This is a genomic window from Cupriavidus sp. IDO, from assembly GCF_000812465.1.
GTDB lineage: Bacteria > Pseudomonadota > Gammaproteobacteria > Burkholderiales > Burkholderiaceae > Cupriavidus.
In genome coordinates, this window is the sequence record NZ_JWMA01000044.1 from 115,343 (window position 1) to 312,138 (window position 196,796).

At 66.3% G+C, this 196,796-nt stretch carries 176 protein-coding genes, 2 tRNA genes, 3 pseudogenes and 2 riboswitches (1 of these 183 cut by a window edge); of the genes and pseudogenes, 104 read left to right on the forward strand and 77 right to left on the reverse strand.

The annotated features are described in order from the left end of the window. The 3 genes from RM96_RS14950 to dinB all read left to right on the forward strand — a co-directional run. Positions 1 to 548: the 3' portion of a TRAP transporter substrate-binding protein gene (locus RM96_RS14950; RefSeq protein WP_039011626.1), read on the forward strand. The gene continues 589 nt to the left of window position 1, outside the view; only the last 548 of its 1,137 coding nucleotides appear in the window; the start codon falls outside the window, past its left edge; it ends in the stop codon at positions 546 to 548. Between the two features lie 147 nt (positions 549 to 695). Then, complete coding sequence (gene rarD / locus RM96_RS14955; RefSeq protein WP_039011627.1) at positions 696 to 1,601, forward strand: EamA family transporter RarD; 906 nt, start codon at positions 696 to 698, stop codon at positions 1,599 to 1,601. A gap of 182 nt (positions 1,602 to 1,783) precedes the next feature. Then, complete coding sequence (gene dinB, locus RM96_RS14960; protein ID WP_039011629.1) at positions 1,784 to 2,869, forward strand: DNA polymerase IV; 1,086 nt, start codon at positions 1,784 to 1,786, stop codon at positions 2,867 to 2,869. Between the two features lie 75 nt (positions 2,870 to 2,944). Here the strand turns inward: dinB and RM96_RS14965 are convergent, their stop codons facing one another. Continuing rightward, positions 2,945 to 3,940, reverse strand: coding sequence for a DUF2272 domain-containing protein (locus RM96_RS14965; protein WP_039011630.1), 996 nt, complete (start codon positions 3,938 to 3,940; stop codon positions 2,945 to 2,947). A 239-nt stretch (positions 3,941 to 4,179) separates the two neighbouring features. Beyond that, on the reverse strand, positions 4,180 to 4,458 hold the full coding sequence (locus tag RM96_RS14970; protein ID WP_012354324.1) for an HU family DNA-binding protein: 279 nt from the start codon (positions 4,456 to 4,458) through the stop codon (positions 4,180 to 4,182). Between the two features lie 1,224 nt (positions 4,459 to 5,682). Here RM96_RS14970 and RM96_RS14975 point away from each other — a divergent pair. Continuing rightward, positions 5,683 to 6,195, forward strand: coding sequence for an SET domain-containing protein (locus tag RM96_RS14975; RefSeq protein ID WP_039011632.1), 513 nt, complete (start codon positions 5,683 to 5,685; stop codon positions 6,193 to 6,195). Positions 6,196 to 6,231: 36 nt separating this feature from the next. On the opposite strand, the gene RM96_RS14980 is transcribed toward RM96_RS14975, so the two are convergent. The 4 genes from RM96_RS14980 to phhA form a co-directional block, all read right to left on the reverse strand. Further along, positions 6,232 to 7,836, reverse strand: a complete 1,605-nt coding sequence (locus RM96_RS14980) for a sensor histidine kinase (protein ID WP_039011633.1) — start codon at positions 7,834 to 7,836, stop codon at positions 6,232 to 6,234. 52 nt (positions 7,837 to 7,888) lie between these two features. Then, positions 7,889 to 8,593 carry a response regulator transcription factor gene (locus RM96_RS14985; protein ID WP_039011635.1) on the reverse strand — a complete coding sequence of 235 codons (705 nt, stop codon included), beginning with the start codon at positions 8,591 to 8,593 and terminating at the stop codon, positions 7,889 to 7,891. A 137-nt stretch (positions 8,594 to 8,730) separates the two neighbouring features. Further along, positions 8,731 to 9,042: a 4a-hydroxytetrahydrobiopterin dehydratase gene (locus RM96_RS14990; RefSeq protein WP_039011637.1), complete on the reverse strand. Its 312-nt coding sequence runs from the start codon at positions 9,040 to 9,042 to the stop codon at positions 8,731 to 8,733. Positions 9,043 to 9,193: 151 nt separating this feature from the next. After that, the gene (gene phhA / locus RM96_RS14995) at positions 9,194 to 10,138 is read right to left on the reverse strand and encodes a phenylalanine 4-monooxygenase (protein WP_039011638.1); all 945 of its coding nucleotides are present in this window, start codon (positions 10,136 to 10,138) and stop codon (positions 9,194 to 9,196) included. Between the two features lie 154 nt (positions 10,139 to 10,292). Between phhA and RM96_RS15000 the strand changes: the two genes are divergently transcribed. From RM96_RS15000 to pbpC, 4 genes are all read left to right on the forward strand, one after another. Further along, on the forward strand, positions 10,293 to 10,778 hold the full coding sequence (locus RM96_RS15000; protein WP_039011639.1) for an Lrp/AsnC family transcriptional regulator: 486 nt from the start codon (positions 10,293 to 10,295) through the stop codon (positions 10,776 to 10,778). 96 nt (positions 10,779 to 10,874) lie between these two features. Then, positions 10,875 to 16,913: an alpha-2-macroglobulin family protein gene (locus tag RM96_RS15005; protein WP_039011640.1), complete on the forward strand. Its 6,039-nt coding sequence runs from the start codon at positions 10,875 to 10,877 to the stop codon at positions 16,911 to 16,913. After that, positions 16,910 to 17,611 carry a lysoplasmalogenase gene (locus RM96_RS15010; RefSeq protein ID WP_039011642.1) on the forward strand — a complete coding sequence of 234 codons (702 nt, stop codon included), beginning with the start codon at positions 16,910 to 16,912 and terminating at the stop codon, positions 17,609 to 17,611. Before RM96_RS15005 ends, RM96_RS15010 begins: the two co-directional genes overlap by 4 nt. 44 nt (positions 17,612 to 17,655) lie before the next feature. After that, positions 17,656 to 19,863 carry a penicillin-binding protein 1C gene (pbpC, locus tag RM96_RS15015; RefSeq protein WP_039011643.1) on the forward strand — a complete coding sequence of 736 codons (2,208 nt, stop codon included), beginning with the start codon at positions 17,656 to 17,658 and terminating at the stop codon, positions 19,861 to 19,863. On the opposite strand, the gene RM96_RS15020 is transcribed toward pbpC, so the two are convergent. Further along, positions 19,843 to 20,790, reverse strand: coding sequence for a LysR family transcriptional regulator (locus tag RM96_RS15020; RefSeq protein ID WP_039011645.1), 948 nt, complete (start codon positions 20,788 to 20,790; stop codon positions 19,843 to 19,845). The genes pbpC and RM96_RS15020 overlap by 21 nt on opposite strands. Before the next feature lie 85 nt (positions 20,791 to 20,875). Between RM96_RS15020 and RM96_RS15025 the strand changes: the two genes are divergently transcribed. From RM96_RS15025 to RM96_RS15035, 3 genes are all read left to right on the forward strand, one after another. After that, on the forward strand, positions 20,876 to 21,889 hold the full coding sequence (locus RM96_RS15025) for an aldo/keto reductase (protein WP_082016556.1): 1,014 nt from the start codon (positions 20,876 to 20,878) through the stop codon (positions 21,887 to 21,889). Positions 21,890 to 21,952: 63 nt separating this feature from the next. Beyond that, the gene (locus tag RM96_RS15030; protein WP_039011646.1) at positions 21,953 to 22,906 is read left to right on the forward strand and encodes a delta(1)-pyrroline-2-carboxylate reductase family protein; all 954 of its coding nucleotides are present in this window, start codon (positions 21,953 to 21,955) and stop codon (positions 22,904 to 22,906) included. Positions 22,907 to 23,150: 244 nt separating this feature from the next. Continuing rightward, on the forward strand, positions 23,151 to 23,870 hold the full coding sequence (locus tag RM96_RS15035; RefSeq protein ID WP_039011648.1) for an OmpW/AlkL family protein: 720 nt from the start codon (positions 23,151 to 23,153) through the stop codon (positions 23,868 to 23,870). A gap of 61 nt (positions 23,871 to 23,931) precedes the next feature. Here RM96_RS15035 and RM96_RS15040 read toward each other — a convergent pair whose 3' ends face one another. Beyond that, positions 23,932 to 24,132: a heavy-metal-associated domain-containing protein gene (locus RM96_RS15040; RefSeq protein ID WP_039011649.1), complete on the reverse strand. Its 201-nt coding sequence runs from the start codon at positions 24,130 to 24,132 to the stop codon at positions 23,932 to 23,934. Positions 24,133 to 24,332: 200 nt separating this feature from the next. Between RM96_RS15040 and RM96_RS15045 the strand changes: the two genes are divergently transcribed. The 15 genes from RM96_RS15045 to RM96_RS15115 all read left to right on the forward strand — a co-directional run bounded on the left by RM96_RS15045 (position 24,333) and on the right by RM96_RS15115 (position 42,223). After that, positions 24,333 to 26,798, forward strand: a complete 2,466-nt coding sequence (locus tag RM96_RS15045; protein WP_039011651.1) for a heavy metal translocating P-type ATPase — start codon at positions 24,333 to 24,335, stop codon at positions 26,796 to 26,798. Next, positions 26,795 to 27,208: a Cu(I)-responsive transcriptional regulator gene (gene cueR, locus RM96_RS15050; RefSeq protein WP_039011655.1), complete on the forward strand. Its 414-nt coding sequence runs from the start codon at positions 26,795 to 26,797 to the stop codon at positions 27,206 to 27,208. The genes RM96_RS15045 and cueR overlap by 4 nt, the downstream gene beginning before the upstream one ends. A 101-nt stretch (positions 27,209 to 27,309) precedes the next feature. Beyond that, positions 27,310 to 28,257, forward strand: coding sequence for an alpha/beta hydrolase (locus RM96_RS15055; protein ID WP_039011657.1), 948 nt, complete (start codon positions 27,310 to 27,312; stop codon positions 28,255 to 28,257). Between the two features lie 211 nt (positions 28,258 to 28,468). Further along, positions 28,469 to 30,088: a GMC family oxidoreductase gene (locus RM96_RS15060; RefSeq protein ID WP_039011663.1), complete on the forward strand. Its 1,620-nt coding sequence runs from the start codon at positions 28,469 to 28,471 to the stop codon at positions 30,086 to 30,088. Between the two features lie 343 nt (positions 30,089 to 30,431). Further along, positions 30,432 to 31,208, forward strand: a complete 777-nt coding sequence (locus tag RM96_RS15065; protein WP_039011665.1) for an ABC transporter ATP-binding protein — start codon at positions 30,432 to 30,434, stop codon at positions 31,206 to 31,208. Positions 31,209 to 31,218: 10 nt separating this feature from the next. Next, positions 31,219 to 31,944: an ABC transporter ATP-binding protein gene (locus tag RM96_RS15070; RefSeq protein WP_039011667.1), complete on the forward strand. Its 726-nt coding sequence runs from the start codon at positions 31,219 to 31,221 to the stop codon at positions 31,942 to 31,944. A 76-nt stretch (positions 31,945 to 32,020) separates the two neighbouring features. After that, positions 32,021 to 33,229: an ABC transporter substrate-binding protein gene (locus tag RM96_RS15075; RefSeq protein ID WP_039011668.1), complete on the forward strand. Its 1,209-nt coding sequence runs from the start codon at positions 32,021 to 32,023 to the stop codon at positions 33,227 to 33,229. A 100-nt stretch (positions 33,230 to 33,329) separates the two neighbouring features. Beyond that, positions 33,330 to 34,214 (forward strand): branched-chain amino acid ABC transporter permease, encoded by an 885-nt coding sequence (locus RM96_RS15080; RefSeq protein ID WP_039011669.1) that lies wholly within the window; start codon positions 33,330 to 33,332, stop codon positions 34,212 to 34,214. Then, the gene (locus tag RM96_RS15085; RefSeq protein WP_039011670.1) at positions 34,214 to 35,251 is read left to right on the forward strand and encodes a branched-chain amino acid ABC transporter permease; all 1,038 of its coding nucleotides are present in this window, start codon (positions 34,214 to 34,216) and stop codon (positions 35,249 to 35,251) included. Before RM96_RS15080 ends, RM96_RS15085 begins: the two co-directional genes overlap by 1 nt. Before the next feature lie 467 nt (positions 35,252 to 35,718). After that, positions 35,719 to 36,102 (forward strand): hypothetical protein, encoded by a 384-nt coding sequence (locus tag RM96_RS15090; RefSeq protein WP_238587281.1) that lies wholly within the window; start codon positions 35,719 to 35,721, stop codon positions 36,100 to 36,102. Between the two features lie 61 nt (positions 36,103 to 36,163). Beyond that, positions 36,164 to 36,922, forward strand: a complete 759-nt coding sequence (locus tag RM96_RS15095) for a sulfite exporter TauE/SafE family protein (RefSeq protein ID WP_039011673.1) — start codon at positions 36,164 to 36,166, stop codon at positions 36,920 to 36,922. 281 nt (positions 36,923 to 37,203) lie between these two features. Further along, the gene (locus tag RM96_RS15100; protein WP_039011675.1) at positions 37,204 to 38,352 is read left to right on the forward strand and encodes an ABC transporter substrate-binding protein; all 1,149 of its coding nucleotides are present in this window, start codon (positions 37,204 to 37,206) and stop codon (positions 38,350 to 38,352) included. A gap of 220 nt (positions 38,353 to 38,572) precedes the next feature. Next, positions 38,573 to 39,625 (forward strand): branched-chain amino acid ABC transporter permease, encoded by a 1,053-nt coding sequence (locus RM96_RS15105; protein ID WP_039011676.1) that lies wholly within the window; start codon positions 38,573 to 38,575, stop codon positions 39,623 to 39,625. A 3-nt stretch (positions 39,626 to 39,628) separates the two neighbouring features. Then, positions 39,629 to 41,470, forward strand: coding sequence for a branched-chain amino acid ABC transporter ATP-binding protein/permease (locus tag RM96_RS15110; RefSeq protein WP_052279520.1), 1,842 nt, complete (start codon positions 39,629 to 39,631; stop codon positions 41,468 to 41,470). A gap of 9 nt (positions 41,471 to 41,479) precedes the next feature. After that, positions 41,480 to 42,223: an ABC transporter ATP-binding protein gene (locus RM96_RS15115; RefSeq protein ID WP_039011677.1), complete on the forward strand. Its 744-nt coding sequence runs from the start codon at positions 41,480 to 41,482 to the stop codon at positions 42,221 to 42,223. 224 nt (positions 42,224 to 42,447) lie between these two features. Here RM96_RS15115 and RM96_RS15120 read toward each other — a convergent pair whose 3' ends face one another. Further along, positions 42,448 to 43,392, reverse strand: coding sequence for a LysR substrate-binding domain-containing protein (locus tag RM96_RS15120; protein ID WP_039011679.1), 945 nt, complete (start codon positions 43,390 to 43,392; stop codon positions 42,448 to 42,450). Positions 43,393 to 43,539: 147 nt separating this feature from the next. On the opposite strand from RM96_RS15120, the gene RM96_RS15125 reads away from it, so the two are divergent. From RM96_RS15125 to RM96_RS15240, 24 genes are all read left to right on the forward strand, one after another. After that, positions 43,540 to 44,535, forward strand: coding sequence for a Bug family tripartite tricarboxylate transporter substrate binding protein (locus tag RM96_RS15125; RefSeq protein ID WP_039011681.1), 996 nt, complete (start codon positions 43,540 to 43,542; stop codon positions 44,533 to 44,535). 3 nt (positions 44,536 to 44,538) lie between these two features. Continuing rightward, on the forward strand, positions 44,539 to 45,408 hold the full coding sequence (locus RM96_RS15130; RefSeq protein ID WP_039011682.1) for an N-formylglutamate amidohydrolase: 870 nt from the start codon (positions 44,539 to 44,541) through the stop codon (positions 45,406 to 45,408). Between the two features lie 199 nt (positions 45,409 to 45,607). Next, positions 45,608 to 47,548 (forward strand): tRNA uridine-5-carboxymethylaminomethyl(34) synthesis enzyme MnmG, encoded by a 1,941-nt coding sequence (gene mnmG / locus RM96_RS15135; protein WP_039011684.1) that lies wholly within the window; start codon positions 45,608 to 45,610, stop codon positions 47,546 to 47,548. 21 nt (positions 47,549 to 47,569) lie between these two features. Next, positions 47,570 to 48,256 carry a 16S rRNA (guanine(527)-N(7))-methyltransferase RsmG gene (gene rsmG, locus RM96_RS15140; protein ID WP_443112254.1) on the forward strand — a complete coding sequence of 229 codons (687 nt, stop codon included), beginning with the start codon at positions 47,570 to 47,572 and terminating at the stop codon, positions 48,254 to 48,256. 75 nt (positions 48,257 to 48,331) lie between these two features. Next, entirely contained in the window at positions 48,332 to 49,105 is a 774-nt protein-coding gene (locus tag RM96_RS15145) for a ParA family protein (protein ID WP_039011889.1), read from the forward strand. Between the two features lie 71 nt (positions 49,106 to 49,176). Next, positions 49,177 to 50,079 (forward strand): ParB/RepB/Spo0J family partition protein, encoded by a 903-nt coding sequence (locus RM96_RS15150; protein WP_039011687.1) that lies wholly within the window; start codon positions 49,177 to 49,179, stop codon positions 50,077 to 50,079. Between the two features lie 318 nt (positions 50,080 to 50,397). After that, positions 50,398 to 50,889 (forward strand): ATP synthase subunit I, encoded by a 492-nt coding sequence (locus RM96_RS15155; RefSeq protein WP_039011689.1) that lies wholly within the window; start codon positions 50,398 to 50,400, stop codon positions 50,887 to 50,889. 247 nt (positions 50,890 to 51,136) lie between these two features. After that, complete coding sequence (gene atpB / locus RM96_RS15160; protein ID WP_039011690.1) at positions 51,137 to 52,003, forward strand: F0F1 ATP synthase subunit A; 867 nt, start codon at positions 51,137 to 51,139, stop codon at positions 52,001 to 52,003. Positions 52,004 to 52,064: 61 nt separating this feature from the next. Beyond that, positions 52,065 to 52,331 (forward strand): F0F1 ATP synthase subunit C, encoded by a 267-nt coding sequence (gene atpE / locus RM96_RS15165; RefSeq protein WP_013958389.1) that lies wholly within the window; start codon positions 52,065 to 52,067, stop codon positions 52,329 to 52,331. Between the two features lie 98 nt (positions 52,332 to 52,429). Then, positions 52,430 to 52,900 carry a F0F1 ATP synthase subunit B gene (locus RM96_RS15170; RefSeq protein ID WP_039011693.1) on the forward strand — a complete coding sequence of 157 codons (471 nt, stop codon included), beginning with the start codon at positions 52,430 to 52,432 and terminating at the stop codon, positions 52,898 to 52,900. Positions 52,901 to 52,902: 2 nt separating this feature from the next. Then, the gene (locus tag RM96_RS15175) at positions 52,903 to 53,445 is read left to right on the forward strand and encodes a F0F1 ATP synthase subunit delta (RefSeq protein WP_039011695.1); all 543 of its coding nucleotides are present in this window, start codon (positions 52,903 to 52,905) and stop codon (positions 53,443 to 53,445) included. A 39-nt stretch (positions 53,446 to 53,484) separates the two neighbouring features. Next, positions 53,485 to 55,026, forward strand: a complete 1,542-nt coding sequence (gene atpA / locus RM96_RS15180) for a F0F1 ATP synthase subunit alpha (RefSeq protein WP_039011696.1) — start codon at positions 53,485 to 53,487, stop codon at positions 55,024 to 55,026. A 71-nt stretch (positions 55,027 to 55,097) separates the two neighbouring features. Beyond that, the gene (gene atpG / locus RM96_RS15185; protein ID WP_039011698.1) at positions 55,098 to 55,973 is read left to right on the forward strand and encodes a F0F1 ATP synthase subunit gamma; all 876 of its coding nucleotides are present in this window, start codon (positions 55,098 to 55,100) and stop codon (positions 55,971 to 55,973) included. A 33-nt stretch (positions 55,974 to 56,006) separates the two neighbouring features. Next, positions 56,007 to 57,410: a F0F1 ATP synthase subunit beta gene (gene atpD / locus RM96_RS15190; protein ID WP_013958384.1), complete on the forward strand. Its 1,404-nt coding sequence runs from the start codon at positions 56,007 to 56,009 to the stop codon at positions 57,408 to 57,410. Between the two features lie 142 nt (positions 57,411 to 57,552). Then, positions 57,553 to 57,969, forward strand: a complete 417-nt coding sequence (locus RM96_RS15195) for a F0F1 ATP synthase subunit epsilon (RefSeq protein WP_039011700.1) — start codon at positions 57,553 to 57,555, stop codon at positions 57,967 to 57,969. 711 nt (positions 57,970 to 58,680) lie between these two features. Beyond that, positions 58,681 to 59,118, forward strand: a complete 438-nt coding sequence (locus tag RM96_RS15200; protein ID WP_039011701.1) for a CoA-binding protein — start codon at positions 58,681 to 58,683, stop codon at positions 59,116 to 59,118. Positions 59,119 to 59,134: 16 nt separating this feature from the next. Then, complete coding sequence (locus RM96_RS15205) at positions 59,135 to 60,091, forward strand: alpha/beta hydrolase (RefSeq protein WP_039011702.1); 957 nt, start codon at positions 59,135 to 59,137, stop codon at positions 60,089 to 60,091. Between the two features lie 59 nt (positions 60,092 to 60,150). Then, positions 60,151 to 61,242, forward strand: a complete 1,092-nt coding sequence (hemE, locus tag RM96_RS15210) for a uroporphyrinogen decarboxylase (RefSeq protein WP_039011704.1) — start codon at positions 60,151 to 60,153, stop codon at positions 61,240 to 61,242. 559 nt (positions 61,243 to 61,801) lie between these two features. Further along, positions 61,802 to 64,114 carry a primosomal protein N' gene (locus RM96_RS15215; RefSeq protein WP_052279521.1) on the forward strand — a complete coding sequence of 771 codons (2,313 nt, stop codon included), beginning with the start codon at positions 61,802 to 61,804 and terminating at the stop codon, positions 64,112 to 64,114. Positions 64,115 to 64,311: 197 nt separating this feature from the next. Further along, a complete protein-coding gene (putA, locus tag RM96_RS15220; RefSeq protein WP_039011706.1) occupies positions 64,312 to 68,280 on the forward strand; it encodes a trifunctional transcriptional regulator/proline dehydrogenase/L-glutamate gamma-semialdehyde dehydrogenase in 3,969 nt (1,322 codons plus the stop codon). Positions 68,281 to 68,433: 153 nt separating this feature from the next. Next, the gene (locus RM96_RS15225; RefSeq protein ID WP_039011707.1) at positions 68,434 to 69,585 is read left to right on the forward strand and encodes a branched-chain amino acid ABC transporter substrate-binding protein; all 1,152 of its coding nucleotides are present in this window, start codon (positions 68,434 to 68,436) and stop codon (positions 69,583 to 69,585) included. Between the two features lie 207 nt (positions 69,586 to 69,792). Further along, on the forward strand, positions 69,793 to 71,751 hold the full coding sequence (locus RM96_RS15230) for a tetratricopeptide repeat protein (protein ID WP_039011708.1): 1,959 nt from the start codon (positions 69,793 to 69,795) through the stop codon (positions 71,749 to 71,751). A gap of 167 nt (positions 71,752 to 71,918) precedes the next feature. Next, the gene (locus RM96_RS15235) at positions 71,919 to 73,142 is read left to right on the forward strand and encodes a cation:proton antiporter (protein WP_039011709.1); all 1,224 of its coding nucleotides are present in this window, start codon (positions 71,919 to 71,921) and stop codon (positions 73,140 to 73,142) included. Then, the gene (locus RM96_RS15240; protein WP_039011710.1) at positions 73,142 to 74,257 is read left to right on the forward strand and encodes a YbdK family carboxylate-amine ligase; all 1,116 of its coding nucleotides are present in this window, start codon (positions 73,142 to 73,144) and stop codon (positions 74,255 to 74,257) included. Before RM96_RS15235 ends, RM96_RS15240 begins: the two co-directional genes overlap by 1 nt. Positions 74,258 to 74,448: 191 nt before the next feature. Here RM96_RS15240 and RM96_RS15245 read toward each other — a convergent pair whose 3' ends face one another. From RM96_RS15245 to RM96_RS15290, 10 genes are all read right to left on the reverse strand, one after another. Continuing rightward, positions 74,449 to 74,916, reverse strand: coding sequence for a hypothetical protein (locus tag RM96_RS15245; RefSeq protein WP_039011711.1), 468 nt, complete (start codon positions 74,914 to 74,916; stop codon positions 74,449 to 74,451). Positions 74,917 to 75,066: 150 nt separating this feature from the next. Continuing rightward, entirely contained in the window at positions 75,067 to 75,537 is a 471-nt protein-coding gene (locus RM96_RS15250) for an OsmC family protein (protein WP_039011713.1), read from the reverse strand. Between the two features lie 46 nt (positions 75,538 to 75,583). Continuing rightward, on the reverse strand, positions 75,584 to 76,321 hold the full coding sequence (locus RM96_RS15255) for an MBL fold metallo-hydrolase (RefSeq protein ID WP_039011714.1): 738 nt from the start codon (positions 76,319 to 76,321) through the stop codon (positions 75,584 to 75,586). 81 nt (positions 76,322 to 76,402) lie between these two features. Next, a complete protein-coding gene (locus tag RM96_RS15260; RefSeq protein ID WP_082016561.1) occupies positions 76,403 to 77,134 on the reverse strand; it encodes an alpha/beta hydrolase in 732 nt (243 codons plus the stop codon). A 138-nt stretch (positions 77,135 to 77,272) separates the two neighbouring features. Further along, positions 77,273 to 78,649 carry an L-serine ammonia-lyase gene (locus RM96_RS15265; RefSeq protein WP_039011716.1) on the reverse strand — a complete coding sequence of 459 codons (1,377 nt, stop codon included), beginning with the start codon at positions 78,647 to 78,649 and terminating at the stop codon, positions 77,273 to 77,275. A gap of 34 nt (positions 78,650 to 78,683) precedes the next feature. Next, a complete protein-coding gene (locus RM96_RS15270; protein WP_039011719.1) occupies positions 78,684 to 79,214 on the reverse strand; it encodes a DUF421 domain-containing protein in 531 nt (176 codons plus the stop codon). A gap of 105 nt (positions 79,215 to 79,319) precedes the next feature. After that, a complete protein-coding gene (gene gcvP / locus RM96_RS15275) occupies positions 79,320 to 82,238 on the reverse strand; it encodes an aminomethyl-transferring glycine dehydrogenase (RefSeq protein WP_039011721.1) in 2,919 nt (972 codons plus the stop codon). Positions 82,239 to 82,307: 69 nt separating this feature from the next. After that, a complete protein-coding gene (gene gcvH / locus RM96_RS15280; RefSeq protein ID WP_039011722.1) occupies positions 82,308 to 82,688 on the reverse strand; it encodes a glycine cleavage system protein GcvH in 381 nt (126 codons plus the stop codon). A 93-nt stretch (positions 82,689 to 82,781) separates the two neighbouring features. Then, on the reverse strand, positions 82,782 to 83,909 hold the full coding sequence (gene gcvT, locus RM96_RS15285; RefSeq protein ID WP_039011724.1) for a glycine cleavage system aminomethyltransferase GcvT: 1,128 nt from the start codon (positions 83,907 to 83,909) through the stop codon (positions 82,782 to 82,784). A gap of 99 nt (positions 83,910 to 84,008) precedes the next feature. Then, a riboswitch (glycine riboswitch) is annotated at positions 84,009 to 84,134 on the reverse strand. 21 nt (positions 84,135 to 84,155) lie between these two features. Next, positions 84,156 to 84,244: riboswitch (glycine riboswitch) on the reverse strand. An 80-nt stretch (positions 84,245 to 84,324) separates the two neighbouring features. Next, entirely contained in the window at positions 84,325 to 84,552 is a 228-nt protein-coding gene (locus RM96_RS15290) for a glycine zipper 2TM domain-containing protein (protein ID WP_039011725.1), read from the reverse strand. A 259-nt stretch (positions 84,553 to 84,811) separates the two neighbouring features. On the opposite strand from RM96_RS15290, the gene RM96_RS15295 reads away from it, so the two are divergent. The 3 genes from RM96_RS15295 to RM96_RS15305 all read left to right on the forward strand — a co-directional run bounded on the left by RM96_RS15295 (position 84,812) and on the right by RM96_RS15305 (position 89,079). After that, positions 84,812 to 86,908: a UvrD-helicase domain-containing protein gene (locus RM96_RS15295; RefSeq protein WP_039011726.1), complete on the forward strand. Its 2,097-nt coding sequence runs from the start codon at positions 84,812 to 84,814 to the stop codon at positions 86,906 to 86,908. 346 nt (positions 86,909 to 87,254) lie between these two features. Continuing rightward, positions 87,255 to 87,983: a response regulator gene (locus tag RM96_RS15300; RefSeq protein ID WP_039011728.1), complete on the forward strand. Its 729-nt coding sequence runs from the start codon at positions 87,255 to 87,257 to the stop codon at positions 87,981 to 87,983. A 4-nt stretch (positions 87,984 to 87,987) separates the two neighbouring features. Then, positions 87,988 to 89,079 (forward strand): ATP-binding protein, encoded by a 1,092-nt coding sequence (locus RM96_RS15305; protein ID WP_039011730.1) that lies wholly within the window; start codon positions 87,988 to 87,990, stop codon positions 89,077 to 89,079. On the opposite strand, the gene RM96_RS15310 is transcribed toward RM96_RS15305, so the two are convergent. Continuing rightward, positions 89,065 to 90,216, reverse strand: coding sequence for an ABC transporter substrate-binding protein (locus tag RM96_RS15310; RefSeq protein WP_039011731.1), 1,152 nt, complete (start codon positions 90,214 to 90,216; stop codon positions 89,065 to 89,067). The two genes, RM96_RS15305 and RM96_RS15310, sit on opposite strands and share 15 nt — an antisense overlap. A gap of 205 nt (positions 90,217 to 90,421) precedes the next feature. Here RM96_RS15310 and hemN point away from each other — a divergent pair, with 205 nt between their 5' ends. Beyond that, positions 90,422 to 91,900 (forward strand): oxygen-independent coproporphyrinogen III oxidase, encoded by a 1,479-nt coding sequence (gene hemN, locus RM96_RS15315; protein WP_039011733.1) that lies wholly within the window; start codon positions 90,422 to 90,424, stop codon positions 91,898 to 91,900. A gap of 71 nt (positions 91,901 to 91,971) precedes the next feature. Here hemN and RM96_RS15320 read toward each other — a convergent pair whose 3' ends face one another. Further along, the gene (locus RM96_RS15320) at positions 91,972 to 92,862 is read right to left on the reverse strand and encodes a c-type cytochrome (protein WP_039011734.1); all 891 of its coding nucleotides are present in this window, start codon (positions 92,860 to 92,862) and stop codon (positions 91,972 to 91,974) included. 362 nt (positions 92,863 to 93,224) lie between these two features. Between RM96_RS15320 and RM96_RS15325 the strand changes: the two genes are divergently transcribed. From RM96_RS15325 to arfB, 3 genes are all read left to right on the forward strand, one after another. Continuing rightward, positions 93,225 to 93,300: transfer RNA gene (locus RM96_RS15325), tRNA-Arg, on the forward strand. 391 nt (positions 93,301 to 93,691) lie between these two features. Continuing rightward, the gene (locus RM96_RS15330) at positions 93,692 to 95,080 is read left to right on the forward strand and encodes an FAD-binding oxidoreductase (protein WP_039011736.1); all 1,389 of its coding nucleotides are present in this window, start codon (positions 93,692 to 93,694) and stop codon (positions 95,078 to 95,080) included. 34 nt (positions 95,081 to 95,114) lie between these two features. Then, on the forward strand, positions 95,115 to 95,519 hold the full coding sequence (arfB, locus tag RM96_RS15335) for an alternative ribosome rescue aminoacyl-tRNA hydrolase ArfB (protein WP_039011737.1): 405 nt from the start codon (positions 95,115 to 95,117) through the stop codon (positions 95,517 to 95,519). Positions 95,520 to 95,538: 19 nt separating this feature from the next. Here the strand turns inward: arfB and htpX are convergent, their stop codons facing one another. Both htpX and RM96_RS15345 read right to left on the reverse strand, forming a co-directional pair. Next, positions 95,539 to 96,417 carry a protease HtpX gene (gene htpX, locus RM96_RS15340; protein WP_039011892.1) on the reverse strand — a complete coding sequence of 293 codons (879 nt, stop codon included), beginning with the start codon at positions 96,415 to 96,417 and terminating at the stop codon, positions 95,539 to 95,541. Between the two features lie 107 nt (positions 96,418 to 96,524). After that, positions 96,525 to 96,896, reverse strand: a complete 372-nt coding sequence (locus tag RM96_RS15345) for a hypothetical protein (RefSeq protein WP_063925988.1) — start codon at positions 96,894 to 96,896, stop codon at positions 96,525 to 96,527. A 169-nt stretch (positions 96,897 to 97,065) separates the two neighbouring features. Between RM96_RS15345 and RM96_RS15350 the strand changes: the two genes are divergently transcribed. The 3 genes from RM96_RS15350 to RM96_RS15360 all read left to right on the forward strand — a co-directional run bounded on the left by RM96_RS15350 (position 97,066) and on the right by RM96_RS15360 (position 99,116). Continuing rightward, the gene (locus RM96_RS15350) at positions 97,066 to 97,500 is read left to right on the forward strand and encodes a Cd(II)/Pb(II)-responsive transcriptional regulator (protein WP_039011740.1); all 435 of its coding nucleotides are present in this window, start codon (positions 97,066 to 97,068) and stop codon (positions 97,498 to 97,500) included. A 516-nt stretch (positions 97,501 to 98,016) separates the two neighbouring features. Further along, complete coding sequence (gene rnk / locus RM96_RS15355; protein WP_039011741.1) at positions 98,017 to 98,436, forward strand: nucleoside diphosphate kinase regulator; 420 nt, start codon at positions 98,017 to 98,019, stop codon at positions 98,434 to 98,436. Positions 98,437 to 98,702: 266 nt separating this feature from the next. Further along, positions 98,703 to 99,116: a hypothetical protein gene (locus RM96_RS15360; protein ID WP_039011742.1), complete on the forward strand. Its 414-nt coding sequence runs from the start codon at positions 98,703 to 98,705 to the stop codon at positions 99,114 to 99,116. Between the two features lie 244 nt (positions 99,117 to 99,360). Here the strand turns inward: RM96_RS15360 and ypfJ are convergent, their stop codons facing one another. The 6 genes from ypfJ to gcl all read right to left on the reverse strand — a co-directional run bounded on the left by ypfJ (position 99,361) and on the right by gcl (position 107,053). Beyond that, positions 99,361 to 100,239, reverse strand: coding sequence for a KPN_02809 family neutral zinc metallopeptidase (ypfJ, locus tag RM96_RS15365; protein ID WP_039011743.1), 879 nt, complete (start codon positions 100,237 to 100,239; stop codon positions 99,361 to 99,363). A 188-nt stretch (positions 100,240 to 100,427) separates the two neighbouring features. Further along, positions 100,428 to 101,891 (reverse strand): pyruvate kinase, encoded by a 1,464-nt coding sequence (gene pyk / locus RM96_RS15370; RefSeq protein WP_039011744.1) that lies wholly within the window; start codon positions 101,889 to 101,891, stop codon positions 100,428 to 100,430. Between the two features lie 108 nt (positions 101,892 to 101,999). Next, entirely contained in the window at positions 102,000 to 103,322 is a 1,323-nt protein-coding gene (locus tag RM96_RS15375; protein WP_039011745.1) for a glycerate kinase type-2 family protein, read from the reverse strand. Positions 103,323 to 103,402: 80 nt separating this feature from the next. Then, positions 103,403 to 104,317, reverse strand: a complete 915-nt coding sequence (glxR, locus tag RM96_RS15380) for a 2-hydroxy-3-oxopropionate reductase (RefSeq protein WP_039011747.1) — start codon at positions 104,315 to 104,317, stop codon at positions 103,403 to 103,405. A gap of 57 nt (positions 104,318 to 104,374) precedes the next feature. Then, positions 104,375 to 105,157 (reverse strand): hydroxypyruvate isomerase, encoded by a 783-nt coding sequence (gene hyi / locus RM96_RS15385; protein WP_039011749.1) that lies wholly within the window; start codon positions 105,155 to 105,157, stop codon positions 104,375 to 104,377. 111 nt (positions 105,158 to 105,268) lie between these two features. Continuing rightward, positions 105,269 to 107,053, reverse strand: a complete 1,785-nt coding sequence (gene gcl, locus RM96_RS15390; RefSeq protein WP_039011750.1) for a glyoxylate carboligase — start codon at positions 107,051 to 107,053, stop codon at positions 105,269 to 105,271. Between the two features lie 251 nt (positions 107,054 to 107,304). Here gcl and RM96_RS15395 point away from each other — a divergent pair, with 251 nt between their 5' ends. After that, complete coding sequence (locus tag RM96_RS15395) at positions 107,305 to 108,108, forward strand: hypothetical protein (RefSeq protein ID WP_338011414.1); 804 nt, start codon at positions 107,305 to 107,307, stop codon at positions 108,106 to 108,108. A gap of 13 nt (positions 108,109 to 108,121) precedes the next feature. Here the strand turns inward: RM96_RS15395 and RM96_RS15400 are convergent, their stop codons facing one another. Beyond that, entirely contained in the window at positions 108,122 to 109,336 is a 1,215-nt protein-coding gene (locus tag RM96_RS15400) for a M20 aminoacylase family protein (RefSeq protein ID WP_039011751.1), read from the reverse strand. Positions 109,337 to 109,362: 26 nt separating this feature from the next. After that, a pseudogene (locus RM96_RS15405) lies at positions 109,363 to 110,675 on the reverse strand (MFS transporter). Between the two features lie 359 nt (positions 110,676 to 111,034). Between RM96_RS15405 and RM96_RS15410 the strand changes: the two are divergent. From RM96_RS15410 to RM96_RS15420, 3 genes are all read left to right on the forward strand, one after another. Then, positions 111,035 to 111,985 (forward strand): LysR family transcriptional regulator, encoded by a 951-nt coding sequence (locus RM96_RS15410; protein WP_039011753.1) that lies wholly within the window; start codon positions 111,035 to 111,037, stop codon positions 111,983 to 111,985. Positions 111,986 to 112,049: 64 nt separating this feature from the next. Continuing rightward, positions 112,050 to 112,964: a LysR family transcriptional regulator gene (locus RM96_RS15415; RefSeq protein ID WP_039011754.1), complete on the forward strand. Its 915-nt coding sequence runs from the start codon at positions 112,050 to 112,052 to the stop codon at positions 112,962 to 112,964. Positions 112,965 to 112,980: 16 nt separating this feature from the next. Continuing rightward, positions 112,981 to 113,358 (forward strand): DUF2784 domain-containing protein, encoded by a 378-nt coding sequence (locus tag RM96_RS15420; protein WP_039011755.1) that lies wholly within the window; start codon positions 112,981 to 112,983, stop codon positions 113,356 to 113,358. A 6-nt stretch (positions 113,359 to 113,364) separates the two neighbouring features. Here the strand turns inward: RM96_RS15420 and RM96_RS15425 are convergent, their stop codons facing one another. The 6 genes from RM96_RS15425 to RM96_RS15455 all read right to left on the reverse strand — a co-directional run bounded on the left by RM96_RS15425 (position 113,365) and on the right by RM96_RS15455 (position 120,967). After that, entirely contained in the window at positions 113,365 to 114,201 is an 837-nt protein-coding gene (locus RM96_RS15425) for a crotonase/enoyl-CoA hydratase family protein (protein ID WP_039011756.1), read from the reverse strand. A 72-nt stretch (positions 114,202 to 114,273) separates the two neighbouring features. After that, on the reverse strand, positions 114,274 to 115,935 hold the full coding sequence (locus tag RM96_RS15430) for a long-chain-fatty-acid--CoA ligase (RefSeq protein WP_039011757.1): 1,662 nt from the start codon (positions 115,933 to 115,935) through the stop codon (positions 114,274 to 114,276). 78 nt (positions 115,936 to 116,013) lie between these two features. After that, entirely contained in the window at positions 116,014 to 116,799 is a 786-nt protein-coding gene (locus tag RM96_RS15435; RefSeq protein ID WP_039011758.1) for an enoyl-CoA hydratase-related protein, read from the reverse strand. Between the two features lie 47 nt (positions 116,800 to 116,846). Then, positions 116,847 to 117,647, reverse strand: a complete 801-nt coding sequence (locus tag RM96_RS15440; protein ID WP_039011759.1) for an SDR family oxidoreductase — start codon at positions 117,645 to 117,647, stop codon at positions 116,847 to 116,849. 1,176 nt (positions 117,648 to 118,823) lie between these two features. After that, complete coding sequence (locus tag RM96_RS15450) at positions 118,824 to 119,516, reverse strand: GntR family transcriptional regulator (protein ID WP_039011762.1); 693 nt, start codon at positions 119,514 to 119,516, stop codon at positions 118,824 to 118,826. A gap of 47 nt (positions 119,517 to 119,563) precedes the next feature. After that, a complete protein-coding gene (locus RM96_RS15455; RefSeq protein ID WP_039011764.1) occupies positions 119,564 to 120,967 on the reverse strand; it encodes a C4-dicarboxylate transporter DctA in 1,404 nt (467 codons plus the stop codon). 387 nt (positions 120,968 to 121,354) lie between these two features. Here RM96_RS15455 and RM96_RS15460 point away from each other — a divergent pair, with 387 nt between their 5' ends. Both RM96_RS15460 and RM96_RS15465 read left to right on the forward strand, forming a co-directional pair. Next, positions 121,355 to 122,608 (forward strand): allantoate amidohydrolase, encoded by a 1,254-nt coding sequence (locus tag RM96_RS15460; protein ID WP_039011765.1) that lies wholly within the window; start codon positions 121,355 to 121,357, stop codon positions 122,606 to 122,608. A 56-nt stretch (positions 122,609 to 122,664) separates the two neighbouring features. Then, positions 122,665 to 123,933: a M20/M25/M40 family metallo-hydrolase gene (locus RM96_RS15465; protein ID WP_039011767.1), complete on the forward strand. Its 1,269-nt coding sequence runs from the start codon at positions 122,665 to 122,667 to the stop codon at positions 123,931 to 123,933. Between the two features lie 77 nt (positions 123,934 to 124,010). Here RM96_RS15465 and RM96_RS15470 read toward each other — a convergent pair whose 3' ends face one another. Beyond that, on the reverse strand, positions 124,011 to 124,592 hold the full coding sequence (locus RM96_RS15470) for a GNAT family N-acetyltransferase (RefSeq protein ID WP_039011768.1): 582 nt from the start codon (positions 124,590 to 124,592) through the stop codon (positions 124,011 to 124,013). 189 nt (positions 124,593 to 124,781) lie between these two features. Between RM96_RS15470 and arsC the strand changes: the two genes are divergently transcribed. Next, entirely contained in the window at positions 124,782 to 125,141 is a 360-nt protein-coding gene (arsC, locus tag RM96_RS15475; RefSeq protein WP_039011895.1) for an arsenate reductase (glutaredoxin), read from the forward strand. Positions 125,142 to 125,365: 224 nt separating this feature from the next. Here arsC and RM96_RS15480 read toward each other — a convergent pair whose 3' ends face one another. The 3 genes from RM96_RS15480 to RM96_RS15490 form a co-directional block, all read right to left on the reverse strand. Then, a complete protein-coding gene (locus RM96_RS15480) occupies positions 125,366 to 125,593 on the reverse strand; it encodes a hypothetical protein (protein ID WP_039011769.1) in 228 nt (75 codons plus the stop codon). Between the two features lie 196 nt (positions 125,594 to 125,789). Then, entirely contained in the window at positions 125,790 to 126,437 is a 648-nt protein-coding gene (locus RM96_RS15485; protein WP_039011772.1) for a hypothetical protein, read from the reverse strand. A gap of 25 nt (positions 126,438 to 126,462) precedes the next feature. Continuing rightward, the gene (locus RM96_RS15490) at positions 126,463 to 127,113 is read right to left on the reverse strand and encodes an MBL fold metallo-hydrolase (protein ID WP_039011773.1); all 651 of its coding nucleotides are present in this window, start codon (positions 127,111 to 127,113) and stop codon (positions 126,463 to 126,465) included. 282 nt (positions 127,114 to 127,395) lie between these two features. Between RM96_RS15490 and RM96_RS15495 the strand changes: the two genes are divergently transcribed. Continuing rightward, positions 127,396 to 128,133 (forward strand): septal ring lytic transglycosylase RlpA family protein, encoded by a 738-nt coding sequence (locus RM96_RS15495; protein WP_082016558.1) that lies wholly within the window; start codon positions 127,396 to 127,398, stop codon positions 128,131 to 128,133. 87 nt (positions 128,134 to 128,220) lie between these two features. Here RM96_RS15495 and rsmI read toward each other — a convergent pair whose 3' ends face one another. Then, complete coding sequence (rsmI, locus tag RM96_RS15500) at positions 128,221 to 129,120, reverse strand: 16S rRNA (cytidine(1402)-2'-O)-methyltransferase (protein ID WP_039011775.1); 900 nt, start codon at positions 129,118 to 129,120, stop codon at positions 128,221 to 128,223. A 15-nt stretch (positions 129,121 to 129,135) separates the two neighbouring features. Between rsmI and RM96_RS15505 the strand changes: the two genes are divergently transcribed. The 21 genes and pseudogenes from RM96_RS15505 to RM96_RS15605 all read left to right on the forward strand — a co-directional run bounded on the left by RM96_RS15505 (position 129,136) and on the right by RM96_RS15605 (position 145,766). Continuing rightward, on the forward strand, positions 129,136 to 129,519 hold the full coding sequence (locus tag RM96_RS15505; protein ID WP_039011777.1) for a YraN family protein: 384 nt from the start codon (positions 129,136 to 129,138) through the stop codon (positions 129,517 to 129,519). Positions 129,520 to 129,583: 64 nt separating this feature from the next. Continuing rightward, positions 129,584 to 130,171 (forward strand): phosphoheptose isomerase, encoded by a 588-nt coding sequence (locus RM96_RS15510; RefSeq protein WP_039011778.1) that lies wholly within the window; start codon positions 129,584 to 129,586, stop codon positions 130,169 to 130,171. A 34-nt stretch (positions 130,172 to 130,205) separates the two neighbouring features. Then, on the forward strand, positions 130,206 to 131,051 hold the full coding sequence (locus tag RM96_RS15515) for a BON domain-containing protein (protein WP_039011780.1): 846 nt from the start codon (positions 130,206 to 130,208) through the stop codon (positions 131,049 to 131,051). 186 nt (positions 131,052 to 131,237) lie between these two features. Further along, positions 131,238 to 131,573, forward strand: a complete 336-nt coding sequence (locus RM96_RS15520; protein WP_039011781.1) for a c-type cytochrome — start codon at positions 131,238 to 131,240, stop codon at positions 131,571 to 131,573. Positions 131,574 to 131,627: 54 nt separating this feature from the next. Then, positions 131,628 to 132,218: pseudogene (locus RM96_RS37135) on the forward strand (IS607 family transposase); the annotation flags it as partial. 28 nt (positions 132,219 to 132,246) lie between these two features. Further along, complete coding sequence (locus tag RM96_RS15530; protein WP_039011785.1) at positions 132,247 to 133,638, forward strand: transposase; 1,392 nt, start codon at positions 132,247 to 132,249, stop codon at positions 133,636 to 133,638. A gap of 23 nt (positions 133,639 to 133,661) precedes the next feature. Beyond that, positions 133,662 to 134,930, forward strand: a complete 1,269-nt coding sequence (locus tag RM96_RS15535; protein ID WP_039011788.1) for an NAD(P)/FAD-dependent oxidoreductase — start codon at positions 133,662 to 133,664, stop codon at positions 134,928 to 134,930. A 102-nt stretch (positions 134,931 to 135,032) separates the two neighbouring features. Next, positions 135,033 to 135,920 (forward strand): EamA family transporter, encoded by an 888-nt coding sequence (locus RM96_RS15540; protein ID WP_039011789.1) that lies wholly within the window; start codon positions 135,033 to 135,035, stop codon positions 135,918 to 135,920. A gap of 88 nt (positions 135,921 to 136,008) precedes the next feature. Beyond that, on the forward strand, positions 136,009 to 136,437 hold the full coding sequence (locus tag RM96_RS15545) for an ArsR/SmtB family transcription factor (RefSeq protein ID WP_039011790.1): 429 nt from the start codon (positions 136,009 to 136,011) through the stop codon (positions 136,435 to 136,437). 118 nt (positions 136,438 to 136,555) lie between these two features. After that, the gene (gene soxC, locus RM96_RS15550; protein WP_039011791.1) at positions 136,556 to 137,905 is read left to right on the forward strand and encodes a sulfite dehydrogenase; all 1,350 of its coding nucleotides are present in this window, start codon (positions 136,556 to 136,558) and stop codon (positions 137,903 to 137,905) included. Continuing rightward, entirely contained in the window at positions 137,889 to 138,926 is a 1,038-nt protein-coding gene (locus RM96_RS15555; RefSeq protein ID WP_039011792.1) for a c-type cytochrome, read from the forward strand. The genes soxC and RM96_RS15555 overlap by 17 nt, the downstream gene beginning before the upstream one ends. Positions 138,927 to 139,041: 115 nt before the next feature. After that, complete coding sequence (locus tag RM96_RS15560; RefSeq protein ID WP_039011794.1) at positions 139,042 to 139,368, forward strand: c-type cytochrome; 327 nt, start codon at positions 139,042 to 139,044, stop codon at positions 139,366 to 139,368. A gap of 145 nt (positions 139,369 to 139,513) precedes the next feature. Further along, positions 139,514 to 139,969: a thiosulfate oxidation carrier protein SoxY gene (soxY, locus tag RM96_RS15565; RefSeq protein WP_039011796.1), complete on the forward strand. Its 456-nt coding sequence runs from the start codon at positions 139,514 to 139,516 to the stop codon at positions 139,967 to 139,969. Between the two features lie 47 nt (positions 139,970 to 140,016). Then, on the forward strand, positions 140,017 to 140,328 hold the full coding sequence (gene soxZ / locus RM96_RS15570; protein WP_039011798.1) for a thiosulfate oxidation carrier complex protein SoxZ: 312 nt from the start codon (positions 140,017 to 140,019) through the stop codon (positions 140,326 to 140,328). Positions 140,329 to 140,410: 82 nt separating this feature from the next. Further along, positions 140,411 to 140,863 (forward strand): DsrE family protein, encoded by a 453-nt coding sequence (locus RM96_RS15575; protein ID WP_039011800.1) that lies wholly within the window; start codon positions 140,411 to 140,413, stop codon positions 140,861 to 140,863. Positions 140,864 to 140,939: 76 nt separating this feature from the next. Then, positions 140,940 to 141,767, forward strand: a complete 828-nt coding sequence (gene soxA, locus RM96_RS15580; protein ID WP_039011802.1) for a sulfur oxidation c-type cytochrome SoxA — start codon at positions 140,940 to 140,942, stop codon at positions 141,765 to 141,767. A 17-nt stretch (positions 141,768 to 141,784) separates the two neighbouring features. Next, positions 141,785 to 142,459: a sulfur oxidation c-type cytochrome SoxX gene (gene soxX / locus RM96_RS15585; protein WP_039011804.1), complete on the forward strand. Its 675-nt coding sequence runs from the start codon at positions 141,785 to 141,787 to the stop codon at positions 142,457 to 142,459. An 11-nt stretch (positions 142,460 to 142,470) separates the two neighbouring features. Next, a complete protein-coding gene (locus RM96_RS15590; RefSeq protein ID WP_039011806.1) occupies positions 142,471 to 142,962 on the forward strand; it encodes a TlpA disulfide reductase family protein in 492 nt (163 codons plus the stop codon). 223 nt (positions 142,963 to 143,185) lie between these two features. Beyond that, positions 143,186 to 144,907, forward strand: a complete 1,722-nt coding sequence (gene soxB, locus RM96_RS15595; protein WP_039011807.1) for a thiosulfohydrolase SoxB — start codon at positions 143,186 to 143,188, stop codon at positions 144,905 to 144,907. Between the two features lie 76 nt (positions 144,908 to 144,983). Beyond that, a tRNA-Ala gene (locus tag RM96_RS15600) sits at positions 144,984 to 145,059 on the forward strand. A gap of 137 nt (positions 145,060 to 145,196) precedes the next feature. Further along, positions 145,197 to 145,766 carry an ankyrin repeat domain-containing protein gene (locus RM96_RS15605; RefSeq protein ID WP_039011808.1) on the forward strand — a complete coding sequence of 190 codons (570 nt, stop codon included), beginning with the start codon at positions 145,197 to 145,199 and terminating at the stop codon, positions 145,764 to 145,766. 20 nt (positions 145,767 to 145,786) lie between these two features. Here the strand turns inward: RM96_RS15605 and RM96_RS15610 are convergent, their stop codons facing one another. Next, positions 145,787 to 146,038, reverse strand: a complete 252-nt coding sequence (locus RM96_RS15610) for a hypothetical protein (RefSeq protein ID WP_039011809.1) — start codon at positions 146,036 to 146,038, stop codon at positions 145,787 to 145,789. Between the two features lie 136 nt (positions 146,039 to 146,174). Further along, positions 146,175 to 147,713 carry a DHA2 family efflux MFS transporter permease subunit gene (locus tag RM96_RS15615; protein ID WP_039011810.1) on the reverse strand — a complete coding sequence of 513 codons (1,539 nt, stop codon included), beginning with the start codon at positions 147,711 to 147,713 and terminating at the stop codon, positions 146,175 to 146,177. Between the two features lie 144 nt (positions 147,714 to 147,857). Here RM96_RS15615 and RM96_RS15620 point away from each other — a divergent pair, with 144 nt between their 5' ends. Beyond that, positions 147,858 to 148,310 (forward strand): MarR family winged helix-turn-helix transcriptional regulator, encoded by a 453-nt coding sequence (locus RM96_RS15620; RefSeq protein WP_039011811.1) that lies wholly within the window; start codon positions 147,858 to 147,860, stop codon positions 148,308 to 148,310. Beyond that, entirely contained in the window at positions 148,307 to 149,275 is a 969-nt protein-coding gene (locus RM96_RS15625; RefSeq protein ID WP_052279522.1) for a cation diffusion facilitator family transporter, read from the forward strand. Before RM96_RS15620 ends, RM96_RS15625 begins: the two co-directional genes overlap by 4 nt. Before the next feature lie 320 nt (positions 149,276 to 149,595). On the opposite strand, the gene RM96_RS15630 is transcribed toward RM96_RS15625, so the two are convergent. Continuing rightward, complete coding sequence (locus RM96_RS15630) at positions 149,596 to 150,222, reverse strand: DNA-3-methyladenine glycosylase I (RefSeq protein ID WP_039011812.1); 627 nt, start codon at positions 150,220 to 150,222, stop codon at positions 149,596 to 149,598. A gap of 106 nt (positions 150,223 to 150,328) precedes the next feature. Between RM96_RS15630 and RM96_RS15635 the strand changes: the two genes are divergently transcribed. After that, positions 150,329 to 150,694, forward strand: coding sequence for a DUF2314 domain-containing protein (locus RM96_RS15635; RefSeq protein WP_039011814.1), 366 nt, complete (start codon positions 150,329 to 150,331; stop codon positions 150,692 to 150,694). A 67-nt stretch (positions 150,695 to 150,761) separates the two neighbouring features. Here the strand turns inward: RM96_RS15635 and RM96_RS15640 are convergent. From RM96_RS15640 to RM96_RS15650, 3 genes and pseudogenes are all read right to left on the reverse strand, one after another. Continuing rightward, positions 150,762 to 152,074 (reverse strand): annotated as a pseudogene (locus tag RM96_RS15640) (MFS transporter). 136 nt (positions 152,075 to 152,210) lie between these two features. After that, positions 152,211 to 153,188: a hypothetical protein gene (locus RM96_RS15645; RefSeq protein WP_052279523.1), complete on the reverse strand. Its 978-nt coding sequence runs from the start codon at positions 153,186 to 153,188 to the stop codon at positions 152,211 to 152,213. Positions 153,189 to 153,346: 158 nt separating this feature from the next. Continuing rightward, the gene (locus RM96_RS15650) at positions 153,347 to 153,832 is read right to left on the reverse strand and encodes a hypothetical protein (protein ID WP_338011415.1); all 486 of its coding nucleotides are present in this window, start codon (positions 153,830 to 153,832) and stop codon (positions 153,347 to 153,349) included. A 146-nt stretch (positions 153,833 to 153,978) separates the two neighbouring features. Here RM96_RS15650 and RM96_RS15655 point away from each other — a divergent pair, with 146 nt between their 5' ends. Then, positions 153,979 to 154,866 (forward strand): DODA-type extradiol aromatic ring-opening family dioxygenase, encoded by an 888-nt coding sequence (locus tag RM96_RS15655; protein WP_039011815.1) that lies wholly within the window; start codon positions 153,979 to 153,981, stop codon positions 154,864 to 154,866. 69 nt (positions 154,867 to 154,935) lie between these two features. Here the strand turns inward: RM96_RS15655 and RM96_RS15660 are convergent, their stop codons facing one another. The 4 genes from RM96_RS15660 to RM96_RS15675 all read right to left on the reverse strand — a co-directional run bounded on the left by RM96_RS15660 (position 154,936) and on the right by RM96_RS15675 (position 157,560). Then, positions 154,936 to 156,216: an MFS transporter gene (locus RM96_RS15660; RefSeq protein ID WP_039011816.1), complete on the reverse strand. Its 1,281-nt coding sequence runs from the start codon at positions 156,214 to 156,216 to the stop codon at positions 154,936 to 154,938. Positions 156,217 to 156,335: 119 nt separating this feature from the next. After that, complete coding sequence (locus RM96_RS15665; protein ID WP_039011817.1) at positions 156,336 to 156,752, reverse strand: VOC family protein; 417 nt, start codon at positions 156,750 to 156,752, stop codon at positions 156,336 to 156,338. Between the two features lie 10 nt (positions 156,753 to 156,762). Next, the gene (locus RM96_RS15670; RefSeq protein ID WP_039011818.1) at positions 156,763 to 157,113 is read right to left on the reverse strand and encodes a GFA family protein; all 351 of its coding nucleotides are present in this window, start codon (positions 157,111 to 157,113) and stop codon (positions 156,763 to 156,765) included. Between the two features lie 27 nt (positions 157,114 to 157,140). Further along, positions 157,141 to 157,560, reverse strand: coding sequence for a GNAT family acetyltransferase (locus RM96_RS15675; RefSeq protein WP_039011820.1), 420 nt, complete (start codon positions 157,558 to 157,560; stop codon positions 157,141 to 157,143). A gap of 128 nt (positions 157,561 to 157,688) precedes the next feature. On the opposite strand from RM96_RS15675, the gene RM96_RS15680 reads away from it, so the two are divergent. After that, positions 157,689 to 158,300: an HD domain-containing protein gene (locus tag RM96_RS15680; protein WP_039011822.1), complete on the forward strand. Its 612-nt coding sequence runs from the start codon at positions 157,689 to 157,691 to the stop codon at positions 158,298 to 158,300. 59 nt (positions 158,301 to 158,359) lie between these two features. Here RM96_RS15680 and RM96_RS15685 read toward each other — a convergent pair whose 3' ends face one another. Next, positions 158,360 to 161,965, reverse strand: a complete 3,606-nt coding sequence (locus RM96_RS15685) for an indolepyruvate ferredoxin oxidoreductase family protein (protein ID WP_039011823.1) — start codon at positions 161,963 to 161,965, stop codon at positions 158,360 to 158,362. Between the two features lie 345 nt (positions 161,966 to 162,310). Here RM96_RS15685 and RM96_RS15690 point away from each other — a divergent pair, with 345 nt between their 5' ends. Then, positions 162,311 to 163,564 carry an NYN domain-containing protein gene (locus RM96_RS15690; RefSeq protein ID WP_039011824.1) on the forward strand — a complete coding sequence of 418 codons (1,254 nt, stop codon included), beginning with the start codon at positions 162,311 to 162,313 and terminating at the stop codon, positions 163,562 to 163,564. Positions 163,565 to 163,605: 41 nt separating this feature from the next. Here RM96_RS15690 and gspF read toward each other — a convergent pair whose 3' ends face one another. The 11 genes from gspF to gspG form a co-directional block, all read right to left on the reverse strand. After that, positions 163,606 to 164,823, reverse strand: a complete 1,218-nt coding sequence (gene gspF, locus RM96_RS15695) for a type II secretion system inner membrane protein GspF (RefSeq protein ID WP_039011826.1) — start codon at positions 164,821 to 164,823, stop codon at positions 163,606 to 163,608. A gap of 15 nt (positions 164,824 to 164,838) precedes the next feature. Then, positions 164,839 to 166,395, reverse strand: a complete 1,557-nt coding sequence (gspE, locus tag RM96_RS15700) for a type II secretion system ATPase GspE (protein WP_082016559.1) — start codon at positions 166,393 to 166,395, stop codon at positions 164,839 to 164,841. A gap of 8 nt (positions 166,396 to 166,403) precedes the next feature. Next, positions 166,404 to 168,812, reverse strand: coding sequence for a type II secretion system secretin GspD (gene gspD / locus RM96_RS15705; protein WP_052279526.1), 2,409 nt, complete (start codon positions 168,810 to 168,812; stop codon positions 166,404 to 166,406). 42 nt (positions 168,813 to 168,854) lie between these two features. Continuing rightward, the gene (locus tag RM96_RS15710; protein WP_039011827.1) at positions 168,855 to 169,661 is read right to left on the reverse strand and encodes a type II secretion system protein N; all 807 of its coding nucleotides are present in this window, start codon (positions 169,659 to 169,661) and stop codon (positions 168,855 to 168,857) included. Continuing rightward, the gene (locus RM96_RS15715; RefSeq protein ID WP_039011828.1) at positions 169,661 to 170,281 is read right to left on the reverse strand and encodes a type II secretion system protein M; all 621 of its coding nucleotides are present in this window, start codon (positions 170,279 to 170,281) and stop codon (positions 169,661 to 169,663) included. Before RM96_RS15715 ends, RM96_RS15710 begins: the two co-directional genes overlap by 1 nt. 2 nt (positions 170,282 to 170,283) lie before the next feature. Further along, positions 170,284 to 171,702 carry a type II secretion system protein GspL gene (gene gspL, locus RM96_RS15720; RefSeq protein WP_039011830.1) on the reverse strand — a complete coding sequence of 473 codons (1,419 nt, stop codon included), beginning with the start codon at positions 171,700 to 171,702 and terminating at the stop codon, positions 170,284 to 170,286. Between the two features lie 241 nt (positions 171,703 to 171,943). Continuing rightward, positions 171,944 to 172,966 (reverse strand): type II secretion system minor pseudopilin GspK, encoded by a 1,023-nt coding sequence (gene gspK / locus RM96_RS15725; RefSeq protein WP_052279527.1) that lies wholly within the window; start codon positions 172,964 to 172,966, stop codon positions 171,944 to 171,946. Further along, positions 172,966 to 173,670, reverse strand: coding sequence for a PulJ/GspJ family protein (locus RM96_RS15730; protein WP_039011833.1), 705 nt, complete (start codon positions 173,668 to 173,670; stop codon positions 172,966 to 172,968). Before RM96_RS15730 ends, gspK begins: the two co-directional genes overlap by 1 nt. Then, on the reverse strand, positions 173,648 to 174,049 hold the full coding sequence (gspI, locus tag RM96_RS15735; protein ID WP_039011834.1) for a type II secretion system minor pseudopilin GspI: 402 nt from the start codon (positions 174,047 to 174,049) through the stop codon (positions 173,648 to 173,650). Before gspI ends, RM96_RS15730 begins: the two co-directional genes overlap by 23 nt. Further along, positions 174,046 to 174,546: a GspH/FimT family pseudopilin gene (locus tag RM96_RS15740; RefSeq protein ID WP_039011836.1), complete on the reverse strand. Its 501-nt coding sequence runs from the start codon at positions 174,544 to 174,546 to the stop codon at positions 174,046 to 174,048. Before RM96_RS15740 ends, gspI begins: the two co-directional genes overlap by 4 nt. 15 nt (positions 174,547 to 174,561) lie before the next feature. Further along, the gene (gene gspG / locus RM96_RS15745) at positions 174,562 to 175,026 is read right to left on the reverse strand and encodes a type II secretion system major pseudopilin GspG (RefSeq protein WP_039011837.1); all 465 of its coding nucleotides are present in this window, start codon (positions 175,024 to 175,026) and stop codon (positions 174,562 to 174,564) included. Between the two features lie 216 nt (positions 175,027 to 175,242). Between gspG and RM96_RS15750 the strand changes: the two genes are divergently transcribed. The 5 genes from RM96_RS15750 to RM96_RS15770 all read left to right on the forward strand — a co-directional run bounded on the left by RM96_RS15750 (position 175,243) and on the right by RM96_RS15770 (position 179,367). Further along, positions 175,243 to 175,695, forward strand: coding sequence for an RrF2 family transcriptional regulator (locus tag RM96_RS15750; RefSeq protein ID WP_193752459.1), 453 nt, complete (start codon positions 175,243 to 175,245; stop codon positions 175,693 to 175,695). A gap of 94 nt (positions 175,696 to 175,789) precedes the next feature. Next, complete coding sequence (locus tag RM96_RS15755; RefSeq protein ID WP_039011840.1) at positions 175,790 to 177,010, forward strand: globin domain-containing protein; 1,221 nt, start codon at positions 175,790 to 175,792, stop codon at positions 177,008 to 177,010. Positions 177,011 to 177,094: 84 nt separating this feature from the next. Next, positions 177,095 to 177,787, forward strand: a complete 693-nt coding sequence (locus RM96_RS15760; RefSeq protein WP_039011841.1) for a type II secretion system protein N — start codon at positions 177,095 to 177,097, stop codon at positions 177,785 to 177,787. Between the two features lie 154 nt (positions 177,788 to 177,941). Next, positions 177,942 to 178,520 (forward strand): EF-hand domain-containing protein, encoded by a 579-nt coding sequence (locus RM96_RS15765; RefSeq protein ID WP_039011842.1) that lies wholly within the window; start codon positions 177,942 to 177,944, stop codon positions 178,518 to 178,520. Positions 178,521 to 178,875: 355 nt separating this feature from the next. Next, a complete protein-coding gene (locus RM96_RS15770) occupies positions 178,876 to 179,367 on the forward strand; it encodes an Lrp/AsnC family transcriptional regulator (protein WP_039011843.1) in 492 nt (163 codons plus the stop codon). Between the two features lie 62 nt (positions 179,368 to 179,429). Here the strand turns inward: RM96_RS15770 and RM96_RS15775 are convergent, their stop codons facing one another. Then, positions 179,430 to 180,128, reverse strand: a complete 699-nt coding sequence (locus tag RM96_RS15775) for a GNAT family N-acetyltransferase (RefSeq protein ID WP_039011845.1) — start codon at positions 180,126 to 180,128, stop codon at positions 179,430 to 179,432. A 341-nt stretch (positions 180,129 to 180,469) separates the two neighbouring features. Between RM96_RS15775 and kefF the strand changes: the two genes are divergently transcribed. Then, a complete protein-coding gene (gene kefF, locus RM96_RS15780; RefSeq protein ID WP_039011847.1) occupies positions 180,470 to 181,027 on the forward strand; it encodes a glutathione-regulated potassium-efflux system oxidoreductase KefF in 558 nt (185 codons plus the stop codon). Beyond that, positions 181,024 to 182,835, forward strand: a complete 1,812-nt coding sequence (gene kefC, locus RM96_RS15785) for a glutathione-regulated potassium-efflux system protein KefC (protein WP_039011848.1) — start codon at positions 181,024 to 181,026, stop codon at positions 182,833 to 182,835. The genes kefF and kefC overlap by 4 nt, the downstream gene beginning before the upstream one ends. Before the next feature lie 26 nt (positions 182,836 to 182,861). Here the strand turns inward: kefC and RM96_RS15790 are convergent, their stop codons facing one another. The 7 genes from RM96_RS15790 to paaA all read right to left on the reverse strand — a co-directional run bounded on the left by RM96_RS15790 (position 182,862) and on the right by paaA (position 188,368). Further along, on the reverse strand, positions 182,862 to 183,488 hold the full coding sequence (locus RM96_RS15790; RefSeq protein WP_039011849.1) for a TetR/AcrR family transcriptional regulator: 627 nt from the start codon (positions 183,486 to 183,488) through the stop codon (positions 182,862 to 182,864). Between the two features lie 41 nt (positions 183,489 to 183,529). Next, positions 183,530 to 184,324, reverse strand: a complete 795-nt coding sequence (locus RM96_RS15795; protein ID WP_039011850.1) for a DUF1835 domain-containing protein — start codon at positions 184,322 to 184,324, stop codon at positions 183,530 to 183,532. 155 nt (positions 184,325 to 184,479) lie between these two features. After that, the gene (gene paaE, locus RM96_RS15800) at positions 184,480 to 185,568 is read right to left on the reverse strand and encodes a 1,2-phenylacetyl-CoA epoxidase subunit PaaE (RefSeq protein ID WP_039011851.1); all 1,089 of its coding nucleotides are present in this window, start codon (positions 185,566 to 185,568) and stop codon (positions 184,480 to 184,482) included. Positions 185,569 to 185,595: 27 nt separating this feature from the next. Then, complete coding sequence (paaD, locus tag RM96_RS15805) at positions 185,596 to 186,168, reverse strand: 1,2-phenylacetyl-CoA epoxidase subunit PaaD (protein ID WP_152624117.1); 573 nt, start codon at positions 186,166 to 186,168, stop codon at positions 185,596 to 185,598. Between the two features lie 22 nt (positions 186,169 to 186,190). Further along, positions 186,191 to 187,033, reverse strand: coding sequence for a 1,2-phenylacetyl-CoA epoxidase subunit PaaC (gene paaC, locus RM96_RS15810; RefSeq protein ID WP_039011853.1), 843 nt, complete (start codon positions 187,031 to 187,033; stop codon positions 186,191 to 186,193). Between the two features lie 12 nt (positions 187,034 to 187,045). Then, positions 187,046 to 187,333, reverse strand: a complete 288-nt coding sequence (gene paaB / locus RM96_RS15815; protein ID WP_039011854.1) for a 1,2-phenylacetyl-CoA epoxidase subunit PaaB — start codon at positions 187,331 to 187,333, stop codon at positions 187,046 to 187,048. 15 nt (positions 187,334 to 187,348) lie between these two features. Next, the gene (gene paaA / locus RM96_RS15820) at positions 187,349 to 188,368 is read right to left on the reverse strand and encodes a 1,2-phenylacetyl-CoA epoxidase subunit PaaA (protein WP_039011855.1); all 1,020 of its coding nucleotides are present in this window, start codon (positions 188,366 to 188,368) and stop codon (positions 187,349 to 187,351) included. A 218-nt stretch (positions 188,369 to 188,586) separates the two neighbouring features. Between paaA and RM96_RS15825 the strand changes: the two genes are divergently transcribed. Then, the gene (locus RM96_RS15825) at positions 188,587 to 189,489 is read left to right on the forward strand and encodes a L,D-transpeptidase (protein WP_039011856.1); all 903 of its coding nucleotides are present in this window, start codon (positions 188,587 to 188,589) and stop codon (positions 189,487 to 189,489) included. Positions 189,490 to 189,582: 93 nt separating this feature from the next. Next, a complete protein-coding gene (locus RM96_RS15830) occupies positions 189,583 to 190,053 on the forward strand; it encodes a universal stress protein (RefSeq protein WP_039011857.1) in 471 nt (156 codons plus the stop codon). A 32-nt stretch (positions 190,054 to 190,085) separates the two neighbouring features. On the opposite strand, the gene RM96_RS15835 is transcribed toward RM96_RS15830, so the two are convergent. The 5 genes from RM96_RS15835 to RM96_RS15855 form a co-directional block, all read right to left on the reverse strand. Then, a complete protein-coding gene (locus RM96_RS15835) occupies positions 190,086 to 190,364 on the reverse strand; it encodes a DUF1488 domain-containing protein (protein ID WP_039011859.1) in 279 nt (92 codons plus the stop codon). A gap of 143 nt (positions 190,365 to 190,507) precedes the next feature. Next, positions 190,508 to 192,610 carry an FUSC family protein gene (locus tag RM96_RS15840; RefSeq protein WP_039011861.1) on the reverse strand — a complete coding sequence of 701 codons (2,103 nt, stop codon included), beginning with the start codon at positions 192,608 to 192,610 and terminating at the stop codon, positions 190,508 to 190,510. A gap of 456 nt (positions 192,611 to 193,066) precedes the next feature. After that, positions 193,067 to 194,311: a nucleoside recognition domain-containing protein gene (locus RM96_RS15845; protein WP_039011862.1), complete on the reverse strand. Its 1,245-nt coding sequence runs from the start codon at positions 194,309 to 194,311 to the stop codon at positions 193,067 to 193,069. A 126-nt stretch (positions 194,312 to 194,437) separates the two neighbouring features. After that, positions 194,438 to 194,824, reverse strand: coding sequence for a DUF488 domain-containing protein (locus RM96_RS15850; protein ID WP_039011864.1), 387 nt, complete (start codon positions 194,822 to 194,824; stop codon positions 194,438 to 194,440). 12 nt (positions 194,825 to 194,836) lie between these two features. Beyond that, entirely contained in the window at positions 194,837 to 196,528 is a 1,692-nt protein-coding gene (locus RM96_RS15855; protein ID WP_039011867.1) for an AMP-binding protein, read from the reverse strand. Between the last annotated feature and the right edge of the window lie 268 nt (positions 196,529 to 196,796).

Here is a 196,796-nt window from a genome sequence, read left to right on the forward strand (position 1 = left end):
GGTTTGCCGGCGTGGTCCTGTCGCAGCTAGGCGTGGTGCCGCAGCAGATCGCCGGCGGCGACATCTACCCGGCGCTGGAAAAGGGCACCATCGACGCGGCCGAGTGGGTGGGCCCGTACGACGATGAAAAGCTCGGCTTCTACAAGGTGGCCCCGTACTACTATTACCCGGGCTGGTGGGAAGGCAGCGCCCAGCTGTCGTTCTATGCCTCGGCATCGGAGTACGAAAAGCTCCCCGCGCTGTACAAGCGCGCGCTGGAAACCGCCACCATCGAGGCGCACACCAACATGATGGCCAAGTACGACACGGTCAACCCGCAAGCGCTGGCCCGTCTGCTGGAAAACGGCGTGAAGCTGCGCCCGTTCTCCAAGGAAATCATGGAAGCCTGCTTCAAGGCGACGCAGGACGCCTACGCCGCCGAAACCGCCAAGAACCCGTCGTTCAAGAAGATCTATGACGACTGGCGCGTGTTCCGCAACAATGAGGCCGCGTGGTTCAACGTGGCCGAGCAGGCGTTCTCGCAATTCAGCTTCTCGCACAAGCTGTAAGCAGTGCGCGCCGGCACGGCCGGCCCGAAGGGAAACCCCATGCTTTCGCCGGACATGGGGTTTTTTATTGTCTGGCATGCCAGTTCGCCAAGCCATACGCGCTTTTGCGCCCGCCGGTAGAATCGCGCGCATCTACCGGAATTCCCTATGCAAATCGGCATCCTCTACGCACTCCTGGCCTACATCATCTGGGGGCTGCTTCCGCTGTATATCAAGTCGCTGCACGGCATCGCGCCGGCGGAGATCCTGCTGCACCGGATGGTGTGGTCGCTGGTGTTCCTGGGCATCATCCTGGCCGGGCGCCGGCAATGGAGCTGGCTCGGGAAAGTGATGAAAGACCGGCGCCTGCTGGCCGGCTTCACGGCGAGCGCCGCGCTGCTGTGCGGCAACTGGTTCCTGTATATCTGGGCGGTGTCCGCGAACCGCGTGGTGGATGCCAGCCTGGGCTATTTCATCAATCCGCTGTTCAGCGTGCTGCTCGGCGTGGTGTTCCTGCACGAACGGCTGCGGCCGGCGCAGTGGCTGTCGATCGCCGTAGCTGCGGCCGGCGTGATCTGGCTGACCGTGGCAGCCGGCCAGTTGCCGTGGATTGCGCTGGCGCTGGCGGCAACCTTCGGCGGCTACGGCCTGCTGCGCAAGACCGGGGCGCTGGGCGCGCTGGAGGGGCTGTCGCTGGAGACCCTGCTGCTGTTCCCGCTGGCTGCCGCCGCGCTTGGCTACCTGCTCTTCACCGGCCAGGACGGCTTTACGCACGCAGCACCAGGTACGCAGTTCCTGCTGCTGATGGCCGGGCCGGTCACGGCGGTGCCGCTGCTGTTCTTTGCCGCAGGCGCGCGGCGGATTCCGCTGTCATTGCTGGGATTGCTGCAATACACCGGGCCGACCCTGCAACTGCTGCTGGGCGTGTGGCTCTGGCACGAACCCTTTCCTGCGCAAAAGCAGATCGGCTACGCGCTGATCTGGATTTCGCTGGCGATGTATGCGGCGGAAGGGCTGTGGATGAGTGCGCGACAGAAGCCCTCCGCCATCAATGCGGGTAATGAACCCACTTAGAATTTGCGATCGATGATTTGTTGCGTAGATGGTTTTCAGTACCTTACGTGCAAGATCCGGACTCCATGGCATCGACGATCCCCGGCAGAACGCCGAAAATTATTGGCGTGACTGATTAATCCATAGATTCAGAAGCAAGCACCATTCGTGGAGTCGATAGAAAGGACGCCACCAGCCCCCGAATGAACGCCGATAGCCCGACCTCCGCCGCCCAGCCAGTCCAGCGCAAGATCATCCATTGCGATTGCGACTGCTTCTACGCCTCGGTCGAGATGCGCGACGATCCGTCGTTGCGCGGGCGGCCGCTGGCTGTAGGCGGTTCGCCTGACCGCCGCGGCGTGATTGCCACCTGCAACTACGAGGCGCGCGCGTTCGGCGTGCGCTCGGCGATGTCTTCGGCCCAGGCGGTCAAGCGCTGCCCCGGCCTGCTGATCGTGCGGCCGGCCATGGACAAGTACCGCGAGGTTTCGCGCCGCATCTTTGCCATTTATCGCGAGTACACCGAGCTGGTTGAACCGCTGTCGCTGGATGAGGCGTATCTCGATGTGAGCCGATGCACGCGCCATGACGGCAGCGCCACCCGCATTGCCGAAGAGATCCGGCAGCGCGTGCGAGACGAGGTGGGCGTGACGGTATCGGCCGGGGTCGGCCCAAGCAAGTTCGTCGCCAAGATCGCCAGCGACTGGAACAAACCCGACGGCCTGTTCGTGGTGCGTCCTGGCGCCGTCGACGCCTTCGTGGCCGCGCTGCCGGTGGAGCGCATCCACGGCGTGGGGAAGGTCACCGCCGCCAAGCTCAAGCGGCTGGGCGCCGAGACCTGCGGCGACCTGCGCGAATGGTCGCCCGACCGGCTGCACAAGCAGTTCGGCAGCTTCGGTGCGCGGCTCTACAACCTGTGCCGCGGCGTGGACCATCGCGAGGTCACGCCCGAGCGCGAGCGCAAGTCGATCAGCGTGGAGGAAACCTATCCAGACGACCTGCCCGACCTGCAAGCCTGCCTGGCCGAGCTGGAGCCGCTGATTGCCATGCTGGAGGCCCGCATCGCACGCGCACAGGCACACGACACCATCGACAAGCTGACCGTGAAGCTGCGCTTTTCGGATTTCCGCCAGACCACGGTCGAATGCCGCGGCCATGCGCCAGACCGCCAGACCTATGCCCGGCTGCTGGCCGAAGGGCATGCGCGGCGCGGTTTGCCGGTGCGGCTGCTGGGGGTCGGCGTAGGCACCAGTGATCGCGACGAGGCGCAACTGGTGTTGTTTGATTGACATGGCATTCACGCGATTAATCGATCCAAACAACACTAGTCATCGTCGATTAATCGCGCGAATAATTTGACCAGGCTATTGCAGGTTGCTGCGCATCAGCAGCAGCCACGGCATGTGCGAATTGGTGATGCCGTCGAGCTTGCCGGAGTCGCCCAGCTCGATCTCCTCCATCGACACCGATTGCTGCACGTTGCCGCCGATCGCCTTCACCATGCGTGCGGCCGGATCGACCGAGACCACGATGTCGCAATGCATGGGCGTCGTGCCGAAACCGATCTCCGACACATCCTCCAGGTATTTGTCGTGGCCACGGGCGGCGCAGATGAGGTCACCCGGGCGGGGCATGGCGGGCGTTGGTTCGATATGGAAGGCTGGCGCCGGCAGGATGCCGTCACGCGCATCCACCACGTACATGGAATGGGACTGACCGGTCAGGAACTGGCGGTCGTCCAGCCCTGCCTTGCGCAGCACCCATGAAATGAAGACGGCCGACCACGCCCACGCGCCTTGCGTGACCTGCTGGCACGAAGGCGCCTCGCCGACGATCCCCCAGTAGCGCCGCGCCAGCTTGCAGCCCAGCGGCGTGGCTTCCATGCCCGTGCCATCCGGGAAGCTCAGGCATTCCGGGCCCCGGCCATCATGATCGAACTCGGTATCGGCTGACGTCCGGGGCGCAGAACCAGGTGCGGCGGCATTGCTGTTGGCACCCGCCTGGCTGTCAAACGACGCCTCCATGCCGGGCGGCACCGGCTCGGGCAGCGGACTGAAGGTGACGCAAGAGCTATCGTCGCGGCCCAGCCGCACGGTCTGTCCGCCCCAACGCTGCCACTCCTGGGTGGCGATCTCGATGATCCGCTCGCGCGGGGTGGCGCCAGGTCTGGTCACGGGCCGTTCCGTGTCGGGCAGCGGCGCTGCTTGCGGGCGCACGGGCTCGCTGATGGTGGTGCAGGCACTCAGCAATGCGAGGGCCGCCGCGGCGCACAAGGCCTGTGGAGAAAACTGTGGAATCGCTTGTGGAAAGCGCTGTGTATAAGGCTGTGGAGATCTGCGCTGCTGCAGTCGGGGAAACATGGAAGCCCCACGAAGCACGGAGTCCGCTCAGCCCTTGAACAGCCGTGGCTGGACGCCGGTTGGAAGACCTGGCTGGCCGCTATTCCGTCGGGCTGGCCAGTGGTGTAGCGAATACTTCGGAAATCGAGGACAAGTACTGTGGATAACGTCCCCCGCCTGGCGCTCGCCTGCGCCCTCGGGCACCGGGCGGCGGCATGGCGGGGTCATACAAACCGGGCTGTCGGAACGGCCCGCCAGGATCACTGGTTCACGGCGTCCTTGAACTTCTGGCCAGCCTTGAACTTCACGGTCTTGGCCGCTTCCACCTTGATTTCTTCACCAGTACGCGGGTTGCGCGCCATGCGCTCGCCACGCTCGCCCTTGCTGAACGTGCCAAAGCCGATCAGGCTCAGCGTGTCGCCCTTCGCAACGGCGTCCATGATGGCCGACAGGGTAACGTTCAGTGCCTGCTCTGCCTTTGCCTTGGTCAGACCGTCCACGCCGGCTGCGATAGCGTCGATCAGTTCGGTTTTCGTCATGCTTCACTCCGTATCGAGTTGATAAAACACAGACGCCCGCCGTGGCCGGCCACGCTTGGCACCGCCCCGGCAAAGACGCCGCGGGCCACATCATACCGTGTCGGGCAAGGCGCACCGCGAACAGATTGTTACGAGGTAGTTTCCGAGGAGCCGCGCCAGTCGGGCTTTCTAAGGCGATGGGCCTCGACAGGGCCATCCAAAGAAACTGGCAAAACGTGATGCCTGAACCGCATAGACACTGGTGGAGCCTGTTTCGGGACAGGAGGCGATCCTGAGGCCTCTGAGGCCCTGGAGCACTGCCGGAGCACCCGGAGTGCTCCAGGCCCGTCCATGGGGCTTCCAGGCCTTCTGCCGGGGCTGTACGAGCCCGGAGAGGCTACGGTCCCCGCAATGGAAGCTGACGTAGCGAGTGACCTGCACTATTGTGCATAGCGCCCAATCGGGCACGTCGTTGCCTCTTCCCGCCCTATTCGCCGCATGCATGGTGCAGGCGAAGCCCTGGCAGCAGTAAACGCGCCTCTGCAATTCCGATTCCCTTTTGGTCGAAGCCTTCCGCATTCGCAAGGCCGTATACGTCCCGCACGCCTCGCTGGAAATGTTTCCACGCCACGTTTACGGCTTCGGCTTACGTGTTCGCGTATACGCCGGCGCGGGGAGAGCCGTGCTGAAAAAAGCAGCCGGGCCGAAGGCCGGCTTTTCGACGGCCGTTTTCCCCGGCGTACCCTTTCTTGCCGATGCCAGGGCGTAGTCCTTTCGGTTTACGTCTTTCTTTTCATGTATACAAATAGTAGTAGTAGGTAAACCAGCCGCTCCGCTGTGGATAACCGCGTAAACCGCTTTTAACTCATGGGTTTACGTAAACGAGAACTACAGGGACCGGATGTTGGGGAAGGTGGATGACTCCGCCTTCGGTATGAGGGGTTGGTCGGAGGCCGTCCGACTTATGCCTGAGCCGTCCCCATGTCAGCCCCAGGCAGCCCACATCCAATCCGGTTGCTTATCCACAGATTTGGGCGGGGTTATCCACATTGGTGGCCGGTGCGGAGCCGGTATACGCCGTGCTTGCCGGATCACCGGCGGGGCCGCGGTATACGTCGCGGAAGGCGTTTGCCTGGCGTATACCGGGGCGCGCGTATACGCACCCGGTGTGCGCCGGTATCATGCCGATCGCGCCGGCACCACCGGCATCCGGTACAACGCAGGCGACCAGGCACGGAAACGCAAATGGCGGAAAAAGCAAAGCGCAAGGAAGACGGGCAGGAAAAGAAGAAGACGGCGAGCGATCGCATCGAAGTGCGCCAGTCGGGCGTGCACGGCAAGGGCGTCTATGCCATTGCCGCGATTGCCGAGGGCGAGCGCGTGATCGAATACAAGGGCGAGCACATCTCGTGGAAGAAGGCGCTGGACCGCCATCCGCACGACCCGAGCGATCCGAATCACACTTTCTATTTCAGCCTGGACGACGGCAGCGTGATCGACGCCAAGTACGGCGGCAATCGCGCGCGCTGGATCAACCACGCCTGCAGCCCCAACTGCGAGGCGCGCGAGAAGAAGGGCAGGGTGTTCATCCACGCGCTGCGCGACATCGCGCCCGGCGAGGAGCTGTTCTATGACTACGGGCTGGTCATCGATGCCCGCTACACCAGGAAGCTGAAGAAGGAGTTCGAGTGCCGCTGCGGCAGCCCGGATTGCCGGGGCACCATGCTGGCGCCGAAGGAAAAGAAGGGCGGGAAGTAATCCGCAGTCGGTCCCCTGCAACGCGGGACGGTTCGCTCAGGCCGCCGGCGCGGCCGCCTCGCAGGGGATCCGGATCACGAAGCGCATGGTGGCGCGGCGCTCCCCGCTGCCGGCATCGCCGGCGGGGGGCGGGACATCTTCGATGCGGATGGTGCCGTGGTGCAGGCCGACGATCTCATGCACGATGGCCAGGCCCAGCCCGGCGCCGGCCGTCGGTGCCGCCTGGGTGCCGCCGGGCAGTTCCGGCGAGCGGTCGCCGCGGAAGAAGCGCTTGAAGACCTCCTCGCGCCGCTGCAGCGGGATGCCGGGGCCATTGTCTTCCACCATCACCACCGCCATGCCGCGATGGCCCAGCGCCTCGCCGCCGGCGCGCACGGTGATGCGCCCGCCGGCCGGCACATATTTCACCGCGTTGTCGATCAGGTTGGAGAGCGCCTCGCGCATCAGCAGGCGGTTGCCGCGCACCACGGCGGGCGAGCCGCCGGTGAAGGTCGGTCCCGGCAATACCTCGAAGCCCAGGTCCACGTGCCGCGCGAGCGCCTGCGGCACCCACTCGGCGCCGGTTTCGAAGGCCAGCTCAGCGAGGTCGAAATGCTCGACCGGGCCCAGCCGCTCCAGCGACAGCCCGGGCTCGGCCCGGGCCAGCGACAGCAGCTGGTTGGACAGCCGCACCGCGCGGTCGGCCGCAGTCTGTAGTTCGCGCAGGGCGTGGCGCGCCACTTCCAGCGAATCCGCCTCCACCGCGCGGTCCGCATGCAGCTTCACGGCCGTCAGCGGCGTGCGCAGCTGGTGGGCGGCATCGGCGATGAACTTGCGCTGCGCATCAAGCGCATCGCGCAGGCGCGACAGCAGCGCGTTCAGGCCGCGGATCAGCGGCGCCACCTCGGCAGGTACCTGGGTCTCGTCCAGCGCCGCCAGCGAACGGGCGGTCTGGCGATTGAGCTTGTCGGTCAGGATCTGCAGCGGCACCAGCTCTTCCTTGAGCACGTGCGACAGGATCAGGCTGCCGACCAGCAGCAGCAGGATCAGCGGCACCGACACCGACAACAGGATCTCGTTGGCAGCGGTCTCGCGCCGGTCCAGCAGTTCGGCCACTTCCACCACGATCGGGCCGCGCGTGGCCTTGCCATCCTCGCTGGTGGCGAGCTCGTCCACCGCGGCGCTTGGCAGCATCACCGGCAGCCGTACCGCGCGTACCTGCCGGCCGCTGAACCAGGCGTAGAAGAGCCGGGCGTCGTGCAGCGTGGTCTGGCCGGTGCCGTAGCCCAGCCAGGTGTCCATGCCGCCGATCAGGCCGTCAGGGCCGTGGATGCGCCAGTAGATGCGGTCGGTGCCTTCGGCCTCGACCAGCGTCTGGGCGATCATCGGGATGTCATGCTCGAGCCGCGGGCCGGCAATGCGGATCTGCTGGGCGATGTTGTTGGCCACGCCATAGAGGGCGCGGTCGAATACCTGCGTGGTGTAGTGGGCAGCCAGCCAGTAGGAGAGCGAACCGCTGGTCAGCACCAGCGCGAACAGCGGCGTGGCCAGCGCGCGCAGCAGGTGCACGCGCAGGCTCGGGTTCGGCGCGGTGCGCGGCGGCTGGGCGGGACGCGGGGCGGGCTCCGCGGCGGGCCGGGAAGGCCGGGATCGGGGCCACATGGCTCGTTTGTTCATCTACGCGCAGCGGACCGGTCCGCGCGGCGGCGCGGCATCATTGGCCGGCGCGCATCTGCAGCAGGTAGCCGAAGCCGCGCACGGTCACGATCTCGACATCGCTCTCTTCGAGCTTCTTGCGCACGCGGTGCACATAGACCTCGATGGCGGTATCGCCCACGGTATCGCCGCCTTCGCCGGCAGGATGGGCAAAGGTGGCTAGGTGGTCCTGCAGCTGCGCCTTGCTGACCACACGGCCCTGGCGCTGCAGCAGCAGCTCCAGTACGGCGAACTCGCGCGGCGACAGCTCCAGCGGCTTGCCGTCGATGAACATGCGGCGGTCGTTGCCCGACAGGCGCAGGCGGCCGAGGCGCACGTCGCGCTCGGGTGCGGCCTCGCCGTGCTGGCTGCGGCGCAGCAGCACGCGCACGCGCGCTTCCAGCTCGGGCAGGGCGAAGGGCTTGACCAGATAGTCGTCGGCGCCGGCGTTCAGGCCGGAGAGCTTGTCCTCGAGCTCATCGCGCGCGGTCAGGATGATGACGGGGGTAGTGCGGTTGCGGGCGCGGTAGCGCGCCAGCAGCGTCATGCCGTCGATGCCGGGCAGGCCGAGATCGAGGATGACCAGGTCGTGCTGCTCGCGCAGCAGGTGTTCGGTGGCGTAGACGCCGTCGTGGACCACGCGCACCTGGTGGCCGGCGCGGGACAGGCCGGCTTCGACGCCGCTGGCAATCTGGCGGTCGTCCTCGATCAGCAGGATACGCATGGCAGTTCGGGGTGGACGTTGGGCATGGCTGGGCAGGGGACGTCGCGCGCACTCCGGCGCGCAAGCCTGCGGCAGATTGTACAGGGCGAAGCGTCCGCCTTCCTTTCGGTTTCCCTACAGCCCGGCCAGCCTGGCCGTCACTCCTGGCGCAACGACGCCGCGGCGCGCTCGATGAAATGCGCCAGGTCGATGTCGCGCCGGGTCAGGCCGTTGGCATCGTGCGTGGACAGCGTGATGTCGACCCGGTTGTAGACATTGAACCATTCCGGATGATGGTCCGACTTCTCGGCCTGGATGGCCACGCGCGTCATAAAGGCGAAGGCGGCGTTGAAGTCGGCGAACGAGAAGCGTTTGTGGATGGCATCGCGGTCCATGAGCTGGGCCCAGCCGGGCAGGTCGGCGAGCAGCGTGGCACGTTCCTGGTGGGAGAGCGGGGAAATGGGCGTCATGATGGGCTCGATCTGAAGTCGGGATTAAACGGATAGCCGGCCCGCCCTTCCGAGTTTGCGGAGGGCTTGCAGGCATTGTTTCACAAAGCACCGCGCCGCGCGGGGAAGCGCGCGGCGGGTTGGGGAAACCAGTGGGGGATTGAGCGCTCGCTCAGATGTCGTCGCTGTCGCTCCAGCCTTCGCGGTTGCCGACGTTGAGCACCACATCGCCTTCGGCGACATCGCCGGCAGCCAGCGTGGGCAGGGCGCGCAGTTCTTCGTACAGCGGCGCGAAGTCGGGGCGGGTGGCGTCGAACAGCTGCTCGAAGCTGTCGATCACGAAGTACGTCTTCTGGAACGTGTCGATGCGGTAGCGCGTGCGCATGATGCGGCGCACATCGAAGCCGATGCGGTTGGGGCTGGCCGAATCCAGGCTGTAGATCGACTCGCCCTGGCTCGACAGGATGCCGGCGCCATAGATGCGCAGGCCTTGCGGCGTGCGGATCAGGCCGAATTCGACGGTGTACCAGTACAGGCGCGCCAGCATGTCGAGCGCGCCCATGCCGGCCGCCTTCAGGCCGCCCTTGCCGTAGGCTTCCATGTAGTCGGCAAAGACCGGGTTGATCAGCAGCGGCACATGGCCGAACACGTCATGGAAGCAGTCCGGTTCCTGCAGGTAGTCCAGCTGCTCGGGCTTGCGCATCCACCAGCTGGCCGGGAAACGGCGGTTGGCCAGGTGTTCGAAGAAGACTTCGTCCGGCACCAGGCCCGGCACGGCCACGATCTGCCAGCCGGTGGCGCGCATCAGGGTCTCGTTGAGCTGCTCGAAGTCCGGCACGCGGTCCTTTTCCATGCCGAGCGTGGCCAGGCCTTGCAGGAACTCGTCGCTCACGCGCCCTTGCAGCATCGCGGCCTGGCGCTCGTAAAGCTTGCGCCAGACGGCGTGGTCGGTGCTGGTGTAGCGGTGCACCGGCTGGGCGATAGTGAAGTCGGGGCGCAGTTCCTGGCCGGACAGCAGGCCGGCGTCGAACTGTTCCTTCAGCTTGTCGGTCATGGTGCCCTGGAAGGCGCCGTCAAATTGCGCGGGTGCGTCCTGCGCGACTGCGGTGGCGGACATGGATCCTGTCTCCTGGTATTCGGTAACACCGCTGATGCGGATTTACTGCGTAGTTTAGTCATCTGCTGCTGCAAACAGGCCGCATAAACGGCTTGGTTTCGTCGGGTGATGCATATAATCTGCGTAGATCTGATCACGAATGCGGGATTTGCGTATGAACGCCCAAAGTCTTTCCCTGGATCACTTCGACCTGGCCCTGATTGCGGCGCTGCAGGCCGACGGACGTTCCACCCACCAGCAGCTGGCCGAGCGCGTGCACCTGTCTCCCAGCCAGGTCGGCCGGCGCCTGGCCCGGCTGGAGGCCGATGGGGTCATTACCGGTTACCGGGTCAGCCTGTCATCGCAGGCGCTGGGCCTGGGCGTGCTGGTGTTCATCAGCGTCAAGCTCGCGCACCACGGCGACACCATGGTTGAACGGTTCCGCGAAGAAATCCTGCTGCTGGAAGAAGTGCAGGAGTGCTACTCGGTGGCTGGCGAGGCCGACTACCTGATCCGCGTGGTCGTGCCCGACCTGCCCATGCTGGCCGAATTCACCATGAAGCGGCTGATGCGGGTGCCCGGCGTGGAGAGCGTGCGTTCCAACATCGTGCTGACCGCGCTGAAGTCCGAAGGCGCGCTGCCACTGTCGCACCTGCGTTGAATCTTTTGTCGGGACACTGCAGGTTTGCGTGCCGGTCTTGCACTCCTAATGCGTGCATGTCACCCTCGCCGGGTGCCGTAACCGGAGGATGGCAGGATGATGGGAATCGTCGCTCGAGCTGATCGGAAACTTGGCCTGGCAATCATGCTGGGGTGCCTGGCCATGCCGGCCGCCGACGCGCTGGCCGCGCAGGTGACCCGCTTCTCCCCCGAGGGAACGGTTCCTCAGGTACGCCAGGTGGCGATCCGCTTCGACGAGGACATGGTGCCGATGGGCGACGTCCAGGCAGCAGCGCCCGCGGCGCTCTCCTGTACCGGCGCCAATACCGCGGGGCAGGGCCGGTGGGTCGACGCGAAGAACTGGGTGTTCGATTTCGAGCGCGACCTGCCGCCGGGCGTCACGTGTTCGGTGCGGATGTCGGCGAGCTTGCGCAGCGTGGCCGGCAAGGCCTACGCCGGCAAGCCCGAGTACCGCTTCGAGACCGGCGGCCCGACCGTGATCGCCAGCCGGCCCGCCGGCGGCCAGATCGAGGAAGACCCGGTCTTTGCGCTGCGCTTCAACGGCGCGGCAACGCCGGCTTCGGTGCGCGAGCACGCCTGGTGCCAGGCACAGGGCCTGGGCGAACGCATCCCAGTGCGCCTGCTGGCTGGCAAGGAGCGCGATGCCGTGCTGGCCGCCATTTACTGGAAGCGTATCGCCAGGGACGCGCCCGACGCCGTGCACCTGCTCGCCTGCCAGCAGCGCCTGCCGGCCGGCGCGCGCATGCAGCTGGTGCTTGGCGCCGGCATTGCCACGCCGTCGGGCATTGCCACGCGCGACGAACGCCGCTTCGACTACACCGTGCGTGAGGCCTTTACCGCCAGCTTCAGCTGCGAGCGCGAACATGCGCAATCGCCCTGCACGCCGCTGCGCCCGATGATGGTCTCGTTCTCGGCGCCGATCTCGCGCAAGATGGCCGAGCACGTGCTGCTGAAGTCGTCGGCCGGCCCGCGCGCGCCGCGGTTCGATCCGGACGCATCGCGCGAGGCCAGCGTGAGCTCGGTCACCTTCGCCCCGCCGTTCGCGGAGAAGGCGGAGTTCACCATCGAGATCCCGAAGGACCTGAAGGACGACAGCGGCCGCACCCTTGCCAACGCCGACCTGTTCCCGCTCAAGGTGGCGACCGCATCGATGCCGCCGCTGGCCAAGTTCTCGGCGGCGCCATTCGGCGTGGTCGAGCGCTTCGGCGAGCTGCCCAAGGGCAAATCGCCGGCCGACTATCCGCCGCTGCTGCCGGTGACGCTGCGCAATGTCGAGGCCGACCTGGCGGTGCGTGGCTTGCAGGCGCAGGCCGGCACCGTGCTGAAGCTGAAGGTCGACGACGATACCGCCGTCATGCGCTGGCTGGGCGCGGTGCGCCGCCTGCACGAGACCAGCTGGACGCGTAATGAGCTTGATGCCGTGCTGGCCGGCCGCTCGCCGTATGGCGTGAACAATCCGCGCAACGCGCCTTCCATCGAATCGCGTTCGGTATCGCTGCTGGAACGCGCACCGGGCGTGCAGAAGCTCGCCGTGCCGAAGCCTTCCGGCGATGCGCCGCGTCCGTTCGAGGTGGTCGGCATTCCGCTGCCAGAGCCTGGCTTTCACGTGGTCGAGATCGCGTCGCCGATGCTGGGCGAGGCGCTGCTCGGCAAGCGCGCGCCGATGTATGTGCGCACCGCGGCGCTGGTCACCAACCTTGGTGTGCATTTCAAGCTGGGCCGTGGCGATGGCGACGGCAGCATGAGCGGGCTGGCGTGGGTGACTGCACTCGACGACGGCAAGCCGGTGGCCGATGCCGCGATCGCAGTGCGCGCGTGCGATGGCCGCTTGCTGGGCGAGGGCCGTACCGATGCAAGCGGTGTCGCCCGTTTCGCGAAGCTGGAGAGCGTGCGCAATGGTGCGTGCGACCAGAACGGCCTGTCTGGCTATTTCGTTTCCGCACGGATTGCTGCCGGCCACGTGCAGGCGCGCGGCAAGGCTGACATGGCCTTCGTGATGTCGGACTGGAACAAGGGCATCGAGACCTGGCGCTTTAACGTGCCGACCGATACCAGCCCGATGCAGACCGTGCGCGCGCACACCATCTTCGATCGCACGCTGCTGCGCGCCGGCGAGACGGTGTCGATGAAGCACCTGATGCGTGCCGAGACGGCGCAGGGCTTTGCGCTACCGCCAGACAACCGGCCACTTCCGGCCAAGGTGATCGTCCGCCACGAAGGCAGCGGACAGAGCTACGAGATGCCACTGCAATGGCGCACTACCGCTACCGGTGGCCGCAGCGCGGAAAGCAGCTTCCAGGTACCGCCGTCGGCAAAGCTGGGCGTTTATTCGGTGGAGCTGGAAACGCAGCCGAGGAATGGCGTCGACGTCGATGACGGCACGACGCGCAACTACCTCAGCGGCAGCTTCCGTGTCGAGGCGTTCCGGCTGCCGGTGCTGACCGGTACGCTGCAGGTGTCCGGTCCGCAGGGCAAGTCGGGCGCGGTGGTCGCCCCGGCCGAAGTGCCGGTGGGCGTGGAGATTCATTATGTGTCCGGCGGCGGTGCCGCGGGATTGCCCGTGCGCGTGTCGGCATTGCTGCGGGACAAGTGGGTCGGCTTCCCAGGCTATGACGAGTACTCGTTCACGCCGCCCCGTACGCCGCGTGAGAGTACGACCGGCGACGAGGAAATGGACGAGGACAGCGAGAGCCAGTCACACGACGACGGCCAGAAGCTGATCGCCGACAAGCTGCCGCTGACGCTGGACAAGAACGGCAACGGCAGCGTGACCATCCGCCGCATGCCGAAGACCGATGCGCCGAAGGACATGGTGCTCGAAGCCGGATTTGCCGATCCCAATGGCGAGATCCAGACGCTGCGCCAGACCGTGCCGGTGTGGCCGGCCGCAGTGGTCGCGGGCATTCGCACCGAAGGCTGGGTCTCGGTGAAGCGGAAGCTCGCCGTGCATGGCGTGGTGCTCGATATCCAGGGCAAGCCGGTGGCGGATGCGCCGGTGAAGATCAACGCGCGGGCGCGCATCACCACCTCGGCACGCAAGCGCGTGGTGGGTGGCTTCTATCGCTACGACAACCGCAGGGAAAGCCGCGACCTGGGCACCGTGTGCGAGACACGTACCGATGCGCAGGGCCGCGCGCGCTGCGACATCTCGCTAGACCAGGCGGGTCAGGTGGAACTGGTGGCCAGCGCGCGCGACAAGGACGGTCGCACCGCGCAGGCGGCTGCCACGGTCTGGGTGACGCGGCAGGGCGAACTGTGGTTCGGCGGCGAGAACCATGACCGCATCGACCTGCTGCCCGAGAAGAAGAGCTATGCACCGGGCGACACCGCGGTGTTCCAGGTGCGCATGCCGTTCCGCCATGCCACCGCGCTGGTGGCGGTCGAACGCGAAGGCGTGCTGGAAACGCAGGTGGTCGAACTCAACGGCACCGACCCGACCGTGCGCGTGAAGGTGAAACCGGAGTGGGGCCCCAATGTCTATGTGTCGGTACTGACCATTCGCGGCCGCCTGCATGAAGTGCCGTGGTATTCGTTCTTCACGTGGGGCTGGCGCCAGCCCGGCGAATGGTGGCGCGCGTTCCGCAGCGAAGGCAAGGAATACGCGGCCCCCACGGCCCTGGTCGATCTGTCGAAGCCGGCCTTCCGCATGGGCCTGGCCGAGATCCGCGTGGGCAACGAGGCGCACCGGCTCGACGTGACCGTCACGCCGGACAAGACGACTTATCCGGTGCGCGGAAAGGCGCGCGTGTCGCTGCAGGTGAAGCGGCCTGATGGCAAGCCCGCCGCCAACGGCGAAGTCGCGCTGGCGGCGGTGGACCAGGCGTTGCTGGAGTTGATGCCGAACACCAGCTGGGACCTGCTCGATGCCATGCTGCAGCGGCGCAGCTACGGCGTGGAGACTGCCACCGCGCAGATGGAAATCATCGGGCGCAGGCACTATGGGCGCAAGGCCGTGCCGGCCGGCGGCGGCGGCGGCAAAAGCCCCACGCGCGAGCTGTTCGACACGCTGCTGCTGTGGAACCCGCGCGTGCAGCTTGACGCCGAAGGCAAGGCCACGGTGGAAGTGCCGCTCAACGATTCGCTGACCAGCTTCCGCATCGTCGCAGTGGCCGATCTTGGCGTCGGCCGCTTTGGCACCGGCAGCGCGACCATCGCTGCGACGCAAGACCTGCAGGTGATTTCCGGACTGCCGCTGCTGGTGCGCGAGGACGATCGCTATCGCGCCATGTTTACGCTGCGCAATACGACCAAACGCGCGATGACCGTACAGGTGAGCGCGCGCGGTACGCTGATCGGCAATGAGGCGGGCCTGCCTGCGCAGACCGTGCAGTTGCCGGCGGGCGAGGCGCGCGAGATCGGCTGGGACGTGACCGCTCCCGCGCTGCTGGCGTTCTCTCGCAGCGGCACGGTGCAGTGGGAGGTGCAGGCGAGCGAGCAAGGCACCGGCAGTGCCGCGGACCGCATCAAGGTCTCGCAGCAGATCGTGCCGGCGGTGCCGGTGACGGTGCAGCAGGCCACGCTGGCCCAACTCGCGCCGGAGCTCTCGGTGCCGGTCAAGGCGCCGCCGGGTGCATTGACGGATCCGGCAGGCAAGCTGCGCGGCGGCCTGCAGGTCACCCTGCAGTCGTCGCTGGCTGGCGGCATGCCAGGCGTGCGCGAGTGGTTCCGCAACTATCCGTTCACGTGCCTGGAGCAGCGTGCGTCGAAATCCATCGGCCTGAACGATACCGCGGCGTGGGAGGCGCTGATGACGCAGCTGCCGTCGTATCTCGATGCGAACGGCCTGGCGTCGTACTTCCCGTTGCGTGCCGACGGCGATTTCGGCAGCGAAGTGCTGACGGCGTATCTGCTCTCGGTCACCGACGAAGCCGCGCGCGCCGGCATGACGCTGCGCGTGCCCGATGCCCTGCGTGCGCAGATGGAGCGCGGCCTGACGGACTTCGTCGAAGGCCGCATCCGGCGCGACGGTTGGGCACCGGTTGCGGGTACGCAGTACCTGGAAGTGCGCAAGCTGGCCGCGCTCGAAGCGCTGTCCCGCACCGGCCACGCGCAGGCGCGCATGCTGGGCTCGATCCAGATCCTGCCGGCGCAGTGGCCGACCTCCGCGCTGCTCGACTGGATTGCACTGCTGTCGCGCGTGCAGGACATTCCGCAACGCGAAGCGCGCCTGGCCGAAGCCCAGCAGCTGTTGCGCGCCCGCCTGATGGTGCAGGGTACGCGGCTGGCGTTCTCGACCGAGCGCAACGACGACTGGTGGTGGCTGATGGCAGGCGGCGATGTCAATGCCGCACGCCTGCTGGCGCTGGCCACCGACCTGCCGGGCTGGAAGGATGAAGTGCCGCAGCTCGCTACCGGATTGCTGGGCCGCCAGATGCGCGGCGCGTGGGGAACGACCACCGCGAATGCATGGGGCATGCTTGCCGTCACGCGCTTCGCGCAGGCTTTCGAGAAGACGCCGGTGGCAGGCAGCACGCGCATGTCGGTGGCAGGCGCGCCGAATGCTGTGCGCAGCTTCGACTGGAGCCGCGCGGAGCGGCGCGACGGCGTGGCGCAGGGCAGCGTGGACTTGCCATGGCCGGCCGGCGAGACGGGCGGCACGCTGCATGTCGACCATGCCGGCGCGGGCCGTCCGTGGGCCACGGTGCGTGCAATGGCAGCGGTGCCGCTTACGCAGCCACTGGCAGCGGGATATCGCATCCGCCGCACAGTGACGCCAATGGAACAGGCCGCTGCCGGCAAGTGGTCGCGCGGCGACACGTACCGCGTGAAGCTCGATATCGATGCGCAGGCCGACATGACCTGGGTGGTGGTCAGCGACCCGGTGCCTGCCGGCGCGACGATCCTCGGCAGCGGCCTTGGCCGCGATTCGGAAATCGCCACGCGCGGAGAGCGGCGCAAGGGCGCGGCGTGGCAGGCCTACACCGAACGCACGCCGCAGGCCTATCGCGAGTACTACGCCTATATGCCTAAGGGCAGCGCGTCGGTGGAGTACACGGTGCGCCTGAACAATGCCGGCGACTTCGCCCTGCCGCCGACCCGTGTCGAGGCCATGTACGCGCCCGACGTATTCGGCGCCGCGCCCAATGCGCGTCTCGTGGTGGGAGCCCGCCCATGAGCTGGCTTGCGCTCATGATGCCGGCACGCGTGCGCGAATGGTGGCTGGCCGGCTCGCTGGCCGGCCTCATCTACGGCGCGCTGCTGGTGCAGGTGGCGATGGAGTTGCCGGATGGTGCACCGCTGACCGGGCAGATCGCCCTGCAGCCCGCGTGGAAGACGGCGATGGCGCTGATGCTGGCGCGTGCCGCATGGTTCCACCGCCCGCTGCCGGAGCGGCGCTGGCTGGTGACGGCGCTGCTGTTCTCGGCGCTGGGTGACTTCCTGCTGGCGCTGCCGACGCTGTCGTTCTCGTTCGTTGGCGGACTCGGCGCATTCCTGCTGGCGCATCTGGCATACATGCGCCTGCTGATCCCGCTGGCCGGCGATCTCAGGCCGCACCGCCTGATCGGGTGCGGCGTGCTGGTGGGCGTAGCGGGGACCATGCTGGGGCGCTTCTGGCCCAATCTCGGCACGCTGACGGTGCCGGTGACGCTGTACGTGAGTGTGCTGGCCGCGATGGTGTGCAGCGCGCTGGTGGCGCGCCTGCCCACGCCGTTCGCGGCGCTCGGTGCGCTGTGTTTCGCGGCCTCGGACATGATGATCGGCATCGCGCGTTTCCTGGTGCCGTTCGACACCTTCCAGCTCGGCATCTGGTGGACCTATGCGGCCGCGCAGATCCTGCTGGTGGCGGGCATCGTGTCGGCGCGGGAGGCATGAGACACGGCATGGCAGCAGCGACAAGACCGGGCCGTGGTGCATCGATGCGGCTGGCAATCCTCATCGCCGGCACGTGGCCCGTGCTCGCGTGGGCCGTACCGTCGTTCGAACAGGTCCGCGCCGACTGGCGCAGCGCCGATGTGATCGTGACCGACCGCCATGGCGAAGCGATCGGGCGCGTACGCGACGATTTCCGTGCGCGCCGCGGCGACTGGATCGGCCTGGCTGACACTTCGCCGGCGCTGCGCACTGCCATCGTGCTGTCGGAGGACAAACGCTTCTATGCGCACAGCGGCGTCGACTGGCAGGGCGTGGCGGCGGCGGCGTGGGCCAATCTGTGGAACACGCGCACACGCGGCGCCTCGACGCTGACCATGCAGCTTGCCGGCCTGATCGACGACGATCTGCGCCGGCCCGCTTCGGCCGGGCAGGGCCGCAGCCTCGGGCAGAAGCTCGGGCAGGCGGCGGGCGCGACAGCGCTGGAGCGCAACTGGAGCAAGGACCAGATCCTCGAGGCCTACCTGAACCTGGTGCCGTTCCGCGGCGAGCTCGTGGGCCTGTCGGCGATGTCGCAGACCTTGTTCGGCAAGTATCCGAACGGGCTCGACGCGCGCGAATCGGCGGTGGCGGTTGCACTCGTGCGCGCGCCCAATGCGCGCGCGGCACAGGTGGCGCGCCGGGCCTGCGGCATCCTGCAGGAGATGCGGCTGCCGCGCGAGTGCAACGGGCTGGAAGGCTTCACGCAGCTGGCGCTGCTGCGCACGGGCAGCGTCGCGCAGCAGGTGCAGGCGTCGTCATCGCCGGTGCCGGCGCAGCTCGCCCCGCATCTGTCGCGCATTCTGGTCAGCCAGGCGCGTGCTCAGGCCGGCGCCGGTGCGGCCATTCCCGCACGTATCCAGTCAACGGTCGACGGGCGACTGCAGCGCGTGGCGGTGACTAGCCTCGACCGGCATCTGCGTGAACTGGCCGGGCGCCATGTCGAGGATGGCGCGGTGGTCGTGCTCGACAACGCCACGGGCGAAGTGCTGGCCTATGTCGGCTCTTCGGGCGCGCTGTCCGCGGCGGGGCAGGTGGATCACGCCGCGGCGCTGCGCCAGGCAGGGTCGACGCTGAAGCCCTTCCTCTATGCACAGGCGCTGGAGGAACGTCGGCTCACGGCGGCTTCGCTGCTCGATGACAGGCCGGTCAACCTGCCGGTCGGTGGCGGGCTCTACGTGCCGCAGAACTACGATCACCGCTACGCTGGCTGGGTCAGTACGCGCGCGGCGCTGGCGGCGTCGCTGAACGTACCTGCAGTGCGCACGCTGGTGATGGTGACGCCGCATCGATTCCACAAGCGGCTGGTGGCGCTCGGGCTGCCGCTGACCGAGGCCGGTGATTACTACGGCTACAGCCTCGCGCTGGGCAGCGCCGATGTGTCGCTGCTGTCGCTGACCAACGCGTATCGCGCGTTTTCCAACGGTGGCCGCTACGCGCCGGTGCGCTGGCGCGAAGGCACGGCGGCGCCGTCGATGCCGGCGGTGATGTCGCCCGGCGCCAGCTATGTGATCGGCGACATCCTGTCTGACCGGCACGCGCGTGCGCGCACCTTCGGCCTGGACAGTCCGCTCACCACGCGCTTCTGGACGGCGGTGAAGACAGGCACCAGCAAGGACATGCGCGACAACTGGTGCATCGGCTGGTCGCAGCGCTATACGGTGGGCGTGTGGGTAGGCAATGCCAGCGGCGCCAGCATGCGCGAGGTGTCGGGCGTTTCCGGCGCGGCGCCGGTGTGGCATGAGGTCATGGAGGCACTGCACCGCTCGCAGCCCAGCGTGGCCCCGGCGATGCCGGCCGGGGTGGAGCGCGTCGCCCTGAGCTTTGCCGATGACCTCGAGCCCGCACGGGAAGAGGTGTTCCTCGCCGGTACGGCCCTCACGCATGTCAGTGTTGGCGCTGCCACCGTGCGAACCGGTGCGCCCGCGATTGCGAATCCCGCGGACGGCACGATATTCGCGCTCGATCCCGACATGCCGCCCGCCGCGCAACGGGTCTGGTTCCATGCCGAGGGCGTGGCCGGCCAGACCGCGCGTGCGGTGAGCTGGCGCATGGACGGCAAGCCGCTGGGCCGCGGCGGCGAAGTGGCGTGGCTGCCGTGGCCGGGAAGGCATCAGGTCGAGCTGCTCGATGGTGCGGGCAAGGTGGTCGATCGCATCGGCATCGAAGTGCGCGGCGCGACCGTGCGTGTGCCTTCAGCTGCATCGAGGCGCTGAACCGGCCGCTGAAACGGGCGCGCGGGCCTTCAGGAAATCGACGAACACGCGCAGCTTGGGCGGCATCAGCACGCGGCCCGGGTAGTACAGGTAGAAGCCGTCGAACGGCGCTCTCCATTCATCGAGCACGGTGACAAGCTGGCCGGAATCGAGCGCAGCCTGGATGTGGATCGGGAACTCGTAGATTAGCCCCATGCCGTCCAGCGCCGCCTGGTGCAGCAGGGTCTTGTCATTGGCGATCAGCGCGGCGTGCGTGTCCACCGTGAAGGTGCGCCCGTCTTCCACGAACTCCCAGCGGTACACGCCGCCATGCGGACCGAAGCGGTACTGCAGGCAGGCATGCGCGTGCAGGTCGCGCGGATTGCGCGGCGTGCCATGGCGCGCCAGATAGTCCGGTGACGCAGCCACCACCATATGCAGGGGGCCGGTGACGGGAATCGCCACCATGTCCCGCTGCAGGGCTTCGCCCAGGCGCAGGCCGGCATCGAAGCCTTCGGCGATCAGGTCGGCGAAGCGGTCGTCGGTGACGACATCGACGGCAATGCCGGGATGGGCCGGCATGAACTCGGCCAGCAAGGGGCGCAGGACGAGGGCGCCGCCGGTGGTGGGCGTGGTCAGGCGCAGCGTGCCGGCGGGCATGTCGCGCTGCTGGCGGATGTCGTCGGTAGCCGCGCCAATCTCTGCGAGCGCGGGCTCGACACGTGCGAGCAGGGCGGCGCCGGCCTCGGTCAGGCCGACGCTGCGGGTCGTGCGCTGAAGCAGGCGCACGCCGAGCCGCGCTTCGAGCTGGCGGATCGTCTGGGACACCGCCGAGGGGCTCACCGCCAGTTCGGTGGCGGCCGCGGTAAAGCTGCCGAGCCGGGCCACGCGCGTGAACGCAGCCAGCGCAGGCAGGGAGTCGGCATCGATTGTGAAGTCTGGCTTCATGATGCATGCAGCGTAGCACGCTGTTTCCGGGGCGGTCGAGTGTCCATACTTGCCTGCATTCGCCGCCGACCAACAGGAGCTTCCAATGACCGCGAACGTCACTTCGATCCGCACCCGCCAGCTGGGCAATATCGGCCCGCAAGTCTTCCCGCTTGGCCTGGGCTGCATGGGCATGAGCGATTTCTACGGCGCGCATGACGACGCCGAGTCGATCCGCACCATCCATCACGCGCTGGACCGCGGCGTCAACCTGCTCGACACCGCCGACATCTACGGGCCGCATACCAATGAGCAGCTGGTGGGCCGTGCCATCGCCGGCCGGCGTGATCAGGTGGTGCTGGCGACCAAGTTCGGCATCGTGCGCGATCCGGCCAACCCGACCGCGCGTGGCGTGAACGGCCGGCCGGAGTATGTGCGCGCCAGTTGCGAGGCCAGCCTGAAGCGGCTGGGCGTGGACCATATCGACCTGTACTACCAGCACCGTGTGGACCCGGCCGTACCCATCGAGGAGACCGTCGGCGCGATGGCGGACCTGGTGAAGGCCGGCAAGGTGCGCTGGCTTGGGCTGTCGGAGGCAGGCGCGAAGACGCTCGAGCGCGCGCACAAGGTGCATCCGGTCACGGCACTGCAGAGCGAGTTTTCGCTGTGGACGCGCGACGCGGACGAGGACGGCATCCTGGCCACTTGCGAGCGCCTGGGCGTCGGCTTCGTGCCGTACAGCCCGCTCGGCCGCGGCTTCCTGACTGGCGCCATCCGCAGCCCCGAGGACTTTGCCGAGGGCGATTTCCGCCGTACCAACCCGCGCTTCATGGGCGAGAACTTCGCGCGCAACCTGGCACTGGTGGACAAGGTTCGCGAACTGGCGGCGGCCAAGGGCTGCACGCCGGCGCAGCTCGCGCTGGCCTGGGTGCTGGCGCGCGGGCCGCAGGTGGTGCCGATTCCCGGGACCCGCCGCGTGGGCAATCTCGACGACAACCTTGGCGCGCTTTCGGTAAAGCTGGGGGCACAGGATCTGGCCGATATCGAGGCGGTGTTTCCGGCCGGCGCAGCGGCGGGTACGCGGTATGGCGCGCAGATGATGGGCATGCTCGCGCGCTGACAAGGGGCCGCAGGACTCGTATCGCATAATGGCGCTTCGCAAACGTCTTGCCGGAGCGCCTGCATGTCCCTGGTCCCTCTCGATGCCGCCAGCACCGCGGCGCGCCTGCCCTATCCCGAACTCGCCCGCGCAATTGCGGACATGCTGGGTGAGTTGCGCGACGGCACCGCCATGGCGCCGCCGCGCATTGCCTTGCCGGTGGGAGATCCGCAAGGCGGCGAAGGCACGCTGCTGGTGATGCCCGCGCGCAACCGCAAGCTGGTGATGACCAAGAACATCACCGTGCATCCGGGCAATCCGCAGCGCGGGTTGCCGAATATCCTGGGCGAAGTGGTCATCGTGGACGCGCATACGGGCGAGCGCATTGCCATGCTGGATGGTCCCACCGTCACCGGGCGCCGCACGGCGGCCGTATCGCTGCTGGCGGCGCAATCCCTTGCGGCGCGCCCTGACGGGGAATTGTTGATCGTCGGCGCGGGCGTGCAGGCCATGACGCACCTGGAAGCATTCATCGCGGGATTGCATGTACGCAAGGTATGGCTGCATTCGCGCACCCGCGGCAAGGCCGAGGCACTGGCCGCCCACGCTCGCTCGCTCGGTGTCGAGGCCGAAGTGGCCGACGATGTGGCGGCGGTGCTGCCCGGCGTTTCGATGGTCGTCACGGTGACGTCCAGCCGCAGCCCGGTGCTGCCCGATCTCGACAGCAGGCTCTGGCGCGACGATCACTTCATTGCCGCCGTGGGCGCATTCCGTCCCGACATGTGCGAGCTGCCGCCGGCGCTGTGCCATGCGGCTGCCGATAGCGGCCGCCTGCTGGCCGACACCCTGTTTGGCATCGAGGAAGAGGCGGGCGACCTGCTGCAGGCCGGCGTCGACTGGGCGACCGTGCAGCCGTTCGAAACGGCAATCCTCCAGGCCGACGCGATTCGGGCCCGCACCGGCAGCCCGCTGGTGTTCAAGAGCGTGGGTTATGCGCTGTGGGATCTGGCCGCGTGCGTGCTGGCCAGCGAGGGCTAGTCAGAGTGGCCGCCGCCGCCTCGGTAAAACCCCTAATAACTGAGGGTCTTTGCCGGGATCGGCAAAACCGTTGCGCCGATGCTGCGGCATGGCTGTGTGATTCGATCGCAGATGCCGTTTTCTTCATGGTTAACCCTTTGTTTGGGGGCGCAACTCTACCAATTAGTGTCATGTTTGAAACAGTCCTCGTACCGCAGGCCGGATAATGCACGCCTGCAGTAACTGAATGAGGAGTATGAGGACTATGAAATCGACCTATAAGATGCTGGCGGCTGGCGCTGTCATGGCGCTGGCTGGAACTGCGCAGGCGCAATCGGCTGGCAGCAATATCATCAGCCTGGGCTGGTTCCGCGTGATGCCGAACAGCTCGGCGGATCCGCTGACCGTGGACAGCATCAACGGCCGCCCGGTGGGTCTTGTCAAGAACGGCACTGGCGCGGAAATCGAGTCGGCCGATACCCTCGGCATTGCCTTTACGCACTTTTTCACCGACAACATCTCGGGCGAATTCGTGGCAGGCATTCCGCCCAAGCACGATGTCAGGGGCGACGGCAGCTTCAGCCAGTACGGCAAGCTTGGATCGGTCAGGCAGTGGAGCCCGGCCCTGCTGGTGAAGTACCACTTCTTCGAGGCGAAGACCAAGTTCCGTCCGTATGTTGGCATCGGGGTGAACTACACCTGGTTCACCGACGAAACCATCAGCAACCAGAATTTCGTCAACCGCGAAGTGCTGCCGGGCGGCAAGATGAGCGCCAGCGCGGATAGCTCGTGGAACCCGGTGTTCAATATCGGTGCTAATTACGCTGTCACGGACAACTGGTTCGTGGGCTTGTCGGTCTCGTACCTGCCGCTGTCGGCCAAGGCGACACTCACGACGACCAACGGTCCTGTCACGATCGTCTCGCACACCAAGATCAAGATCGATCCGGTGGTGACGTTCCTGAACGTGGGCTATCGCTTCTGAGCGGGGCACATGTCAGTAGAAAAGGGCGCCGAGGCGCCCTTTTTCGTCGCTGGCCGTTCTCTCAAGCCACGGACTTTACCGGGTAGCCGGCTTCCTCGATGGCATGGCGCAGGGCCTGGGTGTCCGCGCCGCTTTCCACGCGCACAGCCTGCGTCGGCACATCCGCCGAAACCCTGGCAGCCGGATCCACCGCCTGCACCGCGCGTGTGATGGCGCCCACGCAGTGATTGCACGACATGCCTTCAACCTGGAAATTGATCATTCTTCTGCTCTCCTGAACGGGATGGACTGGCGACATGACGCCGCGACAGACGTAGTGTGAACCTTCCCATCGTGGGAAGCGCAAGCCCATTTTCACAAGGCCGGAAGATGCGCCGCAAGATGCTCCTGCATGCCAGGCTTGACCTTCCTATGATGGTAAGGTCCATGATCCAGTCATCGACACTGTGAAGAAGACGAGCCATGTCCAGTTCCACCGTAGCTACAGCGCTTCCGGCCGAGCAGGCCCCCGAATGGCAGCTGCCGATCGATGGCATGACCTGCGCGTCGTGTGTGCGCCGGGTGGAAAACGCCCTGGCAAAAGTGCCGGGCGTGCGCGAGGTGGCCGTCAACCTTGCGACCGAGCAGGCCACCCTGCGTGCCGACAACGGCGCGGTGCTGCCTGCTGCGGCCAGGGCGGTAGCCGATGCTGGCTATGAGGTGCCGCGCGAGATGGCTGAACTGGCGATTTCCGATATGACCTGCGCCTCGTGCGTGTCGCGCGTGGAGAAGGCGCTGCGCGCAGTGCCGGGCGTACTCGATGCGCAGGTGAACCTGGCCACCGAGCGCGCCAGCGTGACGATGCTGCGCGGCGCGGCCGATACCGCGGCCCTGGTGGCCGCGGTGGCGCGCGCCGGTTACGGTGCTTCTCCGGTCATGGAGGAGGCCAGCGCCGCGGCGTCGCCGGCAAGGGAAACGACATTCTGGAACGGGCCGTGGCCCGTGGCGATCTCGGCGGTGCTGTCGCTGCCGCTGGTGGCGCCGATGGTGCTGGCGTGGTTCGGCGTGCACTGGATGCTGCCGGCCTGGGTGCAGTGGCTGCTGGCAACGCCGGTGCAGTTCGTTTTCGGCTGGCGCTTCTACAAGGCCGGATGGAAGGCCGTGCGCGCCGGCGCCGGCAATATGGACCTGCTCGTCGCACTGGGCACCAGCGCGGCCTACGGGCTGTCGCTGTGGCTGATGTGGCGCACGCCGGCCGATGCCATGCCCCATCTCTATTTCGAAAGCGCGGCGGTGGTCATCACGCTGGTGAGGCTGGGCAAGTGGCTGGAGACGCGCGCCAAGCGCCAGACCGCCGATGCCATTCGTGCGCTGGCCGCACTGCGGCCCGACACCGCGCGCGTGCGCCGCGACGGTCAGGAACTGACTGTGCCGCTGGGCAGCGTGCGCGTGGGCGATGATGTGGTGGTGCGCCCCGGCGAGCGCATTCCGGTCGATGCCGAGGTGATCGAAGGCAACAGCCACGCCGATGAATCGATGCTGACCGGCGAGAGCGTGCCCGTGCCCAAGAAGCCAGGCGACCGCCTCACCGGGGGCGCCATCAACTTCGAAGGACTGCTGGTGGCCCGCACCGTGGCCGTGGGCGCCGAGACCGTGCTGGCCCGCATCATCCGCATGGTCGAGCACGCGCAGGCCGCCAAGGCACCGATCCAGCGCATGGTGGACCAGGTCAGCGCGGTGTTTGTGCCGGTGGTATTGGGCATTGCGTTGCTGACCGTGCTCGGCTGGGGGCTGTTCGCCGGAGACTGGGAAGCGGCACTGCTCAACGCGGTGGCGGTGCTGGTGATCGCCTGCCCGTGTGCGCTCGGGCTGGCAACACCCACCGCGATCATGGCCGGCACCGGTGCCGGTGCGCGCGCGGGCATCCTGATCAAGGACGCCGAGGCATTGGAAATTGCCCATCGCGTCAGCGTGGTGGCCTTCGACAAGACCGGCACGCTGACGGTCGGCAAGCCGGAAGTCGTGGCGTTGCATGCGGCCGATGCCGATGACACCGGTGGTGAGCGCCTGCTGGCGCGGCTGGCCGCCCTGCAGGCCGGCAGCGAACACCCGCTGGCGCGTGCCGTGCTGACTGCGGCGCAGGTGCGCGGCCTTGTGGTGCGGTCTGCCACAGGCGTGCAGTCGCTGCCCGGGCGTGGCATTGCCGGCGAGGTCGACGGCCACGCGCTGCAGCTTGGCAGCGATCGCCTGCGCGAGTCGCTGGGCGCCGATGCGGGTGCGCTGCAGGCGGCGGCGGATCGTCTGCGCGACGAGGGCCGCACCGTCTCGTGGCTGGTAGAAACCACGCCACCGCGCGTGGCGGGGCTGGTGGCATTCGGCGACGCCATCAAGCCGGGTGCGGTGGCAGCCATCGCCCGCTTGCGCGCCGCGGGCGTGCGCACCGTGATGCTGACCGGCGACAACCGCGGCGCAGCCGCGCGCGTGGCGCAGGCGCTCGGTCTGGATGATGTGCAGGCCGAAGTGCTGCCCGAAGACAAGGCCGCGCGCGTCCGGGCGCTGGGGCAGGACGGCGCGGTGGTGGCGATGGTGGGCGACGGCATCAACGATGCGCCGGCGCTGGCCGCGGCCGATGTCGGCATCGCCATGTCGACCGGCACCGATGTCGCCATGCATGCCGCCGGCATCACGCTGATGCGTGGCGACCCAGCGCTGGTGGCCGACGCGCTGGCGGTGTCGCACCGCACCGTGCGCAAGATCCGCCAGAACCTGTTCTGGGCGTTCTTCTACAACGTGGTCGGCATACCGCTGGCTGCGGCCGGGATGCTCAACCCGGTGGTGGCGGGGGCGGCGATGGCATTTTCGAGCGTCAGCGTGGTTGGCAACGCACTGCTGTTGCGGCGCTGGCATCCGGCTGCCGGCGCGCAGGACGCAAATAAGGAGCAGGCATGAATATCGGAGACGCGGCGCAGGCCTCGGGGGTCTCCGCCAAGATGATCCGGCACTACGAGTCCATCGGGCTGGTCGATGCGCCGCCGCGCACCGAAGGCGGCTATCGCCGCTACGACGAACGCGCGGTGCACACCTTGCGCTTCGTGCGGCGCGCTCGTAATCTCGGGTTCTCGCTCGACGAGATTCGCGATCTGCTGTCGCTGTGGCATGACCGCGGGCGCGCCAGTGCCGATGTGAAGGCTCTGACGCTGCGTCATGTGGCGGACCTGGAACAGCGCATCGCCGAGCTGGCCAATATGCGCGATACCTTGCGCCATCTGGCGCAAGCCTGCAGCGGTGATGACCGGCCCGACTGTCCGATCCTGGCGGACATGGCGCAGCCGGAAAGCGGAGACGGCTGCCACCACTGAGGGGGAACGCAGGCTGGCGAGTGGTAGCGCTGCAGAAGACGACCAACAATCAAAACCGGTGTGCGACACCGGCCGGCGGTACCACGGAGGAATGCTTGCAAATGGACGAACCCATGACGGACGGACCTGTCCACGCAGCCGGATCCGGCCAGCCGGCGGGCGTTGCCGAAGCCGCGGCGACGACAGCTGCCATCGCACCGGTGGAAAGCCGCCAGCGCATGCGTGACGGCACCGAACTGCTGTTGCGCACGTGGCTACCCGATCCCGCACAGTTTCCGGAAGCGCTTGGCTCGCTGCTGCTGGTACACGGCCTGGCCGAGCACAGCGGGCGCTACCAGCATGTGGCCGAGGTGCTGTGCGGGCTCGGCCTGCGCGTGCGCGGCTATGACCAGCGCGGCCACGGCGCCAGCGGCGGCGCGCGCATGGTGGTGGATCATCCCGATGCCTACTTGGACGACCTGGCCGAGATCTATGACGCCGCCGTGCGCAGCTGGAACGAGCTGCCATTCCTGCTCGGCCACAGCATGGGCGGGCTGATCGCCGCGCGTTTTGCCACGGCGCGCGTGCGCCCGGTGCGCGCGCTGCTGCTGTCGTCGCCGGCGCTGGCGCTGCGGCTCTCGCAGCCGATGCTTGCGATCCACCGCGTGCTGCTGTCGCTGGCGCCGCGCCTGCGCGTGCCCAATCCCATCGACGCGCGTCTGCTGTCGCACGATGCCAGCGTGGTGGCGCGCTATCGCAGCGATCCGCTGGTGCAGACCACCATCACCGCCAACGTGCTCGAAAGCTTTATTCGCGGCATGGCGCAAGCCCAGGCCGATGCACCACGGCTGGAGGCGCCGATGCTGATGCTGGTGGGCGGCGCCGACCGCATCGTCGATCCGGCCGGCAGCCGCACGTTCTTCGGCAACGCGCCCGCGGACCTGCGCGAGCAGGTGTGGTTCGACCACGGCTACCACGAGATCTTCAATGAGGCGGAGCCGCTGCGCAGCGAGGTGTTCGCTGCGCTGACGCAATGGCTGCGCGGCCATCTGGTGCCTGCTTCGGGCTAAGGCGGGTCATCCGGAGCCTGGTCTTCGAAGGAGCAGGGCCGGGCGCTCACGCTGTGCGTTCCGCGATGCATCTGACGCCGGGGCTGCTTCTCAAGAGCGGCCGTTGATCGGTTGCAGCCCGCCGATTGTCCGCGATGATTCTCTCTTTCGGAAAGAAGGGGCAAACTAGCAAACCGAACAGAGCAGAACAGAACAGAACCGACAAGGACACATGGAGACGTACGACTACATCATCGTGGGTGCCGGCTCGGCCGGCTGCGTGCTGGCCAACCGCCTGACGCAGGACGCCGACGTCAACGTGCTGCTGCTGGAAGCCGGCGGCAAGGACGACTATCACTGGATCCATATCCCGGTCGGCTACCTGTATTGCATCGGCAACCCGCGCACGGACTGGCTGTACCGCACCGTGGCCGAGGCCGGGCTGAACGGGCGCTCGCTGGGCTATCCGCGCGGCCGCGTGCTGGGCGGTTCGTCTTCGATCAACGGCATGATCTACATGCGCGGCCAGCGTGAGGATTACGACGAGTGGGCACGGCTGTCGGGCGACGACGGCTGGCGCTGGGACAATGTGCTGCCGCTGTTCAAGCGCAGCGAGGACCATTACCGCGGCCCGAGCGAATTCCACGGTGCCGGCGGCGAATGGCGGGTGGAGGCGCAGCGCCTGCGCTGGGACATCCTGGAGCGCTTTATCGATGCCGCGGAGCAGGCTGGCATTCCGCGCACGGACGACTTCAATCGCGGCGACAACTTCGGCGTGGGCTACTTCGAGGTCAACCAGCGGCGCGGCATCCGCTGGAACACGTCGAAGGCCTTTCTGCGGGGCGCGGCGCACCGGCCCAACCTGACCATCGTCACCGGCGCCCAGGTCAGTGCGCTGACGTTCGACGGACGGCGCTGCACCGGCGTGAACTATGTCGGCGGCGGACAGGCGCACATGGCGGCGGCCGCACAGGAAGTCATTCTTGCCGCGGGGGCGGTGAACACGCCGCAGCTGCTGGAGCTGTCTGGCATCGGCCAGGGCGAGCGGCTGCAGGCGCTGGGCATTCCCGTGCGGCATGCGCTGCCCGGCGTGGGCGAGAACCTGCAGGACCATCTGCAACTGCGCTCGGTGGTCAAGGTCCACGGCGTGCGCACGCTCAATACGCGCGCGGCGAGCTGGTGGGGCAAGCTCGGCATCGGGCTGGAATACGCCTTCAACCAGAGCGGGCCGATGAGCATGGCGCCTTCGCAGCTTGGCGCGTTCGCACGTTCCGATCCTTCGCAGCCGCGCCCCAATCTCGAATATCACGTGCAGCCGCTGTCGCTCGACAAGTTCGGGGATCCGCTGCATGCCTTCAACGCGTTCACCGCAAGCGTATGCAATCTGCGGCCGACGTCGCGTGGCAGCGTGCATATCGGCAGCGCGGATTTCCGCCAGGCGCCGGCGATCGCGCCCAACTACCTGTCGACCGAGGCCGACCGGCGCATAGCGGCCGATTCGCTGCGGCTTACGCGCCGCATCGTGGCATCGCCTGCGCTGGCGCCGTATCGTCCCGAGGAGTGGCTGCCGGGGCCAGGCATCGAGACGGACGAGGCGCTGGCCGAGGCGGCGGGCAATATCGGCACGACCATCTTCCACCCGGTCGGCACGTGCAGGATGGGCCGGGCCGACGATCCGGACGCCGTGGTGGATCATCGTCTGCGCGTGCTGGGCATCGACGGCCTGCGCGTGGTCGATGCCTCGGTGATGCCGCTGATCACGTCGGGCAATACCAACTCGCCCACGATCATGATCGCCGAGCGCGCCAGCGACCTGATCCGCGAGGACCGCAAGGAGCGAATCGCGGCATAAGCGAAGCTGCTCAGAAAATCAGCAATCGCGTTTTCATCGGTCAATGTCGTGGTTTTTGTCGGCTTCTTTCTCTAAATTGACATCTGGCGCGCTGACATAAACCTGACACTTGGTTCATGTGTCATAGTGCAAACCCCGATGTTTTGCCATGCAGCAGGCGCACACAATAGACGCCGTCATACGGTGCGCCAGTCTGCACATGCAGCGCCGGACGGTCATGCCTCTGCGGTAGTCGCGCCGTAATCAAACATATGAGCGACGCCACGGCGAAACAGGCCGAGTTCGAACCATTGTCAGTGCCGGGCACAAGCCGGCAGTTCAGCAAGAGGGCGGGCAGGAGACTATGAATCAGCAGGAAACCATCCTGGAAACGCGGAACCTCACGAAGGAGTTCAAGGGGTTCACGGCAGTGAGCGACGTCAACCTGCGCGTGCGGCGCGGCTCGATCCATGCGCTGATCGGCCCCAATGGCGCGGGCAAGACGACCTGCTTCAACCTGCTCACCAAGTTCCTGGAGCCGACCACCGGCACCATTCTCTTCAACGGCATCGACATCACCCGCGAACGCCCGGCGCAGATCGCCCGGCGCGGAGTCATCCGTTCGTTCCAGATCTCGGCCGTGTTCCCGCACCTGACGGTGATGGAGAACGTGCGCATCGGCCTGCAGCGCCAGCTTGGCACCGCGTACCAGTTCTGGCGCAGCGAGCGTTCGCTCGACGTGCTCAACGGCCGCGCGATGGAGCTGCTCGAGCAGGTCGGCCTGACCGAGTTTGCCGGCACGGTGACGGTGAACCTGCCGTACGGCCGCAAGCGCGCGCTCGAGATCGCCACCACCCTGGCGATGGAGCCCGAGCTGATGCTGCTCGACGAGCCCACCCAGGGCATGGGCCACGAGGACGTGGACCGCGTCACGCAACTGATCAAGAAGGTCTCCGCGGGCCGCACCATCCTGATGGTGGAACACAATATGAACGTCGTGTCGTCGATTGCCGACAAGATCACGGTGCTGCAGCGCGGTGCCATCCTGGCCGAAGGCCCATACGCCGAAGTGTCGAAGGACCCGCGCGTGATGGAGGCCTATATGGGTACCGTCGACGCCGAACTGCAAGGCGCGCACTGAGGGTCAAGACATGACGACAACCAATACGCCCGCGCTCGAAATCAACGACCTGCACGCCTGGTACGGCGAATCGCACATCCTGCATGGGGTGGACCTGACGGTGAACCGCGGCGAAGTGGTGACGCTGCTCGGCCGCAACGGCGCCGGGCGCACCACCACGCTGCGCGCAATCATGGGCCTGACCGGCGCGCGCAAGGGCTCGATCAAGGTCAACGGCCACGAGACCATCGGCCTGCCCACGCACAAGATTGCGCACTACGGCATTGGCTATTGCCCGGAAGAGCGCGCGATTTTCTCCAGCCTGTCGTGCGAAGAGAACCTGATGCTGCCGCCCGTGCTGAAGGGCGCGGACACCAGCCAGGGCATGAGCGAGGCCGAGATCTACGAGATGTTCCCGAACCTGAAGGAGCGCCGCCAGAGCCAGGGCACGCGGCTTTCCGGCGGCGAGCAGCAGATGCTGGCGGTCGGGCGCATCCTGCGCACGGGCGCGAACCTGCTGCTGCTCGACGAGATCTCGGAAGGGCTGGCGCCGGTGATCGTGCAGGCGCTGGCCCGCATGATCCTGATGCTCAAGAAGAAGGGCTACACGGTGGTGATGGTGGAGCAGAACTTCCGCTTTGCCGCGCCGCTGGCCGATCGCTTTTATGTGATGGAGCACGGCAGCATCGTCGAGCGCTTCGCCGCCAATGAGCTGGAAGCCAAGATGCCGGTGTTGCACGAGCTGCTTGGGGTCTGATCCGCACACGCGGAATGGTTTGATGTTTGGCAGGAACGGGTGGCGCGCACGCCGCCGCAACTCAGGAGACTAAGACATGAAGAAGACTCGGCTCGCGGTCGCGATGGCGGCCATTGCCATGGGTGCAGTTTCGTTCAACGCTGCCGCGCAGGTATCGGGCGACACCGTCAAGATCGGCTTTATCACCGACCTGTCCGGCCTGTATGCCGACATCGACGGTCCGGGCGGCCTGGAAGCCATCAAGATGGCGATCGAGGATGCCGGCGGCAAGGTGCTGGGCAAGCCGATCGAACTGATCTCCGCAGACCACCAGAACAAGGCCGACATCGCGGCTTCGAAGGCGCGCGAGTGGATGGACCAGCAGGGCCTGGACGTGCTGATCGGCGGCACCAACTCGGGTACCGGGCTGGCGATGAACAAGGTCGCCTCGGAGAAGAAGCGCGTCTACATCAACGTCGGTGCCGGCACGGCCCGCCTGACCAACGAAGAGTGCTCGCCGTACACAGTGCACTACGCGTATGACACGGTGGCGCTGGCCAAGGGCACCGGCAGCGCGGTGGTGAAGCAGGGCGGCAAGTCGTGGTTCTTCCTGACCGCCGACTACGCCTTCGGCCACTCGCTCGAAAACGACACTGCAGCGGTGGTGAAGGCCAACGGCGGCACGGTGGCCGGCGCGGTGCGGCACCCGCTGTCGGCGTCGGACTTCTCGTCGTTCCTGCTGCAGGCGCAGTCGTCCAAGGCGCAGATCCTGGGTCTGGCCAACGCCGGCGGCGACACCATCAACGCGATCAAGGCTGCCAAGGAATTCGGCATCACCAAGAAGATGAAGATCGCGGGCCTGCTGATGTTCATCAACGACGTGCACAGCCTGGGCCTGAAGAACACCGAAGGCCTGCTGATGACCGACAGCTGGTACTGGGACATGAACGACGACACCCGCAAGTTCGCCAACCGGTACTTCAGCAAGATGAAGAAGATGCCGAGCAGCTTGCAGGCCGCCGACTACTCGGCCGCCAGCACCTACCTGAAGGCCGTTGCCGCGGCCAAGACGGATGATCCGGACAAGGTCATGGCCGAGCTGAAGAAGATGAAGATCAACGACTTCTACACGAAGGGCTATATCCGCCAGGACGGCCGTGGCATCCACGACATGTACCTGATGGAGGTGAAGACGCCGGCCGAATCGAAGAAGCCTTGGGACTACCTGAAGGTCGTGGCGACCATTCCTGGCGAGCAGGCTTTCACGACGGTGGCCGAGTCGAAGTGTGCGCTGCTGAAGAAGTAAGAGGGCCGGCTGGCTTGGGCGGTTAGCGGGCCAGCCGGTTTGCTCCCCTGTCCCGCGTGCGGGAGAGGGGAGCTCACCACAGCGACAAGTAACCACCGCGATGGATATCTTCGGAATACCCTTGCCGGCCATGCTCTCCCAGCTGTTGCTGGGGCTGGTCAACGGCGCTTTCTATGCGATGCTGAGCCTTGGCCTGGCGGTCATCTTCGGCCTGCTCAACGTCATCAATTTCGCGCACGGTGCGCTCTTCATGCTGGGTGCGGTGCTGGCCTGGATGGGCATGGAGTACGCCGGGCTCAACTACTGGATCATGCTGGTCCTGTCGCCGCTGGTGGTTGCGGTGCTGGGCGTGGTTATCGAAAAGACCATGCTGCGCTGGATCTACAAGCTCGACCATATCTACGGCCTGCTGCTCACGCTGGGCATCACGCTGGTGGTTGAGGGGATCTTCCGCTCGATCTACGGCGTGTCGGGGCTGCCGTACTCCACGCCCGATGCGCTGCAGGGCGCGACCGACCTCGGCTTCATGATCCTGCCGAACTATCGCGCCTGGGTAGTGGTGGCCTCGCTGGCGGTCTGCTTTGCCACCTGGTACGTGATCGAGAAGACCAAGCTGGGCGCATACCTGCGCGCCGGCACCGAAAACCCCAAGATGGTCGAGGCCTTCGGCGTGAACGTGCCGCTCATGGTGACGCTGACCTACGGCTTCGGCGTCGCGCTGGCGGCGTTTGCCGGCGTGCTGGCCGCGCCGGTGATCCAGATCTCGCCGCTGATGGGGCAGAACCTGATCATCATCGTGTTCGCGGTGGTGGTGATCGGCGGCATGGGTTCGATCATGGGTTCGATCCTGACCGGCCTGGGGCTGGGCGTGATCGAAGGGCTGACCAAGGTGTTCTATCCTGAAGCATCGTCGACCGTGGTGTTCTTCATCATGGTGATCGTGCTGCTGCTGCGTCCGGCCGGCCTGTTCGGGAGGGAGAAGTGATGAGCGCACCATCGACACCATCCACGGTGGCAATCAAGCCGGATCAGGCGAAAGAGAGGCGGGGCGTGCAGAAGAAGCTGTTGTACGGGTTACTGCTGGCGGCGCTGATCGTGGCGCCGCTGGTGGGCGCCTATCCGGTGTTCGTGCTCAAGGTGCTGTGCTTCGCGCTGTTCGCCTGTGCCTTCAACCTGCTGATCGGCTATACCGGGCTGCTCTCGTTCGGGCATGCCGCGTTCTTCGGCGGCGCCGGCTACGCGGCTGGCCAGGCGATGAAGGTGTTGGGCGTGACGCCGGAAATTGGATTGATCCTCGGTACCGCTACGGGCGCTCTGATCGGGTACGTGGTCGGAGCGCTGGCGATCCGCCGCCAGGGCATCTACTTTTCGATGATCACGCTGGCGCTGGCGCAGATGCTGTTCTTCATCTGCCTGCAGGTGCCGTTCACCGGCGGCGAGGACGGCCTGCAGGGGATCCCGCGCGGCAAGCTGTTCGGCCTGATTTCGCTGTCGAACGACATGACGCTGTACTACGTGGCGCTGGCCATCATCGTCGCGGCCTTCGCGCTGATCGTGCGTACCGTGCATTCGCCGTTCGGCCAGATCCTCAAGGCGATCAAGGAGAACGAGCCGCGCACCATCTCGCTGGGCTATGACGTGGACCGCTTCAAGCTGATGGCCTTCGTGCTGTCGGCCGCGCTGTCCGGGCTGGCCGGTTCGATCAAGGCACTGGTGCTGGGCTTCGAGACGCTGACCGACGTGCACTGGTCGATGTCGGGCTCGGTGATCCTGATGACGCTGGTCGGCGGCCTGGGTACGCTGTCTGGTCCGATTGTCGGTGCCTTCGTGGTGGTGGCGCTGGAGAACAAGCTGGGCGACATCGGTTCGTTCCTGGCCTCGGTCACCGGCATCGGCTGGTTCAATGTACTGGGCGAATCGGTGACAATGGTGACCGGCGCGATCTTCGTGATCTGCGTGCTGACCTTCCGTCGCGGCATCATGGGTGAACTGCAGGCGCTGTTCAGCCGCAAGTCGGAGTGAAGGCTGGTCGACATGCCCGATTTTGGGGCTAGGGTTTCTTCTAGCTTGTCCCTGACGCACCGCTTCGTTACATTCCATATACGGTTTTCGCAGGATTAATGGAGGCGGAAGCGAGGAGACGACAGGCGCGCACCCGGTGTCGGGTAGCAGCGTTATAAAATAAAGGGCGTTGCCGGGTGATCCTCGGCAACGCTTTTTTCATTGGTGCTTCCGCCGCTCCGGGTTCCGGTTCCATCGCAATTTGCACCAGCTTCGGGCGGCGATGCCCGAACGGCATAAGCCTCGCCCCCGCCGCATGAGACAATGCGGGCTCGCTTTCCTGGCCCGTCATGCCGTCCGCTCCCCACTTTCCCGATCATCCCGTCCCGCCTGCCGAGGCGACTTCGTCATTTCCGCAGTATCAGGTACGGCTTGGGGTGGACTCGGATGGCCCTCAGCTTGAACGCTGGCTCCAGGCCATCCAGCCGATGTCCGTCCCCGCTGCCCGGGCACGGCGCCTGATGCTGGGCGATTTCCTAGCGCAATCCGGGCGCGGCTTGTGCCTACTGGCCGAATCTCAAAGTGATCTTCTCGCTTGTCTGCCAGTGACGCTTGCGCCGAGCCTGTCCTTCGGCGGGCTGGTGGCTCATGCCAGTGAATGGTGGATGTCAGCCGGGCAGCCCGCAGAAGCGGGTCGTGCCTGCCTGGCATCGTGCTGCGACGCGCTGGCAGACTGGGGCCGCGCGCATGGCATCCGCCATGTCCTGCTGGCGCCCGGCCTGATTGCCGGCACACCGCCTCCCGGCTTCGTCCTGCACGGCAACGGCATGTGGCAACTCAACCTCTCGCCTGCGGCAAAAAAGCTCGGCTGACGAGGGCCTTGGCCACGGTGGCTTCTTTTCCGTTTCTCCCTTCCTTTTCTTTCCTGCAATCATGGAGTTCGCATTCCTTGCGGTAGCCGCTTTCCTTGCCGGCCTGATCGACGCAGTCGCCGGTGGTGGCGGCCTGGTACAGATCCCGGCGCTGTTTTCTGCCTTCCCCGGCATGTCGCCGGCCACGCTGCTCGGCACCAACAAGGTGGGATCGATCGCCGGTACCGCCAACGCCGCGCTGCGCTACGGCCGCAGCGTGCGCATTTACTGGGGCGCGACGGCGCCGGCAGTGATCGCGGCATTCATCTTTTCCATGGCCGGCGCGTGGGCGCTCACGATGATCCCGGCCGAGCCACTGCGCAAGGCGCTGCCATTCGTGCTGGTGGCGCTGCTGGCCTATACGGTGGCGAAGAAAGACCTGGGCGCGCAGCATGCGCCTGCGCTCAAGGGCGGGCGCGAGCGCGCGGCGGCGCTGCTGGCCGGCGCCGCCCTTGGCTTCTATGACGGCGTGTTCGGACCGGGGACTGGCAGCTTCCTGATGATTGTGTTCGTGCGGGTGTTCGGCTACGACTTCCTGCATGCTGCGGCCTCGACCAAGCTGGTGAACCTGGCCACCAACCTGGCGGCCTTGCTGCTACTGGCGAGCAAGGGTCATATCTGGTGGCAGCTCGGGCTGGTCATGGCGGTGGCCAACGTGGCCGGCAGCCAGGTTGGCAGCCGGCTGGCGCTGCGGCACGGCAGCGCCTTCGTGCGCAAGGTCTTTATCGTGGTGGTCAGCGCGCTGATCCTGAAGACGGCCTGGGATGCGTTCCTGCGGTGAGTGAGGGCCCTGGCGATGCGGGTTATTCCTCCTTTTCGCGCCAGATCGCTGTGTTAGACTCGATTCGCATTCCCGACCGCACGGTCGGTAAATGACGAAGCGCTTCCGGGGGAGTGGGCGCGGACGGGAAAATGGGGAATGATCCTGATCGTTCCTGGTAGTACGCAGGTGCCAGCGATGCGCCTGCGGATGACCCGAGGGGTCGGCAAGAAAAAAAGAGGCATCCGGCGGCGGAGGCCGCGCGGATGCCTTTTCCGTTTGCAGGAACCGAAGGAGACAAGATGAATTTCAAGCGCGCCAGCCTGCTGGCCATCGCTGCATCGAGCCTGTTTGCGGGCGCCGCCAGCGCCCAGGTCAAGGTCGGGGTCACGGTGTCGGCCACGGGCCCGGCGGCATCGCTGGGCATTCCGGAGAAGAACACGGTTTCGCTGATGCCCAAGGAAATCGCGGGCAAGAAGATCGAATATATCGTCCTCGACGATGCCTCCGACACCACCACCGCCGTCAAGAACACCCGCAAGATGATCAGCGAGGACAAGGTCGATGTCGTGGTGGGCTCCACCGTGACGCCGAACTCGCTGGCGATGGTCGATATCGTGGCCGAGAACGAGACGCCGATGATTACGATGGCCGCCTCGGCCCGCATCATCGAGCCGATGGATGCCAAGCGCGCCTGGGTCTTCAAGACGCCGCAGAACGACTCGCACATGGCAACCGCCATTGCCGAGCACATGACCAACCACAACGTGAAGACGGTGGCGTTCATCGGCTTTGCGGATGCCTACGGCGACAGCTGGGCGCAGGAGTTCGCCAAGGTGGCGGAGCTGCGCAAGATCAAGGTGGTGGCCAATGAGCGCTTTGCGCGCACCGACACTTCGGTGACCGGCCAGGTCCTGAAGATGATGGGCAGCAACGCCGACGCGGTGCTGATCGCAGGTTCGGGTACGCCCGCGGCGCTGCCGGCGAAGGCGCTCAAGGAGCGTGGCTACAAGGGCAAGATCTACCAGACGCACGGCGTGGCCAACCCCGATTTCCTGCGCGTGTGCGGCAAGGATTGCGAAGGCACCTTCCTGCCTGCCGGCCCGCTGCTGGTGGCCGAGCAACTGCCGGACACCAACCCGGTGAAGAAGCCGGCACTGGCCTACAAGACGGCGTATGAGAAGGCCTTCGGCGGTCAGGTCTCGACCTTCGGCGGCCACGCCTGGGATGCGGGCCTGATCCTGCAGAACGCCATTCCGGAGGCGCTGAAGAAGGGCCAGCCCGGCACCAAGGAATTCCGCAAGGCGTTACGCGATGCGATGGAGCAGACCAGGAACCTGCCGGTCTCGCACGGCATCATGAACATGAGTGCGACCGACCACCTGGGCTTCGACCAGCGCTCACGCGTGATGGTCGAGATCGTCGACGGCAAGTGGAAGCTGCAGAAGTAGGCAGCCGGTTCTTGCTGGACGCGTAGTACAGGAAGGCGCATGGTCAGCCATGCGCCTTTTTTCTCTCATATCGGTCGGATTCCCTCTTCCCCACCGCAATACCTAGGGTTGCCCTGTATTTCCGCAATAGGCAACCCGTTTACTATTTCGTAATCCCATAGCGCTGCGCGCCCTGTCCGCCCCTCCGATGCAGGCAGGAAATTCATAACCCGGGGAGACAATGGACCTCTCGATTGCCGCCATCCTGGCGCAGGACGGGATCACCTCCGGCGCGATCTACGCGCTGCTGGCACTGGCACTTGTGCTGGTGTTCTCGGTGACCCGCGTCATTTTCATTCCGCAAGGGGAGTTCGTCGCCTATGGCGCGCTCACGCTGGCGGCCATGCAATCGGGCCACGCGCCGCAGACCAGCTGGCTGTTGCTGGCGATGGGCGTGCTGACGTTCCTCTATGAACTGGCGACGGTACTGCGCAGCGCCGAGCTGCGGCGCACGTTCGGCCGAAGGGTGGGCGTGCTGGCTGGCAAGTACCTGGCGTTTCCGATCGTGGTCCATCTGGTGGCGCAGCAGTTCGGCGCACAGCCGATGCCGATGCTTGCGCAGATCGCGCTCACGCTGCTGATCATCATTCCGCTCGGGCCGATGCTGTATCGGCTGGCCTACCAGCCGCTGGCCGAAGCGAGTACGCTGGTGCTGCTGATCGTCTCGGTCGGTGTGCATTTCGCGCTGGTGGGACTGGGGCTGGTGATGTTCGGCGCGGAGGGCTCGCGTACCACGGCGTTCTCGGAAGCGCGTTTCGAGGTGGGCAGCCTGACGGTGTCTGGGCAGAGCCTGTGGGTGGTGGGTGTGTCGGCGCTGCTGATCGGTGCACTGTACTTCTATTTCGAGCGCACGCTGCAGGGCAAGGCGTTGCGCGCCACGGCTGTGAACCGGCTGGGTGCCCGCCTGGTCGGCATCGGCACCACGCAGGCAGGCCGCCTGTCATTCACGCTGGCCGCGGCGATGGGCGCGCTGTGCGGCATCCTCATCGCGCCGCTGACGACCGTGTACTACGAGTCGGGCTTCCTGGTTGGCCTCAAGGGCTTCGTCGGCGCCATCGTCGGCGGACTGGTGAGCTATCCGATTGCAGCGCTCGGTGCGATCCTGGTGGGCCTGCTTGAATCCTATTCGTCCTTCTGGGCCAGCGCGTTCAAGGAGGTCATCGTCTTCACCCTGATCATCCCGGTGCTGCTGTGGCGCTCGCTGACGAGCAAGCATGTCGAGGAGGAGGAATAAGCCATGACGATGCTTACCGACAAGCAGGCGGCGGTTGCCGACGAGCACGCCGGCAACCGTGCGAAGCTCAACCGCAACCGTGTGCTGACGCTGTTGTTCATGGTGGTGATGGCGCTGTTGCCGGTTCTGCCGACACCGGAGTTCTGGATCACGCTGGGCAACTACATCGGCTTGTACAGCATCGTGGCGATCGGGCTGGTGCTGCTGACCGGCGTGGGCGGCATGACGTCGTTCGGGCAGGCCGCTTTCGTGGGGCTGGGCGCGTACAGTACCGCGTACCTCACCACGCAGTTCGGACTGTCGCCATGGTTTGGCCTGCTGGTAGGGCTGGTGATCACGATGGCTTCGGCGTATGTGATCGGCCTGATCACGATGCGGATGTCAGGCCACTACCTGCCGCTGGCAACCATCGCATGGGGCCTGTCGCTGTTCTTCCTGTTCGGCAATCTCGAGTTCCTCGGCAAATACGATGGCCTCAACGGCATTCCGGTGCTGTCGCTGCTCGGCGTGGAACTGCAGTCGGGCCGCTCGATGTTCTACCTGATCTGGGCGGTGGTGCTGCTGTCCGTGCTGGCGATGCAGAACCTGCTGAACTCGCGTCCGGGGCGCGCCATCCGCGCGCTCAAGGGCGGCGGCGTGATGGCCGAGGCGATGGGTGTGAACACGGCATGGATGAAGGTGGTGATCTTCGTTGTCGCGGCGATGTTGGCATGCGTGTCGGGCTTTCTCTATGCGCATCTGCAGCGCGCGGTGAACCCGACACCGTTCGGCCTGAACTACGGCATCGAATACCTCTTCATGGCAGTGGTCGGCGGGGTTGGCCACGTGTGGGGTGCGGTGCTGGGCGCCGGCATACTGACCATCCTGAAGGACGTGCTGCAAGGGCTGCTGCCCAGGCTGCTCGGCGCCAACGGCAACTTCGAGATCATCGTATTCGGCGTGCTGCTGGTGCTGCTGCTGCAATACGCGCGCGATGGCATCTGGCCGTTCTGCAAAAAGCTGTTCCCGTCGGGGCCGCCGGTGATCGCGCCTGCGCACGCCGATGCGCTGCCGGTGCGGCAGAAACCCGAAGCCGGCGAGCTGATCCTCGACGTGCGTGCGGCGCGCAAGCAGTTCGGCGGACTGGTGGCGGTCAACGACGTCAGCTTCCAGGTGCGCGCGGGCGAGATTATCGGCCTGATCGGACCGAACGGCGCGGGCAAGTCGACCACCTTCAACCTCGTCACGGGCGTGCTGCCGGTCACGCGCGGTGAGGTGCGCTATCGCGGCGAGGTGATCTCGGGGCTGCCGTCGCGCGAGATCGTCAAGCGCGGCATCGGTCGCACCTTCCAGCACGTGCATCTGCTGCCGACCATGACGGTGCTGGAAAACGTGGCGATCGGCGCCCACCTGCGCGGAGACTTCCGGGCGCAGGGCGGTGTTTCGGCTGCGATCCTGCGCATGAACAAGGCCGAGGAAGAGAAGCTGCTGTTCGAGGCAAAACGCCAGCTTGAGCGCGTGGGCCTGGCCGACTGCATGTATATGGAAGCGGGCAGCCTGGCGCTGGGCCAGCAACGCATCCTGGAAATCGCGCGCGCGCTGTGCTGCGATCCGGCGCTGCTGCTGCTCGACGAACCTGCGGCGGGCCTGCGCTACAAGGAAAAGCAGGCGCTCGCCGAACTGCTGCGCAAGCTCAAGGGCGAAGGCATGAGCGTGCTGCTGGTCGAGCACGACATGGACTTTGTGATGAACCTGACCGATCGCCTGGTGGTGATGGAATTTGGTACGCGCATCGCCGAGGGCGTGCCGGAGGACGTGCAGAAGAACCCCGCGGTGCTGGAAGCGTACCTGGGCGGCGTGGAGTAAGGAACTGATATGAGCCTGATCCTGGAAGTGAAGGACCTCCACGTCCGCTACGGCAAAGTGGAAGCGGTGCACGGTGCCAACCTCAAGGTCGAGGCGGGCAAGATCGTCACCGTGATCGGCCCGAACGGCGCCGGCAAGTCGACCATGCTCAATGCCGTGATGGGGGCGCTGCCGGTCAGCGGCTCGGCGACGGGAACGGTGAACTACCTCGGGCATGACATGGCCGGCATCCCGGTCGAAGGCCGCGTGGCGCGCGGCATGTGCCTGGTGCCGGAGAAGCGCGAGCTGTTCGCATCGATGACTGTCGAGGACAACCTGCAGCTGGGCGCGTTCCGCCGCAAGCGAGCCGGCGAGAAGAACTACCTCGACCAGATGGACGTGGTGTACGGGCTGTTCCCGCGCCTGCGCGAGCGTGCCCGTCAGGACGCCGGCACGCTCTCCGGCGGCGAGCGCCAGATGCTGGCGGTGGGCCGAGCACTGATGGCCAAGCCACAACTGCTGATGCTGGATGAACCCAGCCTTGGGCTCGCCCCGCTGATCGTGAAAGAGATCTTCCACATCATCAGCAACCTGCGGAAGACCGGCGTTGCTACGCTGCTGATCGAGCAGAACGCGCGCGCGGCGCTGCAGGTGGCGGACTACGGCTATGTCCTCGAGACGGGCGACATGGCCATGGAAGGGCCAGCCGATGCGCTCGCGAGCAATCCGAAGGTGATCGAGACCTACCTGGGGCTGGCGAAGAAGGCCGCATGAGGGGAGGGTTCTCGTCGTATGAATGAAGGCCTGCATTCGCAGGCCTTTTTCATTGATCCGGCGAATGCTGCCGAAACTTCCGAGCCTTTGCTGCGATTAAAATGCACCGTATGGATTCATACTCGCAGATTCAGGCAGCATAAATTCATGCATTGAATTCTGAAGCGGTCAACATCGGCAGGTGATTTACGGGGCGAATGTGCGAGCCGAAAACTATGATCGTGCTATTCGTGTTGTGCACTTTCGTGCCTTACCTCTGCGATACCCGGATCCTGTGTTGCCGTTTCCAATAGCCACGCCCGGAAATGATGGAGCGCCGGGTGATCGCGCCGCTCTTTGGGGGCGCACAGGAAATAGCCGCGCTGCAGCCGGATCGGCAGATCGAACGGCATTGCCACCCGGCCGGAGGCTATCTCGTCCCGCAGCAGGCAGCGCTGCAACACCGCCACGCCCATGTCCGCGCGAACGGCCTGCACAAGAATCGACACCTGGTCGAAGCCCGTCGATAGCTTCGGCGCAGCACTGGGTACGCCCGCGGCCTGCAGCCAGTGCTGCCAGTTGGCGGGCGCGGTGGTGTGGTAGAGCAGGGGCTCGTCGAGCAGTTCGGCGGGATCGTTCCACTTGCCGGCCTCGCGGCGCAGGCGCGCGCGGTCCGGGTGGCAGACCGGCACCATTTCACGTCCGACGATGTAGTCCACCTGCAGGGCTGGCCATTTACCGGCTTCTCCGGCCAGCAGCGCAGCATCGGGTGCGGGCCCGGAGAAATCCTCGTCGCGGCGGTAGGGCACGAAATCGAGCCGGATATCGGGATGGCGGCGGTGGAAATCCGGCAGCTTGGGAACGAGCCATACGCTGGCAAGCGTTGGCACCGCAGACAGGGTGAGGTGGTGCCGCCGGTCGCCCGCGAGCAGGGCGGCGCTGGCGCTTTCAATTGCGGCCAGCGGGCCGGCTACGGCGTCGAGCAGTTGCTGCCCGGCGCCGGTGAGCAGAAGCCGGTGTGCGTTGCGCTGGACCAGCGGCTGGCCGAAATGCTCCTCCAGCCGGGCAATCGCGCGGCTGATGGCACCTTGCGTCACGCAAAGCGCTTCGGCTGCACGGGTAAAGCTGCCCAGCCGCGCTACCGCGGCGAAGGCGTGCAGTTCGGACATCGACGGGGATTGCAGCCGCATGGAGGGAGTGCCGGAAGGCGGGCGCACGAGGTGCCCGCCGAGGATGATCTTTGGTAATGCGAACGTGCAATATAGTCGTTTGTGCCGCATGGGTAAACGACTGAAACTCCGCAGATCGTTGCACAAAACAAAACAGGAGAAAGCCCCATGATCCGAGCCAGGATGTCGCGTCGCCAACTCATGCTGTCGGGTGCCGCGGCTGCCGTCACGCTGTCGTTCGCGGGCAGTGCTTTTGCCCAGGCGGCGTATCCCAACCGTCCGATCCGGCTGATCGTTCCGTTCGCCGCGGGCGGTTCGACCGATCTGTCGGCGCGGCTGGTTGCCGAGTTTGCCGGTCGCGAGCTCGGACAGTCGATCGTCGTCGAGAACAAGGGCGGTGCCGGTGGTTCGCTGGGGATGGAGCAGGTCGCCAATTCGGCGCCGGACGGCTACACCATCGGGATGGCCACGGTCAGCACGCATGGCTCCAACCCGGCGGTGTACCCGAAGCTGAAGTACGACCCGATCAAGGATTTCGCGCCGGTCACCAATGTCGTGGCGATTCCGAGCGTGTTCGCCGTGCATCCGAGCGTGCCGGCCAAGACCATGCAGGAGTTCATCGCGCTGGCCAGGGCCAACCCGGGCAAGTACAGCTTTGCATCGCCGGGCGCCGGGTCGCTGGGCCATGTGAACATCGAGAACTTCATGATGCTGGCCAGGATCGACCTGCTGCACGTGCCATACAAGGGCGCCGGCCTGGCCCTGAACGATGCCGTGGCAGGGCAGGTGAGTGCGATCACCGACAACCTCTCGTCCACGCTTCCCCACGTGAAATCGGGCCGGTTGCGCGCCCTGGCGGTGCTGGGTGCGGCCCGCTCGCCGCAACTGCCGAATGTGCCGACCTATGCGGAGCTGGGCTACAAGGACATGGGGGAGGGTGGCTGGTTCGGCATCGTGGCACCGGCCGGCACGCCGCCAGCGATTGTGGCGAAACTGAACCAGGCCATCCACAAGGCCATGCTGAACCCGGAGTTCAAGCGCAAGGTGGAAGAGTCCGGCGGTACGCTGGTCCCGACCACGCCTGACCAGTTCAAGGCACAGATCCAGCAGGCAATGGCCCGCTACGCGCGCGTTGCCAAGGCTGCCAACATCAAGCTGGACTGATCCATGACCGAAGCATCGCAGACAGATTTCCCGGCGCCACTGACGCTGCAACTGCCGCAAGGTGAAGTGCTGCCGCTGGTGTGCGACTCGCCGCACAGTGGCACGTATTACCCGGCCGATTTCGGCGCCGCCGTGGCCCCGGGCCGCCTGCGCGGCGGGGAAGATACGCACGTCGACGCCCTGTGGGAAGCCGTGCCCCGTCTGGGCGGCACGCTGTTGGCGGCAACATTCCCGCGTGTCTATATCGACCCGAACCGCACGCTGGACGATATCGATCCCGAGCTGCTGGAAGGCGCTTGGCCGTCGCAACTGTCGCCGGGCGAGAAGACCCGCCTGGGCTACGGCCTGATCTGGCGGAACATCGATGCCGCGACGCCGATCTATGACCGGAAGCTCACAGTGGCCGAAGTGCAGGCCCGGATCGACCGCTACTACCGCCCGTACCACGAGGCATTGGCGGAGGCAGTGGAGGGCGCTTACCGGCGCTTTGGCGCGGTCTGGCACCTGAACCTGCACTCGATGCCGAACAATGCGTACGAGCGGCTGAAGATCCAGAGCCCGCACCCGTTAGCCGACTTCGTCCTGGGCGACCGCGACGGCACCACCTGCGAACCCGCCTTGGTGGAACTGGTGGAGCGGGAATTGCGGGCGATGGGGTACACGGTAGCGCGCAATGATCCTTACAAGGGCGTGCAGTTGATCGCCAAGATCGGGCGGCCGGCCGAGCGGCGCAACAGCCTGCAGATCGAGATCCGCCGTCCGTTGTACATGGACGAGGGAACGCGGGAGCGCAATGCCGGTTTCGCCTCTCTGCAGCGCAATCTTGGGCTGGTGACCGAGAGCATTGCAGCGTACGTTCGCGGGCAGCTTTGAGTATCTTGTTCCACGTGAAACATCCGACCGGGCCTCGTGCCCGGTTTTTTGTTTCACGTGGAACACACTCGCTCGCGCAGAGGTATCGCATGGGCCATGTTTCACGTGAAACATCGTCACCGTCGAAAAGGCGGTAGTCGATTGCCGCTATAATTCGACATCCAGAATTTTCCCGCCAGCCTCCCGGAGGAGGTGTCCCATGCTTTACGCAAAAGAGTTCGATGTCATCGTCGTCGGTGGTGGTCACGCCGGCACTGAAGCTGCACTGGCTGCTGCCCGGATGGGCTGCCAGACGCTGCTGCTGACCCACAACATCGAAACGCTTGGGCAGATGAGCTGCAATCCGTCGATCGGCGGCATTGGCAAGGGGCACCTGGTCAAGGAAGTCGATGCGATGGGCGGCGCCATGGCCGCTGCCACGGACGAGGCGGGTATCCAGTTCCGTATCCTCAACTCCAGCAAGGGCCCCGCGGTGCGAGCCACGCGCGCCCAGGCCGACCGTGTGCTGTATCGCAAGGCCATCCGTACCCGTCTGGAGAACCAGCCGAACCTGATGCTGTTCCAGCAGGCCGTGGATGACCTGATGGTGGAGGGCGACCGCGTGGTCGGCGCCATGACCCAGGTGGGCATCGCCTTCCGCGGCCGCGCTGTTGTGCTGACCGCGGGCACCTTCCTGGACGGCAAGATTCACGTTGGCCTGGACAACTACACCGGCGGCCGCGCCGGCGATCCGGCATCGGTCTCGCTGTCGGTCCGCCTGAAGGAGCTGAAGCTCCCGCAAGGCCGGCTGAAGACTGGTACGCCGCCGCGTATCGACGGCCGCACCATCGACTTCTCGGTGATGGAAGAGCAGCCAGGCGACCTCGATCCGGTGCCGGTGTTCTCCTTCCTGGGCCGGCCCGAGCAGCACCCGCAGCAGTTGCCGTGCTGGATTACCCACACCAACGCGCGTACCCACGACATCATCCGCGGCGGCCTGGACCGCTCGCCGATGTACACGGGCGTAATCGAAGGGGTAGGGCCGCGCTACTGCCCGAGCATCGAGGACAAGATCCATCGCTTTGCCAGCAAGGAAAGCCACCAGATATTCCTGGAACCCGAAGGCCTGACCACCAACGAGTTCTATCCCAACGGTATCTCCACCAGCCTGCCATTCGACGTTCAGCTGGAGCTGGTGCATTCGATCCGCGGGATGGAGAACGCGCACATCCTGCGCCCTGGCTACGCCATTGAGTACGACTACTTCGATCCGCGCGCGCTGAAGGCATCGCTGGAAAGCAAGGCAATCAATGGCCTGTTCTTTGCGGGACAGATCAACGGCACGACCGGCTATGAGGAGGCCGCCGCACAAGGGCTGCTGGCGGGCATCAACGCCGGTTGCTACGTGCGCGAGCGTGACGCCTGGACGCCGCGCCGCGACCAGGCCTATCTCGGCGTGCTGGTCGACGACCTGATCACCCGTGGTGTGACCGAGCCGTACCGCATGTTTACCAGCCGTGCGGAATTCCGCCTGAGCCTGCGCGAAGACAACGCCGATATGCGCCTGACGGAAGCGGGGCGCGAACTCGGCGTTGTCGACGATGCCCGCTGGGACGCCTTCAACCGCAAGCGCGACGCTGTTTCACGTGAAACAGAGCGCCTCAAGAGCACGTGGGTCAACCCGGCAATGCTGCCGGCCGAAGAGGCCGTGCCGCTGCTGGGCAAGGCCATCGAGCGTGAATACAGCCTGGCGGATCTGCTGCGCCGTCCGGAAGTCCGCTATGAAGCGCTGATGGGCCTGCAGAATGGCCGCCATGCGCCGGAAGCGCCGCTTGATGAGGATCCGATGCTGGCAGAGCAGATCCGCGAGCAGATCGAGATCGGCATCAAGTACCACGGCTACATCGCCAGACAGGCCGCCGAGGTCGACAAGCTGGAGGCCAACGAATCGACCCGCCTGCCGGAAGGCTTCGACTACACCGAAGTGCGCGGGCTTGGCTTTGAAGTCAGCCAGAAGCTGAATCAGCATCGTCCGGAAACGCTAGGCCAGGCTTCGCGGATCTCGGGCGTCACCCCGGCTGCGATCTCGCTGCTGCTGGTTCACCTGAAGAAGAAGGGCATGGGGCGTACCAAGTCCGGCAACACGCAAGAGGCTGCCTGAGTGGGCGGTCATCGACATACCGTGATCGACGACGCGGCCCAGCGTCGTCGCCTCGAAGCCGGGCTGGCGGCCATTGGCCTGGCCCTTGCGCCAGCCCAGATCGACACGCTGTTCGCGTACCTTGCGCTGCTGCGCAAGTGGAACAGCATCTACAACCTCACCGCGATCCGTCATCCGGACGAGATGCTCACGCATCATCTGCTGGATTCGCTGTCGGCCGTTCCGGCACTTGCCGAAGCCGCGCGTGCGGCTGGCGTGGCCGAGCCGGCGCGGGGAAGGGTGCTCGACGTCGGCTCCGGCGGCGGCATGCCCGGCCTGCCGCTGGCGATTTCGTGCCCCGATGTCTCCGTGCTGATGGTCGATATCGTGCAGAAGAAGACCGCGTTCCTCACGCAGTGCCGGGCGCAGCTCGGACTGTCGAACGCCGCGGCGCACTGGGGGCCGGTCGAGCAGCTCGAGGATTCGCACGGATTTGCCGTCATTACTTCGCGTGCATTCGCAGAGCTGACTGACTTTGTCTCGCTGTCGGGCCACCTGCTGGCGCCGCACGGCCGGCTGATCGCGATGAAGGGTGTTTATCCACAGGCAGAACTGGACCGGATGGAGGCCGCCGGCTTGATGAGCGAATGGCAGGTTGATGCCGTACCGCGGCTGACTGTGCCCGAGCTGGACGCCGAGCGCCATCTGGTGGTGTTGTCGCGCCGGTGACCATGGTGGCGCGTGCGCCGCAAACTGCCGGCCGTGTGCCGGCTGAATGAATTCAAGCAGGAGCCTCAGGAGCTTATGGCCAAGGTATTCGTGATCGCAAACCAGAAGGGCGGGGTAGGCAAGACCACCACTACGGTGAACCTCGCCGCCGGCCTGGCCGCGCAGGACCAGCGCGTGCTGCTGGTCGACCTGGACCCGCAGGGCAATGCCTCGATGGGCTCTGGCATCGACAAGCAGTCGCTGGAGCACAGCGTGTACCAGGTGCTGGTCGGACTGTCCAGCGTTGCGCAGGCCCGGCAGCGTTCCGAGACCGGCAAGTACGACGTGCTGCCGGCCAACCGCGAGCTGGCTGGTGCCGAAGTGGAGCTGGTCGAACTGGACCAGCGCGAGCGGCGCCTCAAGCAGGCAATCGCAGAGGTCGACAGCGAATACGATTTCGTCCTGATCGACTGCCCGCCGTCGCTGTCGCTGCTGACGCTGAACGGCCTGTGCGCCGCGCATGGGGTGATCGTGCCGATGCAGTGCGAGTACTTCGCGCTGGAAGGGCTGTCGGACCTGGTCAACACCATCAAGCAGGTGCACGCCAACCTGAACCGCGACCTGAAGGTGATCGGCCTGCTGCGCGTCATGTTTGACCCGCGCGTCACGCTGCAGCAGCAGGTGTCGGCGCAGCTCGAATCGCACTTTGGCGAGAAGGTTTTCAAGACCGTCATTCCGCGCAACGTGCGCCTGGCGGAGGCGCCCTCGTACGGCATGCCGGGCGTGGCCTTCGATCCGTCGTCGAAGGGCGCGAAAGCGTACCTGGATTTCGGTGCCGAGATGATTGCCCGCGTCAGGCAGATTGGCTGACCGACGGTATTGAACGAATACCTGCCGCCTTCGGGAAGCCGGGCAGAGCAAGCGATGCAAGGACTGTGACCATGAGTACTGCAAAGAAAAAAGGCCTGGGCCGCGGCCTCGAAGCCCTGCTGGGCGGCCCCGCGGAGATCGTCGAGTCGGTGAAGCAGGAGGGCGCGCCCACCGTGCTGCGCCTCGACCAGTTGCAGCCCGGCAAGTACCAGCCCCGCACGCGCATGGACGAGGGGGCCTTGCAGGAACTGGCAGCGAGCATTCGCGCGCAGGGCCTGATGCAGCCGATCCTGGTGCGCCGCGTGGAAGAGCCGGATCGCTACGAGATCATCGCAGGCGAGCGCCGCTTCCGCGCCTCGAAGATCGCGGGGCTCGACAAGGTGCCGGTGCTGGTGAAGGACGTGGCCGACGAAGCTGCGGCCGCGATGGCGCTGATCGAGAACATCCAGCGCGAGGACCTGAACCCGCTGGAAGAGGCGCAGGGCATCATGCGCCTGATCCGCGAATTCAGTTTCACGCATGAGCAGGCCGCGGAATCCGTGGGCCGCTCCCGGAGCGCCGTGTCCAACCTGCTGCGCCTGCTGAACCTGGCCAATCCGGTGCAGACCATGCTGATGGCCGGCGATCTCGATATGGGCCACGCGCGCGCGTTGCTCGCCGTCGATGGTGCGAACCAGATTACGCTGGCCAACCAGATCATCAACAAGCGCCTGTCGGTGCGCGAGACCGAGAAGCTGGTTGCATCCACGCTCAAGCCGTTCGATCTGAAGTCGCTCAAGCAGAAGGCCGGCAATGGCATGCGCGACGTGGCGCGGCTGGAGGAGGAGCTGTCGGATGCGCTGGGGCTGGCGGTGCAGATCAAGCTCGGTGCGCGGGGCAAGGGCCAGCTCACCATTCACTTCAGCAACAACGATGCGCTCGAGGATGTACTCGTGCGTCTTCGTGATTCGGGCGAAGCACAACGCGTTGCCTGAAATACTGCGCGATAAACGGACAAGCCGATGGTGACTGTTGCATCTACGCAGCAGTCGTCACGTTATCTGCCGGAATGTGTGCCGCGGGTCCGGTAATCCACCATCATGCGCTGGGTTCGCCACGCAATCCAATTACGTAGAACATCATTGCCGCGCAATTTCCGTGCAGCCATCATGCAATCGTGATGGCTGCCGTTGTGCGGTTGTCCCTGCAAGCAAACTGTAAGCAGATTGACGCGAATCAGTAGTTCCCCTTAAAATCGTGCGGTTTGAATTCTGGCCGGACCGGAAAGTTCCGGACTGGAATGAGGCAGGCAGGTGGTGGTTCAAGACCGTCAGCAACGAAGCGCGGAGTCCCGGCAGGATGACTGGGATGATGACGCAGAACGTGAAGAAGAAGCTGTCGATCCGCTGTCGCACGCCGAAGCGGTGACGCTGTTTGGCGAGCGCGCGTTGCGTCCTTCGCGCATGACACCCGGCAAGGTTGTGCTGGCACAGGTGATTGTCACCCTGCTGTCGGCACTGTGCTGGGCGGTGTTCGCCAGCGAGTCCGCGCCGAGCGGCTGGTCCGCATTGTTCGGCGGCGCGGTGTGCTTTGTCCCGAGCGGCTTCTTTGCGTTCCGTCTGTGGATGGCGCGCGAGCGGACGTCGGTAGGCGGGCTGGTGGTGGGCGAGGCGATCAAGGTGTTCGCCACCGTCGCACTGTTCGTGCTGGTGGTGGTGCTGTACCGGGATCTGCGGTGGGTACCGATGCTCGTCACGTTCCTGCTTGCGCTCAAGATTTATTGGGTTGCGCTGGCGATCCGCTAGCGAGATCCGCCAGGACTTCGCGCCTGCCACCTGAGTTGGGGGGCGCGAGTGAAAACTCAAGACCCGATAATCGGGGATTTCCGACGCGGCCCGTCACGGTAGTGAAGCGTTGCGCCAGTAAAAGATAAAGACGGTCTTGCCCGCGGTGACCAGCCAATCGTGCTGAAGGTGGAGCAAGAAACGTACCGGGGGCGTGTTGTTGATGCCTTCCCCACAACAAGTTTCGCAATATACGGTTCGTCTCGACATGTCAGAAGCTATCCAAGGCGCCGAACAGGCGCTGACACCCTCCGGCTATATCGCCGAACACTTGCAGAACTTGAACTCGGTCGGCGGCAAGCAGGCGTCGGTGGTCGATTTCTCTGTGCTCAACTACGACACGCTGTTCTGGTCCGTCCTGTGCGGCGCTATCGCACTGATCTTCCTGTACGCGGCCGCGCGCCGTGTCACCGCCGGCGTGCCGGGCCGCTTCCAGGCTTTCGTCGAGATGATCGTCGAGATGGTGGACGACCAGGCCAAGGGAATCATTCACGGCGACCGTTCGTGGATTGCTCCGCTGGCACTGATGGTGTTCTGCTGGATCACCATGATGAACGCCATCGACCTGATTCCGGTCGACTGGGTCACCGGCCTGAACAGCCTGCTGGGCGTCTTCCACATTCACCTTCCCCACCACCGCGCAGTGGCCACGGCCGACCTGAACGGAACACTGGGCATGTCGTGCTCGGTGCTGGTCCTGATGATCTACTACAGCTTCAAGATCAAGGGCACGGGCGGCTTCATGCATGAACTGTTCTCGGCCCCGTTCGGCGCCAAGTGGTACCTGGCCCCGTTCAACCTGATCCTGAACCTGATCGAATTCCTGGCCAAGGCGGTCTCGCTCGGCATGCGGTTGTTCGGCAACATGTACGCCGGCGAACTCGTGTTCCTGCTGATCGCGCTGCTGGGTTCGATCTGGACGTTCAGCGCCGACATGTCCGCGCTGGGCTTTGTCGGCCACGTGGTCGCCGGCACGGTATGGGCGATCTTCCACATCCTGATCGTCCTGCTCCAGGCTTTCATTTTCATGATGCTGACGCTGGTGTACATCGGCCAGGCTCACGATCACCACTGATTTCCGGTTTTTGGTTTTTTGGTTTTTTGGTTCTAAGTCTCTCTAAATTAAAGGAGTCATCATGCAAGCATTTCTCGCCAACATCCAGGGTCTGACCGCCATCGGCATCGGCATCATCATCGGTTTGGGCGCAATCGGCGCCTGCCTGGGTATCGCCCTGATGGGTGGCAAGTACATCGAAGCGTGCGCACGTCAGCCTGAACTGATGAACCCGCTGCAAACCAAGATGTTCCTGCTGGCTGGCCTGATCGACGCGGCATTCCTGATCGGTGTGGGTGTTGCAATGCTGTTCGCCTTCGCCAACCCGCTGCTGGCTGTCATCAAGTAATTCTTTTCGGTCTGCATGATGCTGACGGGCGGCGCGGGCCACTAGCCTGGCCGCCTTTGCGCATTTATCTGTAGTTTGATTACCGAAAGGAACACACCATGAATCTGAACGCAACGTTTTTTGCGCAGATGGTCGTGTTCTTCATCCTGTGGTGGGTTGTTGCCAAATTCATTTGGCCGCCGCTGGTGAAGGCGCTCGACGAACGCGCAAAGAAGATCGCCGATGGCCTCGCCGCTGCCGAGAAGGGCAAGGCCGAGCTCGAACTCGCCAACAAGCGTGTGGACCAGGCTATGGCCGAAGCCCGCACCGAAGGTGCTCAACGCGTCGCTGACGCCGAGAAGCGCGCCCAGCTGACGGCAGACGAGATCAAGCAAAACGCCCAGGCAGAAGCCGCACGCATCATTGCCCAGGCCAAGGCCGAAGCAGACCAGCAGGTCACCCGCGCACGCGAAGAACTGCGTGACCAGGTTGCCGTGCTGGCCGTCAAGGGTGCCGAGCAGATCCTCAAGCGTGAAGTGAACGCGCAGGTCCACGCCGACCTGCTCAATCAACTCAAGGCTGGGCTCTAATCATGGCAGAAACCGCAACCATTGCCCGTCCCTACGCTGAGGCGCTGTTCCGCGTCGCCAGTGAAGCGAGCGCAGGCAATCTGGGTGCATGGTCCGAACTGGTGTCGGAAATGGGGCAGGTTGCCGCCAATCCCGACATGAAGGCGCTCGCCGGCGACCCGAACGTTCCCGGCGAGAAGCTGGCCGAACTGTTCCTGTCGGTGCTGAAGTCCCCGCTGAATGACGAGGCTCGTCGCTTCGTCAAGCTGCTGGTGGATAACGGCCGCCTGACGGTGATGCCGGAAATCGCCGAGCAGTTCCATGTGCTCAAGAACGCCCGCGAAGGGTCGTCGGATGTCGAGATCACCAGCGCATTCCCGCTGGAAGGTTCGCAGTTGAACGACCTGGTCGCTGCACTCGAACGCAAGTTCGGCCGCAAGCTGTACGCGAAGGTGGCGGTGGACCCGTCCCTGATCGGTGGCGTGAGCGTCAAGGTCGGCGACGAAGTGCTCGACACCTCCGTGCGTTCGCGCCTGGCTGCCATGCAAGCCACGCTGACCGCCTGACCGCACCGGCCGACGGATTGAAGAATTAGGAGCATTGTGATGCAACTGAACCCCTCAGAAATCAGCGAGCTGATCAAGACCCGCATCTCGGGCCTTGGCGCTGAAGCTGAAGTGCGCAACACCGGCACGGTGATCTCCGTGACCGATGGTATCTGCCGCGTGCATGGCCTGTCTGGCGTGATGCAGGGCGAGATGCTGGAATTCCCCGGCAACACCTTCGGCCTCGCGCTGAACCTCGAGCGCGACTCGGTCGGCGCCGTGGTGCTGGGCGACTACGAACACATTTCCGAAGGCGATACGGTCAAGTGCACCGGCCGCATTCTGGAAGTGCCGGTTGGCAAGGAACTGCTGGGCCGCGTGGTCAACACGCTGGGCCAGCCGATCGACGGCAAGGGCCCGATCAACGCGAAAGAAACCGACGTGATCGAAAAGGTCGCACCGGGCGTGATCGCGCGTCAGTCCGTGAGCCAGCCGGTGCAGACCGGCCTGAAGTCGATCGACTCGATGGTGCCGATCGGCCGTGGCCAGCGTGAGCTGATCATTGGCGACCGCCAGACCGGCAAGACCGCCGTGGCAGTCGACGCGATCATCAACCAGAAGGGCAAGGGCATGTACTGCGTGTACGTCGCCATTGGCCAGAAGGCTTCGACGATCGCCAACGTGGTGCGCAAGCTCGAAGAGCACGGCGCGATGGAATACACCGTCGTCGTGGCCGCCGCCGCTTCGGACTCGGCCGCCATGCAGTACCTGGCCGCCTACGCCGGCTGCACGATGGGCGAGTACTTCCGCGACCGCGGCGAAGACGCGCTGATCGTCTATGACGACCTGACCAAGCAAGCCTGGGCCTACCGCCAGGTGTCGCTGCTGCTGCGCCGCCCGCCGGGCCGCGAAGCCTACCCCGGCGACGTGTTCTACCTGCACTCGCGTCTGCTCGAGCGTGCTGCCCGCGTGAATGCCGAGTACGTCGAAAAGTTCACCAATGGCGCCGTCAAGGGCAAGACCGGTTCGTTGACCGCGCTGCCGGTGATTGAAACGCAGGCCGGCGACGTGTCCGCGTTCGTGCCGACCAACGTGATCTCGATTACCGACGGTCAGATCTTCCTGGAAACCGACCTGTTCAACGCCGGTATCCGTCCCGCTATCAACGCCGGTATCTCGGTGTCGCGCGTGGGTGGTGCTGCACAGACCAAGGTGGTGAAGAACCTGGCCGGTGGTATCCGTACCGACCTGGCCCAGTACCGTGAACTGGCTGCGTTCGCGCAGTTCGCTTCGGACCTGGACGATGCCACCCGCAAGCAGCTCGAGCGCGGCCGCCGCGTGACCGAACTGCTCAAGCAGCCGCAATACCAGCCGCAGCAGGTGTGGCAGCTGGCAGCGTCGCTGTTCGCCGCCAACAATGGCTTCCTCGACAACGTGGAAGTGAAGGACATTCTGCCGTTCGAGAAGGGCCTGCACGACCATCTGAAGACCAAGTACGCCGATCTCATCAACCGCATCGAAGAGACTAAGCAGCTCTCGAAGGAAGATGAAGCCGCCCTGCGTGCCGCGATCGAGGATTTCAAGAAGTCCGCCGCGTTCTAACCGCGTGATTCCACGACACCGCCTGTGCGCTGCCTGGCAGCGCGCGGTGCGGTTCGGACGGAGAGGAAGATATGGCCGGAACGAAAGAAATTCGAACCAAGATCAAGAGCGTGCAAAACACGCGCAAGATCACCAAGGCGATGGAGATGGTCGCCGCATCCAAGATGCGCAAGGCGCAGGAGCGGATGCGCACTGCCCGTCCCTATGCCGAGAAAGTGCGCAATGTCGCGGCGCACCTGGCTTCTGCCAACCCCGAGTTCAAGCACCCGTTCATGGTGGATCGCGAAGTCAAGCGCGTCGGCATGATCGTGGTCACGACCGACAAGGGGCTGTGCGGCGGTCTGAACACGAACGTGTTGCGTGCGGTGACCAACGAGCTGAAGAGCCTGCAGGGTCGCGGCGTGGATGTGCAAGCTACTGCCATCGGTGGTAAGGGCATGCAGTTCCTGAGCCGCATCGGCGCCAAGGTGGCCTCGAATGTGGTGCAGCTCGGCGACACCCCGCACCTGGAAAAGCTGATCGGCGCGATCAAGGTCCAGCTCGACGCATTCACCAATGGTGAAGTCGATGCGGTGTACATCGCGTACACCAAGTTCATCAATACGATGAAGCAGGAACCGATGGTTGAGCAACTGCTGCCGCTCGCCGCCGACAAGCTGTCGCAGACGGAAGAAGAGAAGCGCGCCTACTCGTGGGACTACATCTACGAACCTGACGCGCAGACCGTGGTGGAAGAGCTGTTGGTCCGCTACGTCGAGGCGCTGGTGTACCAGGCCGTGGCCGAGAACATGGCGTCCGAGCAGTCGGCACGCATGGTGGCCATGAAGGCGGCATCCGACAATGCCAAGAACGTGATCGGCGAACTGCAGCTGGACTACAACAAGACCCGGCAGGCAGCGATCACCAAGGAATTGTCAGAGATCGTCAGCGGTGCGGCAGCGGTCTGAGGCGTCAAGAATTCAAGCTATCGGAGATACGAAATGAGTATCGGAAATATTGTGCAGTGCATCGGCGCCGTGGTGGACATCGAGTTCCCGCGCGACGCGATGCCGAAGGTGTACGACGCGCTGGTGCTGGAAGACAGCGGCGAAACGTCGTTCGCCGAAAAGGGCCTGACGTTCGAAGTCCAGCAGCAGCTGGGTGACGGCGTGGTCCGTACCATTGCCCTCGGTTCGTCGGACGGCCTGCGCCGCGGCATGCCGGTGAAGAGCACCGGCGCGCCGATCTCGGTGCCGGTGGGTCAAGGCACGCTGGGCCGCATTATGGATGTCCTGGGTCGCCCCATCGACGAAGCTGGCCCGATCGCTTCCGACGAGCGGCGCGCGATTCACCAGAAGGCGCCGAAGTTCGACGAACTGTCGCCTTCCACCGACCTGCTCGAAACCGGCATCAAGGTGATCGACCTGATTTGCCCGTTCGCCAAGGGCGGCAAGGTGGGTCTGTTTGGTGGCGCAGGCGTGGGCAAGACCGTCAACATGATGGAGCTCATCAACAACATCGCCAAGCAGCACAGCGGTCTGTCGGTGTTCGCCGGCGTGGGCGAGCGTACCCGTGAAGGGAACGACTTCTACCACGAAATGAAGGACTCGAACGTGCTCGACAAGGTGGCCATGGTGTTCGGCCAGATGAACGAGCCGCCGGGCAACCGTCTGCGCGTGGCACTTTCCGGCCTGACCATGGCCGAGAAGTTCCGCGACGAGGGCCGTGACATCCTGTTCTTCGTCGACAACATCTACCGCTACACGCTGGCTGGTACCGAAGTGTCGGCACTGCTGGGCCGTATGCCTTCCGCCGTGGGCTACCAGCCGACGCTGGCTGAAGAAATGGGCAAGCTGCAGGAGCGTATTACGTCGACCAAGACCGGCTCGATTACGTCGATCCAGGCCGTCTACGTGCCTGCGGATGACTTGACCGACCCGTCGCCGGCTACCACCTTCCTGCACCTGGACTCGACCCTGGTGCTGTCGCGTGACATTGCCGCTCTCGGTATCTACCCCGCAGTGGACCCGCTCGACTCGACCTCGCGTCAGATGGACCCGCAAGTGGTTGGCCAGGAGCACTACAACGTTGCGCGCGCCGTACAGCAGACCCTGCAGCGCTACAAGGAACTGCGCGACATCATCGCGATTCTGGGCATGGACGAACTGTCGCCGGAAGACAAGATGGCCGTGAACCGCGCTCGTAAGATCCAGCGTTTCCTGTCGCAGCCGTTCCACGTGGCCGAAGTGTTCACGGGTTCGCCGGGCAAGTACGTGCCGCTGAAGGAAACCATCCGTGGTTTCAAGATGCTGGTGGATGGCGAGTGCGATCACCTGCCCGAGCAGGCGTTCTACATGGTCGGCTCGATCGACGAAGCCTTCGAAAAGGCCAAGAAGCTCCAGTAAGTGGCGTCTTTCGCCTTCATGCGTCGTTGCGGCTGCCTTGCCGTAGTTAATCTACTGTCTGCGGCAGCCGCGCCTAGCCTGAAGGCGAAATACTTGCTTCCTGGAAACGGGAAGCCGAAGCTTTCAGGAGAAAGGATCTGATATGGCAACCATTCTTGTAGACGTCGTCAGCGCGGAAGCGTCGATCTTCTCCGGTCAGGCGAAGTTCGTGGCGCTGCCGGGCGAGTCGGGTGAGCTGGGCATTCTGCCGGGCCACACGCCGCTGATCACGCGCATCCAGCCGGGTGCGGTGCGGATCGAGAAGGAAGATGGCAGCGAAGAGTTCGTGTTCGTTGCCGGCGGCATTCTCGAAGTCCAGCCCAAGCACGTCACCGTGCTGGCCGATACCGCAATCCGCGGTAGCGACCTGGACGAAGCCAAGGCGCGGGAAGCCAAGCGCGCCGCCGAAGAGCTGATGCAGAACCAGAGCAGCGATCTGGATCTCGCTCGTGCTCAGAGCGAGCTCGCCCTGGCGGCTGCCCAACTGGCTGCCATCGCCCGCCTGCGTCGTAAGAAGTAAGCAATTAGGGAGATTCGCGCTGTTGTTTTTTTGGCGCGGCATCTAAAAAAAGGCAGCCGCATGGCTGCCTTTTTTGTTTGGCTGGCGATATTCTTTAATTCGCCTGGACCAAAAAAAGCGCGCGGGCCGGGGAGGCTCCGCGCGGACGGGAAAATCCCTTCGAGGGGTCAATTCGAAGGAACGGGTTCGGTCCAGGACAACTATCAAGGCGCATCGGATACATCTATCCGCATCTCAGGCCATAAGGCCGCGCGCCATCCGGTCTTCCTGGTGCTCCGATCCGGCAGGCTTTGCTTGCTGGATCGGACAATCGGGATTTACTGCCAAAGGCTTTCTTCAGCACGTCCCCATTTTCTGACTACGATTTCTGGCGGGGCCGTCCCACACCCAAACGTCGGTGTGTCAATGCATTGTGGGGGAAACTCCCCGGCATGGCAGTAACAAAATGTATCGTTTTGCAAGAAGTTGAAAGCTTGAGTCGGTGAAATCCGGCGCGTTGCGCACATTCCCCCAACTCGTGGCGCACTTTCCTCTGCTAACGTGCCTCTACCGTATCATTCCCCTCGGATTTTCTGTGTTCGTTTACGCACAATCCTGTGCGGATGCCCGCGAATCATTTTCGCAGGTACGATTTGATATTCATGCCCGAATGATGCCGCCGGATCGAGGCGGCTAAATTTTTGCCAGAACGACAAAATCGCGGAGAGTTGGATGACACAAATGGACGAAGCGATACGCGCCATGCTGGCGATGAAGACGGTGGCCGTCGTCGGGCTGTCTGATCGTACGGATCGCCCAAGCAACGAAGTGGCCGAGTTCCTGCAACAGCACGGCTTCCGGATCGTGCCAGTGAACCCGCGTCATGCCGGCGATCACATCCTCGGCGAGCCTTGCCACGCCACGCTGGATGAAGCCGCCCGCGCCATCCGCGCAGACGGCGGACGGATCGACTGGGTAGACATCTTCCGCCGCGCGGAAGACACGCCGCCAGTGGTGGACGATGCCATTGCCATCGGCGCGCGCGGCATCTGGCTGCAGCTTGGCATTGTCAACGATCCGGCAGTGGCCAAGGCCCGTGCGGCCGGGCTGCTTGCCGTGCAGGACTGCTGCAGCAAGATTGAACTCTCGCGGCAACTGGAACTGTCCTGAATCCCCTAATCCGCACATGGCCATCGACCCGCAACTCCTCGCCTACTACCGCCGCCTGGCCGACCAATATTCCGGCCGCCCCGTACCCGTTGATGCGCCTGCAAGGCGTGCCCGCTTTGCCGAAGTGGCCGCGCCATCGGTAGCGGACGATCCGGATGGCATGGAGACCGTCGATCTGTCTCTTGCGCTGCCGGGCCGCACGCTGGCCGCACGCCTGTTCCGTCCGTCCGGCGTGGCGCGACCGAGGCTGATCATTTACTTCCATGGCGGCGGCTGGGTGGTCGGCTCGCACGAAACCCACCACACGGTGGCCGCGTTGCTGGCTTCCGATACGGGCTGCGCGGTCGCCAGCATCGATTACCGCCTGGCGCCCGAATTTCCGTTCCCGGCGCCTTGCGACGACGCCGTGGAGGCCGTCCAGTGGTTTGCTGCCCGGCGTGCCGCGCTCGGGCTCGATCCGGATTTCCTCGCCGTTGCAGGCGACAGCGCCGGCGGCCACCTGGCCGCAGTGGCGGCGCAACAGGCGAACGCGCTCGCCGGTGATGACCTGGTCAGGGCGCAATTGCTGATCTACCCTGTGACGGCGCCGGTGCTCAGTTCGGAAAGCTATCGCGCGTTCGCCGATGGCCCCGGCCTCACGCGCGACGAAATGGCCTGGTTCTGGACCCAGTTCATCGGCGCCGACGCCCTGGCGCGCGGCGCGCAAACCGACGATCCCCGCATCCACCTGATGGCCGCGGCGCCGGCACGTCTGCCGCCGGCCAGCGTGGTGATGGTGGCCGCGCACGACGTGCTGCGCGACGACGGACTCGCCTATGCGGACTTCCTGGTTCGCCATGACGCCCCCGTCATCACCATCGAAGCCAGCGGCATGACGCACGGTTTCGCACGCCTGCAACCCGACGCACCGCGCGCCCGCGAGTGGATGCGCCGGGCCGCGGCCGCTTTTGTCGATCTGCTGGACGACGCCTGACCGATCCTGCAAACCGCCGGCGCGGCCCGCCCATCCCTTAGAATGGCGGTCTTACGAGGATGACCATGACCGCATTGCAGAACGATACTTTCCTGCGCGCGCTGCGCCGCCAGCCAACCGAGTACACGCCGCTGTGGCTGATGCGCCAGGCAGGCCGCTACCTGCCCGAGTACAACGCCACGCGTGCCCGCGCCGGAAGCTTCCTGGGTCTTGCCAAGAATCCCGCGTATGCCACCGAGGTGACCCTGCAGCCGCTGGATCGTTATCCGCTCGATGCGGCCATTCTCTTTTCCGACATCCTGACCGTCCCGGACGCGATGGGCCTGGGCCTGTCGTTCGCGCTGGGCGAGGGCCCGCGCTTCGCACACCCGCTGCGTACCGAAGCTGACGTGCAGAAACTGGCGGTGCCCGACATGGCTTCGCTGCAATACGTCTTCGATGCCGTCAGCGAGATCCGCCGGGCCCTGGTGCAGGACGGCCGCCAGCGCGTACCGCTGATCGGATTCTCCGGCAGCCCGTGGACGCTGGCCTGCTACATGGTCGAAGGCGGCGGTTCGGACGATTTCCGCACGGTCAAGGCGATGATGTACGGCCGCCCCGACCTGATGCACCACATCCTCGACATCAACGCGCAGGCGGTGAGCGCCTACCTGAACGCTCAGATCGAGGCCGGCGCGCAGGCCGTCATGATTTTCGACACCTGGGGCGGCGCGCTGGCCGACGGCATGTACCAGGCGTTCTCGCTGGCCTATATGCGCCGAGTGCTGGCCGGGCTCAAGCGCGAGCACAACGGCGAGCAGATCCCCGCCATCGTCTTTACCAAGGGCGGTGGCCTGTGGCTGGAAGGCCTTGCCGATACCGGTGCCGATGCCATCGGCCTGGACTGGACCGTGAACCTGGCCGAAGCACGCCGGCGCACCGGCGGCCGCGTCGCCCTGCAAGGCAATATCGATCCGACCGTGCTGTTCGCACCGGAGGCGGCCATTCGCGAGCAGGTACGTGGCGTACTGGACAGCTACGCAGCCGGCGGCGGCAGCGATGGCCACGTCTTCAACCTCGGGCACGGTATCTCTCAGTTCACTCCGCCCGAGAGTGTTGCCGTGCTGGTCGATGAGGTTCATCGCTACAGCTGTCAACTGCGCGCCCGATAAGGTGTGACGGCGGCGTTGTTTCCTTTGCAGGAGCGGAACATGCGCTGCCGGTGTTTCCCCGCGTTGCAGCGATTTCCAGGCACGCGGCGCGCGGTGCAGTGGAAGGCGCGCAGGACGGTCTGTCAAGTAAACTATTTTGCGTCGATACGCCAAAAAGGTGCTCGGACTTGACTGTCAAGGCTTGACTTATGCACACCAATAGGTTTGCCGCAGTGCAAGACGGGGTTAGTCCTTAACTCATCTGGGGGATGTTCGCAAGCCCTTGATTATTAAGGACTTGGAAGTTTTTCAAAGCCCGGGTGGATGCCGATGAAACCCTTGTTTTTTGGGCCTTGGCGGAAAGTTAGCTCGACTTTTCAACAAAGTTATCCACAGGGGCGGCGGAATTAGTGGAAAACCAGTCATCTATCATCGACTTAGGGCCACATTTAAAGTTTTACTTTAAGTTGATGTTGCGCCGCATCCAAATTTTAAGCCGCTACTTAGGTAACTGCATCCTGCACAACGATTGCGCAGGCACCATGCACCATCGCCGCTCCCGGTGGCCGGGGAAGGCCGGATGAATCCGGGTCCCCAGGCCGCGCTGTCGGCGGCGGCGTCTCCTGCCGCCGCCGCCGACGCTCTGCCCATTCTCCGGGTAGCGCTTGATACGCCCGCCGACGACTGCTTCGACTACCTTGCGACGCCCGATGTCCGTCCCGGCGACCTCGTCGTGGTCCCGTTCGGCCGCCGCAGCGTGGTGGGCGTCGCTGTCGAATGCGCGGAGGACTCTGAGGTGCCGCCCGACCGCATCCGGGCAGTCGCGGCCCGGCTGGACTGGATGCCGCCGCTGGACAGCCACTGGATCGAACTGGCCGGCTTTGCCGCACGATACTACCAGCGCCGGCTGGGCGAGGTAATGCTGCCGGCCTTGCCGCCCGCCTTGCGCGAGGCCGAGGGCTGGGCCCGGCTCGGACAGCGTGCGCGCGCCGACGAGTACCGCCTGCTGCCGCAACACGCCGCCGATCTGCTGGCCGCCGTGCCGCCGCGCGCGCGCAGCGTCCGTGCACTGGCCCAGGTGCTGGCCGATCGTGCCGCTGGCGGGCAGGCCGAGCCCATCAGCCTTTTCGAGGCCCGCGAACTCTGCGCAGCGGCCCCGGCCCGGCTGGCCGAATGGCTGGAGGCCGGCTGGGTCGAGGCGCGGCAGTGCGATCGTCCGCTGCTCGCCACGGCGCCGGAGCAAGCGCCCTCGGTCGCCCCGCCGCTGCACGAGGAACAGCGCGCCGCCGTCGACGCCATCGGGTCAGCGCAAGGCTTTGCCCCGTTCCTGCTGCACGGCGTCACCGGCAGCGGCAAGACCGAGGTCTACCTGCACGCCATGGCAACCGTGCTGGCACGCGACGCGCAGGCCCAGGTGCTGATGCTGGTCCCCGAAATCAACCTCACGCCGCAGCTCCAGAGCCGCATCGCCGCGCGCTTTCCACACTTGCCGCTGGCAGTGCTGCACAGCGGCCTGGCCGATCAGGAGCGCAGCCTGCAATGGCTGGCTGCCCATCGCGGCGAGGCGCGCATCGTGCTGGGCACCCGGATGGCGGTCATGGCATCGCTGCCCCATCTGGCGCTGATCGTGGTGGACGAGGAGCACGACACTTCGTACAAGCAGCAGGAAGGCCTGCGCTACTCGGCGCGCGACCTGACCGTGTGGCGTGCCAAGCAGCTCGAAATCCCGGTGGTGCTGGGTTCGGCCACGCCGTCGATGGAAACCTGGTGGCGGGCCGAGCAGGGCTCGTATCGCAAGCTGGTGCTGCGCGAGCGGGCACAGGCCGACGCAACCCTGCCCACCGTGCGCCTGATCGATCTCAATCATGAGCGCCAGCGGCAACGTACGCTGTTTGAAGGGCTTTCGGTGCCGCTGCTCGATGCCATCGATGCGCGCCTGTCGCGCGGCGAGCAGAGCCTGCTGTTCCTGAACCGGCGCGGCTATGCGCCGGTGATTGCCTGCGACAGTTGCGGCTGGCTGTCGGGCTGCCCGCGCTGCTCGGCATACATGGTCCTGCACCGCCCTGAGCGCCGCCTGCGCTGCCACCATTGCGGCCTTGAGGCGCCGGTGCCACATCACTGCCCGGATTGCGGCAACGTCGATATCGCGCCGCTCGGGCGTGGCACGCAGCGCATCGAGGAGGCCCTGGCGGCCCGTTTCCCGCAGGCGCGCATCGCCCGTATCGACGCCGACTCCACACGGCGCAAGGGCAGCGCCCAGGCCATGTTCGACGAGGTCCACGCGGGCGAGGTGGACATCCTGGTCGGCACCCAGATGGTCGCCAAGGGGCATGACTTCCAGCGCGTCACGCTGGTGGGTATTGTCCATCCGGATGCCGCCATGTTCAGCCACGACTTCCGCGCTGCCGAGCACCTGTTCGCTTCCCTGATGCAGGTGGCCGGACGGGCAGGGCGGGCCGGGCTCGCGGGCGAGGTCATGATCCAGACGCGCTATCCGGATACCCCGGCATTGCAGGCGCTGGTACGCCATGACTATGATGGATTCGCTGCCAGCCAGTTGCGCGAACGCCGGCAGGCCGGGTTGCCCCCGTTCTGCTATCAGGTGCTGGTCACGGCCGAGCATGGGCAACTGGAGAGAGCCTTGCAGTTCCTGCAGAGCGCGCGCCTGCTGGCTGACCAATGCCGGATGGCGCCGGAGGTGCAACTCCATGACCCGGTGCCGATGTCGATGGTCCGGATCGCCAACCGGGAGCGCGCGCAGATGCTGGTCGAGGCCACTTCACGACCGGCGTTGCAACGGTTTATCGGAGAGTGGGTCCAAACTTTCGCAGAAGTGGGAACGCAGGTGAAGGGCGTCCGGTGGCAGTTGGAGATCGACCCGTTGAGGATCTGACTGGCTATGAGCCTATGATATTGGTGCAACCCGCAGACAACGTCGTTTACTAGTGGTTGCACTAGGTTGCACCTCTGCGTTTCTCAGGAGTAAGATCGCGCCAGCTCACAGGCTGCGGCCGGTCGCGCGCCCATGCCTTGCCGCATGTTCGCGGTAGCACCGTCCGTCTGCCTAACGTCTTACGGAGAATTGCTCGCATGGCCACCACTACTCTCGGCGTCAAGCTCGACGACGCCTCGCGCGATCGCCTCAAGCGCGTCGCCCAATCCATCGACCGCACGCCCCACTGGCTGATCAAGCAGGCCATCTTTACCTACCTGGAACAGGTCGAGCGCGGGCAGTGGCCGCATGAGACCAGCGCCGCCGGTACCGCCGAGCCGGATAGCACCGATGGTGCCGATACCGGGCATATGGACGCCGTGCCGCAACCGTTTCTCGAATTCGCCCAGAGCATCCAGCCGCAGTCGGTGCTGCGTGCCGCCATTACCTCCGCCTATCGGCGCCCGGAGACCGATTGCGTTCCGGTGCTGCTAGAGCAGGCCCGCCTGCCGCAGCAGCAGGCCGAGGCCGCTATCAAGATGGCAAAGACGCTGGCCACCCGCCTGCGCGAGCAGAAGGTCGGCAGCGGCCGCGAAGGGCTGGTGCAAGGGCTGATCCAGGAGTTCTCGCTGTCGTCCCAGGAAGGCGTGGCGCTGATGTGCCTGGCCGAGGCGCTGCTGCGCATCCCCGACAAGGCTACCCGAGACGCACTGATCCGCGACAAGATCAGCGGCGCCAACTGGCAGTCGCACCTGGGCCAGAGCCCGTCGCTGTTTGTCAACGCCGCCACCTGGGGTCTGCTGCTGACCGGCAAGCTGGTTGCCACCCACACCGAATCGGGCCTGACCAAGGCGCTCACGCGCATCATCGGCAAGGGCGGCGAGCCGCTGATCCGCAAGGGCGTGGACATGGCCATGCGCCTGATGGGCGAGCAGTTCGTTACCGGCGAGACCATTTCCGAAGCGCTGGCCAACGCCCGCAAGTACGAAGCCGAAGGCTTCCGCTACTCCTACGACATGCTGGGCGAGGCCGCCATGACCGAGGCCGACGCGCAGCGTTACCTCGCCTCGTATGAGCAGGCCATCCACGCCATCGGCCAGGCCTCGCGCGGCCGTGGCATCTACGAAGGCCCGGGCATCTCGATCAAGCTGTCGGCGCTGCACCCGCGCTACAGCCGTGCGCAGCACGAGCGCGTGGTCAGCGAGCTGTACGAACGCCTGAAGTCGCTCACGTTGCTGGCGCGCCAGTACGACATCGGCATCAATATCGACGCCGAGGAAGCCGACCGCCTGGAGATCTCGCTCGACCTGCTGGAGCGCCTGTGCTTCGAGCCCGAGCTGGCCGGCTGGAACGGCATCGGCTTCGTGGTGCAGGGCTACCAGAAGCGCTGCCCGTTCGTGATCGATTTCCTGATCGACCTCGCTCGCCGCAGCCGCCACCGCCTGATGATCCGCCTGGTCAAGGGCGCCTATTGGGACAGCGAGATCAAGCGCGGCCAGGTCGACGGCCTGGAGGGCTATCCGGTCTATACGCGCAAGGTCTACACGGACGTGTCGTATGTCGCCTGCGCGCGCAAGCTGCTGTCGGTGCCGGACGCGATCTACCCGCAGTTCGCCACGCACAACGCGCACACGCTGTCGGCCATCTACCAGATCGCCGGCCACAACTATTATCCCGGCCAGTACGAGTTCCAGTGCCTGCACGGCATGGGCGAGCCGCTGTACGACCAGGTGGTCGGCGCCACCGCCGACGGCAAGTTCAACCGCCCGTGCCGCATCTACGCGCCGGTGGGCACGCACGAGACGCTGCTGGCCTACCTGGTGCGCCGCCTGCTGGAAAACGGCGCGAACACCTCGTTCGTCAACCGCATTGCCGATGACAGCATCTCGCTCGACGAACTGGTGGCCGATCCGGTCGCCGTGGTCGAAGCCATGCACCGCGAGGAGGGCGTGCTCGGCCTGCCGCACCCGCGTATCCCGTCGCCGCGCACGCTGTATGGCAAGAGCCGACCGAATTCGGCCGGCATCGATCTCTCGAACGAACATCGCCTGGCCTCGCTGTCTTCGGCGCTGCTCGCCGGCACCAACGAACGCGCTGTGGCCGCGCCGCTGCTGGGCGCCGAGGTGCCGCGCGCGGCCGACGCCGTGGCGGCCCCGGTGCTGAACCCGGCCGACCACCGCGACGTAGTGGGCCACGTCACCGAGGCCAGCCAGGCCGAGGTCGAGGCCGCGCTGCAGGCAGCCGTCAATACCGCGCCGATCTGGCAGGCCACGCCGCCCGACGTGCGCGCCGCCGCGCTGGAACGCGCCGCCGACCTGATGGAAGCCCAGATGCAGTCGCTGATGGGCATCATCATGCGCGAGGCGGGCAAGACCTTCTCCAACGCTATTGCCGAAGTGCGCGAGGCCGTCGATTTCCTGCGTTATTACGCCGCCGAGATCCGCCGCAGCTTCGACAACGACACTCACCGCCCGCTGGGCCCGGTGGTCTGCATCAGCCCGTGGAACTTCCCGCTGGCGATTTTCACCGGCCAGGTGGCCGCGGCGCTGGCCGCCGGCAACCCGGTGCTGGCCAAGCCCGCCGAGCAGACCCCGCTGATCGCCGCCGCCGCCGTGCGCCTGCTGCGCGAAGCCGGCGTGCCGGCCGGGGCGGTGCAGCTGCTGCCGGGCCGCGGCGAGACCGTGGGCGCCGCGCTGGTTGGCGATGCCCGCGTCAAGGGCGTGATGTTCACCGGCTCGACCGAAGTGGCGCGCCTGCTGCAGCGTAATGTCGCCGGCCGCCTGGATGCCGCCGGCCGCCCGATCCCGCTGATCGCCGAAACCGGCGGCCAGAACGCGATGATCGTCGATTCGTCGGCCCTGGCCGAACAAGTGGTGGGCGACGTGCTTACCTCCGCTTTCGACTCCGCCGGCCAGCGCTGCTCGGCACTGCGCGTGCTGTGCCTGCAGGAAGACGTGGCCGACCGCGTGCTGGAAATGCTCAAGGGCGCAATGAGCGAGCTGACCATGGCCAATCCGGACCGGCTGTCCACCGACGTAGGCCCGGTGATCGATGACGAGGCGCGCGGCAATATCGTCCGTCATATCGACGCCATGCGCGCCAAGGGCCGCCGCGTCCACCAGGCCGATCCCAACGCCGCGCAGGGCGCCAGCTGCCGCCACGGCACCTTCGTGCCGCCGACGCTGATCGAGCTGGACAGCATCGAGGAACTCAAGCGCGAAGTGTTCGGCCCGGTGCTGCACGTGGTGCGCTTCCCGCGCGCGGCGCTCGATACGATGGTCAGCCAGATCAACGGCACCGGCTATGGCCTCACGCTCGGCATCCATACCCGCATCGACGAGACCATTGCCCATATCGTCAGCCGCGCCCATGTGGGCAACCTGTATGTGAACCGCAACGTCGTGGGCGCCGTGGTGGGCGTGCAGCCGTTTGGCGGTGAAGGCCTGTCTGGCACCGGCCCCAAGGCCGGCGGCCCGCTCTACCTGCATCGGCTGCTCTCGGTGTGCCCGCAAGATGCGGTCGCGCGCAGCGTGCGGGCGTCGGACGTCGCCGGCGCCGCAGAGGCAGGTACGCCGCGCAACGAAGCCGCCGAAGCCTTCCAGGCCTGGGCCAAGGCCGAGCTGCCGGCCGTGGCCACCGCTTGCGAACGCTTCGCCGCGGCTTCCCCGTCGGGCCTGACCGTGACGCTGCCGGGCCCGACCGGCGAACGCAATACCTTCACGCTGCTGCCGCGCGGCCGCGTGCTCTGCCTGGCCGCGCAGGAAGCCGACCTGGCCACGCAACTGGCGGCCGTGCTGGCAGTCGGCGCCGAGGCCGTATGGGCCGAAAACGAGGTCAGCAGGGGGCTGTTTTCGCGCCTGCCGAAGGGCGTACAATCGCGCGTCCGCATGGTGGCCGACTGGACCGCGGCGGACACGGCGTTCGACGCAGTGCTGCATCACGGCGACTCGGACCAGTTGCGCACGGTGTGCGAACAGGTGGCCGGCCGCCCTGGCCCGATCGTCGGCGTGCAGGGTCTTGCGCACGGTGAACCGAACGTGGCGCTGGAGCGTTTGTTGATCGAACGTTCGCTGTCCGTCAACACGGCGGCCGCGGGCGGCAATGCGAGTTTGATGACGATCGGCTGAGAAAACCTCGGACGTCGTTCAGTCGAAGCGCGCGACCATGGCAGCGATCCTGCCCCGGCGCGCATCCAAGCAAGGCGCAATACTGCCAATATTGCGCCTGAATACGCCGGCAACGGCACTACATCGGCACCATTTGGGACCCAAGGAGATCTGATGAGCTCGACATTCCACAAGACGGCTATGACCGTTGCCCTGACCCTCGCCGGTCTGACTGGCGCCTCGGCAGCCTTTGCGCAGGCCCAGGAAATCAAGCTGGGCTTTGCCGCGCCGATGACCGGCGGCCAGGCCCAGTACGGCAAGGACATGCAGAACGGCGTCGTCCTCGCCATCGAGGACATGAACGCCACCAAGCCCAAGATCGGCGGCAAGGAAGTCAAGTTCGTGCTGGTCTCCGAAGACGACCAGGCCGACCCGAAGACCGGCTCGGTGGTGGCACAGAAGCTGGTGGACAGCGGCATCCAGGGCATGCTCGGCCACTTCAATTCGGGCACCAGCATCCCCGCATCGATGGTCTACAACCGCGCCGGCATTCCGCAGATCGCCATGGCGACCGCGCCGGAGTACACCAAGCAGGGCTTCAAGACCACCTTTCGCATGATGACCTCCGACACCCAGCAGGGTTCGGTGATCGGCGCCTTCGTGGTGAAGAAACTGGGCGCGAAGAACATCGCCATCGTCGATGACCGCACCGCCTACGGCCAGGGCCTGGCCGACGAATTCGAGAAGGCCGCCAAGGCCGCCGGCGGCAAGATCGTGCGCCGTGAGTTCACCAACGACAAGGCGGTGGACTTCAAGGCCGTGCTGACCAACATCAAGCGCAGCAACCCGGACATCATCTTCTACGGCGGCGCTGAAACGCAATCGGCCCCGATGGCCAAGCAGGTGAAGGAACTGGGCATGAAGGCCCCGCTGGTTTCGGGCGAAATGTCCAAGACCGACAACTTCCTGAAGCTTGCGGGCCCGGCTGCCGACGGCACCGTGGTCTCGCTGGCCGGCCTGCCGCTGGACCAGATGCCGGGCGGCGCCAACTACGAGAAGAAGTACGAGAAGCGCTTCGGCAGCAAGGTGCAGACCTACTCGCCGTACGCCTATGACGGCGCCACCGCCATGATGACCGCCATGATCAAGGCCGGCTCCGCCGACCCGGCGCGTTACCTGCCGGTGCTGGCTGGCACCAATATGCAGGGCGTGACCACCAAGACGCTGGCTTATGATGCGCGCGGCGACCTGAAGGACGGCGGTATCACCGTCTACAAGGTGGTTGGCGGCAAGTGGAGCGTGCTGGAGACGGTTGGCGGGAAGTAAGCCGGCCAGCAGCAGTCAGCTGATTGAGAAACGCCACCCCGCGGGTGGCGTTTCTCATTGGCCGCCTTGTTTCCTTGCCTGCGCCAAGGCCGGACAGGCCCCATTTCTAAAGAATCCCCGAATCCTGCCGTTTGTTGTTCCCGATGGGGATCCGCGTCATTGGCGCATAATCCCGCACTCGCACAATCAATCCAGAAGGAGCAGTACGTGTCCGTGCAGGAAGTCAGCTACGACCACGCGATCGAGCTAGCCAACGAAGGGCGCTATGGCGAAGCGCTGCAGATCGCCGACCAGCTGTCGCAGGCGCGGCCCGAAGTCGTCGATTTCATTACCTTGCGTGCGCGGCTGCACTTTGATAACGGCGATGCCGCGGCGGCGCTCGGGGTGCTGAATGATGCGCTGGCGCAGCTGGATTCGCTGCCGCTGCAAGCGGCCCACCGCTGGGCGTCGCGTGGCGTGCTTGCCCATCGCTATGGCGCGATGCTGATGAGCATGGGACGGGACCGGGATGCGGTGCCCCCGCTGCATGAAGCGGCGCAGCGCAACGGGCTGGTTTCGGGCGAGTGGGCCGCGCATTTCCATGCGGGGCTCGCCTGCTTCCGGCTCGCCGAATTCGCCGGCGCTGCCCGCTACTGGCACGACCTGCTGTACCGCGCGCCGGATCTCGGCGCCGAAGATATCCTGCCGCTGGTGCAGGACTACATGGCTCGCGCCGAAGCCGCCGGGGTGGCGGTCGATCCGATGATGCGCATCTGCCTTGGCCGCATCGCCCTGGACAATCCCGACCTGCTCGACCTTGAACCGGAGGCCGGCGACGCCCTCGCCGTGGAGCAGGCCGCCCGCGTGCTGGCCGAACAACCCGATCATCCCCAGGCCCGGCGCCTGCGCGCACCGCTGCGCTTCGCTACCGGCGACCTCGACGGCGCCCTGGACGACATGGCCGTCTACCAGCGCCAGTACCCGGACCCGCAGAGCCAGGTACGCGAGCTGTCATGGCGCCATCAGGCCGCACAGCAGACCGGCGGCACCGCCGATCCGCAGCCCTGGCTTGGCTTCGCGCTGACCGAAAAGTCCGACGACGGCGCCGCCTACTTCCGCGCTGCCACGGCCCTGGGCGAGTTTATCGACGAAGTGCCGGCCGCCGAAGCCACGCTGCGTCCGAAGCTGATCGCCGCCTGCCGTATGGGCCTGGCGCGCTTCGAGCAGTACTTCGCCAGCGGCGAAGGCGATGCGGCCGGACACGGCGGCAATGCCGATCCGCATGTCTATTCGCTGCTGTGCCGCCTGCTGGCGCGCAGCCTGCCGGCCGATGCCGCGACCCTTGACGAACGGATCGAGCTACATCGCAAGGGCATGGCGGCCAGCGAATTCATCGACCACTGGATCGACCTGCTCGATTGCCACGCCGGTGCCGGCCAGCACCAGAAGGTGGTTGAACTGGCCGGCGAGGTGCTCAACCGTTACCCGCTCGAACGCAATCCCGCCGACGTGACCTGGGCCTTCAGCCGCCTGATCGCGGCATGGAAGGCAATCGGCGGCGCCGAGCCGACCGAGGCCGCCCGCGCCGCTATGGCCCATATGGATGCCAGGCTGGACGCGCTGCCGGTCGAGGCGCGCAGCGAAGCCGCGCACCCGATGGCGCACGCGCGTGCCCATTTCGCCGCGCTGCTGCAAGGCCGGATGGCCGGCATGGACGAGCACGACCGTACCGACGCACTGGCCGAGATCGATGCCCAGCAGCGCCGCGCGCTGCTGGTCGAGGACGCATGGCTGTTCAACCGCTTCGGCCAGGTCTGGCGCGACCAGGGCGACCTCGAGCGCGCACTGCCGCTGTTCGAGGAGGCCGTGGCCATGACCGAAGGCGATCCGTGGGATCAGGCTGGCCCGCGCGTGCAGCGTGGCCTGATTCACAACGCCGCCCAGCGACACCAGCAGGCCATGGAGGACTTCGTCGCCGCCTTTGCGGTGCGCGACGACTGGGAGGCCGAGGTCTGGCTGCATGCCGTTGAAGCCGCCCTGGGGCTGGAGCAGCGCGAGACCGCGCTGGCCTGGTTTGACAAGGCCCGCGCAGGGGGCGCCGAGCAGGGACGTACTCGAGGGTTGTATGGCAAGGTCGAAACCGCGCTGAAGGCGAGCCGCCCGAAATGGAAGCTATGGGGCGTATGAGGCTCCTGTCCGCAGGGTCGAGTACGTCCAGGGGCCCGCCCCGATTGTATGAAAAGAACGCCATCCCGGGAGATGGCGTTTTTTGTGTGAACTTGATGCAAGTAGTTGGCGCGTTCAGTGCTGTGTCGGACAATCACTGACACGGATTGCCATGTGCTTCCATTACCATGTCTGCCATGAATGGACTGAGCCAACTATTTCCTTCGCTTCCGCTGGCGCCCGGCGGCCTGTTCTGGGTCGGGCTGGCGCTCATCGGTGCCGGCCTTGCCGGCGAAATCTGCCGACGCTGGCTGAGCCTGCCGCGCATCGTCGGGTACGCCGTGGTGGGTCTCTGCGCCGGCATGCTCGGGCGCAGCATCGTCGACGAGAACATGATCAACCAGACCCGTATCCTGATCGATATGGCGCTGGCGCTGGCCTTGTTCGAACTCGGACATCGTCTCTCGCTGACCTGGCTGGGCGCCAACCGCTGGCTGCTGCTGACCAGCGCGTTCGAAAGCGTGCTGACCTGGGGCCTGGTCGCGGCCGTGCTGCAATGGCTCGGCGCCTCGCCGGCCATTGCCATCCTGGCTGGCGGTATCGCGGTCAGCACATCGCCCACCATCGTGCTGCAGCTCAAGAACGAATTGCGCGCAGAAGGGCAGGTCACCGAGCGGCTCATGGCCATGGCGGCCCTGAACAGCATCTATGCCGCGGTGATCGTGCAGGTGGCAACCGGCTGGCTGCATTCCGAATACGGGAACCTCGGCGCCGCGCTGCTGCATCCGCTTTACCTGCTGATCGGGTCCTGCCTGCTGGCGTGGGTGGTGGGCAAGGTCGGGCATGCCATCTACGAGCGCATGTCGGCCGACGATCACTACAGCTTCCTGGTGCTGGTGGGCCTGGTGCTGTTCACGCTGGCGCTGACGCGGGTACTAAAATTGTCCATGCCGCTCACGCTGATGCTGGCGGGTGTGGTGTTCAAGCACCAGGACAGCCAGCCGCATGTGTGGCCGACGCACTTCGGCAGCGCGGGCAGCCTGCTGATCATCGTGATGGTGGTGTCGCTGGGCCTGCCGCTGACCGCGCATGACTGGGCAGTCGGCGGGACGTACGCGATCGTGCTGGTGCTGCTGCGCCACGCAGCCAAGCTGGCCGGTGTGCTATCGCTCGGATCTTTCTCGGGGTTGAGCCTGCGCCAGTGCATGGCGCTGGGGCTGGCGCTTGCGCCGATGTCCGGACTGGCCTATCTCTTGATGAACGACGTCGCACGTCTTTATCCTGGGACTGGTGAACCGCTGGCTGCCATCATCCTGTGCGCGCTGGCGATCGAACAACTGCTGGGCCCGGTGATCGCGGCCTGGGCGCTGCGCTTCGCGGGCGAAGTGCGCGGCAATGGAGGAGGGCGCTGATGTCGCTCGAACCGTTCAAGCATTCCGAGGCATTGACCTTCGGCGTCGAGCTGGAGCTCCAGCTGGTCAACCGCCACGACTACGACCTGGCGCCATTTGCACCGGATCTGTTGCGCGCACTCAAGGGCGCGCAGCATGCCGGCGACATCAAGCCGGAAATCAGCCCGTCGATGATCGAGATCAGCACGGGCATCTGCCACAGCTACGACCAGGCGGTCGAAGAGCTGTCGACCATGCGCGACCTGATGGTGGCGGCGTCGCGCTCGCTCAATCTCGGCATCAGCGGCGGCGGCACGCATCCGTTCCAGCAATGGGCCGACCGCATCATCTCGGACTCGCCGCGCTACCAGTACATCTCGGAGCTGTATGGCTATCTGGCCAAGCAGTTCACCGTGTTCGGCCAGCATGTGCATATCGGCTGCCCGAGCGCCGACGAATCGCTGTTCCTGCTGCACGCCATTGGCCGCTATGTGCCGCACTTCATCGCCTTGGCGGCGTCCTCGCCGTATGTGCAGGGCGTGGACACCGGCTTTGCGTCCGCGCGCCTGAATTCTGTCGCAGCCTTCCCGATGAGCGGCCGCGCGCCGTTCCTGCTTACGTGGGATGCCTTCACCGCCTACTTCGAGAAGATGCGCAATACCGGCGTGATCGAGAGCATGAAGGACTTCTACTGGGATATCCGCCCGAAGCCCGAATTCGGCACGATCGAAGTGCGCGTGATGGACACGCCACTGACTGTGGGGCGCGCCTGCGATATCGCGGCCTACATCCAGGCGCTGGCGCGCTACCTGCTGCTGTCGCGCCCGTTCATGCCGCAGGAAGATGATTATCTGGTGTACACCTTCAACCGCTTCCAGGCCTGCCGCTTCGGGCTGGAAGGCGAGTATGTGCATCCCAATGAACTGACCCGCAGGCCGATCGCCGATCACATCCTGTCAATCTGTGACGCGCTGGTGCCGCACGCGGAGGCGCTGGGTTCGCTGCCGGCGCTGGCCAACATCCGCGCGCTGGCCGAACGCCGCGACGGTGATGCCGAATGGCTGCGCCAGGTGGACGCCGACGCCCGCACCCAGCGCGAAACCGTGCGGCAGGCCTGCGAGCGCTGGGCGTCCTGAGAGAGGCCATCAAAATGATTCTGGCGCCGTTGCGCGGCCTTGGCGTATGACTTGTACTGTCTGCGGCCGCGCCCTTGCAGGGCGTGCGTGCGCTGGCAGGCGCATGCCGTTTCGCAGGCGGATCGCCATGCGATCCGAAACCCCTGCTACACCCTAGCCAGAACCGCTTCGCTTCATTCTGACGGCGTCTCTTATTGCACCGTATAGCCCCGGCCCTGCATGCAGGCGGTCCAGGCTTTGTAATAGGTGCCGATGGCCTGGCTGGTGTTGGCCTGTGCCTGCTGGTTGGCGGCGGCCGCCTGCCTGCGCGATTGCCGGTGTGCTACGCCGCCGGCGACCGTACCCGCGGCAGCGCCCTTCCCGGCGTCTCCCGCAACGGCTCCGACCACGGCGCCCGCCGCCGCACCTCGTACGCGCTGGCCGCTCTGGGCCTGTGCCGGCGGTGGGGCCGCGGCAGCCTGTGCCGGGTCCACGCCTGTCTGTTGCTTGGCCCAGCTGTAGCAGGCGCCGTCGTCGCTGGCCTGCTGTTGTGGGTTCTGGCCCTTTGCCGGGTAAGCAATGGGCTTGGTCTGGGCGAATGCCTGGGTTGAAATCAGCGCTACGGCTGCGGCTAGTGCGCCGAGGCTGCGGTGCAGCCTGCCATTCTGGCTTTGCTTCATGATCGGGTTCCCCTGGGGTGCCGGCATCGCCATATCGGGCGCAACGCTAAAGGGGGTGCGAGCCGGTTGTGATGGGCCAGTATTTGCACGGCGAGGAGGGAAGTCAAATCAGTCTTTTGAAGCCGTGGTGTTACTGAATTCGACTTCGCCTCATTCGTTGCAGACAGGTTCGCACCGTACCTCCGTCCGCACCGAATTGGCGATAAAGCAAGCCTCATGGGCCGCATGATGCAAGGCGTCCAGTTCCTCGCGCGTAGGTACCCGCTCGCCGGAAAAACTCACCGCCGGCCGCAGCGTCACCCTGGTCATCGCCATGCGCCCTTCGGCATTCTTTTCCATCACGCCGGTGGCAGCGTCGACATAGCGATCGACGACAAAGCGCCGCTTGGCTGCAATCGACAGAAACCAGAGCATGTGGCAGCTGGCGAGGGACGCGATGAACATCTCTTCCGGATCCACCGCGCACGCATCCGACATCGGCACCGGCACCACGTGCGGCGATGACGAGCCCGGGACCTCCACGCCACCGTCAAAGCGCAGCAGGTGCTTGCGGCTATAGCGGTTGCCAGGGAAGTCCTGCTCGTTGCGCTCCCACAGGACTTCAGCGGTGTATTCGGACATGCGGTGACTCCGTCAGGGTGGGGAAAACCGAAGAACCGGAAATACGTCAGGCGCCGTGCGGCACGCTCTCGCCGTCGCGCAGGCCAAGCCGCTGGTTGGCCGGGACGGCCACGTCGATCAGCTTCGGTCTGGGCAGGTTGAGATTGCGCATCATCTCGACGAACTCTTCGCGCGTACGGCCCGCGACGCGGCTGTTGTGAGCGCGCTCCTGGCCGATCGTGGAAGACGTGCGGCCCTTGTAGTCGTGGGCTGGAAAGACCCCGGTGTCATCGGGCAGCGCAAAGAGCTTTTTCGTCAGGCTGTCGTAGAGCGTGCCGGCATCGCCGGACTGGAAGTCGGTGCGGCCGCAGCCGTCGATCAGCAAGGCGTCGCCGGTGAAGATGCGCCGCACCGTGCCGTCCGGCGTCGGCTCTTCCCACAGGTAGCTCATGCTCCCGGCGGTGTGGCCGGGCGTGTGGATGGCGCGCAGCACCTGCGTGCCGAAGGTGACCGTATCGCCGTCGATCAGCTGCTTCTGTGCGGGCTTGATGTCGCAGCCGGACGGCGCTGCCGTGTGGGCACCGGTCTGCATTGCGAGATGTCCGGCAGAGGTGATGTGGTCGGCGTGCGCGTGGGTTTCAACCACCCATGCGAGCCTGGCGCCGGTCGACTGCAGCAATGCCACGTCGCGCTCGAGCTGATGGTCGACCGGGTCGATCAGCAAGGCCTCTTTCGTGGCGGCGTCGATCAGCAGGTAGGTGAAGGTGGACGACGTTTCGTCGAACAGCTGATGGAAGGTCTGCATGGCCGCCTCGTTCTTGATTGTGTGCCTTTGGGGGAGACTGCCGTAATGATACGCCGTGATTTGGCCCCGAAATGCGCTCGGTCAGCGTCGCTGGCCGAGCAGAAAATCGACGGCCTCGCACCACCATCCCTGGTCAATCCGCCCGAGCCAGTCGTTGTGCCCCGCCTCCCTGATCACCATCAGCCGCTTGGGCGCCGCCAATCCCTCGTAGAGAGCGATGCCGAAGGGCGATGGCACGATGCGGTCGTGCTCGGCGACCGCAACGACGATCGGGCGGGAAAACGAAGCCAGGTTGGCAGCGCTGTCGTATCGGTCTTGCAGCATCCACTTCGTCGGCAGCCACCAATAGTGGTGAGCGGCGATATGCTCGAGCCGGTCCCAGGGCGTAATGAGCAGCAGCCCTGCGATCATGTCCTGCTGTCGCGCGGTGGCCGCTGCCGCCACGCCGGCGCCGAGTGATTCGCCAAGCAGCAGCGGCGGTTCGCCAAACTGGCGACGGGCAAGGGCGATGGTCTGCGCCGCGTCGGCGACCAGGCTCTCTTCCCCCAGGGCGCCGCTGCGCGGACCGAAGCCCGGATACTCGGCGAGGATGACGCGCAGGCCGAGTCGGGTCAGCGCCCTGGCGTAGTAGTCGCGGTGGCCGGCATGACCCGCATTGCCGTGAAAGACGATGGCGGTAGCGCGCACCGGCCCGTCGGGTTCCGCCATCAGGCCGCGAAAGTCCTGCGGGTTGGGCCAGGCGCGCAGGCTGTCGGAGACAAGTTCTTCCTGTGTCGCCTTGTCAGGGAAATAGAGGAAGCGATCCTGGAGCATGGCGATCCCCGTGAGCAGGATGACGCCGGCAACGGCGAGCCACAGCGCCGCGCCTGCAAACGACCTTGCAATGTGCGACAGGCGTGCGCCGCAGCCCCGGGGGGATTGCCGGTTGCAGTCGGACATGGGCGCCGGGCGTCAGCATTCCACGATATTCACCGCCAGCCCGCCGCGCGCCGTCTCCTTGTATTTGGTCTTCATGTCGGCGCCGGTTTCGCGCATGGTCTTGATGACCGAGTCGAGCGAGACATAGTGCGTGCCGTCGCCGCGCAGCGCCATGCGCGCCGCGTTGACGGCCTTGACCGAGGCCATCGCATTGCGTTCGATGCACGGAATCTGCACCAGCCCGCCGACCGGATCGCAGGTCAGGCCGAGGTTGTGCTCCATGCCGATCTCGGCCGCGTTCTCGACCTGCGCCGGGCTGCCGCCCGTCACCGCAGCCAGCGCGCCCGCCGCCATCGAGCAGGCCACGCCGACTTCACCCTGGCAGCCGACTTCGGCGCCCGAAATCGAAGCATTGAGCTTGTACAGCAGGCCGATCGCGCCGGCGGTCAGCAGGAAATCGACCACGCCCTGCGTGTTGGCGCCCGGCACAAAGCGGTCGTAGTAATGCAGCACGGCCGGAATGATGCCGGCAGCGCCATTGGTCGGAGCGGTAACCACGCGGCCACCGGCGGCGTTCTCTTCATTGACGGCGATGGCGTACAGGTTGATCCATTCCATCACCGAAAGCGGATCGGACAGCGTGCGTTCCGCACGTTCGGTCAGGCTGCGGAACAGCTCCGGCGCGCGGCGGCGCACCTTGAACGGACCCGGCAACACGCCATCGGTACGGCAGCCGCGCGCGACGCAGGCCTGCATCACGTCCCAGATATGCAGCAGGCCGCTGGTGATTTCCGCCTCGCTGCGCCAGGTCAGTTCGTTTTCCATCATCAGCCGGGCAATGCTCTTGCCGCTGGCGGTGGCCATCTCCAGCATGTCCTTGCCGCTGCGGAACGGGTGCGGCAATTGTTGCGCCGCGTTCAGCACCTGCGTGTTGGGCGCGCCGGCCGTGACGACGAAGCCGCCGCCGACCGACAGGTAACGCGCCTCGCGCAGCGATGCGCCGCCGGCATCGTAGGCGTGGAACTTCATGCCGTTGGGATGCTCGGCCAGCGCCTCGCGCCGGTAGAAGGCAATCTGTTCCTTCTCGACGAACGGCACGACGTGCTTGCCGAGGATCGACAACTCGCGGCTGGCGCGCAGCGCGGCCAGGCGCGCGTCGATGGAGTCGGGATCGATGGTATCGGGCGCCTCGCCCATCAGGCCGAGGATCACGCCCTTGTCGGTACCGTGGCCTTTACCGGTGGCGCCCAGCGAGCCATACAGCTCAACACGCACACTCGCCACCTGCGGCAGCAGGCCGTCGCGCTCCAGCCCCTGGGCAAACATCAGGGCGGCGCGCATCGGGCCCACCGTGTGCGAGCTCGACGGGCCGATACCCACCTTGAACAGATCGAAGACGCTGACTGCCACGGAAGACTCCAGAAAAATGGCTCTGGGGGAGGGCTCAGACCGATTCGTCCAGGCCCGGGTCGCTCCAGATCGATGCGGTTCCGGCAGGCGCCGCGGCGGCGTGCTGGCGGGTCTTGACCGAGATGGTGCCGTCGGTCTCCAGGATCGCGAAGTGCACGTCCGTCGCGTTGTCGCAGCCGGCGTGGCGCAAGGCCTTGTGCAAGTCGTCAGAGGTGATGCGTTCGCGTTCCATCACGTCGCGGAACACCTTGCCGTCGTGGATCAGGAACTGCGGGCGGCCCTCAACGAGCTTTTCCAGCCGCCGGCTGCGCCAGGTCAGGAAGCCGAGGGCCGCATTGGCTCCGACGAGCGTGACAGCCAGGATCAGCCCCGCGGTGACGGAGTTGTCCCCGGCGTTCATGGCGTTCTGCACGGCATTCGAAAGCACCAGCAGCAGCACCAGGTCGAACGGCGTGAGCTGGCCGATCTGGCGCTTGCCAGAGAGGCGCAGCAGCACCAGCACCGCGCCGTAGACAATCAGTCCCCGCAGGACGAATTCCCACCATGGGGCACTCAGATTCCACATGCAGCCTCCGCCCAGGACGGGCACCGCACGGCGCGGCGCCCCTATGTCGAGCATAGTGCTTTGGCGGGCTCCCGGGTTGCCCGAGAAGCCCGCCAGACCGGACCCTCAGTCCTGATACTCGCTCATCGGCACACAGGCGCAGAACAGGTTGCGGTCGCCGTACACGTTGTCGGCACGGCCGACCGGCGGCCAGTACTTCTGCGTGCGCAGCGATCCCACCGGATAGGCCGCCTCCTCGCGCGTGTACTTGTGTGTCCACTCGTTGGCGGTCACCACTGCGGCGGTGTGCGGCGCGTTCTTCAGCGGGTTGTCCTCGCGGTCGAAGGTGTCGTCGGCGACGCGGCCGATTTCCTGGCGGATGGCGATCATGGCGTCAATGAAACGGTCCAGCTCGTGCAAGGCCTCGCTCTCGGTCGGCTCGATCATCAGCGTGCCCGGCACCGGGAAGCTCATGGTCGGGGCGTGGAAGCCGTAGTCCATCAGGCGCTTGGCCACGTCTTCGTTGCTGATGCCCGTGTCCTTCTGCAGCGGGCGCAGGTCCAGGATGCACTCGTGCGCAACCAGCTCGTGCTGGCCCGTGTACAGGACCGGGAAGTACGGCGACAGGCGCTTGGCTACATAATTGGCCGCCAGGATTGCATTCTCGGTAGCGGCGGTCAGGCCGGCCGAGCCCATCATCGCGATGTACATCCACGAGATCGGCAGGATGCTGGCCGAGCCGAACGGCGCGGCGGACACGCCACCAATGCCGTTGTCGTCGCGGCGATAGCCCACGCTGTCCTGGTTCGGCAGGAAGTCCGCGAGGTGCGCGCCGACCGCCACCGGGCCTACGCCCGGGCCGCCGCCGCCGTGCGGAATGCAGAAAGTCTTGTGCAGGTTCAGGTGCGACACGTCGCCGCCGAACTGGCCCGGCGCGGCCGTGCCGACCATCGCGTTCATATTGGCACCGTCCACGTAGACCTGGCCGCCGTGCTTGTGCACGATTTCGCAAATCTGCTGCACACCCTGCTCGAACACGCCGTGCGTCGACGGGTAGGTGATCATGATCGCAGCCAGGTTCTTGCTGTGCTGCTCGGCCTTTTTCGCCAGGTCATCCAGATCGACGTTGCCGTTCTCGTCGCAGGCGACCACCACCACCTTCATGCCGGCCATCTGTGCCGAGGCCGGGTTGGTGCCGTGCGCGGAGGAGGGGATCAGGCAGATGTCGCGATGGCTCTCGCCGCGGCTTGCATGGTAGGCGTGGATGATCAGCAGGCCGGCGTACTCGCCCTGCGAGCCGGCGTTGGGCTGCAGGCTCACGGCGGCGTAGCCGGTGGCGGCGCACAGCATCGCCTCGAGCTGGTCGATCATCTCGCGGTAGCCCACGGTCTGGTCCAACGGCGCGAACGGGTGGATCTTGCTGAATTCGGGCCACGTCACCGGGATCATCTCGCTGGTGGCGTTCAGCTTCATCGTGCACGAGCCCAGCGGGATCATGGTGCGGTCCAGCGCCAGGTCCTTGTCGGCCAGCATGCGCAAGTAGCGCAGCATCTCGTGCTCGGCGTGGTGCGTGTTGAAGACCGGGTGCGTCAGGTAGGCGCTCTCGCGGGCAAGGCCGGCCGGGTAGGCATCCTGCGCGGCGGCTTCCTGCGCATCGAAGTCGGGCACGGGCTTGCCGTGCGCGAAGATTTCCCAAAGCGTGACGACGTCCTCGCGCGTTGCGGTCTCGTCCAGCGAGATGCCGACGCGCGTGGCGCTGACGTGGCGCAGGTTGATGCCGCGCGCGGTCGCTGCCGCGTGGAACGCTTCGGTGTTGAAGCCGGTTTCCAGCGTCAGCGTGTCGAAGAAGGTGGTGTTGGTACGCACATGGCCGAGCGCGGCCAGGCCGGCGGCCAGCGTCGCGGTCAGGCGGTGCACGCGCTGGGCAATACGCTTGAGGCCCTGCGGGCCGTGGTAGACCGCGTACATCGACGCCATCACCGCCAGCAGCACCTGCGCGGTACAGATGTTCGAGGTCGCTTTCTCGCGGCGGATATGCTGCTCGCGCGTCTGCAGCGCCAGGCGGTAGGCCTTGTTGCCCTGCGCATCGATAGTGACGCCGACCAGGCGGCCCGGCATCGAGCGCTTGAAGGCATCCTTCACCGCCATGTAGCCGGCGTGCGGGCCGCCAAAGCCCAGCGGCACGCCAAAGCGCTGCGAGTTGCCGACGGCGACGTCGGCGCCCCATTCGCCGGGGGCTGCGATCAGTGTCAGCGCCAGCAGGTCGGCCGCCGCCACCACCAGGCCGCCGGCAGCGTGCACGGCGTCGGCAATGGCGCGGTAGTCGTTCACGTCGCCGTTCACGCCCGGGTATTGCAGCAGCACGCCAAAGGCGTGCGCACCAGCGGCTTCGGCGGCGGGGCCGACCTTGACTTCAATACCCAGCGGCAAGGCGCGCGTGCGTACCACTTCCAGCGTCTGCGGCAGCACGTCGTCAGCCACGTAGAAGGTGTTCGACGCATGCTTGTTCACGCGCTGCAGCAGCGTCATGGCTTCGGCGGCGGCGGTGCCTTCGTCCAGCATCGACGCATTGGCGATGTCCAGGCCGGTCAGGTCCGTGATCATCTGCTGGAAGTTCAGCATCGCCTCCAGGCGGCCTTGCGAGATTTCCGGCTGGTAGGGCGTGTACGCGGTGTACCAGGCCGGGTTCTCGAAGATGTTGCGCAGGATGACGGCGGGCGTCAGGGTGTTGTAGTAGCCCTGGCCGATAAAGCTCTTGAGGACCTTGTTCTTGCCGGCCAGGCCACGCAGTCTGGCCAGCGCCGCTTCCTCGGTCAGCGGTTCGGTGAATTCGCCCATCGGCATGCCGTCGCGCCGCCGGATGGCCTCGGGGATGACAGCATCGATCAGCGCGGCGCGGGTGTCGTAGCCGAGCACCTTCAGCATGTGCTGCTGTTCGGGGGTATCGGGGCCGATATGACGGGCGGCGAAGGCGTCGCGCGCCTCCAGTTCGGCCAGCGTGGGCCGGTTACCTTGGGCGGCTTTCATGGGAAGCGGGGCGTTCATTGGCAAGAACCTCGTTGACGCGTGCGGCGCGGTGGTCAGCCGGCCGCACGCTGCATGGACTGGCGGGCTTTATGCGCCGACGCTGGCCTTGTAGGCATCGGCCGACATCAGGCCGTTCACGTCGTCGGCGTTGGCCGGCTTGAGCTTGAACAGCCACGCATCGAAGGCGTTGGCGTTCACGCTCTCGGGCGCGGCGGTGGCGGCCTCGTTGACGGCGATCACTTCGCCGGCCACCGGGGCGTAGATGTCGGAAGCGGCCTTCACCGATTCCACCACCGCCAGCGCGTCGCCGGCACCAACTGACCTGCCCACTTCGGGCAGTTCCAGGAAGACGATGTCGCCCAGCGCGTCCTGCGCGTGGTCGGTAATGCCGATGGTCAGCGTGCCGTCGGCTTCGACGCGCACCCACTCATGCGACTCGGTGTACTTGAGGTCAGCGGGGAAATTCATGAAGGTTCTCCGGATACAGATTTGATTCTTGTTTGGGTGACGCCTGCCCGGTCAGTTTGCCGGCAGGCGCGAGGGCGACCGTGGTTGCGAGCCTTAGCTCACGAGTGCCTTGCCATTGCGCACAAACGGCAGTTTAACCACAGTCGCGGCGAGTTTGCGGTCGCGGATCTCCACCTGCACGGTGTCGCCGACGGCTACACCCTTCGGCAGGCGGGCAAAGGCGATGGACTGGGACAGCGAAGGGCTGAAGGTGCCGCTGGTGATTTCACCGTCACCGGCGGCCGTGATCACTTTCTGGTGGGCGCGCAGCACGCCGCCCTTGTCACGCAGGATCAGGCCCAGGAACTGCTGGCGCTGGCCGGCGGCGGCGAGAGCCGCCTTGCCGGTGAAATCGCGCTCGCTCTGCAGATCCACGGTCCAGGCCAGGCCCGCGTCCAGCGGCGAGGTGTTGATGTCCATGTCCTGGCCGTACAGGTTCATGCCGGCTTCCAGGCGCAGCGTGTCGCGCGCGCCAAGGCCGGCCGGGCGCACGCCGGCGGCTTGCAGCTTTTCCCAGACGGCGGCCACGCTGGCGGCGGACACGACCAGCTCATAGCCGTCTTCGCCGGTGTAACCGGTGCGCGCAACCATGACTTCGCCGATGGCCGGGTCCTGCACCACCAGGGCGTTGAAGGGCTTCAGGGCATCGGCAGGCTGCGTGGACGGGAACGCCTGCCACACTTTGGCGCGGGCATTGGGGCCTTGCACTGCGACGATCGCCAGCGGCTCGACATCGTCCGGGGCCACGTCGCCGCGGCGCGGGGTGATCGTCACGTCGCTGCCGGTGGCCGCATTGCGGGCGGCAATCCATTCGATATCGCCAACGGCCGTGCTGGCATTCACCACCAGGCGGAAGCGGTCTTCAGCAAAGAAATAGACGATCAGGTCGTCGATGACGCCGCCCTTTTCGTCGAGCATGCAGGAATAGAGCGCCTTGCCCGGCGTCTGCAGCTTGTCGACATTGTTGGCGAGAAGTCCGCGCAGGAAGGCGCGGGTGTTGGGGCCGGTGAGGTCGACCACGCACATATGGGAAACGTCGAACATGCCGGCGTCCGTGCGCACGGCGTGGTGCTCTTCGATCTGGGAGCCGTAATTCACCGGCATGTCCCAGCCGCCGAAATCGACCATGCGGGCGCCGAGTGCGCGGTGGATGGCGTTGAGGGGCGTGGCCTGGAGCGTCATGGAATCCTCGGGGGCAATCTCGGGTTGAGAAAACAAAAAAGGGCCATCCGCCGCAACGATCGCCGCGCCAGTCAAATGGCGTGGCAATCCGCTGCGGCGGATGACCCCTCTGTCCTCGATACCTGAGAGATTACAAGGCGAGCCTTCCGGCCCGGTCCTCGTGCGCCCCTTCGGTGGGCACGCTCGCCGTATTGATGGCGGGTGCCGCTCTCCAGAGTGCGGCATGCATTGTGTGCATGTTGCATGCCGATCCGATCGGTCCGTGGTGCCTGAGAGTTTTCGGGTGATACCCCTTCGGCGGCGCAAGCTCCTGCGCGCTCTCCCGGTCGGATGCGCGCAATGTACGGGAGGCCCCGGGCTTTGTCAAACCTGGGCCGGGGCCTTCCGGACAACGGTTATCGGCCGGGCGCCTGCCTTACCTCTTGTGGTCGTCAGTGACCACATTCCCGATCACGCCGCCGACGGCTGCGCCGCCCAGCGTACCCAGCGCACTGCCGTTGGTCAGCACTGCGCCGCCCACGGCACCTGCACCCGCGCCAATAGCGGTATTACGCTGTTTTGGCGTCATGTCCGAACAGCCCGCGAAGGCCGCGACCGTCACGCCGATCAGGGTCACCTTGGTCAAAGTCTGTAGGGTTCTCATTATTGGCTCCGGTGTGATGAATCAGACATGTCCGGCACGCAAGGCACGCCAGGACATAACTGTTAGAGGCGAGCGCCGTGCGCTTGGCTCCGGGCTTTACGAAGTGTTACTCCGATGAAACGGCCACGCCGGAAAATGCGATGGCCGCTGACTGACCGGGCCGCGCATGCGTGTTAACATCATCCGCTTTGCTGCCGCAGGCCCGTGTTGCCTGTGAGGCGCTCGCCGGCCTTCCTTCCTTTCCCCCAATCGCTCCCGCATGACCCACGGCCTGAATTCCGCCCAATCCGAAGCCGTCCGCTACCTGGACGGGCCTTGCCTGGTGCTGGCCGGAGCGGGCTCGGGCAAGACGCGTGTGATCACCCAGAAGATCGCGCACCTGATCGAGGACAAAGGCTTCGAGCCGCGCCATATCGCTGCCGTCACCTTCACCAACAAGGCGGCCAAGGAGATGCAGGAGCGCATCGGCAAGCTGATGGAGGGCAAGACCACGCGCGAGGGCAAGCGGCTGCCGCTCAAGCAGCTCACGATCTGTACCTTCCACTCGCTGGGCGTGCAGATCCTGCGCTTGGAAGCTGAGCACGTCGGGCTCAAGCCGCAGTTCTCGATCATGGATTCCGACGACTGCTTCGGCCTGATCCAGGAGCAGCTAGGCACCACCGACAAGAAGCTGATCCGCGGCGTGCAGAGCACGATCTCGCTGTGGAAGAACGGTATGGTCGATCCGGAAGCCGCCATCGCCCAGGCCGCCAATGCCGACGAGCACCAGGCCGCGCTGGTCTACCGCAACTACGTGGCCACGCTGCACGCCTACCAGGCGGTGGACTTCGACGACCTGATCCGCCTGCCGGCCGAGCTGTTCGCGCGCAATGAAACGGTGCAGCTCAAGTGGCAGAACCGCCTGCGCTACTTCCTGGTGGACGAATACCAGGACACCAACGCCTGCCAGTACCAGCTGCTCAAGCTGCTGGCGGGCGGCTCGCACCTGCGCGCGCCTGCCTTTACCGCGGTGGGCGACGACGACCAGGCCATCTACGGCTGGCGCGGCGCCACGCTGGACAACCTGCGCCTGCTGCAGACCGATTTCCCCGACCTGAAGGTCGTCAAGCTGGAGCAGAACTACCGCTCCACCGTGCGCATCCTGGAAGCGGCCAACGCGGTCATCGCAAACAATCCCAAGCTGTTCGACAAGAAGCTGTGGAGCGAGCACGGCATGGGCGACCCCATCGCCATCCATCCGATGAACGATGAGGAGCACGAGGCCGAGTCGGTGGTGTTCCGCCTGTCCGCCCACAAGTTCGAGCGCCGCGCGCAGTTCCGCGACTACGCCATCCTGTACCGCGGCAACCACCAGGCGCGGCTGTTCGAGCAGATCCTGCGGCGCGAGCGCATCCCGTATGTCCTGTCGGGAGGCCAGAGCTTCTTCGACAAGGCCGAGATCAAGGACATCTGCGCCTACCTGCGCCTGATCGCCAACCCCGACGACGACCCCGCTTTCATCCGCGCCATCACCACGCCGCGCCGCGGCGTCGGCAACACAACGCTCGAAGTGCTGGGCACCTTTGCCGGGCAGGCCAAGGTCTCGCTGTTCGAGGCGGCCATGATGGGCGGCATCGAGGGCAAGCTGCAGCCGCGCCAGCTGGAGCCGCTGCGCGTGTTCTGCGAATCGATGGTGCGCCTGGCGGACCGCGCGGCCAAGGATCCGGCCACGCAGGTGCTGGACGACCTGATGGAAGGCATCCACTACGAGGCCTACCTCTACGACGCCTTCGACGAGCGCCAGGCCCAGTCGCGCTGGACCAACACGCTCGAATTCCTCGACTGGCTCAAGCGCAAGGGCACCAAGCCCGAGCAGGAAGGCGAGGGGGAAGCCACCGGTTTTGACAATGCCGATGGCCTTGGCGACGAAGGCAAGAACCTGCTCGAGCTGACCCAGACCGTGGCCTTGATGAGCATGCTCGAAGGCCGCGAGGAAGATCCCGACGCCGTGCGCCTGTCGACGCTGCATGCGTCCAAGGGGCTGGAGTATCCGCACGTGTTCCTGGTCGGCGTGGAAGAGGGCATCCTGCCCCACTGCCGCGAGGACGAGGATATGAGCGACGAAAAGATCGAGGAAGAACGCCGCCTGATGTACGTGGGCATCACGCGGGCGCAGCGCAGCCTGCACATCAGCTGGTGCAAGAAGCGCAAGCGTGCGCGGGAAACCTACTCTTGCGAGCCATCGCGCTTTATCGCCGAGATGAAGATCGAGGAGGCGCCCGCGCCGAAGGACGAGACACCGGCGATGAGTCCGAAGGACCGGCTTGGTGCGCTCAAGGCGTTGCTGGGCAGTGCGGGAAAGACCGCCGCCAGCTGATCCTGCTCACTGCAACGCTCTCGATACAAAGTTCTACCAGCACGACAAGACGGCGTCCGCAGCCATCGTTAGCATGATCGCTGTGCCGGGAAGCCGTTCTCTTCCGGTGCGCCGGACCGTCGCGTCTGGATTTTTCCCTGTTATTTGCCCCCGGGTGCGGTAGTGCCTTGGGGGCGTTTTCTTTGGGGCTTCGCCAGATTGCGGTTCGGATGCGCCTGCCTGCGAAGGAACCCCGGCAAGCCTGCGTATCAAACTTGATACAAAGCCGGCACAGCCCGGGCACCCCGAACTGATAAAGTGGGAATCCGCTTTCCCCCGCCCGCCACGGCAGCCCATCCGTCGCCTCATGGATTTTTCCCTCACGCTCCCGATTCGCCTGCTGATCGTCGACGACGATCCCCAGATCCGCGCCATGCTGGCCGAATACCTGTCCACCTTCGGCATGGAGGCCGATGGCGTGGAAGGCGGAGTCGAGATGCGGCGGGCGATGATGGCCACGCCCTACGACCTGGTCATCCTCGACCTGTCGCTGCCTGGCGAAAACGGACTGGCACTGTGCCGGGAACTGCGCGCGCAGACCGACGTCGCGGTGATCATGCTGACCGCGCGTGCCGAACTGGCCGATCGCGTGGTCGGGCTGGAAGTCGGCGCCGACGACTATGTCACCAAGCCTTTCGAGATGCGCGAACTGGTGGCCCGCATCCATACCGTCCTGCGGCGCAGCCGTGGCGATGCGCGCCGGGCGCCGGCGCCGTCTGGCCACGAGCTGCGCTTTGGCGACTGGCGCCTGAACACCACGCTGCGCCAGCTGGTGGACAGGGAGGAGGTGGTGGTGCCGCTGTCCAATGCCGAATTCCGGCTGCTGCTGACCTTCGTCGAGCATCCCAACCGCGTGCTGGACCGCGAGCTGCTGATCAGCCAGGCGCGCGGACGCGGACTGGAAGTGTTCGACCGCAGCATCGACCTGCTGGTTTCGCGCCTGCGCCAGAAGCTGCGCGACGATCCGCGCGACCCGGCGCTGATCCGCACCGTGCGCGGCGAGGGCTACGTGTTCACCGCCACGCTGGAGGGCTGACGCCATGCGCCGCCTCGCGCGCTACGACTCGATGTTCGTGCGGCTATTCCTGGTGATGGCGTCGATCATGCTCGCGATGCACTTGCTCGGCATGACCGTGATCGAAAGCCTGTTTCCGCGCCCCGGCCTGGAGCACCGGCTGCGTGACGAAGCGGGCGGCCCGCCGCCGCCCGCCATCCCGGGCCCTGCCGGCGAGATGCGTCCTGGGCCGCCGCCGGGCGGGCATCCGCACCCGCCGCGCTGGCCGTGGCCACCACACCTGGGCCTGCTGTTCCAGGTCGGGGCCATCGTCGCCGCCTCGTGGGCAGGCGCGCGGCTGCTGGCGCGCCCGGTGCAGGAACTGGCCAGCGGTGCCGGGCGCCTGGCCCAGGATGTCCACGCACCACCGCTCGACGAGCATGCCGGGCCAGTCGAAGCCCGCGCCGCGGCGCATGCGCTCAATCACATGCAGCAGCGCATCCGCACCCAGCTGGCGCAGCAATCGCGCTTTCTCGCGGCCGTCTCGCATGACCTGCGCACGCCGCTGACGCGCATGAGCCTGCGCATCGAGCGCCTCGACAACAATGAGGTGCGCTACCGGCTGCGCCAGGACCTGGCGGAGATGAACGGCCTGATCGATGCCACCCTGTATTACCTGCGCGATCGCGACGAGGCTACGGGTCCGCGCCAGCGCGTCGATGTGCTGGCACTGCTGCAGGCCGTCGTCGACGATGCCACCGAGCTCGGCCACGATGTCACCCTCAGCGGCCAGGCCGCACCGCTGCTGGCCTATCCGGCCGAGTTGCGGCGCGCGGTGGTGAACCTGGTGGAGAACGCGCAGCGCTACGGCGGCGCGGCGCGCATCGTGCTGACCGACAGCAACGAGCGCGTGCTGATCGATGTGTGCGACGACGGCCCGGGCATTCCGCCGGAAGAGCTGCAGCGTGTGCTGGAGCCGTTCTATCGCGTCGAGGCCTCCCGTAGCCGCGCCACCGGCGGCGTCGGCATGGGGCTCTCGATTGCCGCCGACATCGTGGCCCGGCACGGCGGCGAACTCACCCTCGCCAATCGCAACGAGGGCGGCCTGCGGGTCCGCATCGCGCTACCGCGCGCCTGATGCCGCCAGCTGAACATACTGCGAGCCGCGCAGTCCGTGCGTGAAGTCCAGCGTGAAATCGCCTACGTCGATGCGTGCCTGCAACGCGCGGCGGATTTCCGCGAGACCGGGGCCGCGCGTCGTGGCCAGCGCCCGCGCCAGCCACGCCGCGCCGATATAGCCGGCCATCGTGGTTTGCGAGGGAGGCTCGTCCAGGTACTGCTTCATGCGGGCCACGTGTTCCTTGACGACGCGCAGCGTCGCCTCCTGCGGACCCGGTGCAACCTGCGTCAGCACGATGCCGCCGGAATAGCCGCTGCCGAGGATTTCACGTGCCGAGGTCGGGCTTACCGATGACAGCCCGACCAGGAAGCCATACCAGCCTTGCACCGCCAGTGCACGGCCGAGGCCGGCATACCCCAGTGTGTCGCCGGCCACGATCACCGCCCCGGGGCGCTGCGCGGCGATGCGTTTTGCCGCCGCATCCACATTGCCATCGAGCGGCACCGCCCGCGTGCCGATATCGCTTTCCAGCCGGGCCAGCCACGGGGTTCCCTTGCCGGATACGCCCGCGGCAAAGTCGGTCGAGACTGCCAGCGCCACACGCGTCAGGCCGTAGTTGCGCAACTGCCGTACCGCGGCATCGAGTTCGGCCTGATAGTCGGCGCGCGTGAACCAGACATTCTCTGCCGGCAGCGCCAGCCCCGACAGCGGCGCCACGATCTGCAGGCCGCGCCGCGCCAGTTCCGGCGAGGCGGCGAGCGCCGGCAGGATACGGTCGCCCGGGCCGAACAGCAGTTCGGCGTGCTCGCCGTCCATCATTGACACGGCCTGCGACACGCACAGGCGCGGATCGGCGTCGGCATCGCGCACCACATGGACGATGCGCAGCGCACCGCCGCTACTGGCATTGACCGCATCGAACAACACCTTGGCCCCGGCCAGGTAATCGCGCGCGAGGTCGGCCTGCGGGCCGATGCGGTCGACCAGATGGCCAATGACCACCGTGCGGCGCGCTGGCACCTGCGCATGGGCCAGTCCCGCCGGCAGGGCGAGGCTGGCGCCGATAGCGGTCATCAGGCGGCGCCGGCCGGGAGAAGCCGGCGACGGCTTGCCGCGCAGCGATGGGTACGTCTCGGAGTGGCGAATGGATGGCATGGAGTGGGGGTTGGCGTGGCGGCAGCGCAAAGGGCCGTGAAGGGCGCGGGCGCAGCCTATCGGGCCGATATGACAGTTATGTGACGCAACGCCCCCACTGGCGAGGGGGATGCGCTGGCATGACCGCCGCGCTTGATGTCCGTCAACGCCCCGCGCATGGGCCGGACCTACGATGAGCGGTCAAATTCCCACACCATCCGCCCCCATGAGCCATCCATCGGTGCCATCTTCCGCGCTCGACCCCCGCGCGCTGTCGGACTTCCGGGCCCTGGCCGGCCGCATCGACGGCAACGGCCCGCGCTACACCTCCTATCCCACCGCCGACCGCTTCCACACCGGCCTGGACGCAGCGGGCTACCACGCAGCCCTGGCCGCCTGCCGCGATAACGCGCCGGCACCGCTCTCGCTCTACCTGCACATTCCGTTCTGCGAGAACATCTGCTACTACTGCGGCTGCAACAAGATCATCACGCGCGACCATGGCCGCAGCGCCAGGTACGTCAGCTACCTCGGCCGCGAAATGGCGCTGGTCGCCGCGCAACTGGGCGGGCGGCGGCAGGTGATGCAGTCGCACTGGGGCGGCGGTACGCCCACCTTCCTGAACCCCGACGAGATGCGGCGCGTGATGGCGTCGCTGCACGAGCATTTCGAGCTGCTGCCGGACGGCGAACACTCCATCGAGATCGATCCGCGCCGCGTGGACCATGCGCGCATGGCGTTGCTCGCGGAACTCGGTTTCAATCGCGTCAGCCTCGGCGTACAGGATTTCGATCCCGAGGTGCAGCAGGCCATCCATCGCGTGCAGCCATTCGAAGAGACCCGCGCCGTGGTGGACGCCTCGCGCGAGCTGGGTTTCCGCTCGGTCAGCATCGACCTGATCTACGGCCTGCCGCACCAGACCACCGCGCGCTTTGCGGCGACCATCGACCGGGTGCTGACGCTGCGTCCGGACCGGCTGTCGGTCTACAGCTATGCGCACCTGCCGCATGTATTCAAGCCGCAGCGGCGCATCGACGAAACCGCCTTGCCACCCGCCGGCGAGAAGCTCGATATCCTGGTGTCGACCATCGAGCGGCTGACGGCGGCCGGTTATGTCTATATCGGCATGGATCACTTCGCACTGCCTGACGATGACCTTGCCATCGCGCAACGCGAGGGACGCCTGCAGCGCAATTTCCAGGGCTATTCCACGCATGCCGGCTATGACCAGCTTGGCCTGGGCATCTCCGCCATTGGCGCGGTGGCGGGGCGCTACGTGCAGAACGCCCGCACGCTGGACGACTATTACGGCGCCCTCGATGCCGGCCGCTTGCCGGTGATCCGCGGCTTTGCCATGACGACCGACGACCATCTGCGCAAGGAAATCATCGGCGCGCTGATGTGCAATGGCGTGCTAGACATCGCCGGGGTGGAAGCCCGCCATGGCGTCGATTTTGCCGCGACGTTCGCGGCGGAGCTGGAAGATCTCGATCGCCTGGCGCTCGACGGCCTGGTGCGGCGCGAGCCGGGGAGCATCGAAGTGACACCGCTCGGCCGCCTGCTGGTCCGGCGTGTGGCGATGGTGTTCGACCGCTATCTGCGGGAAGACGCGGCGCGTGCGGCGGAGCGCGTCCCGGAGCTGGCAAACGACGGCTCGCAAGTGATCCGGCTGGTGCCAAAGGCGAAATATTCGCGTGTGGTGTAGCTGGCCATACCTTCGGCGAACCATAAAAAAAGCCCGCGGCAATCGCGGGCTTTTGCTATCCGTTTGCAGACTTACTTGGCGGCGCCGGCCATGTAGTCCGCAGCGGCGATCACGTCGGCGTCCGGGCCGCCGTAGCCACCCTTCGGCGGCATCACGCCCTTGCCCTTCAGGGCGAAGTTGTGAACGGCGTCCATGCCTTCCTTCAGTCGCGGGGCCCAGGCGGCCTTGTCGCCGAACTTGGGCGCGCCGGCAACACCAGCGGCGTGGCAGGCTGCGCAGACTTGTTCATAGACCTTCTTGCCGGTGTCGGCCGAAGCCACGGCAGGCGCTGCGGCGGCGGCAGGAGCGGCAGCTGCCGGGGCGGGTGCGGCAGCCGGAGCCGGCGCAGCTGCTGCGGCCGGTGCTGCGCCTGCCTCCGATGCGGCGGCAGTGGCCGGCGCTGCGGCTGCCGGAGCCGGCGGCTCGGGGAACTTGGCGCCGCCAGCGTCGGCCATGAACACCACGGCGCGGGCGAGTTCGAAGTCGGCGTAGTCGTCGGCCGTGGTGCCGGCGCGCGGCTGCATGGCGCCCTTGCCGTGCAGCACCGAGTTCAGCAGGCCCTGGAAGCCCTGGCTGATGCGGCCGGCCCAGTCACCTGCGTTGCTGTACTTCGGCGCGCCCGCGGCACCCGTGGCGTGGCACGCCGCGCAGACTTCCTTGTAGACCTGTTCGCCGGTCTTGTAGACGCGCGGCGCGTTGGGATCCTTGATTTCGAGCGAGGCGACCGGCTTGATGCGGTTGTTGACGGCTTCCGCCGTGGTGACAGCTCCGGCACTTTCCGTGGAGCCATGTCCGACAAAATTGACCAGCAGGATGATCACGATGATCGGCACCAGGAAGGCTGCGATCACCACTGCAATCAGCTGCTTGGGCGTCTTGATGGGAGACTCGTGTTCGTCGTGTTCGTTGTGGACGTCGCTCATACAGAACTCTCAGTTTTGCAGGAAACCTTCTGGCCGCTCACGCTCGGCTTGCTTTGTCTGGCCCTAATCTGGCTTGGGTCTGTCGCTATCTGCGTGTCCGGACTGTCCCGGACCTGTCTCCCATTGGCGGCCGGCGTGCGGCTGCGTCTGGACGCAAATAGCTCGCGATTATAGCTCCAAAGGCCTCTTCCTAGGACGAAAAGCGGCGGTTGCGAGACGTTCCGGCACAGCTGCGGTCACCCTGACATGGACGCCTGACGGCAAACACGGTATCCTATGCGACTTTCCTGCGCCGGCGCTCGCCGTCGCAACCTGTAGTGAAAGCGGCCAGACAGGCCGCCGGCGTCAAAACCGCCCTCCGCGCGCCCGTAGCTCAATGGATAGAGTACTGCCCTCCGAAGGCAGGGGTTGCTGGTTCGATCCCAGCCGGGCGCGCCACTCACGAGTCTCCGGCTTCGGCCAATTCCGGTTCTTGCGTTCTCTCAAGGTGTGCGGTGATCACCTCGCTTTCCCGTTATCGCCGTCGATAGGCACCCGCTGTGTCGCTGCTGTAACACTCTGTCCGGCGCTTCACGTCGGCTCGCCGTCACTACGCGCGGTGCGATGACGGCTTGCCGCCGCACGAGGGTGGACGCCTTGCATCAGTACTGAAACAGATTGCTCGATCTGGCGCCCATCCCCGCGGGCAGCGGACGCATCTTGTCCGCCGCGTCGATACGCCAGCGAGCATGGCTCGCAAATTGCGTCGTTTCCCCTTTGGACGTGGCCGCCATGGCCCGTGCCCACGTGTGCGCGAGGCGGCCCGAGGCGTTTGATGTGGAGGTGTGCCATGCCCGCGATCCCGAATGAACAGCTAGCGTCACTGCGCCAGTCGGTGCGCGGCAAGGTCCTGGTGTCCGACGATCCTGGCTTTGACCAGGCGCGTGCCATCTGGAATGCGACGATCGACCGCCGGCCCGCGCTGATCGTGCAGTGCGCCGGTGCCGCCGATGTCGCCACGGCCATCGGCTTTGCCCGCGACCACGGGCTGCTGCTGGCGGTGCGCGGTGGTGGCCACAATATTGCCGGCAAGGCGATCTGCGACGACGGGCTGGTCATCGACCTGTCGCCGATGCGTGCCGTGCATATCGATACAGGCTCGCGGCGCGCGTGGGTGGAACCCGGTGCCTTGCTTGCCGACTTCGACCACGAGGCCCAGGCTTGTGGGCTGGCCACGCCGCTGGGCATCAACTCGACCACGGGCGTGGCCGGGCTGACGCTTGGCGGTGGGTTCGGCTGGCTGACGCGCAAGTACGGCATGACGGTGGATAACCTGCTGTCGGCCGAAGTCATCACGGCGGACGGCAAGCGTCTGCATGCCAGCGAGAAGGAGAACGCCGACCTGTTCTGGGCCCTGCGCGGTGGCGGCGGGAATTTCGGCGTGGTGACGTTGTTCGAGTTCCGGCTGCATCCGGTCGGGCCGTGGATCATGGCCGGCTTGCTGGTATTTCCCGCCGAGCAGGGCAAGTCGGTGCTGAGCCAGTACCGCGTGTTCACCGAGACCATGGCCGAGGACATGAACATCTGGGTCGTGATGCGCCAGGCACCGCCGCTGCCGTTCCTGCCTCAGGCCGTGCATGGCACCGACGTGGTGGTGCTGGCGGTGTTCTACGCCGGCGATCCGGCACAGGGCGCGCCGCTGCTTGCGCCGTTGCGCGCGTTCGGCACGCCGGTCGGCGAGCACGCCGGCCCGATGCCCTACACCGCGTGGCAACAGGCATTCGATCCATTGCTGACGCCAGGCGCGCGCAACTACTGGAAGTCGCACAACTTCGCGCAGCTTCCGGACGAGGCGCTCGAGGCCATGATCGATTATTCCGGCCGGCTGCCGTCACCGCACTCCGAGATCTTCATCGGTTACGTGGGCGGCGTCGCAAACCGCGTTGCGGCCGATGCGACGGCCTACCACCATCGCGACGCGCGCTTCGTGATGAACGTGCATACGCGTTGGGAGCGGCCTGACGAAGACGCCGCCTGTATTGCCTGGGCCCGTGACTTCTTCCGTGCCACCGAACCGTATGCGACCGGCGGCGTCTATGTGAACTTCCTGACCGAAGACGAAGCCGGGCGCATCGGCGCGGCGTATGGCCCCAACTTCGAGCGGCTGGCGCACATCAAGCAGAAATACGATCCGGGAAACCTGTTCCGCATGAACCAGAACATCGCGCCGGCGACGTAACATCGGAGGGCATGCGCCTTGCTATCATTCGCGCATGCCCGACGACTTCCTGATTCCCCACCACGAGTACGACATCACTGCGATCCGTGCGCAGGGTGCGGGCGGGCAGAACATCAACAAGGTCTCGAACGCCGTGCACCTGCGCTACGACGTGCGTGCGTCTTCGCTGCCGCCGGATCACAAGGAACGCCTGCTGCAGCTGCACGACCATCGCATCACGCGTGACGGCGTGGTGGTCATCAAGGCCCAGCAATTCCGCAGTCTCGAACAGAATCGCGAAGACGCGGTGCGGCGCCTGCATGAGCTCGTGCAGAGCGTCGCGACGCCGCCGCGGACCCGCCGCGCCACGCGCCCGACCATGGGTTCGAAGCTGCGGCGGCTGGAAGGCAAGAGCCAGCGCAGCCAGGTCAAGGCGTTGCGCGGCAAGGTGCTGGACTAGTCTTCCAGGCAGCAGCCTCTCAGCGTGCCGATTGCAGCGCCGCAATGCGCTGCTCGATCGGCGGGTGGCTGGAGAACAGCGCCATCCACGACTTGCCGCCCGCAATGCCCATGGCCTGCATGTTCTGCGGCAGGCCATCCGCATCGAGCCCGCCGAGGCGTCGCAGCGCCGACACCATCGGCGCCGGCGAACCCATAAGGCCGGCAGCGCCCGCATCCGCGCGGAACTCGCGGCGGCGCGAGAAGGTGGCCACGATGATGCTGGCCAGGATGCCGAAGACGATCTCGCAGACGATCACGGTGATCATGTAGCCGATGCCCGGGCCGCTGGATTCTTCATCGCTCTTGCGCAGCATCGAATCGACAAAGTAGCCGACCACGCGCGCCAGGAAGATCACGAAGGTATTGACCACACCCTGGATCAGCGTGAGCGTCACCATGTCGCCATTGGCGACGTGCGCGACTTCGTGCGCCAGCACGGCTTCCACTTCCTCGTGCGACATCGACTGCAGCAAGCCGGTCGAGACCGCCACCAGCGAGCTGTTCCTGGTGGCGCCGGTGGCGAACGCATTGGGCTCACCGTCATAGATGGCGACTTCAGGCATAGGCAGGCCGGCGCGGGTGGCCAGCTTTTCCACGGTCTGGACCAGCCAGAGCTCGGTGCTGGTGCCCGGGTGGGTGATGACCTGGGCGCCGGTGGACCATTTGGCGATGGTCTTGGACATCAGCAGCGAGATAAAGGCGCCGCCGAAGCCCATCAGGGCGGCAAAGACCAGCAGCATGCCGAGGTTGAGACCGTTGGCGGTCAGGAAGCGGTTCACGCCTAGTACGCTGGCAGTGATGCTGAGGACAAGCATGACGGCGAGGTTGGTCGCCAGGAAAAGCAGGACGCGTTTCATGAGAGTGGGGCAGTACGACAGTAAGATGCGGACGGGCCGCAGGCGCGCGCCGTGCATCGGCGCGGCGCGCAGGAACGGGTGCGCGGCGGTTGCCGCGCTGGCGGGGATCAGCCGCGCGGAGGGCGCGACAGCAAAGGCAGGTCGGGGTCGGGCAGGGCGGCGCCGGCGTAGCGCGGCGGATCCGCGCGGCCGGGGACGGCCATGAAGCGAGGCCGCGGCGCGGGCAGGAGCTGTTCAGCGAGGTCGGCGCCGGGTTGTTGCGGTTCCGCCGGGTCGGCGTCCGCGGGTAGTGCAGGCCCGGCGGCATCGCTATCCGACAGTGGCATCGGAGCCGGCGCGTACAGTGTCGTCTGCGCGGCGCTTTCGGCCGCCGTCGCGAGCGCGGGCGAACTGGCCCATGCCTGGAAGGGCATCAGGGCCAGCAGCAAGACCAGCAGGAAAAGCCGGATGGGGCGCACGCGGGGATGATCTGTCGACATCAGTTGCGGGAATTCTACAGGATGCCGCCGGGTCGGGACGAGGCGAGGGGAGCGGGGACGCAACTGCGAAGGGCCCACGGACAAGGGGCCGCAAGAGACACTTCCGCAGGTCCGGCGGTTTTCCCCTACACTAGACGAAACCCTGTAGGAACTACAAGGAACTCCCCTCATGCGCATCGGTGAACTCTCCCGTACCAGCGGCTGCGATGTCGAAACCATCCGCTACTACGAGCGCGAAGGCCTGCTCGACCTGCCTCAGCGCGAAGACAACGGCTATCGGCGCTATGGCGACGCCCACCTGGTCCAGCTCAACTTCGTCCGCCATTGCCGTTCGCTCGGCATGAGCCTTTCCGACGTACGCCGGCTGCGCGACTTCGAACGCAATCCGTCCCAGGATTGCGACGACATCAACGCGCTGCTGGACCGCCAGATCGAGCAGATCCATGCGCAGCGCATGTCGCTGGAAGCACTGGAAGGGCAGTTGCGCGCGCTGCGCGAGACCTGCCACCACCACCATCACCAGCCTGCGAGCGAATGCGGGATCCTGCAGAACCTGCAGCAGGCCGCAGTCGGTGCCGCGTGCGAGTGCCATTCGCACGGCTGAGCGCTGTGCTAGGATGGAGATTCCTGCGCTCGCACCAGCCCGGTGCAGCGGGCATTGCCGGGGACCGCTTGCGATAGTCAGCCATCACTATCGTTGTGATGTCGTATCGAAGACGGTACCCGGCTGATTTTCCTGATTCTTCCTACGTAACTGTCATGTCCGATCGCCAGCCGCTGCTGCCCGTAGCGCCCGCCCGCCTTGCGCGGCAGGTGTGCACGCGCGCCTGCGCGACCGCCGCGCTGGCCAGCCAGGCCATGCGCGCGACGCCCCGCCGGATCGGCGCACCGCCTGATCCCGCCCGGTTCCCAGCCTGACAGTCTCCCACTAAGGGGTCCGGGGCCGAACCGGGCCCGAGCCAGCGTCTTTTCGTTGCCGGCATCCGCCAGTCTCCCGGCGCCCTGCCTTTGCTTTGTTGATTCCTGATTGTGCGTCGCCCTGTCTGCGCAGCCTGCGGCTGTCGCCGCCCCGCGCGGATCCCGGGTCACCCTTAACTTGTTATCTGTCCGAGGACTTGCCATGACTGCCTCCAAGCCGATTGCCCCGACCCTTTACCTGACCGAGCTCGATGTGACGCGCCTGGAACGCATCGCCGGGCGCGCAGGCGCTGCCCAGCTCGCCGAGATGCTGGATGACCTGCTCGCGCGCGCCGCCATCGTGGCGCCGGAGGATATCCCGACCGACGTGGTCACCATGAATTCCCGCCTGGTCTGCTCGCTCGAAGGCGACAGCACGCCGCGCAACTGGACGCTGGTGTACCCCGATGCTGCGGATTTCGAAGCCGGCCAGCTCTCGGTGCTGTCGCCGGTGGGCCAGGCGCTGCTCGGCGCGCGTGCCGGCCAGACCGTCAGCTACCGCCTGCCGGACCGGCGCGAGCAGAACGTGACGGTGGTCGAGATTGCGTTCCAGCCGGAAGCCAGCGGCCAGTACACCCTTTGAAGCGTGGCGCCCGGTCGACATGCGCCGGGGCGTCCACGCAATTGACGGCGCGCCGGTGTGCCGCTGGCGATTTCCGGCCGCACCATTCGTCCGCATGCCCGGCGTTTCACGACTCGCAACGCACCATTCGTCGCAGCAGTATTTCTGGTGGCGCGATCAGCAACTAACCTTCAGTCCGTGCTTGCATGGCAACAAAGATTGCTAAGCGGCAAGGAGTTAGCTGGTCACATACAAGAAAGACGAATACTCAGTTGAAGGAGTCCGAAATGATCGCCAGACGCATCCTCGGCGGCGCGCTCGTGTTTGCGGCAGTGGCCGCATCGGCCGCGGCGATAGCTGCCCCCGCCACCAGCAAGGTTGGCAAATTCGATGTCTATGCCGACGCGCTGCGCGTTGGCAAGTATGACGTCTATACCGACGGCGCCAAGCAAGGCAAGTTCGATACGTACACGGACGGCGCCCGCCAGGGCAGGTTCGATACGTACTCGGAAGGCTCGCGCAGCGGCGGCAAGTTCGACAGCTTCAGTGAAGGCACGCATACCTTCAGCGGCGAGATTTCCAAGCAGGGCAAGTTCGATACCTTCAGTGAAGGTACGCACAGCTTCAGCGGCGAAATCGCAGCCAGCTCGCTGGACAACTCCCGCACTGGCGACGGCTCGCTTTACGGCTACCGCGTCTGACGCGGGCCTGGTCTCCCGGGACCTCTGGCGGCCACCTCGGTGGCCGCTAGTTTTGGACGCACCGGCGACCGCAAGTTTCTCTTCCGCCTGCCCGACCGACCTCCTCCTCCTTCTCTCTCCGCCGGGCAGGCGATTTTTCCCCTTACGCTGATTTGTACGCGCTGCGCCGATGCAGGTGCGAACGTGTTGCGTCCGCCCGTCTGAACGGTCCGCTGCTGCCGCTATCCAGTTCGCGTGCCGCGATTCAGGGCTGCCGTGCCGCGAACGTGTCGCACTTGCGGATGTCGCCCGTGGTCAGTCCCTGCCGCAGCCAGCGCACCCGCTGCTCGCTGGTGCCGTGCGTAAAGGCCTCCGGCACGACGTAGCCCTGGGCCTGCCGCTGCAGGCGGTCGTCGCCGATCGCGGCGGCGGCCTTCAGGCCTTCCTCGATATCGCCCGGTTCCAGCAGCTGCTGGTTGGCCTTCTGCGCGTTGGCGGCCCACACGCCTGCCAGGCAATCGGCCTGCAGTTCCATGCGCACGGAAAGCTGGTTGGCCTGCGCCTCGCCCATGCGGCGGCGGGCGTTGTCGACCTTGGCCGACACGCCGAGCAGGTTCTGCACATGGTGGCCGATCTCATGTGCGATCACGTACGCCTGGGCAAAATCGCCACCGGCACCGAAGCGCTGGCGCAGCTCGTCATAGAAGGCCAGGTCGATATAGACCTTCTGGTCGCCGGGGCAATAGAACGGCCCCATTGCCGACTGGCCGGTGCCGCATGCCGTAGGCGTGGCGCCAGAAAACATCACCAGCGTGGGTGGCGCGTAGCGGCGGTTCAGTTCCGTCTCGAAGATGTGCTCCCACGTGCGCTCGGTATTGCCAAGCACCTTGCGTGTGAACACCGTCATATGGTCGGTGGCGGGCGGCCGGTTGGCTTGCTGATGCTGATGCTGCGGCTGCGAGCCTTGCAGGACCGACGCGCCTTGCATGATCACCGACGGATCGATGCCGAAGAAATAGGAAGCGGCCAGCGCAATGACGATGGTACCGATCCCAATGGTCGTCGGCCCGCCGAACCCGCCACCGCCGAATCCGCCGCGGCGGTCTTCAACGTTCTGGCTTTCGGCTTCGTCATCGAGGCGCATGGGGACTCCGTTCTTGCTGGTCTGATTGGGTGGCAGTCAGTATAGCAATGCGATTTGCCGCGGGCTGGCCAGCGCAGCCATAAAAAAACACCGCCCGCGCAGCCCTGGAGATGGGCGATGCGGGCGGTGTGCGGCAAGCGTGGCGGTGCTGCCTGGACGTTCCCTCAACCGAACGCCGGATACTGCGCTCAGGCCAGCGCGGCTTCGCGTGCGGCGCCGGTGCCGGCGACTGCGTTGCCGGTGACTTCGGCAACGCGCAGCAGGTTGGTGGTGCCACCCTGGCCGAACGGCATGCCTGCGGCGATGGTGATCTGGTCACCTGGCGCGGCGTAGCCTTCCACCAGCGCGGCGCGCGTGGCGGCTTCGACCATCTCGTCCACGCTCTGCACGTCCGGGCTCACGGTGGAGTGGACGCCCCAGGCAATCGCCAGGCGGCGCGCGATTTCCAGGTTCGGCGTGATGCTGACGATCGGCGCGCACGGACGCTCGCGTGCCGCGCGCAGCGCGGTCGCACCCGACGACGTGTAGGTCACCGTCGCGGCCGCGCCGATGATCTGCGTGACTTCGCGCAGTGCCGCGCAGATGGCATCCTGCCGCGTGTTCAGCGGTGTTTCATGCTGCGCGTCGAGCAGGTTGCGGTAGAGCGGATCGCGTTCGACCTCGGTGACGATGCGGTTCATCATCGACACCGCCGGCACCGGGTAGCGGCCATTGGCCGATTCGGCCGACAGCATCACAGCATCGGCGCCTTCGTAGATGGCGCTGGCCACGTCGGATGCTTCGGCGCGGGTCGGCACCGGCGAATCAATCATCGATTCCAGCATCTGCGTGGCGATCACCACGGGTTTGCCGAGCTGGCGGCACACGCGCAGGATGCGCTTCTGCACGCCGGGCACACGCTCGGGCGGCAGTTCCACGCCGAGGTCGCCGCGCGCCACCATCACCGAATCCGACACGCGCACGATCTCTTCGAGCTGCTGCAGCGCGGCCGGCTTTTCGATCTTGGACAGGATGCCGGCACGGGTGCCGACGATCTCGCGTGCCTCGACGATATCGGACGGACGCTGCACGAAGGACAGGCCGATCCAGTCAGCACCGAGCGACAGCGCGAAGTCCAGGTCCTTGCGGTCCTTTTCCGTCAGCGCGGGGATGGGGATCACGGCGTCGGGCACGTTCACACCCTTGCGGTCAGACAGCGTGCCGTTGTTGACCACGCGCGTGGTGATGCTGCCGGCGGACACGGCTTCGATCGCCAGGCGCACCTTGCCGTCGTCGATCAGCAGCGACTGGCCGGGCTGCGCGGCGCGAAACAGCTCGGGGTGCGGCAGGTGCACGCGGGTGCCGTCGCCAGGGGTCGGGTCGCTGTCGAGCACGAATACGTCGCCGGCCCTGACCGCGACCTTGCCCGCGGCAAAGACGCCGATGCGCAGCTTGGGGCCCTGCAGGTCGGCCAGGATCGCGATCGGGCGGCCGGTCTCGGCCTCGATCTTGCGCACGGCGTCATAGCGCGCGCGGTGGTCTTCGTGCGTGCCGTGGCTGAAGTTGAGCCGGAATACGTCGGCGCCCGCCTCGAACAGCTCGCGGATCACCGCGATGTCGGTACTGGCAGGGCCGAGCGTGGCAACGATCTTCGCTTTGCGCTGGCGTCTCATGATGTCTCCTCTTCCATTCTCGGACGGCGCGCCACATGGCGCGCCGGGTAATGCTGTTCAGGTGGACTACAGGTTCGGTACTGCGGTACTGCAATAACGGCAGAAGGCCTACACGATCAGGATCGCGCGGAAGTCGTTCACGTTGGTACGGGTCGGATTGGTGACGATCAGGTCGTCCACGCCGGCAAAGAAGCCGTAGCCGTCGTTGTTCTCGAGGTGCGCACGCGCGGACAGGCCACGCGCCGCGGCGCGGGTCAGCGTATCGGGTGCCAGCAGGGCACCGGCGTTGTCCTCGGATCCGTCGATGCCGTCGGTATCGCACGCAATCGCGTGCACGCTGGGCAGGCCGTCGAGCGCCACCGCGAGCGACAGCAGGAATTCGGCATTGCGCCCGCCGCGGCCCTTGCCGCGCACGGTCACGGTGGTTTCGCCGCCGGACAGCAGCACACACGGCTTCGCGAACGGCTGGCCGTGCTGCGCGATCTGGCGCGCAATGGCGGCATGCACGAGCGCCACGTCGCGCGCTTCACCTTCGATGCAATCGGACAGGATGTGGGCCTCGTAGCCGAGTTCACGGGCGCGTGCCGCGGCAGCTTCGAGCGATTGCTGCGCGGTGGCCAGCGTCACGTTGCGATGGCCTTCGAAGCGGGCGTCGCCCGGCTTGGGCGTTTCGCCGGCGCCGCTTTCCAGGTGGGCGCGCACATTGGCAGGCACGTCGATCGCATACTTGGCGATGACCGCCAGCGCATCGGCGCAGGTAGTGGCATCGGGCAACGTCGGGCCGCTCGCGATGAGGGTCGGGTCGTCGCCGGGAATATCGGAAATCAGCAGTGTCTCGACGCGTGCCGGCGCGCAGTGCAGCGCCAGCCGGCCGCCCTTGAGCGCCGACAGGTGCTTGCGCACGCAGTTCATCTCGCCGATGCTCGCGCCGCTGCGCAGCAGCGCCTTGTTGACGGCCTGCTTGTCGGCCAGCGAGATGCCCGGCGCGGGTGCCGCCAGCAGGGCCGAGCCGCCGCCTGAAATCAGGCACAGCACGAGGTCGTCGGCAGTCAGGCCCTGCACCAGTTCCACCATCCGTTGCGCGGCGCGCTGGCCGGCTTCATCGGGAACGGGGTGCGCGGCTTCGACGACTTCAATGCGCTTGCAGTCGGCGCCGTGGCCGTAGCGCGTCACCACCAGCCCCGACACCTCGCCTTGCCAGTTCGCCTCGACTGCCTGCGCCATCGCGGCGGCGGCCTTGCCGGCGCCGATCACTACGGTGCGGCCCCTGGGCGGCGACGGCAGGTGCGGCGGCAGGCAGTGGCTGGCGCTGACGGCGGCGACCGCGGTATCGAACAGCTCGCGCAGCAGCGCGCGGGGATTGATCTGTTCGGGATGGCCTGCCGGGCGCTGGGACGACAGCAGGGCGGCTTGAGGTTCGGTGGCGAGCATGACGGATCCTGGTACTGACGGGTACTGACTGACAGCGAAAGCGTGTCGTCCCCGCGGGGCGGGGACGACTGGGGCACTTCTTACTTCGCGATCTGGTGGTTAGACATGATCTCGATCGCGCGGCACAGTGCAGAGTGGTCCTGCTTGCCCAGGCCGTTGGCGGCGCAGGTGTTAAACAGCTCCTGTGCGGTAGCGGTGTTGGGCAGCGCCACGCCGAGCGCCTTGGCGCCTTGCAGGGCCAGGTTCAGGTCCTTCTGGTGCAGCTCGATGCGGAAGCCCGGGTCGAAGGTGCGCTTGACCATGCGCTCGCCGTGCACTTCCAGGATGCGCGAGGCAGCAAAGCCGCCCATCAGCGCCTGGCGCACCTTGGCCGGATCGGCGCCGGCCTTGGAGGCGAACAGCAGCGCTTCGGACACGGCCTGGATGTTCAGCGCGACGATGATCTGGTTGGCCACCTTGGTGGTCTGGCCGTCGCCGTTGCCGCCCACCAGCGTGACGTTCTTGCCCATCAGGTCGAACAGCGGCTTGACCTGGTCATAGGCTTCCTGCGGGCCGCCCACCATGATGGTCAGCGACGCGGCCTTGGCGCCGACTTCGCCGCCCGACACCGGCGCGTCCAGGTACGATGCACCCAGCTTGTTGATGCGCGCGGCGAAGTCCTTGGTGGCGATCGGCGAGATCGAGCTCATGTCCACCACGATCTTGCTGTGGCTGGCTTCCTTGCCGGCGGCCTTGAGTGCTGCAGCAACGCCCTTCTCGCTGAACAGCACGGCTTCTACGTGCGGGGTGTCCGGCACCATGATGACAATGATGTCGGCACGCTTGGCGACTTCCTCGGCGCTGGTGCAGACGGTCACGCCTGCATCGACCAGCGCTTGCGGAGCCGGGTTGACGTCATGCACGAACAGCGTGTGGCCGGCGGCGCGCAGGTGACCCGCCATCGGTGCGCCCATGATGCCCAGGCCGATGAAGCCGACGTTGCGTTGGTTTGCCATATTGATGTCTCCTTGAATGAGATTAAGTCTGTCTTCGTTGGCGTAGGTGGTAACCCGTTACTGCACGCCGTGCTCGGCGCGCCAGCCCAGGCCGGCTTCGGTGGTGGTCTTCGGCTTGTACTCGCAGCCGATCCAGCCGTTGTAGCCGATCTCGTCCAGGAACTTGAACAGGAAGTGGTAGTTCAGCTCGCCGGTTCCCGGTTCGTTGCGGCCCGGGTTGTCGGCCAGCTGCACGTGCCTGATCTTCGGCAGGTTTGCCTTGAGGGTGGCGGCGATTTCGCCTTCCATCCGCTGCATGTGATAGATGTCGTACTGCACGTACAGGTTCGGTGCGTTGACCTGGTTGATCAGGTCCAGCGCCTGCTGCGTGCGCGACAGAAAGAAGCCCGGGATGTCGAAAGTGTTGATCGGCTCGATCAGCAGGTCGATGTGCTCGCCGGCCAGTGCGCTGGCGGCGAAGCGCAGGTTCTCCACAAGCGTTTCCTGCGCCTGCTCGCGCTTGACGTTCTGCGGCTGGATGCCGACCAGGCAGTTCAGCTGGCGCACGCCCAGCACCTTGGCGTACTTGATGGCCTCGCCCACGCCGTCCTGGAACTCGCCCACGCGGTCCGGGTGGCAGGCAATGCCGCGCTCGCCCGCTTCCCACTTGCCGGCGGGCAGGTTGTGCAGCACCAGGTCCAGCTGGAAGCGGTTCAGGCGGTCAGCGATCTGGTCCGCATGGAACGCATAGGGGAAGAGGAATTCCACGCCGCGGAAGCCCGCGCGCGCGGCGGCTTCGAAGCGGTCGAGAAAACCCACTTCGTTGAACAGCATGGTGAGGTTGGCCGCAAGTTTAGTCATGAGTCTCTCCGGTTTAGTTGTGTTGTCGTTCTGCCGGTGCAGAACCGGTGATGCAGGGGCGCTGGATTTGCGCGGGCCGTAGCCCGCGCTTCCATGTTGGATTGGTGCTGCTTACGCCGTTTCCACTTCTTCCTTCAGGATCGCCTCGTCGGCGTCCTCGATGTCTTCGATCGGCTCGAACTCGTTGATGTTGTCGATCTCGGTACCCATCGCGATATTGGTCACGCGCTCCAGGATCACCTCGACCACCACCGGCACCGAGAACTCGGCCATCAGGTCGCGTGCTTCGGCAAAGGCCGGCGCGATGTCTTCCGGCTTGAACACGCGGATCGCCTTGCAGCCCAGGCCTTCCACCACCTTGACGTGGTCCACGCCGTAGCCGTTCAGTTCAGGCGAGTTGACGTTCTCGAAGGCCAGCTGCACGCAGTAGTCCATCTCGAAGTTGCGCTGCGCCTGGCGGATCAGGCCGAGGTAGGAGTTGTTCACCACCACGTGGATGTACGGCACCTTGAACTGCGCGGCCACGGCCAGTTCTTCGATCATGAACTGGAAGTCGTAGTCGCCCGAGATCGCCACCACGTCGGAATCCGGCGAAGCGGTCTTCACGCCGATCGCGGCCGGGATGGTCCAGCCCAGCGGGCCGGCCTGGCCGCAGTTGATCCAGTGGCGCGGCTGGTTGACCGACAGGAACTGCGCGGCAGCGATCTGCGACAGGCCGATGGTGCTGACGTAGCGCACGTCGCGCGGGAAGTACTGGTTCATCTCGCGGTACACGCGCTGCGGCTTGACCGGCACGTTGTCGAAGTCGCTCTTGCGCTTCATGGTGCGGCGGCGCTTCTGCACGTCGGCCACCCACGCCTTGCGGCACGGCAGGCGGCCGGCCATCTTCATTTCACGGGCGACTTCGACGAACAGCTCCAGCGCGGCCTTGGCGTCCGACACGATGCCCAGGTCCGGACCGAATACGCGGCCGATCTGGGTGGGCTCGATATCCACGTGCACGAACTTGCGGCCCTTGGTGTAGACGTCGACGCTGCCGGTGTGGCGGTTGGCCCAGCGGTTGCCGATGCCCATCACGAAGTCCGAAGCCAGCAGCGTGGCGTTGCCGTAGCGGTGCGAAGTCTGCAGGCCGACCATGCCGGCTTGCAGCGGATGGTCGTCGGCCAGCACGCCCCAGCCCATCAGCGTCGGCACGACCGGCACGTTGACCAGCTCGGCGAACTCGACCAGCAGCTCCGACGCATCAGCGTTGATCACGCCGCCGCCGCAGACGATCAGCGGGCGCTCGGCCGCGTTGAGCATGGCGATGGCCTTCTCGATCTGGGCGCGCGAGGCGGCCGGCTTGTACGGCTGCAGCGGCTGGTAGGTCTCGGGATCGAATTCGATCTCGGCGACCTGCACGTCGAACGGCAGATCGATCAGCACCGGACCCGGGCGGCCCGAGCGCATCAGATGGAAAGCCTGCTGGAACACCTGCGGCACCAGCGCCGGCTCGCGCACGGTCACGGCCCACTTGGTCACGGGCTTGGCGATCGATTCGATATCGACGGCCTGGAAGTCTTCCTTGTACAGGCGGGCGCGCGGGGCCTGGCCGGTAATGCAGAGGATGGGGATCGAATCGGCCCAGGCCGAGTACAGGCCGGTGATCATGTCGGTGCCGGCGGGGCCCGAGGTACCGACGCAGACGCCGATGTTGCCGGGTTCAGCACGGGTGTAGCCCTCGGCCATGTGCGAGGCGCCTTCGACGTGACGGGCCAGCACGTGGCTGATGTTGCCGGACTTGCGCATTGCCGAGTAGAACGGGTTGATGGCCGCGCCGGGCACGCCGAACGCCGTGGTCACGCCTTCCTTCTCCAGAACCGCGATGGCCGCGTCGATTGCTCTCATCTTTGCCATGATCTTGTCTCCAATGGTGGTGGGATTTCTGTTGGAGTCGATCCTATTCCCGCACCGGGGGCGGGATAAAGGGAAGGGAGATCAGTTGATTCGATACGTGGGGTTTCGAATTCAGCCCGGGAAGACTGCTCCGGTGGTCGGCGGGGGCGTGTGGAATCACGGGATTGGATATCCGGTGTGATGAACCGGATACACACTCAGGCCGGCGGGGAGGCGATATCCGCTACCCGCCAGGCCCGACTGCGGCGAAAATGTCGGCATTCTCGTCGTGGCGCATCGGCCACGCATTGTCCGTTTCCCTGTCCAGATCCATGTATTCCCGGCTGCCGCCCACCTACGAATTGCTTGAGGCCCTCTCGGCCGCGCCGGCGCCGGCGCCCGTCCCGGATTCCCTGCTGGAGCCCGCCGGGATGTCCCTGAGCCGGCGACTGGGCCAGGGATTGTGGCGAAGCTTCGTGGCGGCGCTGGTGTCGACGCTGCTGGCCGCGCTGTCACTGGCGGTCTGGCGGCTGGTGCTCAAGCATCCGATGCCGGTGTGGTCGTTGCGCGCAGTCGAGGCGCTGCTGGCGGTCTCCGCCGCCTGCTACGTGGGGGCAGGGATGATGCGCACACCGGCGGTAATGGCCATGCTGCGCAATCCGCTGCGCTGGCAAGCCAGCGAGATGGACCTGGACAGTGCTATCGAGAACGCGCTGCTGCGGCGCCTCGGGCGGATTCCGCCCCTGCAGTTGCAGGCGCGCCAGCGGCGCGTGGCGCTGCAGCTCAGGCTGTGGGAAGGTGCGGCGCGCACCGTGGGCTTGCTGCTGGCGATTGCGCCGGCGATGCTGGTGCTGGTAAGCGGGTTGTATCCGCTGCCACGGCAGCATGAGATGGTGGCTTCGCTGCTGTGGCTCTACGCCGTGATGGTGGTGGTTGGCGCCGCGTTCTACCTGTACGTGCACGTGCAGTGCAGCCGGCCGTTGCGGCGGCTGCTGCATGTGCTGGGCGAGGCGGCGGAGATCAATGCCAGGCTCGGCGGGCGGCCGGTGGCTTCCGACCCCACGCCGCCCCGGTAGGGTTCGCTGTCAGTCAGGCCGCAACCAGATAGGTCTGGGCAAGGCGTACCCAGGCTGCGGCGCCCAGTGGCAGCACGGCGTCGTTGAAATCGTAGCCCGGGTTGTGGACCATGCAGCCGCCGAATTCGCCTTCGCCGTTGCCCAGGATCAGGTAGCACCCCGGCACGGCATTCAGCATCCACGCGAAGTCTTCGCTGCCATTCAGGCCCTTCGGCGCCTGCGTAACAACGTTGCCGGCGCCAACCAGCTCCGTACAAACACGCTGCGCCAGTGCCGTCTCGGCTTCCGTGTTGACCATCGGCGGCGTCAGCTGCCGGTAGTCGATCTCGGCCGACACGCCGTGCGCCTGCGCCGTCAGCGACACGATCTCGCGGATGCGCTGCTCCACCAGCGCGCGCGTTTCGGGCCGCGCGGCGCGCACATTCAGCCCGATCGTCACCGATTCCGGAATCACGTTGTGCGTGGCACCGCCACGGATGAAGCCGACCGAGACCACGGCGGTATCGTCCGGCGCCACGTTGCGCGCCACCACGGTCTGCAGCGCCGTGACGATGGCGGCAGATGCCGCGATCGGATCACGCGCGCGGTGCGGCATCGCGCCATGGCCGCCTACGCCGCGGATGGTCACGTCCGCCACGTCCGACGACAGGCTCACCGGTCCGGGCAGCACGCGGAAGGTGCCGGCCGGCACGCCGGGCATGTTGTGCAGCGCGAAGACCGCGTCGCATGGAAAACGCTCGAACAGGCCGTCCTCGATCATTGCGCGCGCGCCGCACAGGTTTTCCTCGTCGGGCTGGAAAATCAGGTTGAGCGTGCCGTCGAAATCGGGCTGGTCGGCAATCGCCTTGGCGGCGGCCAGCAGGATCGCGGTGTGGCCATCGTGGCCGCAGGCGTGCATCTTGCCGTGCTGCTGGCTGGCGTAGGGGAGGCCGGTCGCCTCGACGACTGGCAGCGCATCCATGTCGGCGCGGATGCCCAGCCGGCGTGTGCCGGTACCGCGCTTGAGCTGCCCGACCACGCCGCTCTTGCCGATGCCGGTATGCACCTCGTAGCCCCAGGCCGCCAGCAGCGTCGCAACGAGCCGGCTGGTCGCGCCCACTTCGAAGCCAAGCTCCGGATTCGCGTGGATCTGGCGGCGGATGTCGACGAAGGTGTCGGTATCGATATCGATGGCGGGCAGCAGGTGCGGCAGGTACTGGAACGGCTTGAGCGTGGGGGCGCGGGTCATGGAAGGGTCTCCGGGAATTTGTGGAATCAATGGGCGCGGGTTTCGCGGATGCGCAAGACCGCCAGCAGCGTAATCGCGCCGCAGGCCAGCATGTACCAGGCCGGCGACATCGGATTGCCGGTGCGCGACAGCATCCACGTGACGATGAACTGCGACGAGCCGCCGAACACGGTCACGCCCACGCTGTAGATCACCGACAGGCCACTGGCGCGCACGCCGGCGGGCAGCATCTCGAGCATCATCAGGAACATCGGAGTGGTGCCGAGGTTGATGCCCGCGGTCAGCAGCGCCGACAGGCACAGCACCAGCGGTACGCTGGGATAGGCGTTGATCAGCCAGAACGCCGGGTACACGGCAAGCATGCTGAACACGAGCGAAGCCACCACCAGCGGCTTGCGGTGCGTCAGCCGGTCGGCCAGGCGGCCGGCGATCAGCGACACCGCCGTGAGCGTCAGGCCCGTGACGCAGCCCGACAGGAACGAGAGCGATGCAGGCATATGCAGCACGCGGATCATGTAGGTGGGCATGAAGAACACCACCAGGTACATCGTTGCGGTGCCGGCGGTGGTGGCCAGGATGCCCTTGAGCACGGTGGCCCCGTGATTGCGGAACAGCTCGCCGAGCGGGCTGGGCGCATGGGCGTCGGCCTGGTGCGTTTCATCGAGGTTGGCGCGGATGTAGAGCCCCACCGGCGCAATCAGCAGCCCGACCAGGAACGGCAGGCGCCAGCCCCAGCTTTCGAGCGAAGCGGTGGGCAGCAGCGCGTACAGTCCTGCCCCCGTCAGCGCGCCCAGCAGCGCCGAGATGCCCTGGCTGCCGAGCTGCCAGCTCACTCGCCAGCCGCGCCCGCGCACGCCGCCGGCTTCCATCAGCATGGCGGTGGAAGCGCCGATCTCGCCGCCGAGCGAAAAGCCCTGCAGCAGGCGGCCGGCCACGATCATCAGCGAGCCCGCGATGCCGGCAGACGCATACGTCGGCGCCAGCGCGATGCACAGGGTGCCGGCCACCATCATGCCGATGGTCAGCGTCATCGCCGCCTTGGGCCGCGGCGGTCGGCGTAGCTGCCGATCACCACGCCGCCAAGCGGACGCATCACGAAGCCGATGCCGAATGTTGCCACGGCCAGCAGCAGCGAACCATAGGCACTGTCGGACGGAAAGAACAGCTTGCCGATCAGCAGCGAGAAGAAGCTGTAGACGGTGAAGTCGAACATCTCCAGCGCATTACCCAGCGAGCACGCCGCGATCAGGCGGAACTGGCTTTGCTTGCGCGGGGCGATGGATGCGGCAACCGTGGCGGCAGGGCTGGCCGGATTGGCGGTAAGGGTGGCGTCGTTCATGCAGGGTCTCCACGAACTGGTGGCGGGTCGGCGCGCGGAAGACCGGTTCTGTTCTTGCCGGATTGGGGAACACCGCGCTGGCCGTCAGGTTGGCAACCTGTGGCGATGAAGTATTCAGGCAAACCAGGCAGGACAAAAAATCATATATTTTCATCCTGATAACCAAATCGAATCGCCGTCATAACCGGGTGCAAGCCGGTATCCGGATAACTACCGATCCATGGCCGGCAGGCCTTTGCCGGTGCGGGATGACCCGAAAAGCGGCGCCTCGCGCGCATGGCGGCCCACGCGCGCCGATGGGGCGCCATGCCCCGGGGATGGGCGTCGTCCGTAGTGCATGGCGGAAGAAAAGGAGACCGATGAAACTGCATCAACTGCGCGTCCTGCTGGCGGTGGCCGAGCACGGCAGCATCCATGAGGCCTCGCGCGCGCTGCATATCTCGCAGCCGGCGCTGTCGAAGGCGATTGCCGCGCTCGAGCGCGAACTCGGCGTGACGCTGATGTCGCGCTCGGTGCGCGGGGTGAGCCTGACTGCCTACGGGCTGGCGCTGGTCAAGCGGGCCAGCGTGGTAGAGCAGGAGCTGCGGCATGCGCTGGAAGATATCGAATCGATCCGCGGCCACGCGGAAGCCGAGCTCAATATCGGCTTCACCGCGGTGGCCTCCAGCGGGCCGCTGCCCGATGCCATGGCGGCATTCCGGCAACGCTTCCCGAACGTGGCGCTGCGCGCCATCGAGCTGCGGCCGCAGCAGATCCAGGAAGGGCTGCGCGAAGGCCGGCTGGACCTCGGGCTGATCTCCACTAACAGCGGCCCCGGTTCGGCGTCGCTGCAGTGGGAGCCGCTTTTTTCCGTGGGCATGAAGCTCGCGGTGCGTGCCGGCCACCCGTTGCGCCGCACGCGCCGGCTGCGACCGCTGCTCGATGCCGACTGGCTGGTGCTCGACCCGGTCGACGATGCCGGCAGCCCGCTGGCCAGCCTGATGCGCCTGCATCGCCTGGAGATGCCGCGGCGCGTGGTGCAGAGCGCCTCGAACCTGCTCGGCCTGCAGCTGGCGACCAAGACGGACCTGATCAGCATGTGGTCCGATTTTGTCTTCCACGGTACGGGCGGCCCGCTGCGGCTGGTCAGCGACGCGCTCGTGCCGCTGCCGATCCAGGACGAACTGCCCGATTTCCGCGTGTTCCTGGTCTATCGCTCCGTCGACCTGATGACCCACGTGTGCGCTGAGTTCACCCGCGAAGTGCGTCACTGTGCCCGCGAGCGGGCCGAGCCGCTGGCCGCTATGCGCAAGGCCAGATCCTCCTCATAAGTGGCGGCAAGGTGCCAGAGCGCCGCCGATGCCGCACAATGGCGGCCAGGAGACGCAACACCATATGGACAAACTCAAACAGATCGAAGCCTTTATCGCCGTCGTGGAACACGGCAGCATGGCCGCCGCGGCGCTGACGCAGAACGTCACACCGGTAATGATCGGCCGCCGCATCAACGCGCTGGAAGCCCGCATCGGCGTCAAGCTGCTGCACCGCTCGACGCGCCGCATCGTGGTGACGGAGCAGGGCGCAGCCTTCATGGAGCAGTGCAAGAAGGCACTGGCCGACCTCGACCGTGCCGAGATGCTGATCGCCGAAGGCAAGCACAAGGCCACCGGCCACCTGATCGTGTCGGCGCCGGCGGCATTCGGGCGCAAGCACGTGGCGCCGCACGCGCCGGCCTTCCTGGCGGCCAACCCGGAAGTGCAGATTTCCTTCAACCTGACCGACCGCGTGGTGGACCTGGTGCGCGAGGGCTATGACGTCGGCATCCGCATCGGCGGCGCCATCGATCCGAACTTTGTCGCGATCAAGCTGGCGACCAACAAGCGTGTCGTGTGCGGTACGCCGGCGTACTTTGCCAAATACGGCGTGCCACAGACGCTGGAAGACCTCGAGCATCACAACTGCCTGGCCTTCAACCTGCAGGGCGGTCAGCAGCGCGGCTGGTACTTCAGCCAGAACGGCAAGACGGTGACGGTGCGGGTCAATGGCAACCTCGACTGCAACGACGGCGAACTACTGCACCGCTGGACCGGCGAGGGCCTGGGGCTGGGCTGGCGCTCGACCTGGGAAATCCTGCCGCAGCTTGAGAGCGGCGAGCTGATCACGGTGCTGGACGAGTACGCGCTGCCTGACTACGACATCCTCGCGGTGTACCCCCAGCAGCGGCCGGTGCCAGCCAAGATCCGCTTTTTCATCGAGCACCTGAAGGCGCAGTTCGCGCGCCCCGGCTACTGGCTGGCAGGCGGGGACTGAGTCCGGGGTAACGAACATGGCGACGACTGCATGGCTTGCCGACTCCGTCGTCGTCGTGCACTTCCTCTTTATCCTGTTTGTGGTCGCTGGCGCGCTGCTGCTGTTCCGCTGGCCACGGCTGGCATGGGTGCACCTCCCGGCAGCGGCATGGGGCGTGGTAGTGGAGTGGGCCGGATGGATCTGCCCGCTCACGCCGCTGGAAAACGCGCTGCGCCGCGAGGCAGGGCACGCAGGTTATGGCGGCGGTTTTGTCGAACGCTACCTGCTGCCGGTGATCTACCCCGCAGGCCTCACGCCCGGCATCCAGCTATTGCTGGGTACGGTCGTGCTGATCGTCAATGTGCTGATCTACGCGATCTGGTGGCGTCGCCGCGCCAGCGCGCGACGACGCTGATCCGGCTTAGTGGCGCACTGGCTCGAAACGCGGCGCGCGCTTTTCCAGGTTGGCGCGCACCGCTTCGCGCTGATTGGACGAGCCGATCAGCTTGTCCTGCTCCACGGACTCGGCCAGCAGCACGGCAGCGTTGCCGCTGTCTTCCACGACCTGCATCAGCCGCTTGGCGGCGCGGATCGCATCCGGATTCTTCTGCGCCACCTGACGCGCAGCTTCGAGCGCGGCAGCGCGCGGATCTTCCACCACGCGAGTGGCGAGCCCCAGTTCGCAGGCCTCGGCGCCCGTGACAATGCGGCCGGTGTAGATCAGTTCGCGCAACAGGTCCGGCCGCACCAGTCCGCGCGTCAGCACCATGCCTGCCATATCGGGCACCAGCCCCCATTTGATTTCCATGACAGAGAGCCTGGTATCGGCCGTCACGTAGCGCACGTCGGCGCCGAGTGCTACCTGCAGTCCGCCGCCAAAGGCCACGCCGTGCACGGCCGCGAACACGGGAACGGCCAGCTCGCGCCAGACCATGCACGCGTACTGCGGGCGGTTCGAGATGCCATTGGTGCGCGCAGCAAGGCGGCCCGCCCCGATGCCAGAATCGCCTTCGCCGCCACCAGAGCCGAGCATGCCCGACATGCTTTCCATATCGAGCCCCGCACAGAAGGCGCGCCCTTCGCCCGACAGCACCACGGCACGCAGGTCAGCGACCTGTGCCAGCTGTTGGCCGGTGGCGATCAGCGCATCGAACATCGCGGGGTCGAGCGCGTTCATCTTGTCGGGGCGGTTGAGCCGGACTTCGGCCACGCCGTCTTCGATGGTCAGGGTGATGCGTTGGGTGCTGCTGTCGGTCATGCGGTGCTCCTTGTCTCTTGTTCCACCAAGCTGCGCGCCTCTCCCACATGGGAGAAGAGCGCATGTCATTCACTACGCCGTCCATTCGTCTTTCACAGTCGGCAATTCGTAGTCGCGAAACTGTTCCCTCAGCTTCACCTTCAGCAGCTTGCCGGTAGCGGTATGCGGCAGCGCATCGACGAACACCACGTCGTCCGGCACCCACCAGCGCACCACCTTGCCGGCCAGGAAATTCAGCAGCCCCGCCGCGCTGACCTCCTGGCCCGGCCGCTTCACCACGACCAGCAACGGCCGTTCCTGCCACTTGGGGTGCGGCACGCCGATCACGGCGGCTTCGGCAACGGCCGGGTGACCCATCGTCGCGTTCTCCAGGTCAATCGACGAAATCCATTCGCCGCCAGACTTGATCACGTCCTTGGCGCGGTCCACCAGCTGCACGTAGCCTTCGGGATCGATGTTGGCCACGTCGCCGGTATCGAACCAGCCGTTGGCATCGAGCGCGTCGTGGTCCACCCTGAAGTAGCCCGATGCAATCCACGGACCGCGCACCTTCAGCCGGCCAAAGGCCTTGCCGTCGTGCGGCAGCGCGTTGCCTTCATCGTCCTCGATGCGCAGGTCCACGCCCCATAGCGCGCGGCCCTGCTTGAGCCTGATCTTGAGCTGCTCCTCCTCGCTCAGCGTTGCATGGCGCGGGAGCAGCGTGTTGATGACACCGATCGGGCTGGTCTCTGTCATGCCCCAGCCCTGCACCAGCTGCGCGCCGAACTGCTGTGCGAAGCGCCGGATCATGGCCGCGGGTGCCGCCGAGCCGCCGACGCCGGCGACGCGCAGGTCGAGCTGGCCCGGGTCGATTTCGGGATGCGCGTCGAGGTACTGGAACAGCATCAGCCACACCGTCGGCACAGCAGTGGAATACGTCACGTGTTCGTCGCGCAGCAGCCGGTACACGCTTTCGCCGTCCAGGTGCTGCGCGGGCAGGACCATCTTGGCGCCGTTCATGGTGCACGCGTAGGGCAGGCCCCATGCATTGGCATGGAACAGCGGCACGATCATCAGGATGCAGCTCTCGGGATTCACGCCGAAGGTATCGGCCGCACTTGCCTTGAGGCTGTGCAGCACGGTCGAGCGGTGCGAATAGAGCACGCCCTTGGGATTGCCGGTGGTCCCCGAGGTGTAGCACAGCGACGATGCGGTGCGTTCGTCGAACTGCGGCCACGCGTAGTCCTCGCTGGCGTTTGCCAGCAGATCCTCGTAGCAGAGCAGGTTGGGGATGCCCAGCCCGGCGAGCGCGGCCATGTGCTCGCGGTCGGTCAGCGCAACGTAGTGGCGCACGCTAGTGAGTTGCGGCGCCAGCTTCGCAACCAGCGGAGCAAAGGTGGTGTCGAAGCACAGCACGCTGTCTTCGGCATGGTTGACGATGTAGTCGATCTGCTCCGGGAAGAGCCGTGGATTGACCGTATGCAGCACCACGCCGGCGCCCGACACGCCGAAGTACAGCTCCAGGTGCCGGTGCGTGTTCCATGCCAGCGTGCCGACGCGGTCGCCGGGCTGCACGCCCAGCGCGGCCAGCGCATTGGCGACGCGCCTGGCGCGCCGGTGCACCTGCTCATAGTTGCTGCGCACGGTGCCGCCTTCGACCGTGCGGGAGATGATCTCCTGTTGCGGGTGGTAGGCCGCGGCGTACTCGATCAGCGAAGAAATCAACAACGGACGGTCTTGCATGAGGCCCAGCATGATGCGTCTCCCTTGTTTGTTGTTCCTGAATGCTCCGGTGCATGCGCACCGGATTTGCTGCATACGGCACGACAGGGCTTAGCGGCCCCTGAATTGCGGCTTGCGCTTCTCCACGAACGCGGCAACGCCCTCGCGGAAATCCTCGCTGCGGCACGCCTTCGACTGCAGCGTCGCTTCCACCTCGAGCTGGGCCGGCAGGTCATTGTCGAAGGTCGCGTTGAGCGCTTCCTTGATCATGCCGTAGGCGGCGGTGGGCATGGTCGCCAGGTGATGGGCAAGCTTGCCGGCTTCGCTCATCAGCGCGTCATCCGCGTGGACCTTCCACACCAGTCCGATGCGCTGCGCTTCCTCGGCATCGAGCTTCTCGGCCAGGATGGCCAGCGCGCGCGCGCGCATTTCGCCTGCATAGCGCGGGACGAAGTAGGTGCTGCCGGCATCGGGAACAAGGCCGATCTTCGAGAAGGCCTGCAGGAAAGTAGCCGATCGGGCGGCCAGCACGACATCGCCGGCCAGCGCGAAGCTCATGCCAGCACCGGCGGCAACGCCGTTGACCGCGGTGATGACCGGCTTGGGCATCGCGCGCAGCGCCAGGATGATCGGGTGATAGCGCTCGCGCAGCAACGTGCCCGAGTCGGAAAGCCCGCCATTGCCAGTCTGGCGCGCGGCCAGGTCCGCGCCCGAGGAGAAGCCGCGGCCGGCGCCGGTGAGCACCGCGGCACGCACGGCGTCATCCTGCGCTGCGCGCTCGACGGCGGCGCGCAATTCGCTCAGGAGCTCGGCGTTGAGCGCGTTGAGCACCTCGGGCCGGTTCAGGGTGATGGTCGCGACGCCTTCGCTGGCGTGGTAGAGCACGGGTGATGTCATGGTCAGGTCTCCGTCAAGGGTCGGTTTGTTGAGTCGTATGGGAGGGATCAGGTGGTCTTCAGCGCGTTGGCCGAGGCGTCGCCCAGCTTGCTGCCGCCGTCGCAGTCGAGAATGGTGCCAGTGATGTAGCGCGCGTTGTCGGAGCACAGGAAGAGGGCCGAGTCGGCGATGTCGTCCTTGGTGCCGTAGTCGCGCAGCGCCAGGCGTGCCTTGTAGCGCGCCTCCACCTCGGGGGTGGGGGCCAGGCGGGCCATGCCTTCGGTGTCGGCGATCGGACCGGGCGAGATGCCATTGACGCGCACGCCAGCCGGCCCCCATTCCATCGCCAGGCACTTGATGAGCATGTTGATACCGGCCTTGGCCGCGCAGGCATGGGCCTGGAACATCATCGCGTTGACGGCCTGCGGCGCGGTAATCGCGATCAGCGACGCGCCCGGCGTGTTCAGGTGATCGAACGATGCGCGGAACACGTTGAAGGTGCCGATCAGGTCGATGTCGACGACTGTCTTGAAGCCGTTGGCCGACATGCCCACCACCGGCGCCAGGAAGTTACCGGCGGCGCCGGAGATGACGACGTCGAGCGGGCCCAGCGTATCGTGCGCCTGGCGGATGGCGGCCTCGACGGCAGCGTAATCGCGCACGTCGGCGGCGATGCCGATGGCGGTGCCGCCGGCGCCGGTGATGGTGGCCGCCGCAGCGGCGATGCGCTCGGGGGTGCGGCTGATCAGCGCCAGCTTCGCGCCGGCGCGGGCAAAGCCCTGCGCAATGCCAAGATTGATGCCGGACGAAGCACCGGCGATGAACACGTTCTTGCCGGCAAGCGCATCGGCGCGGAAAGCACTGGACATGGGATACCTCTCGGGGTCGGTGAATGCGAAGCAGCCGCGCCTGCCGGGCAGGGCGCGACAGTCAGGATCTGGAACGGCGGAATCGGGAGCGAGCGGCTACGCAGTTGCAGCGCGATGGCGTGCAGGCGTCTTTGCGGGTGGCCGCGCTGGCAGGGCGGGAAAGTGCATGTTGTCTCCAGTCCGTTGTCTTTTCTGGTGCTCGCGCGCGCTGCGCGGCGGGCCTCTGGCTCGGGCCTCCGCCATGCTACTCCGAAGCCGGGATTCGATCACCTGCAGGCGGGGCAATGGCGGCCGGCTGACCAGGAAACAATGACGGGGCCTGGCGCGGAGGCTGCCCCAATAAATGAAAGGTTCGCCGCCGGATCGCGGGACTGGGTTCTTGGATGCTCTGCTGTTTCGCCGGCGTAGCCGGCGACTCCCTTTTTGACTGCGCCAAAAAGGAAGCAAAAAGCGCTTTCTTGCCCGCCGGGCGGGAGTCTTATCGTAGTGAGCTACGGTTTTTGTACGGGTATTTGCTTCAGCGCATAGCTGGACTGCCTGCCGCGCAGATCGCCAAGGGCAACGCCGGGAACAGCGCTGTCCTCCCGACCTCGTGAGAGCGGAGTGGCTCAGTGATCGAACGGCGTGCCTGCGGCAAGAGGTTCTGGATCACGACGGTGGTGCGCGATGTCGCTGCGCAGACGGACGGACCTCAAGCCGCGTACCACTCCCCTCTCACGAGGTCGGGAGGACGGCCTATCAATGCCTCGCGCCGTCTCGTCCCAACGCGGCAGGCATCGTAGCTATGCCCTGAAGCGTATACCCGTACCGTACAAAAACGCAGGCAGACTACGATAAGACTCCCGCCCGGCGGGCAAGCAGGCGCTCTTTGGTTACTTTCTGGCGGCCCGTCAGAAAGTAACTCGCCCGGCAGGGCGAAACGGGGCCGTCGACCTACGACAGCGCCAAACCGCAGCCACCAACCTGAGGCGCACCAGCAGCGGCCCCTCCAATACCCCAACCCCACAAATCGGCGAATAACCAAAAGAAGAGCCCGCACACCATTGCAGTGTGCGGGCGGCCGTCCGGGAGAGGAACCTCGGAGGCAGAGTGCTCATGAAGTGCGCCCCCGCGTCTTCATGGCGGGGTCGATATTGCGCCGGAGCGTCAGTGTCTGCTTTGACTCATATCAAGCGCTCACGCCAGCAGCGCGGTGACCAGGTCCTTGCCGCGGGAGGCTGGCGGGCTTTCCTCGAAATGCAGCGCGGCTTCGACGTGGCTCAGGTGGTCCACCATCAGCGTCACGGCGCGTTCGACATCGCCGGCACGGGCCGCTTCGATGAATTCGCGGTGCTCGTCGGAGGAGCACGCCGCATCGCGGCGGGACTGGTAGAGCATGGTGATGACCGCGCTGCGCGCCGACAGCTCGCGCATCATCTCGGTCAGCACGCCGTTGCCGACCACCTCGGCCAGCACGATATGGAAGTCACCCAGTAGGCGCGTGCGCACCTGGGCATCGACGCCGCCCAGGGCCTTGCGCTCGGAAGACAGATGCTTGTCGATGCGCTTGTAGTCGGCCGCCGTGGCCCTGGCGACGAACTCGCGCGCCAGGGCCGCTTCCAGGATGCGGCGCACGGCGAAGACTTCACGCGCCTCTTCCGCGCTGGGCTTGGCGACGAAGGCGCCCTTGTCCGGCACGATCTGGATGACCTTGTCCTTGGACAGCATCAGCAGCGCGGCGCGCACTTTGGTGCGGCTGACGCGATAGACGCTGGCCAGCGCCTCCTCCCGCAGCTTGGTGCCGGGAGGCAGGCGGTGCGAAACGATTGCCGCGACGATGTCTTCGGCGATCGCTTCGGCGGTCATGTCAGGATCGATATGCTCGGGCATGGCAGCGCACTTGCGCAGAGGCTGCGCGGTAGGGGAGATGCCGAATTCTAGCGTCCCGCGACCGGGCCGGGCAGCGTTGCCGGCGAAATAGCCGTTTCGCTGTCGGCAGCCATGGCCGCCAGGCCTTCATCCAGGTCGGTGGCCGCCAGCGTGCCGTTCAGCACGTTGTGGGCACGCTCCCGGTCGATGTCTTTTTCCCAGGCCGCCACCACCACAGTCGCCACGCAGTTGCCGATCAGGTTGCCCAGCGCGCGCGCGATGCCGATGAACCAGTCCACCGACAGCACCAGCACCAGCCCGATGGCGGGAATGGCCGGGTGCGCCGACAGCGTAGCCGCCAGGATCACGATGGCTGAACCGGGAATGCCGTGCGCGCCCTTGGACGTGACCAGCGCCACCGCCAGGATGCCGAGCAGGTCCGGCAGCGACAGCGGGGTGTTGGTTGCCTGGGCGATGAACACGGCCGCCAGCGTCAGGTAGATCGAGAAGGCGTCAAGGTTGAACGAGTAGCCGGTCGGGATCACTAGGCCCACTACGGACTTCTTGATGCCCATGAACTCGAGCTTCTTCATCACCTGCGGCAGCACGCTGTCGGAAGAGGCCGTGCCCAGCACCACCAGCAGCTCCGCGCGCAGGTAGCGGATCAGCTTGATCACCGAAAAGCCGCACACCCGCATGATGGTGCCAAGCACCACCAGCACGAACAGGGTCACCGCGCCATAGAACAGCACGACCAGGAAGCCGAGCTGCTTGAGCGAGCCGATCCCGTACTTACCCACCGTGAACGCCACCGCGCCCAGCACGCCGATCGGCGCCAGCTTGATGATGAAGCCCATCATCTTGAACATGGTGTGCGAGAAGTTGTCGATCAGCCTGACCAGCGGCTGTGCCGGCTCACCCACCAGCGACAGCGCGCAGCCGAACAGGACCGAGACCAGCAACACCTGGAGCACGTCGCCGCTGGCGAATGCGCCCATGATCGTGTTGGGGATCAGCTTGAGCAGGAAGTCGGCCGTGCCCGAACTCTTCACCTTGGTGGCATTCTCGATATAGCCGGCGATGGCCGAGGCATCGAGCGAGCGCGGATCCACATTCATGCCGGTACCCGGATGAAACACGTACGCGAGCAGGATGCCCAGCGCCAGCGCGATGGTGGTGACGATCTCGAAGTACACCACCGCCTTGAGGCCCACGCGGCCGACCTTCTTCAGCTCGCCAGCGCCACAGATGCCGGCAACCACCACGCAGAAGACGATGGGGCCGATCAGCATCTTGACCAGCTTGATGAAGGCGTCGCCCAGCGGCTTGAGCTTGGCGGCAAATTCGGGGAAGAACAGGCCAAGTAGCGTGCCAATCACCAGGGCGATCAGCACCTGACCGAACAGGGAGCGGGTGAAGCGGGTGTGCAGGCGAGCGCCGGGGCGGGGCTGCGAGGGAACTGCGTGCTGCATTGTTGTCTCCGTGCCGGGCAGGTCCAGACTGTCTGGCAAGCCCGATTTGATTCAGGAATTACCGGCGGGGCCCCATGTTCTCTACTGGCTGTGGGCTGCCGGCCTGACGCTCAGTGCGCGGCCTCCGGTCGGAAGCACGCCGCTTCGCGGAGAGCCCCCCTGTTGGGACGGAATCCACGCAATCCGCTGTCCGGACCGGATTGTCCGAGGCAGATTGTCTGTACGTGGAAGCGAATATAGTGCATATCATTTTTGTATGCAATTTTTGAATTCACTGTGCTAACATGAATCGCACAGAATAGAGCTTCGGCCCCGGGTTATCCCGCACTGGCAAGGACCGCCAGCAGTGCCGCCGTCGCATTCACGCACTTCCAGCAGGAGACACGCATGGCAGCAAACTTGTCGCCGTCCGCAGAGGCAGGCACGCGCATCATGGGCTGGGCCGACGCCCTGGCCGTCCATACTGAGCAGCCCGGCATGCTCACCCGTACCTACCTGACCGAGGCTCATCATGGCGCCGCCGCGTTGCTGGCCGAATGGATGCAGCAGGCCGGGATGACGGTACGGCGCGATGCCGCCGGCAACGTGATCGGCCGCTACGAAGGCACCTCGCCCGACGCGCCCGCGCTGCTGACTGGCTCGCACTTCGACACCGTGCGCGATGGCGGCCGCTATGACGGCAACCTCGGCGTGATCCTGCCGATTGCCTGCGTGGCGGAGTGGAACCGCCAGGGCAAGCGCTTCCCGTTTGCGATCGAGGTGGTCGGCTTCGCGGAAGAAGAGGGTGTGCGCTTCAAGGCCACGCTGCTGGGCAGCCGCGCCATCGCCGGCACCTTCGACACCAATGTGCTCGACAACGTCGACGACTCCGGCAAGACCATGCGCGAAGTGATGCGCGAGGCCGGCTTCGACGCCGCCGCCTTGCCCGCTGCCAAACATGACCGCAGCAAGGTGCTGGCCTTTGTCGAAGTCCATATCGAGCAAGGCCCGGTCCTGCTCAATGAAAACCTGCCGGTCGGCGTGGTGACAGCCATCTCGGGCGCCACCCGCTTTATCGTTGAACTCGAAGGCCTGGCCGGCCATGCCGGCACGGTGCCGATGGACATGCGCCGCGATGCCGCCATGGCCGGCGCCGAGATCGGCCTGTATATCGAGAAGCGCTGCGGCGGCAAGCCGGGCCTGGTCGGCACCGTCGGCCAGTTCAACGTGCCCAATGGCGCTGCCAACGTGGTGCCGGGCCGGGCCGTGTTCTCCATCGATATCCGCGCCGGCATCGATGCCGAGCGCGAGGCCGCCGTCAATGACGTGCTGGCCGAGATCGAGCGCGTCTGCGCGCGCCGCAATGTGCGCCCGCAGATCCGCAAGACCCACGAGGCAACGAGCGTCCCCTGCGCCCCGTGGCTGCAAGAGCAATGGGCCGCCGCCATCGCCCGCCAGGGCGTGCCGGTGCGCCACCTGCCCTCCGGCGCCGGGCACGACGCCATGGCCATTGCCGCGATCGCCGACGTCGCCATGCTGTTTGTGCGATGCGGCAATGGCGGCATCAGCCACCATCCCACCGAAACCATGACCGCCGGGGACGCCGCCCTGTCCGCCAGCGTGTTCAGCGATTTCGTCGAGCACTTCCGGCTGCAGCAGTAAGCCGCGCACCGCCGGAACCCCACCCGAACCCTCCTGAGTAGTTACGAGAACAATTCATGACCGCACGAGACAACATGAACCCCATCGAAACCACGCTGACCCAGTTCATCGACCAGCACCGCCCGCAACAGGAAGCCTTCCTGGCTGAACTGGTCAAGGTGCCGTCGGACAATCCCGCAGGCGACTGCGATGCTCACGGCAAGCGCGCCAGGGAACTGCTCGAAGGTCTGGGCTTCGCGGTGGAAGCGCACAAGGTGCCTGACGCGCAAGTGAAGGCAGCCGGCATGGTCAGCGCCACCAACCTGGTGGTGCGCAAGCAATTCGGCACGGGCGGTCCGACCATCGCCATGAACGCCCACGGCGACGTGGTGCCTCCGGGCCTGGGCTGGACCAAGGACCCGTACGGCGGCGAGATTGCCGACAGCGAGCACGGCCCGGTCATGTACGGCCGCGGCGTGGCGGTATCCAAGTCGGACTTCGCTACCTACACCTACGCCGTGCTGGCATTGATGGAAGCCGAAAAGCAGGGCGCCAGGATCAACGGCGCAGTGGAACTGCAGTTCACCTATGACGAGGAAACCGGCGGCGACATCGGTCCCAAGTTCCTGCTCGACAACAACCTGAGCAAGGCCGACTACGCCATCTCGGCCGGCTTCTCGTACGGCATCACGTCCTCGCACAACGGCTGCTTGCACGTTGAAGTCACCGTCAAGGGCAAGCAGGGCCACGCCGCCATGCCGCACACCGGCGTGGACGCCATCGAGGCCGCCACCCACATCCTGCAAGCCATCTACGGCCTGCGTGCCGAGCTGGCCACGCGCAAGTCGAAGGTGCCTGGCATCGACACCGCCACGCTGAACGTCGGCCTGATCAAGGGCGGCATCAATACCAATGTGGTGCCGGACCTGGTGACCTTCCGCGTCGACCGCCGCATGATCCCCGAGGAAATCGGCTTTGATGCCGAAGGCGAGATCCGCGCCGTGGTCGAGAAGGCCGCCAAGGACCGCCCGGGCATCGAAGTGAAGGTCGAGCGCATCATCCTGGCCGAGCCGCTGTCGGAACTGCCGGGCGTGGAAAAGCTGATCGGCGCACTCAAGACCCGTGCTGAGTCGGTGTTCGGCGTGGAGGTCCCGGTGCAGGGCGTGCCGCTGTACACGGACGCCCGCCACTACACCAAGCGCGGCATCCCGACCGTGCTGTACGGCGCCGGCCCGCGCACGCTGATGGAAGCCCGCGGCCACAACTCGGACGAGAACCTGCGCCTGAACGACCTGAACCGCGCAACCAAGGTGGTGGCGCTGGCGCTGTCGGATCTGATGAAGTAACGACGGGCCGCCGGGAAGCGGCGCTGGAAATGAGAGAGGGCCCGCGGCTATGCCGCGGGCCTTTTTTGTCTGGCCGCCTACTCCGGGAGAGTTTGCGCCCCCACCCCCAAAGGCCGCTGCATCAGCACCGTATCAATCCACTGGCCGTGCTTGAACCCCACCGCCTCCAGCCGTCCGATGGTGCGGAAACCCAGCCGCTCATGGACAGCCAGCGATCCGGCGCCTTCGCCGCTGGCGGTGCAGGCCACCACGGCCACCATCTGGCGCCAGGGCCCGGTCTCGCAGCGCGCAATCAGCTCGGCCAGCAGGGCCTGGCCCAGGCCTTCGCCGACGCGGCGGTGGTCGATATAGATCGAATCCTCGATGGCAAACCGATAGGCGCTGCGGGCCCGGTACGAGGACGCATAGGCATAGCCCAGTACTTCGCCGTCGCGCTCGGCGACGATGTACGGCAGGCCCTTGCGCAGGACTTCGGCAAAGCGCACGTGCATGTCGTCGACCGATGGCGGTACTTCCTCGAACGAGGCACGGCCGTGCAGGACATGGTGGACGTAAATGGCCTGGATGGCGGGCACGTCGCCGGGTCGGGCGTCGCGGATCTGGAAGGACTTGCGGGTGGCAGCAGGTGCCGGCATGGCGGAAGCAGTTGCGGCGGTCATCTGGAAACGGGCTGTGGACAGGCCTGGGCAGGTGTTTGCATCGGACTTCTGCGATGCAGGATACGTGCCGGGCACAAAACGCATACGTTACCGTGCGCTGGCCCTATCGTCTTGTATATAGTGCGGAAATATTTGCACCGGCTTAGTGCCATGTCATCAGCAACCGAACCTGCCTCGGAAGGACGCACCATGATCACCATCTACCACAACCCCCGCTGCTCCAAGTCGCGCGAGACGCTTGCCCTGGTCGAAGCCGCTGCGGCGCGGCTAGGCGAACCGGTTGAGATCGTGGAATACCTGAAGACGCCGCCGTCCCTGTCGACGCTGCGCCAGCTCCACACCATGCTGGGCGTGCCGGTCCGGGAAATGCTGCGCGACAACGAGGCGCCCTACAAGGAACTCGACCTGGCCGATCCCGGCCTGACCGATGCCGAGCTGCTTGCGGCGGTGGTGGATAACCCCATCCTGCTGCAGCGCCCCGTCGTGGTGCGCAACCGCCGGGCCGCCATCGGCCGGCCGCCGGAGAACGTCGCGCCGCTTCTGGCCTGAGCGGCGGCATTCTTTCCCATGGATGGCAATGCGCCCTGGAGGCTGCTTCAACATGAAGCGAAGCGGTTCTGGCTAGACGCGCGGCCGCAGACAGTAGTGGTACGGCAAGGCCGCGCAACGACGCCAGAATCATTTTGAAGCTGCCTCCATCCAAATAAAACCGGCCCGCACGCGATGTGGGGGCCGGCCCGGTCAGACAGACTGGATAGCTTCAGGCGAGTCGTCTAATGAACACCCAGCCAGTGCATGGCCTCCTGACCGAAAGCGATGGCGGCAAGCACCACCAGTAGAACCACCAGCGTCACCGTGCTCACATAGAGCGTGGCCTTGGCGACCTCGGCGTCTTCATCGGAGGTGTGACGGTGCGCGATTGGCGTAGTGTCCCTGGAGGGATGCGGCCAGTGCATCCGCCCGGCAAGTCCCCTGAAGTGCAAGTCGGAAGGAAAACGCATGATCGACACCTCCTCGGCCGGAGCCGCGCAGGCCGGGCAACGTGGTACACGGATGCATATGGCGCTGCTGCACGAGTGCCCCGAATCTGCAAGAGCCTGGCTTCGCCCGGTGCCGCCATATACATCTTCACTATAGGCGGACTGGCGCGAGATGCGAGCCTTGGGCGAGACATTCTTACCCGTGCAAATGGCCGATTCAGGACGGATCAGACGGAGGTGAGGGCTCGCTAGCGTCAGGAGTCTTTGCCACGGCCAGTGCCGCATCCTTCTCTCGCAGCGCGGCCAGCATATTGCAGAACAGCGCGCCTTGCTCCAGCGCATCGTCCAGCGCCACATGCGTATGCGGCAGCGGGTCTTTCCACTCGGCCGGGAACGCCGGCTTGACCGCCTTCCGGTAGGGCAGCCCGGTCAGGGCAAAGCCCAGCGTCTTGATGTCCAGCGCCGCCCAGCCGAACGGCGATCGCCCGGCAAAGCGCATCATGTACCAGAACATCCAGGTGAAATCGAACCCCGCCGGAAAGGCCACGAAGACCGGCTTGCCCGGCAGGCTTTCCACCCATTCCACGTAGCGGACCATGGCGTCCTCGGGGCGCTGCAGGTCGCGCCGGCAGGCGGTCCAGGCCTCGGGCTGGGTTTCCCACCACTGCATCTGCACGGGATGGCCAGCGGCGCCGGGCAGGGTTTCCAGGTTGGCCGAGAAGGTGCCGACCACCGTCTTGTCGGGCAGCATCGCCGCGGACGCGAACGAGAGCATCGAGTGCGGGCCCGGAATCGGGCCGTCGGCCTCGACATCGGTGCTGACGTAGATTTCCGGCCGGGTATCGGGAGCCTGTCGCTTGGCCATGTCGTCTGGCGATCGCCGGGCCGGATCAGGCCACGTCGATCAGGTGGTCGGCCACGAACGGGTTGTTGCGGCGTTCCTCGCCGAAGGTCGAGACCGGGCCGTGGCCGGGGATGAAGGTCACGTCCTCGCCCAGCGGCCACAGCTGTGTGCGGATCGAGCGGATCAGGTCCGCGTGGTTGCCGCGCGGGAAGTCGGTGCGCCCGATCGAGCCCGCGAACAGCACGTCGCCCACCATCGCCAGCCGGTTGCCGCGCGAAAAGAACACCACGTGTCCGGGCGTATGGCCGGGGCAATGGTAGACCTCCAGCGTTTCATTGCCGAACTGCACGGTATCGCCGTCGTCCAGCCAGCGATCGGGCTCGAACGCCTCGGCCTGGCCAAAGCCGAAGCGGCGGGTCTGCTCCGGCAACTGCTCGATCCAGAAGCGTTCGTCCTGCTGCGGGCCCTCGATCGGAATGCCGAGCTGGCGCGAGAGTGATGCTGCGCCAGCGCAGTGATCGACGTGCCCGTGGGTCAGGAAGATTTTTTCGAGCGTGACGCCTTCCTCTTTCACGGCGGCCAGGATGCGGTCCAGGTCGCCGCCCGGGTCGCAGACGGCGGCACGGCCGGTGCTTTCATCGATCAGCAGCGAGCAATTCTGCTGGAAGGGCGTGACGGGAATAAGCAGGACTTTCATGGGTTTTTTTCGTGGTCCGCGCGCAGTCCGGCCAGGCGTTTGCGAGGGTGCCGGCCATGGCGCGGAGGGTGCCTCGCATTGTACCGCCGGCGGGCTCAACGGCTCGTTCGACTGTTTGAATATGCTCGATAAGGCACGTCTGTGCAAAGTGGTTCCGATCGGCTGAATCCCGCGCCAGCTGGTGGATTCCGCGGAATTGACGGTCCATTGGTGCGAGATCGCACATATTTCGTAACAAAATCAATGCTATAGCTGAATCATGTCGATGATAGACTCGCGCGGATGTCCTGGACGACCATAATCTCCTCGCGCTGGCAGCAGCTGGCAAAGCTCGGCACATGCACCGCATGCGCCCTGGTGCTGGCCGCCTGTGCGACGCCTCCCGAGGGCGATGGCACGGCAACGTCGGGGACGTCCGGCGCGGTGCCGACCAAGTCCGCGAAGACCAGCAAGATGGACAAGTCCGACAAGGCTGCGAAGTCGGATGCCGGCAGCTGGAACCTGTTCGGCTACGAGCAGAGCGAAAGCCTGAGCGGGCGTTCGCTGGATGGCCTGCGTGCAGACGTGGGTACGTTTGAGCAGCGTGGCATGGCGTCCTGGTACGGCAAGGGCTTCCACGGGCGCAAGACCGCCAACGGCGAGCGCTTCGACATGCGCGGGATGACCGCGGCCCATCCATCGCTACCGCTCGACAGCTGGGTGCTGGTGCGCAACCTGCGCAACAACAAGGTGGCGGTGCTGCGCATCAATGACCGCGGCCCGTACCACGGCAACCGCGTACTCGATGTCTCGTACGGCGCCGCGCGCCGGCTCGGGTTTGTCGACCACGGCGCCACCCAGGTAGAGATCCGGCGCCTGTCGCGCACCGAGGTCGCAGCGCTGGGCCCGCAGATGGACGCGGGCGGCAATGAGGCCGGTGACGGGACTGGCGACGACGACGCGTCCGTGCCGGAACTCGCCAACTCGCTGGCGCCGGCGGCCAGGCCGCACAAGCCGGCGGTCAAGCGCAAGCGCCGCTGACCTCGCCAGCGCCGACGAATGCCGCCGCGCGCTGACACCTTCCCGTTTCCTTTCCCCTCAGAATTCCGAATCTCCGCCGGGGCTGGCTCAGTCGTCGGCCCGCTGCGCCAGCGCGAGCCGGTAAAGCGCATCCGTGCCGGCGCCGGTGATCGCGGCAGCCAGCTTGGCGGCGCGCTTGGCCGGCAGCTCGGCCAACAGCAGCGACAGCACGCGCTGCGCCTCGGCGTCCGGGGCATCGGCGTCGGCCACCGCCTTGCCGGCACCTTCGACCACCAGTACGAATTCTCCCTTTGCGCGCGTCGGCTCGGCCGCCAGCCAGGCCGGACCCTCCGCCACGGTCATGACCGGGGTTTCCTCGAACAGCTTGGTCAGCTCGCGCCCGACCAGCAGGCGGCGTGCGGCGGGCAGGCCCGCGGCCAGTGCCGCCAGGGTATCGGCGATGCGGTGCGGGGCTTCGTACAACACCCAGGCGTGGTCCAGGCCGGCCAGTGCGGCGATGGCCTCGGTGCGCGCCTTGGGCTTGTTCGGCAGGAACCCGATGAAGGTGAACCTTCCCTCGCCGGCATCGAGCATCTCGCCGGCCACGGACAGCGCCGCCACTGCCGCGCTCGGGCCCGGCAGCGGCACCACCGCCAGCCCGGCGGCGCGGACTGCTTCCACCAGCCGGGCGCCAGGATCGGAAATGCCCGGTGTACCGGCGTCCGACACGTAGGCAATGCGCTCGCCGGCGGCCAGGCGCGTCACGATGCGCCTGGCGGCTTCGCGCTCGTTGTGCTCGTGCACTGCCACCAGCGGGCGCTGCAGGCCGACGCGCGACAGCAGCTGGCCGGTATTGCGCGTGTCCTCGCAGGCAATGGCATCGGCCAGGCCGAGCACATGCAGCGCGCGCAGCGACAGGTCCGCCACATTGCCGATCGGGGTCGCCACCACATACAGCGTGCCGGGCGGGTAGGACTGGCCGGCTGCCAGCGAGATCCAGTCACTCATGCTTGAGAACTTCCGTTGATTCGATCATTCAAAACCACCACGCAGACGCGCGGGGCGCAGGCCGAGGACCGTGCGCTGGCCCATCTGCAGCGCCAGGGCCTGGTGGCCGTGGTTCGCAATTATCGCTGCAAAGGCGGCGAGATCGACCTGGTGATGCGTGCGCCCGATGGCACGGTGGTTTTCGTCGAGGTCCGCCAGCGCAGCGGACGGGGCTTCGGCGGCGCGGCCGCGAGCGTGACCCCGGCCAAGCAGCGGCGCCTGTTGCTGGCGGCGTCGCACTACCTGGCCACGCTGGCGCACACGCCGCCGTGCCGCTTCGACGTGGTGGCGATGGAGCCGGGCAGGCTTGAGTGGCTGCGCGATGCCTTCGGCCTTGACGCGGCCGCGGCTGGTTCATAATGCGCAGTACTGCGGCCATTGCCGCGACAGAACCCAGGCAGGAACAGCAAAGGCCAACAGAGCCATGAGTATCGAAAGTATCCAGCAGCATTTTCTAGACAGTGCGGAAACCAAGCGCCAGGCCGCGGCCGTGATGGCGCCGTACATCGACGCCGCCGTGGAGCGCATGGTGGGCGCACTGACCAGCGGCAACAAGATCCTCGCCTGCGGGAACGGCGGCTCGGCCGCCGACGCCCAGCACTTTGCCGCCGAGCTGGTCGGGCGCTTCGAGCGCGACCGTCCGGGCCTGGCGGCGATTGCGCTGACCACGGACAGCTCTATCCTGACCGCGATCGGCAACGACTATGACTTCAGCATGGTGTTTTCCAAGCAGGTCGAGGCGCTCGGCCAGCCCGGCGACATCCTGCTGGCGCTGTCCACCTCGGGCAACTCGGCCAACGTGCTCGCGGCCATCGGCGCCGCGCGCCAGCGCGACATGAGCGTAATCGCGCTGACCGGCAAGGGCGGCGGCAAGATCGGCGCCATGCTCGACGAATTCGACATTCACCTTTGCGTGCCGAGCGACCGCACGGCGCGCATCCAGGAAGTCCACCTGCTTACCCTGCATTGCCTGTGCGATGGCATCGACGAGGCATTGCTGGGAGAAGCCTGACCCATTCAGCAGCTATAGACACAGCAAGGACCGCATGACGAACCTGACCCTCTCGCACGATTCCCGCACCGGCGGCACGCGCCGGGTTTCCCGCATCACCCGCACCGCGCTGACCGCAGCGGCGCTGCTGGTGTCGGCCACGCAACTGACCGGCTGCTTCCCCGTGATGGCCGGCGCGGTCGCCGGCGGCGTGACCATGGCTACCGACCGCCGCCCGACCGCCACGCAGACTGTCGATCGCGGCCTGCAGCTGGAAGCGGACAGCACCCTCAGCTCGCGCTACAACGGCCAGGCGCGCGTCAGCGTGACGGTGTTCAACCGCAAGGTGCTGCTGACCGGCGAGGCCAGCAACGACAACGTCAAGCAGCAGGTCGACCAGTACGTGCGCGGCCTGCCTAACGCGCGCGTGGTGATCAACGAGCTGGAGATTGTCAATTCGCCGTCATTCATGACGCAGAGCCAGGACGCCTACCTGACCAGCAAGGTCAAGGCCCAGCTGGTGACGGCCGAGGGCGTGCCTTCCAACTCGATCAAGGTCACCACCGAGAAGAGCGTGGTCTACTTGCTGGGCATCGTCACCACTGCCGAAGGCGACCGCGCCACCGAGGTGGCGCGCAATACCAGCGGCGTGACCAAGGTGGTCAAGGCCTTCGACTATGTCAGCGACACCGAGCGCGCGCGCCTGGACCAGGCTTCCACCTCGCAGAACCCGCAGCCTGACGGCACGGTCGGCACGCCGGCGCCGGTGCAGTCCGTGCCGGGCGTGGGCGGTCCGTCCGGGGCGCCTGCGGACGCCACCACCTCGGGGGCGGCCACCAGCCCGGTCAGCTCGCCGGTGACCTCGCCGATGGCCCTGCCGCCGGGCCGCAACCTGCCCTGATGCGCCTCACCCGCGCCGCGCCTCATGGCCGGCGCGGCCGTTGGCTGTGCGCATCGCAAATGCTTGTGCCGCCCGACGTCGTGCGGATTGCGCAGCACCTCGCTCCCGCCGTATGTGATACGGTTGCCACGCCGCCTGGCCTGGCGGCGCGGCCCGGTTCCGCCGGGCCGATCACGGAGCGAGACCATGACAAGGATCCCCACGCCCGCGGCGATCGCATTGCTGGCGCTGCCGGCGCTGTACGGCGCCGCCCCCGCGCTGGCTGCCGAAGCCCAGGACGCCACCGCATTGCGGGCCCGCAACCAGGCCGCGGCCTGCACGAACTGCCACGGCCCTGAAGGCCGCGCCCCCGCCGGCAGCCCGATTCCCGGGCTGGCCGGCCGTCCCCGGTCCCAGCTGGTCGCGCAGATGCAGGCCTTCAAGGCCGGCACGCGCCAGGCCACGGTCATGCACCAGATCGCCAGGGGCTACAGCGACGAGCAGATCAACGCCATCGTGGCGTGGTTCGCCGCCGTGCGCTGAGGAGCGAGCAACTGATACTCCATTCTTGCTCAAAAGTATTTATAATTGCTCGCCATGAGCAAGGTTTATCGGATCAACGAATTCGCAAAGCGCATCGGACGGGCTCCAAGCACGGTGCGCCGCTGGGAGCGCGAGGGCATCCTGGCGGCTAAGCGCCTGCCTTCCGGACATCGGCACTTTGACGAGTCCGATGTTCGGGCGATACTTGGCGGCGGGCCTGAGAAGCGATCGACAGTCGTGTACTGCCGCGTCAGTAGCGCTGGGCATCGCGACGACTTGCAATCTCAGGTGGCGGCGATGGAGGAATATTGCCGGGCTGGCGCAATTGCTGTTGACGAGTGGATTCAGGAAGTCGGCGGCGGCATGAACTTCAAGCGCAAGCGTTTCCTCGTGCTGATTGAGCGCATCCAGCGTGGTGAGATTGAGCGAGTTCTCATCGCCCACAAGGACCGGCTCGTTCGCTTCGGATTCGACCTGCTCGATCATCTTGCGCGCGAGAACGGTTGCGAGATCATCGTGGTGAATCAGGAATCGCTGTCGCCAGAGCAGGAAATGGTTGAGGACCTGCTTGCGATCGTCCAGACGTTCTCGTGCCGCCTGTACGGCATGCGCAAGTACAAAAAGCAGATCAAGGAAGACTATCCGGGTAGCAGGAACCGAAGGAAATTCTGGAATGACAACCGTCACCCGCACGCTCTATGCGACGTCGTCGTGCGTGCTTGCGCTTCGCGCGGTGTGCAGGGCGACGGCGTTTGTCCGAGCGGACCTCTGGCGTCGCTACGGTGCGCTGGGGAACGTCGGCAAGAGTGCGGCCGACATCCGCAAGGAAGTGACGGCTGGCGGCTGGTATGCGTCGCTCGCGGTGGACGGCACGATCCGAGCCGAGACCACGAAGGATGCCGTCAACGACATCCTGACGTACAAGGTGGCCGCATGCGCGAAGGTGCGACAAGCCATCGCGAAGCGGACCTCCGACGAGGCAGAGCGAAAGCGGCTCTATACCCTGCTCAAAAGTGACAAGTGGCTCGAAGACAAGTACCTGCACCGGATGATGCGCAAGTACTTTCGGCACGGCGTTTCGAGTTGCGACAATCAGTTCATCGTCCGCTCGGACAAGCATCAGAGCCGCGTCAGGGACGGGCACCTTGTCATCACCATCCACATCGCCAGGCAATACGGCCCTCCGATCGAGCTCACGACGAACAGCAACGGCAAGGACGTGGACCTCACCGGTTGCAACCTGCGTGTGATCGTGAAGGGTGACGCGGTCGAAATCCACTACGCTACCGCGAAGCCCGAAGGGCGCCCCTGCGGCACAGGGGAAATTGGCGTCGACAAAGGCTACACCGAGGCTTTCGCCGACTCAGATGGCGAGCATCATGGTCAGACGTTCGGCGCCGTGCTGAGCGCTTACAGCGACCAGGTTTCGAAGACCGGCAAAGCACGAAACCGGCTGCATGCCCTCGAAAAAGCCCATCGGAAAGCCGGTCGCATCGCCAAGGCCGAGCGCATCAGGAAGTGCAACCTCGGACGCGTGAAACTGCAGGCGCGCAGGGACCGCACGAAGCAGCGGTTGCGCACGATTGCCTACCAGTGCGCCCATACCATCGTGGACAAGGCGGCGGTGGTCGGTTCGGAAGATCTGACGTCGCCCATCAAGTGGAGGGGGCAGTGGCGGAGCTACAACCGCCGCATGAGCGCATGGGCCAAGGGTGTACTGGCTCAAGCGCTCGATGAAGTTTGCACGCAGCGTGGGGCGACGCACGTCGTCGTCAACGCCGCCTACACGTCGCAAATGGACTCGTTCACGGGCTTGCTGCAAGGCAAGCGCGAGGGCGACAAGTTTTACCGTGCCAACGGGGACGTTCTGCAGGCGGATACCAATGCAGCGCGGAACGTGCGGGACAGGATTCACGACCGGGAAATCACCCGGTATATGCCTCACCTCCAGGTGAAGCAGATTCTGCTCGCGCGCTCCTCCGGCGCAACTGAGCGTCAAGCGGCTTCAGTTGGGCGGCGCAAGCCGCGTCAACGAAGTGCGGATAAATCCAATGCTCAACTTTGAGCAGATTTTATGGAACAGCTCCCATGCAAAGACGAAGCTTCCTGGGCGTCGCGGCCGGCGCCGCTGTATTGGGTACGCTGGGCACCCACGCCGCGCGCGCTGCCGCACCGGCCAGGGTCGTCGTGGTGGGCGGCGGCTACGGCGGCGCCACCGCGGCGCGCTACCTGCGCGAGTGGAGCGGCCATGCCATCGACGTCACGCTGGTCGAATCCAATCCCACCTTTGTTTCCTGCCCGCTGTCCAACCTCGTGATCGGCGGCAGCCGGTGCATGGAAGACATCACGCTGTCGTACGACGCGCTGGCGCGCCGCCATGGCGTGCGGCTGGTGCGCGACACCGCGGTCGCTATCGACGCCGCCAGGCGCAACGTGCGCCTGGCCGGCGGCAGCACGCTGCCTTATGACCGGCTGGTACTGTCGCCGGGCGTGGAAATGATGAGCGACGCGCTGCCAGGCCTGAAGCAGCCCGGCGGCGACCAGGTCCTGCACGCCTGGAAGGCAGGTCCGCAGACCCTGGCGCTGCGGCGCCAGCTGGAGGCCATGCCGGATGGCGGCACCTTCGCCATCACCATCCCGCTCGCCCCGTACCGCTGCCCGCCCGGCCCCTACGAGCGCGCCTGCCAGGTGGCGAGCTACTTCAAGCAGCACAAGCCGCGCAGCAAGGTGCTGATCCTCGACGCCAATCCGGACATCACCTCCAAGGCCGCGCTGTTCCGCCAGGTGTGGGGATCGCGCTACCAGGGCATGGTCGAGTACCGCCCGCAGTACAACGCCGTCGATGTCGATGCCGCCACGCGCACGATCAAATTCGAAGTACAGGACGACGAGCGCGCCGACGTGCTCAACGTGCTGCCGCCGCAGCGCGCCGGCGCGATTGCCGTCTCGGCCGGGCTGGCCACCGCCAACGCGCGCTGGTGCGAGGTGGATTTCCTGAGCTTCGAATCGCATGCCGTGCCGGACATCCACGTGCTGGGCGACGCCATCCAGATCGCCCCGCTGATGCCCAAGTCCGGACACATGGCCAACCAGCACGGCAAGGTCGCCGCCGCCGCCATCGTGGCGCTGCTGTCGGGCCGCGCGCCGGATCCCGAGCCGTTCTACAACAACACCTGCTACAGCTTCACCTCCGACCGCGAAGCCGTGCACGTCGCCAGCGTGCACCGGTACGATGCGGAGCAGAAGACGATGGTGACGGTGCCGGGTTCGGGCGGGCTGTCGAGCGCGCCGAATGCGCTGGAGGGAGATTACGCGCTGGCATGGGCGAGGGGTATCTGGGCGGACATGCTTTCGTAGGGCGCGCACAAAACCGCAAGATCGTGCAATGCGCCCGCGCCGGGCGCTGCTACGCTGGGACCTTCCCGAATCCATTCCCGCGCGCGGCAGCGCCAGCCGACCATGCAAGCCAGAGACCGTTTCCTCGCCCTCGCCATCGTGTGCGTCTGGGGCGTCAATTTCGTCGTCATCAAGGTCGGCCTGGCCGGTGTGCCGCCGATGCTGCTCGGCGCGCTGCGTTTCTGCCTGGTGGTGTTTCCGGCGATCTTCTTCGTTCCGCGCCCGCGCGTGCCATGGCGCATGCTGATAGCGTACGGCGCGACCATCAGCCTGGGCCAGTTCGCCTTCCTGTTCTATGCCATGGCGGTCGGCATGCCGGCCGGGCTGGCGTCACTGGTACTGCAGTCGCAGGCCTTCTTTACGCTCGCGATCGCTGCGCTCTGGCTGGGCGAGCCGATCCGCTGGAACAACGTCGCCGGCATGGTGGTGGCGGGGGCCGGGCTGGCGCTGATCGGCGCGGGTGCCGCTTCGGGCGGGATGAGCATCGCGGGCTTCCTGCTCACGCTCTGCGGGGCGTTCTGCTGGGCGAGCGGCAATATCGTCAGCAAGAAGATCGGCCCGGTGGACCTGCTCGGGCTGGTGATCTGGGGCGCGCTGATCCCGATCGTGCCGTTTGCGCTGCTGTCGCTATGGTTCGAGGGGCCCGCGCGCATCGTCGCCAGCGTGACCCATGTGTCGGGGATGGGCGTCTTCGCCGTGCTGTACCTGGCCTTTGCGGCGACCGTGTTCGGCTACACCATGTGGGGCCGGCTGCTGACGCGCTATCCGGCCAGCCAGGTTGCGCCGCTGACGCTGCTGGTGCCGGTGGTGGGGTTGGTCTCGGCACATGTGCTGCTTGGCGAAGATCTCTCTGCCGCGCAGTGGATCGGCGCCGCCGTGGTGATGGCGGGGCTGCTCGTCAATGTCTTCGGCGGCCGCTTCTGGCCAGGTCCCGCGCTGGCGCGGCGCTAGCCTTCGCTCGTCATTTCCTGCATTCACTGGTGCCGCCGAGCCACTGGCGGCACAATCATGCTGTTCTGCATCAATGGGTAAACACTATATGCGCAATTACGCATATACGAATATATTAGACGGCATGGAAGAGCTGGATCGCGTTTTCGAGAAGGTATCGGGCTACTTCAGCCTGTTGGCGGAGCCGACGCGGCTGAAGATCCTGCACGCCTTGTGCGATGGCGAGAAGCCGGTGAATACGGTGGTCGAGACGGTGGGTTCGTCGCAGACCAATGTGTCGCGGCATCTCAACGCGATGTACCGCTCGGGCGTGCTGTCGCGCCGCAAGGAGGCGAATCTCGTCTTCTACACCATTGCGGACGAAAGCGTGATCGAGCTGTGCCGCACGGTCTGCGTGCAGGTGGCGAGCCGGCTGGAGGACAGCGCCTTGTCCTCCGGCGTGGTGGACCGCTTCATGGCACAGCCCGCGCCCGAGCCCGTGCAGCCCGCACGTCGCCGTCGTCCCGCGACAAGCTAGCCGCGCACGCGCCGGCTCTTCCGGCAAACGGATGGCTGCTGCACATCGTTGCAGCTGACCGACAACAGGCACGCCGCATGATTGGACAAGCCATGCGAGCGAGCCGGAGGAGACCGCTTTGCAGGAACGGAACCGGCCCGGGCGCATCGTGCCCGCGCCCCAGCACTTCGTCAGCACTTCGCTGCAGCAGGATATCGACCGGCACGGACTGGACAGCCCGCGGCGGGACTTCCTGCGCAAGAGCTTTCTCGGCGCGGCTGCCGGCATCGCGGCCGCCGGCATCGGCCGGCATGCACTGGCTGCCGACGGCGACCCTGCCATCCTCGAAGCCCAGCCCTGGGCCACTTCGCTCGGCCAGCCGGTCGCGGCGCGGCCGTATGGACAGCCTTCGGTCTATGAAAAGAACCTCGTCCGGCGTGAATCTCCGGGCCTGACGCGCGTCTCGGCTGCATCCGTCGCCTTCGCGCCGCTGCAGGGCTTTTTCGGCATCATCACGCCCAACGGCCTGCATTTCGAGCGCCATCACCAGGGCTGGCAGGACATCGATCCGGCCCGCCACCGCCTGATGATCAACGGGCTGGTGAAGGCGCCGCGCGTCTACACCATGGACGACCTGATGCGGCTGCCGGCCGTCTCGCGCATGCACTTCATCGAGTGCGGTGCCAACACCGGCATGGAATGGGGCAACGTGGCGGTGCCCACCGTGCAGTACACGCACGGCATGCTGTCGTGCTGCGAATTCACGGGGGTACCGCTCAGGGTGCTGCTCGACGATGCACGCGCGGACCAGCGCCGCGGCCGCTACCTGCTGGCCGAGGGCGGCGACGGGTCTTCAATGACGCGCACCATCCCGATGGAGCTGGCCGACGAGATCATCGTCGCCTGGGCCATGAACGGCGAGATGCTGCGCCCCGAGAACGGCTACCCGCTGCGGCTGGTGGTGCCCGGCGTGCAAGGCGTGTCGTGGGTGAAATGGCTGCGCCGGCTGGAGCTGGGCGACAAGCCGTGGAATGCCAAGGACGAGACCATCCACTACGTGGACATGATGCCGGACGGCATGCTGCGCCAGTACACCTCGATCCAGGAGTGCAAGTCGGTCATCACCACGCCGTCCGGCGGGCAGCAGCTGGTGGGCAAGGGCTTCTACAACATCAGCGGGCTGGCGTGGTCGGGGCGCGGCCGCATCCGGCGCGTGGATGTCTCCACCGACGGCGGGCGCAACTGGCGCAGCGCGCGGCTGGAGTCGCCGGTGCTGTCCAAGTGCCTGACGCGCTTCAACCTCGACTGGGTCTGGGACGGCGGCCCCGCCATCCTGCAGAGCCGGGCCATCGACGACACGGGCTACGTGCAGCCGAAGCTGGCGCAATTGCGCGCGGTGCGCGGCACGCGCTCGATCTATCACAACAACGCGATCCAGAGCTGGCAGGTGGCGCAGGGCGGCGAGGTGTCCAATGTCCATGTGGGCTGATACCGCGCGCGCGCTCGTGCTGGCCGCGGCATGCACGGCCAGCGGCTGGGCCGGTGCTGCCGACTCCGCTGCGGCCCGTGCGGCACTTGGCCGGACCGCAACGCCAGCGGAAGTCGCGGCCTGGGACATCGACGTGCGTCCCGACTTCCAGGGCCTGCCCAAGGGCAGCGGCACGGTCGCGCAAGGGCAGAAGGTCTGGGATGGCAAGTGTGCCTCGTGCCACGGGGACTTCGGCGAATCGAATGAGGTGTTCTCGCCCATCGTTGGCGGCACCACTGCGGACGACGTCCGGAGCGGACGCGTGGCGGCGATGACCGGCAACCAGCCCTATCGCACCACGCTGATGAAGGTCAGCACCGTCAGCACGCTGTGGGACTACATCCGGCGCGCCATGCCGTGGAACGCGCCCAAGAGCCTGAGCACCGAAGAGGTCTATGCCGTCACCGCCTACCTGCTGAACCTGGGCGAGATCGTGCCGGCCAATTTCACGTTGTCTGACGCCAACATCGCGGAGGTGCAAGGCAAGATGCCCAACCGCGACGGCATGACCACGAACCATGGCATGTGGCCGGGGCGGGGCCGGCCGGACACCCGCAATACGGCCTGCATGAAGGACTGCACGGACAAGGTGACCATTGCCTCTTCGATGCCGGACTATGCGCGCGACGCGCATGGCGACCTGTCGCAGCAGCAGCGCGGCTTCGGTCCCACGCGCGGCGTTGCCGCGAACGGCGCGAAGGAAAGTGGCGCATCGGTTGCCTTGGCCACCCCGCCTGCGGGCGCTCGGCTGACCGGCCAGTACCAGTGCATGGCGTGCCACGCCGTCGACCGCAAGCTGGTGGGGCCGTCGTTTGCCGATATCGCCGGCAAGTACCGCGGCCGGGACGCGCATGCCGCCCTGGCCCGCAAAGTGAAGTCGGGCGGGCAGGGCGCCTGGGGCAGCGTGCCAATGCCGGCGCAGCCACAGATCCCTGATTCGGACATTCAGGCCATGGTGGGGTGGATTCTTGAGGCAAAATAGCGGGCTGGCCGCAGCAGTGCCCCCAGGCGGCGGCCAGTGTGTGTCGCGTGGCAGGGCATTCCTGCTGCGCGGCCTTTGCCGTCCCCACGGCTATACAAAAGCTTGGAGCTTAATAATGAAGCAGTTTGTCATCGCAGCGCTGATGCTGGGAGCCGCCGCATCGGCCCACGCGGTTGATGCCGCCAAGGCACAGGAGATCGCCAACAAGAACGCCTGCATGGGTTGCCACCAGGTCGACAAGAAGCTGGTCGGCCCGGCCTACAAGGACGTGGCTGCCAAGTACAAGGGCGACAAGAACGCCCTTGCGACCCTGACCAAGAAGGTCAAGGCCGGTGGTTCGGGGGTCTGGGGTCCGGTGCCGATGCCCGCCAACGCGGGCGTGAGCGACGCCGACCTCAAGACCGTGGTGGAGTGGGTCCTGGCTGGCGCGCCCGCCAAGTAAGCACCGCCTCCGGCGGTCAGTCCGCCGATGCAACGGGCCGGATGGTGAAAGCCGTTCCGGCCTGGCAGTAAAGACAGCGGCCGGCGATGCACCGGCCGCATGAAGAAGACCGACTGGGAACGGAGTAGCCGGAGAGCAAAGCACAATGAATTCCAAACGACGAGAAATGCTGCGGGTCACCGCTGTCCTGTCGCTGATGGCGGCCACCGGCCTGATCAGCGAAGCGCAGGCAGCCGAGTGGAACAAGAACGCTTTTGACGGCAAGAGCGTGGCCGACGTGATCAAGGCACTGGGCGGCAGCGGCACCGAGAAGAGCACCGCCATCACCTTCACCGCCCCGGATATCGCCGAGAACGGCGCCGTGGTCCCGGTGGCCGTGACGAGCAATATCCCGGATACCGAGCAGATCGCGATCCTGGTCGAAAAGAACCCGAACACGCTGGCGGCCGATTTCGTCATTCCGGCTGGCACCGAACCGTTCGTCTCCACGCGCGTGAAGATGGGCCAGACTTCGGTCGTGTACGCGGCCGTCAAGGCCGGCGGCAAGTGGTACGTGGCCTCGAAGGAAATCAAGGTCACGCTGGGCGGCTGCGGCGGCTGAGGCCACGCACGACACCATTTCCCGCCCCACCGCAACAGGAGAAACACATGGCAGACCCGATGCGCGTACGCGCCACCGAAAACGGCGGCGTGGTCGACGTCAAGATCTTGATGAAGCACGACATGGAAACCGGCCAGCGCAAGGACGCGTCCGGCAAGACCATCCCGGCATGGCATATCCAGACCGTAATTGCCCAGTGCAAGGGCAAGGAAGTGTTCCATGCCCAGTTCGGCCCGGCAGTCTCGAAAGATCCATTCCTGAACTTCAAGTTCAAGGGTGGCGCCAAGGGCGACAAGGTCACCGTGACCTGGATCGACAACCGCGGCGACAAGCGTACCGACGAAGCGACCATCGCCTGAGCGATACAGGGCCGGCAGGGCTTGCCGTCCTCTGCTAAGGTGCTGGTCGGATGCCGGGATTGGCCCGGCCGGAAGGAAGATCATGCGGCGAGCATTTATTCGAGCATCGGCGGCGCTGGCTGCCATCGGCCTGGCGGCCAAAGCGGCACAGGCGACGCCCGCGAGCGCGGGCAAGGGCGGCCGCATCAAGGTCGTGTACCAGTTGTCGGAAGGCATCGACCAGGCCGTGCGCGCGATGGGCAACCTGCGCAACCACCTGAACGGCGCGCCCGATACCAAGCTCGTGGTAGTCGCTTTCGGCTACGGCGTCGATTTCCTGGTGGAAGGCGCCAAGGATTCACGCGGCAATGCATTCGAAGCACCGGTGGGCGCGCTGGCCGCGTCCGGCGTCGAGTTCCGCGTCTGCCGCAATACGCTGAACGCGCGCAAGATTGCTGAATCGAGCCTGCTGATGGAAGCCAAGGTCGTACCGGCGGGCGTGGTGGAGATCGCCCGCCTGCAGGCCGAAGAAGGTTACGTCTACATCAAGCCCTGAGCCGCGGGAGCCGCCCGGCCCAGGCAAGACAAAACAGAACGGCCCGCTGCATGGCGAGGTCGCGAGGAGAAGCCCCATGACTCATTTCCGACGCCTGCTCGGCGGCGCCGTGCTGGCCGCGGCCGGCGCTGCGGCCCTGACCGGTGCCGTTGCCGTGCATGCGCAGGGCAGCACCGCCGACGAAATCGCCAAGTACCGCCAGATGCTGGCCGAAGGCAATCCCGCCGAGCTGTGGGAAGCCGCCGGCGAGGAGCTCTGGAAGAAGCCGGCCGGCCCGAAAAACGCCTCGCTCGAACAGTGCGACCTGGGCAAGGGCCCGGGCGTGACCAAGGGCGCCTACGCCGAGCTGCCGCGCTACTTCAAGGACACCAACAGGGTGATGGACCTGGAGCAGCGCCTGGCGTACTGCCGCGTGACGCTGCAGGGGCTCACGAAGCAAGAGGCGATGAAGAACCCGTTCTCGTCGTCGGGCCAGCCGTCGGACATCGAGCGGCTGGCGGCGTACCTGACCGCCGAATCGCGCGGCGTGAAGATGAACGTGCAGCTCAGCCATCCGGAAGAGCAGCGCACCTACGCGCTGGGCCAGAAGATGTTCTTCTACCGCGGCGGTGCCTATGACTTTGCCTGCGCCACCTGCCATGCCGTGGATGGCCAGCGCATCCGCCTGCAAGACCTGCCCAACCTGCTGACCGAGAAGGGCGCGCAGGCCGCCTACACCACATGGCCTGCCTACCGCGTCTCGCAGGGCGAGGTACGCACCATGCAGCACCGCCTGTACGACTGCCTGCGCCAGCAGCGCTTTCCCGAACCCGCCTATGGCTCGGACGTGATCACCGCGCTGACCATGTTCCTGGCCAGGAACGCCAATGGCGGCACCTACGATGGCCCGGCCATGAAGCGCTGACGAGTACGGGAGACAATATGCAACGACAGAACAAAGCGCGCGCCCCGCGCCTGGCCATCGCGGCCGTGATGACGCTCCTCGCCGCCGGCGCCTATGCACAGGACAGCGCCAAGGCACGCCCCGCCAAGGGCAAGGTCGATGCGGTCAGCAGCGCCGACATGAAGCACCTGATCGAGGGTTCGTTCTCGTCCAAAGGCCCGGCCACCGTCGAAGGCGTGCTCAACCAGGACGGCATGCAGCAGGCGTGCAGCCAGTACCCGGACCGCACCAAGGTGCCGGCGAAGGTCGCGAAGAAGATCGAGGCCGCCGAGCTGAAGCAGGTCAGATACCCGGCCGACAAGAACTGGCTGGGCGACTGGAAGGAAGGCGAGAAGACCGCCCAGAACGGCCGCGGCATGCAGTTCTCCGACCAGGTCGGCGGCGCCAACGGCGGCAACTGCTACGCCTGCCACCAGATGACCAAGGCCGAGATCTCGTTCGGCAACATCGGGCCGTCGCTGTACCAGTACGGCAAGCTGCGCGGCAACTCCGAGGAAGTCGTCAGGTACACCTGGGGCAAGATCTGGGATTCCAGTGCCTACGCCGCCTGCTCCAACATGCCGCGCTTCGGCCACAAGGGCATCCTGACCGAGGCGCAGATCCGCGACGTGATGGCGCTGCTGCTCGACCCGGCTTCGCCGGTCAACCAGTAAGGCGGCCGGCGATGCGCGCGCGCGCCGCCATCCTGTCCTGGCTGCTGGCGATTGGCCTGGCGGTCGGGAGCGGCGGTGCTGCCGCGCTGGAAGTCGGCGACACTGTGCGCCTGCCAGACGTGCAGACGCTCGACGGGCGCACGCTGCCGGCTTCAGCCCTGGCCGGCAAGCCGCTGATCGTGGAGGTGTGGGCGTCGTGGTGTCCGTTCTGCGCGCTCCAGAATCCGCGCCTGCAGAAGCTCTACGAACGCACGCGCGGCTCGCCGCTCCAGGTGCTGACCATCAGCATCGACAAGGACCCGCGCGAAGCCGGCGCGTACCTGAAGCAGCGCGGCTACACCTTTCCGGTGACGATGGACTCGCCCGCGCTGCAAAACGCGTTCGGCAAGCGCAAGGGTCTGCCGGAGCTGTATGTGATCGACGCCCGCGGCCGCGTGGTGCAGAAGGAAGTGGGCGAGATGCTCGAAGAAGAAGTGGCGGCGCTGGAGCGATACGCACATTAGTGTCCTGTTCCGCAAATACCTTGCCATGAAATCGCCCAGTTGCCCGCCATGCGTCGTTGCTCGTCGTTGCCATAGCTACGGCTATGGCGCCTCCTCGCGCCTAGCCTGACGAGCAACTGGACGATTTCATTTTGGCAAGTTACTTGCGGAGCAGGACACTAGCCAGACGATGCCGGATGCCCCGTCCACGGCCCACCGGTACGACGATTCCACAGGAAGAGACATGAACCGACGCGAGTTCCTGCAGGTGCTGGCCATTGCCGGTGCCGGCGGCATGACGTTCCCCAGCCAGGATGCGCAAGCCGCGCAGTCCGCCCAGGCGATGTACGACCTGCCGCGTTTCGGCAACGTCCACCTGCTGCACTTCACCGACTGCCACGCGCAGCTGCGGCCGGTGAATTTTCGCGAACCCAACGTCAACCTCGGCATCGGCGCCTATGCCGGCAAGCCGCCGCACCTGGTCGGCGACGCCTTGCTGCGCCACTACGGCATCCGCCCTGGCACGCCGCAGGCGCATGCGTTCACGTACCTCGACTTCAACGAGGCCGCCCGCCGCTACGGCAAGGTCGGCGGGTTTGCGCACCTAGCCACGCTGGTCAAGCGCCTCAAGGCGGGGCGCCCCGGCGCGCTGCTGCTCGATGGCGGCGATACCTGGCAGGGCTCGGCCACCGCGCTGTGGACCAAGGGGCAGGACATGGTCGACGCCGCGCTGGCGCTGGGCGTGAACGTGATGACGCCGCACTGGGAAATGACGCTCGGCGCCGACCGCGTCAAGGAAATCGTCGAGAAGGATTTCAAGGACAAGGTCTCCTTTCTCGCGCAGAACATCAAGACCAACGATTTCGGCGACCCGGTCTTCGACCCGTACGTGATCCGCGACATCAACGGTGTGGCCGTGGCCATCATCGGCCAGGCCTTCCCGTACACGCCGATCGCCAATCCACGCTACTTCGTGCCGGACTGGACTTTCGGCATCCAGGAGGAAAACCTGCAGCAGGTCATCAACGATGCGCGCGGCAAGGGCGCGGAGGTGGTGGTGCTGCTGTCGCACAACGGCATGGACGTGGACCTCAAGCTCGCCTCGCGCGTCAGCGGGCTCGATGCCATCCTGGGCGGCCATACGCATGACGGCGTGCCGGCGCCGGTGCCGGTGAAGAACGCCGGCGGCAGCACGCTGGTGACCAATGCCGGCTCCAACGGCAAGTTCCTCGGCGTGCTCGATTTCGACGTGAAAAATGGCAAGGTGACGGACTTCCGCTACCGCTTGCTGCCGGTGTTCGCCAACTACCTGCCAGCCGATCCAGCGATGGAGGCGCTGATCACGAGGGTGCGCGCGCCGTACGAGCAGAAGCTCGGCGAGGTGCTGGCCCTCAACCGCGGCCTGCTGTACCGGCGCGGCAATTTCAACGGCACCTTCGACCAACTGATCCTGGACGGCCTGATGGAAGTGCAGGGCGCCGAGATCGCCTTCTCGCCGGGCTTCCGCTGGGGCACCACGTTGCTGCCCGGCGAGGCCATCACCATGGAACACCTGATGGACCAGACCGCCATCACCTATCCGTACACCACGGTGACCAGCATGAGCGGCGACACCATCAAGACCATCCTCGAAGACGTCGCCGACAACCTGTTCAACCCGGATCCGTACTACCAGCAGGGCGGCGACATGGTGCGCGTGGGCGGCCTGCAGTACACCATCGATCCCAATGCGGGCATGGGGCGGCGCATTAGCGACATGCGCCTCAACGGCAAGCCGCTCGAAGCCGGCAAGAGCTACAAGGTGGCGGGTTGGGCACCGGTGGCGGAGGAAGCGCGCCAGGCCGGCGGCGCGCCGATCTGGGACGTGATGGCGCAGTGGCTGCGGGCCAGCAAGGAGGTCACCGCCCGCCCGCTGAACCTGCCGCAAGTCCGCGGCATGGACCGTAATCCGGGCATGGCGGCGTGATGTTGCGCAGGATCATCATCGGCCAGCTTCCCCCGATTGAAGCCGCAGGAGGAAGTACGCTACAATCCTCCGCGACGGGCCGATAGCTCAGCTGGGAGAGCGCTGCGTTCGCAATGCAGAGGTCGGGAGTTCGATCCTCCTTCGGTCCACCATCTTCAAAAGGCCAGAGCAACGCTCTGGCCTTTTTCACGTCTGCCCGCTGTGCCAGTCTGGCGCAGTCGCCGGCGCGCTACCGATCCTGCCAGGTTCCGGAAGGCTAGAATGGGCTTCACTCCGCCAATACGAAAAGATGAAGCCAGACGACAGCCAGCGATGCGAGGCATACCGGCAGTTCAGGATGATCGATACGGCCTTCCGCGCCGGCGATATCGATGCGCTGCGGGCCGCGGTCGACGATCCGGCCAGCTTTCCCAACGGGCTGATGCCGCCCGGGATAGGCCCTTGCCTCGAGTACTCGGTCTACCACAGTCCACTGCCCTTTATCCGCACCTTGCTCGAGATCGGCGCGGATCCCCGGCCGGCGGATCACGCGGGTTTTCCGCCGCTGATTGCGGCGCTTTCATGCAGTAGCGACCGGCCCGGCGCACCCGCGCGAACGGACGTGCCGGAGATGCTCGGATTGCTGCTGTCTTTCGGAGCCGATCCCGCCCATCGCGGCATCAACGACTACACCGCGCTGCACATGGCAGTGAGCGTGCGCAACCTGCGAGCGGTGGAATTGCTGCTTGGGGCGGGTGCCGATCCGGCGTGCCGGACGCGCATCGACGATTGCGAAACCCCGCGCGAGATGGCCGAGGCCGCCGGCCTGCACGACATTGCGCGGCTGCTGGCCGCGCACGAAGCGAGCCGGTCGGGATAAGGGGGCGTAGTGTCGCTACCTCAAGCCACACGTGGGGTGCGCCTGGCCTTCATTGCCGAAGGCCGGACCTGTTGCAGCGCCCGCAGCGACTGCAAGGCGTCTTCCACTGCTTCGATGCCATCGCGCAGCCGCGCTGTCGCATAGCCCAGGCGGCTCTGCGCATCGGCATCGGAACTGGAAAGCTGCTCAAGTGCGTCGACTTCAGCCTGCATCTGCCCGATAAGGCGGCGTAACTGCGATGAACTGTGCGAAGCGAGCGACCGGATAGCCATAACAGAGTCCTTAATGAAATCGAGAGTGCCTCGCTCTGTACGTTAGTGCGTCATCGGCAGATCGCCAGCACTGTTACCAGCTTTCGCACGGCAGCATGCGAAAGCGGCGCCTTCCGCTCCGGGTGTCGGAAGGTGCTCAATCCATCGCGGCATGCGCGCTTGCGAGGTCCTGATCGTGGCGCGCCGGCCGCACGAACAGGATCAGCGGAACCACCAGCAGTGTTGCCAGGAACATGACCTTGAAGTCATTCAGGTAGGCGATCATCGAAGCCTGCTGCGTGATGGTGTGGTTCAGCGCCACGAGGTCCGCGCGCGAGCCGTTGGCAAGCATGGACTGCAGGTTGGGGTTGAAGATGCTGACATGGGCGGCCAGGTCGGCATGGGCCACCTGGGTGTTGCGCGTCATCAGCGCCTGGATGATGGAGATGCCGATGCTGCTGCCGATATTGCGGAGCAGACTGTAGGTGGCGGTGCCATCGGCGCGCAGCTCGGGCATGAGCGTGGAGAAGGTCAGGGAGCTCAGCGGCACGAACACCAGCCCGAGCCCGAAGCCCTGGATCACGCCGGGCCAGACGATGTCGGACATCGACAGCACCACCGTGTACTGCATCATCTGCCACAGCGCAAACGCCGAGATCAGGAAGCCGGACAACAGCATCAGGCGCGCGTCGATATGCCTGAGCAGGCGTCCGGCCAGCAGCATGGCGATCATGGTGCCGATGCCGCTGGGTGCGGTCACCAGGCCGGTGGTGGCGACCGGGTAGTTCATCAGGTTCTGCAGCATTGGCGGCAGCAGTGCGCGCGTGGCGTACATCACCGCGCCGATCACGAAGATAAAGCAGGTGCCCGTGGCGAAATTCCGATCCTTCAGCAGTTCGTAGCGGAAGAATGATTTCGATCCCGCGGTGGCGGTGTGCACCACGAAATAGGCAAAGCTGATCACCGCCAGCAGGGCCTCGATGCGGATCTCCAGCGAGCTGAACCAGTCGAGCTGCTCGCCGCGGTCGAGCATGGCCTGCAGCGCGCCGATGGCGAGACTCAGCGTAGCAAAGCCGAAGGCGTCGAACTTCACCTCGCGCCGCGGCGCCCGGCCGGGCAGGAAGGTCATGACGCCGAACAGTGCGAAGGCGCCGACCGGCACGTTGATGAAGAACACCCAGCGCCAGTTGTAGCTGTCGGTCAGCCAGCCGCCCAGCGTCGGGCCCAGGATCGGCCCCACCATCACACCCATGCCCCAGACCGCCATTGCCTGGCCCTGCTTCTCGCGCGGGTTGATGTCGAGCAGGATCGATTGCGAGAGCGGCACCAGCGAGGCGCCGAAGATACCCTGCAGCAGCCGCGACGCCACCATCTGCGGCAGCGTCTCCGAAATTCCGCAGAACGCCGATGCCACCGTGAACCCGCTGATCGCCACCAGCAGCAGCCGTTTCACGCTGAGCCGGTCCGATAGCCAGCCGGTCAGCGGCGTGGCGATGGCGGCGGCGACGATATACGACGTCAGCACCCAGGTGATCTCGTCCTGCGAGGCCGACAGCGTGCCCTGCATGTGCGGCAGCGCGACGTTGGCGATGGTGCTGTCCAGCGTCTGCATCAGTGTCGCGAGCATGATCGAGACAGTGATCATGGGCCGGTTGAGCGGCGCGCTTGTGCTGGCCGGCAGGGCTTGGGCTGACATGGGGGAGGGGGCTAGAGACCTTGGGCGTTGAAATAATAAGCGTGCTTATTATACGACCGGGGCCAGGTGCGGCAAGCATTGGCGGGCGCTGACGACAGGTGCCTGTGCCATCACCGCGCCGGACTCTTCGGCTATAGTCGCGCGATGGAATCTGAATCCGAGAAACGCTTTGGCTTCCTGGTCACCGACGTCGGCCGCCTGTGCGGCAAGCGCTTCGACGACCTGGCGAAGTCCACCCTCGACCTCACGCGCGCCCAGTGCCGCGCGCTGGCCTATCTCTCGCACCACGGCGAAATCAGCCAGGCAAGCCTGGCCGAGATCCTGGAAGTCGCCCCCATCTCCGCGGGGCGCCTGCTGGACCGGATGGAGGAGGGCGGCTGGATCGTGCGCCGGCCCAATCCGGACGACCGGCGCGAACGGCTGGTGCGCATGACGGCCAAGGCGGCCAAGGCACTCGACAAGGCGCGGCGTGTCGGCGACGAAATCGCGGCGGAGGCCCTGCAGGGGTTGAGCCAGGCCGAGCATGAACAACTCATTGCGCTGTTGCAGCGCGTGCGCGGCAATCTGGCGACAGCCGTGGAGCGGAATCGCCCATGAGACCCGACTTGGCCGGCCTTCCAGCCGATTCAACCGAAGACAGCAGCGCCGAAATCGAAGCCCGCCACGTGGCCGGCCGGCGCAGCACGCTGGTCAGCGTGGTGGTCAACATCGTCCTGACCTGCCTGCAGGCGGTGGCCGGCATCGTGGCCGGCTCGCAGGCCCTGATCGCAGACGCCGCGCATTCGCTGTCCGACCTGCTGTCCGACTTCGTCGTGCTGATCGCGGCCCGGCAGAGCCGCAAGGGCGCGGACGCGGATCACCAGTATGGCCACCTGCGCTTCGAGACGGCGGCATCGCTGGCGCTGGGCGGCCTGCTGCTGGCGGTCGGAGGCGGCATGTTGTGGTCGGCAGTCGGCAAGCTGCAGCATCCGCAGGTGTTGCAGCCCGTCCAGCCGGTTGCACTGTGGGTCGCGCTGGCAGCGCTGGCCTCCAAGGAATTGCTGTTCCGCTACATGCTGGCCGTCGCCAAGCGGGTGCGCTCCGGCATGCTGGTCGCCAACGCCTGGCATGCGCGTTCCGATGCGGCCTCGTCGCTGGTGGTGGCGCTGGGCATCGGCGGCAACATGCTCGGCTACCACGTGCTCGACCCGGTGGCGGCCGTCGTGGTCGGCCTGATGGTGGCGCGCATGGGCCTGCGCTTCGGCTGGGACGCACTCAATGACCTGATGGACCGCGCCGCCGACGACGAGACCGTTGCCGCCATCCGACAGACCATGCTGGCGACGCCCGGCGTGCTGGGCCTGCACGACCTGCGCACGCGCAAGATGGGCGACCAGGTGCTGGTCGACGTGCACCTCGAGATCGACGCCGGCCTCAGCGTGGCGCAAGGCCACGCCATCGCGGTCGAGGCGCGGCGCCGCACGCTGGAAACCCACAACGTGCTGAACGTCATGACGCACGTGGACCCGGTATACGCGCACGCCGGCCAGGCTGTGGACATCTCCGGCCCCCGCTGGGGATAACTGCGCGGGAAAGCTGTGCCCTCGCTGGGGGTGCGCTGTGGGATGTATACGTACAACTCGGAGTCGATTTACCGCCACGTATACGTCCACCCCGACCTGTCCCAGCCTATCAGGGTTATCCCTGAACAGTTATCTTTTCTGCAAGTGACTGATCCGAAAGACGAAAATCGGGTTATCCACGGCCGGGGGCCGCGTTTACCTACTACTACTATTTATGTATACGTAAACAATACTGAAGACAGTAAACAGACCATTGCCTGGATCGCACTATCGGCCGTATACGTGTGCAGGTTGCCGTGCGTATACGGCCGCCACAGCGTCTACTTCGGCACCTTGAACGCCTTGCGCGCCCGTAGCGCCTGCTCGCGCGTCCAGCAGCCGTCCTGATGGTCGTTGACCAGCCCGATCGCCTGCATCAGCGCATACATGGTGGTCGGCCCGACAAAGCGCCAGCCACGCTTCTTGAGATCCTTCGACAGCGCCACCGACTCGGGCGAGGTCGCCAGCGTGCGCAGGACTTCCGGCGTCAGGACCTTCGGCCGGCTCGCCGGATCCGGTTCGAAGCGCCAGAAATAGGCGGCCAGCGAGGATTCGGTTTCCAGCAGCTCACGTGCCCGCTGGGCATTGTTGATGGCGGCCTCGATCTTGCCGCGATGGCGCACGATGCCGGCATCGCCCAGCAGGCGCTGGATGTCGCGCTCGCCAAAGCGGGCGAGTTTCTCGATGTCGAAATTGGCGAAGGCCTTGCGGAAGGCCTCGCGCTTGCGCAGGATGGTCAGCCAGCTCAGCCCGGCCTGGAAGCCCTCCAGGCACAGTTTCTCGAACAGCCGGCGGTCATCCGCGACCGGAAAGCCCCACTCGTTGTCGTGGTAATGGCAATAGTCTTCCAGCGTGCCGCACCAGCCGCAGCGTACCTGCCCGGGCGGCGTTTCCTTCCTGCTCGTCATGCGTACCCTTTCCCTCTTGAGATAACCGGGCGCCGGCGACCCTCTCCCGGGCCGGCGCGTTTGCTGCGATCATGCCCGCACCTGAGACATTGCGGAAGGCATGAAAATGGACATGCGACTGACAACGATGGACGAAGACGGGTGGGAGCTGGATGACGGCGAGCCCATTGCCGCCGCCCACCCCGAGACGTTCTGGATTCCGCAGAAGGAGGAGCGCGATGCGCTGGTCCCTGGCCAGCTCGTCAAGCTGATCTTCCGCATCCTGACCGAGGACGAATCCGGCCGCGAAGAGGTTCACGTCGAGCGGATGTGGGTCGTCGTCACCGGCCGCGAGGGCAGCCTTTACACCGGCGAGCTGGACAACCAGCCCTACTGCACCGAGGAGATGAACCCGGGCATGCCGCTGTGCTTCGAGGCGCGCCATGTGATCAATATCCACAAGGACGACGACGAAGGCGGCGAGGCGGGCTAGGCCGCCCGCGGACAGCAAAAAAGCCAGCTCGCGGCTGGCTTTTTTGCATTGGACGCAATGCCCCGGCTCAGGCCAGCTTCTTACCGGTCCGGTCGTGCATGAACACCAGCGCGACAAAGCTGATTGCGGCGGCGGCAATCACGTAGTACGCCGGCGCCAGCTTGTTCTGCGTCGATTCGATCAGCCAGGTCACGATCAGCGGGGCGAAGCCGCCAAAGATGGTCACCGCGAAGTTGTACGCTAGCGACAGCCCGGTCGAGCGCACCTCGGTCGGGAACTGCTCGGCCAGCACCGCCGGCGCCGGGCCCGTGAAGGCCGCCAGCAGGATGCCCAGCACGATCTGCACCTGCAGCAGCGTCTGCGTGCTCGGCGAAACGTTCAGCCAGTGGAACAGCGGATAGGCCAGCACGCCGATCAGCAGCGCCACGATGCCCAGCATGCGCTTGCGGCCCATGCGGTCCGACAGCATGCCCATCAGCGGGCACAGCACCAGGATGATCGCGCCGCACAGCGCGGTCGACTTGAAGGTGGCGCCCAGCGGCAGGCCGAGCTGCTGCTTGGCGTACGACGGCATGTAGAACACCAGCACGTAGGTGCAGACCGTCCACAGGATGGTCACGCCCAGGCCGGCCAGAGCACTTCGCGCGGATGGTCGCGCAGCACCTGCGTGAGCGGCGAGAACTTGACATTGGCGGCCTTGCGCGCGGCCTGGCGTGCCTCGAACTCTGGCGGCTCGTGCAGGTGCGAGCGGATGTACATGCCGACCGGACCGATCAGCAGGCCGAACAGGAACGGGATGCGCCAGCCCCAGGCGTCGATCTGCGCCGGCTCCAGGCCGTTGGTGACCAGCGCGCCCATAGCGGCGCCCAGCATGAACGAGATGCCCTGGCTGGCCTGCTGCCAGCTGGCGTAGGCGCCGCGCTCGGCGTCGGGGGCGTGCTCGATCAGGAAGGCCGTTGCGCCGCCAACCTCGCCACCGGCCGAAAAGCCCTGGATCAGGCGGGCCAGCACGATCAGCGCCGGCGCCCACAGGCCGATCTGGTTGTAGGTGGGCGCCAGGCCGATGATGGCTGTGCCGAGCGCCATCAGCAGGATGGTCAGCGTCAACGCCGCCTTGCGGCCCACGCGGTCGGCGTAGACACCGAGCACGATGGCGCCCACCGGGCGCATGAAGAAGCCGACGCCAAAGGTGGCGACGGTCAGCAGGAACGAGGTCAGGTCATTGCCGGTCGGGAAGAACAGCTTAGCGATGATGACGGCAAAGAAGCTGTAGACGGTGAAGTCGAACCATTCCAGGCCATTGCCGATGGTGGCGGCGACGATGGCCTTTCGTCGGGTCGCGGCGGAAATGTCGGGGATTGGGGCGGTGGTAGCGATCATGGCGCTCTTGGGTCGGGAAAATGCCGAGGCGCCATCGCGCTGCCAGGGGCAGCGGAAGGCGCGCACGGGAGTGGGATAGCGCCATCTTAAGCGATTCCTTAAACCCGTCTTGTGCCTGGGGCGAGACCGGCTGGTCTCAGAAGCTGGCTGCCAGGCCCAGCGAGAACCCCGAAACGTTATTGCCAAAGACGTACCGCACCACCGCACGCACGCGTGTGACGAATATCTCATGTGCGCTGGTATCCAGCTCCAGCCCGGTACCGACCGTGGTCAGGTAGTTGAAGCCGAGCACGCCAGCCTGGCTGCCCAGGTAGTGCGAGTGCGACAGCTCCAGCACGTAGCGCACCGGCCGGTCCAGCGCGTGCATGCCGGTCGGGGCGCGCCAGCGCGCCCACAGGTTGGCGGTCTGCGCCGTGGCTGTGCCGGTCACGCCGCTGCTGGTGCCGCCGAAGGACTGCAGGTGGATGTTGGTGTAGCGCAGCTCGACATCTATCTCGTACTTCTCGCGATAGTGTTCCCAGTCGAGCATGACCGAGCCGCCCAGGCCATAGGCATTGAGGCTGCCGTGATCAAGGAAGTTGATCTGGCGGTCGGTGGCCTGCTCGACGACGAACTTCGCCACCGAGAGATCGCTGGAAACGTTGCCCAGCGAGGCATTGAAGATCGGCCGGAACACTAGCTCCTTGTTGGCCGTGAGCGGGAAATCCCAGCCGATGCCGATGGTGCCCGAGACCGTGTTCCACCTCGTTGGCAGCGGCCGCGACTCAGTGCCGTTGGTGGCGATGAAGGTCGGGTCGTAGCGGCTGTAGGCGATGGCGCCTTCCAGGTAGAGCGGGAAGGACTTGCTGATGGTGAAGCCGCCGCCCAGTTGCGACATGACGATGCCGGGGTCTTCGGTCGACGTATTGTTGATCGACAGCGAACTGGACGTCAGGTCCGGCACCACCGAGTAGGACATCAGCGCCAGCACAGCATTGGCGTGCTTCTGCACGTTCGCGCCAGCGATGCGGAACCCCGGCGTCGCCTGCGCCTGCACTTGCACCGGCGCGAGGGCGCCAAGTCCCGTCAGCAAGGCTGGCAGGGCAAACCGGCGGAAATGCTGGAGTGCGGACATGCGAAATCGCTCTGCGGAGTTTTCCGAGGTCGGTTCCGGGCGGCAGGGCTGTCCCGGATACGGCATGCTACCGGCGGAATGTTACGACCGATCCGCTGGCATGTGGGAATCTCCGCGCGATTGCTGCGTAGCCGCAACGGATTGCGCCGTCGCGGGATCTAGCTGACGTGGTGGTGCTGGTGCTCGGCGTGCCCCGAGGCATCGCCGGGTTCGCGCTCAGGCGCAGGCGGCGGACGTCGCCGGGTGAACCAGAGCCAGGCCGCGCTTGCTACCCAGCCGGTCACGAACACGGTATCGCCGGCATGGTTGAGCCAGGGCGAGGCAGCGGGCGAACCGAACAGGCTGCCGAGGAAGTCTGCCGGCAGGCGCGCCACGATCCACAGCACGACCGCCGGAACGCTGGCGTACACGCCAGGCTGCCACCAGAGCAGGCGGATCGGTGCGAGCCGCGCCGGGCGGCGTGAGGTGCGCTGTACCACGGTTCTCTCCAGCCCGGGGGCACGGTAGTGCGGCGGGCGCATGCGTTGTGGGTAGCGCGGGGTGCCCGTGACGGGCATCTCGGCGAGCCGGGTGGGCTCCCCGACTGCATCATAGGCCGATTCCGAGCCCGCCGGCGCACCGGCGCGATGCGCTGTGTGGGGCACCTCACGCTGCCCTGGCGAGACGGCTTGCGCACCCGGCGTCGGTCCTTCAAGTTTTTTGCACGACGTATCCGCAAACACCTGCCACCGGCGGGTGGATTCTTTGCCAAACTCACTACAGGTACACAAACGATTTGAAGGCAAACGCCATGCTTCCCTCGATTTATGTCTCGCACGGTTCCCCGATGCTCGCCATCGACCCCGGCCCCACCGGCGCGGTATTCGACGCGCTCGGCGTGAGCCTGCGCGCGCAGCGACCGAAGGCGGTGCTGGTGATTTCGGCGCACTGGATCTACAGCACGCTGGCGGTCGGCAGCCGCGAGCGGCAAGAGGCATGGCACGACTTCGGCGGCTTCCCGCGCGAACTGTATGCGCTGCGCTACGACGCGCCGGGCTCGCCGGAACTGGCTGCGCGCGTGAAGACGCTGGTCGAGGCGGCCGGCATCCACGGCGCCGGGTTTGTCGGCCAGGACGAGGAACGCCCGCTCGACCACGGCGCCTGGATGCCGATGCGGCACTTCTTCCCCGATGCCGACATGCCGGTCGTACAGCTCGCGCTCAACCCCTATCTGCCGCCAGCGACGCAGATCGAGATCGGCCGCGCACTGGCGCCGCTGCGTGCCGAGGGCGTGCTGGTGCTGGCTTCTGGCAGCTTCACGCACAACCTGCAGGAAGTGTTCGGTGGCGGACGCCGCGCGCAGCATGGCCCGGACACCGAGCCGTACGTCGATGCCTTCCGCAGCTGGATGATCGACGCGCTGGAAGAGGCGCTCGCCGGTGGCGACACCAGCCGCATTGCCGATTACCGCGAGCAGGCGCCTTTCGCGCGCCGGGCCCACCCGACCGACGAACACCTGCTGCCGTTCTACGTGGCGCTGGGCGCTGCGCTGGGACCGCGCGACGCGGGCGCAGCCGGAACGCCAGCCGAGGTGGTCCGCGTGGCCGACGAAGTCACCTACGGCGTGCTGGCGATGGACACCTTCGTCTTCAACGGGCTGGGCGCCCGCAAGCGCCCGCCGTTGCAGGCCGCGGCCTGAACGCCGTTTGCGCCGAAGCATGCATCGTCCCGCAACGCCTTGATCGTCGCATGACGCGGACGTTTCCCGCTACGCGGGCCGCAACAGCCCGCGCCGGTGCAGCGCAAAGCCGAACGCGAGCAGTGCCGCCAGCGCCAGCGCAACCATCACCCACAGCATCAGCCAGTAACCGCCGGCCGCGCGCCAGAGCAGGGCGCCCAGCCACGGGGCGGCCGCCTGCATCAGCAGCACCGGCGTCATCATCAGGCCATTGAGCGTGGCGTAGTGATGGCGCGAGATCAGCTCCGGCATCGCCATCGCGCGCAGCATGGTGTTGACGCCGTTGGCGCAGCCATACAGTACGGCTGCGACCATCAGCCAAATGCCGTGCCCGAGCGCCAAGCACAGCAGCCCCAGGCTCATCACCGTGTAGACCGGCAACGACAAGCGCACCGGGTGCGGGACCGCCGCGCGCATCATCAGCATGCGGCCCACCACCTGCGCCGGGCCGATCAGCGCCGCCACTACCAGCTGCTGCGCCACGGGCAGGCCCTTTTCCGTCAGCATCGGGATCAGGTGCGCACCCAGCAGCGAGGCCACCATCACCGTGGCCGTAAAGGCCAGCACCACGGCCCAGAACACCGGCTGGCGCAGCGTGGAGCGGGCGATGCCGCCGTTGCCGGCATCGCCCATCGGCAGCGGCGAAGCGGGATGGACCGAGGCGTACGTTGCGTGCAAGGCGTAGCGCATGCGCGCGTGCAAGGGCGCGCAGACCAGCAGGTTCAGCGCGGCAAAGCCGGCCAGTGTCGGGCGCCAGCCGATATGGATCACCAGCCATTGCGCCAGCGGCACGAAGATCGTGCTGGCAAAGCCGGCCATCAGCGTGACGGTGACGATCGGCTTCTGGTAGCCGTCGCCATAGGCCTGGCGCAGCACCACGAAGGCAGGCTCGTACAGCGTCGTCGCCATCGCCAGGCCGATCGGTATCCACATCAGCAGGAACACGGCCGGCGACGGCGTCCACGCCCACAGCAGCAGGCCGGTCCCGGCCAGCACCGAGCCCGTGCCCATCACCTTGCGCGCCGGCACGCGGTCCAGCAGGCGGCCCACTGCAAACGAGCACATCGCCCACACCAGCAGCCCAAGCGAATAGCCGCCGGCCAGGAAGGGCTTGGAATAGCCCAGCGTCTGGCTCATCGGCGCGATGAACACGGTGAAGGCGAAATACAGGGTGCCCCACGAGATGGTCTCGGTCAGGCCAAGCGTCCAGACCAGATGGCGGGGCGGCCCGAGGGAGCCGGCATGGCCAGGGGCGGGTGAAACGGGGAGCGGGGCGGAGTCCGCGTCGGGGCAGGCGTCTTGTCTGGTCATGGCGCGCCCGGCGCCAGTGCGCCGCAGGCGCGGCAGGGACAGTGACGATGCGACGGGCTAAGCGGAAATTGTAGCCATCAACAGCGCGCCGTGCTGACGTTGCGCCACTTTGCCCGCCACTATCCTGTGCGGTCTTCGGGCGGACCCTTGAGTTCGACCACGTTGCCGTCGGGATCCTGCACGTAAAGCGACGGACCCTTGCCCTCGGCGCCAAAGCGCTGCTCGACTGCGCTTGCCTGCACGCCATGCTGCGCCAGCCACGCGCGCAGGGCATCGGCGTCGAACGGATCGATGCGCAGGCAGAAGTGGTCCAGGTTGCGGCCTTCGGCACCCGGGCCCGCGCCGCCGGCGCGGCCCAGCGGGCCGTCGAGCGAGACCAGGTCGATCAGCCCGCTGCCCGCGCGCAACTGCGTCAGGCCGAAGTCCGGCTGCTCGCGCTCGACGCTGCAGCCGAGCACCTCCACGTAGAAGCGCCGCAGCGCATCCACGTCTGCGGTGCGCAGCACGAGGTGATCGATGCCGAGGATGCGGAACATGGCGACAGGGTCAGTGGTGCAGGCCGTCGTAGTCGATGATCTTCAGGCTGTCGAGGTCCACGTCGTCCAGGCACCGCACATTGACCGCCGCCATCGGCCTGCCGTCCTTGTCCTGTCCGTCCGCGTAAGGGCCGCAGCCGCACACCGGGCAGAAGCGGTGGGCGATCTTCATGGTGTTGAAGCGATAGGTGGATGCGTTGCTCTCGGGCGTTTCCAGCTTGAACGATGCGCGCGGCACGAACCACAGCAGGTGTCCGCGGCGCCGGCAGATCGAGCAGTTGCAGCGGATCACGCTGGGGATGTTGTCGGCTTCGACTTCGTAGGAGATAGCGCCGCAGTGGCAGCTTCCATGGAACGTCATATCGTCTCCTTGTTTTTGTTGCCGGGGTTAGGTGTCTGCAATCAGCCGCTTGCCAAGGCTGACGACCTCGTCGGGCGCATAGCCGAGCTTGTCGTAGAAATCGATCACGGCGCGATTGCCGGCACGCACCAGCAGGTTGACCTTCGGGCAGCCGCGCTCGATCAGCAACTGCTCGGCGTGCGCCATCAGCATGCGCCCGTAGCCCTTGCCCTGCAGTGCCGGATGCACCGCCAGATAGTAGACCCAGCCGCGATGTCCGTCGAACCCCACCATGGCGGAGGCCACCGGCTGCCCGGAGACTTCGCCAACCAGGAACAACTCGGGCTGCTCGGTCAGCTTGCGTGCGATGTCACGGTGCGGATCGTTCCACGGCCGCGTCAGGCCGCATGCCTGCCACAGTGCAACGATCTGGGCTTCGTCTTCAGGACGGAATGGACGGATCAGCATGGGGTTCTGGTGCACTGCAGTATGCCGGCACATTGTTAGCTTTTTGACAGTGTAGCGGGCGTGCCGGTGACACAATCTCCGTAACGCATTTCATGACAATGGCAATCCCCGCCGCCAAGGAGACCAGCATGAGCGAAACCCACGCACAGGCACACGCCACTTTCAGTCACATGGAGCACGGCACCCGCGAAGACTGGGCGGCCATTTCCGCGGAGTTCATGCCTTTCGCGAAGGCCCTGCCCGAGCGCGTGCTGGCGCACCTGCGGCTGCTCGAGGGCGACTGCGGCGGCTTCCCGGTGGATCGCCTGACGCACTCACTGCAGACCGCCACGCTGGCGCACCGCGACGGGCGGGATGAAGAGTACGTGGTCTGCGCGCTGCTGCACGACATCGGCGACACGCTGGGCAGCTACAACCATCCCGATATCGCCGCCGCCATCCTCAAGCCCTTCGTCAGCGCCGAGAACCTGTGGATGGTGGAAAAGCACGGTGTCTTCCAGGGCTACTACTTCTTCCACCACCTCGGCCTGGACCGCAACCTGCGCGAGCAGTACCGGAACCAGCCGGAGTTGTTCGAGCGCACCGCCGAGTTCTGCCGCAAGTACGACGCCGCGGCGTTCATGACGGACTACGACACGCTGCCAATGTCGTTCTTCGAGCCGATGGTGCGGCGCGTGCTCTCGCACCCGCGCAACTCGATGTATGTGAAGCCCGGGGAGAAGGCGCTCGCGCAGCCCTGAATGCAAAATGCCCTCGCTCCTTGCGAAGCGAGGGCATTGCAGTACCTACCGGCTGCCGGTCAGGCCGCGCGCTGTGCGGTTTCCGGATGCCGGAACTGCTCCAGCAGCTTCGCCCAGCGCCCGCGCACGGCCTTGAGGTTGTTTTCCTTCACATGGCCAAAGCCGCGGATATCGTCCGGCAGGTTCGCCAGCGATACCGCAGTGTCATAGTTGGCCAGGCTCAGGCCCGACACCAGCTCATCCAGCAGCGCCCGATACTCGCCGATCAGCGCGCGCTCGGTGCGGCGTTCTTCGGTCTTGCCGAAGATATCGAACATGCCGCCGCGCAGGCCCTTCATCTTCGCCAGCACACGGAACAGCTTCATCGTCGACGGCCCGAACTTGCGCTTGACCAGGTGCCCCTTGTCGTCGCGCTTCGAGGTCGTCGGCGGCGCCAGCCAGAAGTTGAGCTGGTAGTCGCGGCCAGGCTCGCCTTCGAACTGCGCGCGCAGCTTGTCGAGGAAGACGGGGTCCGTGTAGAGCCGCGCCACTTCGTACTCGTCCTTGTACGCCATCAGCTTTGCGAGGTTGCGCGCGGCGGCCTCGGTCAGCGGCAGCGGCTTGCCGCTGCCCGCCAGCGCGCTCTCGGCCGCGCGCACGCGGTCGATGGCTTCGCCGTAGGTGCGGGCATAGGCGGCATCCTGGTACGCGGTCAGGTGATCCACGCGGCGGGCGATCAGTTTTTCCAGCATCGCACCTGTCGAGGTCGGCAGCTTGACTACGTCAGCGCCTTCGGCCGTGCTCTTGAGCTTGCCGGTCAGCGACAGCACGTGCTCGGGGTCGTGCGCCATGTGGCGGCCCCAGTCGAACGCGGCCTTGTTCTTCTCCACTGCGACGCCGTTCAGCTCGATGGCGCGCTCCAGCGCCTGCAGCGTCAGCGGGATCCAGCCCTTCTGCCAGGCGTAGCCCAGCACCAGCGGGTTGGTGTAGATCGCGTCGCCGAGCAGCGCCACGGCCAGGCCGGTGGCGTTGATGAACTCGCACTTCTCGCCCACGGCGGTGCGCACGTCCTGCTCCGCCGACAGGCCCGGGAACTGCCACTTCGGGTTCTTGATGAAATCCGCCGTCGGCGTCTGCGCGGTATTGACCACGGCGCGGGTGCGGCCCGTCTGCGTCCTGGAGATGACTTCGTCGGTGGCCGACACGATGGCATCGCAGCCGATTACCAGGTCCGCCTCGCCCATCGCGATGCGCGTCGCATGCAGGTCGTCCGGACGCGCGGCGATCTGCACGTGCGACAGCACCGCGCCGCCCTTCTGCGCCAGGCCCGCCATGTCGAGCACGGTCACGCCCTTGTTTTCCAGGTGCGCGGCCATGCCCAGCAGGCCGCCGATGGTGACCACGCCGGTGCCGCCGACGCCCGTGACCAGCACGCCGTAGGCGCGCGTGATCGCCGGCAGGACCGGCTCAGGCAGCGCGGGCAGGCTGTCCATCGACACGCCATGCTGCTCGGGCTTGCGCACCTGCGCGCCTTCGGCCGTGACAAAGCTCGGGCAGAAGCCGTTCACGCACGAGAAGTCCTTGTTGCACGACGACTGGTTGATCTGGCGCTTGGTGCCGAACTCGGTTTCCAGCGGTTCGACCGACAGGCAGTTGGATTTCACCGAGCAATCGCCGCAGCCTTCGCACACCGCGTCGTTGATAAAGGCGCGGCGCTGCGGATCTTCCATCGTGCCGCGCTTGCGGCGGCGGCGCTTTTCGGTGGCGCAGGTCTGGTCGTAGATCAGGATGGTGCAGCCCGGGACCTCGCGCAGTTCGCGCTGGACGTTATCAAGCTGGTCGCGGTGATGGATCGCGATGCCCTCGGGCAGCTTGATCGCCGCGTTGTACTTCTCCGGCTGGTCGCTGACGATGACGATCTTCTTCGCGCCTTCGCTGTGCACCTGCCAGGCGATGTCCCGCACCGACAACTGGCCGTCCACCGGCTGGCCGCCGGTCATCGCCACCGCATCGTTGTAGAGGATCTTGTAGGTGATGTTGACGTTCGCCGCGATCGAGGCGCGGATCGCCAGCAACCCCGAGTGGAAGTACGTGCCGTCGCCCAGGTTGGCGAACACATGCTTGTCGCCCGCGAACGGCGCCTGGCCGATCCACGCCACGCCTTCGCCGCCCATCTGGCTGAAGGTGCTGGTATTACGGTCCATCCACACCGTCATGTAGTGGCAGCCGATGCCGGCCAGCGCGCGCGAGCCTTCGGGCACATTGGTCGAAGTGTTGTGCGGGCAGCCCGAGCAGAACCACGGCTTGCGCTCCGCCTTTTCCTGCCCGATCACGCGCGGGGTAGCCAGCGCCTTTTCCTTGGCCTCGATGATGGCCAGGCGCGCGGCGATGCGCGCGCGCACGTCGACCGGCAGCTCGAACTTGTCCAGCCGCGTGGCGATGGCCTTGGCGATGATCGCCGGCGACAGCTCATAGTGCGCGGGCAGCAGCCAGTTGCTTTGCGGGATCGACCATTCGCCGCCCGCGTTGTCCTTCTCGTCGAACTTGCCGTAGACCTTGGGGCGCACGTCGTCACGCCAGTTGTACAGCTCTTCCTTGAGCGCGTACTCCATGATCTGGCGCTTCTCTTCGACCACCAGGATTTCCTGCAGGCCCTCGGCGAAGGCGCGCGCGCCATGCGCTTCCAGCGGCCACACGCAGCCGACCTTGTACAGGCGGATGCCGATCTGTGCGCAGGTAGCATCGTCCAGGCCCAGGTCGGCCAGCGCCTGGCGCGTGTCGAGGTAGGCCTTGCCGCCGGTCATGATGCCGAAGCGCGCGTGCGGCGAATCGATCTCGATGCGGTCGATCTTGTTGGCACGCACATAGGCCAGGCCCGCGTACCACTTGTAGTCGAGCAGGCGCGCTTCCTGCTCCAGCGGCGGGTCCGGCCAGCGGATATTGAGCCCGCCCGGCGGCAGGATGAAGTCGTCCGGCAGCACGATCTGCACGCGGTGCGGATCGAGTTCGACCGAGGCCGACGATTCCACCACGTCGGTCACGCACTTCATCGCCACCCACAGGCCCGAGTAGCGGCTCATGGCCCAGCCGTGCAGCCCGAAGTCGAGGTATTCCTGCACGTTCGACGGGTACAGTACCGGCAGGCCGCAGGCCTTGAAGATATGTTCCGACTGGTGCGCCAGCGTCGAGGACTTGGCCGAATGGTCGTCCCCCGCCAGCACCAGCACGCCGCCATGTTTCGAGGAGCCGGCCGAGTTGGCGTGCTTGAACACGTCGCCGGTGCGGTCCACACCAGGACCCTTGCCGTACCACATGCCGAACACGCCATCGAACTTGGCGTCCGGGTACATATTGACCTGCTGCGAGCCCCACACCGACGTGGCGGCGAGGTCCTCGTTCAGGCCGGCCTGGAACACGATATTGTGCGCGGCGAGATGCTTCTTGGCCTTCCACAGCGACAGGTCCAGGGCGCCCAGCGGCGAGCCCCGGTAGCCGGAGATAAAGCCGGCGGTATTCAGGCCGGCAACGCGGTCGCGTTCCTGCTGCAGCATGGGGAGGCGTACCAGCGCCTGCGTGCCGCTGATATAAATGCGGCCACGCTCCAGCGTGTATTTGTCTTCGAGGGAAACGTTTTCGAGCGCGCGGCGGATGGCGTCGCTGACCGGAGTGGTCAGGGGGGCATTCATAGGTGCTCCTCTATGGGCGTGCTGTCGGGATCACCGACACCTACAGTTGTGGGCAACCGCTTCGCAGCCTCTTGTGAAGGCATTGGGCGGTCGTGTCTCTGCGCGGCATGGTAGCACCGCCGCCGGGACGGCGGTACCTTGCAATGCAGCACAAAGCGTGCCCAAGGCGCCCGTGATTTCCCGTATGGACAGGGCTTCGCGTGTACACTGCGTTGCATCTAAGTCGCACCGCACTTGCACAATCCATAGGCAAATGCAGCGCCCGCATCACCGGTATCCGGAACGGGCGCGGTGCAACCCGCTCCCGGCCGCACCGGCCAGGGGCCATCCTCCGCAGGACCGAACATGACCAATCCCCCCCGCCAGGGCACAGCCACCCTGGCCGTACTGATCGACGCCGACAATGCGGCGCCAGCCATCGTCGAAGGCCTGCTGGCCGAAGTCGCCAAGTACGGCGTCGCCGCCGTCAAGCGCATCTACGGCGACTGGACCAAGCCCAACCTCGCCAGCTGGAAGGAGCGCCTGCTGTCGCACTCGATCCAGCCGATCCAGCAGTTCCGCTACACGGTCGGCAAGAACGCCACCGACAGCGCGATGATCATCGATGCGATGGACCTGCTCTATACCGGCCGCTTCGACGGCTTCTGCATCGTCTCGAGCGACAGCGACTTCACGCGGCTGGCCTCCCGCATCCGCGAACAGGGGCTGACCGTCTACGGCTTCGGCGAACGCAAGACGCCCAAGCCCTTCGTCACCGCCTGCGACAAGTTCATCTACTCCGACGTGCTGCGCGCCGAGGCCGATGCCGAGACCGACGAAACCGCCACGCCTGCCCGCAAGCGCAGCACCGGCGAGCTGCGCCAGGATTCGCGCCTGGTCCGCCTGCTGCAGAGCGCCGCGCAGGCTGTCTCCGACGAAGACGGCTGGCTGACGCTGGGCGGCATGGGCAACCACATCGCCAAGCAGGCGCCGGAGTTCGACTCGCGCAACTACGGCTACGGCAAGCTCTCCGAGCTGGTAGCCGCCACCGGCCTGTTCGAGGTCGAGACGCGCAATGGCGGCAACAACAAGACGATCTGGGTGCGGCTGAAGAAGCGCGCCAGGGGCGGCGCGGAAGGCGATGGCCGCAATCCTCAGGCGCGGCAGGAGCCTGCCGCCCGTCAGCCTCAGCAGGCTGACGCACGGCGCGGGCAGCAGCCCGTGGCTGCGCCGGTTGAAGTGCCGGCGCCGGTTGTGGAGGTCATCGAGCCTGAGCCGGCGCGCGAACCCGAACCTGCGCCGGAGCCAGTGCGCGAGGCACCGGATGTCGTGGCCGCGGAGCCTGAAGTGGTCGACGCGAGCGTCGTTGAGCCGGAGCCGGCGGCGAAGGCCAGGCCCGGTGCCCGCAAGCGCGCGGCACGGCGGCCGGACGTGGCATTGAGCGAGACGCCGTGGCCGATCGATCAGTCGGTGTTTGCGGCGCCGGGTGCCACGGTGTTGACCGCGCAGGTGGAGACAGCGGATCCGGTCTCGGCAGCCGGCGGCGCGGAAGAAGCCAAGCCAGCCAGGAAGCCACGGGCCGGGGCAGGGCGCAAGCGTACGGCCAAGAAGGCGGAATGACGAGGTAGTGCTGGCGGGGCAATGTTGCTGCCCCGCCGGGCTTACCGCACCAGCTGATTGATCTCGATGATCGGCATCAGCACCGCCAGCACGATCAGCAGCACCACCACCCCCATCGTCAGGATCAGCAGCGGCTCCAGCAGGCTGGTCAGGAACAGTGTGCGCCGTTCCAGTTCCTGCGCCTCCCCTTGCGCTGCCCGGTCCAGCATCACCGGCAGGTTGCCGGTGGCCTCGCCGGAGCGGATCAGGTGCACCAGCACCGGCGGAAACTGGTTCTGGGCCGCCAGCGCGCGCGCGAGCGACGCCCCTTCGCGCACTCGCGTGTTGGCGTCCTCCACGTTCGCCCGCAATGCCTCGTTGGTCAGCGTCTCGCCGGCGGCCTGCAGGCTGCGCAGGATCGGCACCCCGGCTGAAACCAGGATCGCCAGCGTCCCCGCGAAACGTGCGGTGTTGTAGCCCCGGATCAACTTGCCCAGCAACGGCGCGGTCAGCAGCCAGCGGTGCCATTCGAGCCGTACCGCCGGTTGCCGCAGCAGGCTGCGGATAATGAGCGCAATCACCGCAAGCACCGCCAGCGCCGCCCACCACCAGTTCCGCACGAAATCCGACAGCGCCAGCATGATGATGGTCAGCGTCGGCAGCTTCTGCTTGGTGTTGGCGAACACGCTCACCACCTGCGGCACCACATACGACAGCAGGAAGATCACGATGGCAAACGCCACTACCGTGACGATGGCCGGGTAGGTGAAGGCCAGCCGGATCTTGGAGGTCAGCGTGTTGCGCGATTCGATATAGCCGGCCAGCCGCTCCAGCACCAGTCCGAGGTGGCCGGAGTGCTCGCCGGCGGAGACCAGCGCGCGGTAGATGTCCGGGAAGTCGCGCGGATGCTGGGCCAGCGCCACCGAGAGCGAGCTGCCGCCCATGACCTCGGCGCGGATGCCTGCCAGCAATTCGTGCACGTAGGGCCGCTCGGCCTGGTCGGCCAGCGCGCCGAGCGCCTCGTCCAGCGGCAGGCCGGCCACGATCAGGCTGGCAAGCTGGCGGGTGAAGAGCGCCTGTTCCTGCGTGGAGAGCCGGCGCACGAACAGCTGGCTGCCGCTGCGCGGCGCCATGCCGGCACCGGCCAGCGGGTCGACGATCAGCGGAGTCAGGCCGCGCGCGCGCAGTTGCGTGCGGGCCTGCCTCGGGCTGTCGGCCTCGATCACGCCGCGGTCGGTCTTGCCGGCGGCGTCGGCGGCTTCGTAGCGGAAGGCGGGCATGTCTGCGGCTCCCGCTTAGTCGCGCGTCACGCGCAGCACTTCTTCCAGCGCGGTGGCGCCGCTGTCGATCCAGCGCTGCGCGTCGCCGCGCATGGTGTGCATGCCGTGCGCGAGCGCGAGCTGCTTGATCTCGGACTCGGGCGACTGGCGGTGGATCATGGTGCGGATCTCGTCGTCGACGGTCAGCAATTCATACACGCCCATGCGGCCCTGGTAGCCCGACTGGCCGCACTTGTCGCAGCCCACCGGGTGCCATACATGCTGGAGCGGCTTGCCCTGCGCGTGCAGGACATCGGCGTCTTCCGGCGTGATTTCGATCACTTCCTCGCGCTTGCAATGCGGGCACAGGCGCCGTACCAGCCGCTGCGCGAGCACCCCCAGCAGCGATGACGACAGCAGGAACGGCTCGATCCCCATGTCGACCAGACGCGTCACGGCCGATGCCGAGTCGTTGGTGTGCAGCGTGGCCAGCACCAGGTGGCCGGTAAGCGAGGCCTGCACCGCGATCTGCGCGGTTTCCAGGTCGCGGATTTCGCCGATCATCACCACGTCCGGGTCCTGGCGCAGGATGGCGCGCAGGGCCTTGCCGAAGGTCATGTCGATGCGCGGGTTGACCTGGGTCTGGCCGATGCCGTCGAGGTCGTATTCGATCGGGTCCTCGACCGTCATGATGTTGGTGGTGCGCGAGTCCAGCCGCGACAGTGCCGCGTACAGCGTGGTGGTCTTGCCCGAGCCGGTCGGCCCGGTCACCAGCACGATGCCGTGCGGCTGGCGGATCAGGTGGTCGAAGCCGCGCAGGGTGCCGGGCGCCATGCCGAGCTTGGCCAAGTCGAGCCGGCCGGCTTCCTTGTCGAGCAGACGCAGCACCGCGCGCTCGCCGTGGCCGGTGGGCAGCGTCGAGACACGCACATCCACCGGGCGCCCGCCCACGCGCAGCGTGATGCGGCCGTCCTGCGGCAGGCGCTTCTCGGCAATATCGAGCTGCGCCATGATCTTGATGCGCGAGATCAGCGCGCCGTGCAGCGCCTTCTTGGGCCGCACCACGTCGCGCAGCGTGCCGTCCACGCGGAAGCGCACCACCGACGACGATTCGAACGGCTCGATATGGATATCCGAGGCGCCCTCGCGCGCGGCCTGCGTGAGCAGGGCGTTGATCATGCGGATGATCGGCGCGTCGTCCTCGGATTCGAGCAGGTCTTCCACGGCGGGAATGTCCTGCATCAGGCGCGAGAGGTCGACTTCACCTTCTACCTCGCCCACCACCTGCGCGGCGCTGCCGTCCTGGCGGTTGTAGGCGTCGGACATGGCACGTTCCAGCGCGTCGGGCTCCAGCACGCGCAGGCGCAGCGCGCCGTGCACGCGCGCCACCTCGGCCAGTGCGGCCGGGGAGGTGGCGCGGCTGACCCAGACTTCGAGGCCGTCGGGGCGCTGGTGCGCGATCAGCAGCGGGGCCTCGCGCGCGAAGCCATACGAAACCAGGCGCGCCGCCATCGGCGATGGCGGCTCCAGGGTTTCAGGCGCCGCTGCGGGTGCGACGGGCACAGAGAGTGCAGTTTGGACTTCGCTTGCCATGGTCCGGCTCAGTTGCCGCGGCCCGAACCGGTGCCCTGGCCGGCGGCCACGGTAGCGGTGCCGCCTTGCTGCGACAGCGGCTGCGGTGCTGGCTGTTGCATCGGCTGGGGCTGCGCCGGCTGCGGAATGGTCTGCGGCAGGGGCAGCGGTCCCGGCACCGGGCCAGTTCCGCGCGGATCGACGAACGGTGTGCTCGGCGCGTCGGCCGGCGGCAGCATCGGCGTATTGGCGTCGCGCACCATGATGTTAGGCGAAACAAAGCCCTGTTGTTGGGCGCGCATGTACCCGTAGCGGTCTGCCGTCAGGCGGTCGGTCGCGTCGGTCGTGCGCATCACATAGGGACGCAGGAACACCAGCAGGTTGGTCTTGCTGCGGTTCTTGTTCTCGGAGCGGAACAGGCCGCCGATCCAGGGGATGTCACCCAGCAGCGGCACCTTCTGCACGCCGTCGTTGTAGGAGTCCTCGATCAGGCCGCCCAGCACGATGATCTGGCCGTCGTCGACCAGCACATTGGTCTCGATCGAGCGCACATTGGTGGTCGGGCCCTGGATCAAGTTGGCCGTGGCCTGCACCACCGATGACGACTCCTGGAAGATCTGCATTTTCACCAGCCCGCCGTCGGTGATCTGCGGCTTGACGCGCAGCGTGATGCCAACGTCCTTGCGGTCGAAGGTCTGGAACGGCGTCACCGTGGCCGCGGCCCCCGTCTGCGCATAGGAGCCGGTGGTGATCGGGATGTTCTGGCCGATCAGGATCTTGGCCTCTTCATTCTCCAGCGTGATCAGGTTCGGGGTCGACAGCAGGTTGACGCTGCCATTGCTGCCCAGTGCGCGCAGCAGCGCGCCCAGGCCGAGAGCCTTGTTGACCACGCCCAGGTTCAGGCCGCCGAGGTCCGGCACCAGTTGCGTGGCGGCGGTGATGCCGGCCGCGTGGTTGGCGTTGTAGGCGGCAGCGGCCAGCGACAGGTTGAGGATGTTCTGGCCGCCGGTGCCGAAGTTGGTGCCGGCAAAGAGGTTGTTGTTGCCGCTGTCCGAACGGATCAGGCCTTGCCACTGGATGCCGAGTTCGGTGGCCTGCGTGGAAGTGACCTCCACGATCATCGACTCGATATAGACCTGGGCGCGCCGTGCGTCGAGGTCGTCGATCACCCCGCGCAGATTGCGGTAGACCGGCTCGCTGGCGGTAATGATCAGGGAGTTGGTGGCGGGGTCGGCCTGGATGATGCCGCCGGTGGTGGGCTGGGTATTGGTGCCGAACGACGCGGCGAAGGCCGAGTTGCCGTAGGCGCCGCCGCCGGTGCCGGAGGTGCCGGTGCGCCCGCCCATCTGGGTGCCGGTGGTGCCGCCGGTGAACTGGCCGCCTGTCGGCGTTGCCACGTTGCCGAGTCCGCCAGCGCCGCCCGCCGCGCCGGCGGCGCCCGGCTGGGTCGAGGTGGTGAAGCTGCTGTCCGCCGCGACGATCGCGCGCAGCGTGGCCGCCAGCTTGACCGCATCGGCGTTCTTCAGCGGCACGACCCAGATGTTGCCGGGGCGTGCATAGGGCTGGTCGAGTTTCTCGATGAGCTGGCGGGCCTGCTGCAGGCGGGCCCGGCTCGACGCGCGGATCATCAGCGAATTGCTGCGCGGCTCGGCCACCACGCTGGTGCGCAGGCTGGCGTCCACGCCCGCACCGCCAGTGCCGCCGGGGCCGGCGGCGGCAGGGTCGAGCAGCTTCTGCAGGACCAGCGCGGTGTCGCTGGCAACGGCGTTCTTGAGCGGCACCAGTTCAACTTCGCCCGATACTGGCGCATCGATGGCGGCGATGATGCGGCCGATGCGCCGCAGGTTTTCAGCGTAGTCGGTGATGACCAGCGTGTTGTTGGCCGGGTAGGCGGTGATGGTGTTGTTCGGCGCGATCATCGGCCGCAGTACCGGCACCAGGTTGTTGGCCGATTCGTAATTCAGGCGAAATACCTGCGTCACCACCTGGTCGCCACGCCCGCCGCCGCCGCCGATCACGGTGGGCGAGCCCTGCAGCTTGGCGTCCGCCTCGGGCACGACCTTGGTGAAGCCGTTGCTCTCGACCATCGCATAGCCCTGCATGCGCAGCACCGAACCCAGCGTTTCAAGCGCCTGTGCGCGTGAGACAGGCTGCTCGGTCACCAGGTTGACCGAGCCCTTGACGCGCGGATCGACGACGAAATTCTTGCCGGTGGCCTGTCCGACCGCCTTGACCACGGATTCGAGATCGGCGTTGACGAAGTTCAGCACCACCTGGTCGCGGTTGCGGGGCGTGATGTCGGGCGGGGCCTCGGGGCGCGCGCCGGCCGGCTGCTGCGCCCACAGCGGCGCAGGCGCCAGCAGCGAAAGCCCGCACAACAGCACCACGGCGCGGGCACAGGCGGTCTGGAAGAGAGGTCGGGTGGCTTGGGTTTTCATCATCGGTTCCGGGCGGCTTCTGGATCTGGCAGATCTGGCTCGTCAGAAGCGCAGCCTTGTCACATTGTTTTCTCGTCGTCCCAGCAAGCTCAGCAGGCTCACCAGTTGCGTCGCGGCCTCGGGATCGGCGTCGGCGGTCCCGTCGAAACGCGCCCGCCGTCCCAGCGTGCCGCTGCCTTCCAGCTTCAGCGGCCCGTCGATGGTGCTCAGCTGCAGCGTGCCATCGGCGCCGTTCCAGTCGATCTCGGCCCGATAGCTGCCCAGCGGCCGCAGGCGGCTGACCGCGGACGACACATGTTCGAAGCGCAGCGTCAGGTGGCCAAACATCAGCCCGCCGGCAAACTTGCCTTGCAGCGCGGACCAGTCCACCCGCATCAGGCCGTCCGGGCGCAGCGTGTTGAACGGCGCGCCGACGCCCTCGAGCAGTGCCGCAGGCAGGCGGATGGCGCCGGCCTGCGCGCTCCAGCCGGCGGGCGTGACGGATAGGCCGACCGGCGCGGGCATGGCTTCGGAATGCGTCAGCACCATCCGCACGGTGCCAGTCAGCAGCGGCCAGAAGGCCACCGACCACTGCAGGCGGCCCGGCAATACGGTCGCGGTCTGGCTGCCGGCGCCGGCCGACAGCGCGAGGGTGGCGCTGCCATGCCACAGCGAGCCGCTGGCATCGGCCAGCAGGACCCGGCGCTGCGTATGCACCGCCACGCTGTCGGCGATCCACGCGGCGGGCAGCATTGCCGCCACCATGACGACAGCCGTCAGCACGCCGAGCGCCAGCCAGCCGACGCGCCGCCAGACGGGCGTTTGCCGGAGCTTGCGGCGCGGCAGGCGCAGGGATTCCAGCCTGACCATCAACTGCGGCCGCCCGGACCCTGCAGGGTCGCACTCACATTGACCAGCGCGGTCGCGCCGACATAGACGATGCGGGCATCGATGATCTTCAGGCGCTGCTGCTGGCGCACGTCCTGCAGCCAGCTGGTGACGGCGCCGAACGGCACCTTGTCGAGCTGCAGCTGCACGCTGTTGTCGGCGCCGGCTGCGAGCCGCGTCGCCTTCAGGCCGTGCTGGCCGAGGCTGTCCTGTAGCGCCTGCGTCAGTGCATCGCCGCGCAGGGCGGGCGCCGGACTGGCGTTCAGGCCGCGCGCTTCCTGCGCCAGCGTTTCCATTTCAGCGAGGTCGGCGCGCAGAACCGGCAGGCTGCGTGCCAGGCGCGCGCGGCCGTCGGCGGCGGGCTCCCACAGCACGGAGTAGCCGATCACCAGCGCGAGCACCGCGGCACCGCTGGCAAGGATGGCCTGCTCGCGCGGATTGCGTGCGGACCAGAAGGCGTTGAACTGGTCTTGCCATGCCTGCGGCACACGGGGACGCAGGCGCGCCAGGCGCGCGCGCAGATCCGGCTGGCCGTTGCCACGGGCGGGCGGCTGGTTGTGGCGAGGCGGCTGGGCGCGGGCGGAGTCTTTCATTGGGCTCATGCTCACAGTCCGGGCTTTACGGTCCAGCGCGAACCGGCCGGGCCTGGACCCGCGGGTGCGGCTGCGCCCCGGCCGGCGTCGGCGGGACTCTGGTCCTCTTCCATTTGCAGTCCGGCCTGGCGGGCCGCACCGCGCAGCGCGGCGGTATCGGTGCCGGGCTTGAGCGTGACGGCCAGGGCGCGGCCGCGATATTCCAGCGCCTGCAGGCCGTCCGGCGGCAACTGGCGTGCGGCCTGGGCGAAGCGGTCGGCCAGCGGCAGGAAGTCGTCGGGCGTGCTGCGCCCGCTGGCCAGCCGCAATTGTTCGACCTGGCGGCGCATCTGCAGCGGCGCATCCAGAATCGTCTGGATTTGCGGGAAAGCGCTGCGCAGGGTCTGTACCTGCGCCGCTTCCAGCTGATGCTGCGCGTTGCGCAGCATCAGCCAGTGAATGTTCATGCCGAGGACCTGCACCAGCACGATTGCCGCGGCCAGCGCCAGCGGCAGGCGCCATGCCAGCAGGTTCCAGCGGTCGGCGCGTCCCTGGGCGAATTCGAACTGGGCGAGGTCGAAAGCCGGATCGCGCAGGGTGGTCTGCGCGCCTTCGATCCACATGCGCCAGTCCGGCGAGCGGGCCTGGCGCAGCGCCGGCACCGGCGCGTCGGCCACGGCTTCACGGTCGCCGTACCAGGTGCCTTCGGGTGCCAGGGCCTGCCAGGCGGCGAGGGCATCGTCGCCAAGCAGCAGGCCGTAGCCTTCGAACTGCCCGGTACGTACGGTGAGCTGCCACTGGCGGGCACTGGCCTGCGGCGCGGCGGCGGCCGGCGTGGCGTCGAGCAGCGCGGCGGTGTCGGCGAGCGCCGCGGCCGCGGCTTCCACCACCAGCGTGGCGGGCTGGCTGGCGGTCTCGGCTTCATCGCCGTCTTCGCCGGCAGGCGCGGCCAGCGGCAGGCATAACTGGGCGGCAACGACCTGCCTTCGGCGATGGCGGTGTTCGCCGAAGGCATCGAGCACGGCGCGCAGCCAGGCTCGGTCGGCCACCATGAGCAGCCGGCGGCGCGGGCCGCGGGAGGCGCTGGCGGTCTCGGCATCGAGCGCGGGGCCGACGCCGATATGGCAAGGCTGGGCGTCCGTGGCCAGCGCATCTTCCACCAGGTTGGGCAGCGCGAGCTTCAGCCGCGCGGGCGCCAGCGGCGGCACGCTGGCGGTGGTCAGCAGCACGTCGCTGGCGGCCAGGATCAACACCAGGCGCTCGGCGGGCGGCAGTTCTGCGATCTGGGCGTGGCCTTCGCGCAACACTTCCGGGGCAGCGCGGGCATCCGCGCGCCGTCGCTTGTCCGCAACGGGCGTTCGAACCAGGGCAAACGGCAAGGCGCCGAACTGCCACGGTTGCGGCTGGTCATGCGGCCGGTGCGGCAGGCGGACGTACAGGGTGGTGCTCAAGATTTCCTTGCGTTGGCGTCAAATTGAACAGCTTGGAAGGCGGATCGCGCGGCCGTGCCGAGGCCCGGAAATGCCGGTGGCCGGGCACTGGCCGGACAGGCAGGGGCGCGTGGAATCACGCTTGCGCCAACGCCGCAGCATACCTTGCCTGTGTGACTAAACCACGTCAATAGCATTCTCCCCGGCTATATCGCCCGGTATTTTCGGAATAGAGCGATCGTCGCGGGAGAAATATCGACAATTAACGCAATTCGGGCAGGCGGTCGGTGTCATGGATCCACAACACCCGGGTGGTATTGGCGTTACCCAGTGCCTCGCCGCGGTAGACCAGCGAGACCTGCAGCCGGCTGGCGCGCTCGTGGCGAACCAGGCCGTAGATCAGGAAGTAGTGCGTGCGCACGTCGACCAGGCTGCTCAGGGTACTGACATCGGCCTGAGGCGCCACGGCGCGCAGCTGGGTCTGCACATCGCCAACATTGTTGAAGTAGGCGCGGTCGCGCTGGCGAACCAGTTCCCGCGCGCGCTCGAGCGGCAGGTTGTTGATGACGGCGGCCAGCACCTCGGCGTCGGCGGTGTTGGCGTTGACCAGGGTCCGTTCAGGCAGGACGGTGATGAAGGGTTCCAGCGCAGCGACGGTGTCGGGCGTGTAGCCCGGTACGGCCAGCAGGCCCTGGGCGCTGTCGAGAGGGCGCGGCGCGGGCTGGCCGTTGCTGCCGCCCTGGGCGGCCTGCAGCATGAAGCGGGCGGTGTCTTCGGCCAGTCCCGGATTGAGGCCCGCCGTCTGCAGCAACCGGCGATAGCTCGCCAGTGCAAGCGGATCGACCGAGGCGGCCCGGCCCTGCGTGGCCGTGGAAGTCCACACCACCAGGTTGGCCAGGTTGAAGCGGGCCTGCGCGTCCTGAATGCGGCCAGACAGGAACGAGGTCTCGCCCGCCTGGTCAGTGCGCAGGGCGGCGCCGAGGAAGTCCGACAGCCGCGTTTCGGCGATCGGCACGGCCCACGGCTCGCCAAGCTCGTCGACACTGGTGCGGCGCTGGTCGTCGCGCAGGATCAGGCGTGCCCAGTCCACGGCAGCGCGTTCGATCCAGGTCGCCTGGGCTTGCAGGCGCTGGTTCTCGATGCCGCGGATCTGCACCTGCTGGCGCCACAGCATGCCGGATACCACTACCACGGCAAGCGTGACGATGAGCAGCGCGGTCACGACGGCTGCGCCGCGCGCATGGCGTGGCCGGCGGGGCATCCTGGCGGGCGGGCGCGTTAGCATCACAGGCCGGTCATGCAGATTTTCTGGAACAGCCGCGGCGCGTCGCCGTCGCCCATGCGTGCCTGGACGGTCAGCTCGACCGCGCGCACCGCAGTGGTCGGCAATGCCGCGCCAACCGCCGAGGCCGCCACGGCGCTGGCCGCGTTGCCGGTGAACAGGGCGTTCCTGATCCGGCCTGAATCGGCCTGCCAGCCGGCCGGCTCGATCCACGCGCGCGCGCTCAGGCTGTCGACATCGTTCAGCACGCGCCGCACCTGGACGTTGCTGTTGCCGGGCTGCCGCAGATTCAGCAGCGATGACTGCACGGCAGCGCGGGTGCCGACGGGCGGGGCGGCGACGCGCAGCAGGGTGTTGCCGTCGACCTGGTAGGCAAGTGCCTGCCACATCGGCGGCTGGCCCTCCTCGCGGCGGTCGCGCACCATCAGGACCTGGCCGGGAGTGATTTCGACGGGGCTGCCCTGCAGCAGCGTCGGGTCCGCCAGATGCTCGCAATCGGCCTGGAACTGGCCGTAGAGCACCTTGAGGGCATCGAGCCGGCTGTCGTGGTCGGTCAGGCGCTCGCGGCTGCGCGTCATGCTGTCGAGCGCGCGCCAGCCGATCACCGCCATCACGGCCAGCAGCGTAATGGCCACCAGCATCTCGAGCAGGGTGAAGCCGCGCCTGCCGGCTGCGCGGCGGCGTTCAGAGCAGGTTGCGGGTTTCATTCGGGATGATGGTGACCAGCCATGCCAGACGCACGGACTTGTCGCTGGCGGAAGGGTAGACCGCGATCTCGACGCGGCGGAACGCCGGGTTTGGCGTGCCCGAGATGGTCTGCTCACAGTAGAGCGGGGTGCCGCCCTGCGGGCAGGCGTAGCCGCTCACGCCAGGCTCGGGCCAGGTCTTGGAAAGGCGCAGCGAGGCGAGATGGTTCTCGGCGCTCCATTCGGCCAGCATGCGCGACTGCAGCGAGGCGCTGGCATCCACCATCGACCCCATCGCGCGCATGGCCGCGGTGAGCGCGACGGCGAGGATGGTCAGTGCCACCAGCACCTCGATCAGCGTAAAGCCGGCAGGCCGTGCGCGATGGGCAGCGTGGCTCATGGCGTGCTGGCGTAGTAGCGGCCGCCGCCGTCGCCCGTGACGTCGACGCGGATGTCGCCGCGCACCAGCACCAGGCGTTGCGGGCTGTCGATCAGCTCGCGGCCGAAGATAAGCCGGGGCGGGGCGCCGTTGCCGGGATTGCGGCCGCCTTCGGCCACGATCACCTGGTCCAGCGCCAGGCGCCAGTGGCCGGGGGCGAAGACATCGGCACGCATCGGGATCCAGCCGTTCGGGGTCGATTCGAGGAAGCGCCAGCCGCTGGCGTCGCCTTCCCAGGCGATCGGACGGGCGCCGAGTTGCGCTTCTTCCTGCGCCAGTTCGAACAGCCGGGCGATGCGCTGGCCGTCGTCGAGCACGCGGCCGCGCTCATTGGGCGAGGCATTGATCGCCACCATGGAGATGACGATGCCGGCGATGACCATCACCACCAGCAGTTCCAGCAGGGTGAAACCCCGGCGCCGAAGGATGGCGGTGCAACCGCGCGACGCCGGTTTCATGAGACGGGAGGGGCCTTATTCCCAGTTGCCGATGTCGGCGTCGTTGCCGCTGCCACCGGCCTGGCCGTCAGCGCCAAAGCTGAACACATCGATTTCGCCGCGCACGCCCGGGTTCAGGTACTGGTAGGGATGGCCCCACGGGTCCTTCGGCAGCTTTTCCAGGTAGCCGCCGCCCTTCCAGTTGTTGGGCACCGGCTCGGTGGTGGGCTTGGTCACCAGGGCGGCCAGACCCTGCTCGGTGGTCGGGTAGCGGCTGTTGTCGAGGCGGTAGAGCTTGAGTGCCTGCATGATCGACGAGATGTCCTGGCGTGCCGCCACGATGCGAGCTTCGTCCGGACGGCTCATGATCTTGGGCACCACCAGCGCCGCGAGCACGCCGAGGATGACGATCACCACCATGATCTCGATCAGGGTGAAGCCGCGTGCACCACGGGAACGAAGGGATTGAGAGCGGGCGGAAGGGACTGCGAATCTGCGCATCGTATCTGGACCTTTTGCTTGTGTGTCGCATAAGTGGCAAGGGCCGCGCCTGGCAGTGGCGGGGCCGGATTCGCCAGCCAGTATAACCGGCACCACATGACTCTTAGATGTGGAGCGGAAACCGCGCATCGCGGAGTCTGATCCAGATCACACTGCGCAACTTGGCCAGTCGATAACTTGCATTTGCAATGCATGTTATTTATGATCGGACCCACGATGCAACTGACCCGCTTTTCCGACTATGCGCTGCGCCTGCTGATGTATGTTGCCAGGGGCGACGGCAGCCGGCCCATCACCATTGCCGAGGTGGGGCAGCAGTTCGACATCTCGCACAACCACCTGGTCAAGGTGGCGGCGCGGCTGTCGAAGCTGGGCTGGATCTCGGCCACGCGCGGGCGCCACGGCGGGCTGCAACTGGGGCCGCAGGCGGAGCAACTGACCATCGGCACCATCCTGCGCGAGCTGGAAGGGCACAAGGCGATCATCGACTGCCAGAACCCGCCCTGCGCCCTGACCGGCAACTGCCGCTTGCGGCGTGCGCTGGATGTCGCCGAACAGGCGTTTTACCGCGCACTCGACGATGTCACGTTGGCCGATGTCAGCGGCAGCCAGACCGCGGAGTCGATCATCCGCCTGCATCGCGATTTCCTGAACCGGCGTTCGGCCTGAACGGGCCTGTTCCGTTCGGGCGCCGACGAGCGCCGGTTTTATTGTGAGTAAAAACATGCATTTCGTTTGCATGAAATAAATGGAGTCTTGACTGATGTTGTCCGCTGCTTCCCGCCCCTATATCGATGCCAGCGTTCCGGTGCTGCGCGAACATGGTCTGGCCATCACCACGCATTTCTACCGCGAGATGTTCGCGGACCGGCCAGAGCTGACGCAGTTGTTCAACATGGGCAACCAGGCCAACGGCTCGCAGCAGCAATCGCTGGCGTCGGCCGTGTTCGCCTATGCCGCCAATATCGACAACGGCGCGGCGCTGGCCCCGGTGGTGGAGCGCATCGTGCACAAGCACGCGGCTGTGGGCCTGACGCCTTCGCACTATCCCATCGTCGGCCGTCACCTGCTGGGCGCCATCGGCGCCGTGCTGGGCGAGGCCGCCACGCCGGAACTGCTGGCCGCCTGGGACGAGGCCTACTGGCTGCTTGCCGGCGAGCTGATCGCCGCCGAAGCGCGCCTGTACCACAGCACCGGCGTCACGCCGGGCGAGCTGACCGCGGTGCGTGTGGTCCGCCGCGAAGCCCAGGGCGACAACGTGGTGGCGCTGACGCTGGCCGCGGCCGACGGCAAGCCGCTGCGCGATTTCAAGCCGGGCCAGTACATCAGCGTCGAAGCCCGCCTGGACGATGGCCACCGGCAACTGCGCCAGTATTCGTTGTCGGCAGAGCGCGGTCTGCCGACCTGGCGGATCTCGGTCAAGCGCGAAGACGGCGATCACCAGACGCCGGCCGGCGCCGTCTCCAACTGGCTGCATGCCAACGCTCAAGAAGGCACGGAGCTGGCCGTGAGCGCGCCGTTCGGCGATTTCGCCCCGGCGCTGGAGGGCAGCCGCCCGCTGGTGCTGCTGTCGGCGGGCATCGGCATCACGCCGATGGTGTCGGTGCTGCGCACGCTGGCAACCGAGCAGCCCGGGCGCCCGGTGCTGTTCGCGCACGCCGCGCGCGGCGGCCGTCATCACGCGCACCGCGCCGACCTGCAATGGGCGCGCGAACGGATGCCGCAGCTGCATACCCATATCAGCTATGAGAATCCCGAGCCTGCCGATCAGGCCGGACGCGACTACGACCACGCCGGCACCATGCCCGTCGCGGCGTTGCTGGAAGCGCCTGCAACGCAGCGCTTCATGGACGGCCGCTTCTACATGTGCGGCCCGCTTGGATTCATGCAGGCGCAGCGGCACGCGCTGATCAGCGCAGGCGTGCCGGTGGGGCATATCCACCGCGAAGTGTTCGGCCCGGATCTGCTGGACGACCTCCTATAAGTCGCTAGCCCGCAGCAACCGCGCGACAGACATCGTCATGTCTGTCTGGTACGCTTGGCGCGTCCTCGTCGAGCGTACCGTCCCGTGCAATATTCCCTCCGGCCTGTCTTCCGCCTTGATTCCTCCGCTGCCTGGTTGCCGCGCGCAGCCAGCCTGGTGCTGTTCATCGCGTTGTGCGCGCTGGCGACCTACTGGGTGCTTACCTTCAGCGCGATGCGGACCATCCCGGTGCCGCAGACCGCTCGGGTGGCGCAGACCGAAGCCATCGAGACAGGCGCCATAGCCACCCTGTTCGGCGGTTCGGCGCAGAGCGGGGTACGCGACGTGCAGCTGATCGGCGTGGTGGCGGACGTGGATGACGGCGCGGGGGCCGCCATCGTGTCGCTGGACGGCGGCCCGGCCAAGGCGGTGCGTGCCGGCACGGCCTTGTCGCAGCAGATCCGGCTGGTGGCGATCCATGGCCGCTCGGTCGTGATCGAGCGCAACGGCGTACGGCAGGAGATCGAATTGCCGATCCAGACGGGCATTTCGCGCGCTGGTGGCACGCCTGCCACGACAGCGCCGCCGCCATCCGGTGCGGCCGCTCCGATGGCAACGCCGATGCCTGCGCCTCCCCCCGCAGTCAGCCAGCCGCAGCCGCAACAGCCGCCGCCGCAACAACAACAGCAATCCCAGCCCCAGCCCCAAGGCCAGCCTCAGCCCATCGATCCTCGCCAGCTCCAGCCGGCGATGGCTCCGCAAGTACCAGCCGGCGAGCCCCTGTCAGCCAAGGATTGAGCTGGCCCCCGGCGCAACTATTAGCGCTTGCTTGCGTTCCCTTACGGGAGGGGTGTTATCTGTGAGTGGCGTAACATCGTATTAAAAGCGCCAACTTCCCTGCATCGTCTGCGTTCTAATCCGTACATGCCCACGTGATGAAAAGGAGCAAGACATGCAACGCAATCACAAGTCGCACATCCTCAAGCAGTTCCTGGCCGCTTCGGCCGTCTTCCTGGTTGCCGGTGGCGCCTTCGCCCAGGCCAGCGCGCCTGCAGCGGGGCCGCAAGGCGGTCCCATGCATGGCCACCACATGGGTCACGAAGGTGGCGGAATGTGGTTGAAGTCGATCGACACCGACCACGATGGCACCATCTCCAAGGCCGAGTTCGACGCGCTGTTCAACCGCATCGATACCAACCATGACGGCAAGCTCGACAAGGCCGAACTGGCGGCCTACCACAAAACAATGTGGGAGCAGCGGCGCGCAGAGATGCAGGCGGAATTCGAGGCCAAGTTCAAGGCGGCCGACAAGAACGGTGACGGTGCGCTGACCAAGGCCGAAGTCCAGGCCGGGCTGCCGCGGCTGGCGAAGCATTTCGACCAGCTTGATGCCAACCATGACGGCAAGCTGACCATGGACGAGATCAAGGCAGGCATGCAAAAAATGCACGAGGAGCGCATGCAGCGCATGCCGCGCGGCGGCCCCGGTGCGCCTGGCGCACCTGGGGCGCCCTCCAGCAAGGGCGGCTGATGCCGGCGCCCGCACCGGGCGCTGATGCATTCCACGACGCGCGACCTTCCAGGTCGCGCGTTTTCTTTTTTCTATCTGTAAAAAAGCCGGATGTGGTGGCAAACGCCCTTAGAATGCCGCTGCCCGATTCACCGGGCTTGGCACCATCCTTGCCTCCAATACCGCTCTTGAGATACCTGGCGAATTGCCGGGCAGCCTTGCCAGAGCCGGAATGTTCAGCCCATCCGGCTGTATCGCGAGTGATCGATAAGGCGGTACGAAGAGCGATAGTGTCAAAAAAATTGCGTACTTGTGCACGGCTTGTTAAATTTGCGCAAAAAAATTGCCAATAAACATATTGCGGAGCAACAAAATCGTGAGCAAGGTGGAGTTGGACAAGATCGACCGGAAGATCCTCGAGGTCCTCCAGACCAACGGCCGGCTGACCAACCTGGAGGTGGCCGAGCGCGTGAACCTGTCGCCCAGCCCCTGCCTGCGGCGCATCCGGCGGTTGGAGGAGATCGGCGTGATCCGCCAGTATGCGGCGCTGCTGGAGCCCGGCAAGATCGGCCTCGGACTGCTTGCCTACATCAACGTGCGGCTCGAGAAGCATGGCGGCGCGCCCAAGGGCAAGGCGCCGCTGGACCTGTTCCGCGCATCGATTGCAGTCTGGCCGGAAGTGGCGGCCTGCCATGCCATGACGGGCGAAATGGATCTGCTGCTCAAGGTCTATGTGGAAGACATGGAGCACTTTGCGCGCTTCATGCAGGAGCAATTGCTCGCCCATCCATCCGTGATCGACGTGCGCTCCAGCTTTGCGCTGGAAAGTATCAAGGACACCACGGCGCTGCCGGTGGCCGGCGGCTGAGTGCCCAAAACAAAAACGGCGCCCCGAGGGACGCCGTCTTGCGGTAACTGGCCCGGTGCCGGTCAGGCCGTATGCTTCTGCGGCACCATCGAGCGCCAGAAGCGCAGGCCGAAACGGCGCGCGTCGCGCAGATTGCGGCGGACCATGTAGTCCAGGTCGGCGACCTGTTCGTCCAGCGCCTCGGTCAGGCGGCTGACCGTATCGGCGGGCGGCAGCTCCAGGTAGGCATCGGCCTCGCCATAGGCGTACTGCACCTTCATCCCCGCTTTCTTGGCAATGTGCATCATGGCGGCGTTGCGCGACAGGCAGTGCATGTACAGCGTGCGCACGTTGGTATTGCGGCCATGGATGGCCGCGCGTTCGAACAGGGCGCTGCCGATGCCGCGGCCACGTGCGCTGCTCGACACCGAAACGCCGAATTCCGCCACGCGGCCCTGGGCGTTGTCGCGCAGGTTGGCGAAGTGGCCGACGCCGATCAGTTCGAGCTTGTCGTCATAGACGCCGAACACGGAATCATGGTCGAAATCAATGCTGTCGACGTAGGCTTCGATCACATGGTTGCCAACGGACTGGCCAAAACGTAGCAGGCGGTCTTCCTCGCCGAGGGCGAGAAAATGCTTCAGCAGGCGCGAGCGGTGGTGGGCTGCCAGCTCGCGTACCAGAACGGTAGCGCGCTGGGCGGCCTGTGCGGCTTCGGCTGCCTTGCGAAGATCTTCGTCGGAAATGGCGCCGACGGCCTTGCTCAGTTCGAGCGGATTCACGTTGTTTCCTTCCTGGTGCGATCAGAATAAAAATAGCACTGCCGTGGTGTTTATCCATGCACTTTTCACTGGATCGGTGCAAACTTCGGGCAAACACTAACTTGATGCGGCGCGAAAAGTATTGTAGCGGGATTGTCAGTTCTGCGTAAGCTTCGTGCGACGCAGCAGCTGCAACACCTGCTTTGGATCAAAAGAAAATCGAATAAAATCAACGGCATAAGAAATTGTGAAGAATCGTTAGCCCGATCAAGGTGTGGACTTGTTGCAACGCCGCAAGTCGCGCTGTGACGGCACTTTGTCCTGGCATCCAACGCGCTTACGCCAACGCCCCCGAACCTCTGATGACCGAGCCTCCTATTGTTGTGATCTACGCGCATCCCACCCCCAGCCGATCGCGCGTGAACCGGCCCCTGGCCGATGCGCTGGCGGCGCTCCCGCAGGTTCAGGTACGCGATCTCTACCGCAAATATGTCGATTACGACATCGACGTCGTGGCCGAGCAGCGCGTGCTGGCCGTGTCCGACACCGTCGTCCTGCAATACCCGGTGCGCTGGTACAGCGTGCCGGCCTTGCTCAAGCTGTGGCTGGACGAAGTGCTCGAACCCGGCTGGGCCTATGGGCCGGGCGGGACCGCGCTGCGCGGCAAGTCCCTGCTGGTGGTGGTCAGTACCGGCGGCACTGCCGACTCATATGGCGCGGACGGCAACCATGGCCACACCATCGACGAGTTCCTGCTGCCGCTCGAGCAGACCGCGGTCCTGTGCGGCATGAACTGGCTGCCGCCAGTCGTCCTGCATGACGCGGACAATGCCGACGCCACTGCGCTGGCCGACCACATCGCCCACGTCTGCGGACGGCTCGGCACGTCCCACGCCGGAACCAGCGGGGCCCGCGCATGAACCAGCACGACTTCCTGATTGCACTGGTGGTGTTCCTGATCGCGGCGGTGGTGGCGGTGCCGCTGGCGCGGCGCTCGGGCCTGGGCGCCGTGCTCGGCTACCTGCTGGCGGGCGCGGCCATCGGGCCGTTCGCGCTGCGGCTGGTGACCAATGTCGAATCGATCCTGCATTTCTCCGAGTTCGGCGTGGTGCTGATGATGTTCGTCATCGGGCTGGAACTGGAGCCGCGCAAGCTCTGGGCGCTACGCCGGAGCATCTTCGGCTACGGCGGCGCCCAGCTGGCCGCGTGCGCGCTCCTGATCGGGGTGGTGGCGGCACTGGCTGGCGCGCCCTGGCCGGTGGCACTGGTAGCCGGGCTGGGGCTGGCCCTGTCGTCGACGGCCATCGCCCTGGCGACGCTGACCGAGCGCAACCTGTTCGGCACCCCGGCCGGCACGGCCAGCTTTGGCATCCTGCTGTTCCAGGACATCGCGGCCATTCCCATGATCGCGCTGCTGCCGCTGCTCGCAGCCGAAAGCGCCGCCGATGCGGGTGGCACGGCCGGCTGGCTGGCCGCGGGCAAGGCAGTGGCGGTGATCGGGGCGGTGGTGGCGGGCGGCCGTTACCTGGTGCGCCCGGCGCTGCGCTTCATCGCGCGCACCGACATGCGCGAGATGTTCACCGCCTTTGCCCTGCTGCTGGTGGTGGGGATCGCGCTGATGATGGATGCGGTGGGCCTGTCGATGGCGCTCGGCACCTTCGTGGCGGGCGTGCTGCTGGCCGATTCCGAGTATCGCCACGCGCTGGAGGCCGACCTGGAGCCATTCAAGGGGCTGCTGCTGGGGCTCTTCTTCATGGCGGTCGGGATGTCGATCGACTTCGCCGTGCTGGCAAGCTCGCCCTGGCGGGTGCTGGGGCTGGTGGCCGCCTTCGTGGTGGGGAAGACCGCCGTGCTTGCCTTGCTCGCCCGCTACTTTTCAATTGCGCGCGGCCAGCGCCTGCTGTTCGCGCTGCTGATCTCGCAGGGCGGCGAGTTCGCCTTCGTGGTTTTCGGCGTGGCGGGCACAGCAGGGCTGCTGCCGCGCGGGACCGAGGCGCTGCTGGTGCTGGTGGTGGCACTGTCGATGGTGGCGACGCCGTTGCTGCTGCTGGCCTACGACCGGCTGGTAGCTCCGCATGTGGGTGCGCTGTCGAAGCGGCCGGACGACAAGATCACGCCGCAGGACAATCCGGTATTGATTGCCGGCTTCGGCCGCTTCGGCCAGATCATCGGGCGCCTGCTGTACGCGCAGGGGATCGGCGTCACGGTGCTGGACCACGATCCGGACCAGATCGAGTTCCTGCGCCAGTACGGCTTCAAGATCTTCTACGGCGACGCCACGCGCATCGACCTGCTCGAAGCCGCCGGCATCGCCAAAGCCAGGATCCTGGTGGTTGCCATCGACGGCATGGACGACAGCCTGCAACTGATCGACCGCGTGCGCGAACGCTTCCCGCAACTGCAGATCTATGCGCGGGCTCGCCACGTGTCGCACATCTACCAGCTCAAGGACCGTGGCGTGCAGCTATTCGAGCGGGAAATGTTCGAGGGCTCGCTGATGCTGGGCCGGCGCGTGCTGGAAGGGCTGGGATTCGATCCGGCCGAGGCACGCAATGTGGCGCTGCGCTTTCGCCGCCACAACATCCAGGCCATCGACCGCTTCTATCCGCACTACACGGACCAGAAAAAGCTGGTCTCGCTGGCACGCCAGGCGCGCGACGAGCTGCAGGAAATGTTCCGCCAGGACCGCGAGCAGCGGCGCCAGCGCGAGGAGGCGGATTGGTCCTGAACTGATGGGAGGGCGCCGGGCGCCCCTCAGCGCAATACTGCGGCCTTCGCCGGTTTGCCCGGCAGGCCGCCGTCGAGCAGGTCGAGCACCATGTCGGCAAAGTCTGCGTACGACAGTTTGCCGCCCGGCTTGAGCCAGGTGAAGGTCCAGTTGATCATGCCGAACACCGTCATGGTCAGCGCGGTCTGGTTGTCGCGGGTGACGCGCTCCGGATAGGCGCGGCGCAGCAGGCGCGAAAAGCCGGCGACCACGTCGCGCTCGCGGCCAAGGATGACGTCGCGCTGTTCGTCGGCCAGGAACTTGACGTCATTGATCAGGGCGATATGGCGCGTCTGCGAGTTTTCATACTCGGCGAGGAAGGCGCGGATCAGGTTGGCAAAGCCCTCCTGGTCGGTGCGGCCTTGCCGCTCGGCATCGGACTCGACCTCGGTGACGATCAGCATCAGCCGGCGCGTGTAGCGGTCGAGCAGGTCGAACAGGATCGCTTCCTTGCTTTCGTAGTAATGGTACAGCCGCGCCTTGGACGTGCCGCAGGCCGCGGCCAGGTCTGCCATCGACGTGCTCGGATAGCTGCTGTTGGCGAAAGCGGCGGCTGCCAGCTCCAGGATCTGTTCGCGTTGTGCCTCGAAATCGGGCGCCTTGGTACGGGCCATATATGTCCGGCTGGTTCCGACTTGGTTCGGCTTGGTTCGGCTTATTCCGCGCTGGCGGGCAGGTGGCGGCGCAGCTCGCAGGTCTGCAGCGAGTCGGCGTTGCCACGCAGCACCATCAGGCCGGCGGCGATCAGCTCGCGGCAACGCCAGAACACGAACCAGTCGCTGGCGAGCAGCCCTTCGATCGCGCCCATCACGCTGCCTACCACTTGCGCAGCCGGCGTCCATTCGGCCGGAGCGCGTTCCATGATGATTTCATCGATGGTGTGGTACGCCGCCGGCACCAACGTGTTGCCCTTCCAGAGCCGCACGTCGGCGTTTTCCTTGACGTTCTGCTGCCATTCGTAGCCCAGGCGGCCCAGTCGCAGCACCGAGACCGGCGCGATGGTGGAAAACCGCCGCGCCAGCCGGGCCGGCGTGTACATGCCGATGGCGGTCAGGTTGCCCTGGGCGGGTATTTCGAGCTCGCGCGGGTCCATGGCGACCTCGTTGATCCGCTGCGGCGCCTGGTAGAGGTGGAACACGACCCGGCGCAGCATCAACTGGTCGGCGGCGCTCTGGCCGTGCCAGATCGACACTTCCATGTCGCCCTGCCGCAGCCCCTGCAGCTGGCTCAGCGCCTGACGCATCTCGGCGGCGAAGTCGATATCGGTGTGCGGGGCCACGCGCTGCCAGAAGCCCGAGCGGATCAGGCCCGTGCTGTCGACATCGGCGAGCGGACCCACGGCGAGGTCGTCGCGCAGCACGACCACCGGGTCCGGCCGGGCAGCCTGCGCCAGCGCCTGGCGCAGTGTGTTGCCCGCTACATCACCGTTGACGACATGGATATATTGCATGGCCGTGATTGTATACGCGTGAGATGGTTCCCAGACACCTGTGGCCTCGCGCATACGGCAGGCCTGTCAATCCGGCACGCGCGGTGGGCTGTCTTACGCCATTGTAATCACGGCGGGCCGGCGCGCCTGTCGGGCTGCGTCCGGCAGGGCGCGTTTCAGCGTTCGTCGTAGCTGACCACGACCCGGGGCGTAAGCGCGCGCGCCTGGCAGGTGAGCACGAAGCCCTTTTCCATCTCCCACGGTTCCAGCGTGTAGTTCTTTTCCATTTCGACCTTGCCCTCGAGCACCTTGGCGCGGCAGGTACAGCAGACCCCGCTCTTGCAGGCATAGGGCAGATCCAGCCCGGCGGCCAGCGCGGTGTCCAGCACTTTTCCGTCTTCCAGCGGCAGCCTCATCTTGTGCTGCTTGCCATCCAGCACCACCACCAGCTCGGCGGTGCCGGCATGATCGGTGGCGGCGTGTGCCGGCGTACGCTTCTGTTGAGCGACCGGCACGCCAAAGCGTTCGGCATGGATGCGGTGCGGATCGACGCCGGCGTCGCGAAGCGCGTTCTCGACTTCGTCGATCATTGAGGCCGGCCCGCAGACGAAGGCGGCGTCGATGTCCTCGGCCGGGATCAGCGTCTGCAGGAAGGCGGTCACGCGCGCGTGGTCGAGGCGGCCGTGCAGCAGCTCGACCTCCTGCGGCTGGCGCGACAGCACGTGATACAGCGTGAAGCGCGACAGGTACTGGTTCTTCAGGTCTTCCAGCGCTTCGGAAAAGATGATGGTGTCGACGCTGCGGTTGCCGTAGACCAGTGTGAAGCGGCTGCCCGGCTCGCGCTCCAGCGTGGTGCGGATCAGCGAGAGCACCGGCGTGATGCCGCTGCCGGCGGCGAAGGCCACGTAATGGCGCGCGCTGTCCGCATCGAGCGGCACGTAGAAGCGGCCGTCCGGCGTCATCACGTCGAAGACCTGGCCCGGCGAGATGGCGTCGTGCAGATAGCTGGAGAACAGGCCGTCTTCCACCAGCTTGACCGCCACGCGCAGCTCGCCACGCTCGTCGTAATCCTGCACGCCGCAGCAGATCGAGTACGAGCGGCGCACGTCCTGGCCGTCGACCGGCGCCTTGAGCGTCAGGAACTGGCCCTGCGTAAAGCGGTAAGCGTCGCGCAGCTCCGCCGGCACCTCGAAGGCAATCGAGATGGTGTCGGCGGTCTCGGGGCGTACCTGCGCCACGCGCAGCGGATGGAACTGTGGGGTCATGGCGCTTTCGGCTCGGGCCGGCGGGGGTCAGTAGGGTTTGAAGTAGTCGAACGGCTCGCGGCAGTCCAGGCAGCGGTACAGCGCCTTGCAGGCCGTGGAGGCAAAGCGCGAGATTTCCTGGGTGTGGTGGCTGCCGCAGCGCGGGCATGGCACCAGGTCAGGGGCGCCGGCACGGGCGGCGCGCGGCACGAAGCGCATCGGCCGCGCGGCTGCGGGCGCCTGGCTGCACTGGCCGGGCGGTGCAATGCCATAGGCGCGCAGCCGTTCCCGGCCGGCCTCGCTGATCCAGTCCGTGGTCCAGGCCGGCGACAGCGTGGTCCGGATGCGCCAGGGGCCTAGCCCGGCCGCGTCGAGCGCCAGGCCGATGTCCTCGGCGATCTGCGACATGGCGGGGCAGCCGGAGTAGGTCGGCGTGATGACGACTTCGAGCGCGGCGTCGTCAGCGACGGCTATATCGCGCAGGATGCCGAGGTCTCGGATCGAAACCACCGGGATCTCGGGATCTGGCACCGATTCCAGCACCGCCCAGGCCCGCGCTGCGCGATCCGCAGTGGCGGCCGAGTTTGCGCTGGGTGCTGGCGATGGGCTCATGCTGGTCATGCCTCTGGCAGAAATCGTGCGCTCACCATTGCGCGCCCGGATGGGCGCGGGCCAGGCTCTGCAGCTCGCCCAGCAGGTAGCTCATATGCTCGGAGTGCACGCCGTGCTTGCCGGTCGACAGGAACGCGCTGGCGGCCGGCATGGTCAGCGTGGCGGCTTCGAGCGTCTCGTTCACGGTGGCTTGCCAGGCGTCGCGCAAGTCAGCGGTCGGGACTGCCACGCCTTGTGCGGCGGCTTCCTGCTCGACCGGGTCGGTGGCAAAACACTCGTTCATGTACGGCATCAGGTGGTTGAGCGCGCCTTGCATGCGCGCGTGGGACTCGTCCGTGCCATCGCCCAGCCGCACCACCCAGCCGGCGGCGTGATGCAGGTGGTAGCGGGCCTCCTTGACGGACTTGGCAGCGATCGCAGCCAGGCCCGCATCGTTGCTGCCTTCCAGCGCGGCCCATAGTTCGACCATCAGCGCGCTGTACAGGAAGTTACGCATGATCGTGACGGCGTAGTCCCGCTCGGTGCGGACCGTGCCCGCCAGCGGGCCGCTATGCGGCAGTTCCAGCAGGGTCCAGTTGTGGAATTCCCGCTCGGCTCGCCAGTAGGCGTACTCGTCCTCGTGACGGGGCAGCCCGGTCAGCTCGCCTTCCAGCATGCCGGCATGGGCATAGAGCAGGCGCGCCTGCCCGACCAGGTCGAGGCTGATGTTGGCGAGCGCGATGTCCTCTTCCAGCGCCGGGCCGTGGCCGCACCATTCGGCATTGCGCTGGCCAAGGATCAGGGCGTTGTCCGCCAGCCGCAGCAAGTACTGGAGCGCGGCGGTGCGTGCCAGCGGCAGATGCGCAGGCGAGGCGGGTTGCGGGGATTGGCTCATGATGCCGGGCCCTTACATGTGATTGACTTCGTCGGGCAATTGGTAGAACGTCGGGTGCCGGTAGATCTTGTCGGCCATCGGGTCGAACAGCTCCGGCTTTTCCTCCGGCGCACTGGCGGTGATGGCGTTCGACGGCACCACCCAGATCGACACACCTTCCTGGCGCCGCGTGTAGACATCTCGCGCCATGTGCAGCGCCTGCTGGGCGTCGGCGGCGTGCAGGCTGCCGCAATGCTTGTGTTCCAGGCCCTGCTTGCTGCGTACGAAGACTTCCCACAGCGGCCATTCTTTCCGGTTCATCCTTGTCTCCTGTGTTCAGGCCGCGGCGCGGCTGGTGCGCGCTTCGCGCTCGACTACCTTGGCGGCATGGGCGAGCGCGGCTTTGCGCACCCAGGCGCCGTCATCGTGCGCCTTGACGCGGGTGGCGAGGCGCTCCTTGTTGCAGGGGCCGTCACCGTTGATCACACGCCAGAATTCGTCCCAGTCGAGCGGACTGTAGTCGTAGTGGCCGCGCCCGGCATTCCATTGCAGGCCAGGGTCGGGCAGCGTCACGCCGAGTATGCGGGCCTGCTCGACAGTGGCATCGACAAATTTCTGGCGCAGGTCATCGTTCGAAATGCGCTTGATGCCCCAGGCCATGGTCTGCGCGCTGTTGGTCGAGGCCGCATCGGGCGGGCCGAACATCATCAGCACCGGGAACCACCAGCGGTTGACCGCGTCCTGCACCATCTCGCGCTGAGCGTCGGTGCCGCGCATCATGGCGAGCAGGGCGTCAAAGCCCTGGCGCTGGTGGAAGGACTCTTCCTTGCAGATGCGGATCATCGCGCGCGCATACGGCCCGTACGAGCAGCGGCACAGCGGAATCTGGTTCATGATCGCGGCGCCGTCGACCAGCCAGCCGATTACGCCGACATCGGCCCAGGTCAGCGTCGGGTAGTTGAAGATCGACGAATACTTGGCCTTGCCCGAATGCAACGCATCGACCAGGTCGTCGCGCGAGGCATCGAGCGTTTCGGCGGCGGAATACAGGTAAAGCCCATGGCCGCCTTCGTCCTGCACCTTGGCCAGCAGGATGGCCTTGCGCTTGAGCGACGGCGCGCGGCTGATCCAGTTGCCTTCAGGGAGCATGCCGACGATTTCGGAATGCGCGTGCTGCGAGATCTGCCGGACCAGCGTCTTGCGGTAGGCCTCGGGCATCCAGTCCTGCGGCTCGATCTTGTCGTCGGCGGCCATGCGCGCGTCGAATGCGGCCTGTCGACCGGCTTCGTTCAGATCGGGGTCGGGTTGGCCGGCGGTTTGCGCGTTGCCGGGCAGATCCAGACTCTGGGTGTACATAAAGCCTCCTTGGTCGAGGCCGCCCGTTCTTGTCGTGGCCGGGTCAGCAATAGTCCCTCCTATTATATATAAACCGACCGGTCGGTCAATTTTTGCTGCGGATGGTGCCAAGGACCGGATTGCGATCATGCGCGGGAAATTCCGCGCGGCGTTGTTGTCTATTTATATAGAAGGCCTGTTGCCGCTAGGAGGGAGAGGGCAGGCCGGCAGGACGCAGCATGTCGTACCCACAGCCTTTCTCGTCTTCATCCTGGCAGGCCGCCGCGCGGCGGGTCCGCTTGTTCCGGATACTGACCGTCAGCGTGCTCGCAGCTGCGCTTTCCATACCGGCGGCGGCAGCCAACCTGCCGAATCCTCCGGGGCCGGCGTCCACCGACGCGGTCGCCGACCTGGCCCGCGTACAGCAGGCCTTCCTCAGGCAAGTCAAACCGCGCCGCAATCTGCCGGCGGCCTCGGCAAAGCTTTATGCGGGAATGCTCGGCGATGCCTTGCGCACGGCCGGGCTCGGAGCGGAAGCCGGGCACTGGGTGCTCCTGGTCGATCGCAACCCACGTGTGCAGGCCATCATGCTTTATGGCCGCACGGCTGCCGATGCGCCCTGGCAATGGATCGGCGCCACGCCGGTCTCCACGGGGCGGCCCGGCGAGTTCGATCACTTTGTGACGCCGCTCGGCGTGTTCGACCACAGCCTCGACAACCTGGACTTCCGCGCCGAGGGCACGCTCAACGAGAACGGCATCCGCGGCTACGGCGCGCGCGGCATGCGAGTCTTCGATTTCGGCTGGGTCGACGCAGAACGCGGATGGGGCAGGGGCGGAGAGAGCGAGATGCGCCTGCAGATGCATGCGACAGATCCCGACCGGCTCGAATCCCGGCTGGGCCGTCCGGCCTCCAAGGGATGCGTGCGCATTCCGGCTGCGCTGAACCGGCTGATCGACCACTATGGCCTGCTCGATGCGGACTACCTCGCCGCTGCCGGGCGCGGCGACTCGCTCTGGGTGCTGAGTCCGGACCGCTCCCCGGTGGCCGACCCGGGCCGCTACCTGGTCGTGGTCGACTCGGCTGTGCATGCTCCGGCTGCAGGCCAGCAGGCGCGGCCGGCCGGCGCGTCAGGCGGTTGACCGGGACCCGCCACGTGCCGGCTCAGGCATGTGTAGTATCGATGCAGGCGGTGCAAGCCCCCTTCCTTTTTCATTTCTCCGGAGGTAACGCAAATGACTCGCGCGGCGTATAGCAAGATCGTGGTGGCCGTGGATGGCAGCAGCACATCGGACCTGGCACTGGCCGAGGCCATTCGGAATGCCGGCCAGAGTGGCGCAACGGTGCTCGCCCTCTATGTCGTGGACAGCGCCACGCCACTCTTCGATGCCGGCTACTACGATCCGGGCCAGTTGCAGAAAGCCTTTGTCGAAAGCGGCGAACGTGCCCTGCAGAGTGCCGCCAGACGGCTGGCCGCGGCCAACGTGCCGCACGAAACGCAGCTTGTGAACGAAGCGGCCGTGCCGGGCGATATTGGTGCCTCGATCAATGAAGCCGCAAGGAAGTGGGGCGCCGACCTGCTGGTCATTGGTACGCACGGGCGCCGTGGCGTGCGCCGCCTGGTGCTGGGCAGTGTGGCCGAAGCCGTGATCCGCCAGTCCAGCATGCCGGTGCTGCTGGTGCGCGGCGAAGCGACAGGGAACTGACGCGGGCCTGCTGCCGGCCTTCCTGGATCCGTTCAGCCTGCGAAGCGGAAATGCCCGCTTCGCAGCACGATTTCTCGTGCCTCGGTCAGTTCGAACAGGCTTTCGGCGAGGCTTTCGATGCGCTGGCGGTTGCTGGTGAAGGCCGCCACCAGGTCTTCCTCGCGCGGCGAGCGCGCACCGAAATGCGCCTCGAGCGCTTCAGCGGTGACGGAATACTGGGTGGGCGTGCCGTTGACCGTGGCAGGGCACGAAAGCGTCAGGCTGGCCGCGCAGTAGGCCGGGACGCTGCGAGGGAACGTGACATCGGACATGGCGTACCTCGTGCAGGGCGACGGTGGAATGACAACATTCTAGGTCATTGCCGCTGCCGGTAAAGCCCCGGGGTAGCTGGCCACCAGAAGCCGCGCGAGTGTCGGCTGCGCTGCACACCGGCCATCGGTATTCGCTTCGGCGCTCAACCCGGATGGGCCTGGTGGAGAGCGGACGGAGGCGTGGCCGTACCCGCCAGTTCACGCAAGGCGGCGACCCCGGCGTGCGCGGCCGCGATATGCGACCCGGCATAGTCAGCCTGTTCGGCGAGGAACTGCTCGAATGGCCGATCGTCGGACAGGCCGGCCCCAGGCCGCGCCTGTCGATTGTCGTTCTCCGCCGCCAGCCCGGGCCGCACGGCAACTTCCGCCAGCCGCGTCTCCAGCTCGAGCAGCATGGCCTGCGTAGCAGGACGCGGCGCGAGCTCGAACGCACCCGATTCGGTGCCGGCCCGCACCACGCCGCTCAGCGCCGCCATGCGCCGCACCGTGGCATGCAGTTGCGGGTAGGCCGACGCCATTCCGGGCGCAAGGCTGCTGGCCGACTGGCCGAGCGTCTGTTCGGCGCGAGTCGAGGCCCGGCCGGCGGCAACCCGCAGTGCCTCGAGACGCGTTGTGGCCGGGGCCATCGTGCGGCTGGCCGCGAATGCCGCACGCAGATAGACGGCGTTGACCGCCAGCGCGTCCAGGCTGTGCCGGAATACCCGCGACATTTCCACGCGCGGCGCGAGCACGTAATAGCTGGCCAGCGCGATCAGGCAGCCGAGGGCGGTATCGATGCCGCGCAGGGCAGCGAAGTGGCTGCTGTCTACCGCCGGCGCGGCGACCCACGAGAACAGGATCACCGCCGGCGTCAGGCAGAAAGCGAATCCGCCCGGCTGACCGGCCAGCCTGCTGGCATAGGCGCCGGCCAGGAATGCGGCACTGATAGCCAGGGCCAGCGCCGGGGCCGGGTGGGCCAGCCCGATGCCGCAAGCGAGCAGGGCGCCCGCGAGCGAGCCGGCAAAGCGCTTGAAAGAGATCCGCCGGGTGGTCTGCAGTTGCGGACTCAGCACCATGATCACCGTGACCGCAACCCAGTAGCCATGATCGACCTGCCAAAAGTGCGCCGGCACCAGGCTCAGGCTGCCGGCCAGGGCCAGCCGCACCGCGTGGCGCGTGGCCAGGGCGTCGCGGGCGGCGTGCTCGCCCACTGCGCTGCGCACGCGGTCGAAGGCGTGCCACAGTCCCCGGCGCGGCCAGTCGAAGCCGGCGCGCCAGCGCTCGAAATCCGGATGCCGCGACAGGGCCGCAAGGGCCGACTGGTAGGGCGGCGGGGCGCTGGCGTTGGGCATGGGGGCGACCACGCGCCTGAGTTCGCGGTGGAGCGCGGCGCTGAGAGAGGGCAGGTCGGCAGCGTGCCGTGCCATGGCGTCGTTGACCTGTTCCCGCGCATCGGCCAGGCAGCGAGCCACGTGGCGCAACGGCAGCCCGTGCCCGGCTCCCGCGCGCTCGCGAAGCTCGGCCGCGACGATCAGCAGCGCGAACAGGACATCCGCGACGCCGACCACGTAGGCGTAATGGAGCAGGCTGTATGCCTCGCGCGGGCTGCGGCCGGCATGGATGGCGCGGCGTGCGGCTTCGATGCGGTTGCGCACATCCTGCTTGCAGACGGTGATGTCCGGCTCGTGGGCGGTATCTGCCAGTGCGGCGGCAAAGCGCAGCAGGGCGTCGAAGACGGCAACTGTCTCGGTGCGCGGGCGTGTGTCGCGTTGCGAAGGGATCAGCGCGAGGCAGACCAGGCAGGCGAAAACGCCGCCGCGCAGGTAGTCGAGGCCGGTGCCGAGTACGTGTGTCGCCAGCTCGACGTTGCCGGCAGGTTGCAGGCAGGCTGCGACCAGCACCACATAGAGCAGCTTGGCACACAGCGCGCTTGCCGGGCCGCGCGTCTCGGCCAGGCCGGCGCCAAGCCCCGCTACCAGCGCCACGACGAACGCCAGCCAGGGCATCAGTGCCACGGCGGCACCGAGCGCGCTCGCCAGACCGCCGCCGATACCGACCGCGCCAAGGCTGGCAAGCCTGGTGGCCGCGGTGCCGTCACGATCGGCCAGGCAGGTCCAGATCGATGCCGTTGCCGACCATATGTACCCGCTGTCGCCGGTCAGCCAGCCCAGTCCTGCCAGCGACAGGAACGATAGCGCATAGATCACGCCGCGCCGTATCAACGGAGCTTCTGGCCAGTTCGGAAGGAAGCGCGGCAGGGCGAGCATGAGGGGCGGGCTTGAGAGTGGCAACGTCAGGCATCAGGGCATCCGCTCAAATGCGAATGGTCCGCTGCCACTCTACGGCATGGATTGTTGCGTCGCAACAAAATCGCCTGTGTGTGGCAGATGGGCGGCGATTTGTCGGAAGCAGCACCGCCATGGCGCGCGGCGGCCCGTTGTGGTGCGCAATTTGCACTTGCAGCGCGCCGCCAGGCGAAATTGGAATCGCAGCAAAGGGCAGCGCCGGAAAACGGGCAAAAAAAACCCGCGCAGTGTTGTGCGCGGGCTGGAATCCACCGAGGTGGTGGAGGAGACAGACTTCACTATACATGGTTTGTTGCGACGCACCAAGGCGCGCAGAACAGATGTCTGCCGATGAGCACAATACCGTTGCTTTCGTGCAACATGCCTATTCTTTAAATGCTTAATACGCCGCTGCCGGCCCCGGAACGACTGGAAAACCTAGCGGAAAAGGTAGGCAATCCAGACCGCGCAGGCGAGGCCGACCAGATCGGCAAAGAGCGCGCACCCCAACGCGTGCCGGGTGTTGCGCACATTGACGCTGCCGAAATAGACAGCCAGCACATAGAAAGTGGTTTCCGTGGAGCCCTGGATGATCGCTGCGAGCCGTCCCTGGAAGGAATCGACCCCGTAGGTGGTCATCACATCCACCATCAGCCCGCGCGCACCCGCGCCCGACAGGATCTTCATCAGACCTACCGGCAGGGCCGGGACGAAGTCCGTGTTCATGCCCAGCCAGGCGAAGCCGGCTGTCAGGCCGCGCATCAGCACGTCCATGCAGCCGCTTACGCGGAACAGGCCGATTGCGACGAGGATCGCTACCAGATAGGGAATGATCTGCACCGCGACGCCAAAGCCTTCCTTGGCGCCATCGATGAACGCTTCATAGACATTCACGCGCCGGATCGCCCCACACACCAGGAAGAGCATGATCAGCGACAGGATGAAGCCGCTGCCTGCCAGCGCGGCCAGGCTGCTTACTTCTGCGGGCGGCGCATGGCGCAGCCACAGGAAGAGGCCGCCCACACCCGCGGCGGTCAACCCAAAGGCCAGCAGCACCGCGGGTTTGAGCAGGTTGAGCCGCTGCACCCACGCCACGGCCAGCAGCCCGGCCAGGCAGGAGGCGCCGGTCGCGAGCAAGGTTGGCAGGAAGATGTCGGCCGCATTGAATCCGACCAGACCCTGCTTGACGGCAATCGCCTGCCGGATGGCGATGACCGAAGTCGGGATCAGCGTCAGCCCGGCCGTGTTCAGGACGATGAACATGATCTGCGCATTGCTGGCGACGTCGGGGCGGTGATTGAGCGTCTGCAGCTCGCGCATAGCGTTGAGTCCGAGCGGCGTGGCGGCGTTGTCCAGGCCCAGCAGGTTGGCCGACACGTTCATCATCATCGCGCCCTGCGCCGGATGGCCCTGGGGCACGCCGGGAAAGAAATGCCGCAGCAGCGGGTTCACCAGGCGCGCGAAGCTGTCGACCACGCCGGCGCGCTCGCCAATGCGCATGATGCCGATCCACAGGCTCATCACTCCGGCCAGTCCCAGCGAGATTTCGAATGCCGTGCGGGCGCTGTCGAACAGGCTCGCCAGCATGGCCGGGAAGACCGTGACGTCGCCGCTGAGCAGGCGCACGCACGCCGCGACAAAGGCAAGCAGGAAAAAGCCGAGCCAGACCAGGTTCAGTGCCATCGAAGATTCGGAGCGGTTGGAGGTGCCAGCCGGAGCCAGCGGAGCCGGACAAGTCCCGCATCATAGCTGCGTGACTCGTCAGGGTGTCCGCGGCGGTCCGGTGCCGCCTGCCCGGATGGGGCGGAACTACGCCAGTGCGGCGCCGCGGTCGGCCAGCAAGGCGCGCAGCACCGAGCGGTGGCAGCGCGCCTCGTCCTCGCAATAGCACCCGAGCGAGAAATTGGTCTGGTGCGACAGGGCCGCCAGCAGGTCCAGCGTACGGCTCGCATCGGGCTCCGCCATCTCCTTGCGGAAATGCCGCACGAAGGCGTTCCAGGCCTTGTCGTCGGCAGCCGCCAGCGCCTGGGCGACCAGCTCCGCCGACGGCGACAGCGCGGGATACCAGACGTCATAGAAATCCCGGCTGGCGAACTCCGATTTGGGAACGCCGCGGGGCGGCCTGCGTACGGTTCCGATACGCAGGCCTTCACCGGCGCTGCGAGGCGATCCGAGTTTCACGATGTGAATGGTCATGGACGAAGCCGCTCAAGCGGTCGCGCTTTGCTGAAGTCCCAGATCATGAATCATGGTGTCGCGCATGACAAACTTCTGCACTTTGCCCGTGACCGTCATCGGCATCTCCGCCACAAAACGGATGTAGCGCGGGATCTTGTAGTGCGCGATCTGGTCGCGGCAAAACTCGCGGATCTCGTCCTCGGTCGCAGTCTTGCCGGGTTTGAGCACGATCCAGGCGCAGACTTCCTCGCCGTACTTCTGGTCAGGGACGCCGAAGACCTGCACGGCTTGTACTTTTGGATGGCGGAACAGGAATTCCTCGATCTCGCGCGGGTAGATGTTCTCGCCACCGCGAATCAGCATGTCCTTGACCCGGCCGACGATATTGCAATAGCCCTCGGCATCGATGGTGGCCAGGTCGCCGGTGTACATCCAGCCGTCGCGGATCGACTCCTTGGTGCGCGCCTCATCTTCCCAGTAGCCCAGCATCACCGAGTAGCCGCGCGTGCAAAGCTCGCCGGTCGTGCCGAGCGGTACGATCTCGCCGCCGCCATCGACAACCTTGCACTGAAGGTGAGGCTGGACGCGGCCAACGGTCGAGACCCGCTTGTCGAGCGGATCGTCGGTGGCGCTCTGGAATGACACCGGGCTAGTCTCGGTCATGCCGTAAGCGATGGTGACTTCGGCCATATGCAGGTCCGCAATGACCCGCTTCATTACCTCGATGGGGCAGGGCGCGCCGGCCATGATGCCGGTGCGCAGGGTGGAGAAGTCGAATCGCCCGAACTCCGGATGATCCAGCTGTGCGATGAACATCGTCGGCACGCCATGCAGGGCGGTGCAGCGCTCCTCGCTGACGGCATGCATGGTGGCAAGTGGATCGAAAGCCTCTCCGGGGAACACCATGCAGGCGCCGACCGATACGCAGGCCAGTACCGACAGCACCATCCCGAAGCAGTGATAGAGCGGGACGGGGATGCAAAGTGTGTCGGCCGGCCCGAGGCGCATCGCCATGGCGACGAAGCGTCCGTTGTTGACCACGTTGTGGTGGGTCAGCGTCGCGCCTTTCGGGTTGCCGGTGGTACCGCTGGTGAACTGGATATTGATGGCATCGTGCGTGTCGAGTGCAGCAGTCGCCACATCCAGCTTTTGCGCATCGGCCGTCGCCAGCAGTTGCTCGTAGTTCAGCATCCCCGGCGTGACCTCGGCGCCCATGCGCACCACCCATTGCAGGTGCGGCAACCGCGCCGCACGCAACTCGCCCGGCCGGCACGCCGCCAGTTCCGGCGCCAACGCCTGGAGCATCCCCAGGTAGTCGCTGGATTTGAAGCGCACGGCGCTGATCAGCATGCGCACCCCTGCCTTGTTGAGCGCGTACTCGAGCTCCGATTGCCGGTAGGCCGGATTGATGTTCACCAGAATGGCGCCAATGCGCGCGGTGGCGAACTGGGTCACGAGCCACTCGACGCGATTGGGCGACCAGATGCCGACCCGGTCGCCGCGAACGATGCCGCGCTCCAGCAATCCCGCTGCCAGCGAGTCGACCTGCCGGCTGAACGCCGCCCAGCTCCAGCGGACGCCCTGCTCGCGAAAAACAACTGCGGGCCCCTCCGGGTTTGCGTCGACGGTCCGCGCCAGCAAGGCCGGGATCGTGTCATCGGAAAGTGGAACGTCGGTAGCACCGGTCACAAGGGAATGGCCGGCCTGTACGGATGTGATCATCTTGTCTCCTTCCACTGCTCTGCTGGCACTGATAGATATATAGACCCGCAGCGACTTGCTCCCCGGGTGTACCGAGCTTAAGGCAGACCGCGCCCGCCAGCTGTCACCGCCGCGACAGTTGTGCTGATTGCGGCGCTTTTATTGCTTTTTCGAATTATTTCGGAGAACCCCTTGCCAGCCCGGCGTTCGTCCCTTAATATTCGCCCCCTCGCAACACAACGCGGCGCTGCAAGGCAGCACTGGCAAGGGTTGCGGGGTCGGCCGGTGA

Coding starts and splice junctions, on each gene's coding strand:
- rarD (WP_039011627.1), top strand. CDS start 696: ATGCAAATCGGCATCCTCTACGCACTCCTGGCCTACATCATCTGGGGG.
- dinB (WP_039011629.1), top strand. CDS start 1,784: ATGAACGCCGATAGCCCGACCTCCGCCGCCCAGCCAGTCCAGCGCAAG.
- RM96_RS14965 (WP_039011630.1), bottom strand. CDS start 3,940: ATGTTTCCCCGACTGCAGCAGCGCAGATCTCCACAGCCTTATACACAG.
- RM96_RS14970 (WP_012354324.1), bottom strand. CDS start 4,458: ATGACGAAAACCGAACTGATCGACGCTATCGCAGCCGGCGTGGACGGT.
- RM96_RS14975 (WP_039011632.1), top strand. CDS start 5,683: ATGGCGGAAAAAGCAAAGCGCAAGGAAGACGGGCAGGAAAAGAAGAAG.
- RM96_RS14980 (WP_039011633.1), bottom strand. CDS start 7,836: ATGTGGCCCCGATCCCGGCCTTCCCGGCCCGCCGCGGAGCCCGCCCCG.
- RM96_RS14985 (WP_039011635.1), bottom strand. CDS start 8,593: ATGCGTATCCTGCTGATCGAGGACGACCGCCAGATTGCCAGCGGCGTC.
- RM96_RS14990 (WP_039011637.1), bottom strand. CDS start 9,042: ATGACGCCCATTTCCCCGCTCTCCCACCAGGAACGTGCCACGCTGCTC.
- phhA (WP_039011638.1), bottom strand. CDS start 10,138: ATGTCCGCCACCGCAGTCGCGCAGGACGCACCCGCGCAATTTGACGGC.
- RM96_RS15000 (WP_039011639.1), top strand. CDS start 10,293: ATGAACGCCCAAAGTCTTTCCCTGGATCACTTCGACCTGGCCCTGATT.
- RM96_RS15005 (WP_039011640.1), top strand. CDS start 10,875: ATGATGGGAATCGTCGCTCGAGCTGATCGGAAACTTGGCCTGGCAATC.
- RM96_RS15010 (WP_039011642.1), top strand. CDS start 16,910: ATGAGCTGGCTTGCGCTCATGATGCCGGCACGCGTGCGCGAATGGTGG.
- pbpC (WP_039011643.1), top strand. CDS start 17,656: ATGCGGCTGGCAATCCTCATCGCCGGCACGTGGCCCGTGCTCGCGTGG.
- RM96_RS15020 (WP_039011645.1), bottom strand. CDS start 20,790: ATGAAGCCAGACTTCACAATCGATGCCGACTCCCTGCCTGCGCTGGCT.
- RM96_RS15025 (WP_082016556.1), top strand. CDS start 20,876: ATGACCGCGAACGTCACTTCGATCCGCACCCGCCAGCTGGGCAATATC.
- RM96_RS15030 (WP_039011646.1), top strand. CDS start 21,953: ATGTCCCTGGTCCCTCTCGATGCCGCCAGCACCGCGGCGCGCCTGCCC.
- RM96_RS15035 (WP_039011648.1), top strand. CDS start 23,151: ATGAAATCGACCTATAAGATGCTGGCGGCTGGCGCTGTCATGGCGCTG.
- RM96_RS15040 (WP_039011649.1), bottom strand. CDS start 24,132: ATGATCAATTTCCAGGTTGAAGGCATGTCGTGCAATCACTGCGTGGGC.
- RM96_RS15045 (WP_039011651.1), top strand. CDS start 24,333: ATGTCCAGTTCCACCGTAGCTACAGCGCTTCCGGCCGAGCAGGCCCCC.
- cueR (WP_039011655.1), top strand. CDS start 26,795: ATGAATATCGGAGACGCGGCGCAGGCCTCGGGGGTCTCCGCCAAGATG.
- RM96_RS15055 (WP_039011657.1), top strand. CDS start 27,310: ATGGACGAACCCATGACGGACGGACCTGTCCACGCAGCCGGATCCGGC.
- RM96_RS15060 (WP_039011663.1), top strand. CDS start 28,469: ATGGAGACGTACGACTACATCATCGTGGGTGCCGGCTCGGCCGGCTGC.
- RM96_RS15065 (WP_039011665.1), top strand. CDS start 30,432: ATGAATCAGCAGGAAACCATCCTGGAAACGCGGAACCTCACGAAGGAG.
- RM96_RS15070 (WP_039011667.1), top strand. CDS start 31,219: ATGACGACAACCAATACGCCCGCGCTCGAAATCAACGACCTGCACGCC.
- RM96_RS15075 (WP_039011668.1), top strand. CDS start 32,021: ATGAAGAAGACTCGGCTCGCGGTCGCGATGGCGGCCATTGCCATGGGT.
- RM96_RS15080 (WP_039011669.1), top strand. CDS start 33,330: ATGGATATCTTCGGAATACCCTTGCCGGCCATGCTCTCCCAGCTGTTG.
- RM96_RS15085 (WP_039011670.1), top strand. CDS start 34,214: ATGAGCGCACCATCGACACCATCCACGGTGGCAATCAAGCCGGATCAG.
- RM96_RS15090 (WP_238587281.1), top strand. CDS start 35,719: ATGTCCGTCCCCGCTGCCCGGGCACGGCGCCTGATGCTGGGCGATTTC.
- RM96_RS15095 (WP_039011673.1), top strand. CDS start 36,164: ATGGAGTTCGCATTCCTTGCGGTAGCCGCTTTCCTTGCCGGCCTGATC.
- RM96_RS15100 (WP_039011675.1), top strand. CDS start 37,204: ATGAATTTCAAGCGCGCCAGCCTGCTGGCCATCGCTGCATCGAGCCTG.
- RM96_RS15105 (WP_039011676.1), top strand. CDS start 38,573: ATGGACCTCTCGATTGCCGCCATCCTGGCGCAGGACGGGATCACCTCC.
- RM96_RS15110 (WP_052279520.1), top strand. CDS start 39,629: ATGACGATGCTTACCGACAAGCAGGCGGCGGTTGCCGACGAGCACGCC.
- RM96_RS15115 (WP_039011677.1), top strand. CDS start 41,480: ATGAGCCTGATCCTGGAAGTGAAGGACCTCCACGTCCGCTACGGCAAA.
- RM96_RS15120 (WP_039011679.1), bottom strand. CDS start 43,392: ATGCGGCTGCAATCCCCGTCGATGTCCGAACTGCACGCCTTCGCCGCG.
- RM96_RS15125 (WP_039011681.1), top strand. CDS start 43,540: ATGATCCGAGCCAGGATGTCGCGTCGCCAACTCATGCTGTCGGGTGCC.
- RM96_RS15130 (WP_039011682.1), top strand. CDS start 44,539: ATGACCGAAGCATCGCAGACAGATTTCCCGGCGCCACTGACGCTGCAA.
- mnmG (WP_039011684.1), top strand. CDS start 45,608: ATGCTTTACGCAAAAGAGTTCGATGTCATCGTCGTCGGTGGTGGTCAC.
- RM96_RS15145 (WP_039011889.1), top strand. CDS start 48,332: ATGGCCAAGGTATTCGTGATCGCAAACCAGAAGGGCGGGGTAGGCAAG.
- RM96_RS15150 (WP_039011687.1), top strand. CDS start 49,177: ATGAGTACTGCAAAGAAAAAAGGCCTGGGCCGCGGCCTCGAAGCCCTG.
- atpB (WP_039011690.1), top strand. CDS start 51,137: ATGTCAGAAGCTATCCAAGGCGCCGAACAGGCGCTGACACCCTCCGGC.
- atpE (WP_013958389.1), top strand. CDS start 52,065: ATGCAAGCATTTCTCGCCAACATCCAGGGTCTGACCGCCATCGGCATC.
- RM96_RS15170 (WP_039011693.1), top strand. CDS start 52,430: ATGAATCTGAACGCAACGTTTTTTGCGCAGATGGTCGTGTTCTTCATC.
- RM96_RS15175 (WP_039011695.1), top strand. CDS start 52,903: ATGGCAGAAACCGCAACCATTGCCCGTCCCTACGCTGAGGCGCTGTTC.
- atpA (WP_039011696.1), top strand. CDS start 53,485: ATGCAACTGAACCCCTCAGAAATCAGCGAGCTGATCAAGACCCGCATC.
- atpG (WP_039011698.1), top strand. CDS start 55,098: ATGGCCGGAACGAAAGAAATTCGAACCAAGATCAAGAGCGTGCAAAAC.
- atpD (WP_013958384.1), top strand. CDS start 56,007: ATGAGTATCGGAAATATTGTGCAGTGCATCGGCGCCGTGGTGGACATC.
- RM96_RS15195 (WP_039011700.1), top strand. CDS start 57,553: ATGGCAACCATTCTTGTAGACGTCGTCAGCGCGGAAGCGTCGATCTTC.
- RM96_RS15200 (WP_039011701.1), top strand. CDS start 58,681: ATGACACAAATGGACGAAGCGATACGCGCCATGCTGGCGATGAAGACG.
- RM96_RS15205 (WP_039011702.1), top strand. CDS start 59,135: ATGGCCATCGACCCGCAACTCCTCGCCTACTACCGCCGCCTGGCCGAC.
- hemE (WP_039011704.1), top strand. CDS start 60,151: ATGACCATGACCGCATTGCAGAACGATACTTTCCTGCGCGCGCTGCGC.
- RM96_RS15215 (WP_052279521.1), top strand. CDS start 61,802: ATGAATCCGGGTCCCCAGGCCGCGCTGTCGGCGGCGGCGTCTCCTGCC.
- putA (WP_039011706.1), top strand. CDS start 64,312: ATGGCCACCACTACTCTCGGCGTCAAGCTCGACGACGCCTCGCGCGAT.
- RM96_RS15225 (WP_039011707.1), top strand. CDS start 68,434: ATGAGCTCGACATTCCACAAGACGGCTATGACCGTTGCCCTGACCCTC.
- RM96_RS15235 (WP_039011709.1), top strand. CDS start 71,919: ATGTCTGCCATGAATGGACTGAGCCAACTATTTCCTTCGCTTCCGCTG.
- RM96_RS15240 (WP_039011710.1), top strand. CDS start 73,142: ATGTCGCTCGAACCGTTCAAGCATTCCGAGGCATTGACCTTCGGCGTC.
- RM96_RS15245 (WP_039011711.1), bottom strand. CDS start 74,916: ATGAAGCAAAGCCAGAATGGCAGGCTGCACCGCAGCCTCGGCGCACTA.
- RM96_RS15250 (WP_039011713.1), bottom strand. CDS start 75,537: ATGTCCGAATACACCGCTGAAGTCCTGTGGGAGCGCAACGAGCAGGAC.
- RM96_RS15255 (WP_039011714.1), bottom strand. CDS start 76,321: ATGCAGACCTTCCATCAGCTGTTCGACGAAACGTCGTCCACCTTCACC.
- RM96_RS15260 (WP_082016561.1), bottom strand. CDS start 77,134: ATGCTCCAGGATCGCTTCCTCTATTTCCCTGACAAGGCGACACAGGAA.
- RM96_RS15270 (WP_039011719.1), bottom strand. CDS start 79,214: ATGTGGAATCTGAGTGCCCCATGGTGGGAATTCGTCCTGCGGGGACTG.
- gcvP (WP_039011721.1), bottom strand. CDS start 82,238: ATGAACGCCCCGCTTCCCATGAAAGCCGCCCAAGGTAACCGGCCCACG.
- gcvH (WP_039011722.1), bottom strand. CDS start 82,688: ATGAATTTCCCCGCTGACCTCAAGTACACCGAGTCGCATGAGTGGGTG.
- gcvT (WP_039011724.1), bottom strand. CDS start 83,909: ATGACGCTCCAGGCCACGCCCCTCAACGCCATCCACCGCGCACTCGGC.
- RM96_RS15290 (WP_039011725.1), bottom strand. CDS start 84,552: ATGAGAACCCTACAGACTTTGACCAAGGTGACCCTGATCGGCGTGACG.
- RM96_RS15295 (WP_039011726.1), top strand. CDS start 84,812: ATGACCCACGGCCTGAATTCCGCCCAATCCGAAGCCGTCCGCTACCTG.
- RM96_RS15300 (WP_039011728.1), top strand. CDS start 87,255: ATGGATTTTTCCCTCACGCTCCCGATTCGCCTGCTGATCGTCGACGAC.
- RM96_RS15305 (WP_039011730.1), top strand. CDS start 87,988: ATGCGCCGCCTCGCGCGCTACGACTCGATGTTCGTGCGGCTATTCCTG.
- RM96_RS15310 (WP_039011731.1), bottom strand. CDS start 90,216: ATGCCATCCATTCGCCACTCCGAGACGTACCCATCGCTGCGCGGCAAG.
- hemN (WP_039011733.1), top strand. CDS start 90,422: ATGAGCCATCCATCGGTGCCATCTTCCGCGCTCGACCCCCGCGCGCTG.
- RM96_RS15320 (WP_039011734.1), bottom strand. CDS start 92,862: ATGAGCGACGTCCACAACGAACACGACGAACACGAGTCTCCCATCAAG.
- RM96_RS15330 (WP_039011736.1), top strand. CDS start 93,692: ATGCCCGCGATCCCGAATGAACAGCTAGCGTCACTGCGCCAGTCGGTG.
- arfB (WP_039011737.1), top strand. CDS start 95,115: ATGCCCGACGACTTCCTGATTCCCCACCACGAGTACGACATCACTGCG.
- htpX (WP_039011892.1), bottom strand. CDS start 96,417: ATGAAACGCGTCCTGCTTTTCCTGGCGACCAACCTCGCCGTCATGCTT.
- RM96_RS15345 (WP_063925988.1), bottom strand. CDS start 96,896: ATGTCGACAGATCATCCCCGCGTGCGCCCCATCCGGCTTTTCCTGCTG.
- RM96_RS15350 (WP_039011740.1), top strand. CDS start 97,066: ATGCGCATCGGTGAACTCTCCCGTACCAGCGGCTGCGATGTCGAAACC.
- rnk (WP_039011741.1), top strand. CDS start 98,017: ATGACTGCCTCCAAGCCGATTGCCCCGACCCTTTACCTGACCGAGCTC.
- RM96_RS15360 (WP_039011742.1), top strand. CDS start 98,703: ATGATCGCCAGACGCATCCTCGGCGGCGCGCTCGTGTTTGCGGCAGTG.
- ypfJ (WP_039011743.1), bottom strand. CDS start 100,239: ATGCGCCTCGATGACGAAGCCGAAAGCCAGAACGTTGAAGACCGCCGC.
- pyk (WP_039011744.1), bottom strand. CDS start 101,891: ATGAGACGCCAGCGCAAAGCGAAGATCGTTGCCACGCTCGGCCCTGCC.
- RM96_RS15375 (WP_039011745.1), bottom strand. CDS start 103,322: ATGCTCGCCACCGAACCTCAAGCCGCCCTGCTGTCGTCCCAGCGCCCG.
- glxR (WP_039011747.1), bottom strand. CDS start 104,317: ATGGCAAACCAACGCAACGTCGGCTTCATCGGCCTGGGCATCATGGGC.
- hyi (WP_039011749.1), bottom strand. CDS start 105,157: ATGACTAAACTTGCGGCCAACCTCACCATGCTGTTCAACGAAGTGGGT.
- gcl (WP_039011750.1), bottom strand. CDS start 107,053: ATGGCAAAGATGAGAGCAATCGACGCGGCCATCGCGGTTCTGGAGAAG.
- RM96_RS15395 (WP_338011414.1), top strand. CDS start 107,305: ATGTCGGCATTCTCGTCGTGGCGCATCGGCCACGCATTGTCCGTTTCC.
- RM96_RS15400 (WP_039011751.1), bottom strand. CDS start 109,336: ATGACCCGCGCCCCCACGCTCAAGCCGTTCCAGTACCTGCCGCACCTG.
- RM96_RS15410 (WP_039011753.1), top strand. CDS start 111,035: ATGAAACTGCATCAACTGCGCGTCCTGCTGGCGGTGGCCGAGCACGGC.
- RM96_RS15415 (WP_039011754.1), top strand. CDS start 112,050: ATGGACAAACTCAAACAGATCGAAGCCTTTATCGCCGTCGTGGAACAC.
- RM96_RS15420 (WP_039011755.1), top strand. CDS start 112,981: ATGGCGACGACTGCATGGCTTGCCGACTCCGTCGTCGTCGTGCACTTC.
- RM96_RS15425 (WP_039011756.1), bottom strand. CDS start 114,201: ATGACCGACAGCAGCACCCAACGCATCACCCTGACCATCGAAGACGGC.
- RM96_RS15430 (WP_039011757.1), bottom strand. CDS start 115,935: ATGCTGGGCCTCATGCAAGACCGTCCGTTGTTGATTTCTTCGCTGATC.
- RM96_RS15435 (WP_039011758.1), bottom strand. CDS start 116,799: ATGACATCACCCGTGCTCTACCACGCCAGCGAAGGCGTCGCGACCATC.
- RM96_RS15440 (WP_039011759.1), bottom strand. CDS start 117,647: ATGTCCAGTGCTTTCCGCGCCGATGCGCTTGCCGGCAAGAACGTGTTC.
- RM96_RS15450 (WP_039011762.1), bottom strand. CDS start 119,516: ATGCCCGAGCATATCGATCCTGACATGACCGCCGAAGCGATCGCCGAA.
- RM96_RS15455 (WP_039011764.1), bottom strand. CDS start 120,967: ATGCAGCACGCAGTTCCCTCGCAGCCCCGCCCCGGCGCTCGCCTGCAC.
- RM96_RS15460 (WP_039011765.1), top strand. CDS start 121,355: ATGGCAGCAAACTTGTCGCCGTCCGCAGAGGCAGGCACGCGCATCATG.
- RM96_RS15465 (WP_039011767.1), top strand. CDS start 122,665: ATGACCGCACGAGACAACATGAACCCCATCGAAACCACGCTGACCCAG.
- RM96_RS15470 (WP_039011768.1), bottom strand. CDS start 124,592: ATGACCGCCGCAACTGCTTCCGCCATGCCGGCACCTGCTGCCACCCGC.
- arsC (WP_039011895.1), top strand. CDS start 124,782: ATGATCACCATCTACCACAACCCCCGCTGCTCCAAGTCGCGCGAGACG.
- RM96_RS15480 (WP_039011769.1), bottom strand. CDS start 125,593: ATGCGTTTTCCTTCCGACTTGCACTTCAGGGGACTTGCCGGGCGGATG.
- RM96_RS15485 (WP_039011772.1), bottom strand. CDS start 126,437: ATGGCCAAGCGACAGGCTCCCGATACCCGGCCGGAAATCTACGTCAGC.
- RM96_RS15490 (WP_039011773.1), bottom strand. CDS start 127,113: ATGAAAGTCCTGCTTATTCCCGTCACGCCCTTCCAGCAGAATTGCTCG.
- RM96_RS15495 (WP_082016558.1), top strand. CDS start 127,396: ATGTCCTGGACGACCATAATCTCCTCGCGCTGGCAGCAGCTGGCAAAG.
- rsmI (WP_039011775.1), bottom strand. CDS start 129,120: ATGAGTGACTGGATCTCGCTGGCAGCCGGCCAGTCCTACCCGCCCGGC.
- RM96_RS15510 (WP_039011778.1), top strand. CDS start 129,584: ATGAGTATCGAAAGTATCCAGCAGCATTTTCTAGACAGTGCGGAAACC.
- RM96_RS15515 (WP_039011780.1), top strand. CDS start 130,206: ATGACGAACCTGACCCTCTCGCACGATTCCCGCACCGGCGGCACGCGC.
- RM96_RS15520 (WP_039011781.1), top strand. CDS start 131,238: ATGACAAGGATCCCCACGCCCGCGGCGATCGCATTGCTGGCGCTGCCG.
- RM96_RS15530 (WP_039011785.1), top strand. CDS start 132,247: ATGACAACCGTCACCCGCACGCTCTATGCGACGTCGTCGTGCGTGCTT.
- RM96_RS15535 (WP_039011788.1), top strand. CDS start 133,662: ATGCAAAGACGAAGCTTCCTGGGCGTCGCGGCCGGCGCCGCTGTATTG.
- RM96_RS15540 (WP_039011789.1), top strand. CDS start 135,033: ATGCAAGCCAGAGACCGTTTCCTCGCCCTCGCCATCGTGTGCGTCTGG.
- RM96_RS15545 (WP_039011790.1), top strand. CDS start 136,009: ATGCGCAATTACGCATATACGAATATATTAGACGGCATGGAAGAGCTG.
- RM96_RS15555 (WP_039011792.1), top strand. CDS start 137,889: ATGTCCATGTGGGCTGATACCGCGCGCGCGCTCGTGCTGGCCGCGGCA.
- RM96_RS15560 (WP_039011794.1), top strand. CDS start 139,042: ATGAAGCAGTTTGTCATCGCAGCGCTGATGCTGGGAGCCGCCGCATCG.
- soxY (WP_039011796.1), top strand. CDS start 139,514: ATGAATTCCAAACGACGAGAAATGCTGCGGGTCACCGCTGTCCTGTCG.
- soxZ (WP_039011798.1), top strand. CDS start 140,017: ATGGCAGACCCGATGCGCGTACGCGCCACCGAAAACGGCGGCGTGGTC.
- RM96_RS15575 (WP_039011800.1), top strand. CDS start 140,411: ATGCGGCGAGCATTTATTCGAGCATCGGCGGCGCTGGCTGCCATCGGC.
- soxA (WP_039011802.1), top strand. CDS start 140,940: ATGACTCATTTCCGACGCCTGCTCGGCGGCGCCGTGCTGGCCGCGGCC.
- soxX (WP_039011804.1), top strand. CDS start 141,785: ATGCAACGACAGAACAAAGCGCGCGCCCCGCGCCTGGCCATCGCGGCC.
- RM96_RS15590 (WP_039011806.1), top strand. CDS start 142,471: ATGCGCGCGCGCGCCGCCATCCTGTCCTGGCTGCTGGCGATTGGCCTG.
- soxB (WP_039011807.1), top strand. CDS start 143,186: ATGAACCGACGCGAGTTCCTGCAGGTGCTGGCCATTGCCGGTGCCGGC.
- RM96_RS15605 (WP_039011808.1), top strand. CDS start 145,197: ATGAAGCCAGACGACAGCCAGCGATGCGAGGCATACCGGCAGTTCAGG.
- RM96_RS15610 (WP_039011809.1), bottom strand. CDS start 146,038: ATGGCTATCCGGTCGCTCGCTTCGCACAGTTCATCGCAGTTACGCCGC.
- RM96_RS15615 (WP_039011810.1), bottom strand. CDS start 147,713: ATGTCAGCCCAAGCCCTGCCGGCCAGCACAAGCGCGCCGCTCAACCGG.
- RM96_RS15620 (WP_039011811.1), top strand. CDS start 147,858: ATGGAATCTGAATCCGAGAAACGCTTTGGCTTCCTGGTCACCGACGTC.
- RM96_RS15625 (WP_052279522.1), top strand. CDS start 148,307: ATGAGACCCGACTTGGCCGGCCTTCCAGCCGATTCAACCGAAGACAGC.
- RM96_RS15630 (WP_039011812.1), bottom strand. CDS start 150,222: ATGACGAGCAGGAAGGAAACGCCGCCCGGGCAGGTACGCTGCGGCTGG.
- RM96_RS15635 (WP_039011814.1), top strand. CDS start 150,329: ATGGACATGCGACTGACAACGATGGACGAAGACGGGTGGGAGCTGGAT.
- RM96_RS15645 (WP_052279523.1), bottom strand. CDS start 153,188: ATGTCCGCACTCCAGCATTTCCGCCGGTTTGCCCTGCCAGCCTTGCTG.
- RM96_RS15655 (WP_039011815.1), top strand. CDS start 153,979: ATGCTTCCCTCGATTTATGTCTCGCACGGTTCCCCGATGCTCGCCATC.
- RM96_RS15660 (WP_039011816.1), bottom strand. CDS start 156,216: ATGACCAGACAAGACGCCTGCCCCGACGCGGACTCCGCCCCGCTCCCC.
- RM96_RS15665 (WP_039011817.1), bottom strand. CDS start 156,752: ATGTTCCGCATCCTCGGCATCGATCACCTCGTGCTGCGCACCGCAGAC.
- RM96_RS15670 (WP_039011818.1), bottom strand. CDS start 157,113: ATGACGTTCCATGGAAGCTGCCACTGCGGCGCTATCTCCTACGAAGTC.
- RM96_RS15675 (WP_039011820.1), bottom strand. CDS start 157,560: ATGCTGATCCGTCCATTCCGTCCTGAAGACGAAGCCCAGATCGTTGCA.
- RM96_RS15680 (WP_039011822.1), top strand. CDS start 157,689: ATGAGCGAAACCCACGCACAGGCACACGCCACTTTCAGTCACATGGAG.
- RM96_RS15685 (WP_039011823.1), bottom strand. CDS start 161,965: ATGAATGCCCCCCTGACCACTCCGGTCAGCGACGCCATCCGCCGCGCG.
- RM96_RS15690 (WP_039011824.1), top strand. CDS start 162,311: ATGACCAATCCCCCCCGCCAGGGCACAGCCACCCTGGCCGTACTGATC.
- gspF (WP_039011826.1), bottom strand. CDS start 164,823: ATGCCCGCCTTCCGCTACGAAGCCGCCGACGCCGCCGGCAAGACCGAC.
- gspE (WP_082016559.1), bottom strand. CDS start 166,395: ATGGCAAGCGAAGTCCAAACTGCACTCTCTGTGCCCGTCGCACCCGCA.
- gspD (WP_052279526.1), bottom strand. CDS start 168,812: ATGAAAACCCAAGCCACCCGACCTCTCTTCCAGACCGCCTGTGCCCGC.
- RM96_RS15710 (WP_039011827.1), bottom strand. CDS start 169,661: ATGGTCAGGCTGGAATCCCTGCGCCTGCCGCGCCGCAAGCTCCGGCAA.
- RM96_RS15715 (WP_039011828.1), bottom strand. CDS start 170,281: ATGAGCCCAATGAAAGACTCCGCCCGCGCCCAGCCGCCTCGCCACAAC.
- gspK (WP_052279527.1), bottom strand. CDS start 172,966: ATGCTAACGCGCCCGCCCGCCAGGATGCCCCGCCGGCCACGCCATGCG.
- RM96_RS15730 (WP_039011833.1), bottom strand. CDS start 173,670: ATGAAACCCGCAACCTGCTCTGAACGCCGCCGCGCAGCCGGCAGGCGC.
- gspI (WP_039011834.1), bottom strand. CDS start 174,049: ATGAGCCACGCTGCCCATCGCGCACGGCCTGCCGGCTTTACGCTGATC.
- RM96_RS15740 (WP_039011836.1), bottom strand. CDS start 174,546: ATGAAACCGGCGTCGCGCGGTTGCACCGCCATCCTTCGGCGCCGGGGT.
- gspG (WP_039011837.1), bottom strand. CDS start 175,026: ATGCGCAGATTCGCAGTCCCTTCCGCCCGCTCTCAATCCCTTCGTTCC.
- RM96_RS15750 (WP_193752459.1), top strand. CDS start 175,243: ATGCAACTGACCCGCTTTTCCGACTATGCGCTGCGCCTGCTGATGTAT.
- RM96_RS15755 (WP_039011840.1), top strand. CDS start 175,790: ATGTTGTCCGCTGCTTCCCGCCCCTATATCGATGCCAGCGTTCCGGTG.
- RM96_RS15765 (WP_039011842.1), top strand. CDS start 177,942: ATGCAACGCAATCACAAGTCGCACATCCTCAAGCAGTTCCTGGCCGCT.
- kefF (WP_039011847.1), top strand. CDS start 180,470: ATGACCGAGCCTCCTATTGTTGTGATCTACGCGCATCCCACCCCCAGC.
- kefC (WP_039011848.1), top strand. CDS start 181,024: ATGAACCAGCACGACTTCCTGATTGCACTGGTGGTGTTCCTGATCGCG.
- RM96_RS15790 (WP_039011849.1), bottom strand. CDS start 183,488: ATGGCCCGTACCAAGGCGCCCGATTTCGAGGCACAACGCGAACAGATC.
- RM96_RS15795 (WP_039011850.1), bottom strand. CDS start 184,324: ATGCAATATATCCATGTCGTCAACGGTGATGTAGCGGGCAACACACTG.
- paaE (WP_039011851.1), bottom strand. CDS start 185,568: ATGACCCCACAGTTCCATCCGCTGCGCGTGGCGCAGGTACGCCCCGAG.
- paaD (WP_152624117.1), bottom strand. CDS start 186,168: ATGACCAGCATGAGCCCATCGCCAGCACCCAGCGCAAACTCGGCCGCC.
- paaC (WP_039011853.1), bottom strand. CDS start 187,033: ATGAGCCAATCCCCGCAACCCGCCTCGCCTGCGCATCTGCCGCTGGCA.
- paaB (WP_039011854.1), bottom strand. CDS start 187,333: ATGAACCGGAAAGAATGGCCGCTGTGGGAAGTCTTCGTACGCAGCAAG.
- paaA (WP_039011855.1), bottom strand. CDS start 188,368: ATGTACACCCAGAGTCTGGATCTGCCCGGCAACGCGCAAACCGCCGGC.
- RM96_RS15825 (WP_039011856.1), top strand. CDS start 188,587: ATGTCGTACCCACAGCCTTTCTCGTCTTCATCCTGGCAGGCCGCCGCG.
- RM96_RS15830 (WP_039011857.1), top strand. CDS start 189,583: ATGACTCGCGCGGCGTATAGCAAGATCGTGGTGGCCGTGGATGGCAGC.
- RM96_RS15835 (WP_039011859.1), bottom strand. CDS start 190,364: ATGTCCGATGTCACGTTCCCTCGCAGCGTCCCGGCCTACTGCGCGGCC.
- RM96_RS15840 (WP_039011861.1), bottom strand. CDS start 192,610: ATGCTCGCCCTGCCGCGCTTCCTTCCGAACTGGCCAGAAGCTCCGTTG.
- RM96_RS15845 (WP_039011862.1), bottom strand. CDS start 194,311: ATGGCACTGAACCTGGTCTGGCTCGGCTTTTTCCTGCTTGCCTTTGTC.
- RM96_RS15850 (WP_039011864.1), bottom strand. CDS start 194,824: ATGACCATTCACATCGTGAAACTCGGATCGCCTCGCAGCGCCGGTGAA.
- RM96_RS15855 (WP_039011867.1), bottom strand. CDS start 196,528: ATGATCACATCCGTACAGGCCGGCCATTCCCTTGTGACCGGTGCTACC.